The sequence below is a fragment of the Hoeflea sp. IMCC20628 genome (assembly GCF_001011155.1).
Lineage (GTDB): Bacteria > Pseudomonadota > Alphaproteobacteria > Rhizobiales > Rhizobiaceae > Hoeflea.
Map to the genome: position 1 here is coordinate 1,461,287 of NZ_CP011479.1, position 222,633 is coordinate 1,683,919.

The 222,633-nt window shown below is 59.5% G+C and carries 218 protein-coding genes, 1 tRNA gene and 2 pseudogenes (2 of these 221 only partly in view); 118 read left to right on the forward strand and 103 right to left on the reverse strand.

Features of this window, described 5'->3' with window-relative positions; all coding sequences use genetic code 11:
* From IMCC20628_RS06845 to IMCC20628_RS06940, 20 genes are all read left to right on the forward strand, one after another.
* On the forward strand, positions 1-794 hold the 3' portion of the coding sequence (locus IMCC20628_RS06845; protein ID WP_280949427.1) for an ABC transporter permease. 217 nt of this gene lie to the left of the window's left edge; the window shows 794 of its 1,011 coding nt (coding positions 218-1,011); its start codon lies off the left edge, out of view; it ends in the stop codon at positions 792-794.
* The gene (locus IMCC20628_RS06850) at positions 787-1,638 is read left to right on the forward strand and encodes an ABC transporter permease (protein ID WP_047029597.1); all 852 of its coding nucleotides are present in this window, start codon (positions 787-789) and stop codon (positions 1,636-1,638) included. The genes IMCC20628_RS06845 and IMCC20628_RS06850 overlap by 8 nt, the downstream gene beginning before the upstream one ends.
* Positions 1,635-2,513 carry an ABC transporter ATP-binding protein gene (locus tag IMCC20628_RS06855; protein ID WP_047029598.1) on the forward strand — a complete coding sequence of 293 codons (879 nt, stop codon included), beginning with the start codon at positions 1,635-1,637 and terminating at the stop codon, positions 2,511-2,513. Before IMCC20628_RS06850 ends, IMCC20628_RS06855 begins: the two co-directional genes overlap by 4 nt.
* The gene (locus tag IMCC20628_RS06860; protein ID WP_047029599.1) at positions 2,503-3,327 is read left to right on the forward strand and encodes an ATP-binding cassette domain-containing protein; all 825 of its coding nucleotides are present in this window, start codon (positions 2,503-2,505) and stop codon (positions 3,325-3,327) included. Before IMCC20628_RS06855 ends, IMCC20628_RS06860 begins: the two co-directional genes overlap by 11 nt.
* 59 nt (positions 3,328-3,386) lie before the next feature.
* The gene (locus IMCC20628_RS06865) at positions 3,387-4,547 is read left to right on the forward strand and encodes an aminotransferase class V-fold PLP-dependent enzyme (RefSeq protein WP_047029600.1); all 1,161 of its coding nucleotides are present in this window, start codon (positions 3,387-3,389) and stop codon (positions 4,545-4,547) included.
* A 143-nt stretch (positions 4,548-4,690) separates the two neighbouring features.
* Positions 4,691-6,985 carry a bifunctional salicylyl-CoA 5-hydroxylase/oxidoreductase gene (locus IMCC20628_RS06870; protein ID WP_047032338.1) on the forward strand — a complete coding sequence of 765 codons (2,295 nt, stop codon included), beginning with the start codon at positions 4,691-4,693 and terminating at the stop codon, positions 6,983-6,985.
* A gap of 2 nt (positions 6,986-6,987) precedes the next feature.
* On the forward strand, positions 6,988-7,749 hold the full coding sequence (locus IMCC20628_RS06875) for an SDR family oxidoreductase (RefSeq protein WP_047029601.1): 762 nt from the start codon (positions 6,988-6,990) through the stop codon (positions 7,747-7,749).
* The gene (locus IMCC20628_RS06880) at positions 7,746-8,246 is read left to right on the forward strand and encodes a MarR family transcriptional regulator (protein ID WP_245307890.1); all 501 of its coding nucleotides are present in this window, start codon (positions 7,746-7,748) and stop codon (positions 8,244-8,246) included. The genes IMCC20628_RS06875 and IMCC20628_RS06880 overlap by 4 nt, the downstream gene beginning before the upstream one ends.
* Before the next feature lie 4 nt (positions 8,247-8,250).
* Positions 8,251-9,054 (forward strand): enoyl-CoA hydratase family protein, encoded by an 804-nt coding sequence (locus IMCC20628_RS06885; protein ID WP_047029602.1) that lies wholly within the window; start codon positions 8,251-8,253, stop codon positions 9,052-9,054.
* A complete protein-coding gene (locus tag IMCC20628_RS06890) occupies positions 9,054-10,220 on the forward strand; it encodes an acyl-CoA dehydrogenase family protein (protein ID WP_047029603.1) in 1,167 nt (388 codons plus the stop codon). The genes IMCC20628_RS06885 and IMCC20628_RS06890 overlap by 1 nt, the downstream gene beginning before the upstream one ends.
* 1 nt (position 10,221) lies before the next feature.
* Positions 10,222-11,850 carry an AMP-binding protein gene (locus tag IMCC20628_RS06895; RefSeq protein ID WP_047029604.1) on the forward strand — a complete coding sequence of 543 codons (1,629 nt, stop codon included), beginning with the start codon at positions 10,222-10,224 and terminating at the stop codon, positions 11,848-11,850.
* A 37-nt stretch (positions 11,851-11,887) separates the two neighbouring features.
* Positions 11,888-12,298, forward strand: coding sequence for a RidA family protein (locus IMCC20628_RS06900; RefSeq protein WP_047029605.1), 411 nt, complete (start codon positions 11,888-11,890; stop codon positions 12,296-12,298).
* A 4-nt stretch (positions 12,299-12,302) separates the two neighbouring features.
* The gene (gene kynU / locus IMCC20628_RS06905; RefSeq protein ID WP_047029606.1) at positions 12,303-13,496 is read left to right on the forward strand and encodes a kynureninase; all 1,194 of its coding nucleotides are present in this window, start codon (positions 12,303-12,305) and stop codon (positions 13,494-13,496) included.
* A complete protein-coding gene (gene kynA / locus IMCC20628_RS06910) occupies positions 13,493-14,335 on the forward strand; it encodes a tryptophan 2,3-dioxygenase (RefSeq protein ID WP_047029607.1) in 843 nt (280 codons plus the stop codon). Before kynU ends, kynA begins: the two co-directional genes overlap by 4 nt.
* Before the next feature lie 150 nt (positions 14,336-14,485).
* Positions 14,486-15,577, forward strand: a complete 1,092-nt coding sequence (locus IMCC20628_RS06915; protein WP_197078406.1) for a cupin domain-containing protein — start codon at positions 14,486-14,488, stop codon at positions 15,575-15,577.
* A gap of 69 nt (positions 15,578-15,646) precedes the next feature.
* Positions 15,647-16,849 carry an ABC transporter substrate-binding protein gene (locus IMCC20628_RS06920; RefSeq protein WP_047029609.1) on the forward strand — a complete coding sequence of 401 codons (1,203 nt, stop codon included), beginning with the start codon at positions 15,647-15,649 and terminating at the stop codon, positions 16,847-16,849.
* Between the two features lie 144 nt (positions 16,850-16,993).
* Positions 16,994-17,767: an ABC transporter ATP-binding protein gene (locus tag IMCC20628_RS06925; RefSeq protein ID WP_047029610.1), complete on the forward strand. Its 774-nt coding sequence runs from the start codon at positions 16,994-16,996 to the stop codon at positions 17,765-17,767.
* Complete coding sequence (locus IMCC20628_RS06930) at positions 17,764-18,483, forward strand: ABC transporter ATP-binding protein (RefSeq protein ID WP_047029611.1); 720 nt, start codon at positions 17,764-17,766, stop codon at positions 18,481-18,483. The genes IMCC20628_RS06925 and IMCC20628_RS06930 overlap by 4 nt, the downstream gene beginning before the upstream one ends.
* Positions 18,480-19,370 (forward strand): branched-chain amino acid ABC transporter permease, encoded by an 891-nt coding sequence (locus IMCC20628_RS06935; RefSeq protein ID WP_047029612.1) that lies wholly within the window; start codon positions 18,480-18,482, stop codon positions 19,368-19,370. The genes IMCC20628_RS06930 and IMCC20628_RS06935 overlap by 4 nt, the downstream gene beginning before the upstream one ends.
* The gene (locus IMCC20628_RS06940; protein ID WP_047029613.1) at positions 19,370-20,314 is read left to right on the forward strand and encodes a branched-chain amino acid ABC transporter permease; all 945 of its coding nucleotides are present in this window, start codon (positions 19,370-19,372) and stop codon (positions 20,312-20,314) included. Before IMCC20628_RS06935 ends, IMCC20628_RS06940 begins: the two co-directional genes overlap by 1 nt.
* 24 nt (positions 20,315-20,338) lie before the next feature.
* On the opposite strand, the gene IMCC20628_RS06945 is transcribed toward IMCC20628_RS06940, so the two are convergent.
* From IMCC20628_RS06945 to IMCC20628_RS06955, 3 genes are all read right to left on the reverse strand, one after another.
* A complete protein-coding gene (locus IMCC20628_RS06945; RefSeq protein WP_047029614.1) occupies positions 20,339-20,737 on the reverse strand; it encodes a thioesterase family protein in 399 nt (132 codons plus the stop codon).
* Between the two features lie 207 nt (positions 20,738-20,944).
* Positions 20,945-21,355 carry a host attachment family protein gene (locus IMCC20628_RS06950; RefSeq protein WP_047029615.1) on the reverse strand — a complete coding sequence of 137 codons (411 nt, stop codon included), beginning with the start codon at positions 21,353-21,355 and terminating at the stop codon, positions 20,945-20,947.
* Between the two features lie 103 nt (positions 21,356-21,458).
* A complete protein-coding gene (locus IMCC20628_RS06955) occupies positions 21,459-22,028 on the reverse strand; it encodes a type 1 glutamine amidotransferase domain-containing protein (RefSeq protein WP_047029616.1) in 570 nt (189 codons plus the stop codon).
* Between the two features lie 271 nt (positions 22,029-22,299).
* Between IMCC20628_RS06955 and dusA the strand changes: the two genes are divergently transcribed.
* The 4 genes from dusA (at position 22,300) to IMCC20628_RS06975 (ending at position 25,644) form a co-directional block, all read left to right on the forward strand.
* Positions 22,300-23,307 carry a tRNA dihydrouridine(20/20a) synthase DusA gene (dusA, locus tag IMCC20628_RS06960; RefSeq protein ID WP_047029617.1) on the forward strand — a complete coding sequence of 336 codons (1,008 nt, stop codon included), beginning with the start codon at positions 22,300-22,302 and terminating at the stop codon, positions 23,305-23,307.
* Between the two features lie 169 nt (positions 23,308-23,476).
* Entirely contained in the window at positions 23,477-24,232 is a 756-nt protein-coding gene (locus IMCC20628_RS06965) for an amino acid ABC transporter substrate-binding protein (protein ID WP_047029618.1), read from the forward strand.
* 9 nt (positions 24,233-24,241) lie between these two features.
* Positions 24,242-24,916: an amino acid ABC transporter permease gene (locus IMCC20628_RS06970; protein WP_047029619.1), complete on the forward strand. Its 675-nt coding sequence runs from the start codon at positions 24,242-24,244 to the stop codon at positions 24,914-24,916.
* Complete coding sequence (locus tag IMCC20628_RS06975; protein WP_047029620.1) at positions 24,913-25,644, forward strand: amino acid ABC transporter ATP-binding protein; 732 nt, start codon at positions 24,913-24,915, stop codon at positions 25,642-25,644. The genes IMCC20628_RS06970 and IMCC20628_RS06975 overlap by 4 nt, the downstream gene beginning before the upstream one ends.
* An 88-nt stretch (positions 25,645-25,732) precedes the next feature.
* On the opposite strand, the gene IMCC20628_RS06980 is transcribed toward IMCC20628_RS06975, so the two are convergent.
* From IMCC20628_RS06980 to IMCC20628_RS06990, 3 genes are all read right to left on the reverse strand, one after another.
* A complete protein-coding gene (locus IMCC20628_RS06980) occupies positions 25,733-25,999 on the reverse strand; it encodes a Rho termination factor N-terminal domain-containing protein (RefSeq protein ID WP_047029621.1) in 267 nt (88 codons plus the stop codon).
* A 59-nt stretch (positions 26,000-26,058) separates the two neighbouring features.
* The gene (locus IMCC20628_RS06985) at positions 26,059-26,328 is read right to left on the reverse strand and encodes a hypothetical protein (protein ID WP_156174430.1); all 270 of its coding nucleotides are present in this window, start codon (positions 26,326-26,328) and stop codon (positions 26,059-26,061) included.
* 106 nt (positions 26,329-26,434) lie between these two features.
* Positions 26,435-26,812: an acyl-CoA thioesterase gene (locus IMCC20628_RS06990; protein ID WP_047032340.1), complete on the reverse strand. Its 378-nt coding sequence runs from the start codon at positions 26,810-26,812 to the stop codon at positions 26,435-26,437.
* Positions 26,813-27,050: 238 nt separating this feature from the next.
* On the opposite strand from IMCC20628_RS06990, the gene IMCC20628_RS06995 reads away from it, so the two are divergent.
* Positions 27,051-28,157, forward strand: a complete 1,107-nt coding sequence (locus tag IMCC20628_RS06995; protein ID WP_047032341.1) for an extensin family protein — start codon at positions 27,051-27,053, stop codon at positions 28,155-28,157.
* Between the two features lie 271 nt (positions 28,158-28,428).
* Entirely contained in the window at positions 28,429-29,247 is an 819-nt protein-coding gene (locus IMCC20628_RS07000) for a sulfite exporter TauE/SafE family protein (protein ID WP_047029623.1), read from the forward strand.
* A 38-nt stretch (positions 29,248-29,285) separates the two neighbouring features.
* On the opposite strand, the gene IMCC20628_RS07005 is transcribed toward IMCC20628_RS07000, so the two are convergent.
* From IMCC20628_RS07005 to cobS, 4 genes are all read right to left on the reverse strand, one after another.
* The gene (locus IMCC20628_RS07005) at positions 29,286-31,589 is read right to left on the reverse strand and encodes a DUF1217 domain-containing protein (RefSeq protein WP_047029624.1); all 2,304 of its coding nucleotides are present in this window, start codon (positions 31,587-31,589) and stop codon (positions 29,286-29,288) included.
* 118 nt (positions 31,590-31,707) lie between these two features.
* On the reverse strand, positions 31,708-32,397 hold the full coding sequence (locus tag IMCC20628_RS07010) for a TIGR02281 family clan AA aspartic protease (protein WP_047029625.1): 690 nt from the start codon (positions 32,395-32,397) through the stop codon (positions 31,708-31,710).
* Entirely contained in the window at positions 32,394-32,630 is a 237-nt protein-coding gene (locus IMCC20628_RS07015) for a DUF1289 domain-containing protein (protein ID WP_047029626.1), read from the reverse strand. Before IMCC20628_RS07015 ends, IMCC20628_RS07010 begins: the two co-directional genes overlap by 4 nt.
* A gap of 60 nt (positions 32,631-32,690) precedes the next feature.
* The gene (gene cobS / locus IMCC20628_RS07020; RefSeq protein ID WP_047029627.1) at positions 32,691-33,473 is read right to left on the reverse strand and encodes an adenosylcobinamide-GDP ribazoletransferase; all 783 of its coding nucleotides are present in this window, start codon (positions 33,471-33,473) and stop codon (positions 32,691-32,693) included.
* Between the two features lie 119 nt (positions 33,474-33,592).
* Between cobS and cobT the strand changes: the two genes are divergently transcribed.
* Complete coding sequence (gene cobT / locus IMCC20628_RS07025) at positions 33,593-34,609, forward strand: nicotinate-nucleotide--dimethylbenzimidazole phosphoribosyltransferase (RefSeq protein WP_047029628.1); 1,017 nt, start codon at positions 33,593-33,595, stop codon at positions 34,607-34,609.
* Between the two features lie 57 nt (positions 34,610-34,666).
* On the opposite strand, the gene IMCC20628_RS07030 is transcribed toward cobT, so the two are convergent.
* The gene (locus IMCC20628_RS07030; RefSeq protein ID WP_047032342.1) at positions 34,667-36,184 is read right to left on the reverse strand and encodes a HAMP domain-containing sensor histidine kinase; all 1,518 of its coding nucleotides are present in this window, start codon (positions 36,182-36,184) and stop codon (positions 34,667-34,669) included.
* Between the two features lie 145 nt (positions 36,185-36,329).
* Here IMCC20628_RS07030 and IMCC20628_RS07035 point away from each other — a divergent pair, with 145 nt between their 5' ends.
* The 5 genes from IMCC20628_RS07035 to IMCC20628_RS07055 all read left to right on the forward strand — a co-directional run bounded on the left by IMCC20628_RS07035 (position 36,330) and on the right by IMCC20628_RS07055 (position 39,384).
* Positions 36,330-36,926, forward strand: coding sequence for a thermonuclease family protein (locus IMCC20628_RS07035; protein ID WP_047029629.1), 597 nt, complete (start codon positions 36,330-36,332; stop codon positions 36,924-36,926).
* A gap of 30 nt (positions 36,927-36,956) precedes the next feature.
* Positions 36,957-37,568 (forward strand): glutathione S-transferase, encoded by a 612-nt coding sequence (locus tag IMCC20628_RS07040; RefSeq protein WP_047029630.1) that lies wholly within the window; start codon positions 36,957-36,959, stop codon positions 37,566-37,568.
* A 15-nt stretch (positions 37,569-37,583) separates the two neighbouring features.
* A complete protein-coding gene (locus IMCC20628_RS07045; RefSeq protein ID WP_047029631.1) occupies positions 37,584-38,246 on the forward strand; it encodes a uracil-DNA glycosylase family protein in 663 nt (220 codons plus the stop codon).
* An 84-nt stretch (positions 38,247-38,330) separates the two neighbouring features.
* The gene (locus tag IMCC20628_RS07050; RefSeq protein ID WP_047029632.1) at positions 38,331-38,819 is read left to right on the forward strand and encodes an Lrp/AsnC family transcriptional regulator; all 489 of its coding nucleotides are present in this window, start codon (positions 38,331-38,333) and stop codon (positions 38,817-38,819) included.
* Between the two features lie 109 nt (positions 38,820-38,928).
* Entirely contained in the window at positions 38,929-39,384 is a 456-nt protein-coding gene (locus IMCC20628_RS07055; RefSeq protein WP_047029633.1) for a hypothetical protein, read from the forward strand.
* Here the strand turns inward: IMCC20628_RS07055 and IMCC20628_RS07060 are convergent.
* Both IMCC20628_RS07060 and IMCC20628_RS07065 read right to left on the reverse strand, forming a co-directional pair.
* Positions 39,381-40,112 carry a DNA alkylation repair protein gene (locus tag IMCC20628_RS07060; RefSeq protein ID WP_047029634.1) on the reverse strand — a complete coding sequence of 244 codons (732 nt, stop codon included), beginning with the start codon at positions 40,110-40,112 and terminating at the stop codon, positions 39,381-39,383. The genes IMCC20628_RS07055 and IMCC20628_RS07060 overlap by 4 nt on opposite strands.
* A gap of 1 nt (position 40,113) precedes the next feature.
* Positions 40,114-40,983 (reverse strand): NAD(P)-dependent oxidoreductase, encoded by an 870-nt coding sequence (locus tag IMCC20628_RS07065; protein WP_047029635.1) that lies wholly within the window; start codon positions 40,981-40,983, stop codon positions 40,114-40,116.
* A 94-nt stretch (positions 40,984-41,077) separates the two neighbouring features.
* On the opposite strand from IMCC20628_RS07065, the gene IMCC20628_RS07070 reads away from it, so the two are divergent.
* Positions 41,078-43,540, forward strand: a complete 2,463-nt coding sequence (locus tag IMCC20628_RS07070; RefSeq protein ID WP_052766333.1) for a penicillin acylase family protein — start codon at positions 41,078-41,080, stop codon at positions 43,538-43,540.
* Positions 43,541-43,715: 175 nt separating this feature from the next.
* Here IMCC20628_RS07070 and IMCC20628_RS07075 read toward each other — a convergent pair whose 3' ends face one another.
* Positions 43,716-44,663 carry a DUF6792 domain-containing protein gene (locus IMCC20628_RS07075; protein WP_047029636.1) on the reverse strand — a complete coding sequence of 316 codons (948 nt, stop codon included), beginning with the start codon at positions 44,661-44,663 and terminating at the stop codon, positions 43,716-43,718.
* A 341-nt stretch (positions 44,664-45,004) separates the two neighbouring features.
* Here IMCC20628_RS07075 and IMCC20628_RS07080 point away from each other — a divergent pair, with 341 nt between their 5' ends.
* Together IMCC20628_RS07080 and IMCC20628_RS07085 are read left to right on the forward strand one after the other, a co-directional pair.
* On the forward strand, positions 45,005-45,826 hold the full coding sequence (locus IMCC20628_RS07080) for an aldo/keto reductase (RefSeq protein WP_245307891.1): 822 nt from the start codon (positions 45,005-45,007) through the stop codon (positions 45,824-45,826).
* Between the two features lie 207 nt (positions 45,827-46,033).
* A complete protein-coding gene (locus tag IMCC20628_RS07085; protein ID WP_047029638.1) occupies positions 46,034-47,893 on the forward strand; it encodes an ABC transporter ATP-binding protein in 1,860 nt (619 codons plus the stop codon).
* A 32-nt stretch (positions 47,894-47,925) separates the two neighbouring features.
* Here IMCC20628_RS07085 and IMCC20628_RS07090 read toward each other — a convergent pair whose 3' ends face one another.
* From IMCC20628_RS07090 to moaA, 9 genes are all read right to left on the reverse strand, one after another.
* A complete protein-coding gene (locus tag IMCC20628_RS07090; protein ID WP_047029639.1) occupies positions 47,926-49,056 on the reverse strand; it encodes a TauD/TfdA family dioxygenase in 1,131 nt (376 codons plus the stop codon).
* A gap of 236 nt (positions 49,057-49,292) precedes the next feature.
* Positions 49,293-50,105, reverse strand: coding sequence for a methyltransferase domain-containing protein (locus IMCC20628_RS07095; RefSeq protein ID WP_047029640.1), 813 nt, complete (start codon positions 50,103-50,105; stop codon positions 49,293-49,295).
* A 63-nt stretch (positions 50,106-50,168) separates the two neighbouring features.
* Complete coding sequence (locus IMCC20628_RS07100; RefSeq protein ID WP_047029641.1) at positions 50,169-50,999, reverse strand: ABC transporter permease; 831 nt, start codon at positions 50,997-50,999, stop codon at positions 50,169-50,171.
* Positions 50,996-51,796 (reverse strand): ABC transporter permease, encoded by an 801-nt coding sequence (locus IMCC20628_RS07105; protein ID WP_047029642.1) that lies wholly within the window; start codon positions 51,794-51,796, stop codon positions 50,996-50,998. The genes IMCC20628_RS07100 and IMCC20628_RS07105 overlap by 4 nt, the downstream gene beginning before the upstream one ends.
* Positions 51,797-51,897: 101 nt before the next feature.
* Entirely contained in the window at positions 51,898-52,641 is a 744-nt protein-coding gene (locus IMCC20628_RS07110) for an ABC transporter substrate-binding protein (RefSeq protein WP_245307936.1), read from the reverse strand.
* A gap of 295 nt (positions 52,642-52,936) precedes the next feature.
* Positions 52,937-54,157: a multidrug effflux MFS transporter gene (locus IMCC20628_RS07115; protein ID WP_047029644.1), complete on the reverse strand. Its 1,221-nt coding sequence runs from the start codon at positions 54,155-54,157 to the stop codon at positions 52,937-52,939.
* 435 nt (positions 54,158-54,592) lie between these two features.
* Positions 54,593-55,501: a DMT family transporter gene (locus IMCC20628_RS07120; protein ID WP_047029645.1), complete on the reverse strand. Its 909-nt coding sequence runs from the start codon at positions 55,499-55,501 to the stop codon at positions 54,593-54,595.
* Between the two features lie 150 nt (positions 55,502-55,651).
* Positions 55,652-56,281 carry a hypothetical protein gene (locus tag IMCC20628_RS07125; RefSeq protein ID WP_047029646.1) on the reverse strand — a complete coding sequence of 210 codons (630 nt, stop codon included), beginning with the start codon at positions 56,279-56,281 and terminating at the stop codon, positions 55,652-55,654.
* A gap of 105 nt (positions 56,282-56,386) precedes the next feature.
* Positions 56,387-57,400, reverse strand: coding sequence for a GTP 3',8-cyclase MoaA (gene moaA, locus IMCC20628_RS07130; protein WP_082128046.1), 1,014 nt, complete (start codon positions 57,398-57,400; stop codon positions 56,387-56,389).
* Between the two features lie 164 nt (positions 57,401-57,564).
* On the opposite strand from moaA, the gene IMCC20628_RS07135 reads away from it, so the two are divergent.
* On the forward strand, positions 57,565-57,945 hold the full coding sequence (locus tag IMCC20628_RS07135) for a DUF971 domain-containing protein (protein ID WP_047029647.1): 381 nt from the start codon (positions 57,565-57,567) through the stop codon (positions 57,943-57,945).
* Here the strand turns inward: IMCC20628_RS07135 and IMCC20628_RS07140 are convergent.
* Positions 57,942-58,442, reverse strand: coding sequence for a MarR family transcriptional regulator (locus IMCC20628_RS07140; RefSeq protein WP_047029648.1), 501 nt, complete (start codon positions 58,440-58,442; stop codon positions 57,942-57,944). The two genes, IMCC20628_RS07135 and IMCC20628_RS07140, sit on opposite strands and share 4 nt — an antisense overlap.
* Positions 58,443-58,487: 45 nt before the next feature.
* Between IMCC20628_RS07140 and IMCC20628_RS07145 the strand changes: the two genes are divergently transcribed.
* Both IMCC20628_RS07145 and IMCC20628_RS07150 read left to right on the forward strand, forming a co-directional pair.
* The gene (locus tag IMCC20628_RS07145) at positions 58,488-59,474 is read left to right on the forward strand and encodes an alpha/beta fold hydrolase (RefSeq protein ID WP_047029649.1); all 987 of its coding nucleotides are present in this window, start codon (positions 58,488-58,490) and stop codon (positions 59,472-59,474) included.
* Positions 59,471-60,079, forward strand: coding sequence for a pyridoxamine 5'-phosphate oxidase family protein (locus IMCC20628_RS07150; RefSeq protein WP_047029650.1), 609 nt, complete (start codon positions 59,471-59,473; stop codon positions 60,077-60,079). Before IMCC20628_RS07145 ends, IMCC20628_RS07150 begins: the two co-directional genes overlap by 4 nt.
* Positions 60,080-60,138: 59 nt before the next feature.
* On the opposite strand, the gene IMCC20628_RS07155 is transcribed toward IMCC20628_RS07150, so the two are convergent.
* The 3 genes from IMCC20628_RS07155 to IMCC20628_RS07165 all read right to left on the reverse strand — a co-directional run bounded on the left by IMCC20628_RS07155 (position 60,139) and on the right by IMCC20628_RS07165 (position 63,764).
* Positions 60,139-60,759 (reverse strand): L,D-transpeptidase, encoded by a 621-nt coding sequence (locus tag IMCC20628_RS07155; protein ID WP_047029651.1) that lies wholly within the window; start codon positions 60,757-60,759, stop codon positions 60,139-60,141.
* Between the two features lie 182 nt (positions 60,760-60,941).
* Positions 60,942-62,012 (reverse strand): GGDEF domain-containing protein, encoded by a 1,071-nt coding sequence (locus tag IMCC20628_RS07160; protein WP_047029652.1) that lies wholly within the window; start codon positions 62,010-62,012, stop codon positions 60,942-60,944.
* Positions 62,013-62,156: 144 nt separating this feature from the next.
* On the reverse strand, positions 62,157-63,764 hold the full coding sequence (locus IMCC20628_RS07165; protein ID WP_047029653.1) for a fumarate hydratase: 1,608 nt from the start codon (positions 63,762-63,764) through the stop codon (positions 62,157-62,159).
* A 226-nt stretch (positions 63,765-63,990) separates the two neighbouring features.
* Here IMCC20628_RS07165 and arsB point away from each other — a divergent pair, with 226 nt between their 5' ends.
* Together arsB and IMCC20628_RS07175 are read left to right on the forward strand one after the other, a co-directional pair.
* Positions 63,991-65,052, forward strand: a complete 1,062-nt coding sequence (gene arsB, locus IMCC20628_RS07170) for an ACR3 family arsenite efflux transporter (protein WP_047032345.1) — start codon at positions 63,991-63,993, stop codon at positions 65,050-65,052.
* Positions 65,053-65,306: 254 nt separating this feature from the next.
* Positions 65,307-67,187, forward strand: coding sequence for a L,D-transpeptidase family protein (locus IMCC20628_RS07175; RefSeq protein WP_052766334.1), 1,881 nt, complete (start codon positions 65,307-65,309; stop codon positions 67,185-67,187).
* A 48-nt stretch (positions 67,188-67,235) separates the two neighbouring features.
* Here IMCC20628_RS07175 and IMCC20628_RS07180 read toward each other — a convergent pair whose 3' ends face one another.
* Positions 67,236-67,952: a helix-turn-helix domain-containing protein gene (locus tag IMCC20628_RS07180; RefSeq protein WP_047032347.1), complete on the reverse strand. Its 717-nt coding sequence runs from the start codon at positions 67,950-67,952 to the stop codon at positions 67,236-67,238.
* A 280-nt stretch (positions 67,953-68,232) separates the two neighbouring features.
* Between IMCC20628_RS07180 and IMCC20628_RS07185 the strand changes: the two genes are divergently transcribed.
* The 8 genes from IMCC20628_RS07185 to IMCC20628_RS07220 all read left to right on the forward strand — a co-directional run bounded on the left by IMCC20628_RS07185 (position 68,233) and on the right by IMCC20628_RS07220 (position 80,101).
* Complete coding sequence (locus IMCC20628_RS07185) at positions 68,233-70,956, forward strand: MFS transporter (RefSeq protein ID WP_047029654.1); 2,724 nt, start codon at positions 68,233-68,235, stop codon at positions 70,954-70,956.
* An 18-nt stretch (positions 70,957-70,974) separates the two neighbouring features.
* Complete coding sequence (locus tag IMCC20628_RS07190) at positions 70,975-74,721, forward strand: nitrate reductase subunit alpha (RefSeq protein WP_047029655.1); 3,747 nt, start codon at positions 70,975-70,977, stop codon at positions 74,719-74,721.
* Positions 74,718-76,241: a nitrate reductase subunit beta gene (narH, locus tag IMCC20628_RS07195; RefSeq protein WP_047029656.1), complete on the forward strand. Its 1,524-nt coding sequence runs from the start codon at positions 74,718-74,720 to the stop codon at positions 76,239-76,241. The genes IMCC20628_RS07190 and narH overlap by 4 nt, the downstream gene beginning before the upstream one ends.
* A complete protein-coding gene (gene narJ, locus IMCC20628_RS07200; RefSeq protein ID WP_047029657.1) occupies positions 76,238-76,930 on the forward strand; it encodes a nitrate reductase molybdenum cofactor assembly chaperone in 693 nt (230 codons plus the stop codon). The genes narH and narJ overlap by 4 nt, the downstream gene beginning before the upstream one ends.
* 18 nt (positions 76,931-76,948) lie before the next feature.
* Positions 76,949-77,650 carry a respiratory nitrate reductase subunit gamma gene (gene narI, locus IMCC20628_RS07205; RefSeq protein WP_047029658.1) on the forward strand — a complete coding sequence of 234 codons (702 nt, stop codon included), beginning with the start codon at positions 76,949-76,951 and terminating at the stop codon, positions 77,648-77,650.
* A complete protein-coding gene (locus tag IMCC20628_RS07210; protein ID WP_047029659.1) occupies positions 77,647-78,441 on the forward strand; it encodes a peptidylprolyl isomerase in 795 nt (264 codons plus the stop codon). The genes narI and IMCC20628_RS07210 overlap by 4 nt, the downstream gene beginning before the upstream one ends.
* A gap of 101 nt (positions 78,442-78,542) precedes the next feature.
* Positions 78,543-79,055 carry a DUF2478 domain-containing protein gene (locus tag IMCC20628_RS07215; protein WP_047029660.1) on the forward strand — a complete coding sequence of 171 codons (513 nt, stop codon included), beginning with the start codon at positions 78,543-78,545 and terminating at the stop codon, positions 79,053-79,055.
* Between the two features lie 113 nt (positions 79,056-79,168).
* On the forward strand, positions 79,169-80,101 hold the full coding sequence (locus IMCC20628_RS07220; RefSeq protein WP_047029661.1) for an L-lactate dehydrogenase: 933 nt from the start codon (positions 79,169-79,171) through the stop codon (positions 80,099-80,101).
* 9 nt (positions 80,102-80,110) lie between these two features.
* Here IMCC20628_RS07220 and IMCC20628_RS07225 read toward each other — a convergent pair whose 3' ends face one another.
* From IMCC20628_RS07225 to IMCC20628_RS07270, 10 genes are all read right to left on the reverse strand, one after another.
* Entirely contained in the window at positions 80,111-81,058 is a 948-nt protein-coding gene (locus IMCC20628_RS07225; protein ID WP_047032348.1) for a 1-phosphofructokinase family hexose kinase, read from the reverse strand.
* 60 nt (positions 81,059-81,118) lie between these two features.
* Positions 81,119-83,509, reverse strand: a complete 2,391-nt coding sequence (gene ppsA, locus IMCC20628_RS07230) for a phosphoenolpyruvate synthase (protein ID WP_047029662.1) — start codon at positions 83,507-83,509, stop codon at positions 81,119-81,121.
* A 148-nt stretch (positions 83,510-83,657) separates the two neighbouring features.
* Positions 83,658-84,581, reverse strand: coding sequence for an HAD-IIA family hydrolase (locus IMCC20628_RS07235; protein ID WP_052766336.1), 924 nt, complete (start codon positions 84,579-84,581; stop codon positions 83,658-83,660).
* Positions 84,578-85,396 carry a phosphonate ABC transporter, permease protein PhnE gene (gene phnE, locus IMCC20628_RS07240; RefSeq protein ID WP_047029664.1) on the reverse strand — a complete coding sequence of 273 codons (819 nt, stop codon included), beginning with the start codon at positions 85,394-85,396 and terminating at the stop codon, positions 84,578-84,580. The genes IMCC20628_RS07235 and phnE (IMCC20628_RS07240) overlap by 4 nt, the downstream gene beginning before the upstream one ends.
* A complete protein-coding gene (gene phnE, locus IMCC20628_RS07245; RefSeq protein WP_047029665.1) occupies positions 85,396-86,211 on the reverse strand; it encodes a phosphonate ABC transporter, permease protein PhnE in 816 nt (271 codons plus the stop codon). Before phnE (IMCC20628_RS07245) ends, phnE (IMCC20628_RS07240) begins: the two co-directional genes overlap by 1 nt.
* Positions 86,208-87,011, reverse strand: coding sequence for a phosphonate ABC transporter ATP-binding protein (gene phnC, locus IMCC20628_RS07250; RefSeq protein WP_047029666.1), 804 nt, complete (start codon positions 87,009-87,011; stop codon positions 86,208-86,210). The genes phnE (IMCC20628_RS07245) and phnC overlap by 4 nt, the downstream gene beginning before the upstream one ends.
* Before the next feature lie 103 nt (positions 87,012-87,114).
* Positions 87,115-88,092 carry a phosphate/phosphite/phosphonate ABC transporter substrate-binding protein gene (gene phnD, locus IMCC20628_RS07255; RefSeq protein ID WP_047029667.1) on the reverse strand — a complete coding sequence of 326 codons (978 nt, stop codon included), beginning with the start codon at positions 88,090-88,092 and terminating at the stop codon, positions 87,115-87,117.
* A gap of 305 nt (positions 88,093-88,397) precedes the next feature.
* Positions 88,398-89,156: an ATP-binding cassette domain-containing protein gene (locus IMCC20628_RS07260; protein ID WP_245307937.1), complete on the reverse strand. Its 759-nt coding sequence runs from the start codon at positions 89,154-89,156 to the stop codon at positions 88,398-88,400.
* Between the two features lie 31 nt (positions 89,157-89,187).
* Positions 89,188-90,309, reverse strand: a complete 1,122-nt coding sequence (locus tag IMCC20628_RS07265) for an ABC transporter permease (protein WP_047029669.1) — start codon at positions 90,307-90,309, stop codon at positions 89,188-89,190.
* Positions 90,310-90,393: 84 nt separating this feature from the next.
* A complete protein-coding gene (locus tag IMCC20628_RS07270; protein ID WP_197078469.1) occupies positions 90,394-91,341 on the reverse strand; it encodes a sugar ABC transporter substrate-binding protein in 948 nt (315 codons plus the stop codon).
* A 193-nt stretch (positions 91,342-91,534) separates the two neighbouring features.
* Between IMCC20628_RS07270 and IMCC20628_RS07275 the strand changes: the two genes are divergently transcribed.
* Positions 91,535-92,533 carry a LacI family DNA-binding transcriptional regulator gene (locus IMCC20628_RS07275; protein WP_047029671.1) on the forward strand — a complete coding sequence of 333 codons (999 nt, stop codon included), beginning with the start codon at positions 91,535-91,537 and terminating at the stop codon, positions 92,531-92,533.
* Between the two features lie 38 nt (positions 92,534-92,571).
* Here the strand turns inward: IMCC20628_RS07275 and IMCC20628_RS07280 are convergent, their stop codons facing one another.
* Positions 92,572-93,282 (reverse strand): hypothetical protein, encoded by a 711-nt coding sequence (locus IMCC20628_RS07280; protein ID WP_047029672.1) that lies wholly within the window; start codon positions 93,280-93,282, stop codon positions 92,572-92,574.
* A gap of 244 nt (positions 93,283-93,526) precedes the next feature.
* Here IMCC20628_RS07280 and IMCC20628_RS07285 point away from each other — a divergent pair, with 244 nt between their 5' ends.
* The 3 genes from IMCC20628_RS07285 (at position 93,527) to IMCC20628_RS07295 (ending at position 95,805) form a co-directional block, all read left to right on the forward strand.
* The gene (locus IMCC20628_RS07285) at positions 93,527-94,438 is read left to right on the forward strand and encodes a cation diffusion facilitator family transporter (RefSeq protein ID WP_047029673.1); all 912 of its coding nucleotides are present in this window, start codon (positions 93,527-93,529) and stop codon (positions 94,436-94,438) included.
* Positions 94,439-94,510: 72 nt separating this feature from the next.
* The gene (locus IMCC20628_RS07290; RefSeq protein WP_047029674.1) at positions 94,511-95,425 is read left to right on the forward strand and encodes an MBL fold metallo-hydrolase; all 915 of its coding nucleotides are present in this window, start codon (positions 94,511-94,513) and stop codon (positions 95,423-95,425) included.
* The gene (locus IMCC20628_RS07295; protein WP_047029675.1) at positions 95,422-95,805 is read left to right on the forward strand and encodes a rhodanese-like domain-containing protein; all 384 of its coding nucleotides are present in this window, start codon (positions 95,422-95,424) and stop codon (positions 95,803-95,805) included. Before IMCC20628_RS07290 ends, IMCC20628_RS07295 begins: the two co-directional genes overlap by 4 nt.
* Positions 95,806-95,900: 95 nt before the next feature.
* Here IMCC20628_RS07295 and IMCC20628_RS07300 read toward each other — a convergent pair whose 3' ends face one another.
* Positions 95,901-96,695: a DUF2182 domain-containing protein gene (locus IMCC20628_RS07300; protein ID WP_245307893.1), complete on the reverse strand. Its 795-nt coding sequence runs from the start codon at positions 96,693-96,695 to the stop codon at positions 95,901-95,903.
* Complete coding sequence (locus tag IMCC20628_RS07305; RefSeq protein WP_047029676.1) at positions 96,692-97,294, reverse strand: DUF1326 domain-containing protein; 603 nt, start codon at positions 97,292-97,294, stop codon at positions 96,692-96,694. The genes IMCC20628_RS07300 and IMCC20628_RS07305 overlap by 4 nt, the downstream gene beginning before the upstream one ends.
* Positions 97,295-97,417: 123 nt before the next feature.
* Between IMCC20628_RS07305 and IMCC20628_RS07310 the strand changes: the two genes are divergently transcribed.
* Positions 97,418-99,031, forward strand: coding sequence for a winged helix-turn-helix domain-containing protein (locus IMCC20628_RS07310; protein ID WP_047029677.1), 1,614 nt, complete (start codon positions 97,418-97,420; stop codon positions 99,029-99,031).
* 251 nt (positions 99,032-99,282) lie between these two features.
* Here IMCC20628_RS07310 and IMCC20628_RS07315 read toward each other — a convergent pair whose 3' ends face one another.
* From IMCC20628_RS07315 to IMCC20628_RS07345, 7 genes are all read right to left on the reverse strand, one after another.
* On the reverse strand, positions 99,283-99,687 hold the full coding sequence (locus IMCC20628_RS07315; RefSeq protein ID WP_047029678.1) for an OsmC family protein: 405 nt from the start codon (positions 99,685-99,687) through the stop codon (positions 99,283-99,285).
* 33 nt (positions 99,688-99,720) lie between these two features.
* The gene (locus tag IMCC20628_RS07320; RefSeq protein ID WP_047029679.1) at positions 99,721-99,957 is read right to left on the reverse strand and encodes a thioredoxin family protein; all 237 of its coding nucleotides are present in this window, start codon (positions 99,955-99,957) and stop codon (positions 99,721-99,723) included.
* 36 nt (positions 99,958-99,993) lie between these two features.
* Complete coding sequence (locus tag IMCC20628_RS07325; RefSeq protein ID WP_047029680.1) at positions 99,994-101,052, reverse strand: permease; 1,059 nt, start codon at positions 101,050-101,052, stop codon at positions 99,994-99,996.
* 8 nt (positions 101,053-101,060) lie between these two features.
* Positions 101,061-101,336, reverse strand: coding sequence for a metalloregulator ArsR/SmtB family transcription factor (locus IMCC20628_RS07330; RefSeq protein WP_047029681.1), 276 nt, complete (start codon positions 101,334-101,336; stop codon positions 101,061-101,063).
* A gap of 259 nt (positions 101,337-101,595) precedes the next feature.
* Entirely contained in the window at positions 101,596-102,753 is a 1,158-nt protein-coding gene (locus tag IMCC20628_RS07335) for a Gfo/Idh/MocA family oxidoreductase (protein ID WP_047029682.1), read from the reverse strand.
* A 270-nt stretch (positions 102,754-103,023) separates the two neighbouring features.
* Positions 103,024-103,917 carry a TIM barrel protein gene (locus IMCC20628_RS07340; RefSeq protein ID WP_047029683.1) on the reverse strand — a complete coding sequence of 298 codons (894 nt, stop codon included), beginning with the start codon at positions 103,915-103,917 and terminating at the stop codon, positions 103,024-103,026.
* A gap of 16 nt (positions 103,918-103,933) precedes the next feature.
* Positions 103,934-105,052 carry a Gfo/Idh/MocA family oxidoreductase gene (locus tag IMCC20628_RS07345; RefSeq protein ID WP_197078407.1) on the reverse strand — a complete coding sequence of 373 codons (1,119 nt, stop codon included), beginning with the start codon at positions 105,050-105,052 and terminating at the stop codon, positions 103,934-103,936.
* Positions 105,053-105,186: 134 nt separating this feature from the next.
* Here IMCC20628_RS07345 and iolD point away from each other — a divergent pair, with 134 nt between their 5' ends.
* From iolD to IMCC20628_RS07395, 10 genes are all read left to right on the forward strand, one after another.
* Positions 105,187-107,052 (forward strand): 3D-(3,5/4)-trihydroxycyclohexane-1,2-dione acylhydrolase (decyclizing), encoded by a 1,866-nt coding sequence (gene iolD, locus IMCC20628_RS07350; protein ID WP_047029685.1) that lies wholly within the window; start codon positions 105,187-105,189, stop codon positions 107,050-107,052.
* Between the two features lies 1 nt (position 107,053).
* Entirely contained in the window at positions 107,054-107,893 is an 840-nt protein-coding gene (locus IMCC20628_RS07355; RefSeq protein ID WP_047029686.1) for a phytanoyl-CoA dioxygenase family protein, read from the forward strand.
* Complete coding sequence (iolC, locus tag IMCC20628_RS07360; protein ID WP_047029687.1) at positions 107,890-108,870, forward strand: 5-dehydro-2-deoxygluconokinase; 981 nt, start codon at positions 107,890-107,892, stop codon at positions 108,868-108,870. The genes IMCC20628_RS07355 and iolC overlap by 4 nt, the downstream gene beginning before the upstream one ends.
* A 30-nt stretch (positions 108,871-108,900) precedes the next feature.
* The gene (locus IMCC20628_RS07365) at positions 108,901-109,743 is read left to right on the forward strand and encodes a 5-deoxy-glucuronate isomerase (protein ID WP_047029688.1); all 843 of its coding nucleotides are present in this window, start codon (positions 108,901-108,903) and stop codon (positions 109,741-109,743) included.
* Positions 109,740-110,582 (forward strand): class II fructose-bisphosphate aldolase, encoded by an 843-nt coding sequence (locus IMCC20628_RS07370; protein WP_047029689.1) that lies wholly within the window; start codon positions 109,740-109,742, stop codon positions 110,580-110,582. The genes IMCC20628_RS07365 and IMCC20628_RS07370 overlap by 4 nt, the downstream gene beginning before the upstream one ends.
* Before the next feature lie 3 nt (positions 110,583-110,585).
* Positions 110,586-111,575, forward strand: coding sequence for an inositol 2-dehydrogenase (gene iolG / locus IMCC20628_RS07375; protein WP_047029690.1), 990 nt, complete (start codon positions 110,586-110,588; stop codon positions 111,573-111,575).
* Between the two features lie 203 nt (positions 111,576-111,778).
* Positions 111,779-112,267, forward strand: coding sequence for a hypothetical protein (locus IMCC20628_RS07380; protein ID WP_047029691.1), 489 nt, complete (start codon positions 111,779-111,781; stop codon positions 112,265-112,267).
* A gap of 340 nt (positions 112,268-112,607) precedes the next feature.
* The gene (locus IMCC20628_RS07385) at positions 112,608-112,826 is read left to right on the forward strand and encodes a hypothetical protein (RefSeq protein ID WP_047029692.1); all 219 of its coding nucleotides are present in this window, start codon (positions 112,608-112,610) and stop codon (positions 112,824-112,826) included.
* 50 nt (positions 112,827-112,876) lie between these two features.
* A complete protein-coding gene (locus IMCC20628_RS25390; RefSeq protein ID WP_047029693.1) occupies positions 112,877-113,254 on the forward strand; it encodes a hypothetical protein in 378 nt (125 codons plus the stop codon).
* Positions 113,255-113,323: 69 nt separating this feature from the next.
* A complete protein-coding gene (locus IMCC20628_RS07395; RefSeq protein ID WP_052766337.1) occupies positions 113,324-113,806 on the forward strand; it encodes a helix-turn-helix transcriptional regulator in 483 nt (160 codons plus the stop codon).
* Between the two features lie 83 nt (positions 113,807-113,889).
* Here the strand turns inward: IMCC20628_RS07395 and IMCC20628_RS07400 are convergent, their stop codons facing one another.
* The 4 genes from IMCC20628_RS07400 to IMCC20628_RS07415 all read right to left on the reverse strand — a co-directional run bounded on the left by IMCC20628_RS07400 (position 113,890) and on the right by IMCC20628_RS07415 (position 116,790).
* Positions 113,890-114,447: a hypothetical protein gene (locus IMCC20628_RS07400; protein ID WP_047029694.1), complete on the reverse strand. Its 558-nt coding sequence runs from the start codon at positions 114,445-114,447 to the stop codon at positions 113,890-113,892.
* Positions 114,448-114,806: 359 nt separating this feature from the next.
* Positions 114,807-115,019, reverse strand: a complete 213-nt coding sequence (locus tag IMCC20628_RS07405) for a hypothetical protein (protein WP_047029695.1) — start codon at positions 115,017-115,019, stop codon at positions 114,807-114,809.
* Positions 115,016-115,675 carry an acyl-homoserine-lactone synthase gene (locus tag IMCC20628_RS07410; RefSeq protein WP_047029696.1) on the reverse strand — a complete coding sequence of 220 codons (660 nt, stop codon included), beginning with the start codon at positions 115,673-115,675 and terminating at the stop codon, positions 115,016-115,018. Before IMCC20628_RS07410 ends, IMCC20628_RS07405 begins: the two co-directional genes overlap by 4 nt.
* A 41-nt stretch (positions 115,676-115,716) precedes the next feature.
* Positions 115,717-116,790 (reverse strand): LuxR family transcriptional regulator, encoded by a 1,074-nt coding sequence (locus IMCC20628_RS07415; RefSeq protein WP_082128048.1) that lies wholly within the window; start codon positions 116,788-116,790, stop codon positions 115,717-115,719.
* A 241-nt stretch (positions 116,791-117,031) separates the two neighbouring features.
* Here IMCC20628_RS07415 and IMCC20628_RS07420 point away from each other — a divergent pair, with 241 nt between their 5' ends.
* From IMCC20628_RS07420 to IMCC20628_RS07460, 9 genes are all read left to right on the forward strand, one after another.
* Complete coding sequence (locus tag IMCC20628_RS07420; protein WP_047032351.1) at positions 117,032-118,381, forward strand: aspartate aminotransferase family protein; 1,350 nt, start codon at positions 117,032-117,034, stop codon at positions 118,379-118,381.
* On the forward strand, positions 118,381-119,073 hold the full coding sequence (locus tag IMCC20628_RS07425; protein ID WP_047029698.1) for a CoA transferase subunit A: 693 nt from the start codon (positions 118,381-118,383) through the stop codon (positions 119,071-119,073). The genes IMCC20628_RS07420 and IMCC20628_RS07425 overlap by 1 nt, the downstream gene beginning before the upstream one ends.
* Positions 119,074-119,080: 7 nt before the next feature.
* Complete coding sequence (locus IMCC20628_RS07430; RefSeq protein ID WP_082128049.1) at positions 119,081-119,713, forward strand: 3-oxoacid CoA-transferase subunit B; 633 nt, start codon at positions 119,081-119,083, stop codon at positions 119,711-119,713.
* 12 nt (positions 119,714-119,725) lie between these two features.
* Positions 119,726-121,018 carry an ArgE/DapE family deacylase gene (locus tag IMCC20628_RS07435; protein WP_082128050.1) on the forward strand — a complete coding sequence of 431 codons (1,293 nt, stop codon included), beginning with the start codon at positions 119,726-119,728 and terminating at the stop codon, positions 121,016-121,018.
* 12 nt (positions 121,019-121,030) lie between these two features.
* Positions 121,031-122,209: an acetyl-CoA C-acyltransferase gene (locus IMCC20628_RS07440; RefSeq protein ID WP_047029701.1), complete on the forward strand. Its 1,179-nt coding sequence runs from the start codon at positions 121,031-121,033 to the stop codon at positions 122,207-122,209.
* Between the two features lie 95 nt (positions 122,210-122,304).
* The gene (locus IMCC20628_RS07445; protein WP_245307894.1) at positions 122,305-122,748 is read left to right on the forward strand and encodes a DsrE family protein; all 444 of its coding nucleotides are present in this window, start codon (positions 122,305-122,307) and stop codon (positions 122,746-122,748) included.
* Positions 122,749-123,011: 263 nt separating this feature from the next.
* Positions 123,012-123,284 carry a helix-turn-helix transcriptional regulator gene (locus tag IMCC20628_RS07450; RefSeq protein WP_047029702.1) on the forward strand — a complete coding sequence of 91 codons (273 nt, stop codon included), beginning with the start codon at positions 123,012-123,014 and terminating at the stop codon, positions 123,282-123,284.
* 87 nt (positions 123,285-123,371) lie between these two features.
* Positions 123,372-124,637 carry a SulP family inorganic anion transporter gene (locus IMCC20628_RS07455; RefSeq protein WP_047029703.1) on the forward strand — a complete coding sequence of 422 codons (1,266 nt, stop codon included), beginning with the start codon at positions 123,372-123,374 and terminating at the stop codon, positions 124,635-124,637.
* Positions 124,638-124,816: 179 nt separating this feature from the next.
* The gene (locus IMCC20628_RS07460; RefSeq protein WP_197078409.1) at positions 124,817-126,598 is read left to right on the forward strand and encodes an SLC13 family permease; all 1,782 of its coding nucleotides are present in this window, start codon (positions 124,817-124,819) and stop codon (positions 126,596-126,598) included.
* 147 nt (positions 126,599-126,745) lie between these two features.
* Here the strand turns inward: IMCC20628_RS07460 and IMCC20628_RS07465 are convergent, their stop codons facing one another.
* The 4 genes from IMCC20628_RS07465 to IMCC20628_RS07480 all read right to left on the reverse strand — a co-directional run bounded on the left by IMCC20628_RS07465 (position 126,746) and on the right by IMCC20628_RS07480 (position 129,890).
* On the reverse strand, positions 126,746-127,084 hold the full coding sequence (locus tag IMCC20628_RS07465; protein ID WP_047029705.1) for a chaperone modulator CbpM: 339 nt from the start codon (positions 127,082-127,084) through the stop codon (positions 126,746-126,748).
* The gene (locus IMCC20628_RS07470) at positions 127,081-128,007 is read right to left on the reverse strand and encodes a DnaJ C-terminal domain-containing protein (RefSeq protein ID WP_047029706.1); all 927 of its coding nucleotides are present in this window, start codon (positions 128,005-128,007) and stop codon (positions 127,081-127,083) included. Before IMCC20628_RS07470 ends, IMCC20628_RS07465 begins: the two co-directional genes overlap by 4 nt.
* A 347-nt stretch (positions 128,008-128,354) precedes the next feature.
* Positions 128,355-129,104 carry an SDR family oxidoreductase gene (locus tag IMCC20628_RS07475; RefSeq protein ID WP_047029707.1) on the reverse strand — a complete coding sequence of 250 codons (750 nt, stop codon included), beginning with the start codon at positions 129,102-129,104 and terminating at the stop codon, positions 128,355-128,357.
* A gap of 96 nt (positions 129,105-129,200) precedes the next feature.
* Complete coding sequence (locus IMCC20628_RS07480) at positions 129,201-129,890, reverse strand: GntR family transcriptional regulator (RefSeq protein ID WP_047029708.1); 690 nt, start codon at positions 129,888-129,890, stop codon at positions 129,201-129,203.
* Between the two features lie 306 nt (positions 129,891-130,196).
* Here IMCC20628_RS07480 and IMCC20628_RS07485 point away from each other — a divergent pair, with 306 nt between their 5' ends.
* The 3 genes from IMCC20628_RS07485 to IMCC20628_RS07495 all read left to right on the forward strand — a co-directional run bounded on the left by IMCC20628_RS07485 (position 130,197) and on the right by IMCC20628_RS07495 (position 133,111).
* Complete coding sequence (locus tag IMCC20628_RS07485; RefSeq protein WP_047029709.1) at positions 130,197-131,201, forward strand: TRAP transporter substrate-binding protein; 1,005 nt, start codon at positions 130,197-130,199, stop codon at positions 131,199-131,201.
* Positions 131,202-131,309: 108 nt separating this feature from the next.
* Positions 131,310-131,804: a TRAP transporter small permease subunit gene (locus IMCC20628_RS07490; RefSeq protein WP_052766338.1), complete on the forward strand. Its 495-nt coding sequence runs from the start codon at positions 131,310-131,312 to the stop codon at positions 131,802-131,804.
* On the forward strand, positions 131,801-133,111 hold the full coding sequence (locus IMCC20628_RS07495; RefSeq protein WP_047029710.1) for a TRAP transporter large permease: 1,311 nt from the start codon (positions 131,801-131,803) through the stop codon (positions 133,109-133,111). Before IMCC20628_RS07490 ends, IMCC20628_RS07495 begins: the two co-directional genes overlap by 4 nt.
* 679 nt (positions 133,112-133,790) lie before the next feature.
* Here the strand turns inward: IMCC20628_RS07495 and IMCC20628_RS07505 are convergent.
* From IMCC20628_RS07505 to IMCC20628_RS07515, 3 genes are all read right to left on the reverse strand, one after another.
* Positions 133,791-134,312, reverse strand: coding sequence for a hypothetical protein (locus IMCC20628_RS07505; RefSeq protein WP_197078410.1), 522 nt, complete (start codon positions 134,310-134,312; stop codon positions 133,791-133,793).
* Positions 134,313-134,518: 206 nt separating this feature from the next.
* Positions 134,519-134,593 (reverse strand) — tRNA-Val (locus tag IMCC20628_RS07510).
* Between the two features lie 139 nt (positions 134,594-134,732).
* Positions 134,733-135,422, reverse strand: coding sequence for an HAD family hydrolase (locus IMCC20628_RS07515; protein ID WP_047029712.1), 690 nt, complete (start codon positions 135,420-135,422; stop codon positions 134,733-134,735).
* A 279-nt stretch (positions 135,423-135,701) separates the two neighbouring features.
* Between IMCC20628_RS07515 and rpiA the strand changes: the two genes are divergently transcribed.
* The 4 genes from rpiA (at position 135,702) to IMCC20628_RS24195 (ending at position 139,330) form a co-directional block, all read left to right on the forward strand.
* Positions 135,702-136,400 (forward strand): ribose-5-phosphate isomerase RpiA, encoded by a 699-nt coding sequence (rpiA, locus tag IMCC20628_RS07520; protein WP_047029713.1) that lies wholly within the window; start codon positions 135,702-135,704, stop codon positions 136,398-136,400.
* Between the two features lie 18 nt (positions 136,401-136,418).
* Positions 136,419-136,958 (forward strand): DUF2059 domain-containing protein, encoded by a 540-nt coding sequence (locus IMCC20628_RS07525; RefSeq protein ID WP_047029714.1) that lies wholly within the window; start codon positions 136,419-136,421, stop codon positions 136,956-136,958.
* Between the two features lie 199 nt (positions 136,959-137,157).
* Positions 137,158-138,546, forward strand: a complete 1,389-nt coding sequence (gor, locus tag IMCC20628_RS07530) for a glutathione-disulfide reductase (protein WP_047029715.1) — start codon at positions 137,158-137,160, stop codon at positions 138,544-138,546.
* A gap of 22 nt (positions 138,547-138,568) precedes the next feature.
* A complete protein-coding gene (locus IMCC20628_RS24195; protein ID WP_052766339.1) occupies positions 138,569-139,330 on the forward strand; it encodes a hypothetical protein in 762 nt (253 codons plus the stop codon).
* Positions 139,331-139,377: 47 nt separating this feature from the next.
* Here IMCC20628_RS24195 and IMCC20628_RS07540 read toward each other — a convergent pair whose 3' ends face one another.
* Positions 139,378-140,346: an alpha/beta fold hydrolase gene (locus IMCC20628_RS07540; RefSeq protein ID WP_047029716.1), complete on the reverse strand. Its 969-nt coding sequence runs from the start codon at positions 140,344-140,346 to the stop codon at positions 139,378-139,380.
* 180 nt (positions 140,347-140,526) lie between these two features.
* Between IMCC20628_RS07540 and IMCC20628_RS07545 the strand changes: the two genes are divergently transcribed.
* Complete coding sequence (locus IMCC20628_RS07545) at positions 140,527-141,135, forward strand: TetR/AcrR family transcriptional regulator (RefSeq protein WP_047029717.1); 609 nt, start codon at positions 140,527-140,529, stop codon at positions 141,133-141,135.
* A 400-nt stretch (positions 141,136-141,535) separates the two neighbouring features.
* Positions 141,536-141,676: a DUF1127 domain-containing protein gene (locus IMCC20628_RS24630; RefSeq protein ID WP_082128052.1), complete on the forward strand. Its 141-nt coding sequence runs from the start codon at positions 141,536-141,538 to the stop codon at positions 141,674-141,676.
* 223 nt (positions 141,677-141,899) lie between these two features.
* Here the strand turns inward: IMCC20628_RS24630 and IMCC20628_RS25035 are convergent.
* Positions 141,900-142,031, reverse strand: a pseudogene (locus tag IMCC20628_RS25035) (thiol reductase thioredoxin); the annotation flags it as partial.
* Positions 142,032-142,050: 19 nt separating this feature from the next.
* Between IMCC20628_RS25035 and IMCC20628_RS25040 the strand changes: the two are divergent.
* Together IMCC20628_RS25040 and IMCC20628_RS07550 are read left to right on the forward strand one after the other, a co-directional pair.
* On the forward strand, positions 142,051-142,218 hold the full coding sequence (locus IMCC20628_RS25040) for a hypothetical protein (RefSeq protein WP_156174433.1): 168 nt from the start codon (positions 142,051-142,053) through the stop codon (positions 142,216-142,218).
* Positions 142,219-142,294: 76 nt separating this feature from the next.
* The gene (locus IMCC20628_RS07550; RefSeq protein ID WP_047029718.1) at positions 142,295-143,677 is read left to right on the forward strand and encodes an EAL domain-containing protein; all 1,383 of its coding nucleotides are present in this window, start codon (positions 142,295-142,297) and stop codon (positions 143,675-143,677) included.
* Between the two features lie 255 nt (positions 143,678-143,932).
* Here the strand turns inward: IMCC20628_RS07550 and trxC are convergent, their stop codons facing one another.
* From trxC to IMCC20628_RS07565, 3 genes are all read right to left on the reverse strand, one after another.
* Positions 143,933-144,373, reverse strand: coding sequence for a thioredoxin TrxC (gene trxC / locus IMCC20628_RS07555; protein WP_047029719.1), 441 nt, complete (start codon positions 144,371-144,373; stop codon positions 143,933-143,935).
* 7 nt (positions 144,374-144,380) lie between these two features.
* Positions 144,381-145,007, reverse strand: coding sequence for a hypothetical protein (locus IMCC20628_RS07560; protein ID WP_047029720.1), 627 nt, complete (start codon positions 145,005-145,007; stop codon positions 144,381-144,383).
* Positions 145,008-145,102: 95 nt separating this feature from the next.
* The gene (locus tag IMCC20628_RS07565; RefSeq protein ID WP_343123258.1) at positions 145,103-146,524 is read right to left on the reverse strand and encodes an aldehyde dehydrogenase family protein; all 1,422 of its coding nucleotides are present in this window, start codon (positions 146,522-146,524) and stop codon (positions 145,103-145,105) included.
* A 184-nt stretch (positions 146,525-146,708) separates the two neighbouring features.
* Here IMCC20628_RS07565 and IMCC20628_RS07570 point away from each other — a divergent pair, with 184 nt between their 5' ends.
* From IMCC20628_RS07570 to IMCC20628_RS07600, 7 genes are all read left to right on the forward strand, one after another.
* Entirely contained in the window at positions 146,709-147,392 is a 684-nt protein-coding gene (locus tag IMCC20628_RS07570; RefSeq protein WP_047029722.1) for a hypothetical protein, read from the forward strand.
* Between the two features lie 119 nt (positions 147,393-147,511).
* Positions 147,512-148,885 (forward strand): 3-deoxy-7-phosphoheptulonate synthase class II, encoded by a 1,374-nt coding sequence (locus tag IMCC20628_RS07575; RefSeq protein ID WP_047029723.1) that lies wholly within the window; start codon positions 147,512-147,514, stop codon positions 148,883-148,885.
* A gap of 421 nt (positions 148,886-149,306) precedes the next feature.
* Positions 149,307-149,729: a GFA family protein gene (locus tag IMCC20628_RS07580; RefSeq protein WP_047029724.1), complete on the forward strand. Its 423-nt coding sequence runs from the start codon at positions 149,307-149,309 to the stop codon at positions 149,727-149,729.
* Between the two features lie 898 nt (positions 149,730-150,627).
* Positions 150,628-151,464 (forward strand): class III extradiol ring-cleavage dioxygenase, encoded by an 837-nt coding sequence (locus IMCC20628_RS07585; protein ID WP_052766340.1) that lies wholly within the window; start codon positions 150,628-150,630, stop codon positions 151,462-151,464.
* Between the two features lie 36 nt (positions 151,465-151,500).
* Entirely contained in the window at positions 151,501-151,722 is a 222-nt protein-coding gene (locus IMCC20628_RS07590; RefSeq protein WP_047029725.1) for a hypothetical protein, read from the forward strand.
* A gap of 96 nt (positions 151,723-151,818) precedes the next feature.
* On the forward strand, positions 151,819-153,504 hold the full coding sequence (locus IMCC20628_RS07595) for an NAD+ synthase (RefSeq protein WP_047029726.1): 1,686 nt from the start codon (positions 151,819-151,821) through the stop codon (positions 153,502-153,504).
* Positions 153,501-154,724 (forward strand): MFS transporter, encoded by a 1,224-nt coding sequence (locus IMCC20628_RS07600; RefSeq protein ID WP_156174434.1) that lies wholly within the window; start codon positions 153,501-153,503, stop codon positions 154,722-154,724. The genes IMCC20628_RS07595 and IMCC20628_RS07600 overlap by 4 nt, the downstream gene beginning before the upstream one ends.
* Before the next feature lie 47 nt (positions 154,725-154,771).
* On the opposite strand, the gene IMCC20628_RS07605 is transcribed toward IMCC20628_RS07600, so the two are convergent.
* From IMCC20628_RS07605 to dgcA, 4 genes are all read right to left on the reverse strand, one after another.
* On the reverse strand, positions 154,772-155,941 hold the full coding sequence (locus IMCC20628_RS07605; RefSeq protein WP_047029728.1) for a DUF2865 domain-containing protein: 1,170 nt from the start codon (positions 155,939-155,941) through the stop codon (positions 154,772-154,774).
* 164 nt (positions 155,942-156,105) lie between these two features.
* Positions 156,106-158,421 (reverse strand): NADP-dependent malic enzyme, encoded by a 2,316-nt coding sequence (locus IMCC20628_RS07610; protein WP_047029729.1) that lies wholly within the window; start codon positions 158,419-158,421, stop codon positions 156,106-156,108.
* Between the two features lie 58 nt (positions 158,422-158,479).
* Entirely contained in the window at positions 158,480-158,644 is a 165-nt protein-coding gene (locus tag IMCC20628_RS25045) for a hypothetical protein (protein ID WP_156174435.1), read from the reverse strand.
* A gap of 103 nt (positions 158,645-158,747) precedes the next feature.
* Positions 158,748-159,731, reverse strand: a complete 984-nt coding sequence (gene dgcA, locus IMCC20628_RS07615; RefSeq protein WP_047029730.1) for an N-acetyl-D-Glu racemase DgcA — start codon at positions 159,729-159,731, stop codon at positions 158,748-158,750.
* A gap of 100 nt (positions 159,732-159,831) precedes the next feature.
* On the opposite strand from dgcA, the gene IMCC20628_RS07620 reads away from it, so the two are divergent.
* The 5 genes from IMCC20628_RS07620 to IMCC20628_RS07640 all read left to right on the forward strand — a co-directional run bounded on the left by IMCC20628_RS07620 (position 159,832) and on the right by IMCC20628_RS07640 (position 164,640).
* Positions 159,832-161,022 carry an ABC transporter permease gene (locus tag IMCC20628_RS07620; RefSeq protein ID WP_047032357.1) on the forward strand — a complete coding sequence of 397 codons (1,191 nt, stop codon included), beginning with the start codon at positions 159,832-159,834 and terminating at the stop codon, positions 161,020-161,022.
* Between the two features lie 10 nt (positions 161,023-161,032).
* Positions 161,033-161,917 (forward strand): ABC transporter ATP-binding protein, encoded by an 885-nt coding sequence (locus IMCC20628_RS07625; RefSeq protein ID WP_047029731.1) that lies wholly within the window; start codon positions 161,033-161,035, stop codon positions 161,915-161,917.
* A complete protein-coding gene (locus tag IMCC20628_RS07630) occupies positions 161,917-163,287 on the forward strand; it encodes an MlaD family protein (protein WP_047029732.1) in 1,371 nt (456 codons plus the stop codon). The genes IMCC20628_RS07625 and IMCC20628_RS07630 overlap by 1 nt, the downstream gene beginning before the upstream one ends.
* A gap of 113 nt (positions 163,288-163,400) precedes the next feature.
* A complete protein-coding gene (locus IMCC20628_RS07635) occupies positions 163,401-163,961 on the forward strand; it encodes an ABC-type transport auxiliary lipoprotein family protein (RefSeq protein ID WP_047029733.1) in 561 nt (186 codons plus the stop codon).
* Positions 163,962-164,415: 454 nt separating this feature from the next.
* The gene (locus IMCC20628_RS07640) at positions 164,416-164,640 is read left to right on the forward strand and encodes a hypothetical protein (RefSeq protein WP_047029734.1); all 225 of its coding nucleotides are present in this window, start codon (positions 164,416-164,418) and stop codon (positions 164,638-164,640) included.
* 261 nt (positions 164,641-164,901) lie between these two features.
* Here IMCC20628_RS07640 and IMCC20628_RS07645 read toward each other — a convergent pair whose 3' ends face one another.
* Positions 164,902-165,357 (reverse strand): VOC family protein, encoded by a 456-nt coding sequence (locus IMCC20628_RS07645; protein WP_047029735.1) that lies wholly within the window; start codon positions 165,355-165,357, stop codon positions 164,902-164,904.
* A gap of 2 nt (positions 165,358-165,359) precedes the next feature.
* Entirely contained in the window at positions 165,360-170,615 is a 5,256-nt protein-coding gene (locus tag IMCC20628_RS07650; RefSeq protein ID WP_047029736.1) for a hypothetical protein, read from the reverse strand.
* Between the two features lie 381 nt (positions 170,616-170,996).
* Here IMCC20628_RS07650 and IMCC20628_RS07655 point away from each other — a divergent pair, with 381 nt between their 5' ends.
* The 3 genes from IMCC20628_RS07655 (at position 170,997) to IMCC20628_RS07665 (ending at position 172,920) form a co-directional block, all read left to right on the forward strand.
* Positions 170,997-171,365, forward strand: coding sequence for an Hpt domain-containing protein (locus IMCC20628_RS07655; RefSeq protein ID WP_047029737.1), 369 nt, complete (start codon positions 170,997-170,999; stop codon positions 171,363-171,365).
* 181 nt (positions 171,366-171,546) lie between these two features.
* Positions 171,547-171,867 (forward strand): 2Fe-2S iron-sulfur cluster-binding protein, encoded by a 321-nt coding sequence (locus IMCC20628_RS07660; RefSeq protein ID WP_047029738.1) that lies wholly within the window; start codon positions 171,547-171,549, stop codon positions 171,865-171,867.
* Positions 171,868-171,894: 27 nt separating this feature from the next.
* The gene (locus IMCC20628_RS07665) at positions 171,895-172,920 is read left to right on the forward strand and encodes an NAD(P)/FAD-dependent oxidoreductase (protein WP_047029739.1); all 1,026 of its coding nucleotides are present in this window, start codon (positions 171,895-171,897) and stop codon (positions 172,918-172,920) included.
* Between the two features lie 376 nt (positions 172,921-173,296).
* Here the strand turns inward: IMCC20628_RS07665 and IMCC20628_RS07670 are convergent, their stop codons facing one another.
* The gene (locus IMCC20628_RS07670) at positions 173,297-173,911 is read right to left on the reverse strand and encodes a DUF922 domain-containing protein (RefSeq protein WP_047029740.1); all 615 of its coding nucleotides are present in this window, start codon (positions 173,909-173,911) and stop codon (positions 173,297-173,299) included.
* A gap of 105 nt (positions 173,912-174,016) precedes the next feature.
* Between IMCC20628_RS07670 and folP the strand changes: the two genes are divergently transcribed.
* Genes folP through folK form a run of 3 tightly spaced genes read left to right on the forward strand, consistent with a single transcriptional unit; the run spans position 174,017 to position 175,770 of the window.
* On the forward strand, positions 174,017-174,895 hold the full coding sequence (folP, locus tag IMCC20628_RS07675) for a dihydropteroate synthase (RefSeq protein WP_082128055.1): 879 nt from the start codon (positions 174,017-174,019) through the stop codon (positions 174,893-174,895).
* Positions 174,888-175,256 (forward strand): dihydroneopterin aldolase, encoded by a 369-nt coding sequence (gene folB / locus IMCC20628_RS07680; RefSeq protein ID WP_047029741.1) that lies wholly within the window; start codon positions 174,888-174,890, stop codon positions 175,254-175,256. Before folP ends, folB begins: the two co-directional genes overlap by 8 nt.
* On the forward strand, positions 175,249-175,770 hold the full coding sequence (folK, locus tag IMCC20628_RS07685) for a 2-amino-4-hydroxy-6-hydroxymethyldihydropteridine diphosphokinase (protein ID WP_047029742.1): 522 nt from the start codon (positions 175,249-175,251) through the stop codon (positions 175,768-175,770). The genes folB and folK overlap by 8 nt, the downstream gene beginning before the upstream one ends.
* A 30-nt stretch (positions 175,771-175,800) precedes the next feature.
* Here the strand turns inward: folK and IMCC20628_RS07690 are convergent, their stop codons facing one another.
* The 4 genes from IMCC20628_RS07690 to IMCC20628_RS07705 form a co-directional block, all read right to left on the reverse strand.
* Positions 175,801-176,334 carry a hypothetical protein gene (locus IMCC20628_RS07690; RefSeq protein ID WP_047029743.1) on the reverse strand — a complete coding sequence of 178 codons (534 nt, stop codon included), beginning with the start codon at positions 176,332-176,334 and terminating at the stop codon, positions 175,801-175,803.
* A gap of 94 nt (positions 176,335-176,428) precedes the next feature.
* Entirely contained in the window at positions 176,429-177,544 is a 1,116-nt protein-coding gene (locus tag IMCC20628_RS07695; RefSeq protein ID WP_047029744.1) for a TIGR01620 family protein, read from the reverse strand.
* Positions 177,541-179,013, reverse strand: a complete 1,473-nt coding sequence (locus IMCC20628_RS07700; RefSeq protein WP_047029745.1) for a YcjX family protein — start codon at positions 179,011-179,013, stop codon at positions 177,541-177,543. Before IMCC20628_RS07700 ends, IMCC20628_RS07695 begins: the two co-directional genes overlap by 4 nt.
* 83 nt (positions 179,014-179,096) lie before the next feature.
* Positions 179,097-179,630: a histidine phosphatase family protein gene (locus IMCC20628_RS07705; protein WP_052766341.1), complete on the reverse strand. Its 534-nt coding sequence runs from the start codon at positions 179,628-179,630 to the stop codon at positions 179,097-179,099.
* A gap of 293 nt (positions 179,631-179,923) precedes the next feature.
* Here IMCC20628_RS07705 and dksA point away from each other — a divergent pair, with 293 nt between their 5' ends.
* Positions 179,924-180,343 carry an RNA polymerase-binding protein DksA gene (gene dksA, locus IMCC20628_RS07710; protein WP_047029746.1) on the forward strand — a complete coding sequence of 140 codons (420 nt, stop codon included), beginning with the start codon at positions 179,924-179,926 and terminating at the stop codon, positions 180,341-180,343.
* 136 nt (positions 180,344-180,479) lie between these two features.
* On the opposite strand, the gene IMCC20628_RS07715 is transcribed toward dksA, so the two are convergent.
* The gene (locus IMCC20628_RS07715; protein WP_052766342.1) at positions 180,480-181,493 is read right to left on the reverse strand and encodes a flagellar biosynthetic protein FliO; all 1,014 of its coding nucleotides are present in this window, start codon (positions 181,491-181,493) and stop codon (positions 180,480-180,482) included.
* 299 nt (positions 181,494-181,792) lie between these two features.
* On the opposite strand from IMCC20628_RS07715, the gene IMCC20628_RS07720 reads away from it, so the two are divergent.
* Complete coding sequence (locus tag IMCC20628_RS07720) at positions 181,793-184,399, forward strand: ATP-binding protein (protein ID WP_047029747.1); 2,607 nt, start codon at positions 181,793-181,795, stop codon at positions 184,397-184,399.
* Positions 184,400-184,573: 174 nt separating this feature from the next.
* Positions 184,574-185,221 carry an OmpA family protein gene (locus tag IMCC20628_RS07725; RefSeq protein ID WP_047029748.1) on the forward strand — a complete coding sequence of 216 codons (648 nt, stop codon included), beginning with the start codon at positions 184,574-184,576 and terminating at the stop codon, positions 185,219-185,221.
* Between the two features lie 293 nt (positions 185,222-185,514).
* Here the strand turns inward: IMCC20628_RS07725 and IMCC20628_RS07730 are convergent, their stop codons facing one another.
* Genes IMCC20628_RS07730 through IMCC20628_RS07740 form a run of 3 tightly spaced genes read right to left on the reverse strand, consistent with a single transcriptional unit; the run spans position 185,515 to position 187,680 of the window.
* On the reverse strand, positions 185,515-185,751 hold the full coding sequence (locus IMCC20628_RS07730) for a BrnA antitoxin family protein (RefSeq protein ID WP_047029749.1): 237 nt from the start codon (positions 185,749-185,751) through the stop codon (positions 185,515-185,517).
* Between the two features lie 43 nt (positions 185,752-185,794).
* Positions 185,795-186,718: a pseudouridine-5'-phosphate glycosidase gene (locus tag IMCC20628_RS07735; protein WP_047029750.1), complete on the reverse strand. Its 924-nt coding sequence runs from the start codon at positions 186,716-186,718 to the stop codon at positions 185,795-185,797.
* Entirely contained in the window at positions 186,715-187,680 is a 966-nt protein-coding gene (locus IMCC20628_RS07740; protein WP_047029751.1) for a PfkB family carbohydrate kinase, read from the reverse strand. The genes IMCC20628_RS07735 and IMCC20628_RS07740 overlap by 4 nt, the downstream gene beginning before the upstream one ends.
* Before the next feature lie 244 nt (positions 187,681-187,924).
* Between IMCC20628_RS07740 and recA the strand changes: the two genes are divergently transcribed.
* Together recA and alaS are read left to right on the forward strand one after the other, a co-directional pair.
* Positions 187,925-189,016 (forward strand): recombinase RecA, encoded by a 1,092-nt coding sequence (gene recA / locus IMCC20628_RS07745; RefSeq protein WP_047029752.1) that lies wholly within the window; start codon positions 187,925-187,927, stop codon positions 189,014-189,016.
* Positions 189,017-189,231: 215 nt separating this feature from the next.
* Positions 189,232-191,886, forward strand: a complete 2,655-nt coding sequence (alaS, locus tag IMCC20628_RS07750; protein WP_047032361.1) for an alanine--tRNA ligase — start codon at positions 189,232-189,234, stop codon at positions 191,884-191,886.
* 150 nt (positions 191,887-192,036) lie between these two features.
* Here the strand turns inward: alaS and IMCC20628_RS07755 are convergent, their stop codons facing one another.
* The 5 genes from IMCC20628_RS07755 to IMCC20628_RS07775 all read right to left on the reverse strand — a co-directional run bounded on the left by IMCC20628_RS07755 (position 192,037) and on the right by IMCC20628_RS07775 (position 196,050).
* Complete coding sequence (locus tag IMCC20628_RS07755) at positions 192,037-193,044, reverse strand: DUF1883 domain-containing protein (protein WP_156174436.1); 1,008 nt, start codon at positions 193,042-193,044, stop codon at positions 192,037-192,039.
* Between the two features lie 134 nt (positions 193,045-193,178).
* Positions 193,179-193,790, reverse strand: a complete 612-nt coding sequence (locus IMCC20628_RS07760) for a glutathione S-transferase family protein (RefSeq protein WP_047032363.1) — start codon at positions 193,788-193,790, stop codon at positions 193,179-193,181.
* Positions 193,787-194,413, reverse strand: a complete 627-nt coding sequence (locus tag IMCC20628_RS07765; protein ID WP_052766344.1) for a DedA family protein — start codon at positions 194,411-194,413, stop codon at positions 193,787-193,789. Before IMCC20628_RS07765 ends, IMCC20628_RS07760 begins: the two co-directional genes overlap by 4 nt.
* On the reverse strand, positions 194,410-194,835 hold the full coding sequence (locus IMCC20628_RS24200; RefSeq protein ID WP_052766345.1) for a hypothetical protein: 426 nt from the start codon (positions 194,833-194,835) through the stop codon (positions 194,410-194,412). Before IMCC20628_RS24200 ends, IMCC20628_RS07765 begins: the two co-directional genes overlap by 4 nt.
* A gap of 3 nt (positions 194,836-194,838) precedes the next feature.
* On the reverse strand, positions 194,839-196,050 hold the full coding sequence (locus tag IMCC20628_RS07775) for an NADP-dependent isocitrate dehydrogenase (protein WP_047029753.1): 1,212 nt from the start codon (positions 196,048-196,050) through the stop codon (positions 194,839-194,841).
* Positions 196,051-196,305: 255 nt separating this feature from the next.
* On the opposite strand from IMCC20628_RS07775, the gene IMCC20628_RS07780 reads away from it, so the two are divergent.
* On the forward strand, positions 196,306-197,115 hold the full coding sequence (locus IMCC20628_RS07780) for an RNA methyltransferase (protein WP_047029754.1): 810 nt from the start codon (positions 196,306-196,308) through the stop codon (positions 197,113-197,115).
* Positions 197,112-197,909, forward strand: coding sequence for a glutamate racemase (murI, locus tag IMCC20628_RS07785; protein ID WP_047029755.1), 798 nt, complete (start codon positions 197,112-197,114; stop codon positions 197,907-197,909). The genes IMCC20628_RS07780 and murI overlap by 4 nt, the downstream gene beginning before the upstream one ends.
* A gap of 27 nt (positions 197,910-197,936) precedes the next feature.
* Here the strand turns inward: murI and IMCC20628_RS07790 are convergent, their stop codons facing one another.
* Positions 197,937-198,581: a hypothetical protein gene (locus tag IMCC20628_RS07790; RefSeq protein WP_047029756.1), complete on the reverse strand. Its 645-nt coding sequence runs from the start codon at positions 198,579-198,581 to the stop codon at positions 197,937-197,939.
* Between the two features lie 284 nt (positions 198,582-198,865).
* On the opposite strand from IMCC20628_RS07790, the gene IMCC20628_RS07795 reads away from it, so the two are divergent.
* Complete coding sequence (locus IMCC20628_RS07795) at positions 198,866-200,389, forward strand: ATP-binding protein (protein WP_047029757.1); 1,524 nt, start codon at positions 198,866-198,868, stop codon at positions 200,387-200,389.
* A gap of 258 nt (positions 200,390-200,647) precedes the next feature.
* On the opposite strand, the gene IMCC20628_RS07800 is transcribed toward IMCC20628_RS07795, so the two are convergent.
* The 4 genes and pseudogenes from IMCC20628_RS07800 to IMCC20628_RS25050 form a co-directional block, all read right to left on the reverse strand.
* Positions 200,648-201,103 (reverse strand): hypothetical protein, encoded by a 456-nt coding sequence (locus IMCC20628_RS07800; RefSeq protein ID WP_047029758.1) that lies wholly within the window; start codon positions 201,101-201,103, stop codon positions 200,648-200,650.
* Between the two features lie 73 nt (positions 201,104-201,176).
* Positions 201,177-201,794 carry a hypothetical protein gene (locus IMCC20628_RS07805; protein WP_047029759.1) on the reverse strand — a complete coding sequence of 206 codons (618 nt, stop codon included), beginning with the start codon at positions 201,792-201,794 and terminating at the stop codon, positions 201,177-201,179.
* A gap of 113 nt (positions 201,795-201,907) precedes the next feature.
* Positions 201,908-202,420: a DUF308 domain-containing protein gene (locus tag IMCC20628_RS07810; RefSeq protein ID WP_197078411.1), complete on the reverse strand. Its 513-nt coding sequence runs from the start codon at positions 202,418-202,420 to the stop codon at positions 201,908-201,910.
* Between the two features lie 487 nt (positions 202,421-202,907).
* Positions 202,908-203,076 (reverse strand): annotated as a pseudogene (locus tag IMCC20628_RS25050) (peptidase T); the annotation flags it as partial.
* Positions 203,077-203,247: 171 nt separating this feature from the next.
* On the opposite strand from IMCC20628_RS25050, the gene IMCC20628_RS07815 reads away from it, so the two are divergent.
* Together IMCC20628_RS07815 and IMCC20628_RS07820 are read left to right on the forward strand one after the other, a co-directional pair.
* Positions 203,248-203,736 carry a twin-arginine translocation pathway signal gene (locus tag IMCC20628_RS07815; RefSeq protein WP_047029761.1) on the forward strand — a complete coding sequence of 163 codons (489 nt, stop codon included), beginning with the start codon at positions 203,248-203,250 and terminating at the stop codon, positions 203,734-203,736.
* Positions 203,733-204,359, forward strand: coding sequence for a ferric reductase-like transmembrane domain-containing protein (locus tag IMCC20628_RS07820; protein ID WP_245307895.1), 627 nt, complete (start codon positions 203,733-203,735; stop codon positions 204,357-204,359). The genes IMCC20628_RS07815 and IMCC20628_RS07820 overlap by 4 nt, the downstream gene beginning before the upstream one ends.
* 108 nt (positions 204,360-204,467) lie before the next feature.
* On the opposite strand, the gene pepT is transcribed toward IMCC20628_RS07820, so the two are convergent.
* On the reverse strand, positions 204,468-205,700 hold the full coding sequence (gene pepT / locus IMCC20628_RS07825; RefSeq protein WP_047029762.1) for a peptidase T: 1,233 nt from the start codon (positions 205,698-205,700) through the stop codon (positions 204,468-204,470).
* A gap of 317 nt (positions 205,701-206,017) precedes the next feature.
* Here pepT and rpsD point away from each other — a divergent pair, with 317 nt between their 5' ends.
* From rpsD to IMCC20628_RS07845, 4 genes are all read left to right on the forward strand, one after another.
* Complete coding sequence (gene rpsD, locus IMCC20628_RS07830) at positions 206,018-206,635, forward strand: 30S ribosomal protein S4 (protein ID WP_047029763.1); 618 nt, start codon at positions 206,018-206,020, stop codon at positions 206,633-206,635.
* Between the two features lie 94 nt (positions 206,636-206,729).
* Positions 206,730-207,659, forward strand: a complete 930-nt coding sequence (locus tag IMCC20628_RS07835; protein ID WP_047029764.1) for a glutaminase — start codon at positions 206,730-206,732, stop codon at positions 207,657-207,659.
* A 40-nt stretch (positions 207,660-207,699) separates the two neighbouring features.
* Positions 207,700-208,593, forward strand: coding sequence for a tRNA 2-thiocytidine(32) synthetase TtcA (gene ttcA, locus IMCC20628_RS07840; RefSeq protein ID WP_047032366.1), 894 nt, complete (start codon positions 207,700-207,702; stop codon positions 208,591-208,593).
* The gene (locus IMCC20628_RS07845; protein WP_047029765.1) at positions 208,590-209,426 is read left to right on the forward strand and encodes an inositol monophosphatase family protein; all 837 of its coding nucleotides are present in this window, start codon (positions 208,590-208,592) and stop codon (positions 209,424-209,426) included. The genes ttcA and IMCC20628_RS07845 overlap by 4 nt, the downstream gene beginning before the upstream one ends.
* A 10-nt stretch (positions 209,427-209,436) precedes the next feature.
* Here the strand turns inward: IMCC20628_RS07845 and IMCC20628_RS07850 are convergent, their stop codons facing one another.
* The 4 genes from IMCC20628_RS07850 to grxD form a co-directional block, all read right to left on the reverse strand.
* Complete coding sequence (locus IMCC20628_RS07850; RefSeq protein WP_197078412.1) at positions 209,437-210,684, reverse strand: multidrug effflux MFS transporter; 1,248 nt, start codon at positions 210,682-210,684, stop codon at positions 209,437-209,439.
* Positions 210,685-211,019: 335 nt separating this feature from the next.
* A complete protein-coding gene (locus tag IMCC20628_RS07855) occupies positions 211,020-211,733 on the reverse strand; it encodes a TIGR02453 family protein (protein ID WP_047029766.1) in 714 nt (237 codons plus the stop codon).
* Positions 211,730-212,212, reverse strand: coding sequence for a YtoQ family protein (locus IMCC20628_RS07860; RefSeq protein ID WP_047029767.1), 483 nt, complete (start codon positions 212,210-212,212; stop codon positions 211,730-211,732). The genes IMCC20628_RS07855 and IMCC20628_RS07860 overlap by 4 nt, the downstream gene beginning before the upstream one ends.
* Positions 212,213-212,334: 122 nt before the next feature.
* Positions 212,335-212,667 (reverse strand): Grx4 family monothiol glutaredoxin, encoded by a 333-nt coding sequence (grxD, locus tag IMCC20628_RS07865; protein ID WP_047029768.1) that lies wholly within the window; start codon positions 212,665-212,667, stop codon positions 212,335-212,337.
* Between the two features lie 241 nt (positions 212,668-212,908).
* Here grxD and IMCC20628_RS07870 point away from each other — a divergent pair, with 241 nt between their 5' ends.
* Positions 212,909-213,607, forward strand: coding sequence for a phosphodiester glycosidase family protein (locus IMCC20628_RS07870; protein ID WP_047032368.1), 699 nt, complete (start codon positions 212,909-212,911; stop codon positions 213,605-213,607).
* 62 nt (positions 213,608-213,669) lie between these two features.
* Here IMCC20628_RS07870 and IMCC20628_RS07875 read toward each other — a convergent pair whose 3' ends face one another.
* Complete coding sequence (locus tag IMCC20628_RS07875; RefSeq protein WP_047029769.1) at positions 213,670-214,512, reverse strand: c-type cytochrome; 843 nt, start codon at positions 214,510-214,512, stop codon at positions 213,670-213,672.
* Between the two features lie 160 nt (positions 214,513-214,672).
* Here IMCC20628_RS07875 and IMCC20628_RS07880 point away from each other — a divergent pair, with 160 nt between their 5' ends.
* On the forward strand, positions 214,673-215,662 hold the full coding sequence (locus IMCC20628_RS07880) for a LysR family transcriptional regulator (RefSeq protein ID WP_197078413.1): 990 nt from the start codon (positions 214,673-214,675) through the stop codon (positions 215,660-215,662).
* A gap of 3 nt (positions 215,663-215,665) precedes the next feature.
* Here IMCC20628_RS07880 and IMCC20628_RS07885 read toward each other — a convergent pair whose 3' ends face one another.
* The 4 genes from IMCC20628_RS07885 to IMCC20628_RS07900 all read right to left on the reverse strand — a co-directional run bounded on the left by IMCC20628_RS07885 (position 215,666) and on the right by IMCC20628_RS07900 (position 218,969).
* Entirely contained in the window at positions 215,666-215,950 is a 285-nt protein-coding gene (locus IMCC20628_RS07885; RefSeq protein WP_047029770.1) for a hypothetical protein, read from the reverse strand.
* Between the two features lie 9 nt (positions 215,951-215,959).
* Positions 215,960-216,193 carry a BolA family transcriptional regulator gene (locus tag IMCC20628_RS07890; protein ID WP_047029771.1) on the reverse strand — a complete coding sequence of 78 codons (234 nt, stop codon included), beginning with the start codon at positions 216,191-216,193 and terminating at the stop codon, positions 215,960-215,962.
* 20 nt (positions 216,194-216,213) lie between these two features.
* A complete protein-coding gene (gene purL, locus IMCC20628_RS07895; RefSeq protein ID WP_047029772.1) occupies positions 216,214-218,445 on the reverse strand; it encodes a phosphoribosylformylglycinamidine synthase subunit PurL in 2,232 nt (743 codons plus the stop codon).
* Between the two features lie 146 nt (positions 218,446-218,591).
* Positions 218,592-218,969 carry a hypothetical protein gene (locus IMCC20628_RS07900; RefSeq protein ID WP_047029773.1) on the reverse strand — a complete coding sequence of 126 codons (378 nt, stop codon included), beginning with the start codon at positions 218,967-218,969 and terminating at the stop codon, positions 218,592-218,594.
* Between the two features lie 201 nt (positions 218,970-219,170).
* Here IMCC20628_RS07900 and IMCC20628_RS07905 point away from each other — a divergent pair, with 201 nt between their 5' ends.
* Positions 219,171-220,514, forward strand: coding sequence for an NAD(P)-binding domain-containing protein (locus IMCC20628_RS07905; RefSeq protein WP_047029774.1), 1,344 nt, complete (start codon positions 219,171-219,173; stop codon positions 220,512-220,514).
* Positions 220,515-220,576: 62 nt separating this feature from the next.
* Here IMCC20628_RS07905 and IMCC20628_RS24205 read toward each other — a convergent pair whose 3' ends face one another.
* The 4 genes in view from IMCC20628_RS24205 to purC are tightly spaced (at most 51 nt apart) and all read right to left on the reverse strand, a layout consistent with a single transcriptional unit that may run on beyond the window.
* Positions 220,577-221,245 (reverse strand): thioesterase domain-containing protein, encoded by a 669-nt coding sequence (locus IMCC20628_RS24205; protein WP_052766348.1) that lies wholly within the window; start codon positions 221,243-221,245, stop codon positions 220,577-220,579.
* Positions 221,246-221,296: 51 nt separating this feature from the next.
* The gene (purQ, locus tag IMCC20628_RS07915) at positions 221,297-221,971 is read right to left on the reverse strand and encodes a phosphoribosylformylglycinamidine synthase subunit PurQ (protein ID WP_047029775.1); all 675 of its coding nucleotides are present in this window, start codon (positions 221,969-221,971) and stop codon (positions 221,297-221,299) included.
* A 3-nt stretch (positions 221,972-221,974) separates the two neighbouring features.
* Positions 221,975-222,217 (reverse strand): phosphoribosylformylglycinamidine synthase subunit PurS, encoded by a 243-nt coding sequence (purS, locus tag IMCC20628_RS07920; RefSeq protein ID WP_047029776.1) that lies wholly within the window; start codon positions 222,215-222,217, stop codon positions 221,975-221,977.
* Between the two features lie 18 nt (positions 222,218-222,235).
* Positions 222,236-222,633, reverse strand: partial view of a phosphoribosylaminoimidazolesuccinocarboxamide synthase gene (gene purC / locus IMCC20628_RS07925; protein ID WP_047032371.1) — the 3' portion only. 367 nt of this gene lie beyond the right edge of the window; 398 of the gene's 765 nt are visible here — the last part of the coding sequence; the start codon falls outside the window, past its right edge — the gene reads right to left on this strand; its stop codon occupies positions 222,236-222,238.

A 222,633-nucleotide genomic window follows, 5' to 3' on the forward strand; every position in this document is an offset into this window, starting at 1 on the left:
GCGTCTTGCATGGCGATTTCGGTACTTCGATCTCGTTGCGCCAACCAGTGATGCCGTTGGTGCTGGGACGGCTTCCTGCGACGCTGGAACTGGCGATTTTTGCGCTGGTGATTGCCGTGGTGATTGGCGGCACTCTGGCGCTGACAGGCGTCAGGCACCGCGAGACCCGCACTGAAACTGCCGTCGATGTCGCCAACGGGGTTGGGTTGTCGATCCCGGACTTTCTCTGGGCTTTGATCCTGATTGTGCTGTTTGGCGTGCTGATGCCGGTGTTTCATATCTCCGGGCGGATCTCGCCGTCGCTCGATCTGCCCTTTGTCACCCAGTTCTATGTGTTCGAGAGTATCGTGCGGTTGCGGTTCGATCTGTGGTGGGACCTGCTCAAGCACATGTTCATGCCGGCCTTGGCGTTGGCAATTCCGCTGGCGGCGATCATCAGCCAGCTACTCAAACAATCTCTCAAGGAAACCATGCATCTTGATTATGTGACGCTGTCGCGGACCAAGGGCTACAGCGAAAACCACGTTATCCTGTCCGAGGCGCTGCCCAATGCGGTGTTGCCGACGCTGACGCTGATTGGTGTGCAGTTCACCTTCTTGATCGGTGGCACAGTGATCATCGAGCGATTGTTCTCCTATGAAGGGCTTGGCAACATGGCGATTGACGCTGTCATCAACCGCGACCTGCCGCTGATTCAGGGCATCGTCATTGTCTTTGCGCTGCTGTTCACCATTATCAACCTGGTTGTCGACATGACCTATGCGCTGCTTAATCCGAGGTTGCGTCATGCTTGATGGCCGCGGAAGTGTAAGCCGGCGTCTTGGCGCGCGGTTGTGGCTGTCAGGGCTGTGGCTCGGGCTTTTTGCCCTGCTGGCGCTGTTTGCGCCCTTGGTCAGTCCGCATGATCCGCTGGCCCAAGACCTGTTCGCAGGGCGTTTGCCGCCGTTCTGGCAAGCGGGTTCGGACCCCGCCTATCTGCTGGGGACTGACAGCCTTGGCCGTGATGTGCTTTCACGCCTGATCCATGGTGCGCGGATCGCCTTCGCGGTGGCGCTTGTCGCCGGGCTGGCGACGGCGTTTGTCGGATCGGCACTGGGGCTTCTCGCAGGTTATATGCGCGGCTGGGTCGATGTGGTGATTTCGCGGCTGGTCGAAATCTGGATGGCGTTTCCGCCGGTGCTGTTCGCGATCCTGCTGATTGCGGTGCTGGGCACCGGGCTGACCTCGATCATCATTGCCATCGTGGTGATCGACTGGACCCGGTTCTGCCGCGTCGTGCGCGCCGAAGCGATGAACCAGTCAGCCATGGATTATGTCTCAAGTGCTGTCGTCGCGGGCCGGCCGCGGCGCGATATCCTGTGGCGGGAGATATTGCCCAATGTGTTGCCGACCATCGTGGTGCTGTCGACACTGGAAATGGGCATCGCCGTGATCGTCGAAGCGATCCTGTCGTTCGTCAATCTGTCGATCTCCACCGATGCACCGACCTGGGGCGGGATGATTGCCGAGGGACGCACCTCGATCCATCAGGCCTGGTGGGTGCTGGCGTTTCCGCTGGGTGTCTTGTTCCTGACCGTCCTGTCCTTCAGCCAGTTTGGCGAAGGTCTCAAGGACCGCTTTGATCCGGTGCTGCGATGAGCGCGTTTCTGACTGTCAACAATCTGTCTGCAGCCTTGCACGGCTACGATCAACGGGTGCTGCGCTCGGTGTCGTTTTCCATCGATACCGGTGAAGTGCTCGGTCTGGTCGGCGAAAGCGGCGCCGGCAAGAGCATGATCGGCAAGGCCATTCTCGGCATATTGCCGTCGGCGATCTCGATTGTCGAAGGCGAGATCCTGCTCGACGGGCAGGACTTGCAGAAGATGAAGCCGGCCGACAGGCGCAGGCTGATTGGTGCGACAGCAGCATTGATCCCGCAGGATCCGCTGACGGCGCTCAATCCGTCACGGCGGATCGAGCCGCAGATCACCAACCGGCTGGTTGATATTCTGGGCTGGACCAAGACCAATGCCCGGGTGCGGGCGCTGGAACTGCTCAACGAAGTTCATATCGACAACCCCGAACGGGTGATGGCAAGCTATCCGCATGAATTGTCGGGCGGCATGCGTCAACGCGTGCTGATCGCCTCGGCCTTCGCCGCCAATCCCAAGCTGGTGATCGCCGACGAGCCGACCACGGCTCTCGATGTCACCGTGCAAAAGCAGATCCTGAAACTGATCCGCGAGCTTCAGGCACGTCATTCCACGGCTATGGTATTTGTCACCCATGATCTTGGCGTCGTCTCGAAGGTCTGCCAGCGCTTGTCTGTGCTTTATGGCGGCAAGATCGTCGAGAATTCCAGTGTGCCTGATTTCTTCAACGGTCCGCAGCATGCCTATTCACGGGCGCTGCTGGCGGCGACGCCGAAATACACCGATCCGGATGCATCGCTGCTGCCAGTTGATGACGCGGTGATAGACGCGGTGGCCGCAGAGGTTGTGGCCGCTGACAAGGAGTGGCGTCATGGTGCATGAAACCGGAACGGATAAGGATATTCTGTTTTCAGCCAGATCGCTTGAGGTGGCGCTGCCGGACATGGGGGCAAAGCCGGTTTTCGGCCGGGCGCCACTGATCCGGATCATCAATGGTATTGATCTCGACATTACCCGTGGCTCTGTGCTTGGCATTGTCGGCGGTTCGGGATCGGGCAAGTCGACGCTGGGGCGGGCATTGCTGCGGTTGATCGAGCCAACAGCCGGAACCATTTTGTTCGACGGTCAGGATATCACCCATCTGAACGAAGATGCGCTTCGCCCGATCCGGCGACGCATGCAGATGATTTTCCAAGACCCGATGTCGTCGCTCAATCCGCGCAGACGGGTGGGGGCGATCATTGCCGATCCAATGCAGATGCATGGCTTTGACGGGATTGATGGCCGCATCGACGAGGCGCTTGACCATGTCGGCCTGCCGCGCAATTTCCGCAGCCGCTATCCGCATGAGTTGTCAGGTGGGCAGCGGCAGCGGGTCGGGATCGCCCGGGCGATTGCGCTGAAGCCGGAATTCATTCTGGCCGATGAAATTGTCTCTGGCCTTGATGTGTCTTCGCAGGCGCAGGTGCTGAATGTTGTTGCGGATCTGGTCAAGGAACTTGGCTTGACACTGGCCTTCATCAGCCATGATCTGTCGGTAATCCGGCGGCTGTGCGATCGAGTGATGGTGCTGCAACGCGGCAACATTGTCGAATATGCCGATGCCGACCAGTTGTTTGATGCGCCGCAGGCGGCTTATACGCGTGAATTGCTTGACGCGATTCCGCTACCCAATCCGCAGCAGGCAGGCTGGTAAGACCGAAAAGATAACGGATTTGGCAGCACTTTTGATAGGTGAGGCCCAAGGAGATGGACATGACGGACACAACAGGCCAGCGCGACACCGATGGGTCAGGTTACTTTCTCTATCATTCAATCGGGCAATATCCCGACAAGGCCGTTGATATGGCCAAGTCCCTGACCGCTTTCGCGGAGTGCTGGGGTGCGCCAAATGACGATCAATGGGGCTATGCGCTGGGCCAGAGGCAGCGCTTCATCGATCTGTGGAGCCAGTTGCTCAAGGCGCCATCAGCGTCGCTGACCACAACGGAAAATGTCACATCGGCGCTGGCTGCATTAATCATGGCGCTGCCCAGGGATGACCTTGAGGGCAGGGTGGTGCTGGTGGCGGGCGACTGTTTCCCGAGCCTGCATTTCCTGCTCACCGGGCTGGCCGACCGCTACGGATTCACGCTGCGCACAGTGCCGCTGCGCGATGGCGCCAATTGGGTTGAGGACGAAGATGTCATCGCAGCCTGGGGTCCCGAGGTCGGGCTGGCGTTGCTGACCTGGGTCAGTTCCACCTCTTCGCACCGTTGTGATCTCACCACGCTGATGGCGCATGGCCGCAAGCAGGGTTCGGTGATCGGCGTCGACATCACCCAGGCTGCCGGACTGATCGATTATGACTGCATGGCTGTGGCCGCCGATTTTTCGATTTCGACCAGTCTCAAATGGATGTGTGGATCTCCGGGGGGCGGCATCCTGCAGGTGATGCCGGATGTCATCGCCCGCTGTCAGCCGAGCCTGCGCGGCTGGTTCAGCCAGGACAATATTTTCTCCTGGGACATCAACACATTCGCCTATGCGCCGGATATCCGGCGGTTTGACAATGGCACGCCCTCTGTGATGGCCTGTGCGGCCTCGGTTCCGGCGCTGGAATGGCATGCGTCTCAGGATTGGAGCGCGCAGCTTGAAAAGAATCGCGCCTATTGCACCCAGATCATTGCCGCCTCCGACGCCGCCGGTTTCGAACTGGCCTCCCCGCGGGATGCTGATCACCGCGGCGGCAGCGTGATGATGAAATTGCCCGATGATACCGATCCGCAAGGCTTGCTGGCTGACCTGCGCGCTCGCTCGGTTTTTGCCGACGCGCGTGGACCGCTGCTGCGCTGTTCGCCTGGGTTCGTCACCACTCAGGCCGGTGTCGACCGGTTGGCAGTGGCGCTGGGCAGCCTCCGGCGCAATTCGGTCTAGCCTGATTTGCCCGGTGTCGTCAGGTTTTTGGCCTGATTGCGCCGGGTGTGGATATTATCCGCGACATAAAAAGTTTATGCTTGAAATATCTCCTGTCAGGCATATGATTGTGGCAATTGAAAATCATGCTGGAGGTGCGGAACATGAAGGTAGCTTGCTTGGGCGGTGGTCCCGCTGGCCTCTATTTCGCAATCTCGATGAAGCTGCGCGATCCGTCGCATGAGGTTGTCGTCATCGAGCGCAACAAGGCCGATGACACCTTCGGCTGGGGTGTGGTTCTTTCCGACGAGACCCTGGACAATCTGGCTGAAAACGACCCAGTCAGCGCTGCCTCGATCCGTGAGCACTTTGCCTATTGGGACGATGTCGCTGTCGACTTCAAGAACACAAAGACCGTTTCGACCGGCCACGGCTTCTGCGGCATCGGCCGCAAGAAACTGCTGTTGTTGCTGCAGGCGCGGGCCAAGGAGCTTGGCGTCGAGTTGCGGTTTGAAACCAATGTTTCGAGTGCCGCCGATTACGCCAAGGATTTTGACCTGGTGGTGGCCGCTGATGGGCTAAATTCGCGCACCCGCACCGAATTTGCCGACAAGTTCCAGCCCGAAATCGATGTGCGCAAGTGCCAGTTCGTCTGGCTCGGCACGCATCAGAAATTCGATGATGCTTTCTCCTTCATCTTCGAGGAAACCGACAAGGGCTGGCTTTGGGCTCATGCCTATCAGTTCGATGATGAGACCGCGACGTTCATCGTCGAGTGCACCCAGGAGACCTTCGACGCTTATGGCTTTGGTGAGAAGAGCCAACAGGAAACCATCGCCATCTGCGAGAAGATTTTTGCCAGGCATCTGGGTGGTCACAGCCTGATGACCAATGCCAATCACGTTCGCGGCTCGGCCTGGATTCAGTTCCCGCGGGTGCTGTGCGCGCGCTGGAGCCATGAGAACATCGTGCTGATGGGTGACGCTGCGGCGACAGCGCATTTCTCCATTGGCTCGGGCACCAAGCTGGCACTGGAAAGCGCGATTTCGCTGGCCAACGACCTGCATTCCGAACCGACCTTGGAAAAGGCCTTCGCCAAATATGAAGACGAGCGGCGGCTTGAAGTGTTGCGGCTGCAGTCGGCGGCGCGCAACTCGATGGAGTGGTTCGAGGAAATCGAGCGCTATTTCCACCTCGATCCGGTGCAGTTCACCTATGCGCTGCTGACCCGTTCACAGCGTATCAGTCATGAAAACCTGCGCATGCGCGATGCCGAATGGCTCGAAGACGCCGAACGCTGGTTCCAGACTCAAGCCGAGGTTTCGGCGCAGGCGCCGCTGCGGCGGCCGATGTTTGCGCCTTACAAATTGCGCGACATGAAGCTCAAGAACCGCATCGTGGTCTCGCCGATGGCGCAGTACAAGGCGGTCGATGGCTGCCCGACCGATTGGCATCTGGTGCATTATGGCGAGCGCGCCAAGGGCGGCGCCGGTCTGGTTTACACCGAGATGACCTGCGTATCGCCGGAAGGCCGGATCACCCCGGGCTGCCCCGGGCTCTACGCCCCGGAGCAGGAAGCGGCATGGGCGCGGATCGCTGCCTTCGTTCACAGCGAGAGCGAAGCCAAGATCTGCATGCAGATCGGTCATTCCGGCGCCAAGGGCTCGACCCAGCTCGGCTGGGAAACCATGGATGCGCCGTTGAAGGACGGCAACTGGCCAATCCTGTCGGCGTCCGACGTGGCCTGGTCGTCGGCCAACCAGACGCCCAAGGTGATGGACCGGGCGGATATGGACATGGTGCGCGACCAGTTTGTCGCCGCCACCGAAATGGCCGACCGCGCCGGGTTCGACATGATCGAAATCCACATGGCGCATGGCTATCTGCTGTCTTCCTTCATCACCCCGCTGACCAACCGGCGCGACGACGAGTATGGCGGCAGCCTGGAAAACCGCATGCGCTATCCGCTTGAGGTCTACCGGGCCGTGCGCGAGGCCTGGCCGCAGCACAAGCCGATTTCGGTGCGTATTTCAGCCAGCGACTGGGTCGAAGGCGAAGGCGTTACGCCACAGGAATCGGTCGAGATCGCACGCATGCTCAAAGATGCCGGCGTTGATATCTGTGATGTTTCTGCCGGCCAGACCTCCAAGTTGGCCAAGCCGGTCTATGGTCGCATGTTCCAGACGCCGTTCGCCGACCGGATCCGCAACGAAGCGCAGATGGCGACCATGGCGGTGGGCAACATCTACGAACCCGATCACGTCAATTCGATCCTGATGGCCGGCCGCGCCGATCTGGTCTGCCTGGCCCGTCCGCATCTGGCCAATCCTTACTGGACCTTGCATGCTGCAGCGGCGCTGGGCGACCATGACGAAAAATGGCCCGATCCCTATCATCCCGGACGTGACCAGATGTGGCGTCTGGCCGAGCGCGCCGACACCATGCTTGGAAAGGTCTGACCATGTCGGAACTGTTGGGGCATCACGCGATTGTCACCGGCGCCGGGTCAGGCGTGGGAGAAACAATTGCGCTGGCCTTGGCGGCACGCGGCGCGCGGGTGACGGCCATCGGACGTCGTCTCGAGCCGTTGCAGGTTCTGGCGAAGAAGGATGACAGAATCACGGCCGTTTCCGCCGATGTCACCGACGCCAATGCCATGGCCGCTGCAATAGAAGAGGCCATTGAGATCAATGGCGTGCCGACAATCGTCATCGCCAATGCCGGATCTGCGGAAAGCGCACCCTTTCACCGCACCAGCGTCGAGAGTTTCCGCTCCACGCTCGATGTCAATTTGACCGGCGTTTTCAATACCTTCCAGTCTGCTTTTGTGAAAATGAATCGGAAGCAGCCAGGCCGCCTGATTGCGGTTGCATCGACAGCCGGTCTGAAGGGCTATCCCTATGTCAGCGCCTATTGCGCCGCCAAGCACGGGGTCGTCGGCCTGGTGCGCAGCCTGGCGCAGGAATTGGCAAAGACCGGTGTGACCGTCAACGCCATCTGCCCGGGATTTACCGACACGCCGATGCTTGAGCGGTCGATTGACAACATTGTTGAAAAGACCGGACGATCACGGTCAGAAGCGGAAGCCTCGTTGCGCGATGTCAATCCACAGGGCAGGTTCATTCAGCCGGATGAAATCGCGGAAACGGTGATCTGGCTTTGCAGCGATGCCGCGGCCTCCATGACGGGCCAGGCAATCTCATTGTCGGGAGGGGAAACATGACCAAAAGCGCAGCAGCCCAACAGACCACAATGGAGTCCGGCGCCAAGGACAAGGCAGCGTCAAAGGCGCGGCTGCGGCTATGGCTGAAGCTTCTCAAAGCCACAAAGCACGTCGAGGGCGAGTTGCGGGAAAACCTGCGCGTCTCTTTCGATACCACGCTGCCGCGCTTTGATGTGATGGCAGCACTCTACCGTGCCGAAGCCGGTCTCAAGATGAGTGAATTGTCGAGTGTGCTGCGGGTTTCCAACGGCAATGTCACCGGCATTGTCGACCGGCTGGTCGATGACGGCGTACTGGTGCGGGTTCCGGTCGACAATGACCGTCGCGCCACCACGGTGCGGCTGACCAAGGCGGGACGCGAGCAGTTTGCAGTGATGGCTGTCAGCCATGAGGCCTGGGTCGACACCCTGCTTGAAGGCATCGATGCGAGCGAAGTCAAGGATATGTCAGATCAGCTTGAGCTCATCGCCCGCAAGAGTTCCAAGGGAAAGGCCTGAATTCATGACGACAGATACCCCCAAGACCTTCCGATTGAGCCTGACCGATGGTGTGGCCGAAATCTCGCTGGACCGGCCGGAGCGGAAAAATCCTCTGACATTTGAAAGCTATGCCGAGCTGCGCGACTGGTTTCGCGGCCTGGTCTACCGGGATGACATCAAGGTGGTGATCTTCGGCTCCAATGGCGGCAATTTCTGCTCCGGTGGTGATGTGTTCGAGATCATCGGACCGCTTGTCGACAAGGACATGAAGGGCCTGCTCACCTTCACCCGGATGACCGGCGATCTGGTCAAGGCCATCATTGGCTGCGGCAAGCCGGTGATTGCGGCGGTTGACGGCGTCTGCGCCGGCGCCGGGGCGATCATTGCCATGTGCAGCGATTTGCGGATGGCCACGCCGGAAGCCAAGACGGCATTCCTGTTCAACCGTGTCGGGCTTGCCGGCTGCGACATGGGCGCTTGCGCCATCCTGCCGCGGATCATCGGACAGGGCCGGGCGGCTGATCTGCTTTACACCGGCCGTTCGATGAGCGCCGAGGAAGGCGAACGCTGGGGCTTTTACAATCGCGTCGTCGCGGCGTCCGAGATCGAAGACGAAGCGCGCAAGCTGGCCCGGCGGATCGCTGACGGTCCGGCATTTGCCAACATGATGACCAAGACCATGCTGGCGCAGGAATGGAACATGGGCATCGAGCAGGCGATCGAGGCCGAAGCCCAGGCACAGGCAATCTGCATGAAGACCGAGGATTTTCGCCGCGCCTATGAGGCCTTCGTATCGAAACAGAAACCCGTTTTCGAGGGCAACTGATGTCAGACCGCAGCTTTCTTGCCTGGCCGTTTTTCGATGCACCCCACCGGGATCTGGCTGATCGCGTCGATGAATGGGCGACCGCCAATATTGTCGATATTGACCATTCCAATGTCGATGATGCCTGCAAAGCGCTGGTCAAGTCGCTTGGCGATGCAGGATGGCTCAAGTTGAGTGCTGTCGATCCGACTGACGAGAACTCGCGCATTGATGTGCGGAGCCTGTGCATTCTGCGCGAAACCCTGGCTCGTCATGACGGGTTGGCCGATTTCGCATTTGCCATGCAGGGCCTCGGCACCGGTGCGATCTCGCTGTTCGGTACGTCGGCGCAGAAAACCGAGTGGCTGACGAAGACCCGTGCAGGCAAGGCTTTGTCAGCCTTTGCGCTGTCAGAACCGGCTTCGGGGTCGGATGTGGCCAATATCGCCATGACCGCAACGCGTGATGGCGATGAATATGTTCTGGATGGTGAAAAGACCTGGATCTCCAATGGCGGCATCGCCGATGTCTACACCGTTTTTGCCCGCACCGGCGAAGCGCCGGGCGCCAAGGGGTTGTCGGTTTTCATCGTGCCGGCCACCACGCCGGGTCTCGAGATTGCCGAGCGGCTTGAGGTGGTTGCGCCGCATCCGCTGGCACGGTTGAAATTTACAAACTGCCGGGTGCCTGCCACGGCAATGATCGGCAAGCCCGGTGAGGGATTTCGCATCGCCATGTCGGTGCTTGATGTGTTCCGCTCCACCGTTGCTGCTGCGGCACTGGGCTTTGCCCGCCGGGCGCTTGATGAAAGCCTCGACCGGGTCAGCGAACGTCAATTGTTCGGCGCGCCGATGAGCGACCTGCAAATGGTGCAGGGGCACATTGCCGAGATGGCGCTTGATGTCGACGCCTCGGCGCTGCTGGTCTACCGGGCGGCCTGGCTCAAGGATCAGGGCGCGCCGCGCGTCAGCCGCGAAGCCGCAATGGCCAAGCTCTATGCCACCGACCATGCCCAGGATGTGATCGACAAGGCGGTGCAGCTGCATGGCGGCGACGGCGTCCGCAAGGGTCATATCGTCGAAAGCCTGTACCGGGAAATACGCGCTTTGCGGATTTATGAGGGCGCATCAGACGTCCAGAAGGTCGTGATCGCGCGGCAGACATTGGCCAATTCCAAGGGGGTATAAAATGCTGGGACCATCGGGGCATGTCGATACGTTCACGCGGGACAACCTGCCGCCGGCTGAGCAGTGGCCGGATTTGCCGCTTGATGGTTTTGAATATCCGGAGTGGCTGAATTGCGGCTATGAGCTGACCGATGCGATGGTGGCCAGGGGATTTGGCGACCACACCGCGCTGATCGGCAATGGCCGGATCAGGACCTACAAGGAACTGACCGACTGGACCAACCGCATGGCCCATGTGCTGGTCGAGGATTACGGCGTCAAGCCGGGCAACCGCATCCTGATCCGCTCGGCCAACAACCCTGCCATGGTGGCAGTGTGGCTGGCGGCGACCAAGGCCGGTGCCGTGGTGGTCAACACCATGCCGATGCTGCGCGCAGCCGAGTTGGGCAAGATCGCCGACAAGGCGGAAATCACGCTGGCGCTGTGCGACACGCGACTGATGGACGAGATGGTGGCCTGCGCCAAGGTAAACCGGTTCCTGGACAATGTCGTGGGCTTCGATGGCACGGCCAATCATGATGCCGAACTCGACCGTCTGGCGCTGTCGAAATCTGTTCGCTTTGACACCGTGAAAACCGGACGAGATGACGTGGCGTTGCTTGGTTTCACCTCCGGAACCACCGGCATGCCAAAAGCGACGATGCATTTTCACCGCGACATGCTGATCATCGCTGATGGTTATGCTAAGGAAGTGCTCGGCGTGACGCCGGACGACGTGTTTATCGGCTCGCCGCCGCTGGCCTTCACCTTCGGACTGGGCGGCCTGGCGGTGTTCCCGCTGCGCTTTGGCGCGGCCGCGGCCCTGCTTGAGCAGGCGACGCCGGCCAACATGGTCGAGATCATCCAGAACCACAAAGCCACCGTCTGCTTTACCGCACCGACCGCCTATCGCGCCATGCTGGCGGCGATGGAGGAGGGGGCGGATCTGTCCTCGTTGCGCGCTGCGGTATCGGCCGGCGAGACCTTGCCCGGCCCGGTCTATGAGCAATGGATGGAAAAGACCGGCAAACCGATGCTCGATGGCATTGGCGCCACCGAGATGCTGCATATCTTCATCTCGAACCGGTTTTCCAATTCCCAGCCTGCCTGCACCGGACTGCCGGTCGGTGGCTATGAAGCGCGGATCGTTGACGAGAACATGACCGAATTGCCGCGCGGTGAAGTGGGCCGGCTGGCGGTGCGTGGCCCGACCGGATGCCGCTATCTCGCCGATCCGGAACAGCAGCAGAAATATGTCCGCGATGGCTGGAACTTGACCGGCGATTCCTTCACCCAGGACGAGGACGGCTTCTTCCATTTCGCCGCCCGCAGTGACGACATGATCATCTCGGCGGGCTACAACATTGCTGGCCCTGAGGTTGAAGCCGCACTGCTGGCGCATGCCTATGTCGCCGAATGCGCCGTGGTGGGTGTTCCCGACGAGGCGCGGGGCCAGATCGTTCAGGCGCATGTGGTGCTCAAGGCAGGCTCTGTGGCGGACGCGCTGATGACCAAGCTGTTGCAGGACCACGTCAAGCAGGTAATCGCGCCCTACAAATATCCCCGGTCGATCATCTTCACCGAAACACTGCCAAAGACACAGACCGGCAAGATCCAGCGTTTCAGGCTGCGGTCCGGCGACGCGGCTTGAAGCAGACAATCCCAACACATAAACGAGGAATTTCATCATGATCGAAGCAGTCAATCCACCGGATTGGGAGAAGCCAAAGGGCTACTCGAACGGCATGCTTGTTGACGGCGAGCGGCTTTACACCGGCGGCCAGATTGGCTGGAACAAGGATCAGGTCTTCGAGCACACGGATTTCGTGGGCCAGCTCGAGCAGACACTGGCCAATATCGTGGCAATCGTGCATGCCGCGGGTGGCGAGGTCTCTGATATTGTGCGTCTGACCTGGTTCATCACCGACAAGAAGGAATATGTTGCACGCCAGAAGGATGTCGGCGCTGCCTATCGCAAGGTCATGGGCCGGCATTTCCCCACCATGTCGGTGATCGTGGTCGCCGGTCTGATCGAGGATGCGGCGATGGTCGAAATCGAGGCGACAGCGGAAATCGGCAAGTCGCAGAAGGAAGCGTGATGTCATGACTGATTTTTCAGCAAGCCGGGCCAAGTTCGATCTTCCTGCGGGCATCACCTATCTCGATGGCAATTCGCTCGGGCCCTTGCCCAAGGCTGCTGTTGAACGGGCCCGCAAGACAATCGCCGATGAATGGGGCCCGATGCTGATCACCGGCTGGACCAAGGCCCAGTGGATGGATCTTCCGGCGCGTCTGGGCGATCGAATCGGCCGTCTGATCGGTGCGCCCGCGGGCAGCACCGTGGTCGGCGACACCTTGTCGATCAAGGTCTACCAGGCGGTCGCCTCCGCGGTGGAACTGCGTCCCGGACGCAAGATCGTGCTGTCCGACAACGGCAATTTCCCTAGCGATCTCTACATGGCCGACGGTCTGCTCAAGAGTCTGAAGCAGGGGCATGAGTTGAAGATCGTCGATCCGGAAGCCGTGGCTGATCATATCAACGAGGATGTGGCAGCCGTGATGCTGACCCAGGTCGATTACCGCACCGGCCGGCTGCACGACATGAAGGCAATCACCGCCAAGGCCCATGCCAGCGGCGCGGTGATGATTTGGGATCTGGCGCATACCGCCGGTGCGTTGCCGATTGATCTGACCGGCTGCAACGCCGACATCGCGGTCGGCTGCACCTACAAATATCTCAATGGCGGCCCCGGTGCACCGGGATTCATCCATGTACGTCCGGATCTGATCAATCAGGTTCGTCCGGCGCTGTCGGGCTGGCTCGGACATCAGGCGCCGTTTGCGTTTGATCTCGATTACCGTCCAGGCGAGGGCATCAGCCGTATGCGCGTCGGCACGCCACCGGTGATCCAGATGGCGGTGCTGGATGCAGCACTTGATGAATTCGATGGCATCGCCATGGAAGACATCCGCAGCCGCTCGATCGAGCTGTCCGAGCAGTTCATTGCCGAGGTCGAAGCCGGCTGCAAGGAAGTGAAGCTTGCCAGCCCACGTGATCCGCATGCGCGCGGTTCGCAGGTCTCATTCCGCTTCCGCGAAGGCTATGCGGCGATGCAGGCGCTGATCGCCCGCGGGATCATCGGTGACTTCCGCGCGCCCGACATCATGCGCTTCGGCTTTTGCCCGCTCTACAATACGCCCGACGAGGTCTGCCATGCGGCTGCCGCTTTGTGCGAGATCATTGCAACAGGTGAATGGGACCAGCCGGCGTTCAAGACCCGGAAAGCCGTCACATGAGCGAGCCCAAGGACTACGACCCTTCCAAGGAAGGGGCGGAGATGAATTTCGACGGCCGCATGTCCTATGGCGACTATCTTTGCATCGACCAGATTCTTGGTGCGCAGAAGGTCAGGACCGACGCCCATGACGAGATGCTGTTCATCATCCAGCACCAGACTTCGGAACTGTGGATGCGGCTGGTGATCCATGAAATCACCGCTGCACGAGAGGCCATCAAGGGCGATCATCTGCAGCCGGCGATGAAGACCCTGTCACGGGTTTCGCGGATATTCGAACAGCTGAACTCGGCCTGGGATGTGCTCAGGACCATGACGCCTGCCGATTATACCCATTTTCGCAACAAGCTCGGCCAGTCCTCCGGTTTTCAGTCGCTGCAATACCGGCTGATCGAATATGCGCTGGGAAACCGCAATCACGCCATGATGCGTCCGCATGCACATGTCCCGGAAGCCATGGCCAAGCTCGAAGCCGAACTGGCCCAGCCAAGCCTTTATGACGAAGCCATAAGACTGGCGGCAAGGCGTGGCGTTAACATGCCTGACGAGGTGCTGTCGCGCGATGTGCGCAATACCCACGAGCTGCATGATGGCGTGACTGCTGGCTGGAAAGTGATCTACGAAGACCCGGAGAAACACTGGGCGCTTTATGAGGTTGCCGAAAAGCTGGTCGATCTGGAAGACTATTTCCGGCGCTGGAGATTCAACCATGTCACCACGGTGGAGCGGGTGATCGGGCTCAAGCGCGGCACCGGCGGCACCGGCGGCACCAGCTATCTTCGGCGCATGCTGGATGTGGAGCTGTTCCCGGAACTCTGGCGGGTACGCACCGAATTGTAGACGGGCGGCACAGTTTAGGGCTAATTATTTTAGCCTTGAAATATCTATTGGCTTCGATAGTCTCGAAATGCCGTAGAAATTAGGGGGTTGGCGTCATCGCGAATGACCAACCCGGATCGAAAACGGCGAATGGTCGCTTGGGAGAGCAGTTTGGACACACGCGCGGAAATCAGGTTGCCGACATCGGAATTGCGGGATGATCTGCCGTTCTTCACCAAGACGCTAAAAATGCGCCTCGACATGATTTATCCTGCGGATAATCCCGAGGTTGCGGTTCTCTCGGGCCACGGCCTGCGAATCCGCATCCAGAAAGACGCTCCCGAAGCGCCTGGAACCTTGCGCATCCTGACCGATGATCCGGACAGTTTTGCTGATGGCAAGCGTGAATTGATTGCGCCCAATGGCACACGGATCGAAATTGACGAACTGAATCCACCATTGGTGATGCCTGAAACCAAGCACGCTTTCGTGGTTCGGCGGTTGGCGGATCAAGCGCCATGGGTCATTGGCCGGGCAGGCATGGAGTACCGGGATCTGATTCCAACACGGCTGGGCGGCGCGATGATCGCCTCGCACATCCGAGTGCCGGACGGCCCGGTGCCTGACATGGTTCACTTCCACAAGGTCGGGTTCCAGTTGATTTTCTGCATCAGCGGCTGGGTTGACGTGCTTTATGAAGACCAAGGCGGCACGCGCCGTCTGCACGCCGGTGATTGCTTCATCCAGCCACCGCAGATCCGCCACAAGGTCTTGCACGCGGCTGAGGGGATCGAGGTCATCGAGATTGGTGTGCCGGCCGATCATGTCACCGAAATCGATCATGATATGGAACTGCCTACTCCGCACGAGCGGCCGGACCGCGAATGGGATGGGCAACGCTTTGTGCACAGCCTTGTCAAAGACGGCACCTTCAAGCCTTTCCGCATTCCCGGCTTTGAAGCCCGCGATACAACCATCAATGCCAACACCAAGGGCGTTGCCTCTGTGATGGTGGCGCGGCCTTCGGGGACCAGCAAGCCGGTCTGGACCAAGCATGAAGGCGATATCCTGTTCAACTTCGTGATGTCTGGCAGCATGATGCTGGAAGGCGAGGGCAAGGAGCCGTATCGTCTTGAAAAAGGCGATGCTTTTGTCATTCCGCCGCGTATGGCGACACGCTATAGTGACCCGAGCAGCGATCTCGAACTGCTGGAAGTTTCGCTTCCCGGTTCATTCGAAACACAGGTAACCGACGAAATCTGAGCGTTTTTAATGGAAGCCCGCGGGGCGCTCACGTAGCATAGGGCATAATAATTCAATGGGAGCAGTAAAATGAAAAAGACAATTTATGCAGTGGCGGTAGCGGCTTTGCTCGCGTCCAGCGCCTCAACTTTCGCCGCCGACACCAAAATCGGCCTGTTGATGGATATCACAGGTCCAATCGCCAGCTTCATTCCGCCATTGCAGAACGCTGCCAATCTGGCTGTTCAGCATGTCAATGAGAATGGCGGACTGCTTGATGGCCAGGCAGTGCCGGTTTACGGCGACACCACCGGGTCGTCGCAAGGCGCAGTCGATGCCGCCGGCAAGCTGATCAACATTGAAAATGTGCCGATCATCATGGGTGCGCTGATGTCGGGAACGACCATCGCCTCCGCCGAAGCTGCCGCCATTCCGGCTGGCGTCGTGCAGATTTCGCCGACCGCAACTTCGCCGGCCATGACCGACATCAAGGACAATGACCTGCTTTACCGGATTGTCCCTTCGGACAACTTTCAGGGCAAGGTTCTGGCCAAGATGGTGATGGATGAAGGTCTCACAAAGGTTGCCGTGACCTTCGTCAACAATGATTACGGCGTTGGCATCGGCAGCACATTTGTCGCGGCCTACAAGGCGCTTGGCGGTGAAGTCGTGGCCGAGGTCAAGCACGAGGAGAAGAAGAACTCCTACCGGTCCGAGCTCGCGACCCTTTCGAAAGCCGGCGGCGACGCACTTGTGGTGATTGCCTATGCGGGCGATTCAGGCGGCAAGATCGTCAAGCAGTCGATTGAAGGCGGGTTGTTCACCAAGTTCGTCGGCACCGACGGTCTGCGCGACGAGTCACTGATTGCCGATATCGGCGCGGAAGCACTGGCTACCTCGTTTTTCTCGGCACCGACTTCGCCAGCCGACAACCCGAACCAGGCTTCGCTGCACGAACTCTACACCGCAGCTTACAACGAACCTGCCGACAAGCCTTTTGTCGATCAGACCTACGATGCCACGTTCATGGCGCTGCTGGCCATTGAGCAGGCCGGTTCGGCTGACCGCACCAAGATGGCTGCAGCACTGCGCGCCATTGCATCGGCCCCCGGTGAAAAGGTTGGTCCTGGGGACTGGGCCAAGGCCAAGGCGCTGATAGCCGAAGGCAAGGACATCGATTATGACGGCGCCGGCGGCAATTACGATTTTGATGAAAACGGCGATGTTGCCGGCTTCATCGGCAAGTTTGTCGTTGATGGCACTGTCTACAAACAGATCGCCATTGTTGAGTAATCCGGCCTGAAAATCAGGAAAAGACTTTCCCTCCCTGCAATCCGCGGGGAGGGATACAAACAAAGCGCGAGCCATCTGGTCGGACAATGACTGGTCCGGAAAGGCGTCGCCAGCGGCTTGAACAAGCCGCGATATGGGGAATATATGATTTCTGTTGAGCATGTGAAGGTGAGTTACGGCGGACCGAATGTCGTCGATGACGTCAGCTTTGACATCCCGTCCGGGCAGATCACCGGGCTTATAGGGCCAAATGGCGCGGGCAAGACCACGATGTTCAATGCCATTGCCGGTCATGTGGCACTCGCAGGCGGGCGGATCTTGCTCGAGGGCAAGGACATCACCTCGCTAAAACCGCATCAGCGGGCGGCACGAGGCCTGGCGCGCACCTTCCAGATTCCGCATGAGTTCTCGCAACTCACCGTGATCGAGAATTTCATGGCTGCAGCGGCAACGCCGGTCGGTGAAAATGTGTTCAACGTCATTTTCCGGCGCGGTCGTTTCGCTGCCGAAGAGGAGGCGACCTACCGCGCGGCGCGCGACATGGTGACTTTTCTCGAGATCGATCAGGTCAAGGACGAGAAGGCTGGCAACCTCTCCGGTGGTCAGAAGAAGCTTCTGGAACTCGGCCGGGCGCTGATGCAAAAACCCAAGATCATTCTGCTTGACGAGATCGGGGCCGGTATCAACCGCACGCTGCTCGCCAAGATTTCCGACAAGATCCTGCTGCTCAACAAGGAGCAGGGACTGACCTTCTGCCTGATCGAGCACGATCTCGATTATGTCTCCAAACTCTGCGACGAGGTCATCGTCATGGCGCAAGGAACGTTGCTGACCCGTGGGCCAGTGGATGAGGTGCGGCAGGATGCGCGCGTTATCGAAGCCTATTTCGGCGGCGGAAAATATGAGGCCCAGCCATGAGCGCGTTGTTGTCGGTCAAGGGACTGATCGCCGGTTACGGCGGTGTGCCGATCATCGAGGATATAAATCTCGACGTTCAGAAGCATGAGATTTCGGTCATCATCGGGCCCAATGGCGCCGGCAAGTCGACCTTGCTGAAAACCATTTTTGCGCTGACTGCCCGTTCGGAAGGCGAAATTCTGTTTTCCGGCAAGGATATTTCCGGGATCAAGACCGCGAAACTCGTGCCGCTCGGCATTTCCATGGTGCCGCAAAGCCGCAATGTGTTTCCGACGCTGACGGTGGACGAAAATCTCGATGTCGGCACCTATGCAGCCCCACCGAAGGACAAGGAAGCTGTGCGTGAGAACGTATTGGCGCTGTTTCCCGATCTTCGCACCAAGCTTGGCCAGGCGGCCGGTGAATTGTCCGGCGGACAACGGCAGATGGTGGCTATGGGACGGGCGCTGATGAGCGAGCCGAAATTGTTGCTTCTGGATGAGCCGACGGCCGGATTGTCACCAGCCTATCTCGAGGTCATCTTCGATCTGCTGCTTGATATCCGAAAGCGCGGTGTCACCATCCTGATGGTGGAGCAGAACGCCAAGCAGGCCTTGCGGATCGCCGACAATGGCCATGTGCTGGTCAGCGGCAAGAATTTCATATCTGGGACGGGGGATGCGCTGCTCAACGACGATGCTGTGCGGCGGTCTTTCCTCGGGGGTGCTGCGGCATGATCGATTTCATCAACTTGTACCTGGTTCCCGGGCTGACCATCGGCAGTATCTATGCGCTTGGAGCCGTGGGTATCTCGATGGTTTTCGGCATCCTGCGGTTTGCGCATTTTGCCCATGGCGACCTGATGACGCTTGGCGGCTACGGTGTGCTAACGGCTGTCTGGTTCATTCCTGTGCACCCGTTGTTGCTGCTGCCGTTCGGCATTGCGTTGGCGATCGTGGCGGCGCTGGCGGCGGACGAGTTTTTCTACAAGCCGCTTCGCAAGCTCCCGACCATTTACACGGTCATCGCCTCGTTTGGCGTGGCGCTGATTTTCCGGTCTCTGGCGCAATTGTTCTGGAGTTCGGGCAATCAGGTGTTTGTCTCGGGCGTTCGCATGCCGGTGGTGCTGTTTGACACGTTCCGGATATCCGAACTGCATATGCAGGTCATCTCTCTGACCCTGATCATCGCGATTGCGCTGCATTTTTTCCTGACCCGTTCGAAGCTCGGACGTGCCATGCGGGCGGTCTCGGACGAGCCGGAATTGGCGGCGGTTGCCGGACTTGATACCGAACGGGTGGTGCGCTGGACCTGGGTGATCGGCGCGTCACTTGCCGCCACCGCCGGGGTGTTTGCTGGCATGGACACCAGCATGCATCCCAATCTGGGCTGGAACCTGCTCCTGGCAATGTTTGCCGCAGCGGTGCTTGGCGGAATCGGCAAGCCGATGGGGGCCATTGTCGGTGGTCTGATCATCGGCGTTGCCGAAGAAACCGCGACATTCCCCTGGCTCACCGATGAGCCGTTGATTTCACCATCGTATAAATCCGCCGTCGCGTTCTTCATCATGGTGGCATTGCTTCTGTTCCGGCCGCAGGGCCTGTTCAAGGGGAGGTTGCTGTAATGGAAATGACCGGTCTGTTGTTCTATCTGGTCAGCGTGCTGATCGCTGGCGGCATCTATGCGGTGCTGTGCCTGGCGCTGAATGTGCAATGGGGCATGGGCGGCCTGTTCAATGCAGGTATCGCCGGGTTCTTTGCTGTTGGCGCCTATGCCTCGGCCATTGCCACCACCGCCGTGTCGGCTAAGCATCTTGGCGGCTTCGCTCTGCCTATCCCGTTCGGGCTCGCTGCCGCGATGATCGTGGCCGGGATCACCGGTTGGGCGGTGGCCAAGATCTGTGTCGGGCTCAAAAGCGATTATCTGGCGATGGCATCTGTCGGTATCGCCGAGATTCTGCGGCTGGTAATTGTCAATGAATCCTGGCTGACCAATGGCAGTCTCGGAATTTCCGGCGTGCCGCGCCCATTTGGCGATCTGGTGAATGGCCGGTGGGCGGATATTCTCTATCTCGCCGTTGTCTGGACCTGTGTGCTCGGCGTCTACATCCTGTGCCAGCGGCTCTATGTCAGCCCTTGGGGGCGCACCTTGCGGGCGATCCGCGACAATGAGGATTCGGCGCGCGCCGCAGGCAAGGATGTCGACAAGTTCCGCCTGCAGACCTTCGTCATCGGCTGCGCCGTCATGGGCCTGGCCGGAGGACTTTCGGCGCATTATTTCAAGTTTCTGTCACCATCAGCCACCGAACCATTGCTGGTCACATTCCTTGTCTGGGTGATGCTGATGGCTGGCGGCTCAGGCAACAACAAGGGTGCCATCGCCGGCGCCATTGTGATCTGGTTCCTATGGTCGGCGACGGAAATCTTCACCAGCCGCCTGCCACCGGAATGGATCACGCGATCGTCCTACATCCGCATGTTGCTGGTCGGATTGATTTTGCAATTCGTGCTGCAGAAGTTCCGCTCCGGACTGGTGCCGGAGAAATCACCGAAGATCAGATCAGATTAGCGAAGCCATCGGTTTTCCGCGGATTTATTCCGCGGGATCGTCCGGCAGGAATGACATGAGCTTGGCCGTCACATCGTCTGGCCAGGGCATGGATGTGTGCTTGTCGAGCCAGCTCGCAGCCAGCACCTGTTTGCCAGACCAGCGGTGTTCTCCGTCACACAGCACTACGTGCTCGACAGTCATTGACGATTTGCCGACCCTGGTGACGGTCAACTCAAAAGTCAGCTTCTCGCCGAAAAGGGATGGCTTGGAAAAATCGCAGGTCAGGTGGACGGTCGGCGTGCCCCAGCGCTCTTTCCAGATAATCTCGTGCCACGGGTAACCGATGGCCGACCAGAACTCCTCGATGACGCCGTTCAGCAGATTGAGATAGGCCGGATAATAGGCGGTTCCGGAAATATAGCAGTCGCCGAAATGCAGCATGCGGTCGGTAGCTGACAGTCATGTTCCCCCCAATACTGGTCAAAGCATCGACAGGTTTCGCATGAGGGGCGAAAAGAGGCAACTCCCGGGCCCTTTTCGCCACCAGCCTGGAACCGGCGCTGTGGGGAGGTCAGGGCGTTATGTGCAGGTGCAAAAATGCAAACGGCCGGGCATGATGCCCGGCCGGATCGTGTGTCTGGGGTAGTATCAGAGTGCGGCCAGAATCGATTTTTCGATCTGGTCGGTGGGGCTGTTGACCAGTGTCTTGGGCAGTTCCAGCATGACCTTGTCGGTGACGCTGACATGCAGGCTGGGACGGGTTTCGCCCAGCGTATCGGGATCAAGCACCAGAATCAGATGGTCGAATTTGTGCTGCTGGGCCAGATCATAAAGGTGATTGGCCAATATCTTGGCGAAGGTTGCCTCCATCGATTCCTTGGCGGAGACATCCGGGGCCTGCTTGCCGGCCGGGCCCTGGTCGGCCAGGTTGCCGGGCTCGAGGTCGTGCTCATGCTGCAGCTTGAGTTCGCCGCTCTTGCCGGAATTGCGATAGAATTTGGCGCCTTCTCCGGTGCCTACGACGATAAGGGTTTTGTGAGGAACTGGTGTGTGGGTCAATTCGATCTCCCGCTGAAAGTGAAAACTAAAATCGTTGATGCAGTATCGGCCGCAAATGCGGCGCGGTGGGGGCAGCCGCAAATGCGGTTGCCCCGTTCCAGTGTCAGGCAGCGTTGGCAGAGTCGCGATGATGCTCGCCTTCGCGGACTTCTTCGATAATCTTGGACACGAAGGCTTCCAGATCCTCGGGTGAACGGCTGGTGATGATGCCGTTGTCGATGGCGATCTCGCTGTCTTTCCACATGGCGCCGGCATTTTCCATGTCGGTGCGGATCGAGTGGTAGGAGGTTGCCTCGCGACCCTTGATGACGCCGGCTTCAATCAGCAGCCAAGGGGCGTGGCAGATGGCGGCTACGATCTTGTCGCCGGTGACGAAATCACGGACCAGCTGAACAGCTTCCTTGTTGACCCGCAGAACGTCCGGATTGATCTGGCCGCCGGGCAGCACCAGAGCGATATAGTCATCGACTTTGACATCGGAAATTTTCAGATCTGCATCGACCGTGTGACCCCAATCATCCTTGTCCCAGCCCTTTATCGGCTTGCCATCGGGGGTGGCGACATGAACGGTTGCGCCTGCCTTGGTGAGGTGCTCAAGCGGGTATTCGAGCTCGGACTGCTCAAAACCGTTGGTCGACATGATAAGGATTTTTGCGTTTTCCATATTCGGCATCGGGGTCTCCTTTGCGATTGAAACTTACCGGTCTACAATGCTCGAGTCCTGTTTGGGTTCCATCCGTTGCGGCAATCCGGGCGACCGCGGTCAGATGCGGGCAGTCGTAGACCAAAAGCGGTGTGGTTTGCTCCGGATCGGTTTGTCGTATGATTGCCGGCAGGAGTGTGGGCATTGCGTTCGCAATAATCGTGCAATGGGCTGTAAAATCCGGTATGAGGCCCCGCATCTCCACCAATACACACACCCGTGGCAGGCTCAGGCTGACGACATGTATCGCGACGCATTGAAAAGCAAAGACAAGATCCTCTCGGTGGCACCGATGATGGACTGGACGGACCGGCATTGCCGGTTCCTGCACCGGCAATTGTCGCACCAGGCGCTGCTTTACACCGAGATGGTGGTGGCTGACGCGATCATCCATGGCGACCGGGAGCGGTTGCTGGGGTATGATCCTGCCGAGCATCCGGTGGCGCTGCAACTGGGTGGCTCCGAACCCGACAAGCTGGCCGAGGCGGTGCGGATTGCCGCCGACTTCGGCTATGACGAAATTAATCTCAATGTCGGCTGCCCCTCTGACCGGGTCCAGTCAGGTGCTTTCGGCGCCTGCCTGATGCGTGAACCGGACCTGGTGGCGGGCTGCGTGGCGGCGATGAAGGCGGTGTCGGATCTGCCGGTGACGGTCAAATGCCGCATCGGCGTCGATGAGCAGGACACAGAGATCGCCTTGTCTGCATTTGCGCATGCCGTCCTGGATGCCGGTACCGACGCGCTGTGGGTGCATGCCCGCAAGGCCTGGCTGGAAGGGCTTTCGCCGAAGCAGAACCGCGATGTCCCGCCGCTGGACTATGATCGGGTCTATCGGCTTAAACAGGAATTTCCGAACGTTTTCATTGGTATAAATGGTGGCGTTGCCGATCTGAATCAGGCTGTTGATCATTTGAATCATGTCGACGGGGTGATGCTCGGGCGGGCCGCGTATCACAATGCCTCGCTGCTCGGCGAGGTTGACCGGCGGATCTACGGCATGGACGTGCCTGAGATCGACTGGGAAGCGGTCTGCGCGGCGATGATGGCCCATGCCGAGGCGCATCTGGCTTCGGGCGGGCGCCTTATCCACGTCACCCGCCACATGGTCGGGCTGTTCCTGGGTGTCCGTGGCGCGCGCCGGTTCCGCCAGATCCTGTCAAATGAGGCAGTGCGTCCGGGTGCAGGGCCGGAGGTGATGGGCGCAGCTTTTGCCGCAATCGATTTTGCCGATCTGACGGCCGCCGCCTGATTTTGGCAAGCCGCCGGTGGCGATCACGCGCGTTCACGGCGCAACACATAGCGCAATCCGCCTTTGACAAGTTGGAACCAACGCCCATCTAAGCCGTTCAGTTGAAGGGGCCGCGAGCCTCGTTGCGCCGATGTTCGGCGCCGGTTCGGACCATCAAGGGATATATCCAATGTTGAAAGCACTCGTTATTGCTGCCGTCACGACGGCCAGCCTCGTCACCATGGCCCAGGCTCAGGATACGCTGAGGGTCGGCATGTCGGGCGGCTATTTCCCCTTCACTTTTGTGAAGCAGGACAAGCTGCAGGGCTTTGAGGTTGATGTGATGGACGCGGTGGGTCGGGAAACAGGCTTGAACGTCGAATATGTCACGATGTCGTTTTCCGGCCTGATCGGAGCGCTGAGTTCCGGCCGCATTGACACTGTCGCCAACCAGATTACCATTACGCCGGAGCGGGAAGCAGCCTTCGCCTTCACCCAGCCTTACGTCTATGACGGCGCACAGGTGGTGGTGAAGAAGGGCAATGAGAGCGAGATCAAGGGACCGGAAGACCTCAAGGGCCGTACGGTCGCGGTCAATCTGGGATCAAATTTCGAGCAATTGCTCAGTGACCTTCCCTATGCGGGCGAAATCACCATCAAGACCTACGAGTCCAATATCGAACAGGACACCGCACTTGGCCGGGTCGACGCTTTCGTGATGGACCGGGTGTCGTCGGCTCAAGTGATCGAAAAAAGCCCGCTGCCACTGGCGCTTGCCGGCAAGCCGTTCGCTGAAATTCACAATGCCTTGCCGTTCCGTGATGACGAGGCGAGCCGGGCGCTGCGCGACAAGGTCGATGCAGCCCTGACCACGTTGAAAAGTGACGGCACGCTTGCGGATATCTCGCAGACGTGGTTCGGATCGGACATAACCTCGACCGAATAAGGTATCGCCATGCAACCGCTCGATCTCGATTATATGCTTGGCTTGGTCCCGGTGCTTCTGGGTTATGTGCCGCTGACGCTGGCCATGGCTCTGGCGTCGATGGCGCTGGCGCTGGTGCTGGCGTCGCTGCTGGCGGTAGAGCGGATCTTGCGAATTCCGGTGCTGGATCAGGCTGTGATGCTGTTCATCAGCTTTTTTCGCGGTACACCGTTGCTGGTCCAGCTTTTCCTGTTTTACTACGGGCTGCCACAACTGGTGTCATTCCTGGCCCAGATCAATGGCGTGACCGCGGCGATCATGGGGCTGACGCTGCATTTTTCGGCCTATATGGCCGAGAGCATCCGGGCTGCCATTCTCGGCGTCGACCGCAGCCAGTGGGAAGCGTCGATGGCCGTCGGCATGACCCGTGGCCAGATGTTGCGGCGCATCGTGCTACCGCAGGCCTCGCGGGTGGCAGCACCAACGCTGGTCAACTATTTCATCGACATGATCAAGAGCACATCGCTGGCCTTCACCCTTGGCGTTACCGAAATGATGGGCGCCACCCAGAAGGAAGCGGCCGGCAGTTTCCTCTATTTTGAAAGTTTCATTGTGGTCGCCATTCTCTACTGGGGTATCGTCGAGGTGCTGTCCTACGGCCAGCGCCTGCTGGAGGGCCGCATGGAACAGGCCTATGCCCGATGACCGGCGTTCGCGGACTGGTCAAGCGCTTTGGCGCCAATACCGTGCTCGACGGCATTGATCTGGATATTGCCGACGGTGAGCGGGTCGTTATCATCGGCCCGTCAGGCACCGGAAAATCAACGCTGCTGCGCGCCATCAACTTTCTCGATCACCCTGACTCAGGCATCATCACTGTGGGCGATTTGAGCGTCGATGCGGCTCGCGCCAGTCGCGCCGATATTCTGGCGCTGCGCCGCCGTACGGCCTTCGTGTTTCAGAATTATGCGCTGTTTGCCAACAAAACTGCACGGCAGAACATCACCGAAGCCTTGATTACCGTGCAGAAGCAATCGCCTGCCGAAGCCGAAGCCCGGGCAGACGCGGTGTTGCGCGAAACCGGGTTGAGCGACAAGGCCGATGCCTATCCGGCGGCGCTGTCGGGTGGCCAGCAGCAACGCGTCGGGATCGGCCGGGCGATGGCGCTGGGCGCGGATCTGATGCTGTTTGATGAGCCGACTTCGGCTCTCGATCCCGAATGGGTCGGCGAGGTGCTGGATCTAATGCGCCGCGTGGCAGAGCAGCGCCAGACCATGCTGATCGTCACCCACGAGATGCAGTTCGCCCGCGAGATCGCCGACCGAATCGTGTTCATGGAGGGAGGGCGGATCGTCGAACAGGGGCCGCCAAGCCAGATATTTGATGCGCCACAGGATCCCCGGACCCGCGACTTCCTGCGGCGGGTGACCTGAAAAACGCAAGACGCCACCGGCATCAAGGCTGGCGGCGTTCTGGACAAGCTTAGTCAATCTGTGGGTTGGGCGCCCTGAACCTGTCGCGTCAGTTGTTGCGCAATGCCTGGATCAAATCGCCCTTGGTCATCGCTGACCGGCCTTGGATCCCGAGCTCTTGCGCCCGTCCATAAAGCTCGTCCTTGGTCCAATCCTCATACGCAGATGCCTTGCCGCCCTTGGAAGAGGGGTGCTGGCTGTCATTGGCCTGGGCGTTGGCTATGCGGGCGGCTTTTTGTTTGGAAGCTCCATCGTCACGCAAAGCCTCATAGGTGTCGCTGTCTTTGACGGATGGACCATGGTCGTTGCCGGACATTTCAAAATCCTCGCTTGGAATTGAAGTTCATGCGGAGGCGGGAAGTGACACATTTTACGCTACATCTGAGGCGACAGTTGCTCAAGCGCCCCATTGATCTCGGCGACCAAGGGGTCCATGTCGCCACCGAAGTCAGCATGGGATCGGGCTTCAAGCTCATCTCGCATTGACCGCAAGACGTAAATACGTTGATCGACTGACCGCGGCGACATCAGCACTGTGTTGATATCGTCAGCTGTAATGGTCTGGGCGATACCATCGATATCTGCATCACCGCCAACCTGTGTGTCGACGGGATCGAAGATTGATCCGTTTTTCATAGCTGGCATGTGTTTCTCCTTTAATTGCCTGTCACCAACGCCGGGCAGGCATAGTTGGTTCCTTGCGGGGTCCAGGAGATCCTTGTTCAGGCGGCAGGGTTTGGCCTGCGGGCCGTCATTCTGCAGGTAGCGGAGTCGGCTTGTTGTTGGCGTCGAGTGCGACCATGACGAACAAGGCATTGGTCACCTTGTCCATTTGCGGGGTCAGATAGCGCTGGGCCCAGGCTTCGACCAGAAGAGTCATAGAAGTGCGGCCGACCTTGACGATGTCAGTGTAGATGCACAGCGTATCGCCGATCTTGACCGGCATGGCGAAGGACATTTCATTGACCGCCGCTGTGACCACACGCCCGTGCGCACGCTCGGCGGCGCGGATGCCGCAGGCCAGATCCATCTGAGCCATCACCCACCCCCCAAAAATGTCGCCGGCAGCATTGGCGTCAGCCGGCATCGCCAGCGTCCGCAATGTCAGTTCACCCGTTGGCTTGATCATGACCTGCTCCTTGTTGACTTCCATGTGTACCGGGGTCTGCACGCTATTTGAACCCTTGCACAGCCGGAAGCTGGGGACGAGCTCGAAAGCCGGACACGCGGCGCATGCCGGGTGCTTTTTCACAGTCCCAAACCGGGCCTGCCACAATATTGCCCTAAGCATTAAGGCCGATCATCAGCCTTCCTTTACCCTTATGTGCGAATTTCATGATCTGTTTTGCGTTATATCGGACCTTTCCATGCCGTCTTGCCCAACTGAACTGCTGTACTCCAGACCGCTCCTTGCGGGACTGGCGCTGATGGGTGTGCTTGCCGTCGCCGGATGTTCAGGCGATGCCGGGTTGGCCCCTCCAGGCGACCTGCTGGGCATGGAGCAGGTCCGGCCGGTTATTCGTGCCGAGCCGAAAGCTCCGGCGATGTTCGCTCCATCAGCCGCGCCAATGATGACCAGTTCGCCTGTGGAGCAGGCCTTGTTCAGTGACCCGGGTACTTCGCTGCTTCCAAACGGACCGGATGCGCCGATGCAAAATGTGCTGGCCTATCCGGTGTCGGCAGGCGTCGACATGAACCAGATGACCTCAGCATTGCCGGAAGGCAATGTGGATCAGCCGGTTGTCACGGGGATTGGCACAGACACGCTTCGTCTGGCCAGTCCGCCCCAAATGGAAGCCGCGGTTCCGGAACAGGTCCCCGACACAAGCATGTCCAAGGTTGAGAAAAAGCCGTCGCTGCTGGCCGGGCTGCTTCCCCGTTTCACCAATCCGCTCGCAAAGCCGCAATGGGCAGGCGGCATGCCGGCCGCCGAAAAAGCGTGCCGCACGCGGCTCAAGCGCCTTGGCGTGACATTCCGCGATGTCCCGGCAATCAGCAGCGGCGCGGGTTGTTCGATCCCGTACCCGGTGGAGGTCACCAAGCTTTCGGGCGGGATAGAGATCAAGCCGGCAGCAAAGCTTAACTGCCAGATCACCGACGCCTTTGCTCAGTGGGTCAAGAATGAGCTCGGGCCGGCTGCAAGGGTGCGCTATATGTCCGGCGTCAGTTCGATCCGGCAGCTTTCATCCTATTCCTGCCGCACCATGAATTCCAAGGCCGGTGCGCCGATGTCGGAACACGCCAAAGGCAACGCCATCGACGTCGGCAAGATCACCCTGGACAACGGTCGTACAATCGATGTGAAGAAGCCCGGTTTTTTCGCGTTTCGGGAAAAGAGCCTGCTTAACAATATCCGTGCCGACAGCTGCAAATATTTCAACACCGTTCTCGGGCCGGGCAGCGATGTGCATCACAAGGACCATTTCCATTTTGACCTGAGAAAGCGCAAGACTTCCTACAGGCACTGCGACTGAGCGCGAAAAGAAGGCCGGACAAACCGGCCTTCAAAGCGTATCCCTGATGATGGGGCATCAACAGACATCCGGACAACACCGACACTCAACGGTTTCGCAGGGTGGAGGCTGAACTGGATTGTGAAGCTGAACCGGCATTTATGATTGCCGCGCCCGGTAAAACAACGCTTAAAAAATCAATCGGTTTGATGACGTCTGGCCAGCATACGCCATTCGATTGTGCGTTGAGGCTCACCGGACTCCCGAAAAACCGAACAAGGAACCCTGCCGCATGCCTCCTGTGGAAGAATTGATCTGGATTGCAGCGGCGCTGGCCGGTGCAGGCTGTGTCGCAGGCGTTCTTGCAGGCTTGTTCGGCATCGGTGGCGGGGCAATTCTGGTTCCGGTCTTCTATCAGATCTTCGGTCTCATTCACATCGATGAGGCCGTGCGCATGCATCTCGCGGTCGGAACATCGCTGGCCATAATCGTACCGACGTCGGTTCGCTCCTTCATGGCGCACAAGGCGCGTGGGGCCATCGATCTGGAACTGTTGCGCAGCTGGATCCTGCCAATACCGTTTGGTGTGGTGGCCGCGTCACTGATCGTCGCCTCGGTATCGAGTGCCGGGTTGCGCGCCATCTTTGCGGGCATCGCCATCATTGTCGGACTGAGGATGCTGTTTAACCGGCAGAGCTGGCGCCTTGGAACAGATCTGCCGCCAAATCCTGTCCGTGCCAGTGTCGGGGCGCTGATCGGGCTTTTGTCTGCGCTGATGGGTATTGGCGGCGGCGTACTCAACAACACGTTCATGACTTTGTATGGCCGCCCTGTGCACCAGGCCGTGGCCACATCATCAGGCGTCGGTGTGCTGATCTCGATTCCGGGCCTGCTCGGCTATATCTGGGCAGGCTGGGGAGCAGGGGGCCTGCCGCCGTTTTCAACCGGCTATGTCAACTGGGTGGTGGTTGCGCTGATTATTCCGATTACGCTTGCTGTCGCGCCACTTGGCGTGCGGCTTGCGCATGCGCTGGAGAAGCGGCAACTGGAAATCGGGTTTGGCATTTTCATGCTGATCGTCGCAGCCCGGTTTTTCTACAGCCTCAGCTGACAAAAATGCGCCAGATCATGGTCAGTGCCGGAACGTCATCAATAGTTGCGCAATTGCATCAACGTCGCCACGTTTTCAAAGCTGATGGAAGTGTCGTTGTTGAAAATCGAGAGCACAGGGTCCTGAACTCCGTTGTCGACATCATACAGCGCCAAAAACCGCTGAACCATGGTTTCGATCTTTTCCGGATCCAGCAGGTCGTCGATTTCAAAATACCGTTCAAACATGGCTTTCTGCACATCAATATCGGTGGCAGCCGTTTCATCCGATATTGAGAATGTGGTGCGAAAAAACTGCGCCAGGGCTTCATCGGCGAGAAGTTCGTAGGTGCTCGTGATTGTCGGCGCCATCCGCTCGAAATAAAGTGCTAGGCGAGCGCCGACGCTGTCTTCTCCGGCTTCCTCTTCAACCGCTTGGGTCAGATAAAGCCGCTGGGTTTCGACCAGTCCCCTGTCGTTCTGGATGCTCTTGGTCGCGGAGCTCTGAATGATTCCGTCTGCATCAAAGTTAAAGGACCCGGCCAGCTTCTGGAAGGCGATATCGGTTTGCTGATTGGCAAAACTATCGGGATCATCCAGGTCTGATACCAACACCGCTCTCAAGGTTTCCGAGCTGACTTCTTTCGGCTTCAGGCCTTCGGCAACCAGCAATACATTTGTCAGGCGGGTATCGGCCAGCAGTTGGTCAACGCTTTCCAGGGTTTGCAACTGGGTACGATAATAGGCGGCCTCGGTCTCGGCAGCCGCCTTGCCCGAATCGCTGGAATCCAGCCGCGTGTAAGCCGTGTAGTAGGCCTTGGTGATCCGGGTGATTTCGTTTTCGGACTGGGCATAACGCGGCGCGCCGATGCTGCCATCCTCGGTGAAGTTGAAAGCCTTGGCCAGTTCGACGAACCGTTCATCCTTCAATTTGTTCACATAGCTGGTAGGGTCATAGGGATCGCTGGTGAAGATCTGCTTCAGTTTGAAAGTGGAGACCTCGTCGGGCGAAATGTTGAAGGCCTTCAGCGCAAATTCCCGGATCGTCACCGCAGCCGATTCCTTTGACAAAAAGTCATTCAGATCGGATGTCAGCCCAATATAGAGCTTGTATTTTGCAATTGCGGCCGCATCCTTTTCTTCATCCAGATCGTCATAAGCAGAAATGTAGTGGGCTGTCGTATTGTACAGCTGCGTTGCGTCCTGGATGTCTTTTCCTGGCGTAATGCTGCCATCACTCTCGAAATTGAAGGCTTTGGCCAGCGCGATGATGGCGTCGCTTTTCGAATAGATCTCACCATTGAGGTCTGACGTGTCCTGCTGCAACGCCCATTGGACATCGCTGCGACTGGTGGTCAATGGAACGCCATAGGCCGTCAGCACCATTGTGCTGAGACGGCTGTCACTGAGAAGATCGTCCAGCGAGGTGATGCCGGAAATTGTCTCTTCATAATATTGCTTGTTTAGCAGCGCGCCGGTGGCGGTTAGCCGCGGTTGCGAAAACACATACCGGTCGGTCACCAGTTTTAGCTGCGCATCATTCATTGGTTCGACACCGGCATCCAGACTGCCATCTGCATTGAAATTGAACGACGCGGCGAGTTCGTAGTATTTGCCAATGGTTTCAATGGACTTGGTGTACTGGGCAATCAGATAATCGATTTTGGTGATTTGTGCGGGTGTTCGTGTCCCGTCTGCCCGATCTATCGTCAGATCATTGATGAGGCCATTCCATTCGGCAACCTTCGGCGCGAGTACCGAATTCACATAGCTGTCCGGATCGGCAATGTTGCTGGTGAGGACGCTCCTGATCGTGTCATAATCAAAGGTCTTGGGATCAATGCCGAAAGTGGTGAAGACGTAGTCGCGTGCGGAAGTGTTCTTGAACAGGTCATCAACGTCGGTGAAGGTTTTCGACACCGCAGTGAAATAGTTGGTCGCCTGCCGCAATACGGCGTCGTTGTTTTCAATGCTTTGCTCATAGGTTCCGACCAGATCGTCAATCTGGCTGGTGGTCTGGACAATCTCGCTTGTGACCGTGCTGCCGAAATCATAGGCCGCCGCAAGGTTCTTGTATTTCACGTCCGTGAGCAGATTGGCAAAACTGCCAGAGTCCGTCAGATCGCTTTCCATGACCTTGCGGATGAAGGCCTTGGCGTAGGCCATCTCCTCAAGGCCATAGGCCTTCATGGCATAGGCGTAGACACGGTCATCGGCCAGAAACTCATCGATGCTGGTGATCGTACCGATGGTGTCGCGGTAATACTGCGCCTCCCTGGTGACAATCGGATCCGCGGCAGCGCGGCGCAGCGTCTCATTTATGTCCCGGGTGTAAAACGTATAGGATTGATAACTGGATATCATGGTGCTGCCGGAGGTCGCATTTCCACTATGGCATTGCGGGACAAAACGGGATTGCAGACGATTCTAAGGCAATGGTACCGTTGGCTGCTTGCCTGAAGCTGTCGCAGTCCCGGGGACGTCAGTCCCGCAAGATGACCTCGTCCTGGCGCATCTCGAAAGCAGTCAGCGAGGAGATGAAGTTCATCCCCAGCAGGCTTTGATCGAGCCGTCCGGGTTCGGAAACCATGGCGCGCAATCCGGTCCGGGCAATGGACCCGACCTCGACACTTTCAAGCCGGACAGGTGCTGCTTTTGCCTTGCCGTTGGCGGTGTTGATGACCAGCGTATAGCTCAGGTCTTCGTCCGAAAAACCGATACTCAGCGCATCCTTGTGCGATAGCGCGATCGAGGTTGCACCAGTATCAATGAGGAAGTTCACGGTTTTGCCGTTGACCGAGCCTGTGGCTTCGAAATGCCCGTTCAGCGATTTGCGGATCGAGACGGCGCTGCCGTTACCATCGGAGATGATGACCGGGCGTCCCGGAGCCAGGCCGCCGGCAATGCGCGCCACCGTTTCCCGGGCCTGATCCTGATAGAGCCAGCCGGTAATCAGTCCGAGACTGACAACCACCCAGATCAGCAGGTTCTTGATCAATTCGCCGATATTGCGATGCGCGCCGACAACGCCCGCGCCAATGACGGCGGCAATCAGGCCGAGATAGACCAGGCTGGCAAGATCGTCATTGGGCAGTCCGAAGCTCATCCCTGATTCATGGTTGAAAGCAAGCACAGCCAAAGTGACACCGATCGCGACGAGTATGAAGATCATTCCGGAATGACGTCCTGGCGCTCACGCGCCATGCGTTGCCGCCGGGTTTCGCGTCTCGGCTTGCGCTCGATGGTTTCCATCCGCTCCGGCAGTTCCGCCATGACCTGGCGCCGGTCTTCGGGCGTGTAATTGATCCAGCCTGCGATTTCGTCGCGCGTGCGCCCGCACCCGAAACAATATCCGGTGGTCAGGTCCATCGAGCAGACGAGAATGCAGGGTGATTGTATACTCATCGGGGGTTCATCGGGTCCTTCGTCTGCGCCTCAGGGTTACGTAGCTTCTATATCGGATCTTCAAACCAAAAGGGCAAGGGTGGCCAGACCGGCCGTCTCGGTGATCTGCTGGGTCGCGCCGATGGTGTCGCCGGTGTGGCCGCCGAGCCGCTTGCGCACGATGGATGTCCACTGCTGGACGGCAACTGCCATGATTGCCAGCGCAAGCACAGCCGGTATCCACCCGATGGCAAGGCCGGCAATCGCGAGAAACAGGATCCCGCCTGATGCGAGCGCGAAGGTTTTGGCGCTGTCGTCGGGTGTTCCCACCGAAGCCGCGACGCCATCCTGGCGGGCAGGGGGCAGTTCATTCCAATGCCAAACCATGCTGGCACGGGATATTGCCGCAACGGCGAGCAGCAGCAGGCAGGTGTACCAGCCACCGAATACGGAGAGGATGATGGTGAGCGCGATGGCGCGAAGCGCAAAACTGACCATCAGAGCCAGAACCCCATAGGTCCCGATGCGGCTGTCCTTCATGATCTCGAGCATATGAGCGCGGCCGCCGCGCGCCCCGAATGCATCGGCGGAATCGGCCAGCCCGTCCTCGTGCAATGCGCCGGTGACGCCGATCAGCAGCATGAGTGCAAGGAGGCTGGCCATGGCTGCATTGGCGCCGAGCATGGACAGGATCAGCACAACAAGTGCCGGGCAAAGCGCGATGACGATGCCAGCGGCGGGGAACATGCCCGACGCGCGCGAGAGCGAACCGTCATGATCGTTAAAATAATGTGCGGGTACCGGCAAGCGGCTCAAAAAGCCGGTGGAGCGGGCGATGTCATCGAGATAGTCGCTGATCTGCATATTAGTCTCCTGCCGGCTGCGACATCAGGGGGCGTGGACGTTATTGTCCTTGAGCGATTCGACAATTACACGGGGTCAGGTCGCGCGTCATGCGCGAGAAGAGCCCGAGGAGAGAAAAAATGAGTGCCAGCGGTTTGCCTTTCGATGATTTTCGCGAACTCTTGCGCAATATGCCGGGGCCCGATACCGCCGCGCTGGCTGCGGCGCGGGAGCGCGATGCACAGCTGACCAAACCCGCGGGCTCGCTGGGACGGCTCGAAGAAATTGCGTTCTGGCTTGCCGCCTGGACTGGCCGCGCACCTCAGGTCACCCGGCCTCTGGTGGCGATTTTCGCTGGCAATCATGGCGTCACGGCGCAAGGTGTGTCGCCGTTTCCGTCATCGGTGACGGCGCAGATGGTGGAGAATTTTGCCGCAGGCGGCGCCGCCATCAACCAGATTTGCGTCGCCAATGATCTGGGTCTCAAGATTTTCGATTTGGCGCTGGAAGTGCCGACCGGTGACATTTCGGTGGAAGCAGCGATGGATGAGCGCACCTGTGCGGCAACCATGGCTTTCGGAATGGAATCGATTGCCGGTGGAACCGATCTTTTGTGCATCGGTGAAATGGGCATCGGCAACACCACCATCGCTGCAGCCATCTTTTACGGCCTGTATGGCGGATCGGCGGCGGACTGGGTCGGGCCCGGCACCGGTTCGGAAGGCGAGGTGCTGGTGCGCAAGATCGCGGTCGTCGAGACTGCGGTGGCATTGCACAAAGCCCACCTTGGTGATCCCCTCGAGGTTCTCCGGCGGCTTGGCGGGCGTGAACTCGCGGCTATGGCCGGCGCCATTATGGCAGCACGGATGGAGCGCATACCGGTGTTGATCGATGGTTATGTCGCAACTGCAGCGGCTGCGGTGCTGCATGCTGTCAATCCGCATGCGCTGGATCATTGCCTGATCGGCCACGTGTCTGCCGAGCCGGGGCATATGGCAGCCATCGAGAGACTTGGCAAAACGCCGCTGCTGGCTTTGGGGATGCGTCTGGGAGAAGGTACAGGGGCCGCACTTGCTGCTGGCATCGTCAAGTCAGCGGCAATGTGTCATTCCGGAATGGCGACCTTTGCCCAGGCCGGTGTTGCCGGGAAGGGTTAGAAAATCAATTCAATCGTTGGACTGGGCCGGGCCGGCCCGGTTCAACGGGGCTGGGCTCTATCGAAAGACGCGCTTTTTCTTTTGTGCTGCGCCCGGCAGGCCCTCGACCGGGGCCATGCTTTCGAGCACCCGCTCGCGCGGCAGAATGGCTATGCCCTCGGTGCCCTCGCGTAATTTCGATTTGAGCACGAATTCGCCGCCGTGCTTAGCCAGGATCGCCTGGACAATTGGAAGGCCGAGGCCTGTGCCCTGTTCGGCGCTCTTGATGGCGATGGAGCCCTGACCAAAGGCCGCCAGCACAACAGGGATTTCCTCCTCGGCGATGCCGGGGCCGTTGTCCTTGATTGCCAGATACTGGCCGCCACCGGCTGTCCAGCCGAGCTTGACCTTGATCTCGCCACCAGAGGGGGTGAATTTCACCGCATTTGACAACAGGTTGAGGATGACCTGACGCATCGATTTTTCATCGGCCCAGACCATCGGCATCTTTTCTTCAAAAGATTCTGTAATGCTGATGTTCTTGCTGCGCGCCTTGAGCTGCACCAAGCCGATGCAATCTTCTGCAATATCAGACAGCGCAAGGGCATTTTCATTCAACTCGTACCGGCCCGCCTCGATGCGTGAAAGGTCGAGAATCTCGTTGATCAGGTTGAGCAGGTGCTGACCTGAGCGGTGAATATCACCGACATATTCCTTGTAACTTTCGTTCTCCATCGGGCCGAGCACTTCGCCCGACATGACTTCGGAAAAGCCGAGGATGGCATTGAGCGGGGTTCTGAGCTCATGGCTCATGGAGGCCAGAAACCGCGATTTGGCGAGATTGGATTCCTCGGCGCGGCGCCGGGCTTCGTCCGACACTGATTTTGCTACTTCCAGTTCGGCGATAAGATCGTCCTTCTCGGTCTGGTAACCGAGCATCTTGACGTTTGTTATATAGAGCCGCCGTGACATGAAGATGAAGAACAGCGCGACTGCCAAAATCATCGCCAGCACGGAAAAGTCCGAAACATCGCGGGTCATGCCTGCGCGCAGGGCCAACACAAGAACCACAGGTATGACTGCAACAAGAAGGGCATGGCGCAGGGCAAATGTCGCCATGGCGGTGGCGGCCAGTGCAATCAACAACACGGCGGATTTGTAAAAATTGAAGGTGTCACCCTGACAGGTGGTGCAGTCCTGATAGGCAAATACTGCCCAGCAGAGGCCAATGATAACAAAGACGCCGAGGAAGCGGTGGCGCCAATGCTCGGCGGTCTGCTCTGCAATGGTCTCCCGTGAGGCCCGCCGCGCCATCAGAACCAGTCCGGCATAGACAAACATCGTCGCCAGCGCCCAGGCCAGAAGCCAAATCGCATCGTCGAACCAAAGCCCGGCGATTGCGGCCAGCATGACGAGCACCGGAGGGGCCGCAGCGCCCTGCAACACAGCGTTGATGTGGAGCCGGAACATTTCATTGTCGAAGGCCGGCGTTATCTCGCGCCCATGCTGCAACCGTTCACGCTGGGCGCGCACGGCTTTGACCACCGCTGCGTTCTTGTGCGTACGCGAGCGGTCGACAATGTTCTTGTCGGTCATGGTCTGCGGATTTGACACTTGGTTTTCCGATGTCTCCAATTCTGCCAGTAAAACTAACCGTCAATGTTTAAGAACCTGTTTGCAATTTTGCCAAACCACACATCAATGCGCTTGAGCCGGAGAATGAAACAGGGTCATTTGCGTCATGGCATTCCGAACCCGATTCGCGTCGAGACGACGCTCCGGCTGGCGCAGATATCTTGATCTTGGCGTGGCGATGCTGGTGATTGCCGGCGTCGCTTTTGTTGCCGCGCGCATGGATCATTTCGCCGGGGATGAGATCAGCGGTGCCGCGCGGGTGGTGGATGGCGACAGCCTGGCTATCGGTAAACGGCGGTTGCGGCTCAAGGGTATTGATGCACCGGAATTGAAACAGCGTTGTCACAGGGACGGGTTTGAGTACGGCTGCGGTATCGAGTCAGCCTCCTATTTGCGAGGTTTGGTCGGCAAGCATCTCATTGAGTGCAAAGGCGAGGGGATGGATCGCTATGGCCGCGATCTGGTTCGATGCAAGTCAGGCGGCGTTGATCTCAATGAGACCATGGTGCGGTCGGGACATGCGATCGCTTTTGGTGATTATGGGTGGGCCGAAACTGCCGCAAGATCTGAAGCGGTCGGGCTTTGGGCCGGCGATTTTCAGACACCGAAACAATGGCGGGTAATCCATGGCGGGCTCAGCGAAGACCTGCATGCGGGTTTTGCCACGCTGATGGCTTTCCTGCGGCGGCTGTTTGATGTCTGATTGAAATGTTCAACAAGGGAGAGAAATCAAATGAAGCTCTATGATGGTGGACGCGCGCCAAATCCGCGACGGGTGAATGTATTTCTGGCGGAGAAGGGAATCGAGGTCGAGAGAGTGCCGGTGGACATGGGGCAACTGGGCCACAAATCCGCCGAGGTGACCGAGCTCAATCCGCTGCAGAGATTACCGGTGCTGGTTCTCGATGATGGCACGGCACTCTCCGAATCGGTGGCGATCTGCCGCTATCTCGAGGAACTTCATCCCGAACCACGGCTGATGGGCGGGGATGCGAAGGACAAGGCAATCGTCGAGATGTGGAACCGTCGGATGGAACACCATTTTCTCGCCGCTGTCGCCAACGCGTTCCGGCACACCCATCCGGCGATGAAAGATTGGGAAGTGCCGCAGGTTGCTGAATGGGGCGAGATCAACCGGCCCAAGGCGGTTGCGTTTCTGGAAATGATGGATCAGGAACTGGCAAATCATGAGTTCATAGCGGGCGACCGCTACACCATTGCCGATATCACCGGCATGATCGCCTTTGACTTCATGAAGCCGGCGCGGATCGACCGGCCGGAGCATCTGACCAACGTCATGCGCTGGTACCGGGCGGTATCCGCGCGTCCGAGCGCACAGGCATAATGGGACGGGTGTGGCATGAGCACTGGAGAGCGCGCGCTCGAGTTGTTGCTGGCTGATATTGCGGCCTGCCGGATATGTCGCGACTGCCCCGAGGGCGGTCCGGACAAGGCGCTGCCGCATGAGCCGCGTCCGGTCTGCGTCGCATCCGCCAGCGCGCCGATCCTGATTGCCGGCCAGGCGCCCGGCGCGCGGGTGCACCGCAGCGGCCAACCATTCACCGATCCGTCCGGCGACCGGCTGCGAGACTGGCTCGGCGTTGATGCGCCAGCGTTCTACGATCCGGCCAAGTTTGCCATCGTGCCGATGGGGTTCTGCTTTCCCGGCAATGACGCCAAGGGAGGGGATCTGCCACCGCGGCGGGAATGCGCACCGGCCTGGCGGAGCCAGGTGATGGACCTGATGCCGCAACTCAAGCTGATCCTGGTCATCGGCCAGTATGCACAAGCTTGGCATCTCGGGCCATTGCGGCAGAAAACGCTGACCGAGACGGTGCGTAACTGGCGGGAAATCATCGACGTGGGCGATCCGAACTGTCCGGTGGTACCGCTGCCGCATCCGTCCTGGCGCAACAGCGGCTGGATCCGCAAGAACCCCTGGTTTGAAGCCGAGCTGTTGCCGGAGCTCAAACAACGGGTCGCGACTCTGGTTTCACCGAAAGATGGAATCGTTTCCTCATGATAGATTGATTTGAGGTAAAATAATCTTTGTGGAGTATGCGCTGGCGCGATATCAGGGAGGATAATCCCGTTTTTGGAGACTCTCATGGACCGCCTCGACCGCAAGATCCTACGCCTGTTGCAGGAAGATTCGACTTTGGCTGTTGCCGAAATCGCCAAGAAGGTGGGGCTTTCCACAACACCGTGCTGGCGTCGTATTCAGAAGCTGGAAGAAGATGGTGTCATCAAGCGGCGCGTGGCGCTGCTTGATCCGGTGGCGGTCAATGCCAAGGTGACGGTGTTCGTGTCGATCCGTACCAACTCGCACTCCAATGAGTGGCTGAAACGGTTCTCCGAGGTCATCACCGAGTTTCCCGAGGTGGTGGAATTCTACCGGATGAGCGGCGATGTCGATTACCTGTTGCGCGTGGTGGTGCCCGATATTGCTGCCTATGACGCCTTCTACAAGCGGCTGATCGCCAAGATCGAGATTCGTGACGTATCGTCGTCCTTCGCCATGGAGCAGATCAAATACACGACGCAGTTGCCGCTGGATTATTTGCAGATGGCCAAGGAAAAACCTGAAACCAGCTGATGGCGTGACAAACCGCGCCTGTCCTTTGCTTTCAAAATATGCAATTATTCCAATGTAATTTGCTGCGCATTGGTCGCGGCGGGACAAACCATTGGGAAGGACCGATGTCATGAGAGGTTTTGTTTTCGGACTTGGGCTGGCGACGCTTGCCGCGATACCTGCGCAGGCCGCCGGCGAGGACGTTTTCACGGTTGTTGCAGAGGTGCCGTTTGCCGATGCCGCGCAGGGCGTCAATGACGCGATCATCAACAAGGGTTTCAAGGTTGATTATCACGGCTTCATCGGCGAAATGCTCAAGCGTACCGCCGGTGATGTCGGGGCCACCAAGGAACTCTACACCGACGCCGAATTCTTTACCTTCTGCTCGGCAGTTGTGTCGCGCGACGTGATGGAAGCCGATATCGGCGACATCGCTTACTGCCCCTATGTGGTGTTTGTCTATGAGGATGCCGCGACGCCTGGCAAGGTGACCATAGGTCACCGCAACCTGCCCGAAGGCGGTGCCCGTGATCAGGTCAACGAGTTGCTTGGCGACATCGTCAAGACTGCGGCTGACGGGTTTTAATAGCGACGGGTCTGAAGCTGCTTTGAGATCAGGCGCTGTCGGATTTTTTCGTCCGTCAGCTCCCTGACCGCGTCCTTGCCGATCCAGCGGGCGGTCGTATCATCGGAAGCTGCGAGTTGTTCGGCCAGAGTGAGAGCTGGCCCGTGCAGGGTCATTGAGCGTTTGCCGATCTGCCGCAATGCCCAATTGACTGCCTTTTTGACGAAATTGCGCGGGTCAGTGGTGTATTGCTCGACCAAAGGCAGAAAGCGCAGGAATTCTGCGTCGTCGCGCTTTTTCAGATGAACCGCGCCCCAGGCGATCATGGCGAAGGCGGTGCGGCGGACGAACTCCCGCTCGTCTGCGGCGAACTCCGGAACCAGCTCATCGAGATGACCGGCATCGACGAACAGATCGGCGGCGTGATCGACTATCTCCCAGCTGTTGAAATCGGCGGCCATGTCCCGTGCCTGTGCCGGGCTCAGCCGGCGTGGTTCTTCGGTGAACAAGGCCAGAATCATGGCCTCGCGCATCCCGGTCTGCCAGAGTTGCTCCGCGCGCTCATGATTGCGGCCCAGTGTCTTGCCAAAAGGTCTCAGCGCCGCATTGCCGACGCCATAGGCCTTGTCGGTATTGATGCCGAAGCGCGCCATGCCGGCAAGATTGTCCGCCGACCCGCTTGCCTCAATCCATGCCAGGATTTCGGGCACGGTGTAATCGGCGTTTTGCGGTGGCCGGCGGACAGGCATTTTATTTTTCCAGGCGTGCCAGCAGCGAGGATGTGTCCCAGCGTTTGCCGCCCATGGCCTGTACGTCGGCGTAGAACTGGTCGACCAGCGCCGTCACCGGCAATGTCGCGCCGTTGTGTTTGGCTTCATTGAGAACGATGTCGAGATCCTTGCGCATCCAGTCGACGGCAAAACCATAATCATACTTGCCGGCATTCATGGTCTTGTAGCGGTTCTCCATCTGCCAGGAGCCTGCTGCGCCCTTGGAAATGACGTCGATCACTTTTTCGATGTCGAGACCGGCCTTCTTGCCGAAATGAATGCCTTCGGCGAGACCCTGGACCAGACCGGCAATGCAGATCTGGTTGATCATCTTGGTGAGCTGACCGCTACCGACCGGGCCCATCAGGCCAACCATGCGGGCATAGGCGTCGATGACGGGGCTGGCTTTATCAAAGGTGGCTTCGTCGCCGCCAACCATGACGGTGAGGGCGCCATTTTCGGCACCGGCCTGGCCACCTGAGACTGGCGCATCAAGGAAGCTGCAGCCCTTGTCGGTGCAGGCATCGGCCAGTTGCCGTGCCACTTCGGCGGACGCGGTGGTGTTGTCGATCAGGATCGAGCCTTTGCTCATGCCATGCAGGACGCCGCCCGGGGCGATGGTGACAGCGCGCAAATCATCGTCGTTGCCGACGCAGGTGAAGACGAAATCGGCGCCCTTGGCAGCCTCGGCCGGGGTGTCGCAGGCAGTGCCGCCAAATTCGTCGGCCCATTTGCGGGCTTTTTCGGCTGTGCGGTTGTAGACCCGCAGTTCATGGCCGCCCTTGGTTTTAAGGTGTCCTGCCATGGGATAGCCCATAACGCCCAAACCGATGAATGCTACTGTTGCCATTTTGCCTATCCTTCTGTCACAAATGCGCTTTACGGTTGACCTGATTGCAAGTTACGTAAAGCAACCCGTCAGCTCCTGGGAGGGACATAAACCAATGATGCGCATCGTCAAAGGGCTTATCAAGTTCATTCTTCTGCTTATCCCTCTGGTTGTGATGGCTGCGGGCGCAGCAATGCTGTGGGCGTCGCGCTCGCAAGCACCAGTTGACGGGGCGATGCAGATTACCGGACTGGGCGCGGAGGTGAGCATCACGCGGGACACAAACGGCGTACCGCACATCAAGGCCAAGACCCGTGCCGATGTTGCCGCCGGGCTTGGTTTTGCCCATGCGCAGGACCGCCTGTGGCAGATGGAAGTCAGCCGCATGGCCGGGCAGGGGCGGTTGTCGGAGATGTTTGGCGAGGCCACTGTCACCACCGATATCTGGCTTCGGACGATGGGTATTCACGAAGCGGCGGAAGCCTCGATGCGGGTGATGGACACGGACACACTGGCGATGCTTGAAGGCTATGCGCGTGGCGTCAATGCCTGGATGGAGCGCACGCCACAGGTGTTTTCGTCCAGATTACCGCCGGAATATCTGATCCTCGGTTACAGGCCCGAACCCTGGAGAGCCGTCGACAGCCTGACCGCCATCAAGATGATGTCGATTTCGCTGGCGGAAAATCTCGGTGAAGAGGCGCTGCGGCTCGGGTTTCGCCGGATCGGGCTGAGCGACGCTGAAGTGCGGGATCTTCTGCCCTATCAGGATACCGACACCCCGCCGCCGATGCCTGATCTGAGTGCACTGCTCGGGCTTGATACAAAGCCGATCGGCGAGACTGTGACAACGGCCAATGCTTCTGACGCCTTTGCCGGCATCAACGGCATGCTGTCCACCGGCGCCTCCAATAATTGGGTGATTTCAGGTGACCGCACCCAATCCAGCCTGCCGGTTCTGGCCAATGATCCGCATCTGAGCCTGATGGCGCCGTCGGTCTGGTATCTGGCCCATCTCGAGGTGACCGAAGAGTTTGACGAGCCGCGACATCTGATCGGCCCGTCGCTGCCGGGAACGCCGTTTGTGCTTTTAGGCCGCGGCAATGACATTGCCTGGGGATTTACCAACACCGCCACCGACGCACAGGACGTATTTGTCGAACGGATCAATCCCGACAACCCGGATCAATATCTGACGCCGACAGGCTGGGCGTTGTTCGGCAGCCAAGAGGAAATTATCAAGGTTCGTGGCGGCGAGGATCAGAGTTTTACCCGCCGCTGGACCCGGCATGGCCCGGTGTTTCCGGCGAGCTACAAGCATTTTGACAAGCTCTTGCCGGAAAACACTGTTGCGGCGCTGCAATGGGTGGCGCTGGCCCATGATGACACCACGGCGATGGCCGGCACGCAGTTGTTCGACATGCGCACTGTGGAGGATTTCCAGACCGGGTTTGAAGCTTTTCTAACGCCGATGCAGTCGATGGTGGTGGCCGACAGGTCTGGCAATATCGGTTTTGTCGCTGCCGGACGGGTGCCGCAGCGCGATCCGGCCAACCGGCTGATGGGCCGCGCGCCGGCGCCCGGCTGGAACGCGATTTACGACTGGCGCGGCTATGTACCCTACAAGGATCTGCCACAGCAGACCAATCCCGACAGCGGGTTGATTGCCACCGCCAACACCAAGATTGTTGGTCCGGATTATCCGGTGCATCTGACATTCGACTGGGAAGAACCCTACCGGCAGAACCGCATCGAAACGCTGATCAACGGATTTGAGGGCAAACACACAGCAGCGATGTCGCAGCAGATGCAGGCGGATGTGTTTTCGCCGACTTTTGCGGATCTCAAGCCACGCATGCTCAAGGCGTTGGAGGGCGAGAGCCTGACAGATGCCGATCAGGTGCTGGTTGCGCAGATTGCTGCCTGGGACGGCGAGATGGCGCGCGACAATATGGAACCCTTGCTGTTCATCGCCTGGGTGCGCCAGATGATGAAATTGAGCTTTGAGGACGATCTCGGCTTCCTGTTCAAGGACTGGTTCAAACTGCGCGGACGGGTGCTGGAGCACCTGCTTGATGGCAAAACCGCGCGCAACTGGTGCGACGTCAAAACCACCGATTCCGAGGAAAGCTGCGACCAGATCGTCACGCAGGCCTTTGTCGCGGCTGTCGCAGACCTGTCGACCCGCTATGGCGAGGCGCCCGGCAGCTGGCGCTGGGGTTCGGCGCATTTTGCCAAGGGCGCGCATCGCCCGTTTGGCGAAGTCGCCGCACTCAGGGGCTTCTTCAATGTCGAAGTCGAAAGCGGCGGCGGGCCGTTCACGTTGGATCGTGGCCGCACCCAGATCCAGGATGACGAAGATCCCTATGCCAATACCAATGCGGCAAGCTATCGCGGCATCTTCGATATGGCCGATCTCGACCGCGCCACCTATATCCAGACCACGGGCCAGTCGGGCAATGTGTTCTCAGGCCACTACAGTGATTTCGCGCCACTTTGGGCCGATGTTAAGTCGATCGAGATCCCGGCGACCGATGTAGCTGATCCGGAAGGCGTGTGGAGCCTGAGCCCGGGATGAGACGGCTGGTCCAGCAGGTGCTCCGGCGGCGGCCTTGAGAAACGGCCATCTGCCAGGTCTGTTCGAGCTTTCGGAGCCAGATCAATAGCTGTAGGTCTTGCCTGTCTTGATCGCCTTGCGAAGCCAGGTTTCAAGTCAGCTCGCGCTTCCGCCGGCCGCTGCCAGGCGCTGCTTGTTACTGATTGCCTAGGGCGCAGGCTAGATCGTCAATGCTGTGCTGGGTCACCAGCCCGCGGGTGCCGAAGTTGTAGGTTGCTTCCACAATTTTCGGATTTTTCTCCAGCACCGGAAAGATCATCTTCATGAAGGACCGCAGCAAGGCAAGAATTTCGCCCCGTTCGCTGATTCGGTAGATCCGCATGCCCATCTTGTTCTTGTCGCGATTCAGGACATCATAATACCCGGTGACGCTGGACCCGTTGAAGGAATAGACGCGTTTGATGTGTTCGCTGGCGTAGCCTGCCTGTTGCGCCAGTCCGCCGCCAAGTGAATGCCCGGCGGCAATGAATTCGGGTTCTCCAAGTTCCTGCAATTCGGGATGTTCGATCATGACATTGTTCACGACGTGATTTGTTACGGTGCGTGTGAGGTCATACTGGTCCCAGCCGGAGCTGAAATACCTGGTGAACCAGCGGACATTGCTCCACCAATCGCCAATCGTATGCGTGCCCCGGAACACAAGGGCGATCTGGAGTTTGCCAATGCCGGCGGGACGATACCAGATCCCATAGACCAACGGGCCATCCCATCCAGCCTGGTCGCGCGCATTGTCGTCCGGTTTGGTCGGGTCTGTGTCAGAGGGTGGCAGAAGCTTCCAGTCGGAAAGGATCGCACCCAGATCGCAGGTCGATTGTTCAGTCTTGGCGTCGCCCTTGTGGGGCAGGCGATAGACTTCAGCGCTCATTGAAGCGAAATATTTGGCTTCATAGAGTTCGTATGCGGTTGTTCCGTTCTTCAAATCCTCAACCGATTCGAGCAGTCCGGCGATCCGCGAATATCCCTTTTCGAGGGTGAGTATGTTGTAGGCTCTCACACCCAGTAACCACACTATGGCGAAGAGCAGGAAGGCGCTCTGAAAAGGGTGGTTCTGGATGGCGTCAATGATTGCGCGAAATATACCCATGATCTTGCCCCGTCACTCTCGCGTTACCTGTATCGAGAACTTGCCGGGAACTGGAAAATCAAGCTCAACACAAGATGGCGCAAGTGCAAATGCAGACATATAGGGCTTTAGATTGAGACGGTGTTCGCATCTTGCTGCGGTCAAACATGAAACCGCCCTAGATCGTTGCGGGGAGCAGCGGCGGTGCGAGCTCTTTGGCATGACCGGGCGACACCAAGCCAGGGTCGCCATTGAGGGTGGGTGCCTTCATGGCTATAAGAATGTTGCCGCAAGCGAAGCCGGTCGGCTGGCGTAGCTTGGAGAGGCCAGGATGCATGACAGCGAGATGACCAATGACAAAAATGAACTCAATCCCTTTTCATGACGGATATTCCATCCCGCAGCTTGGATTCGGCATCTGGCAGATCCCGCAGGACGAAACCGCTGCAGCCGTTCAAAGCGCGCTGAGCCTCGGCTACCGGCTGATCGACGGCGCCTTCATTTACGGCAATGAGACCGGGCTGGGCGAGGGACTGAAGCGCTCGGATGTGCCGCGCGAGGAGGTGTTTGTCACCACCAAGGTGTGGAACAACTCGCATGGTCGCGACACGGCGCGTGCCTCGGTCGAGCGCAGCCTGAAGAACATCGGCGTCGATCAGCTTGATCTGGTGCTGATCCACTGGCCGGTGCCGAGCCAGAACCTCTATGTCGAGACCTGGGAGGCCTTGATCGAGATGCGCGATGAAGGTCTGATGCGCTCGATCGGCGTGTCGAACTTCAACGTCGATCATCTGGAGCGGATCGTTGAGGCCACCGGTGAAGCGCCGGTGCTCAACCAGATCGAGATCAATCCGCAGCTGCAGCAGCCGGAGCTGCGTGCGGCCTGTGATGCGCACAAGATCGTTCCCCAGGCCTGGACGCCTCTGGGCAATGGCAAGTCGTTTGACGCCGAGCCGATCAAGGCTGCCGCCGCGCGCACCGGCAAGAGTCCGGCGCAAGTTGTGCTGCGCTGGCATGTCCAGCTCGGCCACGCGGTGATCACGCGCTCGGTCAATCCCGGCCGCCAGGCGGAAAACCTCGATGTGTTCGATTTCACGCTCACCGACGACGAGATGAGCGCCATCGCAACCCTTGATGTCGGCCTGCGCTGCGGACCGGATGCGACGGTGTTCAAGCTGATGTAAGGCCGGTCCACTTCGGAGCAGACAAACCCGACCCGCCAGCTGCAGACCGCATCTGGCGGGTTTTTGTTGGTCAGGACTGAACAGGTCAGAGGACGGATGCGGGCGGACAGGGCCGTGCCGTATGCAGCCGCACGTATTGCAATTACAACATGCACGTCATTGTGTGCTTTAATCCCGGCGGTTCCAACGGGCCTCAAGAGAACCGCCATGTCGTTGTCAGATTTCGTTTTTCGACCCTTCGAAACGATGGTCCGTCCGCTGGACATTCCCTGCACGCCATTGCCGACAGATGGGCCATTCGCGTTGGTCATGCATTTTGTGCGGCTTTTCCGCGGCGTACTCCTGACCGTGACCATCCTGATGGTTGCAATCGAGTCGATCAACCTGGCGACGATCTGGGGAGTTTCCTTTGTCGTTGACGGGATTGATACAAAGGGCGCAGCGGTCTTCCTTCAAGAGGAATGGCCGGTCCTGATGGCTCTTGGACTTCTGGTGTTTCCGCTGATGCCGGTTCTGATCTTTCTCGCCAACACCATCAATTCGCTGGTGGTGGCAGTCAGCATGCCGACGGCGATGGCGTGGCAGGGCCACAAGGCGGTGGAGCGGCAAGACCTCTCCTTCTTCCACGACATGTTCGCAGGCCAGGTGGCTTCGCGCATTGGGCAGGTCGCTTCCGCCGTGCAGCAGCAGATCGTCGTCGCCTTCTACCACGTCCCCTATATTGCCATGAAGTTTGTCGGCTCGCTGGTGCTGCTCGCCACACTTTCATGGCCGCTGGCGGTTCCTGTGGTTGTCTGGATCGCAGCCAACGTCGTTGTTTCGGTGGTTGCCGTGCCGCATTTTGCTGCGCGCTCCCGTCACACGGCGCGCGCCCGCAGCATGGTCGTCGGAGCGATGACCGACCTCTACGCCAATATCCAGATGGTCAAGTTGTTTGCCGCCGAGGACAGTGAGGCGGGCCTGATGCGCAAGGTGATTGGCGAATCCATCCACACCCAGCAATTGGAACGCCGGGTTCATCTGACAACCGACATCACCGTAGTGTTGCTCAACGTGCTTCTGTTGCTGGCAAATGTCGCCATTGGCGTGTGGGGACTTGTCTCCGGCTTCGTCACGATCGGCGAATTTGCGGCATCGATCGCCATCGTCCTGAGGCTGACTGGGAGTTCCCGCGCTTTTCTGGAGATGTGCCAGCAGGTCTTCCAGGCTTTGGGCACAATTCGCGACGCCATGCCGGTCATCACCACACCGCCGACGATCACCAATGCGGCGGGTGCGCGGCCGCTCAAAGTGAGCAAGGGTCATGTCGAGTTCAGGAATGTGGGGTTTGAGTACCGGCAGGACCAACAGGTGATCGGCGACTTGTCGCTGTCGATAGAGCCTGGCGAAAAAGTCGGTCTGGTCGGGCTCTCCGGTGCCGGCAAATCCACCCTGGTCAGTCTGCTGCTGCGCTTCTTCGACGTCCAGGACGGCGCCATCCTGATTGATGGCCAGGATATAAGTGATGTGACCCAGGAGAGCCTGCGCGACCATATCGGCGTGGTGACGCAGGATGTCTCGCTGTTGCATCGATCGGTCGGCGACAATATTCGCTATGGACGGCCCGAAGCTTCGCAGGAGGAGATCAGGCGCGCCGCTGCACTCGCCGAAGCGGAAGGGTTCATCGCCGGGCTGAGCGATATGGAGGGCCGGACCGGCTATGACGCATTTGTCGGCGACCGTGGGGTCAAGCTCTCCGGCGGACAGCGCCAGCGCGTGGCCATCGCGCGTGTGTTGCTCAAAGATGCTCCTATCCTGGTGCTAGATGAGGCCACCTCGGCACTCGATAGCGAGGCGGAGGCAGCGGTTCAGGACAAGCTGGCGTTGTTGATGGAGGGCAAGACGGTGATCGCCATTGCCCACCGGCTCTCGACCATTGTCAGCATGGATCGGATCGTCGTGCTGGACGAGGGACGGATCATTGAACAGGGACCGCCGGCTGAGCTGCTGGAACGCGACGGGCTTTATGCCCGGCTGTGGAAACGGCAGACAGGCGGCTACATTCCCAACGAGATCAAGCGGGCCTGAACCGCACATCTGGTGCGGCTCAGGCTGGCCGGTTACGCAGCGTTTGCGGCGGTTGTCCGGCGTGCCAGTTGGCGCAGGCGGGAGGAGAATTCGCCGCGGTCGACATAGCAGCCGTGCAGATGCCGGTATCCGGTCGACGGATCAAAGGCATCGCGGCCATGCAGCACCCGGCGATTGTCAAATACCACCATCTCGCCAGCTTTCAGCTTCAGCGTCAGGCGGTATTTCGGATCCCGCGTCCTGGCCATATAGGCACGGTAGGCGGGGTAATAGCTCGGCATGATCTCCGGGTTCATGTCGAAAATTGCTGCCAGATGGGCATTGAAGCGGATCTCGATCACCGCTCCGCTGGCGTCCAGCGTGATCACCGGCTCGTGCACCCTGATATCGGCCTCGCCATCATGAAAGCGGAACGGGATCGGCACCTCGCAGAGCAGACGGAAGGCGTCGGGGTCCTCATTGCGAAGATCCTCGGCCATGGCAAAGCCGTCGGCAAATATCGACCCGCCGCCGGTCGCCTCATTGGCCAGGCAATGCAGGAACTGATAGCCGGGCGGCACCTCCTGGTTGGGCAGATCCGTGCGCAGCGGCAGGGCGACGGAAGTATAGGCCAGATTGTTCAGGTCGGGCTTGTTGACGACTTCAAAGGTGGTGCCGAAATTGGTCTGCCGCAAAAAGCCGATCCGTTCGGCGATATCAACGCCGGCGCCAACCCGGTCCTCCAGATGCTCGACAATCGTGAGGCCCAAGCTGGCAGTGTCGTGCATCCAGGATGTGAGTGCAGCGTCATCCACACCGATCTGGGCCGCCTTGTGGCGTGGGATGCCGGTTGCGCCGAGATCTCCCCGCCAGATGCGTGCCGCAAGAGCGCCGGGATCAGATTCAGGCTGGCCGGGGCGGTGAGCGGTCAGGAGAGACATGGGCATGCGGCTGACATGTCCGTCTGCGTAAGTCAGTTCGGCGGTGTCACCGTCAAGCCGCGCCGTGTCGAGCGCCGGCGCATCCTCCAGGATGAGCAGATCCAGGATCCGCTCTTGGGTTTGCGGGTGCAGCCCGGAAGGGCAGTTGTCGCGCAGCCAGATGGTTGGGTATTTGGTCGAGGTGCCGTCCGTCCAGGTCACGACAAGCGTGTCGGCACGGACCGAAAGGTCAGTCATCATCATGGGAAATCCAATGTGTTTCAGGTGGGCAGGTTCGATCACCAAGGTTTGATAACCTAGGATCGATCGCAAAGGCGCTCACAGGCCGGGGGGTGGCCACCAGCCCTGTGTCTTGCCATAGACCGCGCCGATCGCACGGCCGCCAAGTGAAACAATTGAAATCATGCGCGGATGCTATGCCTGCATCCATCTCCGGGCAAGCGAAATAGATACCGCAGATACCGTGGCGGCATGTTCACCTATCTCTTGCGCGCAATAAACAGATGCCCGGCAATCGGCAGGCCCTGTTCATGGCGGACGACGATGTCCCCGGCTTCCAGACAGTCAAAGCCGGCTGCGTCGAGCGCTTGACGCACATAAGCCTCTGTATGGGCGAAGCGCTGGAAGCCGCCCACGGTGTAGGGACGGCCCTGGAAGTCTTCATCGGGCAGGGTTTCGCTGGAAAAGCAGAACAGCGCGCCGGACAGGACATTTTTTGCCACGGCGACAAATAGCGGTTCGAGTTCGCCCAGATAGGGCAGCACATCGGTTGCGGCGACAAGATCGAAGGTGTCGTCGTCATTGTCTTCGAGATAATCGACGGCGTCGGCAACGTAGAGCGTGTCGTAGAGGCCTTTTTCGTGGGCGATCTCGACCATGTTCTCGGCCAGATCAAGGCCTGTGGCATCGTCGACCATGTCTTCCAGCGCGCCGCCGGTGAGGCCCGTACCGCAGCCCAGATCCAGCAAGCGTTCAAAACTGGTTTCGCCAAGCTCGGTCAGGCGTTGCCTGAGCAGCATCGGCACATGGTACCCCAGGTCTTCGACCAGTACCTTGTCAAACACTTCGGCATGTTGGTCAAACAAGGTTGCCACATAGGCCTCCGGCGCGCGCAGGGGAACATCGCCGCGCTTCATCGAGGCAAGCCGCACCGCAGCGCCGCCGTGATCCTCGGGGTCGAGAGCCAGCACTTCGGCATAGGCCGTTGCGGCGAGGTCGAAATCGCCGGATTTTTCCAGCGCCAGAGCGCGGTTATAGGCTTCTGCCAGTGCATCGTCGTCGGTCTTGGCCATTGCAGCCTCCAAATCTGGTTTCGCGCTCCTTTTACAGAAAGGTGCGGGTGCGGCAAGCGGCGATTATCGCTTGAGGTGGCGCGTGAGCCGCTGCTCCAGTTTTGCCCAGATGTTGCGCAGGGCCTCGACAATGACAAGATAGAACACCGCCGCCCAGATATAGGTCTGGAAATCAAAGGTGCGGGAATAGGCCCGCCGGGTTTCGCCCATCAGGTCAAACACCGTGACAATCGCGACAATCGCCGATCCCTTGATCATCAGGATGATCTCGTTGCCATAGGGGCGCAGCGCCACGATCATCGCCTGCGGCAGAATGATGAGGTGGAAGGTCTGGAATTTTGTCAGGCCCAGGGCTGCGGCGCCTTCATGCTGGCCGCGGGAAACGCTTTCGATGGCGCCACGCAGAATTTCGGCCTGATAGGCGGCGGTGTTCAGTGTGAAGGCGAACAGGGCGCAGTTCCAGGCGTCGCGGAAAAACACCCACAGGCCCAAGGCCTCCATCTGGTCGCGGAAGGTGCCAAAACCGTAATAGATCAGGAACAGTTGCGCGATCAGTGGCGTGCCGCGGAAGAAATAGACATAGCCGTAAGCAATCGAGGACAGGATGCGGCTCGATGACATGCGGCCAATCGCGATGGGGACCGACAACAGCGCTCCCAGCGTGATCGAAATTCCCACAAGAGTCAGCGTGGTGCCAAGGCCCGAAAGGAATTTCGGACCGTAGGTCATCACCTTGTCGATATCCCAGGCATCGACCAGCCACGCCACCAGGGCGATGCCGGCCACCACCCAGATGCCCAGCAAGGTTGCGCCGAGAATTCGCATGCGGCTCCACAGAAATGCCGGAACCGGCGGCGCCGGCTGCGGCTCGATGAGTTCCTTGACCGCGCTCATCGGTTCACTCCCGAACGGCGTACGCGTGTCTCGATTTTCGAGAACACGATCGAGGATACCATTGCCAGGGCCAGGAACAGCAGGCAGGCTATGCCGTAAAAGAAGAATGCCTCCTTGGTCACCTTGGCGGCAATTCCTGTCTGGCGCAGGGTGTCGCCGAGCCCAATGACCGAGATCAGTGCGGTGTCCTTGATCAGGATCATCCAGAGATTGCCCAAACCCGGAAGCGCGATGCGGACAAGTTGCGGCAGGACGATCAGCCGCAAGGTTTTGCCCGGACGCAGGCCAAGGGCGTAGCCGGCCTCATACTGGCCTTTGGGGATCGCCTTGAACGCCGATGACAGCACCTCGCAGGCGTATGCGGAAAACACCAACGACAGCGCCACGGTACCGGCAACGAAGGAGTTGATGTCAAAGCCGCGTTCAAATCCCAGTGCCAGAGCAAGTTCCCGGACCGCAATCTGCAGCCCGAAATAGATCATGAAGATGGTCAGTAGCTCGGGCAGGCCGCGAAAGATGGTGGTGTAGATATTGGCGGCGATCCTGAGTGAGCGAACCTCGGTTTGCTGAGCCAGCGCGAGAAACAGGCCGATCAGCAACCCGATCGGAAGCGTGCACACAGCCAGTGTAATGGTAACAAAGAAGCCCCGAGCAACCTCGTCGCCCCAGCCGGTATCGCCGCAGGACAGAAGCGAATTTTCAGGAAGCAGGTTGAGAAAACCCACCGGTCCGCAAAACGGATCAAGCAGGGATACGAGTGCGTAAAGCTGCCCGCCCAGCGATGCCGTTGATTCCATGCTGTCCCCTGCTGATGGCCGGTTGTCCGGTCTTCTCATAAAAACGGCGGACGAAACATCGCCCGCCGTTTCCGATTTGGTCTTATTTGCTCACGTCCGGCTTAGTCGCCATAGACATCAACGTCAAAATACTTGTCGTTGATGGTCTTGTAGGTTCCGTTTTCGCGGATCGCGGCGATGGCGGTGTTGAACATGTCGCGCAGTTCGGTTTCGCCCTTGCGGATGGCGATGCCGGCGCCTTCGCCGTTGATCACCGGATCCGGTGTCAGGGCGGCAAGCAACTTGCAGCAGTTCTGGCCGTCTTCGGTCTTGAGCCAATCGGAAAGCACGATCACGTCGTCAATGACTGCATCGACGCGACCCGATGCAATGTCGAGCTTGTATTCGTCTGGCGTTGGATAAAGCTTGAGTTCGGCAGACGGAAACTTGGCTTCCGCAAAGTTGGAGTGGGTGGTCGAGGACTGCGCACCGATCACCTTGCCGGCAAGTCCGGCATCGGTTGCGTCGGTGATCTTGCTGTCCTTCGGTACGGCGATAGCCGGCCCGGTGTTGTAGTACTTGTCGGTGAAGTCGACCTTCTCCTTGCGCTCTTCAGTGATCGACATCGACGCGATGATGGCGTCAAATTTGCCGGCCAGAAGTGCTGGAATGATGCCGTCCCAATCCTGGGTGACGAATTCGCACTCGACCTTCATTTCATCGCAAAGCGCCTTGGCGATGTCGATGTCGAAGCCGACAAGGCTGCCATCGGATTCAAGATTGTTGAAGGGCGGGTAAGCGCCCTCTGTGCCGATGATGATCTTCTTCATGCCGCCATGGCTGGCGGCTTGGGCGGGTGCGCCCATCGTCAAGGCAAGTGCGACAGCCGAGACTGCAAGGGTGAAACGCTTGGAAATACGCATAGGTGTCCTCTCTATTGGCAGGATTGCGACTTGTTGCCGTCGCTTTCCGTCGGGTCGCGGATGATGTTGTCCGCGCTGGAGCGAATACTCCCACTGTTTTGTCGGGGATTGCAACAGAAAATCCAGCTTACGCAACATCAAACAAGGTAAGCCGGGGAAAATCAACGCCAAGCTGCTGACGTGCCGAGGAGAGGGCTGGCGCACGCTGCAGCCAACGATGCCTGTGGCCTCAGTTGGCTTAGGCGAGGCGGGCTTCATCTGCCAGGCCACGTTCGATGCGGAGGACATAGAGTGTGGCAAAAACACTGAAGATGGATGAAATCAGCATGACGATGATCAGCGGGTAGGGGCCGGTTTCGACCGACAATATTGCCCCGGCCAATGCAGACAAGCCTGCGCCACCACCGATCATCATTGCGCCGCCGAGGCCCGAGGCCGACCCAGCCAAGTGGGGGCGGACACTGACGATGCCGGCGTTTGCGCTGGGCAGGGTGATTCCGTTGCCCAGACCAACGAAGAAGATCGGACCAAAAAACGACAGCGCATGCCAGACGCCGCCGAGGAAGAGCAGCAGCGAAAGCGTCATGCCGAAGGTGGCGAGGATGCAGCCCGTCACCATCATGCGGTTGATGCCCATCCGACGGGCAAACCGGCCGGAGATGAAATTTCCACACATGTAGCCCAGGGCAATGAAGACGAAGTAGAAGCCCAGTTCCGTGGGTTTCATGCCGAGAATAGCCGTCGAAACAAAAGGCCCGCCGCCGAGGAACGAGAAAAATGAACCAGAAGCGAATGTGGCGGTGAGCGTGTAGCCCCAGAACCGGCGCGATCGGAAAAGTTCGGGATAGGCGCCAAATTGCTTGAGCATGCTGGAAGACCGGGTGAGGTTGGTTTCACCCATATCGGCAAAAGTCAAAACCAGGGTCGCCACCCCGAAAGCAAACAGCAGTGCGAAAGAGGCCTGCCATCCATACAGATCCTCCATGACGCCGCCCAGGGCAGGGCCGATCATCGGCGCCAGGGTCATGCCCATCGTCACATAGCCGATCATCGAGGCTGCCTCTTCCGCCCCGACGATGTCGCGCACGATGGCGCGTGACAGCACAATGCCCGAGACAATGCCTGCCTGCAGCATGCGGGCAGCCAGAAAGCTCTCGACCGTGGGCGCAAATGGCACCAGCGCCGTGGCAACAAGGAAAATCACGATGCTAACCAGCATGACCGGGCGGCGACCGTAACGATCGGATAAGGGGCCGATGATAAGTTGAAGCAGGGCGGTAAAGGCGAGGTAGCCGGAGACGGCCAATTGTACCAGCGCGTAATCGGCTTTGTAATAGGTGGCAATGCCGGGCAGCGACGGCAGAAAAAGGTTCATGTTGAGTGCGCTGAGGCCGGAAATCACGACCAGCGTGATGATGTGTGGCGGCGTCGAACGGTTGAGGAATATCGTCTTGTTCATCTGCAGTCTTTTGTGCTGTCGAACGCGATGATGCAAATGAAATCGGTTGGGCCGTACATCAACCGGCCTGTGTCAGCTTGGGGTGTTCGTTGTGGTGGTTGCATTGGCAATAAATAAGATATACTTTGAAACGCATGTATCATTAGAGGGAATCCATTATTCCTTAGGGGTTTTTTTATTTCCGAATATTGAGTGTTATGGGTGGTGAACAGCATGCCCGACAGCGAAGTTCTCGATCAGTGCCCGTTTTGCAATATGATATGGGGTGAGTGCTCGCATGTGCAGTTGTTGCTTGGGTGGGAGGCGGAAGCCCTTCTAAGAGAAGCGCAATCGGAACTTGGATGTACAGCAGATGCTGATGAACTGCACCAGGCCGATAAACAAGTCCATATCTCGGTTGTCCGGTCTGCTGATTCATCCGTCAAGTAGATCCAGTTACGGTGAATGCCGCGGCGCGGCGCGGCTGGCCGGTTTGGCGCTGCTTTTGATGCGTTCGCGATAGAGCGTATACAGTCCGGATCCGATGACGATGGCACCGCCTGTAATCATGAAGGCGTCGGGGAACTCTCCAAACACCACCATCCCCAGAAGCACCGCCCATAGGAAACCGGTGTAGCGAAAGGGTGCGACAAAGGAGATTTCGCCCTCACGCATCGACATGATGATGAACTGATATCCAATCAGCACCAGGCAGGCAGCGAGGCTGATCAGGCCAAATTCCGAAGCACTCACCGGGTTCCACCCTCCCATAGGCCAGATCAGGAAAAGCCCAGCCAGCGTGACAGCCATCGCCGTCACCGTTGACAGGTAGAGGGACGGGATCCCGGCATGGATCTTGCGGGTGGCGATGTCTCGGGCCGAAGCGAAAACCACGGTCCCGACAATCATCAATGAGTAGGGCGAAAAGCCCTCGACGCCGGGGCGGACGATGATCATCACGCCGGCAAAGCCTGCCAGAATGGCGCCCCACCGCCTCCAGCCAACAGGTTCAGCCAGGAACAGTGCAGCCCCCATGGTGACCGCCAGCGGCAAGGCTTGCAGGATCGCCGAGGCATTGGCGAGCGGGATTTGAGCGAGCCCCATGAGAAAGGTCACTGTTCCGCCCACTTCACCCAAAATGCGAATCGCAACCCATCGGTTGAGCAGAACACGCGGCGGGCGCAGCGCTCGCTGTTGCCGGGCCAGCAGGAAGATCAGCAGCGAGGCGATCAGGCCGCGGAGAAAGATCACCTGCGCGACGCTGAGATCGTTGGTCAGAAGCTTGATGATCGAATCATTGAACGTGAACCCTGCCATCGACAGGGACATGAACAAGGCACCGCGTATATTGGGAGTAAGAGCCATGGAGTATCCGGAAATGGCCGGCATGGAATCGCTGGCTTGATGGTCACGGTAACATTGTTGATGTTTGCGACACAGCCGCGCCGGGTTGCTTATCCATCACGGAAATTGATCGATCAGCAGGCGGTTGGCCCGAAAAAGCCCTGACGGTGCCTATTTGGGCTCTGCGATCTCGATCGCATCATCGTAAACAATGGTCGTCACCTGTACATCATTCGATGGTTCGGGTGCCCAACTGGCGATGCCTTCGGAGAGCTCGATGCGCAGCAGGCTTTTGCCTTCCGGATCGGTCCAGACCGAATAACGCCCGCCCCACCAGGAGCCATATTCGTTGGGTTCAGGCTTCGAGAAGAAACGGAACAGCTTCGCGCTATCCCCGTCGAGCTCCGTTGCGCCCAGACATTCGGGTTCACTGACTGACGCGGCGAGGCGATCGCTGGTGGCGCGGACGAAATCTTCGGGATCGCCCGTGCGGGTGTCGTTGGACCGGGTCCAGGGGCCATCAAAGGTGGGCCCCTGCCAGGACGCGTTGCCAATCGCCATGAAACAGCCATGGGGAGTGCAGTTGATCGAGCGGAGCGGTCCATCCCAGAGAACGTCGGAAGAAGCTGTCTCGGTTCCATCTGTATGGCGGACGATTGTGGTTTCGTGCCGGTTTCCCCTGGTGAACGGGTCCCAGGCGCCGCCGCGGAACAACGTGTCTATTTCCGTGGCGCAATCAGAAGCGGCTGGGGCGGCGAAGGCAACCAGGGAAGCAAGGCAGACAATCAGCATGTGACGCATCGGGTGCTCCTGAAATCTGGCATGGCAACACCGCCATCTCGCATTCCATATTTGCAACGCCATCGCCACAGCAAGTCGGGATTTCCGGCTATGCCAGCCGGCACTTCAGCCGCCGGTCACGCTCATGTGGCGTGAAACGGCCGGTTGCCGGGTTGTGCGGTCAATGATGAAGTCATGCCCCTTGGGCTTGCGGGTGATGGCCTCGTCGATGGCCTGCGACAACAGCTCGTTGCCTTCCGAGGCGCGCAGAGGCGCCCGCAGATCGGCGGCGTCATTCTGACCCAGGCACATGTAAAGTGTGCCGGTGCAGGTGAGGCGGACGCGGTTGCAGCTTTCGCAGAAATTATGGGTCATCGGGGTGATGAAACCAAGCCTGCCGCCGGTCTCCTTGACCCTGACGTAGCGGGCAGGTCCGCCGGTCTGGTAAGGAATATCCTCAAGCGTCATTTGCTGTTCGAGATTGCTGCGCAACAGCGACAGCGGCATGTATTGATCGGTGCGATCCTCGTCGATCTCGCCCATCGGCATGGTCTCGATCACGGTCATGTCCATGCCCTGGCCATGGGCCCATTTGAGCATTTCCGGAATTTCGGTGTCGTTGAAGTTCTTCAGCGCCACGGCATTGATCTTGATCTTCAGACCGGCTGCCTGTGCGGCGCGGATACCCGCAAGCACCTTGTCGAGATCGCCCCACCGGGTGATCTTTCGGAACTTGTCCGGATCGAGCGTGTCCATCGAAACATTAATGCGGCGCACGCCGCAGTCAAACAGCTCGGATGAATATTTTGCCAGCTGGGAGCCATTGGTAGTCAGCGTCAGTTCATCCATGCGACCGGCGTCGATGTGACGTCCGACCTGGCGGACAAATTGCATGATGTTCTTGCGCACCAGTGGTTCGCCGCCGGTGAGCCTGATGCGGCGCACGCCCTTTTCGACAAAGACAGTGCATAGCCGGTCGAGCTCTTCCAGCGTCAGAAGATCCTTTTTCGGCAGAAAGGTCATATTTTCCGCCATGCAATAGGTGCAGCGGAAATCGCAGCGATCGGTCACCGATACCCGGAGATAGGACACAGCCCGGCCAAACGGGTCGATCATGGTCGGTGTTGCGGCGTCTTCCATTGCGGATGATCCTTCATTGCTATCACCTCAATGTCGTCGTCCATCCGGGTTCCGTCAAGGGCATGGCGTGCTCAGGGTGGATGTTTTCACGCTTGCTGCTTGTGGACCGGGCAGATCAACTCTACATCAGCCATCTTATGCGATGAAACCAGGAGGGGTAGCCGATGGGCGATCATCAGACGGCATGGCCGACCGAACTGCGCGTATCTGCGGATCGCAAAACTCTGGTGGTCAGTTTTACCGATGCCCGTTCCTACGAGATTGAGGCCGAGTTGCTGCGTGTACGCTCGCCTTCGGCGGAAGTGCAGGGGCATTCGCCCGGACAGCGGGTGACCGTGGGCGGCAAGAGCGAAGTGTGCATCTCCAAGGTGTTGCCGGTCGGCAATTACGCCGTTCGCCTGGCTTTTGACGATGGTCACGATACCGGGATTTTCACCTGGGCCTTCCTGTCCGAACTGGGCGCCGAGAAAGATCTGCGTTGGGCCGAGTATCTGGCGGAATTGGCAGAGAAGGGAATGTCGCGGACACAGGAATTGATGTTCTAGGCGGATTGCTGATTATGTCCGCGGGCGTCAGACGGGTCGATCTCATCTGCCTGGGTCAATTCGCCGATCATCCGCATCATCACCTCGCCAACAAGATTGCACTCTTCCGCGGTCGAGGATTTCATGGTGCGGTCGATCAGGGCTGACTGAATGACGATGGCTTCCTCGGTCAGCCGGGTGCCCTCCGTCGTGAGTTCAAGCCGCAGGATGCGCCGGTCCTGGGGATCGCCGCGGCGAACCAGCAGGCCGCGCTTTTCCAGTTGCGGCAGGAGCATCGACAGGTTGGAACGGCCCACCAGCAGTTTGTCAGCCAGGTCCTGCTGGGAGATCCCCGGCGTCCTGAACAGGTTGACCAGAATGTCGAGATGCGGCGGCTTGATGTCGAGCGGTTGCAGCGCGCGCGCCAGCGTCAATCCCATCACCTGGCAGGCACGGGCGACGGCGATCCAGTTGTGAAAACGCGGGTTGTCCCAGGGCAGGCCTTGATTTTTGTTCATAGTTGTACAACTCTGTTCATAGTTGAACCAATTCGGAAATTCACTATGGCATCTCTTGTTGAAAAGGTCACCCGTGCAGCGCTCCGGTTTGTGGCGGCTCAATCGCCTGAAAAGGCTGGCGAACTGGCGTTCTGGCTGTTTTGCCGGACGCCGCCAGCCAAGCCGCAGGGCGACAAGGAGCATCGCGCGATCGCCACCGCCAAACCGCGCATGGCCGAGGCGGATTCGGTCCGGCTGGTGATTCCCGGCTCCGTTGTCGCCACCCATGTGTTTCGTCCGCAAGCCGGTATCGACGATGGCCGGCGGGTGCTGCTAGTGCATGGATACCGTTCGCGCAGCGACCACATGATCGCACTGGCCGAAGCGCTGGTGGCGCGCGGCAAGACGGTTGTCAGTCTTGATCTTCCCGGTCACGGCGCCTCGACCGGACGGAAGCTGCATCTGGGCAAGGCGGTAGAGGCGATTGACGCGGCCTGGCGGCAGCATGGGCCGTTCGAAGCCTTTGTCGGCCACTCCTTTGGCGGCCCCTCGGTGATGGCCGCTGCTGCGGGCGCGATCCTGCATGTCCCGCAGCGGACGCCTGACCGTATCATCACCATCGCCGCGCCTTCGGACATGGCTGATGTGTTTCGCTGGGCGGGGAAGTTCATGGGGCTTGGACCGGCTGCGCAGGAAGCATTCGAGCGACAGGTGTTCAGGGCCACCGGACGTCCGCTATCAGAATTTCGGGTGGACCGGATGCTGCACGACCTGCGGATTCCCATTCTTGCCATTCACGCCGAAGATGACAAGGAAGTTGCTTTTTCCAACGCCGAGGCGATTGCCGGAATGGGCCCGCATGTCAGTCTAATGAAGGCCAACGGCTATGGCCATCGTCGCATTGTTTCGGCGCCGCCGGTAACCCAGGCGGTTGCAGACTTCATAGGCTCTGACGCCAGCCACTCCGACATCGTTGATTTGCCGCTTTCCAGTCTTGCCAAAATCAATAAGCTTCCCACCAGTGACAGCGGGAAATACCGGAGGCTTGCATGACCATCATTGCGTCGATCGCTGAACTGGAGGCGATTTACGGAGAAAGTTCGGAAGCCTCGATGATCAAGGTCAGCGACCGGCTGACCGCAGGCTACCGGCAACTGGTTGAAGCCTCGCCGCTTGTCACGCTTGCCACCTGCGGTCCCGAGGGGCTGGATTGTTCGCCGCGCGGCGATCCGGGGCAGGTGGTGACAATCAGGGATGACCGGACCCTGATCTTGCCTGACCGCCGTGGCAACAACCGGATTGATTCGCTGCGCAACATCGTCCGCGATGGCCGGGTGGCGCTGCTGTTTTTGATTCCGGGCTCCGACAGCACGCTGCGGGTGAATGGCCGGGCGGAAATCTCGGTCGATGCGGAGTTGCTGGCAAGCCTTGCCATGGAGGGCAAGCTGCCGCGGTCGGCCATAGTCATCAGCATCGTCGAGATCTATTTCCAGTGTGCCAGAGCGTTGCTGCGAGCGAAAATCTGGGATTCAGATGTATGGCCCGATGCGACGGCGCTGCCGACGCCGGGTCGTCTGGTGCAGGAAATCAAGGCCGATTTCGACAGCGAGCGTTATGACAGGGAATGGCCCGAAAGGGCAAAGACCAGCATGTGGTGACAAAAAAAACCGGCCATGAGGGCCGGTTTTTCACAATTCAAAATCCAATCAGACCAGGTCTATTTGCGCACGATCACGCGGGTGCCGACCTTGACCTGTTCGTAGAGGTGCTCAACGTCCTCATTGGCCATGCGAATGCATCCCGAAGACATCGCCTTGCCGATGGTCCATGGCTGGTTGGTGCCGTGGATACGGTAAATTGTTGAGCCGATATACATGGCGCGAGCGCCGAGCGGGTTGTCCGGTCCACCCTTCATGTAGGCAGGCAGCACGCGGCCTTCCTGGCGCTTGACCCGGTCACGCATCACCTGCGGCGGAGTCCAGCCCGGCCATTCGGCCTTGCGGGTGATTTTCTTCTGGCCTTGCCAGGTGAAGCCGTCGCGGCCAACGCCAATGCCGTAGACCATGGCCTTGCCCTTCTTGACCACGTGATAAAGCCGACGATCCGACGTATCGATGATGATCGTGCCTTCCGGATGGTTCTCCTTGAAAGAGATCACCTTGCGCTTGATCGGCGATTTGTCCGAACGGCGGAATTTGTTGTAATTTTTCGATGGCGGGAACAGAATCTGCAACAGGGATTTGGATTCCGTCGAGGTCTGTCCAGCAGGCTGAGCCTGTGCTGCGCCGGGCGCCATCAGGCACAGAGCGAGAAATGCAGAGGAAATGAGACGTTTCATATCGGGTTCCGAGCTATCGTTGAAATTCTGTCACGCCCACTGCAAGTCCAGTGACTAGCCATTGGCCGTCGGGTGGAAATAGGTATCTGCTTCGTTGTTGCCTGTCCAGTATCAAGGCGAAATTGTGGCAAGAAACGGCGCGGGCTGCAGTGGATGGCGGCAGCAATGGCCACCCCCGCACCTCAGTTTTTATAGATCGCCCAAGCTTTGTTGGATTCGTTGTCGAGTTCACGATTGTAGAGATGAACCCTGTTGCGACCGGTGTTCTTAGCCGCGTAGAGTGCCAGATCAGCCTTGTTGTAAAGATCTTCGGCAGATTTCGCCTCTGTGGCCATGCACATGCCCAGCGACAAGGTGATCGGGCCGTAATCAACACCGGTTTTCTGATTTTTCAAGGGCGTCGACTCAACCGCCTTGCGGATCCGTTCGGCGATTTCCATGGTCACTTCCAGGCTTGTACCCCGCAGGACGACAGCGAACTCCTCACCGCCGGTACGAGCGATAAACACATCCTTGCGCAGCGTGCTTTTCATGATCGCCGCAACGACGCCGAGGACACGGTCGCCAACCGGGTGGCCATAGGTGTCATTGAACTTCTTGAAGTAATCGATGTCCGCGACGATCAGCGAGAAGTACATGGCGTCGCGCTTGTCGTCGTAAATGCCGGAAAGCACTTCATCGAAAGCCCGGCGGTTGGCCAGTCGGGTCAGCGTGTCGGTATTGGCGATCCTTTTGTACTCATCGAGTTCAAGCTTGACCTGTTCCATCTCGCGGGCGCGTTCGACCATATGTTCGACAACGACCTTGCCTTTCTCCATGGTGTCGCCGGTGGCGTTGCTCAAAATGCCAATGACACTGGAGAGAATATCGGCGCTTGAGGCACTTTTGGTGGTGATGCGGGTGTAGGTTTCACCGAGCAATTTCGAATAGCTTTCAAGCGAGGACTGCTCCTGTTTGAGCAGTCGCAACATGCCTTCCAGTTCGCCGGAAATCTTGTCATGGGCGCCTTCCACCACTCCGGTTCTGTGATGATGGGGAAAATGCTCTTTGCCAAGTGTGTCGAGTTCGCCCTGTCCGGGTGTGCGCCCCAGTGCCTCAAACATTTTGGTCAACCGCGGATTGGATGCGTTGAGTGCCTCATAGACCAGCTCATAATTGCGGGGTAGTCCTGATATTCCACGACTACGCATGGTTGCAAGAACCATGGTTGCTGTGTCCATGTTCTGGATCTTTTTTGCAGCGACTGCTGACATCTTATGTCCCCAAGCGTGGCACACGGAAATATGTTGGGTGATTATTACGAGACAATTGTTTGAGAATTGTTAATTGCAGTGAAACCAAGCGGCATCATTGGGAAAGTTCTGGATCAACACTTCATCGGTTCCAATATTCGGCAGTCAACCGAGGTTCAGTTCTTTGAAAAAATCATTGCCCTTGTCATCGATCACGATGAAGGCGGGGAAGTTTTCAACCTCGATTCGCCAGATCGCTTCCATACCCATTTCGGGATATTCGACGATTTCGACCTTCTTGATGCAGTCCTGAGCTAGCCGTGCTGCGGGGCCGCCGATCGAACCGAGATAGAAGCCGCCATGACGGGCGCAGGCTTCCCGCACCGAGCGGGAGCGGTTGCCCTTGGCCAGCATCACCATGGATCCGCCGAAGGACTGGAACTGATCGACGTAGGAATCCATCCGACCCGCGGTGGTCGGGCCGAAAGAGCCGGATGCGTAGCCTTCAGGTGTCTTGGCAGGGCCTGCATAGTAGACCGGATGGTCCTTGAGGTAGTCGGGCATAGGCTCGCCGGCTTCGAGCCGGGCGCGAATTTTCGCATGGGCCAGATCCCGGGCCACAATAATCGAGCCGGTCAGCGACAATTGCGTCTTGATCGGATGTTTTGACAATTCGGCGAGGATCTCGCTCATCGGCCGGTTAAGGTCGATGTGAACCACATGTTCGGAGAGCTTTTCCTCGTCGATATCCGGCAGGTATTGTGATGGATCTGTCTCCAGCTGTTCTAGGAAAATACCGTCCCTGGTGATCTTGCCCTTGGCTTGCCTGTCGGCCGAGCAGGAGACACCCAGTCCGATCGGCAGCGAGGCGCCATGGCGCGGCAGCCGGATGACGCGGACATCGTGGCAGAAATACTTGCCGCCAAATTGCGCGCCAACGCCCATCTGCTGGGTCAGTTTGTGGATTTCGGCTTCCATCTCGATATCACGGAAGGCGTGGCCTGCTTCCGAGCCCTTTGTCGGCAATTCGTCGAGATATTTGGTCGAGGCGAGCTTGACCGTCTTGAGGTTCATTTCGGCCGAGGTGCCGCCGATGACGATAGCCAGATGATAGGGCGGGCAGGCGGCGGTGCCGAGCGTCAGGATTTTTTCGCCCAGGAACTCGATCATCCGGTCGTGGGTCAAAAGCGATGGCGTGCCCTGAAACAGGAAGGTCTTGTTTGCCGATCCACCGCCCTTGGCGACAAACAGGAAATCATAGTCGTCGACGCCTTCTTCATAGATGTCGATCTGGGCGGGAAGGTTGGTCTTTGTGTTCTTTTCCTCAAACATCGACAGCGGCGCCAGTTGGGAATAACGCAAGTTGCGGCGTTCATAGGCGTCGCGTACGCCACCTGCCAGCGCTTCGTAATCGCCGCCCTCGGTCCAGACCCTGCGGCCCTTCTTGGCCATGATGATTGCGGTGCCGGTGTCCTGGCACATCGGCAGTACACCGCCGGCAGCGATGTTGGCGTTCTTGAGAAGATCAAGTGCTACAAAGCGGTCGTTCTCCGTGGCTTCCGGATCGTCGAGGATCGCCGCCAGTTGCTGGAGATGGGCGGGCCGAAGCAAATGGTTGATGTCGCCAAACGCGGCTTCCGCCAGCATCCGCAACCCGTCGGTCTCGACGGTCAGTATCTCCTGGCCGCGAAACTGTTCGACACTGACATATTTGTCGGTCAGTTTTTTCCATGGAGTGGTGTCGGGTCCGAGGGGGAACAGATCGTTTGCCAAGGGATACCTTTCCGGTCGCCAGATTGCTGATGATTTACAATCGGGGTCTTAGGATGAAGATCGCGGGAATGCAATTGCGGCGTAGGTCGAAGGCAGTAAGGTTGCTCTTGATCAATTCAATATATCATGATTTATGGATTTGATTGCATGGCCTGCGATACGGGATTTTGTTGTCATGCTCCCGGCCCGGTGCCAAGCTGCCACTCATGTAGAACAGGATCATGACATGTCGAAATTTGAGCGGTATCTGACACTCTGGGTCGCGCTGTGTATTGTTGCCGGTATCGGACTTGGTTATCTGTTCCCGTCCTTCTTTCAGGCGATCGGATCTGCCGAGATAGCCAATGTCAATTTGCCTGTCGCATTGCTGATCTGGCTGATGATTATTCCCATGCTGGTCAAGATCGACTTTGCCTCGCTGGGGCAGGTCAGCAGGCATTGGCGCGGCATCTCGGTCACACTGATCGTCAATTGGGCAATCAAGCCGTTCACCATGGCACTCCTGGCCTGGTTCTTCATTGGCTGGCTTTTCCTGCCTTTGCTACCGGCCGATCAGATCAACAGTTACATCGCCGGCCTGATCCTGCTTGGGGCCGCACCGTGTACCGCCATGGTTTTCGTCTGGAGCAACCTGACCAAGGGGGATCCGCTGTTCACGCTGAGCCAGGTCACCGTCAATGACCTGGTGATGGTGTTTGCCTTTGCCCCGATTGTTGCTTTGCTGCTGGGAATTTCAGCGATCACGGTGCCCTGGCAGACCCTGCTTGTTTCGGTGGGGCTCTATATCGTGGTGCCGGTGATTATCGCTCAGGTTCTGCGCAATCGCATTCTGGCAAGCCGGGGAGAGGCGGGGCTTCAAAATTTGCTCTCCAGACTTCAGCCGCTGGCGATTTTTGCATTGCTGGCAACACTTGTCGTGCTGTTTGCCTTTCAAGGCCAGGCGATCCTTGCCCAGCCGATGATCATCGTCCTGCTGTCGGTGCCGATCATCATTCAGACCTATCTGATCTTCTCCATCGGCTATTTTGCCAACCGCGCGGTTGGTGAGACCCACGAGATCGCAGCTCCCTCGTCGCTGATCGGGGCCAGCAATTTCTTCGAACTGGCCGTTGCCGTGGCAATCAGCTTGTTCGGATTTACCTCCGGCGCCGCGCTCGCCACGGTGGTTGGTGTGCTGATCGAGGTTCCGGTCATGCTGTCACTGGTCTGGATCGTCAACGGGTCGAAGGGTTGGTACGAGATGGCGCCTGCGCTGACCCGGCGAATGGCGGCCAAAAGCTTGAGATAACCGGAATTTAGGCATTGCGCGCTGCCTGATCGCAAGCCTTTTCGCATCGATTCAGCGTGTGCTCCGGAGTTCAGCGCACCCGAAACCCATGCAGCCGGGGTAGCCAGGGGGGCTGCCGGAAACGACAATCTGCTGTTTGATGTCACCCGGCGTTCTTTTCTTCGTAACCATGTTTTGTTAGGCTTCGCCCGCACGGAAACGATTTCACAAAAACGCGCGGGCTGGCAGGCTCCGCATAAGGATCTGGGTTGGGCATGAATTTCAAGAGTCGAGCAGGCGTGGCGCTGATCGCCATTACGATTGGTTTTACCGGTGTGATCGCGCCCACACCGCCTGCGCAAGCGCAAGGCCTTCTGGATCTCCTTTTCAAAACTCCGGCTCAGCGACAACGCGAAAAGCTTTCCCGGCAACGGGCGCGGCAGGACGCAGTGGAAGTGGCCCGGCCACCAAAGCCCGTCGCTCGCATCAGCGGACCGAGCTATCGCACCTACAAGCCGGACACATTGGTTAAAGTGAATTTCACCGAGATCGCCGATCCCGTGGTGACCAGCGCAATAGGCGACATGGTGCTTCCGCCCCTGGGAATCGACACATTTTCTGAAGGCCGTGCAGCTTTCGCCGATTTGTCGCTGCGAGCCCTGCCGGAAACAGCCAAGGCGATCGTCGAGTATTATTCGACCCATCCTGCCTATATCTGGGTTGCCGGAACCGCGCCGACCGATCGTGCCAACGCCGTGATCGAGGTGCTCAAAAACGCTGATGCTGTTGGCCTGTCAGCGGATGACTACAAGGTTGACGTGCCCGCGGACGGCTTTGACATCACCCGCGGCGCGGAACGTCAGAAGGAACTGATGGCTTTCGAGATGGAGCTTTCGGTTGCAGTTGCCGATTACATCCTTGATGCAACACGCGGACGGGTCGATCCCAACCGGATCTCGGGATATCATGATTTCAAGCGCAAGAGCCCCGGTCTGGTGGAGCAGATCGAGGCGCTGGCCACGGCAGCCGATCCGGCTGAAGCGTTGCTGGGACATAACCCGCATGGCGCCCATTTCGAGGCATTGAAAGCCGAACTGAAGCGCTTGCAGGATCTTGATGATGGCGAACACATTGCCATTGCGGAAGACGTATTGCTCAAGCCGGGGCAATCCAATCCGGAACTTGCCAATGTGATTGCGGCAATCGCGCTCAAGGGCAGCGATGCGCTCAAGCTCGACAACGCGCTGGTGCTGGCGAGTTATGCGGGCAAGCCGGGCTATGATGACGAACTCGTCACCCTGGTGAAGGGGTTTCAGAAAGAAGCCGGCCTTAAACCTGATGGCGTTGTCGGTCCTGCCACACGGCGGGCGCTTGTCGGCATCACCAATTCCGACAAGATCGAGAAGGTTCGACTGGCGATGGAACGGTCGCGCTGGTTGCCTGGCGTTCTGGCGGCGCGGCGCGTGTTCATCAATCAACCGGCCTACACCGCCACCTATTTCAATGACGACAAGGCCGAACTCTCCATGCGGGTCGTGGTCGGCTCAAAATCCAACCAGACCAATTTCTTCGATGACGAGATCGAGCTGGTCGAGTTCAACCCCTATTGGGGCGTGCCGCAGTCGATCATCATCAACGAGATGCTGCCAAAGCTCCGTTCCGACCCGTCCTATCTGGACCGGCTTGGCTATGAGGTGACTGCGGGCGGCCGGGCAGTGTCCTCGAGTTCGGTCAACTGGAATGCCGTCGGCAAGGGCAGCGGTATCGGCGTGCGCCAGCCGCCGAGCAATGGTAATGCGCTGGGTGAACTGAAGATCCTGTTCCCCAACAGCCACGCCATCTACATGCATGACACGCCGTCAAAATCCCTCTTCGACCGCGACACTCGGGCGCTGAGCCATGGTTGCATAAGGCTCAAGGACCCGCGGGCGATGGCAGCCAAGGTGCTGGGTACGTCGGTTGCCGACATCGGCAGCTACATTGCTGGTGGGCGGAACCAGCAAGTCAACCTGAAGCAGAAGATCCCGGTTCATGTCGCCTATTTCACCGCCTGGCCCGATGATGCCGGCGTGGTCAACTATTACGCTGACGTCTACAAGCGCGATGACTATTTGCGTAAGGCGATTGCCGAGACCGACAAGGCGCGGACGTCCTGAAGCCTGAACAACTTTGATAGCTTTCGGCACAACAACAACGCCGCGCATTCATTGAGTGCGCGGCGTTGTTGCATCAGGACCGTCAATCAGAGGGTCGGGCCCGGCAACCGCTTCAAGCGATTTAAGGCTGGTGATGATGATGCGCATCCCGTCCATGGCCACACCATCGGGCTGCAGTGACTTGATGGCGCGTGAAAAATTTTCAGGTGTCATGCCGAGATAGGAGGCAAGCAACCGTTTCTCGGCAGGCAGAATGAAGCTGGCTGCATTTCCGGCACGTTTTGCCTGATTGAGAATATAGGCGGCGACCCGCTCCCGCGAGTTGCGCAATCTCAGGTTCTTGGTCTGGCGAACAACCGAACGGTAGCAACTGGCCAGTTCGATGATGGTCGACATTGCAAAATCCGGATCGAGCCTGAACGTGGCGCGCAGATCCTTGGCCGGGATCAGGATGATGCTTGATGCCTCCATCGTTCGCGCTGACATCAGATAGGGCGCATCCTTGATGCAGGCGGCAAGGATGAAGGTGGAGACCGGTCTGACCACCGCCATGGTCGTCACACGCTCGCGCCAGCCGGAGTAAAGCTCCACGGTTCCTTCCATGACGATGTGTAAAAAATCAGCCGGTTCGCCTTGCCGGATCATGTCGAGTTGGGCCGGGAAGTTCTGGGCATAGGCAGCCTGCATCAGGGCCTCGAAATGCGCCGTCTGCATGTCCTGAAACAGCGGCAACTTCCGAATCCTGGATTTGTCCTGATCCCGCATGCATGACCTCCCGCCAGCGTGTTCCGCCAAACGCCGGGTTGTGCGTCGACAATTGCCGCAACGTGACTTGATAAATGTCACCTGAAGCAATGATGTTTCTGCGGTGGCGAATTGATGAACCGCAAATTCCATCTGATTATCAAACTCCGCAGCAGGCGGATTGATCTGCATCAAGATCACAAGCTCATCTGCAATGGAAATTCTCACGCAACCGGTTTTGGAGACCTATCCAAGCCGATCCTGCGCGGGCAATCGCCGCGCCGCCACGCGGAGAATGCCAATGCTGGACAAGGTGAATACAACGGAAGCCGAGCGCACGCGGGCGCTTGGATTGAGCACGGTGGCTTTTACCGCCTGTTTTGCGGTCTGGACCATTTTTTCGATCATAGGTATCGAGATAAAATCGGAACTGGGATTGAGCGAATTCCAGTTCGGCCTGCTGGTGTCCACGCCGATTCTGACCGGATCACTGACACGGTTGATCCTCGGCGTATGGACCGAGAAATATGGCGGTCGCTTCGTGTTCACTGCCCAGATGCTGTTGACTGCGGCGGCAACGTGGATGCTCACCTGGGCTAACTCCTACACCATGTACCTCATCGCCGCACTCGGCATCGGCCTGGCCGGTGGTTCGTTCATCATCGGTGTGGCTTATGTCTCCCGCTGGTACGGAGCCGGCAAGCAGGGCACAGCGCTGGGGATTTTCGGCGCCGGCAATGTCGGAGCAGCGGTCACCAAGTTTATCGCGCCCTTCATCATGGTGGCCTATGGCTGGCACGGTGTGGCGCATGTCTGGGCGGCGGCGCTGGCGCTTATGGCCATCATCTTCTACGTGTTTGCAAAGGATGATCCGCATCTGGTGGCTCGCCGCCAGTCGGGTGCAAAATCACCCAGCCTGGCAGAACAATTCGCTCCGCTGAAAAATCTTCAGGTCTGGCGCTTCTCTCTCTACTATTTCTTCGTCTTCGGCGCATTCGTGGCCCTGGCACTGTGGATGCCGCATTATCTGGTCGATGTGTACAGCCTGGATATACGGACGGCAGGCATGTCGGCTGCGGCTTTCTCGCTGTCTGCATCCTTGTTCCGGGCTTATGGCGGTCATCTCTCTGATCGTTTCGGCGCCCGGTCTGTGATGTACTGGACTTTTGGCTTTTCGCTAGTCCTGTTGTTCATGCTGTCCTACCCGCCGACCGATTACGTGATCCAGGGCAAGGATGGCGTCATCGCGTTCTCCACGGAAATGGGACGCTGGCCCTTCGTCATCACGCTGTTTGTGCTCGGCTTCTTCATGAGCCTGGGCAAGGCGGCGGTGTTCAAGCACATTCCGGTCTATTATCCCAACCATGTCGGCGCTGTCGGCGGTCTGGTCGGCATGATCGGCGGACTTGGCGGGTTTGTGTTGCCGATCACCTTCGGCGCGCTGCTGGATCTGACCGGCATCTACACCAGCTGCTTTGCGCTGTTGTTCGTTCTTGTTGCCGTCTCCTTGACCTGGATGCACCTGACGGTGCGGGCAATGGAGCGGGCAGCACAGGGCGATGCGCTCGACAAGCTGCCGCAACTGCCCGAGATGCAGGACATCCATGATGCCGGGCATCAGGCGCAGACACACCTGCTGCAGGAGTGGAAACCCGAAGACGCAGCGTTCTGGGAAGACAAGGGCCGCAAGATCGCCCGCCGAAATCTATGGATCTCGATCCCGGCGCTGCTTCTGGCATTCTCCGTCTGGATGGTGTGGTCAGTTGTCGTCGCACGGCTTCCGGCAATCGGTTTCGACTTCACCCCAGGCGAACTGTTCTGGCTTGCAGCGCTTCCCGGCCTTTCCGGTGCGACGTTGCGGATCTTCTACAGCTTCATGGTGCCCATTTTCGGTGGCAGGCTCTGGACGACATTGTCGACCGCGTCCCTGCTGATTCCTGCCATGGGGATCGGCTACGCGGTGCAGAATCCGGACACACCCTATCTGATCTTTCTCACCCTGGCGCTGCTGTGCGGCCTGGGTGGCGGCAACTTCGCCTCGTCGATGGCCAATATCGCCTTCTTCTACCCGAAGGCTGAAAAGGGCAATGCGCTCGCACTGAACGCAGGTCTGGGCAATCTCGGCGTGTCGGTGATGCAGTTCCTGGTTCCACTTGTCATCACCGTCGGCGTCTTCGGCGCCATGGGTGGTCAACCTCAGACATTGTCTGATGGCGGTGAGCTGTGGATGCAGAACGCCGGTTTCGTCTGGGTGCCGCTGATCATCGTGGCGACAATCGCTGCCTGGATGGGGATGAATGACATCTCCGATGCCAGGTCCAGCTTCAAGGAACAGTCGGTCATTTTCAGCCGCAAGCACAACTGGATCATGTGTGTGCTCTACACCGGCACCTTCGGCAGCTTCATCGGCTATTCCGCCGGCTTCCCGCTGCTGACCAAACTGCAGTTCCCCGACGTCAATGCGCTGCAACTGGTCTTTCTCGGGCCGCTCGTTGGCGCCTTGTCGCGCGCCGGCACCGGCTGGATTTCCGACAAGTTCGGCGGCGGCCGGGTGACCTTCTGGACATTCCTCGGGATGATCGCGGCCGTGTTCGGGGTGATCTTCTTCCTCGGCATCAAGGAACAGCCGGGCGCGTTCTGGGGTTTCTTCGCCTCGTTCATGGCGCTGTTCTTCCTCACCGGCATCGGCAATGCGTCAACCTTCCAGATGATCCCGGTGATCATGTCGCGTGAAGTGCCGCGGCTGATGAAGGGGCTGAAGGGTGACGAGTTGATGAAGCAGGTGAGCCGCGAGAGTGCTGCGATCATCGCCTTCACTTCGGCGATTGCCGCCTATGGCGCTTTCTTCATCCCCAAGGCCTACGGCACCTCGATCGCACTGACCGGTGGTCCGGCGGCGGCGCTGTGGGGCTTCATCGTTTTCTACGTGATCTGCGCGGTGCTGACCTGGGCCTACTACACCCGCCGCGGCGGACTTCTCTTCGATGCCGAACGCAACGTGGCGGCAACGCCTCTCGCAGCTTGATCTGAAAGGAAAAGCAAAATGAGCCATCTGCTCGATCGCCTCAATTTCTTCACCAGCAAGCGCGTTGATACCTTCGCCGACGGCCATGGTGAAACCACCACCGAAAACCGCGACTGGGAGGACGTCTATCGCAAACGTTGGCAGCACGACAAGATTGTCCGCTCCACGCACGGGGTGAACTGCACCGGGTCGTGCTCCTGGAAGATCTATGTCAAGTCCGGCATCGTCACCTGGGAGACCCAGCAGACAGATTATCCGCGGACGCGGCCGGACTTGCCCAATCATGAACCGCGCGGCTGTGCGCGCGGCGCCAGTTACAGCTGGTATCTGTATTCCGCCAACCGGGTGAAGACGCCGTTGGTTCGGGCGCGGCTTATGAAGATCTGGCGCAAGCTGCGTGAAACCCAGTCGGCGATCCAGGCCTGGACCACGATCCAGTCGGATCCTGCCATGCGCGCCGACTATGTGACCAAGCGCGGCAAGGGCGGCTTCGTCCGCGCCTCCTGGGATGAAGCCACGGAAATCACCGCTGCAGCCAATGCCTATACTGCCAAGAAATATGGCCCGGACCGGGTTTTTGGCTTCTCGCCGATCCCGGCCATGTCGATGGTCTCCTATGCCGCCGGAACGCGCTATCTGAGCCTTATCGGCGGCACCTGCATGTCATTTTACGACTGGTATTGCGATTTGCCGCCAGCCTCCCCACAGACCTGGGGAGAGCAGACCGATGTGCCGGAATCGGCCGACTGGTACAATGCCGGGTTCCTCATCCTGTGGGGCTCGAACGTGCCGCAAACGCGCACCCCGGACGCGCATTTCTACACCGAGGCGCGCTATCGCGGCACCAAATCCGCCGTCATCTGTCCGGACTACTCCGAAGCGGCGAAATTCTCCGACATCTGGATCAACGCCAAGCAGGGCACCGACGCGGCACTCGGCATGGCTTTTGGCCATGTCATTCTCCGGGAATTCCATCTTGACCGTCAGGCTGAGTATTTTGAGGATTATTGCCGCAAATATTCCGACATGCCGATGCTGGTGCAACTCGACAAGCGCGGCGGGTCCTACATTCCGGGGCGGCAATTGCGGGCCTCCGATTTCGCCAAGAAGCTGGGCCAGAGCAACAATCCCGAATGGAAGACTGTCGGAATTGATGAGACCACAGGCGATGTGGTGGTTCCCAATGGCTCGATCGGTTTCCGCTGGGGTGAGAACGGTAACTGGAACCTTGAGGAAAAGGCCGACGGGGATCCCGTCAAACTGCGTATGAGCCAGATCCTCGATACCGATCATGACGCTGTTGTCGGGGTCGAGTTTCCCTATTTCGGCGGCGCGGCCACCAACGGGTTCGAGGTCTGCGATCATCCCGATGTGCTGACCCGCAATGTGCCGGTGAAGAAAATCAAGCTGGCCAACGGCAAGATCGCCATGGTCGCAACCGTGTTTGACCTGTTTTGCGCCAACTACAGCCTGGATCGCGGTCTGGGCGGCGGCAATGTCGCCACATCCTATGATGAGGATGTGCCGTTCACGCCGGCCTGGGCCGAGAAGATCACCGGTGTCCGCCGCGACAAGATCATTCAGGTGGCGCGTGAATTCGCCGACAACGCCGAGAAGACCAATGGCAAGTCGATGGTCATCATCGGCGCGGGAACCAACCACTGGTACCATATGGACATGAACTACCGCGGGGTCATCAACATGCTGGTGATGTGCGGTTGCGTTGGCCAGTCCGGCGGCGGCTGGGCGCATTATGTCGGTCAGGAAAAACTGCGCCCGCAGACCGGCTGGACGCCCCTGGCATTCGCGCTCGACTGGGCCCGTCCGCCACGCCACATGAACTCTACCTCGGCATGGTATGCCCATACCGACCAGTGGCGCTACGAAACGGTGACGGCGGCGGAAATATTGTCGCCAACAGCGCCGGAAGGCGACTGGAAGACACTGAGCCTGATCGACTACAACATCCGCGCCGAGCGCATGGGCTGGCTGCCATCCGCACCGCAGCTCAAGACCAATCCGCTTGAGGTTGGCCGCGCAGTCAAGGCGTCGGGCAAGGATGCCGCAGCCTATGTCGGGGAAAAGCTGAAGTCGGGCGAGCTGGAAATGTCGTGCGTGGATCCGGATGCTCCGGAAAACTGGCCGCGCAACCTGTTTATCTGGCGTTCCAACCTGCTCGGTTCGTCAGGCAAGGGGCATGAGTATTTCCTCAAGCACCTGCTCGGCACCGATCACGGCATTCAGGGCAAGGATCTTGGCGAGCAAGGCCGGCAGAAGCCGATTGAAGTCAAATGGCATGATGAAGCGCCGGAAGGAAAACTTGACCTTCTGGTGACCATCGACTTCCGCATGTCGACCACGGCGGTCTATTCCGACATCGTTCTGCCGACGGCGAGCTGGTACGAAAAGGACGACATGAACACGTCTGATATGCACCCGTTCATCCACCCGCTTCAGGCGGCCGTCGACCCGGCCTACGAGAGCAAGACAGACTGGGAAATCTTCAAGTCAATTGCCAAGAAGTTTTCCGAGGTCTCGCCGGAAATCCTTGGTGTCGAAACCGATGTGGTGCAACTGGCGCTGCATCACGACACGCCGTCGGAACTGGCGCAGCCGGAGGTTCTCGACTGGAAACTGAACGAATGCGAGCTGATTCCGGGCAAGACGGCGCCGGCTTATATCGCGATCGAACGCGACTATCCCAATGTCTACAAGCGCTTCACCTCGCTTGGGCCGCTGATGGACAAGGCCGGCAATGGCGGCAAGGGGATCACCTGGGACACCAAGACGGAAGTCCACCACCTCAAGGCGCTCAACGGCACCGTGACGGAGGAGGGCGTCTCTCACGGGCTGGCGAAAATCGACACAGCCATCGATGCCTGCGAGGTCATCCTGATGCTGGCGCCGGAAACCAATGGCGAAGTCGCGGTCAAGGCTTGGGATGCGCTCGGCAAGCACACCGGCATCAGCCACCGGCATCTGGCCGAGGCCAAGGAAGATGAAAAGATCCGCTTCCGCGACATCGCCGCACAGCCACGCAAGATCATCTCGTCGCCGACCTGGTCGGGGATCGAGAGCGAGGAGGTCTGCTACAATGCCGGCTACACCAATGTGCATGAGCTGATCCCCTGGCGCACCGTGACGGGCCGCCAGCAGCTCTATCAGGACCACAAATGGATGCAGGCGTTCGGCGAGTTCTTCGTCACCTGGCGTCCGCCTGTGGACCTGAAGACGGTGGGTCCGGAGATCAACATCTCCGAACGCGACGGCGAGAAGCATGTGGTTCTCAACTTCATCACGCCGCACCAGAAATGGGGCATTCACTCCACCTATTCCGACAATCTGATGATGCTGACGCTCAACCGCGGCGGCCCGGTGGTGTGGATTTCCGAGGTCGACGCCCGCAAGGCCGGGCTGGTCGACAATGACTGGGTCGAGGTCTTCAACGCCAACGGCGTCCTGACCGCGCGTGCGGTGGTCAGCCAGCGCATCAAGGAAGGCACGCTGTTCATGTATCACGCTCAGGAAAAGATCGTGAACACGCCGGGATCGCAGATCACCGGCAAACGCGGCGGCATCCACAATTCGGTGACGCGCACAACGCTCAAACCGACTCACATGATCGGTGGCTACGCGCAGCTTTCCTACGGCTTCAACTACTACGGAACCGTGGGTTCCAATCGCGATGAATTCGTCATCGTCCGCAAAATGACAAAGGTCGACTGGCTGGATCGCCCGGCCGCTACCGTGGAGGCAGCAGAATGAAAGTCCGCGCGCAAATCGGCATGGTGCTCAATCTCGATAAATGTATCGGGTGCCACACCTGCTCCGTCACCTGCAAGAATGTCTGGACCAGCCGCGAGGGCGTCGAATACGCCTGGTTCAACAATGTCGAAACCAAGCCCGGCATCGGCTATCCGAAAGACTGGGAAAACCAGAAACGCTGGAATGGCGGCTGGACCCGGACCAAATCCGGCAAGCTGCAGCCCAAACAGGGCGGCAAATGGCGGATTCTCGCCAATATCTTCGCCAATCCGGATCTGCCGGAAATCGACGACTTCTACGAGCCGTTCGATTTCGATTACGACCATCTGAAATCGGCGCCCGAGATGGAAGCGTTTCCGACCGCCAGGCCGCGGTCCAAAATATCCGGCAAGCGGATGGAAAAGATCGAATGGGGTCCGAACTGGGAAGAGATTCTTGGCGGTGAATTCGCCAAGCGCAGCCAGGATTACAATTTCGAGGGCATCGAGAAGGAAATCTACGGCGAATACGAAAACACCTTCATGATGTATCTGCCGCGGCTGTGCGAACACTGCCTCAACCCGTCCTGTGTCGCGTCCTGTCCTTCCGGCGCAATCTACAAGCGCGAGGACGACGGCGTCGTTCTGATCGACCAGGAAAAATGCCGTGGCTGGCGCATGTGCGTGTCGGGCTGTCCCTACAAGAAGATCTATTACAACTGGGAAAGCGGCAAATCGGAAAAATGCACCCTGTGCTATCCGCGTCTGGAATCGGGCATGCCGACGGTATGTTCGGAAACCTGCGTTGGCCGCATCCGTTATCTCGGCGTCATGCTCTATGATGCCGACAAGATCGCCGAAGCTGCCAGTACTGAGAACGAGAAAGATCTCTATGACGCGCAGCTCGGGGTCTTCCTCGATCCCAATGATCCCGAGGTGATTGCCGCGGCACGCGCCGAAGGTGTGCCCGAGGACTGGATCAAGGGGGCGCAGAATTCTCCGATCTGGAAGATGGCGATGGAATGGAAGATCGCGTTTCCGCTGCATCCCGAATACCGTACGCTGCCGATGGTCTGGTACGTGCCGCCACTGTCGCCGATCCAGAACGCAGCGGAAGCCGGCGCCATCGGCTCCATCGACAATATGCCGGATGTGCGGTCACTGAGGATCCCGGTGCGCTATCTCGCCAACATGCTCACAGCCGGCGATGAACCGCCGATCATCACCGCTCTCGAAAGGATGATGGGCATGCGTGCCTATATGCGCTCGAAGACCGTGGATGGTGTGATCAATCTTGGCGTCGCCCAGCGTGTCGGGCTCACCCCGCAGCAGATCGACGAGATGTACCAGCTGATGGCGATCGCCAATTACGAGGACCGGTTCGTCATCCCGACAACGCACCGGGAGATGGTCGAGGACGCCTATGACCTGAAAACCGGCTGCGGCTTTACCGACGGTAATGGCTGCTCCACCGGCACTTCCAAGAGCAAATTGTTCGGCGGCGGAAAGAGCTTCCGCTCACCTACGGAGTTCCTGTCATGATCCGCACATTCAAAGCCCTGTCGGCGCTTCTGAGCTATCCGTCCACCGATCTTCAGGAGGCCATCCCGGCGATCCGGGATGTGCTCAAGTCCGAAGCCATCGTGTCAGCCAGGGCGCTGAACGCCATCGAACCCTTGCTGGTCGAGTTTGAAACCGGTGACATCTTCGACCTGCAGGAGCGCTACGTGCTCTTGTTTGACCGGTCGCGGACGCTGTCGCTCAATCTGTTCGAGCATATTCACGGCGAGGGCCGGGACCGGGGCGGGGCGATGGTCGACCTGCTTGAAACCTACCGGGCGGGAGGTTTTGATCTTGTCAGCACCGAACTGCCGGATCATCTGCCAGTGCTGCTCGAGTTCATCTCGACGCTTTCGCTGGGTGAGGCGCGCGCGCTATTGGCTGACGCTGGCCACATCATCGCAGCACTGGCCGAACGGCTGACACGGCGCGAGACGCCTTATGCCTCGGTGCTCGTCGCGCTGTCCGAAACTGCACAGGCATCCATCGAAACCGAAGAGGCGCAGGCGCTGATCGCGGAGAAGGATGATGATCCGGAAGATCTCGAAGCGCTCGACGCGGTCTATGAGGAGGCGATGGTCACCTTCGGTCCCGATCCGAACGCCGGCTGCCCGGTCAGCCGCGATATTCTGGCCCGCATGGACGAACCGCTCCGGCCGGCTTCCGCCTGACACGAAAGGACGACTGTCATGAACTACTTTCTATTCGGAGTTCTTCCGTATCTGGCGCTCACGGTCCTGATCGTCGGTTCGATCGCGCGCTATGAGCGCGACCCCTTCACCTGGAAATCATCGTCGAGCCAGCTTCTGCGCCGCAAGCAACTGGTCTGGGGCTCGATCCTGTTTCATGTCGGCGTGCTGATCGTGTTCTTCGGCCATTTGGTTGGCATGCTGACACCGGTGGAGATCTTCCACGTGCTTGGCATGAGCTACGGCTTCAAGCAGGTGCTGGCGATCGTGGTCGGCGGTGTTGCAGGCGCGATGGCGCTGGTTGGCGGCGCCATGCTGTTGCACCGGAGGTTGTTCGACGAGCGGGTGCGAGCCAATTCGTCTTTCGCTGATACCGGCATTCTGGTGCTGCTGGTTGCCCAGCTTGTGCTTGGCATGGGCACCATCCTGGCATCGATCCAGCATCTCGATGGGAGCGAGATGGTCAAGTTCATGATGTGGGCGCAAGGCATCTTCACCTTGCAGGCCGGTGCCTGGGAACTGGTGGCCGACGTGCACTGGATCTACAAGCTGCACATCCTTTTAGGCCTGACGATCTTCCTCCTGTTCCCGTTCACACGGCTGGTGCACATGTTCTCGGTTCCGGTGCGCTACGTCCTGCGCCCGGGCTACCAGATCGTCCGCACCCGCAAGCACAAGGCAAATCTGGGGCAAAACTCATGAAACAGACATTCACCGATATCTCCGTCAACGGCGAAGCCATTTCGCCGGAACTGATCGCCACGGAAGCGCAGAACCACCCTGCGCCGAAGGGCAAGCCCGGCATGGCATGGATGGCGGCGGCGCGCGCGCTCGCCGTTCGCACGCTAATCCTTCAGGAAGCCAAGCGCCGCAACCTTGAGGCAGCGCCGAGCGAACTGGCACCGGGGCTTTGGGAAACAGAAGAAGAGGCCATCATCCGGCAGGTTCTCGATGAAGCGGTCGAGGCGGAAACGCCAACACCGCAAGCGGTTCGTGCTGCCTACGATGCCAACCTGGAGCGGCATCGTGCGCCGTCATTGTTTGAAGCGGCGCATATCCTGTTCGCGGCGCGGCCCGATGATGTTGTGGCGCGTAAGGTGGCCAAAGACCAGGCCAACGCGGTGCTCGCCAAGATCAAGCTCGAACCAAAGGCCTTTGACGCGCTGGCGCGGGACCATTCGGCCTGTTCGTCGCGCGCCAATGGAGGCAGGCTTGGGCAGATTTCGGCCGGCGACACGGTGGCCGAATTCGAAGCGGCGCTGAAGACGCTGGCTCAGGGCGAAATCGCCGCCGAGCCGGTGGAGAGTCGCTACGGGTTTCACATCATCCGGCTCGATGCCAGGGCTGATGGCGAAATCCTGCCGTTTGAAGCGGTGGAGACCGCATTGCGGTCAGCACTTGAAAAGGCCGCATGGGTTCGCGCCAGTCGCGTCTTTGTCGATGCGCTTGCCGAACAGGCGGAAGTCACCGGCATCACGCTGAAGGCAGCCTGAGCCGTCCCTGTCTGCTTGGTCGCGGCCTCATGATCGCGGCGAAGCCAGTAATTCAAACCGGCATAGGCATTTTACTGCCTGCCGCATCACAGGAGCCTGTCATGGCGCTCGCCTTTGTCAAAACTGTTGAACGCGGACAGACCGATCAGTTGTTGTGGGAGTTTGCCGATGGCCTGCTGGCAAGCGGGTTTCGGCTTGCCGGAGTTGTGCAAACCAACTCCGACCGACCCGACTCGCATCATTGCGACATGGATGCGTGGGTGCTTCCCAACGGCCCGATGATCCGCATCTCGCAGGTGCTGGGCGAAGAGTCTCGCGGTTGCCGGCTTGATCCGACAGCGCTCGAAGAGGCGGTGGCGCGGGTCGAGGCCGGACTTGAACTGTCGCCTGATCTTCTGATCATCAACAAGTTCGGAAAACACGAGGCCGAGGGCAGGGGATTCCGGTCGCTGATCGCAGAAGCGCTGGCGCGCGACATACCGGTGCTGCTCGGGGTCAACGGTCTCAACCAAGAGGCGTTCGAAGCGTTTGCCGGTGATTACGCGGAGGAAATCGCAGCCGACGCCGCTTACCTGGCGACATGGTTTGACAGCCTGCAGCAGAAAGCTGCCTGAACTCAGGTGATCACGCCGGTTTGACTTTTGTCACAGGGGCGGATGATGATCCTTGCTAAGAGAAGGTCCTGGTGCATCTGATGTGCGCCCTTGAACCTTGGAGCAAGGATCACATGAAAATCGGAATCGTCGGAACAGGAATGGTCGGCAGTGCGGCGGGTTACGCCATGGCGCTGCTCGGCGTTGGCACCGAAATCGTGCTGGTCGACGCCAATCCGGCACTGGCCCGCGCCCAGGCCCAGGACATCGCCCACGCCACGCCTTTCGCCACCACGGTGGCGGTGCGCGCCGGCGATTATGCTGATCTCAAGAATGCCGCAGTGGTGATCATTGCCGCCGGCGTCAGCCAGAAACCCGGCGAAAGCCGACTGGCGCTGCTCGAGCGCAATGTCGAAGTGTTTCGCTCGGTCATCGGTGGCGTGATGAAAGCGGCCCCCGAGGCGATCCTGCTCATCGCCACCAATCCGCTCGATGTGATGACCTTCGTTGCCCGGCGTATTTCCGGCCTGCCGGCCGAGCGGGTGATCGGCTCTGGCACCATTTTGGACACAGCGCGGCTCAGAAGCCTGCTTGGCGATCACCTCGGCATCGCGCCCAATTCGGTGCATGCCTATGTGCTGGGCGAGCATGGCGACAGCGAAGTTGCCGTCTGGTCGAGCGCCATGGCCGGCTCGGTGCCGATCGTCTCGTTTGCCAAACAGATCGGACGGCCGCTTGATCAAGCCGCCCGCACCCATATTGCTGAACAGGTGAAGGGGGCCGCCTACACCATCATCGAAGGCAAGGGTGCCACCTGGTACGGCATCGGCGCAGGCCTTGCCCGCATCGTCCGCTCGATCACCGATGACGAACGCACGGTGCTGTCGGTGTCGATGGTCAATGACAACATCGAAGGCGTGCGTGACGTGCCACTGTCACTGCCGCGCATCATCGGCCGCGAGGGTGTCGCAGCCACGCTGATGCCGGATCTCGACGAGGGCGAACGCGCCGCACTCAAGCACAGCGCCGAGGTGATTGCGGGGTTTTCGTCGAAGCTGAATTTTTAAAGCACAGCCTCAAATCTCCGCCGTCACCACCTTCTCCAAAATCTCGTCAGCACTGGCCTTGGAGCACAGCTCTGTCGCTGGCGTCAGCACGGCCGATCCTGCAGCGGCAACGCCGTGGCGGACGGCGTCGCGGAAGCTTGCGCCGGCTGCGAGGTGCATAGCGATGGCTGCGACCATGCTGTCGCCGGCGCCCACCGCACTCAGGGTTTTTATCTTTGGTGGCTGGCAGAAGAACCGCTCGGTGGCCGAGACGCCAACGGTGCCGGTCGAACCGATCGACATCACCAGCCTGAGGGCGGCGCCGCTGTTGATCAGCTGCTGGCCGTAATCGGCCAGATCTGCCGGAGAGGCGAAGTTTTTGCCAGAGACCTCGGTGGCTTCGGCGCCGTCCATCCGCATCAGCGCAAAGGGCGGGCCCGGATTGGCGGCGGCGCTGGCAAGGGCTTTGCCGGAGGTGTCGAGGATCAGCTGCGCGCCGGCCTCGATCGCCATCTTGTTGATTGTCCCGGCGATATCGGCCGGAACCCCGGACGGCACACTGCCCGACATCACCACGACGCAGTCTGGTTTGAGATGCGGCGCCAGCTCGGTCAGCATGGCTGTGGTCTGCTCCGGTGACCAGGACGGGCCGGGCAGCTGAAAGCGGTATTGCTTGCCGGAGGACGTCTCGACGATGGCAAAGGACTGGCGCGAGTTGCCGCCGATTTCGAAATGCGCGGCCGTTATGCCGTCGGCCCGCAGCATGGCCTTGAACGTGGCGCCGGTGTCGCCGCCAAGCGCCACAAAGGCTTTTGACTGGCCACCCAGCCGCAGGATGGCGCGCGAGACATTGACGCCGCCGCCGCCGGGATCATAGCGCGGCTCGGCACAACGCAGTTTCGGCCCTGGCGTCACCGTGTCGACCGAGGTCGACACGTCGAGAGCCGGATTGAGTGTGATGGTCAGGATTTCAGACATGGGGCTGACCATCACACATAGGGCAGGGTGGGTTCAATCTCGCCGGGCATGGCCAGGCAATTATTGCCCGGATTTTTCCGCCTCGGCGACGTTTTGCTTAACCGCGACAAAGCTGTCTGGCGTCACCGAGATGGTGTCGATGCCGGCCTGTACCAGCAATTTGGCGAATGCCGGGTTGTTGGACGGCGCCTGGCCGCACAGCCCGACCTTGGCGCCGGCGGCATGGGCGCGCTCGATCAGCGTTTCGATCATCCAGATCACTGCCGGATCGGCTTCGCTGAACAGGTCAGCCAGTTCGCCTGAATCACGGTCGACGCCGAGGGTCAGCTGGGTCAGATCATTCGAGCCGATCGAGAAGCCATCAAAGCGGGTGGCGAATTCGGCGGCGCGGATGACATTGGACGGGATCTCGCCCATGACATAGACCTGAAGACCATTCTCGCCACGGGCCAGCCCGTTGTCCGTCATCACTGCGAGCACCTTGTCGGCCTCGTCGGGTGAGCGGCAGAACGGGATCATCACCACGACATTGTCAAAGCCCATTTCCTCGCGCAGCATCTTGATCGCCTTGCATTCGAGTGCAAACCCCTCGCGGTAATTGTCGGAATAATAGCGCGAGGCACCGCGAAACCCGATCATCGGGTTTTCTTCCTTGGGTTCGAAGGCGCGACCGCCGAGCAGTTCGGCATATTCATTGGTCTTGAAATCGCTCATCCGCACGATCACCGGTTTTGGGTAGGCAACGGCTGCGATGCGCGACAGGCCGCGGGCGAGAGTCTCGACGAAATAGTCGCCCTTGTTGTCATAGCGCCGGGTCAGCTCGGCAATCTCGGCCTTGGCTTCCTCGTCCTTCAGCCTGTCAAAATTGACCAGCGCCATCGGGTGAACCCGGACGGCGGAGTTGACCACGAACTCCATCCGCGCCAGGCCAACGCCATCGGCGGGCAGGCGCCACCAGCGGAACGCTGCCGAAGGATCGGCCAGGTTGAGCATGATGCGGGTTTTTGTGGCCGGCACATGGTCGAGATGCACATCGGTGACCTCGTATTCGGCGATGCCTTCATAGACCGCCCCTTCCTCACCACCGGCGCAGGAGATGGTAACCTCCTGCTGGTCATGCAGTATGTGGGTTGCGTTGCCGGTGCCGACGATCGCAGGCAGGCCGAGTTCGCGGCTGACGATGGCCGCGTGCGAGGTGCGCCCGCCATGATCGGTAATGATGGCTGCGGCGCGCTTCATAATCGGCACCCAGTCCGGGTCGGTGGTGGACGTCACCAGGATCGAACCGTCGATGAATTTGTCGATGTCCTTGACGTTCTCAATCATGCAGACCCGTCCGGCGCGCACGGCGGCGCCGACGCTCAGGCCGGTGATCAGGGTCTTGCCGGCCTTCTTGATGGTGTAGGATTTGAGCGCCGTGACATCGATGCGCGACTGCACGGTTTCAGGCCGCGCCTGGACAATGTAGAGCTTGCCGGTGTCGCCGTCCTTGGCCCATTCCATGTCCATCGCCTGGCCGTAATGCTCCTCGATGGTCGCCGCCTGGCGGGCGAGGGCGAGGATTTCATCGTCGGAGAGCACATAGGCGCCGCGTTCGGCCTTCGAGGTCGGCACATTCCTGGTCTCGCCGCCTTCCGCGCCGGCATAGATCATCTTGATCTCCTTGGCGCCGCAGGTTTTCTCGACAATCGGCTTGAGGCCGGGTTTGTCGAGCAGTGGCTTGAACACTTCGTATTCGTCGGGGGTGACTGCGCCCTGAACGACGTTTTCGCCCAGACCCCAGGCGGCGTTGATCAGCACCACCTTGTCGAAGCCGGATTCGGTGTCGATGGAGAACATCACGCCCGAGCCGCCGATGTCGGAGCGGACCATCAGCTGCACGCCGATCGACAGCGCCACCTGGTTGTGGTCGAAGCCCTGGATCTTGCGGTAGGTGATGGCCCGGTCGGTAAACAGCGAGGCGTAGCAGCGGCGGCAGGTGGCAAGCAGCGCGGCTTCGCCACGGACATTGAGGAAGGTCTCCTGCTGGCCGGCAAAGCTGGCGTCGGGCAGGTCTTCGGCGGTGGCGCTGGAGCGGACAGCGACGGAAAGCTCGGTGTGGCCGGTGCGCTCGGAGAGTTCGCGGTAGGCTGACAGGATGGATTCGCGGATATCGTCGGGCCAGTCGCCGGCGGCGATAGCCGCGCGGACGGCCTTGCCGGTTTCGGCCAGGGTGCGCTTGCCGCTTTCGAGCATGGTCATCGCGTCGGCGATAACCTGGTTGAGATTGTTGGCCTTGATGAAGGCGCGGAACGCGTCCGAGGTGGTGGCGAAGCCGGGCGGCACGTCGATGCCCTTTTGGCCCAGCTGCTGCACCATTTCGCCAAGCGAGGAGTTCTTGCCGCCGACCAGCGCAACATCGCCGCGGGAGAGATCTTCAAACCAGATGACGTTCTTGTTGGCTGCGGACATGAGGCGCTCCCGGAGGCTGTTGATACAGGTCAAAACGAAATGCCACTATAGGAGGTGGAATTGCGCCTGCTTTGACGTGCATCAAGCCGGAAACAAAACGATTGAACGGTTGCGGGGAGGGTTGGCGCGAGGTTTTCCGGCTATCGATTCAGGGCCGCTCGAGGATGAAATCGGGCGTGATTCCGGAGCTTTCGATGGCAGCTTCGGGATCTCCACCATCGAAAAATCCAAAGCCCTGAATCAGCGCTGAGCGGAAGCCTGCGGCATTGCCGCCCAGAATATCGGTGTGCAGCGTGTCGCCAACCATCACCACACGCTCGTCAGGCACGCCGGCGCGGATATGTTTGCGCACCATGTCGAAAACCGCCGGAAACGGCTTGCCGAAAAACACCGGTTCAACACCGGTGGCACTGGCCAGCCGGTGTGCATAATGCCCGGGTTCGAGCGACAGACCGGCTTCGGTCGGGGCGACCAGATCGGGATTGCCGACCAGCAATTGCCTCGGGTTGTGCTTGAGCGTCTGTTCGAGCAGCGCCTGGCGTGCCTCACTCCAGGCCGATGCACCAAACATCAAAAATCCTTCGGCCTCGGCATAGGCTTGCGGATCATCTTCGAGAAAGATCGCACCGTCGGGAAGTTCCTCGCGGCCGAATTTCGGTGCTGCCACCATGCCCCATTTGCGGTGCGGATAGGATTGAAGCCCCTTGAGCAGCGCCATGCGGCTCGATACCACCTCGCCAGGCCCAAAGCTGTAGCCCAGCCGGGTGTAGCGCTCATAGAGCACCGATGAGGGATAGCCCGCCGCATTGGTGACAACCAGCACCTGCTTGCCGCGCTGACGCAACCCGTTGACCCGGTCGACGACGCCGGGAATGGCGGTCTCGCCGATATTGAGCACACCGAAAGCGTCGAGCAGGAACACGTCGAACTGATCGGCGATGGCATCGAGGTTTTCGGCCCGGACGAACTCGGTCTGTCTGCGCATCGCCGGCAGGCGATGACGCACGGATTCATACTCTGCGAAGGCGATTGAAGTGTCCGCGCCTTTCAGGATTGCTGCACCGGTGCTCACATGATGGCTCCGCGCACCTTGGCCGAGACCCATTCGCCAACAATCACCGCAAACAGGATGACGATCAGGATCAGCGTTACCTGCGGCCAGGCCAGCGTGTTGAGCGAGGACTGCAATTGTAGCCCGATGCCGCCGGCGCCGACGAGACCCAGAACCGTGGATTCGCGGATATTGATGTCCCAGCGGAACACGCTGATGCCGGCAAAGGCGGGCATGATCTGCGGCACGATGCCGTAAGCCATCACCTGCCAGCGGCTGGCGCCGGTGGCGGTGATCGCCTCGACCTGTTTCTCGTCAATCTCCTCGATCGCTTCATAGAGCAGTTTGGCGCAGAAGCCGATCGAGCGGAAGGCGATGGCCAACAGGCCGGCAAAGACGCCCGGGCCGATGACGGCCACCAGCAGCAAGGCCCAGATCAGCGAGTTGATCGAGCGGGTGGCGACGATGATGAACAGCGCCACGGGACGGATGAACATAGCCGACGGCGTGGTGTTGCGCGCCGCCAGAAAGGCTATCGGCACTGCCATGAACAGGGCCAGCACGGTCCCGAGCGTCGCCATGTTGAGCGTGTCCCACAGCGGTCCCCAGAGCTTGTCCATATAGGACCAGCGCGGAGGCATGGCGCGGGAGCCGATGTCGGCAGCTATGCGCGGCGCATCCCAGACGAAGAACCAGGTGGTGGCCTCCGAGATGCGCTGCCAGCACCACATGAAGATGGCGACGGCGACGAGATAGCCGGCCCAGCGGGTGATCGTCTGGTTGCGATTGCGCAACTGCCAGATCTTGGCGCCCTTTGCGTCAGTTGATACCGGCATTATTGCACCTTTGCCCGGATGATGCCGGATAGATATTCCAGCGCCATGACGGTGACGATGATGATGAGCAGGATTGCTGCCGCCGTGTCGAATTCATAGCGGTCGAAAGCGGTGTTGAGTGTCGCGCCGATGCCACCGGCACCAACCAGGCCAAGCACGGCGGATTCACGGAAATTGATGTCGAGGCGATACATCGACAGTCCGATCAGCCGTGGCATCACCTGCGGCTGAACGCCGTAATTGATCCATTGCAGCCAGGAGGAACCGGTGGCGCGAATGGCTTCCGCCTGCACCTTGCTCATTTCCTCGATGTCTTCTGCGAGCAGTTTCGACATGAAGCCGATGGTGGCAAAGGACAGGGTGAGGAAGCCGGCCAGCGGTCCGAAGCCGAAGATCGCCACCAGCAGGATGGCGACAATGATCTCGTTGAGCGCACGCGACAGCGCCACGATAGCGCGGCACACCAGATAGACCGGCAGCGGGGCTATATTGCGTGCAGCGCCGAGGCCGATGGGAATGGAAATCGCAATGCCCACCACCGTCGAGGTGATGGTGATGATGATGCTCTCGATGATGCCGTCCCAGATGTCGCCGCCGCGGGAGACGAAATCGGGGTTGAAGAAGGCTGTCACGAAGGCCCAGCCGCGGCTCAGACCTTCGGCGACGCGCGACCAGTTGACGTCGATCGAACTGACGGCCAGCACGACATAGACGAGAGCGCCGATGAACAGGCCCCAGCGCAGAAGCGGATTGGTGATCAGATGCGGCTTTTGCCAGCTGTGGCCAAGCCGGTCGTCAAGCGTGGCCGTGGTCATAGCGCCGGCTCCACCACATCGGCGTCTTCCTCGTCATCGACATCACGAATGGTGGCGTGCCAGTCTTCTTCGCCGTAAATCGTGGTCAGCACCTCGTCGCTCATCTCGGTGGGCTTGCCGTCAAAGGCCAGCTCTCCGGCTTTCAGGCCGACGATGCGTTCGACAAACATCTGCGCCAGCGCCACATCGTGAATATTGATGACGGCAGCGAGATCGCGTTCGGCGCACAATTCGCAGATCAGGCGCATGATCTGGCGTGAGGTTTTTGGATCGAGCGAGGCGGTCGGTTCGTCAACCAGCAGCAGCCGCGGGTTCTGGATCAGTGCGCGGGCAATGCCGACACGCTGGCGCTGGCCGCCGGAGAGTTCATCAGCGCGCTTGTCGGCCATCGCCAGCAGTCCGACGCGGTCGAGCAGCCGGAAGGCTTCATCGACATCGGATTGCGGGTATTTGCGCAGGAACGATCGCCAGAAGCCGACATAGCCGAGCCGTCCGGAAAGCACGTTCTCCATCACGGTGAGCCGTTCGACCAGCGCGTATTCCTGAAAGATCATGCCCATCTGGCGGCGCATCTTGCGCAAACCGCCGGAACTCAGCGCGGTTACGTCGGTGCCGTCAAGGATCACCGAGCCCGATGTCGGCTCGACCAGCCGGTTGATGCAGCGGATCAATGTCGATTTGCCTGCGCCGGACGGTCCGATCAGCGCCAGAACCTGTCCCTTGGGAATGGACAGGGTGACATCCTGAAGCGCCTTGTCACCGGTGCGATAGGTCTTGGTCAGTTTATTGAGTTGCAGCATGGGGTTCCGTGATCGGCAAAGGAAGCGCGGCGGTCAGATGCTGCGCAATCGCATGAAAAAAGGCTCCGCCGCATCCAGGTGGACACGGCGGAGCCTGAACGGATTAACCGCAGGTGTAGGTGACACCGTTGGCAGTGTCGATCTTGCGGACGACTTCCCAGAAGTCCTTGTAGTTCATTTCCAGGAACTGGCCTTCATTGGACTTTTCGAATTCCTTCTTCAGCGACGAGCCTTCCCAAGGGAAGGTGAAGAAGGCTTCCTTGATCTTTTCCTGAAGCTCGGGCTTGAGGTTGTAGACCACGCCGAAGCCGGTGGTCGGGAAGGTCTGCGACTTGTAGATCGATTTGACCTGTTCGGCCTTGATCACGTCGCGTTCGATCATCCGGCTCATCACCGAGTTGGCGATGGCGGCTGCCGGGTAATCCTTGTTGGCAACGCCGAGGATCGAGTTGTCGTGCTTGCCGGAGAAGGCAGGCTCGAAATCGGTTCCCGATACCATGCCGTATTCAGCCTTCAGCAGAGCTGACGGAGCCTTGAAGCCGGAGTTTGATGTTTCAGCTGTAAAGGCCAGGGTCTTGCCCTTGATGTCTTCAACCTTTTCGATGCCGGAGCCGGGATAGGTGATGATTTCCATCTCGTAGCCGAAGCCGCCATCAAGCGATGCCATGATGGTAAAAGGACGGAAACCGGCGCAGTTGACGGCAAGCGGATTGGAGCCGGTGTTGAAGCCTGCAATGTGCAGACGGCCCGAGCGCATGGCTTCAATCTGGGCGGCGTTCGACTGAACCGGGAAAAACACCGACTTCTTGCCGGTGATTTTGTCCATATGTGTCAGGAAATCCGACCATGCTTCCTTGTAGACAGCGGGATCTTCAACAGGTGTGTAAGCGAAGATCAGCGTGTCGGGATCAAGCAGCTCGGCTTCATCGGTCGGTGTGTCGGCGATCAGGTCGCCGTCGACATCGCAATAGCGCTCGTCCAGTGTGCCGCGTTCGCAATCGGCGGCGGATGCAGCCAGTGGTGCAGCGATGGTCAGGGCGACACCGGCGATGGTGCTCAGCAGAAACGATTTCAAAGTCATGGTTTTCCTCCCGTTTGGCTTTTTCGTTTTCCCGCAGGACTATTCTGGGTCAGTCGCCAAATGGCAAGCCCTTATGTGCAGAGTTTTTAAACAGCAGGCCGGAATTCCAAGGCTTTGCGGGTCGAAAAGGGCAGGGAGCCGCGCGTATGGCAAAGTCTTCGAAGTGCATTGATTGCGAAGATCAACCGAAAGTAAGGAGCCTTAAACGCACCCCATACGAAAACGGCAAATGAAAATACTTTGCCAAAAACAAATGGCGCGGCTTGAAGCCGCGCCACGATTATCTGTGGACAGAAGCTGTCGCGTCAGACAGTGCCGCCGAGAGAGCCTTCGAGCGCCACCATTTCCTGGCCGCCGGCCATCAGGTCCTGCAATTCATCCGGGGTGATCTGGCCGCGCTGGGCGGTGCCGAGCGTCTTGCCGCGGTTGAGCACGGTGAAACGATCACCCACTGCCATGGCATGGCGCACATTGTGGGTGATGAACACCACGGCTATGCCGTCCTTGCGCACCTTGTCGATTGTTGCCAGCACATTGGCGGTCTGACGCACGCCGAGCGCTGATGTCGGCTCGTCGAGGATCAGCACCTTGGCGCCGAAATGCACAGCCCGGGCAATCGCCACAGTCTGGCGTTCGCCGCCTGACAAGGTTCCGACAGCCTGGTCCGGGCCGCGCAGCGAAATGCCCATCTTGGTCATTTCTTCCATGGTCACGCGGTTGGCATGTTCATGGTCGAACAGCTTGATCGGACCAAAACTCTTCTCGGGCTCGTTGCCCATGAAGAAGTTGCGGCTTACCGACATCAGCGGAATCATCGCCAGATCCTGATAGACGGTGGCGATGCCGGCCGAGATTGCATCGCGCGGATCGTCGAAATGCATCGGCTTGCCTTCGAACATGATCTCGCCGCTGGTCGGCTTGTGGACACCGGACATGGTCTTGATGAAGGTGGACTTGCCGGCGCCATTGTCGCCAAGCAGGCAGTGGCATTCGCCGGGATAGATTTCCAGCGACACACCGGCCAGCGCAATGACAGAGCCGAAGTGCTTTTCGATGTTCTTCATTTCAATGAGGGGAGCGTGTTCGGGATTCATATCATCTCTCCCCCGTGATCATGCGCCGGATATAGGTGTTGAGCACCACGGCAAACAACAGGATGACACCGAGGAACACCCTAAACAGCGAGCTTTCGACATTGGCGAAGAAAAGCCCTTGCTGAACGACGCCAAAGATCAGCGCGCCAAGGGCGGCTCCAATGACCGAGCCGTAGCCGCCGGTCAGCAGCGCGCCGCCGATCACCACAGCGATGATCGCCTCGAATTCCTTCAGCAACCCGCGGTCGGCTCCGGCGGAGCCGAACTCCATCACCTGGCAGGTGGCGAAGACGCAGGCGCAGAAGGCGGTGAACATGAACATCAGGATCTTGACCCGGTTGACCGGCACGCCGACATAGCGCGCGGCCTGGGCATCGCCACCTGCGGCAAATATCCAGTTGCCGAATTTCGTGCGGGTCAGGACGAAGTGTCCGAACGCCACCAGCACCAGTGCCCAGATGATCAGCATGGGAATACCGTCAACCACCGGTTCTCCCATGCGATTGCCGCGCTCAAACACCGCAATGATGCCAGCATCGCCGAGCCAGGTGAACAGACCCTTGAGGACCTTGCCGCCAAACAGGGCAGCCAGCCAGTCGCCTTCGGCAGCCTTGTCGATGCCGCCGATGATGGTTTTGCGCTCGATCAACTGTGGCAGGTAGATTGTGAATCCGCGCAGGATGAACAGGAAGGCCAGCGTGACGATGAAGCTCGGCAGCCCGGTGCGTACGACGATGAAGCCGTTGAGCGCGCCAATTGCGATGCAGAGCGCAAAGGTGATGATGATGGCCTGCCAGACCGGCCAACCCAGGGTGATGGTGAAGATGGCGATCATCATCCCGGCAAAGCCGATCATCGAGCCGACGGAGAGGTCGAACTCTCCGGCGATCATCAACAGACAGGCGCCAACGGCAATGATCATGAACTGGGCCGAGACAACGGACCAGTTGAGAATGCCTTGGGAATTGAACATTCCGCTGTCGCCGGCGAAAATAGCAAAAAGCACAAACACGATTACTGTACCGCAGATGCCGCCGAGTTCGGGGCGGATCAGCGCTTTGCGCAGGGCCGATGTTTGCTTGATGCGTTCGTCGCTTGCGGGTGCTGCAGCCGTATCGGACATGAGACCTCACAGAAAAAAATGTCGATGGGAAGTGGGCAAAGGCGGCAGCGGCGCGCGAGCACGCCACTGCCTGGGAGGAACCCTCTAGCGGTATTCTCCGGCATATTTCTCCACCAGCTCAAGTCCGTCGGCGGTCACAAAGCCGGGGCCTGAGTTGATGTTGTTGCCTGGCAGCACGCCGTAACGGTGATAATTGGTCATCACGATCACCGGCAGGTAGGCCTGCAGGAAGGGCTGCTGGTCGATGCCCCAGTTGATGGTGCCGGCCTTGATGCCTTCAACAATGTTGGCGCCGAGATCGAAGGTGCCAAAATAGATGTCGCCGGCCATGCCGTTTTCATCAAGTGCCAGCAATGTCGGATCGGCGCTGGTCGGTCCGAGCGTCAGCACTGCATCGGTGTCCGGGTTGGCGTTGAGATAGGCCATGACGCGGTTTTTAATTTCGGCGGGATCCTGACCGGCATCAATCATCTGGTTGCCCAGATCAATGCCGAGACCATCGGCGAAGCCCTGGCAACGTTCGGTCGAGGATGGCGAGGAGATGTAGTGGTTGACGCAAAGGAAGCTGCCGATGCCATCGCCCTTGGCGCGCAAGCCGGCGGCGTAACCGGCGTCATATTCAGGCTGGCCGACATACATCAGCGCGCCCAGGTCACGGGCCTGGGACGGAGTGCCGGAGTTGATGATGATGACGTCAATGCCGGAATCTACGGCGGCCTTGATCGGGCCCGAAAGCACGTCGTAATCGGCAAGCGTGGTGATGATGCCGTTGGGACCGGAGGCGGCTGCCTGATCAATGATGCGGGCCATGTCGGCCAGGTCGCCGGTCGGCGGATTGCGGTATTCGACTTCAACACCCATCTGTTCGCCGGCCAGTGCGATGCCGTTCTTGATGGTGTTCCACCAGCTGTCGCTGTCGGGTGCATGGCTGACGAGGACGTAACGTTCGCCCTCGGCTGAGGCGGTGGTGGCGCCCAGAACCGGCGCTGCGAACACCGCAACGGCCAATGCGAGCTTTTTAGTCAGTGACATCATGATCTCCTCCCAGAGTTTTGTGTCGTATGCGTGGAAAAGCCGACCTCCAGCCGTCCCTCGATGATCAGGAAACCACGAATCAAATATTTTTGCAACCGGTTGCAAAAATGATTTCGATTTTCTTGCTTTCATTCGATTTTCTGGGCAGTAATGCGGGCCACAAGAGCCGGAAGAACGAGAGAGCAGCTCAATGCCACCTACACTGAAGGATGTCGCCGAACGGGCAGGCGTGTCGCGCGCAGCGGTCTCGCGGACGTTTACGGACGGCGCTTCGGTGTCGCTGAAGATGCGCAAAAAGGTCGTCAAGGCCGCTGACGAGCTGGGTTACAGCCCCAATGCGCTCGCCTCCAGCCTGACCACGGGACGCACCAAGCTGATCGGGCTGGTGTCCAACAACTTCCACAATCCGATTTTCCTCGAAGTGTTTGATCTGTTCACCCGCGGTCTTCAGGACCGTGGCTTGCGGCCGCTGCTGGTCAATCTGTCGGATGAAACCGATCCCGCACATTCGATCCGGATGCTGCGGCAATATTCGGTCGACGCAGTGGTGGTGGCCTCGTCAACATTGCCGCCGGGCTTTGCCAAATCCTTCCGCGATGCCGGTGTGCCGGTGGTTCACAGTTTTGGCCGCTATTCCAGTTCGCCTGACGTGCATGTGGTCGGCATCGACAATGTCGAATGTGGTCGCATGGCGGCGCGCGAGTTGATGCGGCGCGGCTACACCGATGTGGCGTTTCTCGGCGGTCCTGAATCGGCAACCTCGACCCAGGATCGTTTCAAGGGTTTCTTGGAAGAACTGTCCCGACATCCGGACGTCGCCGTGCGGCACACTTTCGCAGATGCCTATTCCTTCAATGCCGGGCGCAAGGAGATGCTCAAGCGTCTCGATGACAGGCCGGCTCAAGCTTATTTCTGCGGTGATGACGTGCTGTCGATCGGTGCGCTGAGCGCCATTACCGGCAGCGGCCTCAAGGTGCCCGATGACATCGGCCTGATCGGCCTCAATGACATGGAGATGGCGGGCTGGGAGAACATCAATCTGACCACCATCCGCCAGCCGATTGCGCAGATCATCGACTCCTCTATCGAACTGATCGCCTCGTTGCTGGCTACCCCCGACCGCTACCCGGAAGCGCGGTTGTTTTCCTGCCGGGTGGTCGAGCGGGGGACGCTGCGGCCGGTGGTTTGAGGTGAGGGCGGAAGCGGAAGCTTACCCCCAACTTCTGATCACAGCATCTGCGCCTTGTTCACAAGATCCTGTTTGCCGGGATATTGCGAGACGTCGACGCCTCGCTCAGCCAGTGCATCCCTGAGCTCGGTTTCGGAGAGCGCCTCAATCGCTTGAGTGGTCATGTTCATGAAATTGAGCTTGCGTTTGACCGGCGCATTGGTGTTACCGAACACACTTTTGTTTTCAAAACCAAACTCTTGGGCGTATTTGCCCATAAAGTGAGTCAGGAAGGTGTTGAGGGCCGGTCTGACGCGTGGGTCGTTGGTCATATGCGGTGCGGTGGCCTCCAGTGTGTCCAGCATCAATCTGGTCCAGCGCGCAGCCCCCTTTTCATTCATCAGCTGAATGGCGTTGTGGGTGTGGTGAAAATTCAACCGGAAGTCGCCGCCATGATAGGCCGGCCCTCCGCCCATCACATCAATCCACATTGCTGATTGGGTATGTATATGGTGCTCTACGGGGCCGACACGGGCAAACACCGAGGTAAACCAGTCCTCGTCGGCAAAGACGCGCCCGTAAAAATCGGTGACAATGGCGACGATCCGCTCTGGGCCAAGCACCGAATACAATTGCCAGATCTGTATCGGCCTGGCGACGTCATTTGAGGCATCCAGCGAGATAATATGCGCCATCCGGTGGGCATCCCTGGGCAACACTTTCCGTGAGATGGCCGAGAGGATGTAGTCCTGCTGGATTTTCTCGGACATGTAGCCGTGCCGCGTCGGATATGTCGGATAGTTATACTGGTTCACGCGTTGCGCCCTTGCACTGCTTGATTCTCAGTCCTGTTTCTCCGGCATATCTAGGCAGTCGATCCGGGCATTACAAATTCGGCGTAGAAGTCCATTTTCCGGTGTTTCGCAAGCGGACTCGATTTTTTACTTGTACCTATAGTGGCTCGAGGGATTAAACCCGTCATAACGGAATGCAGCGCAGAGGCGAGATAACACCATGGCCGGTCATCATCACCATCACCACATGGATCCCAATGCCGGCGACGCGCGCGTCTTCTGGGCGGTTGTGGTCAATCTCGGGCTGACGGTGGTGCAGATCATCGGCGGGATCCTGTCGGGAAGTCTGGCAATGATTGCCGACGCCATTCACAATCTGTCGGATGCGATGTCGCTGATCATCGCGTTCTTTGCCCGCAAGATTTCCCGGCGTCCCGCTGACAGTACCATGACTTTTGGCTATGGACGGGCGGAAGTGGTCGCCGCGCTGATCAATTACACCACGCTGATCGTCATCGGGTTTTACCTGATCTATGAGGCGGTGATGCGGTTCATCGAACCCTCCGGGGTTGACGGCTGGCTGGTCGTCATCATCGCCGGCATTGCGCTGATCGTCGATGTGGCGACCGCGATGCTGACCTATTCGCTGTCGAAAGACAGCGTCAACATTCGCGCCGCATTCCTGCACAATGTTGCCGATGCTCTGGGCTCTATCGCGGTGATTGTCGCCGGCACGCTGATCATTCTCTATGACTGGCAGATCATCGATCCGCTGGTCACTCTGCTGATCGCCGGCTACATCCTGTGGATGTCATTCTCCGAGATCGGCGGTGTCATCCGCATCCTGATGCTTGGCAGCCCGACAGAACTCAATGCTGCCGACGTGCTCAAGGTGATCGAGAATGTCGATGGCGTATCCAGCGCTCACCATATGCATTTGTGGCAGATGCAGGAACATCAGGCAGCGCTCGATGCGCATCTGGTCATCGATCGCCACCGCTGGGACGATGCCGACGCTATCAAGCAGGCGGTCAAGGAAGCGCTGAAACAGAGTTTCTCGCTCAGCCACACGACGCTGGAGATGGAATGCTCGCGGCATGCCTGCGTCGGGGCGGAAGTGATCGGCGATTAAGGCAAGGGCGATACTGGCCGGAACTTTCTCTCTCCCGAAACATTCAACAAGGGAGATATGAGGGAAAAACAGATGATCATTCACAGGACCAGTCGCTCGCGCGGGCCGGGATCGGCCGAGGTCACCGGATTTTATGACGAGGATACCGGCAGCATTCAGTACCTGGTTTCCGACCCGCAGACCGGAAAAGGTGCGCTCATCGACGTAGTGATGGGTTTTGATCCCGCTGATGCGTCGACCGATTCAAATGCGGCGGAGCAGGTCGTCGATTTCGCCAAGTCCGCCGGCATTGATATCGTCTGGATTCTTGATACCCATCCCCATGCCGATCACCTGATGGCCTCATCCTGGCTGAAACAGCGGCTCGGTGCGCCAAATGCGATCGGGGAGAAAACCGTCGAGATCGCCGAATTGTGGCGCAAGCTCTACCACATGCCCGAAGCTTTCAATCCCAGGCGAGACTTCGACCGGCTGTTTGCAGCTGGTGATGAATTCCACATTGGCTCACTTCCTGTGCGGGTGATGCTGACACCGGGCCATACGCTGGGATCGGTCAGTTATATTGTCGGTACCGACGCCGCCTTCGTCAATGACACCTTCATGCAGCCCGATGTCGGCACATCGCGGGCGGATTTTCCCGGCGGATCGGCCGGCGAACTCTATGACAGCCTGCAGGCAATTCTGTCGCTGGACGACGAGACGCGACTGTTCGTCGGCCACGATTACGGCACCGATGAACGGTCTGACCCTGAGTGGGAGTCAACTGTCAGTCAACAGCGGCGGGAAAACACGCATATTGCTGGTGATACATCGAAAGATGCCTATATAAAGCTGCGTGAACAGCGCGACCAGACCCTGGGCCTGCCGGACCGCATGCTGCATGTGTTGCAGATGAATCTGCGGGCAGGGCGCTCGCCCGAGCCGGAGAGCGATGGCAAGCGCTATCTCAAGATTCCCCTTAACCGATTTGAGAAAGAGACCTCATGAAAACCGAAAACCTCGCTAATGGCATCCTTGAAAGCTGGACGGCAAAGGAAGCGGCAGATGCTTTCGCACGTGACGAGATCGTGCTGATTGATGTGCGCACACCGCAGGAATACAGTTTCGAGCGCATCGAAGGCGCACTGCTGGCACCGATGCAGGCGTTCCAGCCGATGCACATGCCGGGGCAAACCGACAAGCGCATCGTGTTTCATTGCGGCTCCGGCGCGCGTTCGAAAATGGTAGCCGAGAAATTCCTGAAGGCCGGAAATGATCGCGTCGCCCACATGGAAGGCGGCTTCGGCGCCTGGAAAGATGCAGGACTGGAATATACCGGCACCGACATGACCACCGGCGCGCCCAAGCAGATGAAGAAATCAGCCTGAGCCTGTTCCCAACAACCTAATTCATGACCCAAGCCCGCGCGGACCACCCGCGCGGGCTTTCAACTGGAGCGGCGACAGCAGGCCAATCGGCGGCTTTACCCGGTCATCATCCACAGTCCTGCAGCAACCATGCCGGCGCCGCTCAGTTTTGTGAGCCATTCGCTGCCGGGCACGATTTTCTCGATCAGAACATAGAGCGCAATGGCGATGATCCAGAGCGTGTTCATCACGCCGGCGACAAACAGCAGCCCCATCAGCGCCCAGCAGCAGCCGATGCAGAACAGCCCGTGACGCCAGCCCATTGTCAGCGCGCCAAAACTTCCCTCCCGCCACTCGGTCATCAGAAAGCTCAACGGCGTACGGCATAACCGCAGGCAGGTCTGTTTGAGTGGTGTGAACTGGTAGAGCCCGGCTACCATGAGAATTGCGCCGGCCAACGGCCCTGTACCGGCCTTCATCATCATCGGGGACATCAGCGCCAGATGCGTCAGCCCTGCCTGGAAGATAGCCGCAGCGAGGCTGAATGCGGCCCAGGCCAGCACATATCCGCCGGAAAACAGGACCACCGGCTGCCAACCGGCGCCTCGGCTCCGGTCCAACGCCTGCATCCGTGCATAGGCGATGATCATTGGCGCGGCCGTCGGCAGCATCATCGCCGCCATCATCACCGCCCACATCAGGAACAGGCCAAACATCGGCATCGGCATGAACATCTGACCGGGCATCATCATCGAAGCCATGCCCGGGATCAGTGACATGTCGCCGATCATCAGGCCGAGATAGATCCAGCTGGCAATCGCCAGCGCCACCGGACCGCCGAGCAGAACCGCCAGCCGCGCCGGGGTGAACTGTACCCCAGCGCCGCCGACGGATTTTTGACCGGTGCTCACTGTTCGCTCTGATAGGCAAAGGGCGAGAATACGCCGGTCTTTTCGGTCAGACCCCATTCCATGCCGTGGTCGGAAAAGACATTCTTGCTGGCTTTTGCAACGGTCGCTGTAAAGCCCGGAGCGATGCACAGCGGATGGCCGGATACGGTGACCGGGCCGTCGCCCTGACCGGTGATCGCCTCAATCTCGACATCGGCGATTTTCGGGATGCTCAATCCGTATTTGCCGTCGCTGGCGGTGAAGTTGATCGGAACCGACCTGACGCCGAGGATCTGGCCGATGTGGCTGGCGAGCCGTGCCGGATGGCCGCCGCCCTGGCCGCCAAAGATCTTCATCAGGCTGGCATTCTGCGCCTCGCTGGCGCGTTCGTCGACATAGACGGCGACATTCCACTGGGTGGTCGCCATGTGTCCGGGCGAATGCACGGCCAGCGCCACATTGAGGCCTGACAGCAAGACGCCCTCGTCATTGCCGTCCTCGATATGCCAGCCGACCAGCGCCGTGCACTCGTCCTCGGTCGGCGGACTGAGGAACAGACACGGGCAGGCGCTCTCGCAATTGCAGCTTTCGAAATAGGTTCCCTTGAGTGACCAAGTCATTGCCGTCTCCTTGTTGGTTGGTATTGACCCAACTTAGGACGACGTCTGCGTCGTTGCTTGACGAGGGGATTGAGATTACATTCGGATTGCTACGATTTTCGATCAGGAAAAGATGGGCATTCAATGATTTACCGGTTTGGCGCTTTCGCCATCGATCCTGCGATCTTTGAGCTGAGCCAGCACGGTGAACCTGTTTCCATCGAACCCCAGGTGTTCAATGTTCTGTGGCATCTGCTGGCAAACCGCGACCGGATCGTTTCGCGCGAAGAGCTGATTGAGGCTGTATGGGATGGCCGTGCGGTGTCAGACACCACGTTGAGCAGCCGGATCTTCGCCGTGCGGCGCGCCGTGGGCGACAGCGGCGACACTCAGGATGTGATCCGCACCATCTCGCGCCGGGGTTTCCGCTTCGTGGCTGAGGTGACAAGTGACGATGACGCTGTTGCGTCCATAGATGCCGGGCAGGGCGATCCAGCCGAAACCAAGTCGGATACGGATCCGGAAACGGCATCGAACCCCGGCAATGCCGGCCCGGTGCCTGCCTTGCCGGAGGATACGCGGCAGAGGACGCTGATGCCGGTTCTGGCTGTCTTGCCGTTCAAGCGGGCGAGCCTGGGGCTGGACGAGTATTTCTGCGATGGCCTGACCGAGGACATCATCTCGAATCTGACCCATTTCAGCGAATTGCGGGTGATTGCCAGCGCTTCCTCGTTCCATTTCAAGTTACGAGATGCGCCCTTGGCCGAGATCGCCGATAAGCTTGGCGCCGACTACATCGTCGATGGCAGCGTCCGCCGCGAAGGGGAGAGGCTGCGTGTTGCCGTGCAACTGATCGAAGCCACCACCGGGGTGTCGCTGTGGGCCGACCGCTATGACCGGCCGATGGGCGACATTTTTGCGGTTCAGGACGCAGTCACCCACATGATCGCCGCCTCTCTGGGGGTGAAGATGCAGAACACCGCCTTGTCTCGCGCGCTGAAGAAAAGCCCGTCAGAACTCGACGCCTATGATTGCCTGCTGCATGCGCGGCGCTACACCGCGACGCTGGATGAAAAAATGCATGCCGAGGCCCGCGACCTTCTGGAGAAGGCCATCGCGCTCGACCCGACCTATGCCGAGGCGCACGCGCTGCTGGCCAATGTCTACCTCGCCGAGCACCGCTTTGACGCCAACCCGCGTCCTGACCCGATCGTCCGGGCGCTGGATATGGCGCTGAAGGCCACCGAGCTCGATCCGCAAAGCGCCTATGCCCATTGCTGGCTGGCGATCGTGCATTTCTTCCGCAAGGACATAGGCAAGTTTGAAGCCGAAGCTGCCCGGGCGCTGGATCTCAATCCGACCGATCCGGAGATTCTCGCCGAAGTCGGCCACTATCTGTCCTTCATGGGCGAATTCGAGCGCGGCATCGCGCTGTCGCAGCGCGCCCAGGAACTCAACCCGCTGCATCCGGGCTGGTACCATTTCAGCTTCGCGCGGCTGCATTACCGCGAGCGGCAATATGAAGACACGCTGGTCGACATGCAGCGCATCTCCATGCCCGGTTTCTACTGGTTTCATATGCTCAATGCTGCAGCCCTTGGCCAGCTCGACCGCAAGGATGCGTCCGAGGCGCTGGCGGCGATGAAACAGGTCAAACCCGGCGGCTCCGCGGCTGCGGAAATGAACAAGTGGAATCTCACCGACGAGGACCACGCCCACATCATGGAAGGCCTGCGCAAGGCCGGGTATGAGGGGTGAGGGGGCGGAGGCGCGCAGGGGGTTTGCAAAGGGCGGTGTGTTGGTTTCGGCCCAAACTTTTGTGCTGATCGTACCTAAGAGCCGTCTTTCACCCATGCTGCAGGATACTCGAACGGAAGCTCCGAGTATCGAAGTGTGGCGCCTTCAACGCCGCGCATCCAATTGGATGCGCAAAGGACGCTAACTCTTTGAATTGATGCATGTGCATTATCGAGGCCGAACATCTGACTTTGACGACAGGGCAACTTGTTTCAGTCCGTGCGCCGTATGGTTCCGACAAGCTCGATTGCTTCGCTCAGCGTGTTGGAAATGGTACCGTATTTGCGGAGATTGCGGTGCAACAGGTCGAGCCTGTCGTCGGTCTCGTCCGTGTCGACCACGATTTCGTAGTCGATACGGACCATTTTGGGCGGGCTGTCCTGCCGGACACCATGCAGTTTGATATCGATGGCGCGCAGATCGAATTCAAGCAGGGGCGCCACCCGTTCGGCCCCCTTCAACATGCAGGCCGCGAGGCTCGCCAGCAGCATTTCTGCCGGATTGAAGGCGTCATCGCGGCCCGCCACGTCTGTGTCCAGAATGATCCGTGCGTCCTTGGCTCGGGCTTCTGATCCGTGGCCGTCGATCCGGCGGGCAGTTACGGTGTATTCAAGCATGTCTTTCACTCCACAAAGGCGCCGTCGGGAAACTCAGGCTGCCAGCCATTGCTCCAGCTTTGCCTTATCGGGAAGTCCGCCCGCGTGGACGAGCTTGCCATTCACGGCAACCGCGGGTGTCGACATAACCCCCGCCATTGCCATGGATTTGGTATCCGTCACCTTTTCAATCTCGACGTCGATGCCCAGTTTCGCGGCCGCGTCGCGCACCATCTTTTCGGTGGTTTCGCAGCGCTTGCAGCCGGGACCGTAGACTTTGACCGATTTCATGGGATGTCCTTTCAGGGAGCGGATTTATGAGCCGGGTTACAATAGAAAGTTGAAAAGATAGCCGGTGGCGAGAATGCCCACCGAGACAACGGCGATAAAGATCGCGATCAACCGCAACGTCAGCACCTGTTTGAGAATGATCATTTCCGGCAGCGACAGCGCAATCACCGACATCATGAAAGCCAGTGTCGTGCCCAGCGCAGCACCCTTGCCGAGTAGTGCCTCCACGATGGGAATGACGCCAGCAGCATTGGTGTACATCGGCACGCCGACAACCACCCCTGCGGGGACCGACCACCACGCCTCACCTCCCATGATCTTCAACATCATGGCTTCGGGAACATAGCCGTGGATCAATGCGCCGATACCGATCCCGACCAACACCCATATCCAGACCTTGCCGACAATCTCGCGGACCTGCTCGACACCGGTTTTCAATCTGTCGACGAATGTGAGTTTTTCCTCGGGAAGATCGCCAAGCGGCCCCGTGTTCAGTTCTCGGACCCAATCCTGCAGGTAGCGTTCCAGCCTCATCTTCCCCATCACATAGCCTGCGACCGTGGCAATCGAGAAGCCGAACACAAGATAGATCGTGGCGATTTTCCACCCGACTAGGCCATATAGCAGCCCAAGTCCGACAGGACCGACCATCGGACCTGCGATCAGGAACGAAAAGGTTACGCCCAGAGGTACGCCTGCTGATACAAAGCCGATGAAAAGCGGCACCGACGAGCACGAACAAAACGGTGTCAACACGCCAAGTAATGCCGCCAGCGGATAGCCCAATATCTCACGTTTGCCCGCAAGCATTGCCCGGGTCTTCTCTGGGCTGAACCAGCTGCGCAGCACACCGGTCACAAAGACGATTCCCGTCAGCAGCAGAAGAACCTTTGGCACATCATAGGCGAAGAATGCGATCGCCTCGCCGGTATGGCTGTCGCGGGCAACGGGGAATTGGGCGGTGATCCACTCGGAGAAGGGGATCAACTTGCCGTACGCCAGCCAGCCAATGACCACAATACCAACGACACTTGCATACCAGACCCAGTCTGGCGTTTCATGCTTCGGACCAATTTCATGGGTTGCGGTGGTCATGCCATTTCCTATTCGAAGGTTTTTTCTGCGTTCAAAACGGCGGAGATCATCCTAGTGATTTCTGGCGCAATATCCGGGCTTCGCCGATAACGAACCCATTGCGCATCACGCCGGTCGACAACGAGGCCAACTTCGCGCAACACTTTCATGTGTCTCGACATGCGGCTCTGGCTTGCATCAAGCCGTTCCATCAATTCGCACACGCAATGCTCGCCGCCATCCCAAACGATGGCGAGAGCGGCGCGGCGGGTCGAATCACAAAGCGCGTTGAGGATCTCTTGCATGACGCGTTAATATGCGCTTTTCCGCATATGCGTGTTGATCCATGTCAATCTGCCCTATGGGGCTCGGACTTCCAGGAAAACAGCCATTGGCACAGGCGCAGCGAATTCACGCTTTGCCGGGATGCCCATCGTTGGTCTGAGGTGTAGCGAAGTGCCGCTTCCCGCCGAGCGTGTCATTCCTGCCGCCGATACACTGGCGCGCCCTGGGCGGGAGTTCGACATTGCGGGGAGATACAAAACAACGCGATAGGCCGGCCCGCTACCTGAACATTGGTGGCCGTGCGTCGATCCATTGGCCATCTTCCATGCCCGATTCCGCCACGGCAAACACGGCGGCCATCGAGCGCAAGCCGTCTTCGGCGCGGGGGTAGAGATTGGCGGCGGGATCGATGGCGCGGCCTTCTTTCTCTGCGCGGATGGCCTCAGCCAGGTCCTTGTAGATATTGGCAAACGCCAGCGGCATGCCTTCGGCGTGGCCGATGGTGACGCGGGAAGTCCGGTCGGCTTCGGGTGACAGACCCGCTTCGCCGCGCTCGATGGTCTGCAAGCGCTCGCCCAGCGGCATCCAGAAAAGCTGGTTGGGTTGTTCCTGGGCCCAGCGCAGCCCGCCATTTTCGCCAAACACCTGCAGCGTCAGCCCGTGCTGGCGGCCGATGGCAATCGATGAGGTCCAAAGCCGTCCGACAGTGCCGCCGTCCATGCGGAAATTGACCATGGCGTCGTCTTCGAGCACCCGGCTTTGAATGCAGGAGACGGTGTCGGCGGAGAGTTTTGTGACTTCCTGGCCAGTGACGAAACTGGCCATATGCAGCGCGTGAATGCCGCAATCGGCAAATTGCGCCGAGACGCCTGCCTGGGCCGGATCATAGCGCCAGCGCACCCGCGGATTGTCGGCATCAGCCGCATCGGCATGGTGGCCATGGGCGAACTCGGCCTTGACCAGCCGGATTTGGCCCAGATCACCGCGCGCCACCATCGCCTTCATGTGGCGCACCAGCGAGTAGCCGGAATAGCCGTAATTGACCGCGCAGATTTTCCCGGTCGCCTTGGCGGTGCGGACAATGTCCTCGCCTTGCTCGATGGTCATGGTCATCGGCTTTTCGCAGAGCACGTGAAAACCGGCCTCGAGATAGGCTTTTGTGATCTCGTAATGGGTGGCGTTGGGGGTTGCCACGGTGACCAGATCGACGCGGTCGGGGCGGTTCTTCTCGCCGTCGAGCATCTCGCGCCAGTCGCCATAGGCGCGGGTCGCGTCAAGACCCAGTCGCTGACCATAATCGCGGCCGGCGTCGGGCCGGTGGTCGAGTGCGCCAGCGGTGAATTCGAATTCACCGTCAAGTCCGGCGCCAAGCCGGTGTGCCGGACCGATCTGGCTGCCTTCGCCGCCGCCGATCATTCCCCATTTGAGCTTTGTCATGATGATTTGCCTCCAAATCGATGTGAAACAGCGCCGTGCTCAAAGCGGAACTCGCTCTACACGGCAAAATTGCCAGTTCAGTACTGTGCCGTCACAATCTCCGTCATACCGGACTTGATCCGGTATCCAGCGACCCGGCGTCTGCCGGGTCAGAAGAGTTTTTAGCCCAAAGACTTGGGCTGACTGGATGCCGGATCGGGGTCCGGCATGACGGTGTCAAACAACCTCATGCCACAGCCACGGAGACCGGTACGTACAGCCACGCAAACCTCAGTTGAAACCGATGGATTGCAGATAGGCGCGGTTGGCTTTGGCGTCGCCCACCGGATCGGGATCGAGCAGCGGATCGCAATCCTGCTCCACCGTGCACCAGCCCTCGAAACCGTGATCGAGCAGGATCTGCCGCACCGCCGGGAAGTCGACGTCGCCATCACCTAGATTGCAGAAGATGCCTTGTCCGCAGGCATCATAGAAGCCGGTGCGTTTGGCAATCGCCGCTGCTTTCACATCCGGGTTGATGTCTTTGAAATGCATGTAGGAAATGCGATCGATATGACGCTTCATGAAGGCCACCGGATCATACCCGGCATAGGAATGGTGCCCAGTGTCGAAGCAGATCTTGAGAATTTTCTCATCCACTTCGTCAAGCAGCCGCTCTAGCTCCGGTTCGAAATCGATGAAGCCCGCCGCATGGGCGTGCATGCCGACGGTGAGGCCATATTCCTCGGCGCCCATCTTCGCCACGGTGGCGATCCGATCACGGAAGGCCGACCATTCGGCCTGATCCATCTGTTCGGCCTCGCTGGCGCGGCCGGCGGTGGGCGCGCGGCGCGGCGAGATCGAATCGATCAGCACCAGATGTTTGGCGCCGTGTGCAGCAAGCGCCTTGCAGGTGCGCACCGCACCATCCATCACATTGTCCCATTGGCTGGCATCATGGAATGCGCGGAACACCACGCCGCCAATCAGCTCCAGGCCGTTCACCTCGAGCGCTTCACCAAGGATGGCCGGATCTTCCGGCATGAAGCCGACGGGGCCGAGTTCGATGCCCTTGTAACCGGCCTCGGCGCATTGCTTCAGCACGGTCTGCCAGTCCGGGTTGCGCGGGTCGCTCGCAAATTCGACACCCCAGGAGCAGGGTGCATTGCCGATTTGAATTGTCATGTGGTTTCCCCTCCGCTTACTCGATCCCGTCGAGTGTCTGCCATGATTTTGATTGCGACGAGGCGAGCGCCGCCGCCACGATTTCGTTGACCGCCAACCCGTCGCGGAAGCTCGGCCATACCGGCTTTCCGGTCTCGATGGCGCGCAGGAAATCCCGCGCCTCGATGATGATCTGGTCCTGATAGCCGGTGCCGTGGCCGGGGCCCTGGCAGAACGGCAGATAGTCGGGATGGGCCGGGCCGGTGAGGATTTTTCGGAAACCGCGCACCGCTTCCGGCTCGTCCATCTTGTAAAGCCACAGCGCGTTCTGGTCTTCCTGGTCGAAACGGATGGCCCCCTTGGTGCCGGTGATCTCGTAGGCGTAGCCCATCTTGCGGCCCGTCGCTATGCGGATGAAATGCATCTGCCCCATGGCGCCGCCGCCGGCACCGTTTTCAAAGCGGCACATCATCTGGCCCTGATCGTCATTGCTGACTGTGCCGCCGGGGCGGATGACATGCACCGTCTCGACCTCGGCAATCAATGACCGGATCGGCCCGACCAGTGCCAGCGCTGCGTTGATCATGTGCGGAGCGAGATCGCCCATGGTGCCGTTGGCCTCGCCTGTCGTGCGCCAGTTCGCAGGCGTCTGCGGGTCGGCGAGAAAATCCTCGGTGTGCTCGCCGCGAAACCAGGTGATTTCGCCGATCTCGCCATCGGCAATGAGTTGCCGGGCAAACTGGCTCGCCGGCGTGCGGATATAGTTGAAGCCGACCATATTGGCCGCACCGCTTTTTTCCGCAGCCTCGGCCATGGCGCGGCTGTCCTCCAGTGACGCCCCCATCGGCTTTTCGCACAGCACTGGCTTGCCCAGTGCAAAGGCTGCCTCGGCAATGGCCCGGTGGGTCGATTGCGGCGAGGCGATGACGATGGCCTCGACCTTCGGATCGGCAACCAGTTCGCGCCAGTCGGCTGCCGCGCGGGCGAAGCCATAGGCCGCGCGATAGCGCTCGGCTGAGTTGGGTGATCCGGCGGAGACCATTTCCAGCCGAGGCCGCAGCCCGGTGTCAAACACCGCGCCAACGCTTGCCATGGCTACCGCATGGGCCTTGCCCATATAGCCTCCGCCAACAATGCCAATGCCGATGTCACGCATATTCGGGCCTATCGTGAAATAGAGTTTGCAACCGGTTGCAAATTTTGTATCTTCGGAAGTGGAGTTTCGCAAGCGGCATTTTGGAAACCGGAGAATTCCGGTGCAGCTTGCCAGAAAAAGGGAGGCCTCGGCGCATGACCGGGAACACGATACGTCTGACGACGGCTCAAGCCATCATCCGTTATCTCGCCAATCAGTTCATCGAAATCGATGGGGAGGAAATGCGCCTGTGCGGTGGCGGCTTTGGCATTTTCGGCCACGGCAATGTCACCTGTCTGGGGGAAGCGCTCTATGATGCGCGCGCCGAACTGCCGCTTTATCGCGGCCAGAACGAGCAAAGCATGGGCTTTGCCGCGGCCGCCTATTCCAAGCAATGGCTCAGACAGCGCTTCATGTTCTGCACCGCCTCGGCCGGGCCGGGAACAGCCAATCTGCTGACCTCGGCGGCGCTGGCACACGCCAACCGGCTGCCGATGCTGATGCTGTGCGGAGATATCTTCATCACCCGACTGCCTGATCCGGTACTGCAGCAGCTCGAGCATTACGGCAATCCGACCATCGGTGTGAATGATGCCTTCAAACCGGTGTCGCGGTTCTGGGACCGGATCACCCATCCGGCGCAGATCATCCAGTCACTCCCCGCGGCGATTGCCACCATGCTCGATCCGGCCGATTGCGGCCCGGCCTTTCTGGGCCTGCCGCAGGACGTGCAGGGCTGGGCCTATGACTATCCGGTGGAAATGTTCGCCAAAAAGCTGCACCGCATCCGCCGTCAGGCGCCTGATGCGCGCGAAATCGACGATGCCGCAGCGCTGCTCAAGGCCGCCAAGCGCCCGGTAATCATCGCCGGAGGCGGCGTGCAGTATTCCCGCGCCACGGTCGAACTGACAGCCTTCGCCGAAGCCCATCAGATCCCGGTGATCGAAACCATCGCCGGGCGGGCCAATCTGCTTGCCACCCATCCGCTCAACATCGGCCCGGTCGGCGTCACCGGTTCGGACAGCGCCAATGCCATTGCCGAGACTGCGGATGTGATTCTGGCAGTCGGCACGCGGCTGCAGGATTTCACCACCGGTTCGTGGACCGCGTTCGACAAATCCGCTCGCATCATCTCGCTCAATGCCGCCCGCCACGATGCGGCAAAACATCTGTCGATGCCGGTTGTCGGCGATGCAAAGCTGGGGATTGAGGCGCTGGGCGCAGCACTTGACGGCTATAGCGCGCCGTCGGACTGGACTGCCTCGGCGCTGGACAAGCGCAAGGCCTGGGATGACTATGTCGCTGGCAATGTGGCGCATGGCAATAGGCCCAATTCCTATGCGCAGGCCATTGGCGTGGTCAACGCGCTGTGCGATCCGCGCGACCGGGTGGTCACAGCCGCGGGCGGTCTGCCGGCCGAAGTGACGGCCAACTGGCGCACGCTGTCGCTCGGCACAGTCGATGTCGAGTTCGGTTTTTCCTGCATGGGCTACGAGATCGCCGGTGGCTGGGGCGCACGTATCGCCCAATCCGAGCGCGAGCCGGACAAGGACACCATCGTCTTTGTCGGCGATGGCGCCTATCTGCTGATGAATTCCGACATCTATTCCTCGGTGCTGAGCAACAAGAAGCTGATCATCCTGGTGCTCGACAATGGCGGCTTTGCCGTCATCAACAAGCTGCAGAACAACACCGGCAATGAGAGCTTCAACAACCTGATCGCCGATTGCCCGACCATAGACGAACCCTTTGCCGTGGATTTCGAAGCCCATGCGGCGTCGATGGGCGCGATCTCGGAGACCGTGTCCAATCCGGCCGAGCTCGGGGAGGCCTTCACGCGCGCCAAGGTGAGCCAAAAGACCCATGTGATCGTCATGAAGGTTGCAGCCCATGATGCCTGGACCGATCAGGGCCACACCTGGTGGGAAGTCGGCACGCCGCATGTGACCGACAATCCCAAGGTCAAGGCCGCGCATGAAGAGCAGGAAGCGACCCGCTCCAAACAGCGCAAAGGCGTTTGAGATGAAGCGCTTCACTGCCGAAAACGCCGATCCCGACATTGTCATCGACGAACTGCTGCATGGCGGCGGGGCGGTGACCATTTCAGGGCTGTTTTCGCCCGAGGACGTGGCCAAAGCCCGCGCCATCGTTATGGCGCATTCAGAAAACGAATCCGAGAAGGTGACGCATTTTCAGGGCGCAGCGGCGGAAGAGGGCAAGATCAACCTGCAGCGCCGGGTCTGGAACCTGCTGGCCAAGGGCGAGGTGTTTTCGCGCATGGCGGCCCACCCGGTGCTGATGGATATCCTGCGCAGGTTTTTAGGCACCGAATTCATCATGGGCTCGATTGCCGCCAACCGGATTCTGCCGGGCGGGCCGGGGCAGGAGCCGCATGTCGATTATCCCTATTGGGATTTCCACAAGCCCGAAACCCATCCGGTCGGCTTTAACGGCTCGTTCCCGATGAATGCCCAGGTCTCCGTGATCCTTGATCCGTTCACCACTGAGAGCGGCGCCACCGGCTATGTACCGGGAAGCCAGAGAGAGCTGCGCTATCCGACTGCCGAGGACAAATTCTATGATCGCTGCGAGCGGATGACCGGCGAACCCGGCGATGTGGCGCTGTTTTACGGCGTCACCTGGCACTGCGCCATGCCCAATACGTCTGATCACGACCGCAGCGCCATCCTGATCCAGTATCTGCCGAAATGGGTCAAGCCGATGGAAGACATGCCGGCTGCCCTGCCGCAATCCTTCATCGATGCCGCCAGCCCCGACATGCGCCAGCTTCTCGGTCTCAATTATCCCTATCCGGAAGTGCTTGATGCGGCGCGCGCCGGCAATGCCGAGGGCCGGACATGAGCAGTCTCGACGGCATCAAGACGCGGAATTTTCTGGTCATCGGACGCGTCGGCATGGATCTGTCGCCTGATCCCGCCGGCACCCGCACCCGTGACGCAACCTCGATGATGGTGGCCATGGGCGGCTCGAGCGCCAATATCGCAGCGGGCCTGGTCAAGCTCGGCTGCAAGGCGGCCCTGGTCACCAAGGTGTCCGATGATGCGGTCGGCTGGTACTGCCTCAACCAGCTTGATCATTACGGCGTCGACCGCAGCCACGTGCAGGCGATCACCGGCGAATGCCGCACCTCGCTGGCGGTCTACGAGACCCGCGTCGAAGAGCATCAAAGTGTCATCTACCGCAACAATGCCGCCGATTTCCAGATGGACATCGTCGATGTCGAGGCGGTGGATTACATGAGCTTCGGCGCGCTGATCACCGCCGGCACGGTGTTTGCTGCCGAACCCTCGCGCTCGGCCACCTTCCGGGCTTTTGAGCTGGCCCGCGCTGCCGGTCTGCCGATCATTTTCGATGTTGATTACCGGCCCTATTCCTGGCCCTCCGCCGAGGTTGCCGAAGAGGTGCTGTCGCGCGCCGGCGCCATGGCCGATGTCATTGTCGGCAATGACGAGGAGTTCGGCTTCATGGCCGGCGGCATCGACAAGGGGCTCGACAAGGCGCGTGAACTGGCGGCTACCAGCGCCGGCATCGTCGTCTACAAGATGGGGCCCGAGGGCGCCATTGCATTTGCGGAAGGCGAGGAACTGCGCACCGGGATTTATCCCGCAGCAGCCCTCAAGCCCACCGGCGCCGGCGACAGTTTCATGGCCGGCCTGCTGGCAGGGCTTGGCGAAGGCCGGGAGCTGCGCGACGCGGTGCTGCGCGGCTCGGCTTGCGCCTCCATCGTGGTGTCGCGGCCCGGTTGCGCGCCCGCCATGCCCGTCACTGCCGAGCTCGAAGCCTTCCTGTCCTCGCATCCCGGCCCGACCTCCGTCTGAGCCGCACGTCACCCGAAAGGATCCGACTCCATGCATATCGCGCCCTATGACAACCACAACAAACCGATCGTCGATGCGGAGGATTCCTGCGTTCCGCTGAACTATTTCAACATCGTCAAGCTGAAGAAGGGCGAAGCCTTTGCCTATCAGGTGCCCGGCTACGAGACCTGCATCGTGCCTGCCACCGGCACGGTCGATGTCGATGTCGAGGGCGTCGGTTTCGTGGCGCTTGGCAATCGCGGTGTCGATGTCTGGGACGGCGAGCCGGAGGGCGTTTACGCGCCGGTCGGCGCCAAGGTGACGATCATCTGCGTCTCCGAGGCGACCGAAGTCTTCATTGCGGGTGCCAAATACGACAAGGTTCTCGACCCGTTCGATGTCCGCGCCGACGGACTCGACAAGATCCAATACGGCTCCGACGACACAAAAACCCACCGCAAGATCAAGCACATCTTGGGCCAGAAACATCACGGCAAGGTCGGGCGACTGCTGGTGAGCGAGCTGTTCACGGTCGGGCAGGGCGGCTGGTCGGGGTTCCCCAGCCACAAGCACGATACTGATCGGTTGCCGGACGAGACCCGTCACGACGAGACCTACAATTTCCGCTTCCGGCCCAATCACGGCTCCGGCGTGCAGATGCTGCAGCGAGAGGACAACAAGCCCGGCGACGCCTATCACATCGTCGACGGCTCGACGATCTGCATCGACAAAGGCTACCACCCCTGCGCGGTGCTGCCGGGCTACGAGATGTATTATTTCACCATCCTGGGCGGGCTGAGCCAGCGCTCGCTGGTGCAGTATTTCCAGCCGACGCATGCCTATCAGATCGAAACGATCCCGGGCATCAAGGACATGGTGGCGAAGTTCAAATGAGCATTGCAACACTTGCCGAGGTGCTTCAGCCGGCACTCAAGCATGGCTATGCCGTTGCCGGTCTGGTCACACTTGGCTGGGAGGACATGCGCGCCTATGTGGCCGCTGCCGAAGCCGAGGGCGCCCCGGTGATCCTGCAGGCGGGGCCATCCTGCCGGGCGCATACGCCCTTGCCGGTGCTGGGCAAGATGTTCCGCTATCTGGCTGAAAATGCCAGCGTGCCGGTGGTTGCCCATCTCGATCACGGCTACACATTCGAAGAATGCAAGGAGGCGCTCGACAGCGGTTTTACCTCGCTGATGTTCGACGGCTCGCGCAAGGAGCTTTCGCAGAACATCGACGAGACCGCGGCCATTGCCGAAATGGCCCATGCCGCCGGCATTTCCTGCGAGGGCGAAATCGGTTTTGTCGGCTATTCCGGCGGCGAGAATTCCGCCGGCACCGATCCGGAAGAGGCCGCACGCTTCGCCCGCGAGACCGGTGTCGACGCGATGGCGATTTCGGTCGGCAATGTGCATCTGCAGCAGGACAAGCAGGGCGGGCTCGACGAGCCGCGGATCCGCGCCATCGAGAAACTGACGACCGTGCCGCTGGTCATCCATGGCGGGTCCGGCGTTCCGCTGACGCAGCGCAAGGCGCTTGCCACCGGCTCCAGCATCTGCAAGTTCAACATCGGCACCGAGCTGAGGATGGCCTTTGGCGCAGCATTGCGCGAAGCGGTCAACCGCGATCCGGAGCGCTTTGACCGGGTGACGATCCTCAAGGAAACCCACGATCCGGTGATGGCCGCCGCCCGCACTGTCATCCGCGCCTTTGGCGCATCGCAACAGAAAGCCTGAGACATGTTGAAGATCGGAATTCTCGGTTGCGGCCGCATTGGCCAGGTCCATGCCCGCAGCCTGTTCATGGTTGAGGGCGCACAGGTGGCAGCAGTCACGGATGCGTTTCCGGATGCAGCCAATGCGCTGGCCCAAAAAACCGGCGCCAGCGTCATGAGCGCCGAGGAGATGATCGCCAGTCCCGACATCGACGCGGTGGTCATCGGCACGCCGACCGACACACATTTCGATCTGATCCAGATGAGTGCAAAGGCAGGCAAGGCGATTTTTTGTGAAAAACCGGTCGACATGTCCGCCGACCGCATCCGCGACTGCATCAAAACCGTCGATGCGAGCGGCGTGCCGTTCCTGACCGGCTTCAACCGCCGCTTTGACGCTGGCTTCGCCGGCATCCGCGCACGAATCGCTGCGGGCGACATTGGCGACGTCGAACTGGTCACCATCCTGTCGCGTGACCCGTCCCCGCCGCCGGTTTCCTATATCAAAAGTTCAGGCGGTCTGTTTCGGGACATGATGATCCATGATTTCGACATGGCGCGGTTTCTGCTCGGCGAAGAAATTGTCCGGGTCTATGCCACCGGTTCGGCGCTGGTCGATCCGGCGATCGGCGAGGCCGGTGATGTCGACACCGCTGTTGCTGTGCTGACGACCGCGTCGGGCAGGATCTGCCAGATCTCCAATTCCCGCCGCGCCACCTATGGCTATGATCAGCGAGCCGAAGTGCACGGCTCTTTGGGTTTACTCAAGGCCAACAATGTGCCCGAAAACAATGTTGAGCTCGCCAGCGGCGCTGGGTTTTGTGCAGCACCGGCTCAGCATTTCTTTCTCGAGCGCTATGCCGGGGCCTATCTGGCGGAAATGGCGCATTTCGTTGCCTGCCTGCAATCAGGCCAGGCGCCGTCCCCCGGCATCCGCGACGGCCTTGCCGCGCAGATGATTGCCGATGCGGCAGCGACGTCGCTGGCGACGGGTGTGCCAGTCGATCTGGCCTGAGCCATCGCGAAGCTTGTCGGTCGGGCGGAAATGGCCTGTAACCGGCCTATACCTTTGGTTGATGCGCTTCGACCTGAGGGTTGATGCCCCCCAAAACCATCTTTTGGCAGATGGCTCTCTTCGGCTGATCACTGCATCTCTGTCTCACCGGACCAGCGAACACATCACGTTCGTCTGCCGGACAACAGAGAAGGAAAAATCACATGTCGAAGAGAAAATCATTCGCGACCGCATTTGCCGGCCTGTTCATTCTGTCCGTTCCCGTTGCGGCTGTCGCCCAGGAAGCGGAGACAAGCTTTACCTTCAGTGACACGCTGCAGGCCTCTTTTGATACTCTCAAGGCTTCCAGTGATGCATTCCGGTCCGGGATGGAAGCGGCCCTGGACGGGCTGACCGGCGACGACCGCAGGGACGTGATGGAAGCCAATGCGGATGACGCACGGGCTCTGCAGGATGCCGAGCGCGAGTTGCGGGATTTGGGTGCTGCCGAAATGGAAGCTGCTGGGATCGAGGTTGCCGATCTTGAAGGTGGACGTCCCGGCGGTCCGGGTAATGAGGCTGAAGGATTCTCCGGCCCGGAAGCCGGCGGTGGCGAAGGGTCTGACGGCGAAGGTGCTGGTGGCGAAGGCCGTGGTGGTGAAGGACCTGGTGGCGAGGGCCGAGGCGGTGAAGGCGCTGGCGGCCGTCCGTAACCCGGCATCTGACCTCTGACCTCTGACTGAACCGGGTGCCGGAGCTTTCGTTCATGGCTATGCTTCGGCACCTGTTTTCCCCCGCGCACGGATCCCGGCGTGGCGCCCCCAAGGAATTGAACAATGTCGCGATTTCTAGACCCTGCTTATCTGCAGCTTGCAGTGCTGCTGCTCGTCCCGACCTGGATGGTTGCCGGCCAGCTTATCGAAAACGCACAAGTGCTTCGTAGTGCTTTCATCTGAACAGGACCAAGTGCCGAAGTGACCGTTTCCCACGATGCTTCCGCACCTGGTTCTCACGCGCGGCGACACATCCCCGCTTTCACAATGGAATTGAACAATGTTACGGATTTTGAACCCTGCCTATCTGCAGCTTGCAGCGGTGCTGCTCTTCCCGAGCAGCATGATTGCCAATCAACTGATTGCCAACACACACGCACTTTACGAGTACGCCCACCCGGCATCTGAAGCGGTGGTGCATCTGTCGGTGCCGTATTCGCCGACAGCAACCGATGCTGTTTTATCGAATGATGATCGTGTATGGACTGGCGAGTGGTGATACACCTGTCCGCCCAACCTGGTCATCGGACTCTGGGAAAGGAAACTGACATGAAACGGTCCTTGCTTTACGCGAGCATTTTTACTCTGGCGCTTGCAGGCCCGCTGCAGGCGCAAACCTTGAGTCCGGGTTTTTCCGATCTGCTTGACGAGCAAGGCTTTGTTGTCCTTTCAAAGCGATACACATGGCTCGGACGCATTGTGGTCACCGTTTCCAATGGTCTTTACGAACGTGAAATTCTGCTGACCCGCGGCTCGAACCAGATCCTACAGGATAACTGGACCACGATCGAACAGGCACCGGTGACGGACACTCCCAGCCAGACCGTAATTATCGGTGGGGAGTCGAGCCGCGGCGGGCCTGGTCCCGGCGGTCCAGGAGGACCAGGTGGCGCTGGCGGTCCGGGTGGTCCCGGCGGGCAGCCTTGATCTCGCAATCCCGGGGAAAGCTCCACCGGCGCCTTCGAAAATTCAGCAGGTCCATATGAGAATGAAGTTTTGAAAAAACCCAATATCTTGCTTTGGTTCTTCGTCGCGGTTCAGGTTTTGTGCGCCGGCGCATTTGTTGCGAGCCTTGCCATGTCGATATTCGGCCTGCAGCGCGGCGGCACAAGCTGGCAGTTGCGCGAGGCGCTGGAAATTTCGGCAAGCTTCGGGCTGATCATCGGTTCCGTGCTGGGCATGCGGTCGGTGGCGGTGGCGCGCCGCAGCCAATTGCAGGCAGAGGACGCCTTGCGTTCAGCATCTGGTGCTTTTGCCAAGGTGGTCAACGAGAAATTTGAGCGTTGGGGTCTGACGCGAGCCGAACTTGATGTTGCCTGGCTGGTGATCAAGGGGTTTTCCACCCGGGAAACGGCTGAGCTTCGCGGCACCTCCGAGGGAACCGTGAAGTCGCAGTGTAATGCGATATACCGCAAGGTCGGAGTGACCGGCCGCGCCCAGTTGCTTTCGCTGATTGTCGAAGATCTGCTTCTGGATTAGAGCCGGACGAAACAGAGGACCCTTCCGACGCCTCATCAGCGTCGCAAGGTCTGTTTCCAGCCGAGGATTTCGGGAGTCGGCGGTCAGGCCGCTTTCATCGGCTTGACCTGCTCGCCGCTGACGCTTTTGCCGACAGCTTCAAAGGCCCATGTCTTGATCTGCTCTTCAAGTTCCTCATTGCGCTTGCGCAACGCTTCGATTTGACCGTCAACCTTGTCGCGCTCGACCTGATGGATGGCATCCAGCTCGGCCTGAAGTTCCTTGTTGCGGGCTCTCAGTGTCTCGTTGTCCTGGCCGTTGAGCGAATCCAGCTGGTCCTGAAGCGCGATGATCTGCGAGGTGACCTTTGACACGGAATCCGTCAGTCCGGCGATCTTGGCTGATTGCGCTTCAATGTCTGCGTCGGGTTTGGGGGTCAGCAGCATGGCGGCAATGGTCAGGATCGCAAACAGTGGCACCAGCCCGATGGCGTAACCGCCCAGTATGTGATGCAGACCCAGATGCCCGACATCGAACACGGCGGCGAAAAACAAGGTTGCGAGAACCGCAGCGATAAGAGCAAAAACCTTCGACAGCATGCCCATCATGTTGCCACCATTCTTTTTCGGGGACTTGCCCTTGTCTGTCTTCTGACCTGCCACAATAAACTCCTAGACTGAAAACCGGATGGCGTCGTGTCGGACAACCGACCGGGCATGTGCATCGGTTCAGATGTGCAAGATGCTGGCGCATCGTGAAAATCCGTGCTGGAACATTCCGGGATCTGTTCAGGTCAAACCGGCGGCGCGAGTGCGCATCATGCTTTTCCAGTCGGAAAACTCGCCATTCAAACCTATCCAAACGGTTTTAAGGAAACGTGAAAACCGGCGAACGAAAATCGGCGGGGGAGCTTGCTCGCTCCAGGTCAGCGTAGCCCAGTGGCCAGGCACCGGTGCCACGCCGCTCTGGTTTGACAATGCGCGTGCGGCTGCACTTTATTGTAATATGCGCGGGCCGGCGATCACAACCGATCCATGTCACCCGGTTTTTCGATCCGGTCAAACCCGGCTTCGTTGGTTTCGAACTGGGCATGCACCTCCATCCGCGCCATCTTGATGAGATAAGACAGCAATTCCTTGTCAGTGCCCCGGGACAGCTCATAGGCGCCCGCCAGCAGGCCCTGAATCTTCAAGAGTGAGACAGTCTGATCATTGTTTGATGTTTTTTCTGTCATGAGACGGTCTCCATAGTGGGGCTGCGTGAAAGTTTTATGAAAGGGATCTGAGCGCCGTTGCGAACCACCAGAGGGCGATCAATCCCTGCGTGAAGACGTCCAGACCTGAGCGATATTTCGTTGACATCGACATAGGCCACCAGATGCCATTCTCCTGACAGGAGGCGGGGCAGTCCCGCAGGGATGACGTTCCAGCCCAGATCGAGCCAGTTTTTGAGAAGGAATTGCCGCATCACTCCGCCGGTGTGGGTAATGCCCTCATCAAGGCAGAACTCCATCACCGCGCAAAGCATCTGGCCAAAGGTGTCGTTGGCGCCGGTGTCGCGGTATTCAGGCAGGACACAGGTTCGCGACAGATCCGCCCAATCGGGGTGACACGGGCGGATGTGCTCGCACATGTCCGAAAATTCTTCAGACATGTGGTTGGCGATGGTTGTTGGCGTCAGCCGTGCAGAAGAGATCACCTGATCCTCCAGCATGCCGAGCAGATAGGTCGCCTGAGGGGTGTCGAAGGGATCAAGTTCCGGCCCGTCACCGCTCAGCAGTGACCGGCGATCGCCGACAGCACAGTGTTCGTGGTGGCGTTGAAGGAACGTCAGGAACGGACGTTCATAAAGATGCTTGTTACGGGCATTGACAACATGAGCTTCGATCATATCCTTTCCCCTTGTTCAGGCGGAAAGGATAGTCCGTCGTCTCAGTGCATGTCGCCTAGCGATTCCGCCAGTTGATCGAGGGTGATCTCGCCCTGCTGCAAAGCCCGCGCCACGGCATGGGTGGTGTTGGAGGCGTTGAGTTTGTGACGGATCTGGGCGGTGTGAAACCGCACGGTCTGTTCGCTGACACCCAGAATGACCGACACATCCCAGCAGGATTTTCCCGCTGAGGTCCACAACAGCACTTCTCTTTCGCGGAAGGTCAATTTTCCGCGCGAGGAGGGTTGCCTGTTTTGCTGCCGCTCGATTGCCGAGGATGCGTAAATCGCCATCAGATTGATGGCGCCGCGCTCCCTGGCGGTCAATTCCAGCCTCCGCGGCCCGCCAAAGGAGACGGCGGACAGCCATTCATCGCGCGAAAAAACCGGCACGATGTAACCATCGGACATGCCGTGGTCTGCGGATTCACCGATAACGCGTGCAGCACCTTCCCTTTCGGCGAAACGCGGTTCCACTTCACTCCAGGCGAAAGGCATCATTGTCGACAACATCTGCTGGCAAACCGGGTCGGTCTTGGAATAGTCCTCTGAAATGTACCTGTTCCACAGTTCTGTTGGGAACCGGTTGGACTTGACCAAAGGGGCTATGGGCGCGTTGCCGACGGGAAGGCCGGTATAAATCATGTGCGTGAAGCCGAAGGCGTTGGAAACCTGCAACAGGTCGTCCAGCAAGGCATCCATTGAAGGATGCTTGTCAATTCGCTCGATAAACTCGAAAACTGCGGATTCCTGTGCGCTCATTGGCGCAACTGAAATGTAAGTTGTCTGATTGTTGTCACTTTTCCCACCCCTGGCAAGAATCCTAACCCATAGCATTGTACGGTGCAATTGCCGATAACGGCCATGCCGGATCTTATTTGGGCGTTTTGCCGTGAAGTTCCGGAGCAGCCGGTTGATCTTGATTGAGAGGACTTGCCGGATGGTCAACCTACGCGCGAGGGAAATCAGATCGCCGGAGGCTCGAGAGCAGGCTCGTTGCACGCGCCACACTGTTTCGACCGCAGCCAAGATCGCCGGAACAAGAGGCTGATGGTCCGGTGCGATCATAAATTTCATCTATGGTCATGATTGACGATATCTGTTTGATCGATAGTGAGCCGCCGTGCGACACCATCATTCAGGGCTGATGCGGCGCCGATATTTCCGGCGCAGCACAACAGCCCGGTACTCCATTGAACAGAGAAGGGGTGTGATATGACCGCTGTCACCAAGACGACTGGCACCGCAATTGCGGCCGGGTCCGCTGGCTTGATGTGCAATGGCCTTGTTGCAATTGAAGAGCTGGATAGACATCGCCATGGCCACTGAAATCAAATCCAATCTGTTCTACCAGTCGCGTCTGACCCGGCCGATGCTCGACCGGGCCGAGGGCATCTATCTTTATGACACGACAGGGAAACGCTATCTCGATGGCTCGAGTGGCGCCATGGTGTCCAATATCGGCCATTCCAATGCCAATGTGCTCACAGCGATGAAAGCGCAGATGGACAAGGCGACCTTCGGCTATCGCCTGCATTTCCAGAACGAGGCGGCGGAGAAACTGGCGCGGATGACCGCCGAGCGGATGCCGGAAGGTCTTGACCGGGTGTTCTTTGTTTCGGGTGGTTCTGAAGCGGTGGAAAGCACCATCAAGCTGGCGCGGCAATATGCGCTGGCGATTGGAGAGGCAAGCCGCTGGAAGGTGATCTCGAGGTTTCCGTCCTATCACGGCGGCACGCTCGGGGCCGTGGCGCTGACCGGCTATGACCCGTTGACCAAGCCGTTTGAGCCGATGTTCCGGCAAATGCCAAAGATCCCGGCGCCGCTGTGCTATCTCGACCGCGACAATCTCAGCGACGAAGATCGCGGCATCAAATATGCCGAGATGCTGCGTGACAAGATCATCGCTGAAGGGCCGGAAACCGTGCTGGCCTTCATCATGGAGCCCGTCGGCGGCGCTTCCACCGGCGCGCTGGTCGCACCCGACAGTTATTACGGCCGCATCCGAGAGATCTGCGACGAGTTCGGCATCCTGCTGATCTATGACGAGGTGATGACCGGAGCCGGTCGCACCGGCAAGTTTGTCGCCTCCGAGCATTGGGGCGTGATCCCGGATATTGTTGCGCTGTCGAAGGGCTTTGCTGCGGGCTATTCTCCGCTCGGCGCCATGGTGGCGCAGAATGCAATCGTCGACAAAGTGCTCGATACCGGCGGATTCATGCATGGCTTCACCTATGCCGGCAATCCGCTCGCTTGTGCCGCCGGTTGCGCGGTGCTGGAGGAAATGGATCGCCTCAAGCTGATCGACAACGCCAGGGATATGGGTGATCTGCTCAAGGCTGAATTGGCCAAACTGATGGACCGCTATCCCTTCATTGGCGATGTTCGCGGCAAGGGGCTGTTGCTGGCTTTCGAGCTTGTCTCCGACCGCGAAACCATGACCCCGTTGCCCAAAGGGCTCAATGCCTATAATCGGCTGGTCGATCTTGCCTATGAGCGCGGCCTGATCATCTATTCGCGCCGCACCCGCGGCGGGCTGGAGGGCGATCATTTCCTGGTCTGCCCGCCGCTCATCATCAACGAAAGCCAGATCGGTGAAATCATCGCCACCCTGATCGAGTGTCTGGATGCAATGGCGGCTGAAATGAACTTGCCGGTGAACGGGTAGTGCCGGTATTGAACAAATCCACGGCCATCGCTGACGCCATTGGGCAGATTTCCGATGGCGCCCGCGTCATGATCGGTGGGTTCGGCGTCCCCGGAACGCCGTTCCTGATGATCGAGGAACTGGTCCGGCAGGGCCCGAAAAACCTGACCATCATCAAGAACGACGCGAATGAACCGGGAATGGGGGTCGACTGGCTGCTTCAGGCTGGAATGGTCAAACGCCTGATCACCAGTCACATTGGTCTCAATGGCAATGCCGTGCGGATGATGAATGCCGGTGAGATCGAAGTCGAGTTTGTCGCCCAGGGAATCCTGGCTGAACGCATTCGGGCCGCCGGCGCCGGGCTGAAGGGCTTTGTCACCGACATTGGCATCGGCACTCTGCTCGCCGAAGGCAAACAACGGGTCGAAATGGACGGCGAGACCTATCTGGTTGAGCCGGCGCTGGAAGCTGATTTTGCGCTGGTTCATGCGGCCCGCGCCGACACCGGCGGAAATCTCGTCTACGAGGCAACGGCGCGGAATTTCAATCCCCTGATGGCAATGGCAGCCGAATGCACCATCGCTGAAGTGGAAACCATCACGCCGATCGGCAGCATCGATCCTGACGGCGTTCATACGCCGGCGCCGTTTGTCGATCACCTGGTGGCCCTCGCCGAACTCCCGGAGGTGTATGGTGTCGTCAAGCGCTAAGGACAGAATGCTGCGCCGTGCGGCTCTCGACATCAAACCCGGTATGACGGTCAATCTGGGGATAGGTTTGCCGACGCAGGTGATGAACTTTGTCGCCACCGATTGTCCGGTTTGCCTGCATTCCGAAAACGGCATTGCCGGGGTCGGCGGGCTGGCGGCAGCCGGGGAAGCCAATCGCAATCTGATTGATGCCGGCGGCGGTTACATCACCTGTGCTGCGGGCGGATCTTTCTTCGACAGCGCGGTGTCATTCGCGCTGGTGCGGGGAGGACGGCTCGATCTGACCCTGCTCGGCGCTTTCGAAGTCGCTGCCAATGGTGATCTCGCCAACTGGATCATTCCGGGCAAGTTTGCAGCAGGTGTTGGCGGCGCAATCGAACTGGCGCAAAAGGCCCGCCGGGTCGGTGTTCTGACAACGCACACAGACAAGCACGGCAATCCGAAGATCCTCGAGCGCTGCACCTTGCCGCTGACGGCCGTGGGCTGCGTCCACCGTATCTACACCGACATGGCGGTTTGCGACGTCAAGCCGGACGGCCTGCATCTTGTCGAGATTGCCGAAGGCGTCACACTGAACGAAGTATGTGAGGCAACCGGCGCGCCGCTGATCGTGGCCTACGGGCCGATTTCGACGTTTTAGGAGCGGATGACAATGACGACCCCAGACGAGACAGCAATCCTCAAGGCAGTGGATGCGGTGTTCGACCGCGAGATCAAGTTTCTTGCCGAACTCACCTCGCATCCGTCGACACGCGGCAATGAGCAGTCGGCGCAGGATTTCATGGCCGGCGAGCTTGCTGCGCGCGGCTATGAGGTTGATCGCTGGACCATCGACGTCGCGGATATTGCGCGTCTGCCGGGGTTCTCGCCGGTGATCGGCAATTACGAGGATGCGGTCAATGTGGTCGGCACGCATCGGACCAAAGGCGGAAATGGCAAGAGCCTGATCCTCAACGGCCATATCGATGTGGTGCCTGAAGGTCCGCTGGATATGTGGGATACGCCGCCTTACGAACCGCGCATCGAGGATGGCTGGATGTATGGCCGCGGCGCCGGCGACATGAAGGCCGGGCTTGCCTCCAACCTGTTCGCGCTCGATGCGTTGCGCCACATGGGCTTTGCACCAGCGGGTGATGTGTTCATCCAGTCGGTGGTCGAGGAGGAATGCACCGGCAATGGCGCGCTGGCTTGCCTGCAGCGCGGTTACAAGGCCGATGCGGCGCTGATCCCGGAACCGTTTGAGGAAAAACTGGTGACCGCGCAATTGGGCGTGTTGTGGTTCCAGGTGCATCTCAAGGGCATCCCGGTGCATGTCGCCTATGCCGGCAGCGGCTCGAACGCCATCGAGGCTGCGATTCCGCTGATTGCGGCCCTGCACGAGATGGAGCACCGCTGGAATGAACCTGAGCGCCGCCATGGCGCCTATGCCGGGCACAACCACGCGCTCAATCTCAATATCGGCAAGATCAAGGGCGGCGACTGGACCAGCTCGGTGCCGGCCTGGTGCGTGTTTGATGTGCGCATGGGGCTGTTTCCCGGCCAGAACCTCGACGAGGCCAAGCGAGAGATCGAGGCGGTGCTGGCGGAAGCGGCGAAATCGCATCCGTTTCTGAGCAAGAATGCGCCTGAAATTGTCTATCACGGCTTTCATGCCGAGGGTTACGCGCTGTCAGAAGACAGCTCCGCCGACGCGGTTCAGGCGATCTCGGCGCTTGAGCACGCACATCACACTGTGACCGGTGCGAGCCTCGACAAGATTGCCATCACCGCCACCACCGATGCACGGTTCTTCGGGCTCTATGCCGACACGCCTGCTCTGGTCTATGGTCCTCGCGCCGAATCCATCCACGGATTCAACGAGCGCGTCGAGCTCGAGTCCGTGCGACGGGTGACGCAGGCCACCGCCCTGTTCATTGCCAACTGGTGCGGTCTGGAAAAACTCTGAGAGGAAAACCTCATGCGTGACGCTGTCATCGTTTCAACTGCCCGCACACCGATCGCCAAGGCCTATCGCGGCGCTTTCAATATAACGCAAGCACCGGTGCTGATGGCGCATGCTATTCGCGCAGCGGTATCGCGCGCCGGGCTTGAGGGTGGCGAGATCGAGGATTTCACCATGGGCTCGGCGCTCACCCAGGGTACCACTGGCGTCAATGCCGCACGTCATGCGGTGATTGCGGCGGGTCTGCCGGTCAGCGTTGCCGCTGCCACTGTCGACAGGCAGTGCGCCTCGGGACTTTCGGCAATCGCGGCTGCTGCCTATCAGGTGATGCATGACGGGGTGGAGGTCGCCATGGCCGGTGGTGTCGATTCCATCTCGCTGGTGCAGAACGAGCATTGGAACAAGTACCGCTACCGGATCAGCACCGTTGCCGACAGCTATTACATGAGCATGCTCGACACTGCCGAACTGGTCGCCAGCCGCTACGGCGTCAGCCGTGAGGCGCAGGACATCTATGCCTTTGAAAGCCAGCAACGCACCGCTGCTGCGCAAACTGCCGGGCGCTATGATGAAGAGATTGTCGCGATGGATACGGTCAAGGCGGTGACGGACAAGAAAAGCGGCGAAATCTGGGAACAGGCGGCGACGCTGACCCAGGACGAGTGCAATCGCCCCGGAACCACGCTGGAAGGCCTCCAAGGCCTGGCGCCCGTGATGGGCGAGGGCAAGGTCGTCACCGCCGGCAACGCCAGCCAATTGTCCGATGGTGCTTCGGCACTGATCGTCATGTCCGGCGAGGAAGCGGCACGGCGGGGGCTCTCGCCGCTCGGAATTTTTCGCGGCATGGCGGTTGCCGGATGCGCGCCGGAGGAAATGGGCATCGGTCCGGTGTTCGCCATTCCGCGCCTGCTGGGGCGCCACGCACTCAAGGTCGATGATATCGATCTGTGGGAGATCAACGAGGCCTTTGCCTCGCAACTGCTTTACTGCCGCGACAAACTCGGCATCGATCCTGAAAAGCTCAACGTCGATGGCGGTGCGATCTCCATCGGCCACCCCTACGGCATGAGCGGCGCCCGCATGACCGGCCACGCGCTGATCGAGGGCCGCCGTCGCGGCGCCAAACTCGCAGTTGTCTCCATGTGCGTCGGCGGCGGCATGGGGGCTGCGGGGCTGTTCGAGATCTGCGGCTGAAGCGGGACGGGCTCCCCGAATGTTTTTGATTGCGCATCATTTCACATCAATTAATTTGAATGTGTGGATTCAATAAAACAAACGGGAGGGATAAAATGTTTCACTTGGGAAAACTGATGGCGGTGCTGTTTGCTGTTGCCATGCTGGCGATGCCGGCAATGGCAACTGCTGCCGAACACAAGCTGGTGCTGCAGATCAGCGACAGTGATCCGCAGAAAATGAACACGGTCTTGAATGTGGCTGCAAACGTCTCGCGGCTCTATTCGGAGCGCGGCGACATGGTCGATATCAAGGTCGTCGCCTTCAATGCCGGGCTGCATATGCTGCGTCCCGATACCTCGCCGGTTTCCGAGCGGATCAAGAATTTCGCCGCCAGCATGCCCAATGTCGAGTTCCAGGCCTGCAACAACACCCGCGAGGCGATGGCGAAGAAATCCGGCAAGGATGTGCCGATCTTCGAATTTGCCGAAGTCGTACCCGCCGGCGTGGTTTCGATCATCGAACTCGATGAACAGGGTTACACCATCGTTCGCCCCTGACATCGGCTTGATTTACACGCCAGAAGCCATCTGAATCAGCGGATCATGAATCCCGGTGTTCGGTGCGCCATTTGCATGAGAGGTGGTCGGGTTTTCCTGTCCACCTTTCATGCGTTTTCGACACTGACGACGCTTGGCCCCTCGTCTTCGCCCCTGGAAACCGACCCCTTCACCTAACGCTAATTGCACCACTATTCATGTTTGACACATCAGTATGCTAGTATTATACATTCATATTAAGTGTTGACGCGAGAGGGCAGGCCATGATCACCGCTTCACAATTGCGTGCCGCCCGTGCGCTTCTTGGAATCGACCAGAAAACCCTTGCCGCGTTGGCAGGCGTCTCATTACCAACGGTGCAGCGGATGGAAGCCAGCGACGGCAATGTCCGCGGCATCATCGACACACTGACAAAGGTGGCTGACGCCCTCGACAAGGCGGGCATTGAACTCATCGGGGAGGGCGCGCGCAGCGACACCGGCGGGCGCGGGGTCAGGCTCAAAAACCTAACCTCTGGAACGGGCAAGCCGAACTGAACAGACTTAGTCGCGACGGCGACCGCCGACAGCCCTGCCGACGATCCCGCCGCCCAAAACCGGCAATTTTAGCAATGGGTTCTCGACATGCGTCAGCCAAAAATTCTCACCACACTTCAAACCTACAGCTTAAAGCTCTTTGTCAGCGACCTGCTGGCCGGCATTACCGTTGCCATGGTTGCGCTGCCGCTGAGCCTGGCTATCGCCATTGCGTCGGGGGCTGGCCCGGACAAGGGGATTATCACGGCCATCGTCGGCGGGTTTCTGATTTCGATGTTTGGCGGCAGCCGGGTTCAGATCGGTGGCCCGACAGGGGCCTTCATTGTCGTCGTCTTCTCCGTGATCGCCCAGTATGGATATGACGGCCTTGTTCTGGCAACCTTCATGGCGGGCATCATCCTGCTTGTCGGCGGCTACTTCCGGGCCGGAAACCTGATCGCCTTTGTTCCCGAAGCCGTGGTCAACGGTTTCACCATCGGCATCGGCATCATTATCGCCACCAGCCAGTTGACGGACTTTCTCGGTCTGGCCGTTGATAAAGAGCCTGCCGACTTCCTCGAAAAGATCCCGGTGCTGTGGGAGTCGCTGGATACTTTCAGCCCGGCGACTTTTTCCGTTGCGATTGTTACACTCATCCTGATTGTGGTTCTGCGGCGCGTCGCGCCCCGCTTTCCCGGTCTTATCGTGGCCGTCGGGGTCGGGTCTGCTCTCGTGGCGCTGCTGTCGCTCCCCGTCGATACGCTTGGCTCGCGGTTTGGCGAGCTTCCAAGCCAGATGCCGTGGCCGCAACTGCCCGAGCTTTCCCTCTCGCGCATGATCGAGCTGCTTCCATCGGCCTTCATCATCGCCTTTCTGGCCGGGGTTGAATCGCTCCTGTCAGCCATGGTCGCCGACAAGATGATCGAAGGTCAGCACCGGCCGAATGCCGAACTGACAGCGCAAGGCATTGCCAATATCGGCTCGGCGCTGTTCACCGGTCTTCCGGCGACAGGCGCCATTGCGCGCACCGCGACCAACATCAAGGCAGGCGGCAAGACGCCTGTATCAGGGCTTGTCCATGCCGCTGTTATCTTGCTGGTGATGATGTTTGCGGCGCCGCTGGCAAGCTATCTGGCGATGCCGGCGCTGGCAGCACTTCTCATTGTCACGGCATGGAACATGACCGAACCTCACAAATGGCGCGAATACGCGCGCGGCAGGAAAAGCGACGTCTTGCTTTTACTGCTGACGCTGGTCCTGACCGTTCTTGTCGATCTGACCGTAGCCATTGGCGCCGGCGTCTCCATCGGCCTCGCCCTGCGCCTGAGCCGCAGAAAATCGGTGGAAAACGACTGGTCAACGCCCGACAGGTGAGAACTTCAGCAAGGCTGCACACCAATACGGCGTTTCGGGCGGGGAGCATGAGGCGGGCGCCGGGCCGCGCATAATAAACTGTCTCGCCACGCAACTCCGGGGCTGCCAGCGCGTTTGTGTCAAAACGTGCACTCTCGGCCCCGGGCGGTTTCATGATTGAAAATTTTTTTGCGGAGTTCATGAGAGACACGCCTTCGGGGCTCTCTGCGGTGATTCTCGGGCTGGTCTTCCTCGGGTTCCTGTTCGAGAAACTGCCGCCGGCCGCGGTGGCCACCGCCGGCGCTGCGGCGTTCCTGCTGCTCGGATATGTCTCGACCGAGGAGGCGCTGGCGGTGTTTTCCAACCCGGCGCCGATCACCATTGCGGCGATGTTCATCCTGTCCTCTGCACTGGTCAGCACCGGCGTGCTCGATGCGGCGTCGTCCTATTTTGTCGGATTGTCGGAAAGGCGCGGGCCAATTGCGATTGTGCTGCTGCTGCTCGGCGCGGCACTGGCGTCGGGCCTGATGAACAACACGCCGCTGGTGATCGTGCTGATCCCGATCATCTCGAAAATGGCCGGCGCTCTCAATATCGCGTCCAGCAAGGTTCTGATTCCGCTGTCCTACATGGCGATCCTCGGCGGCACGCTGACGCTGATCGGAACCTCGACCAATCTGCTGATTGATGGTGTGGCGCAACGCGAGGGCATGGAGCCGATGCGGATGCTCGAGTTGCTGCCATTTGGTCTGGTGGCGCTGGTGGTGGGCGGACTGACATTGCTGCTGCTCGGGCCGCGACTGCTGCCCTCGCACATCGTGTCCGGGGAAGCGACCGATGACAGCGCCACCGAGTTCATGTCAGAGGTGAAAATCATCATGCCTGCCGGAACCGAGGGCGAGACGACTTCCACCGGCCGGCCGCTGTCGGATTTCAGCGCGCTGTCGAAAACCCGTGTGCTCGCCATCCTGCGCGGCACCGAACGGCTGAAGCCCGATCCCGAGCTTGAACTGCATAGCAATGATCTCGTTATTTTCAGCGCCAATCAGTCCGAACTGCTGACGCTGCACGACCACCCGAACTATGTGCTGGGTTATTTCAAGGCCCTGCTTGCGGCAGCGGATCAGCAGAAGACCGAGAAGGTCGAGGCGGTCTATGCCGGCGACGCGGGCAGCAGTGGCCGCCAGTTGCGCGATCTGGGCTGGTTCAAGGCGGGTGTTCGGGTGCTCGGCATTTCGCGGCGGAAGCACAATCCGGGACCCGAGCTGTCCGAAGTCCGATTGCGCGCTGGCGATCGCATTTTGCTGGAAGGCAGCCCGGGCGATCTTGCCGTTATTCTTCAATCCGAGAGCTTTGTCGCAGCGTCAGTGCCGAAATTGCGGCCCTACAAGCGGCACCGGGCGGGACTGGCAATCCTGACAATGACCGCTGTGATTCTGCTCTCGATTTTCAATGTGGCGCCGATCGTCACCCTGTCGCTTCTGGGCGTGGGCGTCATCCTGCTCGCCGGTTGCGACGACGCCGACGACGCCTGGAAGTCCATCGACGGCTCCATCCTGGTTCTGATTTTCGCCATGCTCGCCATCGGTCGTGGCCTGGACAATACCGGCGTGGTGCAAGGCCTTGTCGATGCGGTGACGCCTTATCTGAAAACCGTTTCGCCGCTGGTGGTGTTGTTTGCCATCTACGCGCTGACATCGGTGCTGACCGAGCTGATCTCCAACAATGCGGTCGCCGTGATCCTGACGCCGATGGCGATCGGGCTCGCCACTTCGCTCGGCATCGACCCGAAGCCGCTGATCTACGCCATCATGCTCGGCGCCTCGGCCAGCTTCGCCACACCCATCGGCTATCAGACCAACACGCTGGTTTATGCTGCCGGCAACTACCGCTTTGCCGATTTTCTGAAAGTCGGGCTGGTGATGAATGTGGTGGTCGGCATCGCCAGCTGTCTGGCGATATGGGCTTTTACGGGGATATGATCCAGACGGCTCAAATGCAGGGGCGGTTCAGGTCCATCCGCCCCGCTGATGCGTGCCGCGTTCAAATGGCTTCATTCGAACGATAACCTGGAAGCGCACCGCCAGCGGGTTGCCACCGCAGGGCAGGTGCCCGTGGCCCGTCCGGGTTCAGTTCCCGTCGGTTGATTTGCGCTGTGACAGCGCTTCCAGAACCGCTGCCTTGACCTCTTCGTCCTGCGCCAGCACGGCCTGGCTCAGCGTGTAGAGCCGCTCGCGGGTGGCGTGCAACTGGTCAAGCAGGTCGAGCACCACCGGCAGGGTCTCTTCCTCGACATCCATGTCAAAGCGCAGACTGCAGATCAGCCGGACGCGGGCAAACTGCCTGTCGCTGAGTGCTGCGTGGCCTGCCTCCTGTTGCATTTCGATCAGCGAGTCCTGAATCCAGCGGTCCAGATCTTCGCGATTGAGATCCGGCACCAGCGAAATGATCTCTTCAAGGTTTCTCATGACAGTATCTCCTTGCGAGGATTTTGCGCATGGCCGGGTGTCCAGCTTTCTAGGAATGCCGCCAGTTCCGGCTCGTCGGCCTGCGGCAGCATCACTTTCAGCGTGACATAGAGATGGCCTTTCTGGCCGGTCTTCCTGTTGCGGATGCCGCGATCCTTGAGCCGCAATTTGGTGCCGGTGTTGGAGCCTTTGGGCACCGTCAGGCTGACAGGTCCCGAAAGTGTCGGCACCTCGATCTTGGCGCCCAGCACTGCTTCCTTCAGCGTCACCGGAACGTCGAGATGAATGTTGTCATCCTTGCGGACAAAATGGGCGTCGGGCTGAATGTGAAGTTCGATATAGGCGTCTCCGGCGGGCCCGCCGCCGTAACCCGGCCCACCCTGACCCTTCAACCGCAGGGTCTGGCGGTCCTCGGCGCCTTCCGGAATCGTCACCTTCAGCGTCTTGCCGTCGGGCAATTGCAGCGTGTTGACCGCGCCGGTGGCTGCGTCCATGAACGAGACCCGCAGCGTGTAGCTGACATCCTGGCCGCGCGCCTTCATGTTGGCCCGTCCGCCGCCGCCCATGCCGCCGGCACGCCCGCCAAAGGCCTGTGCGAAAAACTCGTCGAGTCCCTCATTGCCGGCAAACCCGTCCTGCCGGGCATGGCTGCCCGATGCCCCGGCGCCGGCGTAGTCGCGATAATATTGCTGCTGCTTTTCGGCGCCTGACGCATCGATCTCTCCGGCATCAAACTTGCGCCGCTTGTCCTTGTCTTTCAACAGGTCATAGGCCCCGGAGATCTCCTTGAACTTGGTTTCCGCTGTTTTATCGTCGGGATGCAGGTCAGGATGATATTTCTTGGCAAGCTTCTTGAAAGCCTCCCTGATCTCGTGATCGGTCGCCTTCGGCTTCACCCCGAGGGTTTCATAGGGATTTTTCATTCCATAAGGCTCCGGTCGTTCACTTGATTTCAAGACTCACATGTGGGGGCGGCAGCTCTGCACTCAAGGGCCGCTGACAGACTCATGGTCTTATATGGGGTGTCTGGCGCTGGCATGCACGTTTCATCTCGATGAGGCCGTCGTTGAGCGCTGGTATAATACAGTGCCTGCCGATCCGTCTTTGAGCTTGATCAATTCTCGCGCTTGCAAAAGGCCGAACGCCGCTCATTCGCCACGGGTGTCGGAAACGACACCGCCGCGCATTCAAATGAATACGCGGCGGTGTGAAATCTTGAGATGATGACTGTTTGTCAGCGTTCAAACGGAGCCATTCCGATGCCTATGCATCAGGAGAACAGCATGCCGCCGTTGATGTCGATGCAGTCGCCGGTCATGAAGGCGGACTGGTCGGATGCAAGGAAGGCTACCAGGTTGGCGACGTCTTCCGATGTGCCTTCGCGTTTGACCGGCGTTGCCTTGGCGACATTGGCGCGCACTTCGGGCTTGGTGAAGATGTTGTGAAAATCGGTGTCGATCATGCCGGGGCACAGCGCGTTGACGCGAATTTTCGGGCCAAGCTCCTTGGCGAGACCGCGGGTCATGGTCATCACCGCGCCCTTCGATGTCGCATAGGCCACGGCGCCGGGGCCACCGCCGTCACGGCCGGCCTGCGATGCAAACGGGATGATGGTGCTGCCGTCCGGCATGAACGGCGTCGTCGCCTTGACCAGCAGAAACAGCGACGTGAGATTGAGGTTCATCACCGTGTAGAAATGCGCAAGATCCATCTCTTCGATGGTCTTGCGGGCAACCAGGCCACCGGTGACGTGAACCAGAACATTGATTTCCGGACCAAAATTGTGGCGGGTGGCGCTGATCAGCTTGTCGACATCAGCCGGGTTGGTCATATCACCCTGCAAGGCAAAGGCCGCGCCGCCCGCGGCTTCGATTTCCTTCACCGCCGAAAGGGCGCCGTCGGCACTTGAGTGATAGTTGATCGCGACCCGTGCGCCTTCCCGGGCCAGACGAAGAGCGCATGCACGCCCAATATCCCGGCCGCCACCGGTCACGATTGCGGTTGTACCACTCAGTGTCATGATAATTCCTTGCTCTCTGGGCCCGGTCTGGCCGGAATGTTGTTGTCAATACTAGTATGGTAGTATCCCAAAGCTGTCAAGGAGTGGCGCCGGCAATCAGTCCTCGAAAAACGCGCCGTGATTTTCGCGGGCAGTGTCTATTGTGGCGTCGAGTCGGGCCAGATGCATCCGGGTCAGCTTGACGGCGGTGGCCTCGTCGCGCTTGGACAGGGCGACGAAAATGGCGCGGTGGTCCTGGCACAGCTCGGCGATGCCGTCACCGTCGGCAAGCGCCAGCGAGCACAGCCGGTCCACATGTTCCTTGTTTTCGGCGATGGTCTTGAAGGCCGGTTCGCACTTGGCGGCGATGCAGATCAAATGATGGAATTCATAATCGAGATCGTGAAACGCATCGGTATCGCCGTCGGCGAGCGCCACTTTCTGCTGATTCAGATTGTTCTCGATGTCGGTCAGCGCTTCCTCTGAGGCATCGGCGCAGGCGCGGCGGACGACCTCAACCTCAACCGCAGTACGGATGAACCGGGAGTTGAGTATGTCCTGCATGGAGATCTTGCGAACCACAGTCGCCTTCTGCGGAACGATCTGCAGCAGGTTCATGTCACCAAGCCGCATGAACGCCTCGCGCACCGGCTGGCGGGATATGCTGTGTTGTTTTGCAACCTCGGCTTCCGACAGCTTGGTTCCGGGCAGCAAGCGCAATCCAACAATATCGGACCGGAGTTGCTGGAAGACCCGGTCTGATGCGGTACCCCGTACGGTGTCGGCAAATCTCTCGTGAACGGTCATGTCATATCTCGTTGTTCATGGCGCTGGCACTGCCGTTTCAAGGCTGTGCTATCGCAATCGGGTGCGGATGCAGGTTCCGGATTGGTACATGTATGTCATCTTTAGCCTCATATAAAGCAAGGCTCAACTTCGCGCCGGTCGGGCACTGCAGTCCCGTCGGCAAATAGAGTGCATATTACCATACTAGTCAACAATATGCTTGACGAATTGGCAATCCGGTGTGTATTTCAGGATGGGAGCTTGAGAGGGGCGGCCGCGTTATGCGGACGTGAGTTCAAGATTCAACAACACTTCTGGAGGAAAATCATGACCCTGTTTACCAATGCAAAACGACTGGTTCAGAGCGCCACATTCGCAATCGGACTGGCAACTGCCGCGACAACCGGCGTTCACGCCGACGAGATCACGCTGCGTGGCGCCAGCATGTTTGACAATGACCACGCCTTCACCAAGACGATGGTCAAATTCGCCGAACTCGTTGATGAAAATTATGACGGCGATGTCGTCTTCGATCTGCGGTTGAACGGTGAACTCGGCGTCGAGTCCGACTATGTCACCTTCCTGCAGCAGGGCGTGGCGATCGACTACACCATCATGGCGCCGTCCAACATGGCGAGCTTTGCGCCATCCATTCCGCTGATGGACATGCCTTTCCTGTTCCGCGATCTCGATCACTGGAACGCAACGCTGTCGAGTGATGTTCTGGCGCCGCTGGAAGCCGAATTGCTGGAAAAAGCCGACATCAAGATCATCGGTTACACCGGTGGCGGCACGCGCAACCTTTTGTCGTCCGCACCGATTGGCAACCTGGCCGAGCTGAAAGGCCACAAGATGCGGGTTATGGGCGCACCTATCCAGGCTCAGATCTTTGCAGCCCTCACTGCTGCGCCGTCGGCTATTGCCTATAACGAAGTCTACAATGCCATTCAGTCGGGCGTCATTGCCGGGTTTGAAAATGAAGCAGCCAGCATCCAGAACCTGAAGTTCTACGAGGTTGCGCCGCATCTGACCCTGACCCGTCACACCATCACCGTTCGCCCCATCGTCATGAGCGGCAAGACCTTCCGCAAACTGCCGGAAGACCTGCAGGCTGTGGTGCTCAAGGCCGGAGCCGAAGCCGGCGCCTTTGGTCGTGAGCTTGAATCGCGCGAAGATGCCATCAAGCTTCAGGAAATGGTCGATGCCGGTCAGGTCATTGTTCAGGAATTTGAAAACCGCGACCAATTGCTGGGCATGGTTGTTCCTGTTCAGGACGAATATGCGGCAAGCCTCGGCGCCACCGAATTGCTTGCGGCCATCCGCGCCAAGTAAACTACACTGCACTGAGGCGCCGGGGGAAAGCCTCCGGCGCTGGCATGCCATGTCGGCTTGAACGCAATCGCATTGTCGTCGTGATGATGCGGGCAGGGGGATGGACACGTGCTTGAGAATGGTCTCGATAAATTTTGCCTGAGCCTGCGCTTTCTGCTCGGCTTTTTGATGGCGGCGCTCGCCATCCCGGTCGGCATGCAGGTCATTGCCCGCTACACCGGCATCATTCCGGTCTATTTGTGGACCGAGGAACTCTCCACCTTCATCTTTGTCTGGATCGTCATGATCGGTTCGGTGATCGCAGTCTGGGACGGAACCCATTTCGACGTGCAGATCACGCCCGATTCCAGCAATCCGCTGATCGTCCTGCTGCAAAATGTTGTCGTTCTGGCGCTGATCGCGGTGTTTGGCACGCTTTTCGCCTTCTACGGCATTGAATATGCCAAATTCGGCTACATTCAGAATTCGGTGATGATGCGCGCCAACCTGCTGGTCACCTATATTTCGGTGCCGATCTCGGGCGCGCTCTGGGCGATCTTTGCCTGTTTCCGCATCTACCAGGCCATCCTTGAGTACCAAACCCCAGATGAGGCTTCGGCATGATCGTCTCCACCGGACTTGCCTGCGCCATCCTTGTTGGCGGATTTCTGTTGCTCGTGCTGATTCGCGTGCCGGTGGCTTTCGCGCTAGGCATCGCCATCATTCCGATCGTATCGCTGGATCTGCGGCTGACGCCGTTCATCATCATGGACCGGATGTTCCAGTCCTACAATTCCTTCATCCTGCTTGCCGTGCCGTTCTTTCTTCTCGCCGCCAATCTGATGAACTCGGGAAAGATAACCGACAAGCTGATTGATCTGGCCCGTGTGCTCACAGGCTGGATGCCGGGCGGGCTGGGCCACGTCAATGTCGCGGTCTCGATGCTGTTTGCCGGAATTTCGGGATCGTCGACGGCGGATGCCGCCGGCTGCGGCAAGATCCTGATCCCGGCCATGGTCAAGGAGGGCTATGACACCCGCTTCGCCATTGCCATTACCGCCTGCTCTTCGGTGATGGGGGTGATCATCCCGCCCAGCATCCTGATGGTGGTCTGGGGCGGCGTCATGCAGGTGTCCGTCGGCGCGCTGTTCCTGGCTGGCGCCATTCCCGGCATCATGATCGGCCTGGCCTTGATGGGCACCGTCTATGGCTATGCCAAGGTCTATGATTATCCTACCGCCGGCCGGCCGACATTGTCGTCCTTCTGGGTGGCGCTGAAGGGCTCGATCCTCGCCCTGTTGACGCCGGTTCTGGTCATTGGCGGCATTGTCACCGGCGTTGTCACCCCGACAGAGAGCGCTATCATCGCCGCCGGCTACGCGCTGATCCTCGGCGTGTTCGTCTACAAGACCGTGTCGGTCCGCGATCTCGGTCACATCTTCTATGACACCGGTCGCTTTGCCTCGATCTCGCTGTTTGCCATTGGCACGGCGTCGGCATTCGGCTGGATGCTGTCATTCTACAATGTGCCGCGTTTGATCGTCGACTTCATGACCAGCATGCAGTTCGGCAGTTTTGGCACCGCTCTGGTGATCGCCGGTTTGTTCCTGTTCTTCGGCCTGTTCATCGACGCCATTCCAACCATCATCATTTTGGGCTCGGTGCTGTTGCCGGTGGCGACAGCCGCCGACATTCACCCGGTGGTCTTCGCCATCATTGGCATCGTCTCGCTGGCCTTCGGACTGGTCACGCCACCCTACGGGCTCTGTTTGCTGATATCGGCGGCCATCGGCGGCATGAATGTGGTCCAGGTGATGCGCGATGTGGTGATCATCCTGATCCCGATGCTGCTGATCCTGATCCTGATCATCATCTTCCCGGAAATCGCCCTCTGGCTGCCTTCAACCCTGATGCCGAACTCCTTCCGGTAAGCGGGCTTGCTTCCAAACCAGAGCATTTGCAAGCAAGCCCAGTTGTAACAGTTTTTCTTGTTGGCTATATCGCAATATGTCGCCCCGAAAAACTGGTTATCCCCAGAATCCCGGTCCGGCCCGAAAGGCCCGGGCCGTTTTTTGTTTGCATGTCAGGGGGATAATCTGCCAGATTCCTGTTGTTGCCTTGAAAAGCTACGAGGCCCGGTAAGGTTGCTGCCTGACCGGACCTCAATGGCAAGGCCGACGCCCATCCCTGTCGGGTAGCGCCGGAATTGCGGAAAGTCGGACCTTCAAGCCCTCCCTTTGCAAGGTAAGCTTACTGGTCTCGGCGCACTCCTTCAACTAAAAAGACAGGGAGAAGGGCTGGTTATCCAAAATGGAAATCAGGATCACTTTTGTGCCGAAAAGGCGATCGCCGAGAGTTTCGGCGGAAATGGCCGGGCGGATACGAGCGCTATACGGCTTGGGCTACACCCAGCACGACATAGCCGCACTACTTGGTGTCAATCAGGGCCGCGTGTCCGAGGTGGTGCGATTCAAAATACACCCCACGGTCCCGCCCAGCCAAGGCGATTTGTTCCTGTAATATGTTGCCCGGCCCGCTTCGGTGGGCCGGGTCATTCTGCTGCGTCTAGTCTGGACCGAACTTAGCGCGCACGGCAGATTTTGATTTGTTCTACTGCTGACCTGGCACTGCAGTCGCTTGCGCCAGTGGATGAGCGATTCCGGATTTGGTTTCAAAATAGGACAGGAACGCTGCAAGAAGATGCGCCATCAGCAGCGTCATGCCGACATGTCCGACAAAGGATGATTGCGTATAGGTGCCGAAATCCATCATGAAGCTGCGCCCGATAAAGGGTGCGAGCATACCCTGGGCAACAAACCAGAGAATCAAGCCCGAGATGGTTCCTGTCAGCCAGACCCGTGCGGGCATGACCAGCCGCGTTGCGTAAACGAACAACCCGAAGCCCAGTGACCCAATCAGAAAGTGGATGGGGAATGCCAGGGTTTTGGACATCTGCACGCCAGTCAATTTGGCAGTCAGCGCAATAACCAGGTTAGATGGCTGCAACACCACATCAAACAAAATCGGCGATACCAGCCATGCGTATAGTTCGAAGGCAATTTCTCCGATCAGGCCGGCAAGGGCGATCGACAGGAGAATCTGTTTTCTGGAAAGGGTTTTCGAGGATGACATTGCGTTCTTTCTTCGGGAGGAGGTTATTAAAACGCAGTCGCTACCAATCAGCCGGTGAGCACGCAATTAACGTTGGATCACAGCTGATCACATCGCGCGGAGCGGACAGCCGGAAAAGCACGGTTTGCGAGAGCCACGAAGATCGCGCAGGCGCCAGATCCGTAGGGCCGCCGACCGTGGGGCTCTATCTCAGTCACTGAAATTAATGGTGGGCGCGACAGGGATTGAACCTGTGACCCCTGCCGTGTGAAGGCAGTGCTCTCCCGCTGAGCTACGCGCCCGTTGTTGGTTCGCAGCGCGAACCGAACGGATCCAGCGGCGGTATAAGCGGTGCGCCGGGCAGGCGTCAAGCGGCAGATTGGCGCTTGTGCACCATCAGCGCGGTTTGCGCGTGTCCGTACCCGCACAAACCATGCCGCCTCACGCCGCCTGGTCTGTCTTTGCGATCAATCTCTCCACCATCCCGGCGTCGAGTTCGTCAAAATGCGCGATCACGATGTCCGGGTTGAACTTCGTCACCGGCTTGTCGGAATAGCCGAAGGGAACGGCGATGGTTGGAACCTTGGCATTCTGCGCTGCCAGGATGTCGTTGACGCTGTCGCCGACCATTACGGCGTTGCCCGGGCTGCCGCCTGCCATCTCGATGGTACCCAGGATATGATCGCCATGCGGCTTGCGCACGGCAAACGTGTCGCCGCCGGTGATCGCGACAAAGCGCGATGTAAGCTCCAGTGCGTCGAGCAGCTTGCGGGCCAGCGCTTCGGTCTTGTTGGTGCAGACTGCAAGCCGCATGCCAGCGGCATCCAGCCGGTCGAGCGCAGCAAGCAGGCCCGGATAGGGCAGCGACTTGCCCGGCATGTCGGCTGCATAGTTGATCAGGAACGCGTCGAAGGCAGCTTCAAGCTGCTCGGGCGAGGAGGGGTGTTTGTGCAGCGCCCAGGCCCGCTCGATCATCACCTTGGCGCCCTGACCGACCAGCCAGGTCATGTCGTCGAAGGTGACAGGTTCAAGGCCGTTGAGCTCCATCACATGGTTGAGACTTGTCATCAGATCGGGCGCGGTGTGGATCAGCGTACCGTCGAGGTCAAAGATTACCAGGGGAGAGGTCATGTGGGCTCCGGAAATGCGATTGCAGGCAGCGGGTGGCTTTCGGGTTCAGTAGCGCCTGATCTGCAAGCTGGCAATGTCTGATCCCCGGCTTCCGGGGCGCGGCATGGTGCTCATTGCAGGGGGATGGCTATGAACGGCAAGCCCGGTTTGGCGATGATCGGCAACCGGCCTCGAGCATTGCGGCTGACAACTCTCGGTCTCAACAGCCAACTCGGGCTTTGCCTTGTCTGGCTTCCATGCTAACAGGCGATCCAGTATCAACAACGATGGCAGACAGGCATGGACGCCCGCCAACTCAAGATCGCCGCAGCGCAGGCAGCTCTCGAACATGTCGAGGACGGTATGCGGCTGGGCATAGGCACCGGTTCGACAGCGGATGAATTCGTCCGTCTGCTGGCCGAAAAGGTCGCCGATGGTTTCAAGGTTCAGGGTGTTCCGACATCTGAACGCACAGCAAGGCTGTGCGTCGAACTCGGCGTACCGCTGTTTTCGCTCGACGACCTGCCGGAACTCGACCTGACCATTGATGGCGCTGACGAGGTCGATCATTCGCTCGGCCTGATCAAGGGCGGTGGCGGCGCGCTGCTGCGCGAGAAGATTGTTGCTGCGGCCTCGTCGCGGATGATCGTCATTGCCGACGAGTCCAAGCTGGTCGAGACGCTGGGCCAGTTTCCGCTGCCAATCGAGATCGCGCCGTTCGGCATGACGGCGACGCTTCTGGTGATCGAACGGCTTGCGGCACGGCTTGGCCTGACCGGCGCCATCGTTCAGCGGCCTGAACGGGACGGGCCTTATCTCACCGACGGGGGACATTTCATCCTCGACGCATCTTTTGGCCGCATTCCGGACGCAGAAGCGCTGGCAAACGGGCTCGCCGCAATTCCCGGCGTGGTCGAACACGGATTGTTTCTTAATATGGCAAGTGCCGCCATCATCGCCTCGCAGAGCGGTGCGCGGACCTTGCTGGCAACGGGTTAAACAGGAGTGACACCGAACATGACTATCTTTACCGGTCTCAAGCGTTTCGGCGCGGGCATGATCGTCGCCTCGAGCCTCGCCGTTGCGAGCAACGCGGCTCTGGCGCAGGAACTGAGCGACGAGCATCTCGCCGCCGCCCGCGCTGCCATCACTGCGCTCAAGTCCACCGACCAGTTTGATGCTGTTATTCCGGGAACCGCCGAGCAGTTGAAGGTCAACCTGATCCGGGCCAATGGCGATCTCCAGGAAATCATCAGCGCGACGATCGACGAGGAAGCCCTCAAGATCGTGCCGCGCCGTTCCGACCTGGAAAAGGAAGCCGCGGCGATCTACGCCAAGTCTTTCACCAAGGAAGAACTGACGGCGATCGCCGATTTCTACAATTCGCCTGCAGGCAAGAAGTTGATTGACAACGGACCGCTGGTGACGCGCGAACTGATCAAGTCCGCCGAAATCTGGTCCGCCGGGATCGCCCGCGATCTTGCTGAAAACACCAATTTGGCATTGCAGAAAAAAATCGGCGAGCGTCCGAAGGTGCAAGACGAAGCAAAACCGTAACCGGCCCCATCTGGCGCCCGCTGCGTGACAATCGCCATCACTTTGCCGTGTGGCGCGATCTTTTGAGAGCCCGGGACCGGTGTTTGACCGGTTCCGGGCTTTTATTTTGCGCCCGTATGGCTAAAACACTGGCGATCAGCGGGCAACTCCATGCGCAGTTGCATCGTGCCGCCCAAACAGTCTTAAAAGGAAATCCGCCATGACCGAATTTGATTACGACCTGTTTGTCATTGGCGGCGGCTCCGGCGGGGTTCGCGCGGCGCGGCTTGCAGCAGGTCTGGGCAAGCGTGTGGCGATTGCCGAGGAATTCCGTTTCGGCGGCACCTGCGTCATTCGCGGCTGTGTGCCGAAGAAACTGTTTGTCTATGCCTCGCAGTTTTCCGAGCATTTCGAAGATGCGCGCGGCTTTGGCTGGAGCGTCGGCGAGACTTCGTTCGACTGGCCAACCCTGATTGCCAACAAGGACCGGGAGATTGACCGGCTCGAAGCGCTCTACCAGCGCGGGCTGGAAAACGCCGGCGCCGAGATCATCGCCTCGCGCGCAGAGCTCACCGGTCCCCATACTGTGCTGATCAAGGCCACCGGTGTGACGGTGACGGCGAAACATATCCTCGTGGCTGTCGGTGGCCGCCCCAATCCGCATGCGTCGCTGCCCGGTCATGAGCTGTGCATCAGCTCCAACGAAGCCTTCCATCTCGATGCCCTGCCCAAGGCGATCATCATCGCCGGCGGCGGCTATATCGCTGTTGAATTCGCCAATATTTTCCACGGGCTGGGCGTCGACACCACGCTGATCTATCGCGGCAAGGAAATCATGTCCCGGTTCGACATGGACATGCGCCGCGGGCTGCATGCGGCGATGGAGGAAAAGGGCATTCGCATCCTCTGCCACGAGGTGTTCGAGAAGATCGAGCGTGGCCCGGATGGCCGTCTGCTGGCGCATACGTCAGCCGGCAAGGCGCTTGTGGCCGACCAGGTGATGCTGGCGCTCGGCCGCGATCCCAACACCGAAGGCCTCGGCCTCGACAAGGCGGGCGTCGAAACCGGCCACAAGGGCGAGATCCTGATCGACGACTATTCGCGCACCAATGTCGAAAGCATCTATGCTGTCGGCGACGTCACCGACCGGGTGCAGCTCACACCGGTGGCGATTCACGAAGCCATGTGCCTGATCGACACGCTCTACCATGACCGTCCGACTTCGCCGGATCATGATCTGATCGCCACGGCGGTGTTCTCGCAGCCCGAGATCGGCACCATCGGCCTGTCGGAAGACGAGGCCTCCAAAAAATACGACGAGCTGGAAATCTACCGCGCCGAATTCCGGCCGATGAAGGCGACGCTGTCGGGCCGGTCGGAAAAGACCATCATGAAGATCGTCGTCAATGCAGCTGACCGCAAGGTGATCGGCGTCCATATCCTCGGCCACGAGGCTGGCGAGATGGCGCAGATCCTCGGCATCGCGCTGAAAGCCGGCTGCACCAAGGATGATTTCGACCGGACCATGGCCGTGCACCCCACCGCCTCGGAAGAGCTGGTGACCATGTACACGCCAAGCTACCGGGTAAAGGGCGGCGAGCGGGTCTGAGCCGTTCTCCGGGGAGACGCGATTGGACCGCCAGGCCTTCTTCCATCATCTGACCGTCACTGATCCGCGTCTGTTTGCAGACGGCATGAGCGCGGCGCAGCGGGCAGGGCTGGAGACAAAACTCGATGTCTGGGCCAAATGGTATGCCGCTGAGTATCCGCTGACCTTCCTGTCAGCCGCACTCGGCCAGATCTTTCGCGAGACCGGCGGGCGGATGGAGCCGGTGCTGGAAGCCTTTGCGCCGGACCGGAAAACCTCCGCCGAGCGGCTGCAAAAGGCCTATGACGCGGGCCGGCTGAAATGGGTAAAGACACCCTATTGGCTGCCCGACGAGACCGGGCGGCATCCGGTCGGCGGCGGCGACATCCAGCTCACCCACCGTCGCAACTATGTGAATGCCGAGGAAAAGCTCAAGGCCCGGTTCGACGTCAGCATCGGCCTGGCCCAGAATTACGACCTGATCCTCGATCCGGTCATCTCCGCCCATGTGGCCTTTGCCGGCATGATCGATGGCTGGTTCCGGCCCTGTAAACTCGAAGATTTCTGCACAGCCGAAGGGCTTGATTACGCAGCCGCCCGCGACATCGTCAATGGCGACGCCGGCCTGATTGGTGAAGAGATCGCCCGCAATTGCCAGATTTTTGAGGCAGCACTGAAGGCCGCCGGAGCAGATCGCGATTTCGGGCCGCCCGAGAGTGCTGCGCTTTGGCCATCGCCGCCATCTGTGTCTTGGTTGTCTCGGTTAATAGTGTTTTTTCAATCGCTTGCAGGCAAGGGCGGGTAAGTTGATTCAGCGCCTTGAAGCGCTGAATCATGTGTCTGGCCCGCGCTTCACTTGGTGTCGACACGGCCGTGGGAGCCGGCATGCTGCCTGAGCGCCTTGCAGGCTTCTGGCCAGGCCGGGTCTCGGGTGTAGAGCGCGGAGCGCAGGTAGGCCCAAGTCATGCGCTGGGTCAGGGCCAGACGATCGGGGTCCTCGTCGTCGGTCTCTCTGGCATCAACCCCCGAAACCCCGCCCATGCCATGCTTGCCGCCCAACAGCGTCAGCAGCGCATTGCTGCCCGGAGCGAATTTGTAGGGGTCGGTATGCCAGTCTGCGCCACGCGTGGTCAAATTCGGGTTCACATCGGCGTCGCCGGCAACCACCAGTGTCGGGGTGGTCATGTGGCTGAAGTCTGGATTGAGTGCAGTGTAATTCTCGCGGGCAAAATTGCTGAGACTGTCGCCACCCTTGCCGGGGGCTGCCAGCAGCACGCCGGCCCTGATGCGTGGCTCGATCAGGTTGACGTCTCTGGCCGTGGCATCCTTCGCATCGGTCAGCCGGGCACCGAGCAACATGCCCACGGTCTGTCCGCCCATGGAATGTCCGACAGCGGCAATGCGGTGATGGTCGAGCCGTCCGGCAATGGCCGGAACCAGGGTTTCGATCTCGTCAAGCCGGTCGATAATCAGCTTCATGTCCTCGACGCGCGAGCGCCAGAACAACGGGCCTCCTGGAGCATCGGATGCAAGGCCCGCGACTTTGGAATTGAGATGGGTCGGCTGGATGACGACAAAGCCGTGGGCGGCGTAGAAATTGGCCAGCGGGCCATAGCCGTCGCTGGATGAAATATAGAGCGAGGGACCATGGCCGTGCGACAGCAGGATGATTGGCAAGTCATCTCCAGCCACCGGCGTAGTGATCCGCATCTGGAGTGGCAGGCCGCGGTCCGGGGCGGGGAGGGTGACCGGGCTGATCGAGAGGGTCTGGCAGGCTTCGTTGACCGGTATGCGAGCGGCATCGGTGATTAGGTTGTTCATGGAGATCTGGTCCTGTTTGTGGTGGCTAAACCGAAGCCGGTTGCTTATAAGATGGAAACGGAACGGTGGTCCGTCTATAAACGGATCACTGTTCCGTTTACTATTTCGATATACGGAACATTGCTCCGGATATCAAGGGGTAGGAATAGTCGCGGGGTCTGGTCGATCAAGGAGACGTGGGTGACTGACGTATCGAAAGCCGGGCAGGGCGGGGACATATCTCCCAAACGGCGCATCCGTGCCGACGCCCAGCGCAACGAGGACGCGGTGCTCGAAGCAGCAAAGCAGGTCTTCGCCACCTCAGGCGTCGATGCCCCGGTAAGGGACATCGCAGCCAGGGCCGGCGTTGGCGTCGGCACGCTCTATCGCCGCTTTCCCAATCGCTCCGATCTTGTCGCAGCCGTGTTTCGCCGCGAGGTCGATGCCTGTGCTGCCGAGGCCGCAACGCTCGCTGCTGCGCACCCGCCCGGCGAGGCGCTGTGGCGCTGGCTCAAGCGCTACACCGCCTTCATCGCCACCAAGAAGGGGCTCGCCGCGGCGTTGCACTCAGGCGATCAGGCTTTCGACACGCTGCCGACCTATTTTCAGGCCCGGTTTGAACCAGCACTTGGGCGACTACTCGATGCCGCAGCCATGGCCGGAGAGATCCGCGACGGCGTAGCCCCCTATGATCTGCTGCGTGCGGTCGCCAATTTGTCGGTCAGCAACAACGAGGACGGGCATGCCGACCGGATGCTGGATCTGATGATTGACGGGTTGTGCTATGGCGCGAAGGCCGCGAAGAAATAGCATCGGCAAATAGGCTGTCCGGGACTCACTCCGAGGAGCGGATCGGAGTGGAGCCAAACTGATAGCGGCGGATCTTGACCGGGCGGTTCAACAACGCAAAACAATCGACGCAGCCTATGAGGATTGTCTTCTCGCTGCCGAACCGGGTGGTTTTGGCAGGCCGGCCGCAGCATCTCGCTGCTTGACAGGTAATGACTGATTTGGCGGCAGTTTGCCTTCTGTTATGACGAAACTGCACAGCTTTGCGCCACGATAAGCTGAATTTCCGAAGAGCTATGCAATTTTCGTATGGCTTGTATGGTTATATTGCACTGCACAAATCGATTAGATGCCCTATATTCAAAACATCGGAAGGCCACGGTGGTCAACCGGACAACAGCAGGACAAAGGGTGAGAAACCATGAAATTGATCCGCTCCTACGCCAGCTGGCGGAAGTACCGCGAAACATGCGTCGAGCTTAACAGGCTTTCAGAACGCGAGTTGAGCGACATCGGCATGTCACGGCGCGATATTCCATTCGCCGCCCGGCGCGCCTTGTAGAAATTCAAGAATTCGGAGCGGCACCTCCTCCTCCCAAATAGCCGCTTCGATGTGACTGGTGTTCATCCTCCTCCCGAGCATCAGTTTCCCAAAATGACGCCCACCGGATCCTCCTCCCCCGGTGGGCGTTATTTTTTGGGCAAGGCTCGGCGCCCCGCTAGTTGCAAAGCTGATTGGAGGAAGAGTGGTCCCGACACCCTGATGCCGGTTTTCGATCCAGAACCTACCCCTGCAAATTCTGCTGCACCCAGCTGACAATGCCGCGGGCGTCCATGGCGCCGGCATGGCGGGCGACTTCCTGGCCCTTGTGAAACAGGATGATCAGCGGAATGCCGCGGATCTGGAAGCGGTTGCCGACGCTCTGGTTGTTTTAGGTGTTTGGCTCGGGCCAGATGCTCGATGCCGTGGCCAATCCGTCGGGTAGCAACAACGAGGACGGGCATACCGACCGGATGCTGGGTCTGATGGTCGACGGACTGCGCTATGTTGCGAAAGCCCCGCCAAACCATCTCGAAGTCAGGGACGCAGGACCCTGCTCCTGATCAAGAGGGCACTTGTTCTTAATAAGTCGATCCTATGATGCGCAAAAGCTCATATGACGCCAAGCTAGGAAGATCGATGGCAAGTCCAAAGCCGCAGCTCTCGCCGGCACTTGCCAGCCACTATTCAACGCGAATGGTCGTTGCCTTCCGTTACGGGGCCTTGGCACTTGCCGGTATCGGTTTGATCCAGGCCGTGATCTTTGCCGCGATAGGTTCGTGGGTGGTGGTGGCCATGGAGCTTGCGGTTTTCATCGCCGGGCTGGCGATCTATCTGTTGATCCGGCGCGGTCATCTCGCTTTCGGAATTCTGGCCGGCCAGGCTGCATTGATGGTGATCGGAATCACCATGGGGCTGATACTCGATGTTCCGACGGCAGAAGCACCGCGGATAAGTCATATGTATCTGCTTGTGGTGGCAGCTCTTGGCTATATCAATTATCAGCGCGCAAAATCGCGGGCGCAGCTGGTATTGATAGGCCTGTGTCTTCTGGCTTTCATTGTACTCGGCAGCACGGCGTTGACTTCACCCTTTGTGGTGCTGCCTGACATTGCGCGAACCATCGGCACCTGGGCCAATGCATTCATGGCCACCACCATGCTCGCAGCTTGCGTACATGTGATGCAGGCAGAACTCAGCCGCAAGGACAAGTTAAGCCGCGATCTCATCGCCGCCTTGTGGAATGACGAATTCCGGCTGGCCTATCAGCCGCAAGTCGATCTGTCGCAAACCACGACCGGCGCAGAAGCACTTCTGCGCTGGAACAGCCCGAAACGGGGTTTGGTTTCGCCCGCCGAATTCCTTCCGCAGGCGGAAAAGCTTGACCTGATGATCGCAATTGGCGGCTGGGTGCTGGAAACCGGTTGCCGCACATTGGCCGAATGGGGCAAAAATCCACGTTTGAAACACTTGACCCTGTCGGTCAATGTCAGCGCCAGCCAGCTCATGCACCATGATTTCGGGGCATTTGTGCACGACACACTGGTCAAAACCGGTGCGAACCCGAGGCTGCTGACCCTTGAACTGACCGAAAGCGTATTGGTGACTGACATCGAGTTGGTGATTGCCAAGCTCGATAGGTTGCGTGCACTGGGCATCACCATTTCGCTCGATGATTTCGGGACGGGCTATTCATCGCTGTCATACCTGCGTCGTTTGCCGATCCAGGAAATCAAGATCGATCGCAGTTTCGTGCAGGATGCGGTCAACAGTTCAGCAAGCGCTTCGCTGGTCAAGAATGTTGTCCTCATGAGCCACGATCTGGGTCACACTGTCCTGGCCGAAGGGGTGGAAACGCTGGAGCAGCACGATTTGCTGGCCCGGTTCGGCTGCATGCAGTTTCAGGGCTACCTCTATGGCAAACCAATGACATTGGCTGATTTTGAGCAACGCATCGAGGCTGAACCAAGGCGCACTGCCGCCATTTTGGGCGAGGCCTCTGTGCGCCAGTTTCGGCGATAACAACAAGTCACTGATTTTGATTGGTGTTTTTGAACGTTCCGCCGCTACGGCGCCGTGCTTCCAACCGGATGCGCCAAGGCCGGCGTAATTCTTTGAACCATGCAGAGGTGAGCCTGACGGAGGCTCGACTTTGTCAGCGCTGGTGAATGCCGTTGTCTGCAACGGACAGCAATTGCCTGCGCAACTTGTCCCGTCGTTGGTCGCAAAACCACTCAAATGCATTACCGGACGGTTTCGGGCAGTTAGGCCCAGAACCTACCCCTTCACATTCTGCCGCACCCAGCTGACAATGCCGCGGGCGTCCATGGCGCCGGCATGGCGGGCGACTTCCTGGCCCTTGTCAAACAGGATGATCAGCGGAATGCCGCGGATCTGGAAGCGGTTGCCAACGCTTTGATGTTTTTCGGTGTCGAGCTTGGCAAAGCGAACATTTGGCGACATCTGCTGGCCCGCATCGGCAAATCCCGGCGCCATCATCCGGCACGGCCCGCACCAGGGTGCCCAGAAATCGACCAGCAGCGGCACCTCGTCGCCCTTGAGGTGCTTGTTCAGCTTGGCCTCGTCGAGCTCGAAGGGAGCGTCAGGAAACAGCGGTGCCTTGCACACCCCGCAAGTAGGCTTGGCGCCCAGCTTGGCAGCCGGGATGCGGTTTTTTGCCTGACATTTGGGGCATACGATATGGATCGTGTCGGTCATGCGGGTCTCATTCGGATTTGGCCATATCGACGTCGACAACGTCCTCGATCGGCGCGCTATAGCCGGTTCCGACCAGCGAGGGCAGGGTGTGCAGGTGAACGCCGTCGCCATTGTGACCTTTGAGGATCGCCAGCGCGCGTTCCTCGTGTTGCTCGTCGCGGGTGCGAACCCACAGCAACAGGCCACCGGCCAGCATGTGCTTTTCGATCTCGTCAGCCTTGGCCGCACCGATCAGCCCGGCCATCACCGTGCCGAGCGATCCGCCGACACCGCCGGCAATCAGCGCAGCCGTTGCAGCTGCGGCCAGCGCGCCACCGGAGGCGACCACGGCTGCCGCACCAATCATCGCCGGTACATAGACCAGAACCCCGATCACCGCGCCCATGGCGTCGCCGATGGATTCGGTCGACACAAAGGCGGTGGTCGGCACTTCGACCCGGTCTTCAAGATTTCTGGCCGGGACATAGGCTTCATGCAGCTTGTCCTCGATGGCTGTTTCAGAGGCCAGAATGCTCAGATCCATACGGTTGAATCCCTGGGTCAACAGATCGTCAATCGCTGCCTGCAGGTCTTGTGCTGTATGGAAGATGCCTACGGCTTCGGTGGTGTTGGAATAGGCTGATTGTCCGGTCATGTCTGAAGCTCCGCTGGCTGGTTGCATGCCACAGCAATAACACCAGCCGATATTTCAGCCTTGATATGTGTCAATCCGTACCTGCACTCTGGCACTCAACTGACCAGCTTGATCAGCCGGGATTTGAGCGCCGAGAATGGCGGGTAGCGCAGTTTGACTTCGAACTTTTCCGATTTTGTCAGCACAGCCTTGGCATGGCTGAATGTGTCAAACGAGGCGCGGCCGTGACAGGCGCCCATGCCGCTGGCGCCAACGCCGCCAAACGGCAGTTCCGGCACGGCGAGATGGGTGACCACGTCGTTGATCACGGCACCGCCCGAGCTGGTCTCGGTCATCACCCGGTCGCGAATGTCGGTCGAATTGGAGAACAGATACAGCGCCAGCGGCTTGGGTCTGGCGGTGATGAAGCCGATTGCCTCGTCGATTGTTGCATAGGTGATCACAGGCAGCACCGGCCCGAAAATCTCCTGGCTCATCACCGCTGACGCCGGATCCACGCCGGTGAGAATGGTCGGCGCGATATAGCGCGAGGCCGGATCGGTCTCGCCGCCGCATTCAATCTGGCCATCGGCGATCAACCGGCTGACGCGGGCAAAATGCTTGTCGTTGATGATGCGCGGATAATCGGGGCTGGTCTTCGGATTTTCGCCATAAAACCGCGTCAGCGAGCTCTTCAGATGGGTGACGAAGTCACCGGCAACGGTTTCGTGCACCAGCAGGTAATCGGGCGCCACGCAGGTCTGGCCGGCATTGAGAAATTTCCCCCAGGCAATACGCCGCGCCGCGGTCTCGAGATCGCAATCAGGCTCGACGATGCAGGGGCTCTTGCCGCCCAGTTCCAGCGTCACCGGGGTCAGATGTTTCGCCGCTTCGGTCATGACGATCTTGCCAATGGCCTGGCTGCCGGTGAAGAAAATATGGTCGAACCGCTCGGCCAGCAGCTCGCTGGCGGTGTCGGCATCACCTTCGACAATCCGGATTGCCTCGGAATCCATATAGGCCGGAATCAGCCGTGCCAGCAGCTTGGACGTGTTGGCGGAAATCTCCGACGGCTTCAGCACCGCGCAATTGCCTGCCGCGATCGCTCCGATCAACGGCATGCAGATCAGGTAGACCGGATAATTCCACGGCGCCATGATCAGCACCACGCCCAGCGGTTCGGGCACGATTTCCGAGCGGCCGGGCTGGTTGGTCAGCGGCGTTGGCACCCGCTGCGGCCGCATCCATGACTTGAGATGCTTGAGCACGTGGCTGATCTCGGATTGAACGGTATTGGTCTCGACCAGCCGCGACTCGTAGCCCGAGCGGCCCAGGTCAGCCTTCAGGTCTGCGAGGATGTCTGCCTCATTGTCCTTGATCATGGCGCTGAGGCGCTGCAACTGCCCCCGCCGCCATTCGAGCGGCCGGGTCTTGTGGCGTGCAAATGTCTCGCGGAGATCTGCAATCATGTCGGCAATCTGGGTCATGCGGTTCTGCCTGCAAGCTGTGGAGACACAATCATTGTCCCAAACATGTATGGCGCGCTAGCGCTGTCTTCAACTCAAGCGCCGGCGTCTTCGCGCTTTTTGTCCGGGCGAGGGGCCTTTGCGCCGCACTGCGCCCGGCCGGGATCGCGCCGGCTTTGACATCGGCTGGTCGATACCCCATCTCTAACGGGAATTCACCGGTGCCAAGCGCACCGCTATCGAGCCCGGGACCGAGATGCCGTCACAGCCTTCCATTGCCGATTTCGAACAGCTTGCCGGATCGAAAGATCTTGTCGGCTATGGCTCGCTGGTCAACCGCGCCACGTTGCGCACCGAGATCGTCGCCGCCTGGCCGGCGCGACTCAAGGGCTGGCGCCGGACCTGGCGGCCCCGCCCGGTGATGGAGCACGACAGTCTTGCCATCCCGGTCCCCGGCACTGCGCTGACGCCGTCAATGCTGACCGCCGAGCGGGCGCCGGAAAGCTTTATCGACGGGCTGCTGGTGATTGATTTTGCTGCCAATCTGCCCGACATCGATGCCCGCGAATTCCGCTACCATCGCCGCGATATCGCGCTCACGGATCTCGAATTCATTTCCAGCGGTTCGGCGTCCGTGTCAGCGCGCGCCCCGGCGCCGGATTTCAACCTGCATGTCTACGAGGCGCGACCCGAGCATCCGCGGGCGGAGGGCCATTCGCCGATCCTGCGGTCCTATCTCGATGCGGTGATGCAGGGGTTTTTGCGCGAATTCGGCGCGGAAGGCGTGCACCGGTTCGTCGCCGAAACCGATGATTTTCACACCGAAATCCACGAAGACCGGCACGCGCCGCTCTACCCCCGCGCAGTGACGCTGTCGCCGGCTGAAATCGAGCTGTTCGAGCTGTCGCTGGGGCGGCGGGGACGCCCTTCGCGCAGCTGATTCGAATTGCCGGGTTTGCAGGCGGTCAATTGATCGCTATAAGCCCCCTGAAATCGACCAATCCACGGGCTACGGTCCGTAAAACTGCCGGGGGAGCCCCGGCCAACACGGTGAACGACATGGCACAGAACTGGACCCCATCAAGCTGGCGCAACAAACCGATCCAGCAGGTCCCGGATTATCCGGATGCAGAGGCACTGAAAGTGACCGAAGCGCGGCTGGCCAAGTTTCCCCCCTTGGTGTTTGCGGGGGAGGCCCGCCGGTTGAAGTCGGTGCTTGCCGACGTCGCCGAAGGCAGGGGCTTTCTGCTTCAGGGTGGCGATTGCGCCGAGAGCTTCGCCGAGCACGAAGCCGACAACATCCGCGATTTCTTCCGCGTCTTCCTGCAGATGGCCGTGGTTCTGACCTTTGGCGCGCAGCAGCCGGTGGTCAAGGTCGGCCGCATTGCCGGCCAGTTTGCCAAGCCGCGTTCGGGACCGACCGAAACCAGGGGCGATGTGACGCTGCCGAGCTACCGCGGCGACATCATCAATGGCATCGACTTCGACGAAGCCTCGCGGATCCCCGATCCGGAGCGTCAGGTTGCGGCCTACCGGCAGTCGGCGGCAACGCTCAACCTGTTGCGCGCCTTTGCCCAGGGCGGCTACGCCAATCTCGACAATGTGCACCAGTGGATGCTCGGCTTCGTCAAGGATAGCCCCCAGGCCGAGCGCTACCGCAAGCTCGCTGACCGGATTTCCGAGACCATGGATTTCATGAAGGCGATCGGCATCACCGGCGACAACCACCCGAACCTGCGCGAGACCGATTTCTTCACCAGCCATGAAGCGCTGCTGCTTGGCTATGAAGAAGCCATGACCCGCATCGATTCGACCTCGGGCGATTACTACGCCACATCCGGCCACATGATCTGGCTCGGCGACCGTACCCGCCAGCCCGACCACGCCCATGTCGAATTTGCCCGCGGCATCAAGAACCCGATCGGTCTCAAATGCGGCCCGTCGCTGCAGCCCGACGAGTTGCTTTCGCTGATCGACATCTTGAACCCGGCCAACGAAGCCGGCCGGCTCACCCTGATCGCCCGTTTCGGTCACGACAAGGTTGCCGATCACCTGCCCAAGCTGATCCACGCCGTCGAGCGTGAAGGCCGCAAGGTGGTGTGGTCATGCGATCCGATGCACGGCAACACCATCACCATGAACAACTACAAGACCCGTCCCTTCGAGCGGATCCTGTCGGAAGTGGATTCGTTCTTCCAGATCCACCGTGCCGAGGGCACCCATCCCGGCGGCATCCACATCGAGATGACCGGCAAGAATGTCACCGAATGCACCGGCGGTGCCCGGGCGCTCACCGGCGAAGACCTGCAGGACCGCTACCACACCCATTGCGACCCGCGTCTCAACGCCGACCAGGCCCTGGAACTCGCCTTCCTCGTGGCTGAGCGCATGAAGGGCGGACGCGACGAGCAGAAAGCGGTTGTCAACGGGTAACGTTCCGGTCGCAAGTAGCTGACATGATTACGAAAACGCCGGGGGGAACTCCGGCGTTTTTGGTTGGCGGCGCGATCAAGTGATCCCCGCCGCCGTCACCCCGGACTTGATCCGGTATCCAGCCACCGCGCGTCGGCGCGGTGAGAGACCCATTCGCTTCCTGAAGACAGTTGGTCTCCCGGCTCGCGGACGCTCGCCTGCTGGATGCCGGATCGGGGTCCGGCATGACGGAGTGTGCAGGGGCTCCACATTCACCATCTTCGTCTTCAGTCCCCTCGTTTCGTCATCCTCGGCCTCCGAGCCGAGAATGAAAACGGGTGCAGTCCGGCATGACGATGGAATGTCGCAAATGTCAGTAGCATGGCAACTCCCGTCCGTGGTTGTATCGCCCCCAGCCTGATTCACACCTCTGGAGTCCGCCATGTCAGACGATCAAACCCGCACCGGACACTGCAATTGCGGTGCCGTCAGCTTCCGCACCACCGGCCCGTTGCGTGAGGTTGTCGCCTGCCATTGTTCGCAATGCCGGCGCCAGTCGGGGCTCTATTTCGCTGCCACCAATGTGAGCGACGACAAGATCGAAATCGAGGGTGAGGCCGACATCACCTGGTATCAGGCTTCCGATGTCGCCAGGCGCGGTTTCTGCACCACTTGCGGCTCTGCGCTGTTCTGGAAACATCAGGCGGATCAGCATATTTCGGTGCTGGCGGGGGCGTTTGATCAGCCGACCGGGCTGGCGATCACCAAGCACATCTTCTGTGCCGACAAGGGCGATTTCTACGAGATCACCGATGGATTGCCGCAATACGAAAAAGGCTCGGCCGGGTTGCTGGTGGCGGAGTGAGGGGTTTTGGGCTTGTTGCAATCTCCCCCCTTGCGGGGGAGATGTCACCGTAGGTGACAGAGGGGGGTAAGGTCTCAGCGAACACTGCGTTGTCGGTATAAAACGCAACATACCCCCCTCTGTCGGTTTCACCGACATCTCCCCCGCAAGGGGGGAGATTGGGCTCGCGAAAATGCCGAATTGCCGGGGAAAAGCCGCAGCCTTGCACCCAAGATTTCCAATCCCTTGGTTAGAATCTTATCCCCATTTCTTCCCCACCCTGCACCCCCGTGCCACACTGATGTCGCTCCCGCTGCCGGATGGAACGCGAACGTGTTGGACCAGGTGGGAGGAAGGCCTTTCGGGATTTGCCGTAACGTGCGGTGGGCACCGGGAGGAGGCGGAGGCCATCGGGGTTCCGCTGGCGGGCGGTCAAGGTGACCGTGCAAAGCCAGCCACCGGGCCGGGTTTCGTTGCGCGCCAGCCGAAAGGCGGGATGCGCGGCGGGAGATCGGTCCGGGCCTGTGGCGGACATGAGGGCCGGTTGGCCTTCAGGGTCCGTGCCGGAACCTTGCCAGAACCACTCCCGCGGTCGGTCCAGACCGCGGCCGGAGCAATCCGGGCGGGGATAAACTCCCGAGGGTGCGAGGCGCCGTCTGTCGGATGCGGACATCATCCGGCGATATTCGGGCCGCGCGCGTGCTGCGCCACCGATCTTTCAGTTTTCCGTAAGGCAAAGCCCGCGTGCGGCCCTCCGGATCAGATCTTCCTCATCACCCCGATTGGAAACACTCCATGCGGGGGCATCGCCATGTTCGCGGTAAATTGGAGTGTTTACAAAATGCGAACGCTGAGTGGTCAAAACGACATCTTCTATGAACGCGGGTGACGATCTATATTCACGGCAAGGAGATCATTCATGACCCAGTTGTCCGAAAACCCCATGCCCGCCCTTTTCCTGTCCCACGGTTCGCCCGACACGGCGATTGCCGACACCCAGGCCGCCGCCTGGCTCAGGCAGCTGGCTGCGGATCTGCCACGGCCGCGCGCCATTGTCGTCGCCAGCGCTCATTTCGAAGTCGCCGGCAGCGTGGTCGTCTCGGCTGATCCGCATCCTGAAACCATCCATGATTTCGGTGGCTTCGCGCCGGAACTCTACGCCATTGAGTATCCCGCTCCGGGCGATCCGGAACTGGCGCAACGCATCGCGAGTGATCTGCAGTCGGCGGGCTTTTCGGCCCGAGCCGTGGCAAAACGCGGTTTTGACCATGGTGTCTGGGTGCCGCTGACGCTGGCCTATCCCGAGGCCGATATTCCGGTGGTGTCGCTTTCGGTCGATCCGAGCAAGGGACCTGAGCATCATTACCGGCTGGGTCAGGCGCTCGCAGGCCTTGGCCGTGAGGGCGTGCTGATCATCGGCTCAGGCTCGTTCACCCACAATCTCGGCGAGGCCTTCAAGGCATTGAGGACCGGTCAACGCCAGCTTGCAGTGCCAGTCTGGGTGCAGCAGTTTTCCGACTGGATGAATGAGAAAATCGCTGCCAATGACATTGCGGCATTGCTCGATTATCGCCGTCTGGCACCCTATGCAGTCGAAAACCATCCGACTGACGAGCATCTGCTGCCGCTCTATGTGGCGCTCGGGGCTGCCGGTGAGGCGGGCAGGGCCAAACTGGTGCATGACAGCGCCGAATTCGGCGTGCTGGCGATGACCATGTGGCGGTTTGACAAGGCAAGGGTTGCAGCTACGGCTTAACTTGATTTTCACGATGGGTGGCTTATGGCATGTGTCATGAGCTCTTACCGTCGCCTTGTTCCGCCCTGTCTTGCCCTCGCGCTGGCGCTGTCCGCGTCGGGTTGCGGTACCTATATGGTCGCCAAAACTGTCACTGGCGCCGGGTCCATGGTGGTTGGCGGTGCGGTTGGCGCTGTCAAACTCACCGGCAAGGCTGTCGGCAAAACCGCCGGCGCCGTTGCCGGTATCGGCCGTGACGAGAGCGCCGAATACGAGTAAGCAGGCCCCAGCCGGGAGCGGACCATATGCAGGTTTGATCAATCAATCGGATTTCGATGATTTTCAAGTCCGGCAAGTTGGGGTAACACGGCTGTCATGACCCAGATCCAAACCGCCCAGACCGACACCATCCGCATCGCCGTTGGGCAGCTCAATCCCATCGTTGGCGATATTTCCGGCAATCTCGCCAAGGCCCGGCAGGCGCGTTCCGACGCCGCCCGCCATGGCGCCGATGTGCTGCTGCTGACCGAGTTGTTCATCTCCGGCTATCCGCCCGAGGATCTGGTGACCAAACCGGCCTTCCTCAAAAGCTGCCTGAAGGCGATTGAGGAATTGGCGGCCGAGACTGCTGATGGCGGACCGGCGGTGATCATCGGTTATCCGCGTTTTGAGGGCGACAAGCGCTTCAATTCGGCTGCCGTTCTCGATGGCGGCAAGATCATGGCTTCACGCGACAAGGTGGATTTGCCCAACTATGGCGAATTCGACGAGAAACGGGTGTTTGATGCCGGCGAGATGCCCGGCCCGGTGGCGCTGCGTGGCGTGCGTTTCGGCATTCCGGTCTGCGAGGATATCTGGGGCGATCTCGGCGTTTGCGAAACGCTGAGCGAGAGCGGCGCGGAAATTCTCATCGTGCCCAACGGATCGCCCTATTATCGTGGCAAGGTCGACATCCGCCATCAGGTGGTGCTCAAGCAGGTGATCGAAAGCGGTCTGCCGATGATCTATGCCAACCAGCTCGGCGGTCAGGATGAACTGGTCTTCGATGGCGCCAGCTTCGCCATGAATGCCGACAAGAGCCTCGCCTTTCAGATGAGCCAGTTCGAGGAAGCCGTTTCGGTCAGTACCTGGAAACGCCAGGCTGATGGCGACTGGGTCTGCGCCAGCGGACCCATGTCGCAGATCCCGGTGGCCGAGGAAGCCGATTACCGCGCCTGCATGCTCGGCCTGCGCGATTACGTCAACAAGAACGGATTTCGCAATGTGGTGCTCGGGCTGTCGGGCGGCATTGATTCGGCCATCTGCGCAGCCCTCGCGGTCGATGCGCTGGGCGAGGAGCGCCTGCGCGCCGTCATGCTGCCCTACCGCTACACCTCTGAGAGCTCGTTCGCCGATGCCGAGGCCTGTGCCCGCGCACTTGGCTGCCGTTACGACACTGTGGCGATCGAGGAGCCGGTACAGGGCTTCCTCACCGCACTCGGCGAGATGTTTGAAGGCACCGACGAGGGCATCACCGAGGAAAACCTGCAGAGCCGGGCGCGCGGTGTCATCCTTATGGCGATCTCCAACAAGTTCGGCTCAATGGTGGTCACCACCGGCAACAAGAGCGAAATGAGCGTCGGCTACGCCACGCTCTATGGCGACATGAATGGCGGCTTCAATCCGATCAAGGATCTCTACAAGATGCAGGTCTATGCGCTGTCGCGCTGGCGCAACACTCACGTCCCGCCAGGCGCGCTCGGCCCTTCGGGCGAGGTGATCCCGGTCAACATCATCGACAAGGCGCCCTCGGCAGAGCTCCGGCCGGATCAGACAGACCAGGATTCGCTGCCGCCCTATCCGGTGCTTGATGATATTCTCGAATGTCTGGTCGAAAACGAGATGGGCGTCGACGAGATCGTCGCCCGCGGCCATGACGTGGCCACCGTGCACCGCATCGAGCATCTGCTCTATATCGCCGAATACAAGCGGCGGCAGTCGGCGCCCGGCGTCAAGATCACCCGCAAGAATTTTGGCCGCGACCGGCGTTACCCGATCACCAACCGGTTTAGGGATCGCTGATGATTCTGACATTTCTGCGCGACAATGCCCGCTGGGTCGCCGGCGGGTTTTTGCTGACGTTCTTCTCCTCGTTCGGACAGACTTATTTCATCTCGCTGTCAGCAGGTGAAATCAGATCCGAATATGGTCTGAGCCATGGCGAGTTCGGCACGCTCTACATGCTGGCAACGCTGGCAAGCGCCGCAACGCTGCCGCAGGTGGGCAAGATCGTTGACCGGATCTCTGTCGCCTCGACGGTGCTGCTGGCCGCACCGGTTCTGGCCATTGCCTGCATCCTGATGGCCTGGTCGCGCTCGCTGGCGCTGCTGGTGCTCTCGGTCTATCTGCTCAGGCTGTTCGGGCAGGGCATGTTCAGCCACATCGCCATGACCGCGATGGGACGCTGGTTTGCCGCCCAGCGCGGCCGGGCGATATCGCTGACGGCCATCGGGGTGAATTTCGGCGAGGCGATATTTCCGATCAGCTTCGTTACCGTGACGGCCCTCGTCGGCTGGCGCGGCTCCTGGCTGGTGGCGGCAGCCGTCCTCATTCTGGTCGCCCTCCCGGCGATCTACAATCTGCTCAAGCTCGAGCGAACACCGCAATCGGTGGCGAAAAAATCCGGCGCCGCTGCGGTTCGGGACTGGACCCGCGCCGAGGTAATCCGCGATCCCTTGTTCTGGGCTGCGCTGTCGGGGGTGATGGCGCCGGCAGTCATCGGCACAACCGTGTTCTTCCATCAAGTCTATCTGTCAGAGTTGCGCGGCTGGCCGCCGAGTGTATTTGCTGCCTCGTTTGCCATCATGTCTTCTATGACCATTATCTTCGCGCTGATTTCTGGACAGCTGGTCGACCGGTTTTCCGCCATCCGGATGCTGCCGGTGTTCCTGGTTCCGCTGTCGCTGTCGTGTTTCGTGCTGGCATCGACGGATGCCCCGTGGGGCGCTTACGTGTTCATGGCGCTGATGGGGGTCTCCTACGGATTTTCGTCAACCCTGTTCGGCGCCCTCTGGCCCGAGGTCTACGGCGCCAGGCATCTCGGAAGCATTCGTTCGCTGATCGTCGCCTTCATGGTGTTCGGCACGGCCATCGGGCCGGGCGTGACCGGTGTGCTGATTGATCTGGGTGTCTCGTATCCGGCTCAGATCGCCGCGATGGGCGTCTATTGCGTGCTGATCAGCACCGTGCTGATCCAGGTCAGCCGTAAAGCGCTGGCGCGGCGGCAGGCTTACCCGGTGTAGTTTCCGGGTTGGATCCAGATGTGTGGAGCCTCAATCGAATGTTCAATTCAGCGGATCAGCGTCTGCGGCCCGGCTTTCAGGTCGAGATGATCGGACTGGTCAGGCAGGAAGGTCGGTCCGACCATTCGAACCTGCTGGCGTTCCTCGGTGAGCGGCCGTTCGGTGCTTGAGGCGGCAAGCACTGCAGCCACGTCTTCCGATGTCAGGCGCATCTCGGCATCAAGGATGGTTTCGGGATCCTCGCCCGGGTCGGGCCGGTTGAACGGGCGGACCCAGGTCGTCACCGGCGCGTCAGCCGTGGCCGAGCCGTTCAGGATTGCCTCGCGGCGCTGCATTTCCTTGAAGAAGGCCCCCATGTTGCAGCCGCAGGCCTTGCTCATCGGCGCACCGATATTGCGGTAGGCGAATGCGTTGGGCATCTCGGTATAGGGTTCGCGGGTCCGGGCGGAGACCATGTCCTCGCTTTCCTGTCCGTAGGCGGAATGAAAATACAGCTCCGCCTTGGTGCCGGGACACATCATCTGGCAGGTCCGTTCATCCCGACCAAAATCGGAGGGTGAAGCGGCTGAAGAGACCGGGAAGAAGAATCCGTCGCAACTGCGGACACACAGGGTCCGGTAGTTCCCGCCACTCGATGCCCTTGGTTCGACCACGATTTTTGACCGCGACGTGCTTGCGGTGACGGAAGGGCTGACCTTGCCGCCACTGTCACCGATAATGGCAACGAGGCCGGTGCTTTTTGGCTTGCGCGAGTTCACGGCGTCTGCTTGCCCCTTGAGTGCGGCGGCGCGGATGGATGCACGCTTGCCGTCGCAATCATTGGCTTTGAGTTCCGCCTGAATGCGCCGTTTGAGCACCTTGTTCGATCGGCGGGCGTAGGAGTCCCGCTTGCGCTCGAGGGCGGCGAGATTGGCGTTCATCTTGGTATGCGCCGAGGTGAGCTTGGCGCAGGCCTTGGCGTTCTTGCCACCCAGGACGATGACGCTGCCGGAACTGCAGCCGAAGCGCTTTAAATCAGACCGCACCTGGTTGATCTGCTGTTCCTGCTTGACCGCTGCTTCGGCAAAACGCCTGAAATTTTTAGACGATCCGGTTGAATTGGCGTTGACGAGTTGCGCCTTGAGCTGTGTGCAAACCGCAGATGCTTCCGCCGCGCCTGTACCTGAAAGGGCAAGGGCGAGAACCAGCAAGTGACTGCGAAACCAGACGCGAGGCATGACTTTTGACTCCAACACAACGACAAACCCGTTCTATGACATCAAGATTAAATCTTCGATGGCATTGCAGTTTGCATTGTAATCGTTGTGTGGATTTGCGCCAATCACATCCGGTTGTTTACCTTAACCTGCGGCTGGAAGGTCATCGAAAACGCCAGATTCAATCACTCCGCCGAAGACGCCTCGACCACCGCCAGGGTTGCCATGTTGACGACACCACGCGAGGTCACAGATGGTGACAGGATGTGGGCAGGCAAGGCGGCGCCGAGCAGGATAGGTCCGACATGCAGCGCTTCGGTCATGGTCTTGACCACGCCCAGGGCGATGTTGGCGGCGTCGAGAGTGGGGAAGACCAGAAGATTGGCCTCTCCGGTGAGGGTGCTGTCGGGCATTACCCGCCTTCTGAGCGCTTCCGACATGGCAGAATCGCCGTGCATTTCGCCGTCGGCTTCCAGATCAGGCGCGACCTTGCGGATGATTTCGATCGCCCGGCGCATTTTCGAGGCGCTTGAGGAATCGCGTGAGCCAAAATTCGAATGGGACAACAGCGCGGCCTTCGGCACGATGCCGAACCGGCGGATTTCCTCGGCCGCCATGATCGTGGTTTCGGCGATCTCCTCGGCGCATGGGTCAAACGACACATAGGTGTCGGTGAAGAATGTGGCGCCGCGCTGCGAGATCAGCAGGCTGAGTGCCGAATAATCGATGACGCCTTCGCGCTTGCCGATGATCTGTGAAACATCGCGCAAATGGCGGGCGTAGCGGCCTTCAAGTCCGCAAATCATCGCATCGGCTTCGCCCAATCGCAGGGAAAGCGCGCCAATCACGGTGGGGTTGGTTCGTATGATGGTGCGCGCGGCCTCCGGGATCACGCCCTTGCGCCCGACCAGCTTGAAATATTCGTCGACATAATTTCGAAACCGGGGATCGTCCTCGGGATTGGTGACTTCGAAATCGACGCCGGGCCGGATTCTGAGGCCGAACCGCTGCAGCCGCGATTCGATGATGTTGGGGCGGCCGATGAGGATCGGTTCGGCAACGCCTTCCTCGAGCAGTACCTGGGCAGCGCGCAGCACCCGTTCGTCCTCGCCCTCGGCAAAGATCACGCGCTTCTTGGTGGCGGTCTTGGCTGCGGTAAACAGCGGCTTCATGATCAGGCCGGAGCGGAACACGAAGCGGTTGAGCTTGTCGACATAGGCTTCCATGTCGGTGATCGGACGCCTTGCCACGCCAGACTTGGCTGCTGCCTCGGCGACAGCGGGGGCGATGCGCAGGATCAGCCGTTGGTCGAAGGGTGAGGGAATGAGATATTCCGGGCCGAACACTGGCGTCTCGCCGGAATAGGCGCGTGCGGCGATATCGGATGGTTCTTCACGGGCCAGCGAGGCAATGGCGCGGACGGCTGCCATTTTCATCTCTTCGTTGATGGTGCGGGCTCCGCAGTCCAACGCGCCGCGAAAGATATAGGGGAAGCAAATGACGTTGTTGACCTGATTGGGGAAATCCGAGCGCCCAGTGCAGATCATGGCATCAGGCCGCGCTTCACGCGCCAGGTCCGGCATGATTTCTGGCGAGGGATTGGCGAGCGCCATGATCAATGGCCGTTCGGCCATTGTTGCAAGCAATTCGGGCTTGAGAACGCCGGCGGCGGAGAGGCCTAAAAACACGTCAGCGCCTCCGATCGAGTCGGACAGGACCCGCTTGTCGGAGGGTTGAGCATAAATCGATTTCCACTGGTCCATCAGCACGTCGCGGCCTTCATAGACCAGGCCTTCGATGTCATGGACCCAGATGTTTTCGCGTTTGGCACCGAGCGTGACCAGCAGGTTGAGGCAGGCGAGTGCCGCTGCACCAGCACCGGAGGTGACAATCTTGGCGCTGGCCAGTTCCTTGCCGGCCAGTTCGAGGCCGTTGAGGATTCCTGCTGCGACAATGATGGCGGTGCCGTGCTGGTCGTCGTGGAACACCGGTATGTCCATGATTTCGCGCAGTTGCCGCTCGACCTCAAAACATTCCGGCGACTTGATGTCCTCGAGGTTGATGCCGCCGAATGTCGGCTCAAGTGCCGAAATCACGCTGACCATGCGGTCGACGTCGGGCGCATCGATCTCGATGTCGAAAACGTCGATGCCGGCAAACTTCTTGAACAGGACGGCCTTGCCCTCCATCACCGGCTTGGAGGCCAGCGGACCGATATTGCCAAGGCCGAGCACCGCCGTGCCGTTGGAAACGACGGCGACCAGATTGGCGCGGGCGGTGTAGGCAGCCGCGGCATCGGGATTGTCGCGAATCGCCAGGCAGGGGGCTGCGACGCCTGGTGAATAGGCAAGCGCCAGGTCGCGCTGGTTGCCCAAAGGTTTGGTCGCCTGGATCTCGAGTTTCCCCGGCCGCGGATATTGGTGATAAAACAGGGCATTCTCATCGAGATCACCGCTGGTGGGCTTGGGATCGCTGACGCGCTTGGTGTCTTTGGAGGTCATTTGCAGTTCTTCTCTTCAAGGGCAATTGGAGGATGATCGACGGGTAAGCAGACCCGGTTCAACAATCTGTGCGGCGAAGCGAGCGTTGGATTTGCAAGATGATACGGTAAGGCGTGGCCGAGGCGATAATCCCGTCCTGCTTCAAACTTGCCGATGCGCAGCAATTGGCGGCGACAAATTCACCATCTTCGGTGCGATTGACGCCGATTCGACCCGATATCATGCGGATTTCCCCCTCGAAAAAGCTTGATTGACCGACCTCAGTTCTAGTGCTGATCCATCCCGAATGAAACCTGTTTGATGATCCGGTCCGACGCGCGATAAACTCAGCCCCAGAGTTCGGCAGACGGCGGAGAAACTAGCGACCCCGTATAGACCAGCCCCGGAGACCGGTCGCGTGCAAGCAGCAGCGGTCCGTCAAGATCGACCCAGTCCGCATCCTGGGCCAACAGCACTGCCGGGGCCATGGCCAGGGATGAGCCGACCATGCAGCCGATCATCACGCCGAAGCCAAGTTCACGGGCGCGGTCACGCATGCGCAGGGCTTCAGTAAGGCCACCGGTCTTGTCGAGCTTGATGTTGATCGCATCATAGCGATCCGACAGTGATTCGAGATCGGCAAGTGTGTGGACGCTTTCATCAGCGCAAATAGGCACCGGGTGGGGGATATGCGCCAGAATTTCGTCCTTGCCTGCAGGCATGGGCTGTTCGATCAGGCCAATATGCAGTTCGGCTGCGAGCAGCAGGTGTTCACGGATGTTGCTTTCGTCCCAGCCTTCATTGGCATCGAGAATGATTTCCGCATCGGGCGCAGCGCTGGCCACGGCATGCATGCGGGCGCGATCGTCGGATGTGCCGACCTTGACCTTGAGCAGTTTCTGGGAGGTGTGGGCGCGGGCCTGATCCGCCATGTCGGCGGGCTCGCCGAGCGAAATCGTCACCGCGGTGGGGACCGGGCGCGGCAGAATGCGGCAGGCAGTTGTCGAGACCCGGGTGCCGCTGAGTTTGGCTTCGAGATCCCACAGGGCGCAATCAATGGCGTTGCGAGCGGCGCCCGCTGCCATGGCGCTTTGCAGCTCTTCCCGGCTCATCCCTGATGCGATGGCGTCGTTAAAGGCTTTGATCGCTTCCATGACGCCTTCGACGGTTTCGCCGTAGCGCGCGTAGGGAACACATTCTCCGTGGCCGCTGACGCCATTGTCGCTGATGGTGCAGGTGACGACTTCGGCAGATGTCTTGGCGCCGCGCGAGATTGTGAAAGCGCGGGTGAGCGGAAAGCTGTCGATCTTGGCATGAAGTTGTCTGGGCATTGGTGCGTGTCCGTGAATAAAGTGTCGAATACAGTGTAGACAGGCGCTTATACGGTTCCTGTCCGGTGACAGTTCCAAGGCGACCCGCTATGTGTGGATCATGTTGACCGAACAGCAAAAAGATACAAGAGCCGATGTCCATATCGGGCGCGCCAGTGGTCCGTCGCCGCGGGTCGAACGGCGCGTCTCGGAAGATGGCGAGACGCTTGTTCTCTCCGGTGACTGGCGTCATGCGGCGATTTCAGGGGTATATGGCAAATTGCTGGAAATCCAAGATAGCCTGTCGGGGAAATCCCTCAACATCAACCTGGCGGAAGTCAGCAATTTCGACACTGCCGGCGCCTGGCTGGTGCGCAAGACGATGGCAGCAGCCCACGCCTGCGGCGCAGAGGCAAATGTGGTGGGTGCGACAGAACCGGTGGAGAGCTTGATTGCGGCGATCCCGGACATGGTGGATCGGGCTGCACGTGTGGCTCCGGACCGTCAGCCGCTGTTTGAACGGATATTCGCCCCGATCGGCAAGGGCATGTATGAGCTCTATGATGACCTCATAGCATCGCTGTACATTCTGGGATCGGCGGTTCGCGGGGCGCAGCTCAAGCTCGACCGGTCTTCCGGAATTTCCCCGGCGTCGATTGTCACCCATATGGACCAGATGGGTGTTCGTGCGGTGCCGATCATCATGCTGATGAGCTTTCTCATCGGTGCGATTATTGCCCAGCAGGGTGCGTTTCAGCTGCGCTATTTCGGCGCCGAGGTCTTTGTCGTCGATCTCGTCGGAATTCTGCAATTGCGCGAAATCGGCGTGCTTTTGACTGCGATCATGATCGCCGGACGGTCCGGCAGCGCGATTACCGCGGAAATCGGCTCGATGAAGATGCGCGAGGAGGTCGACGCACTCAAGGTGATGGGCTTGAACCCTATCGGCGTGCTGGTATTCCCGCGGATGGTGGCGTTGACGGTTGTGTTGCCGCTTCTCACCGTTGTGGCAAATTTTGCTGCGCTGCTCGGTGCCGCTGCCGTAGTCTGGACCTATTCCGGTATTACGCCCGACGTCTTCGTGGCGCGGCTGCGCGAGGCCATCGACATGTCGACGATCACATCGGGCATGATCAAGGCTCCGTTCATGGCGCTGATCATCGGCATCGTCGCATCGGTGGAAGGCATGAAGGTTGGCGGCAGCGCCGAATCTCTGGGCCGGCGGGTGACGGCTTCGGTCGTCAAGGCGATCTTTGTTGTTATCCTTGTCGATGGCCTGTTCGCCATGTTCTACGCGGCAATCGACTTTTGAACAGGATCCGATGACCCCGCAAGACCCCAATCACTCTGATCGTCTGGTGCCAGACCCCGAGCTCGAGCGCGAGGTGATCCTCTCGGCGCGCGACGTCACCGTTGCGTTTGGGCGCAATGTGGTGCTCGATCATCTTGATCTTGATGTTTATCGCGGCGAGATACTGGGATTTGTCGGCGGTTCCGGTACCGGAAAATCGGTGTTGATGCGATCGATACTGCGGCTGATTCCGCGGCAGCATGGGGTTATCCGGATTCTCGGCGAGGATTATGATCAGGTCGACGAAGCCACGAAAATTCAGCTCGATATGCGCCTGGGTGTATTGTTTCAGCAGGGCGCGCTGTTTTCGGCGCTGACAGTGCGCGAGAACATTCAGGTTCCGATGCGGGAGTACCTGGATCTTCCCAAGAAACTGATGGATGAACTGGCGGAGCTGAAGGTGGCAATGGTCGGGCTTACGCCTGACGCGGCGGACAAATACCCATCAGAACTGTCCGGCGGAATGATCAAACGGGCAGCGCTGGCACGTGCACTGGCGCTTGATCCGGATCTGGTTTTCCTGGATGAGCCGACCTCCGGGCTGGACCCGATCGGAGCGGCGGAATTCGATGAGCTGATCGCCCAGTTGCGTGACACGATGGGACTAACCGTCTACATGGTGACCCATGATCTCGACAGCCTGTTCTCTGTCTGCGACAGGATCGCCGTTCTGGGCCAGAAACGCGTGCTGGTGGAAGGAACCATCGATGACATGCTTTCATTTGACGACCCTTGGGTGCAATCCTATTTTCAAGGCAAGAGAGCGCGCTTGATCCCAAGCCATACCCGGAATCAAGATGTTAAGCAGGACCCGGAACCTAACCCGGCCGGCAGCAAGAAAAGCGAAGCGAAGTAATGGAAACGCGGGCCAATTATGCCATCGTCGGCTTGTTCACCCTTCTGGTGATGTTGTCGGCGTTCGGCTTTGTCTACTGGATGGCGCGCTATGGCGGTGGTGGCGAGACCACCCAATTGATCGTCCGCATCCCTGGCTCCGCCAACGGACTGTCGGTGGGCTCGCCGGTGCGGTTCAACGGCATTCCCTACGGCGTGATCCGGCGGCTCAGTATTGATCCTGAAAGCCCCGATTACGTGATTGCGCAGACCGAGGTGCAGGCCAATACGCCGATCTACACCGATACACGTGCGGCGCTGGAAATTCAGGGACTGACAGGGTCGGCCTATATCGAGTTGCAAGGGGGAACCCCTACCAATGACAATATTTTGCTCCGCGCGCTCACCAAGGACGAGATCGCGGAAATCGAGGCCGATCCGTCCAGCGTGACCAATTTGCTTGCCACGGCCGACGAAATCCTCAATCGCGCCAATGCGGTGATTGGCGAGGTCGAAGGCTTCGTCAAGGACGCGCGAGCCCCGCTGACCGAAACGCTCAAGAACACCGAGATTTTCACCGGCGCGTTGCGTGACAATGCCGACGGCATCGACGATTTCCTCAAGAGCGTAGCCAGCCTGTCCGAGACCGTGAAATCGCTGTCGGGCCGGATCGACAGTGCGCTTGGCTCGGCGGAAGAGCTGATCAAGGCGGTGGATCCGGAGAAAATCGACCGCATACTGGGCAATGTCGACAAGGTCACAGCCGACGTCGCCAATGCTTCGGGCGACATCACCAAAACGCTGGAAAGCTTCCGGCTGGCGGCCAATTCGCTTGAAACATTCGCTGCTGACGCCGGCGTCTCGCTCGACAAGGTCGACAAGGTGATTTCCGGAATTGACCCGGCCAAGGTTGGCCAGGCCGTCGATGACATTGCGGTTGCAAGTGCGGATGCCCGCAAGGCGCTCGCCGATGCGCGAGAAGTGGCTGAGACATTCAATGCGCGCAAAGAAGATTATGATCTGATCATTTCCGATGTTAAGCAGATGACCGCCACGCTCAATGCCGCATCGACTCGCGTTGACGGGGTTCTGGCCAAGGTGGACAATTTCCTCGGGGAAGGGGATGCATCAACGCTGCTCGCCGATGCCGAGGCTACGCTCAAGTCGTTCCGCGATGTCGCCAATTCGCTCAATACCAGAATTGGCCCGATCGCTGACAATCTTCAGCGCTTTTCAGGCTCTGGCCTGCGCGATGTCGAGGCACTGGTCAATGATGCGCGGCGTTCAATCGAGCGCATCGAACGCTCGATTTCTTCCATCGAGCAGGATCCGCAGCGGCTTATTTTCGGTGGCGACACGGTCAAGCAATATGACGGGCGGACGCGCCGTTGACTCTTTGTTGTATGCCTCGCAAGAGATGTGTTAACGGTTTGGTAAGTGGCCTGACACAGGCTTTTGGGAGTGGCGTAAGCGTGAATGTGAGTCGATGGATAGTTGCGATTGCCATGCTGTCAGCACTGTCCGGCTGTGCGGGCGGACTTGTTGCAGCAACACCTCCTGACACCTATGGCCTGTCGGCTGCGCCAGAAGTTTCTGGCCAGCAGTCGCGCAACCGCCAGATCCTGATCAATGAGCCGACTGCGCTCAAGGCGCTCGACAGCGAGCAGATCGTCATCCGCCCGACGTCTTCGTCGATCGAATATCTGGCGAAGTCGCAATGGTCCGACCGGCTGCCGAAAATAGTCCAGGACAAGCTGGTTCAGGCGTTTGAAAATTCGGGCCGGGTTGGCGGCGTCGGACGCCCCGGTGACGGTCTGGCGATCGACTACAAGATCATCACCGCCATTCGGGCCTTCGAGATCAAGGCCGATGCCGGTGAGCGCGCTGTCGTTGAATTGTCTGCCAAGATACTCAATGACCGCAACGGCGTGGTGGTGGCGACAAAGGTGTTTCGCTCGACTACAGCGGTCACGGGCAGCGGAAATGCTGCCTATGTGCAGTCACTTGACCGGGCGTTCGAAGAGGTCGTGCAGGATCTGGTTGGCTGGACATTGGCGAAGATCTGATACGGACGATGACGGCTGCGGCCGAAGAGGCTGGCCACGGCATTCTGCGCCTGCAAATCCACTCACACCCGACCATGGGTCCGATGTCAGGCGACCGGCTGTTTGTGCGCCGGTAGATGCAGGCCATGTGTTCATGCAGTCCAGATATCAATGTGGTGCGCATCGGCGTGCGGTCACATGTACACGCTTCATTGCGTCGCGAAATATTTTCAAGTGTAATGTATAGTCAGCCAATTGTAGTTACATCGATGTCATATATCGTGAGTTTGTAACTATCCGTCATGTCGGATTTTTATAAGTGTTTATCTATTGTGATCCGCGGTCAATATTTCGACGCTGAATAGACGAATTGCGGCCCTAATTGCCAGACTATTGTTACTGGCGGGCATTGGTCCACAGCAAGGATCCGGCCCTGACACCACACTGGACATGTCCAGCAAACAGGAGAGACGCAATGAAACGCATTCTTGTAGCACTCGCCATTGTCGGCTTTGCCGCTCCCGCTTTCGCCCAGGCGGCGGATTTCACATCGGTTGATACTGATCAGAGCGGCGCCGTGAGTTGGGAAGAAGTCGCGGCCGCAATCCCGGACGCGTCGGAAGACTCCTTCCGGTCAGCCGATGTCGACGGAAGCGGTGACCTCTCGGCAGAGGAATATGCCGCGGTGACGGGCCAGTAGGTCTTCGACATGACAATTCATCGAGTGACCAGCTTCATCACAGCGTCGGCACTTGCCCTGGCGTTGCTCGGGATTACCGGCTGTGATGACAAAAGCGGGGCGGAGACGGAGCAGAGCGATATGGTTCCTGGATCGAGCGATGCCCCGGCAGATGAACCCTCTTCGTCTGCTTCCCCGGCAGACTGACGTCCACCCCACACCTGTCCGGACGTTTATTCCGGGGGCCAGTGCGCTGGTCCCCGGACCCATGCTTGTGCGGCTTCAGTCCTTGACAGGCCAGTTGGCGGAAACCAGCTCGACGGTGTTGCCGTCGGGATCGGTAAGGAAGACACCGCGCCAGCCGATCCAGGAAAATTCCTCGATCTTGTAGCTGATGCCATTGGCCTCAAACCAGCGGCAGGCAGCCTGCTGGTCGGCCTGGCTGAGGCTGAGAGCAACGTGATGCAACGTCGACGATGCGGCCACCGACGCGCCGCATCCAGGATTGATCTCCGGGTTAAACAAGGCCAGCACTGCGGTGTGGCCCTCGACGCCGTTGCCCAGTTTGAAGAAGATGATGCCGCCGCGATCAGCCAGCAGTTCAAGCCCCAGAGTGTCGCGATAAAACGCGGTCATGGCGGCAAAATCAATGCATCGGATGGCGATTTCGCCAAGCCCTGAAATGGCAAAACCCCGCGTCTGTGCGGGGTTTTGCAGTCTGTCAGGTGTCCCGGACATACTCAGTCGCGGTCAAAGCGACCACTGGCATGGGCCAGCATGGTGTAGACCTTGCCGGTGTCCGAGGTCAGATAGGTCTGGGTCATCATGTTGTCGCGGTCGTTGCGGGCAACGTCGGACAGCAGCTTTTCGAAATCGGCGATGTAACGGTCAACCGCAGCGCGGAACTCAGGCTCGCGGCCGTACTTGTTCTTGATCTCATCAAAGGTCTGCTGGCCCTTGAGCGTGTAGAGCCTCCGGGTGAAGACGTCACGCTCGCCGCGCTGATAACGCCGCCACAGATCGACCGAGGCATCGTGGTCGATGGCGCGGGCGATATCGACGGACAGCGAGTTCAGCGATTCAACCACATGGCGTGGATTGCGCTCGGGCTTCTTTTGCGCCACGGGCGCGGGAGCAGGGGCCTGTTCCTCGCGGGAAGCGGCGCGCAGCAAATCGCTGACCCAGCCTTCGCTCTTGGCCGGAGCGGCGCCGGCAGTTTCGAAGCTGCCGCGCAATGGCACGCGTTGGGCCGGAACCTCAATGCGTGGCGCTGGAGCAGGTGCAGCAGGAGCAGGTTGACGCTGGGGTGCAGCCTGCTGAACGGCGGCGCGAGGCGCAGGACGAGGTGCCGGCTCGCTGACCTCGATGCGCTGGCTCGACTGGCCGACGATCTGCGAGAGTTCCTGCAGCGCCTTGATCTGATCGGCGACAGCACGGCGCATGGCGGCTGCGCTTTCGCGTGTTTCCTCAGGCAGGTCGAACGCACCGCGCTTGAGTTCGCTTCTGGTGTCATCCAGTTCGCGCTTGATATCAGCGGCCGACTTCCGGATTTCATCGGTCGCGCCGGAGAACCGGGTGATCGCATCCTCAATGGCTTCGCGCACGGTTTCACGCATCAGGCCGGCTGCGGTCTGTGCGCGGGTTTCGGAACCGCGCATCAGCTTGTCGGCGTCTTCGATGGCGCCGCGCATGTTTCCGGTCAGCAAGCTGGCAGCAGATTGCGCCCGGGCTTCGGCTTCACCCAACAGCTTGTCGGTGTCTTCCACAGCACCGCGCATGTTTCCAGTCATCACGCTGGCAGCGGATTGTGCGCGAGCCTCGGTGGCGCGCAACAGCTTGTCAGTGTCTTCGACCGCGCCGCGCATGTTTCCAGCCATTACGTTGGCAGCGGATTGTGCGCGGGCCTCGGCTTCGCTCAACAGCTTGTCGGTGTCTTCCACCGCTTCGCGAATGCTTTCGCGCATTACGCCTGCAACGGAATGTGCCTTGCCCTCGGTCTCGTCCAGCAGCTTGGTGGCACTTTCTGCAGCATTGCGCAGACCGCCTTCAAGCCGAACAGCGGCGCGTTTTGACAGCTCGTCAGCGCCTGAGAATGCTTTAAGGACGATATCCTCGAGCGAATGCATCGTGGTTTCGATCTGTTCGGACCGGCTGACGAGACCGACCGAAAGCGACTGCAGGGCTTCCCGGCGCTCCTCAAGCGTGGAGGCGAGGTTGGACTGCGCTGCACCAAGGAGGTCCGATGCGGACGCAAGCACCTTGGAATGGTCGTCGAAGCGTCCGGCGATGGCGCCGACCTGGTTGAGCGTCCGGCTGGAAATGTCGGTGAGCCGTTCGACCTTGCCGTCGAGAAGCCGGGCGGAGCCGGAGAGCAGTTCCGCGGCCTTTTCGGTGGAGGAGGAAATCTCGCCCGTCGTCTCTGAAAGCTGGGCATTGGCTGCGCCAAGAGTTGCTGCAGCCCTCTCCACGACTTCAGAAATGTCCTGGTTGCTGGCACCAAGGCGTTCGAGCAGGCTGCCGACATTGCCGCTCAGGCTCTGATTGACGGACTCGATGGCAGACAGCGTTTCGCTGGTGCGGTTGGTGATGGCGTTGATCAGCGCCGCGTTTTCGGCGCGGAGGCGATCAGTCGAATTCTGGGTGACCTCGGTCAGGCGGTTGGCGAATTCTTCGCCGCTGGCTGCGTAACGGTCGACCAGTGGACGGGCCTGTTCGTCAATGACACGAGAAAGCTCGGCGGAGCGGCTGGCCAGCATCGAATTGAGTTCGCGGGTCCGCTCATCCAGGGTGGAATGAACCGCCGTGGCGCGGGTGTCCATGGCCTGTTCGGCTTCAACCAGTCGTTTGACGATGGTCGATGCCTTCTGCTCAAGCGCCTCACCAAGCGAACCGGTGCGGGCGAGGAGGCTTTCTCCGGACGCAGCCAGGCGGGCGTCGATGGCACCGGCCTTTTCGTCGAGCGCGGATACAAGACTGCTGGCGGTTTTACCGATACGGCTCGAGATTGCGCCAGTCTCGGATTCCAGCCGGGACGTAAGTGCTGCGGCCTGTGCGGCAAACCGGGCTTCGGTTGCATCCAGCGTGGTGGCGATAGTGTTCGCCTGATTTCCAACGGTTTCGCCGACGCGCTCCACCAGATCGCTGATCCGGGCGGCTTCACTGCCAAGATCGGCGGCGCCTGCGGAAATGCGGCCGGCAATGGTTTCGGCGTGGGCTGCCAGATTGGCGGTTCGTTCTTCGACATGTTCATCGAGAGTACGGGCAAAATTGCGCGCCTGCTCATCCATATTGCTGGCAAAGCCGGAACTGATGGTTCCCAACGTTTCACCCGCCTTGAGCGCTTCTCCGTCCAGGTCGACGGCAGCGTTGGCGACGGCTTCCCGCAACTTGGCGGCGAGGCCGGTTGCCTTGCCTTCAATTGTCTTGGAAACCGAATCAAGCCCGATCCCGAGCATGTTGTTCATTGTGGTCAGGCGCTCGTCGATACGGCCAGCGCCTTTGGCGAAAGTGGCGTCGACACGATCGGAGGCGGATGTCGCCAGTTCGGCGAAGCGTTGGCCTTCGACGTCCAGTGTTGCCGAAAGCTGCTCTGTGGCACCTGTGAGGCCGGACTGGATTGCGGAAGCCCGTGCGGCAAGGCGACCGTCGAGCACGTCGGCTGCTTCGTTGACTGTCGTGCCGAATGATTCCACGCGTTCGCCGAGCTTGCGATCGAGTTCCTCGGCGCGTTCGCCAAGTTTGCGATCCAGCGATTCAGCGTTTTCCGAGAGGGACCCGAACAGAGCAGCAGACCGCTCGTTCATGCTGGTGTCGATCCGTTCCGCACCTGCGGCAAGCGCGAACTCCAGATCGGTGACCTTGCCGGAAATGCCGGACACGATCTCGTTGGTTCCCTCCGAGAGGCTTGTATCGATGCGGCCTGCGCCGGCGGACAAGGCAGCTTCCAGATTGGTAGCGCGCTGCGACAGGGTTTCGTCGATCCGCGTGGCGGCATTGGATGTGGAGGATTCGAGCCGCTCCATGCCTGCTTCCAGAGTTGTCTCCAGTGCCTCGGCGCGCTGCGCCAAGGTGGCTTCGATCCGTGCCGAAGCCATGCTGGAAGAGGATTCCATCCGCTCCGCGCCTGTACCCATTGCAGTTTCCATCGCCTCGGTACGCTGTGCCAAGGTGGTCTCGATACGGGAGGCGGCTGTGGCGGTGGACGATTCCAACCGCTCGACACCCGAACCAAGTGCGGCTTCCAGTGCCTGGGCGCGTTGCGCCAGGTTGGTCTCGATGCGGTTGGCAGTCGTTTCTGCGGTCGATTCCAACCGCTCGACACCCGTACCCAGCGCAGCTTCCAGTGCCTGGCTGCGATCCGAGAGTGTGGCGCCAATCCGCTCGAGGCTGGCTGACAGAATGCCGTCCATGGCATTTGTGCCGCCATTCAGTGTCTCGTTGATCCGAGACAGACTGTCAGAAAGCTTGCCGTCGAGGCTGCCGGCACGGCTGTCGAACGCGGAAGTGAATTCGCCGACCCGTTCATCGAAGGCGGCGGTCAGGCGGCTGATCGATGATTCAAGCTTCTCTTCAAAGAAGCCGGAGCGGAGATCGAGATCCATGACTGCGTCATCGGCGCTGGTTTTCAGCGACTGGCGGAATGATGCGCCTTTCTCGTCCAGAGACGAGTTGAGCGCTGCGAGTGTCTCTTCAAGACCCGACGTAATTGCTTGCTGACCGACGCCAAGGCTCTCGGAGATGTCCCGGGTGCGGGCGATCAGTGTTTCATTGAGCTGGCGGGCGCGTTCACCGAGTGCCGCGTTGAGTTTTTCGGTGTTGGCGTCAAGCGTCGAGGCGCGGGTTTCAAACTCGGACAACAGCGCCTTGCCGCGCTGGTTGAGCTGGACATTGAGCATTTCCAGCCTTGTGTCGAACTCGTCGGTCAAATCGCCGCCGGAGGTCTTGAGCGCCGTCACCAGTGCATCGGTGCGGCCATCGAGCAAAGTTTCCAGCTGACGGCTGGTTTCGACGGTGCGTTCCTGCAGGCTCGCAGCACGCGTTTCCATCAGTTGCGCGAATGCTTCACCCGAGGTCGAGATCCGGCTCGAAATTTCTTCGCTGGCGGTTGTCAATTCTTCCTTGAGCTGTTCATGGGCGCCGGAGATCGAGGCGCGAATACGCTCGGCATGGCCGACAATTGCGTCGCGTTCGGATCCCAGTTCCTGCACCAGGCCGCGGACGCGCAATTCGTTGTCTGAATAGCTTCGTTCCAGTGCATTGACTTCCGAATGCACCAGGGTTTCGAGTTCGGAAGCGCGGGCAATGGTGCGCTCAATCCCCTCGTTCATGGCCGAGACTTCACGCCGGACTGCCTGGCCGACGGTCAGGATCCTGTCGCCGGCGACGTTTTCGGGTTCGGCAAGGCGCAGCGCCACTTCGGCCATGGACCGTGCGGCGGAGCGCATTTCGCGTGCGCGGGCCATCATGATTGAAAAGGCATAGAAAACCAGAACGGGGACCAGAATGGCCACCAGGAAACCAATGGCCGCGGGTATGGCCAGAATTTCGGCAATCGAACGAATCTGCCAGATCTCGGGTCCGTACAACAGATTCGCCAGTCCGAGGACGCCAAAGGTCCACAGCACGGAGATAATCGTCGCGTTGCGTATGGCTCCACGGCTTGAGCGGATATCCAGCGCGCGCAGAAGACCGGCGGTGGTCTTGCGTCCATCATCATTGGCGGGCGCCAATGGTCCAACCGGGGTGAACGGCGGCGTCGGTGCGCGCGGTGCGGTGCTTTGGCCTGGATCTGGCTGGGCAGACACATTTGCGGCAGTGGGCTTTTGACCGGCGTTCTTGAGTTCTCGAGCGGCGCTGGACACCTTGTCTTCCAGCTCTTCGATCGAAATGTCGTCAAGCACATCCAGGTCATCGTCGTCGAGATCGATATTCAAGGCGTCTTCAAGCGCCTCGAATGTCTGCTCGTCTATGCTCTTGTCCGCTGGTGTTTTACTCATGTTACTCAAGCCTCGTTACCCGAAGGAGGAATTGTTCGTGCAATCCGCCGCTGCTGCACGCCCAAAAGTGGAGGGCTGCCGGTTAGCCGCGAACACGCGGAGAATCCGGTAACGCCCGTTTCCGGACCCTCAAACCTCCAATTTAGTGACACACACAGCGGAATTTAACAAACAAAAGCGATCAGGTGGGTCGGGTGTCCACCGGTTTTTAACGGTGTTCTGTGTCAAAAAAAGGCACAAACGCCAATCATTTGCCACATTTACCGACCGTTAACCATGTCGGCAGGTTTTCCGGTCCGCACCGTGCTGGTGTTTACCGAATCGAGAGGCTGCTGCAGTCACACTCATCCCCAGTTCTTATGGAAATAAAGGATATCCGCGATGGCGGCGCTCAGTATTGCATTCGAAGCCCCGGAAGTCAGTTGTCAGCCGAGACCGTCGGGCGGACGACCGGTCGATCTGGTACACCTGGCGCGGCAGACCGGGGGCGACAAGACGCTTGAGACCGAAGTGCTGGCATTGTTTGCCCGGCAGGCGCGTGAAGCGGTGGCCCGGATGGGTACATTGGAAAATGATGCACGCTCCGAAGTGGCACACCGGTTGGCAGGAGCCGCCAAGGCCGTCGGGGCCTTTGATGTTGCCCGCCGCGCGTCTGCTGTGGAGATCAAGCCAGATGACCTGGTTGCAATGACCGCTTTCGCCAATTCGGTTATCGAGGCGGACACGTTCATCGTCGGCCTTATGCGCTGAGAGCGCCTGCCGGATGCGCCACCGGTCTGACGAGCGGTGATGTGACCGATTTCTGTCGAAATATCGCCGTTTTGGAAAACCATGCCGCGCAACGCTGTCGCAGCAGGGTTTTCATTCTTGCCTCGTGCTGTCCAGCGTGTATGAAAGCCTCACTCTACAAGTGAATACTCCAGAGGCTGTTATGACCAAAATTACCCTAGTTGCCTATGATGGAACGCGTTTCGAGGTTGCCGCCGAAAACGGCTCAACCGTTATGGAAAACGCAATCCGCAATTCCGTTCCCGGTATCGAAGCGGAATGCGGCGGTGCCTGCGCATGCGCAACCTGCCATGTCTATGTCGACGAGCAATGGGTTGATGCGGTTGGCGCGCCTGCTCCGATGGAAGAAGACATGCTCGATTTTGCATTCGATGTGCGTCCAACCTCTCGGCTTTCCTGCCAGATCAAGGTTCGTAGCGAGCTTGATGGCCTGGTGGTGCATGTGCCTGAGCGGCAGGCCTGATTTTCCTCTATTTTCCGGATAACGCTGATGTCTACCCCGATTGAAACCGATGTCGTGATCGTGGGCGCGGGGCCAGTTGGCCTGTTTGCCGTGTTCGAGCTTGGGCTTTACGATCTGAAATGCCACCTGATCGATATTCTTGATCGACCGGGCGGGCAGTGTGCGGAGTTGTATCCCGAGAAGCCGATTTATGACATTCCGGCGTGGCCGGAGATCTCGGGGCAGGCGCTTACTGACCGATTGATGGAGCAAATCGCGCCGTTCTCTCCGGAATTTCATTTCAACCGGATGGTTTCCGGATTTCGCAAGCTGGACAATGGCCGTTTCGAAGTCGAGACCGACGAGGGTGAACTGCTGCATTGCCATGCGGTGGTGATTGCGGCAGGCGGAGGATCATTCCAGCCCAAGCGTCCGCCGGTTCCCGGAATCGACGCCTATGAAGGCACAAGCGTGTTTTATTCCGTGCGGCGCATGGAGGAGTTTCGCGACAAGGATTTGCTGATCGTCGGCGGCGGTGATTCCGCTCTGGACTGGACGCTCAATCTGCAGCCGGTGGCAAAATCGGTGACATTGGTGCATCGCCGTCCGGATTTCCGCGCAGCACCCGACAGCGTCAACAAGATGTTTGCGATGAAGGAAGAGGGCAAAATCGATTTTCAAGTCGGTCAGGTGACAGGCCTGCAGGGTGCGGATGGCCAATTGACAGCGGCAACACTCAAGACCCCGGATGGTGAAATCAATATTGCCTGCAACCGCATGCTGCCGTTCTTCGGACTGACGATGAAGCTTGGCCCGATCGCCGACTGGGGTCTGAATCAGCACGAGAATCTGATTGCTGTCGACACAGAAAAGTTCGAAACCAGCATCCCCGGCGTGTTCGCAATCGGCGACATCAACTGGTATCCGGGCAAGCTCAAGCTGATCCTGTCGGGCTTCCACGAAGCGGCGCTGATGACGCAAGCGGTCAAACGGCAGGCTCATCCGGACCAGAAGGTTGTGTTTCAGTACACAACGTCGTCGACCAGCCTGCAAAAGAAGCTTGGCGTCCAGTAATTCCCGGTTTTTGTAAAAAAAAGCCCCGCTGTTCCCAAAGGGAATGGCGGGGCAAATGGGCGCATCAGTTATCAAACTCGATGAGGGAGGGTCACCAAGTGGCTTCCATGCGCCGGGAGAACTCGAATCATTTGATTAAAAGGCCCCACAACTGCAATATGACCTAATCGGTGATGGTTTAATATTGTCAGGAGTTCCCGGTGGAAAATGGGGGTCCGGAATTTGCACTATCATCACTTGAGAATACTTAAATTGCCGTGATGTTGTTGTTCCCTCGGGGGAATAGGCTATGAAACAGCGATAAACCCTGTCTCTGCCGTCAGTCGGGGCGTTGACGCTTTCCATGGATCGCGACACACCGCGCCCAAACCGAAAGTCAGCTGCGGCTGTTTAGTTTCTTCGCCTTGAAGCGCAGCATCCGCAGCATGCGTCGTTCGAAACTTGCCGCCTCGACACGGTCGAAGCGGGCCTGGTCGGCGGCGTGCTTTTCGATGATGGACTTCGTGGTCGCGTTGACCCGAACTTCCATTTTCTCGCAGGTTTTTTCAGGCCGCAGCCCTTCAAGGGCTTTTTCCATCTTGCGGGCGTGTTGGCGGGCGATTTCGGCGTGGCGCTCTTCATGGCGCTTGATGTCGGCGGACAGCGTATCCCAGACCAGCCGTGTGTCATTGCTGGCCGAGGCACGGTTTTTCCAGCGTGGCAGGGTCAAATGAGTCTCGAGCTTGACCACGGCTTCGATCACCCGGCATTTGCCTTCGAAACTTTCATATTTCACCGAGCCGCCAAGCTTGATTCTGGTGGCGCCGGGATGTCGGGTTCCGCTGTGCATGAGCATCGGGCCGTGCAGTGCCAATTTACGTTCGAGGTCCGCGCCGGTGATGCCACTGATGGAAAAATAGGAATAGGTTTTGGTGATCACCGGATCGGCGGCACCGAGGTGCGGGATCATGCATAGAGTGAGCGCCGTAATGCCGATGCGAAGAAGGCGCATGAATAACTCCGGTCAGAAACAATGGTTCGGAACTTGCGCCAAGGCGTCAGGTCATGCAACAGCAAGCCGGAGCCAAATTGCCACAGGCATGAGGAAAATGACATTATGCAATCACCGCCTGACAGCGTTTTTGAACCCAGGACCCTGAGGCTCGGCCAGGCTGCCGCGATCGGACTGGGACCGCGTTCAAGGGTGATGGGTATTCTCAATGTGACGCCGGATTCGTTCTCCGACGGCGGGCTTCACGCGGAAACCGATGCTGCCGTCGAGGCTGCGTTGGAGATGATTGAGGCCGGCGCGGATATTGTCGATATTGGCGGTGAATCGACACGACCCGGGGCGGACCCGGTCTCTGCGCTCGATGAACAGCGCAGGATCATGCCTGTCATCGAGGCTCTGTGTCATCGGGGAGGCGTGTTGATTTCGGTTGATACCTGGCGGGCTGAAACCGCCCGGCTGGCGCTGGCTGCGGGTGCTCATCTGATCAACGACGTCTGGGGCTTGCAGCGCGAGCCGCAGATTGCGCAGGTCGCTGCTGGGGCGGGTGCGGCAGTGGCGATCATGCATACCGGTCGCGACCGCGTCAGCCTGCCGGATCTGGTGGAAGACCAGTTTGCCTGGTTCGCCGTGTCGCTCGAGATTGCCCGGAAGGCAGGAATAGCGGATGATCAGATCCTGCTTGATCCGGGGTTCGGGTTCGCCAAGGACGCTGACGACAACCTTGAACTGATGGCAAGGTTTGCCGAGTTGCATGCGCTGGCACTGCCGCTGCTGGCTGGCACCTCGCGAAAACGTTTTATTGGGGGACTGACCGGACGAGAGGCGGCCGGCCGTGATGCTGGGACTGCGGCAACCAGCGTGATCCTCAGGCTGGCCGGCGCGGCAATGTTTCGGGTTCACAATGTGGCTTTCAACATCGACGGGCTTGCGGTTGCCGATGCGATGGTTCAAAGCAGCCGCCAAAAGGAGCCTGGTCATGGCTGAGTGTTACACAATTCGACTCACCAATTGCGCGTTCTTCGCCCGACATGGCGTCCATGACGAGGAGGAGTTCCTGGGGCAACGCTTCTTTGTCGATGCCGAGCTCGAGGTGGATCTGAGCGACGCTCTGGAAACCGACTCGATTGAGGGGACTGTTCATTACGGCGTCGCGTTCAAGGTGATCGAGGACATCGTCACCGGCAAGCGGCGTTACCTGATCGAGGCGCTGGCGCTGGATATCGCCAAAGCGTTGACGGCCCAGTTTTCACAGATCCGGCTTGCCCGCATCACGGTGCGCAAACCCAGCGCTGCGGTGCCGGGCATTCTTGATCATGTCGAAGTGACGGTTGAACATCGTGCCTGAGTCCAAAACCGTCATCGCGGCGATTGGGCTTGGCGGCAATATCGGCAATCCGCGCCGGACGATGGCACGTGCGTTAAAGCTGCTTGATGCGCGTGACGACATTCAGCTTCGCACCGTTTCGCGGCTTTATCGAACGCCGCCCTGGGGCAACACTGATCAGGAATGGTTCCACAATGCCTGCACGTTGGTGGAAACCACGTTGGATCCGCATGAGTTGCTCAAGGTGTGCCTGGAAATTGAGTTGCAGCTTGGCCGGGTTCGCACCGATCGCTGGGGTCCGCGTACTATTGACCTTGACGTGCTGCTGCATGGAGATTTTCTGTCAGCCCACGCAGACCTGACAGTGCCGCATCCACGGATGACGGAACGGGCCTTCGTGATGGTGCCGCTGGCCGACATTGCGCCGCAGGCCATTGTCAATCTGCAGAGCATTGATGATTGGTCAAGTCTGGTGGATTCCGAAGGCATCGAGGCGCTGAGCCGGTCCGGGGACTGGTGGCAGTACGAGAAATAGAGCCAAGTGATCAGGCCGTTCTGATCCCGTTCAGCCGCCGCTGGCGATTTTTTGCGGGCCGCGTTTGAGGGTCATGCCTATGACCGGAACCATCTGCTCGCCGACCTTGACGGAAATCGTCACGTTCATGGTCTCGGCGTCGTTGAGATGGGCGATCATTGCGCCGTTCAGTGTTTTACGATTGATGCCCATCACCGCGCGGTTACCCGAGACCTTGCCGGACACGATGTCCAGCCCGTCACCGGCAGAGCCGTCAAGGAAGCGGCCAGTGTAGGATTTTCCCTTGCGGGTGATCACTGCAGACATTTTCTGGTTGAAAACGCCGACGCGGCAGGTGCCATCCAGCGTGATGCCGACGGATTTGCCGTCGTGTTCGCCGCCACTGAGATTGCAGACGAATTTCGTGCCCTTGTATTTTCCGGCAACAATTTCGCCCGGGCCTTTCCAGGCGCCGGCAACGGATTCGAAGAAGGCCGTATCCTTGTCGCGCGCCATTGATGGCGACGCGAAACTCAGGGCGGTGGCCGCAAGACAAAGTGAGAGGATGCGAAACTTCGAGTACATGGGTCACACCTGTTGCGGCTGGAAATGAAGCCCCAAAATGACTTCGAATGGTTAATGGAGAGTAATCGGCACTGCAAATTCCGCAAGTGCTAATTCAAAGTGTCTCGTTGCCGGTTGTTTTCGTTGATGCATCTTTGGCGGCCATTCCGGCTATGACCGACATAAAGTCGCCAATGCCGGGGCGTTTAAGCGCCGTGAATGGCATCGGACGGCACAGATCCATGGCGGATATGCCGATTCGCGCCGTCATCAGGCCGTTGATGACGCCTTCGCCAAGCCGGGCTGACAGCTTGGCGGCCAGACCGTGACCGACCACCTGCTGGATCAGGCTGTCGCCCGCCGCAATGGCGCCGGTGACGGCGAGATGGGCGATGACATCGCGGAACAGTCGGATCATGCCAAGCGTACCCGGACGGCCGCCATAGAGTTCGGCCATGGCCCGGGTGAGACGGATAGCTTCATAGCCGACATAGGCAAGGTCGACTAAGGCACGGGGGCTGACTGCAGTCACCACCGAAACGCGGCGGGCGGCGTTGACGATCAATTGCCGGGCCTGGCGGTCGAGCGGCGACATCAATTCGCGCTCGGCAAATTCCAGGTAATGCGGCCCGTCAATGATCTCATCGTCAAGGGTGTTGAGGCTTTTGCGTCCATGTGCGGTCAGCGGGTTGGCGGCGACCAAAGCTGTGACCTGGGTACCAAGCGCGCGCGCCTCCTTGGCAGTTGCGGATTTGACCCTGGCCGTGATGGCTTCGCGCAGACTTGCGACCTTTGTCAGGCGACGAATGCCGATGAATTCCTTGATTGCCAGCGCCAGCAGCGCCACAACAGCAATCGCAGCCGCCATTGCCGCGGCCCAGCCAAGCCAGGGCAGGCGGTCAAACAGGCTGCGGATCAGCGTGTCGGTCCAGATTCCCAGTGCCAGGGCGGCAAGAAAGCCAAGGCTGCCGGTCAGCAGTTTCCCAGCCGTCAGCCTGCGTGGACGCGGCGATGCCGGTGGTGGCGTCAATCCATCGAGTTCGTCAGGCGGCGGTGGCAGGAACGGGTCGTCTTCAGCCATGGTCATCGCCACAGTCACGGGTATTGCCGCGGGTTTGCGCGGCTTGTCAGCCGTTCTGCGGGACCGCTCCGCCGCAGTCTTGGGGGCAGGGTCGTCGACAGTGAAGGCGCGCGGCTTGCGCACCGGATCAGACGCATCGTGATCGGTCATGCCAACCGGTCTCCCAAAAGATACTCCAGAGCCCGGTCGAGGCGGATATGCGGCAACGACAGCTTGATGCCGGATTCGCTTTCTTCGATCAGGGGCGGGCGAAAACGGACGATGTTGATCTCCGGCAGCAGGGGCTGAGAGAGTGAATCAACGGCTTCAAAGAATGAATCCGGATTCCTTGGCAAGTCACCGGGAAATATGGCTGTTTTACGGTTGCCATCGAACAGTTCGCCACCGATGCGTTCGCCGTCGAGCGGGGTGCCGACGATCACCGGCAGCTCTTCGCCATCCTGGCGCACGGTGGCCTCACGCGTTGCCCGCACCGCCGCCAGCGCCAGCACCTCGATGTGAGCGCCGTTCAACCCGATATTGGCTGAGGCGCGATCGACAATCCGGCGCGCAATTGCTTCCAGCCTGTCATGGCTTTCATGGTGCAAGTGATCGGCCTTGGTGGCGGCGATCAGCACCTTGTCGATCCGGCGGGAGACGAGGTTGGTCAGCAGATTGCCACTGCCGGGCCGGAAGCAGGACAGCACGTCCGACAGCGCCCGCTCTAGGTCCATGACCGCCTCGCGACCGGCGTTCATCGCCTGCATGGCGTCGATCAACACGATCTGGCGGTCGAGGCGGGCGACATGCTCACGAAAGAACGGTTTCACCACGACCGATTTGTAGCTTTCAAACCGGCGTTCCATCATCGCCATCAGCGAGCCTTTGGGCGCGGACGTGTCGGGCAGATTGGGCAACGGCGCGAAGGTCAGGGCAGGCGATCCGTCGAGATCTCCTGGCATCAGGAACCGTCCCGGAGGCAGGGTGGACAGCGCCCGCTCTTCCTTCTTGCAGGCTCTCAGATAATCGGTGAAAAACCGCGCCAGTTCGCGCGCGTCGCTTTCATCTGCCGGTTTGAGTGGGTCGATTGACTGGGCTTTCTCCAGCCAAGGTGCGGCAAGGGCTGCGCGAACCGGCGAGCGGGCGAGCGAGGTGGCGTTGAGCGAAAACTCCGCAAAATTCTGTCCGAGCAAGGGCAGATCCAGCAGCCATTCGCCCGGGTAGTCGACAATGTCGAGACAAAGCCTGCCGCCGGAGAAAAACCTGTTCCAGCCGCTGGCCGACTCATACTCGATAATCAGGCGCAGCTCGGAAATTGCACGGGTTGAGTCAGGCCAGAGGCGATCACTGATCATCCGTGCTACGTGGTCTTCATATTGAAACCGCGGCACCGCGTCGTCAGGTTGAGGCTCCAGAAACGACCGGGCAAGCCGGCCTGAATGGGCGGCCTGAAACATCGGCAGACGTCCGCCATGCAAGAGGTTGTGAACCAGTGCGGTGATGAACACCGTCTTGCCTGCGCGTGACAGACCGGTCACGCCAAGCCGCAGTGTCGGCTGGATCAGATTGGCGGCGCGATCAGCCAGGGTGTCGAAAGCGATCAGCGCCTCGTCGGTCAGGTTGGTGATGGAAGATGACAAATTGAGCCCACTCCGAATTGCTCATGCAGATATAGGTGAGAGGCGGGGGGATTGAAAGCTAGCGCGGTTCGACGGTGAAGCAGTCAGGCGTCGACGGGAGATAACAGCGCGACAAATCTGGCATTGCCATTGATGGCACCATCGCCCTTCATGGGACAATCCACGATCAGCAATCCAGCGGTGGGAAAGCCCATGCCAAGGGCTTCCTCGTAGGCTGTCGCATCATGCTCAAACAACGCATGCGCGGTTTCCTCAATCATCGGATTGTGCCCGATAATCATGATTGACTGGACAGTTTCGTCACGCACCGATCCGATCACGTCGAGATAGGCTTTGTAACCGGCCGCATAGAGGGCGTCGCTTTGCTCGACGCGCGATTTGCCGCTGCCATCGGCAAACAGAATGGCGAGTGTCTCGACGCAACGGCGGGCGTTCGAGCAGAAGATCAAGTCCGGTTCAAATCCGTTGACGGTCAGGGTTGCTGCAAGCCTTGTGGCCTCTTCACGGCCGCGGTCATCCAGTGGCCGGTCGAAATCACGGACGCCCGGCATGGCCCACACTGCGTGGGCATGACGGACAAGAAATACGCGCAGGGCGGTTGGTTGCGTCGGGCTCATTGGTTGAGTTTAAGCATTTGCGCGGCAGCTACAATTCGCCGAAAGCCCAAAGTGCAGTGCAGCATTAAGTCAGGCATGTGCATGGAAAGCCTTTCGGGAGTGTTGCAAGGCAACAACATGGGCACGCTGAACCCCGATTGCCATCTGTACCAAACCAAATAACGCGCCTTTTTCAATTCGATGCACAGATTTTGACAGTTCGATGAAATTGCGGTGATGGGGAAATTTACAGCTTGTACGGATGCAAGCGTCTGGTTATACACCCCCCGAATGGCTTAGCCGGGAGAATCGTCATGAGTGAAGACATCGATTTTTCCTCTTATGTGCCCTCGGATGACGAGGATTTCATGAACACCCAGCAGCGGACCTATTTCAGGGCCAAGTTGACTATGTGGCGCAATGATATTCTCAAAGAGGCTCGCGAGACGCTTGACCATCTCGCAGAGGAAAGTTCCAACCATCCGGACGTAGCCGATCGCGCTTCGTCTGAAACGGATCGTGCAATCGAATTGCGCGCTCGCGACCGGCAACGCAAGTTGATCGGCAAGATTGATGCTGCGTTGACGCGCCTCGATGAGGGAACTTACGGGTATTGCGAGGAAACCGGCGAGCCGATCAGCCTGAAACGGCTGGACGCCCGCCCAATCGCAACCTTGTCCATCGAAGCCCAGGAACGCCATGAGCGCCGCGAAAAAGTCTATCGCGACGAATAGGCTTGTCTGCAAGGTGTTGATCCCGACAATGCATGTCGGGTTCAGATGAAAACATGTGAACGCTAACGCAGATCCATCAGTTTTAAGAAGTTACAGCGCCGCGTATCCAATGGATGCGCGGCGCTTTAGGTTTGGATCAGGGCTTGCGTGACAGATCGCCGAGCAGGCGTTCCATTTCCGCTTCCAGAGAATCCCGTGATGGATGCGGGTCCGGTTTGACTTCAGGAGTCTTTTCGTCATTGGATTGGTCCGAACCGTGGGGCTGGTCCAGTCGCGGCGGATCAAGATAGCTGTCGTCCTCCAGATCGAGCGAAAGATCGCCTGACAGTTCGTCGGCCAGCACGGACTCGAAATCAGGCTGAGCCGACGTCGCCGGCGCCTGTGCCGTTTCGGCCGTCCGTGCAGGCGCTGGAACCGATGGCTTCGGTACTTCTTGCGGTGTTGATTTGTTGTCCGGAATGGCGGTCAATTCGTCAAAAGCATCCTCATCGAAACTTGGCTCTTCGAATACCCTGGCCCTGGCGCTTTCGAGAGCGTCGGCGGCTTCCGAACGGATGGAGCCCGCCGAGCTTGCGGCGACAGCGGCGGTGGCTGCGGGCGCAACCAGCGGATCTTTGCTGGGTGTCCGGGCCGCTTGAGGCTGTGGCACTGGTTCGGTCCATTGCGTCTCAGGGAGCGCTGCCGCAACCGGTCTTGGCGACGGTGCGGGGTGCGGTTTTGGCTCAGGCTGGCGAGAAGGCGCCGGCTGAGGCGTTGCTGCAGGCCGTAGAGATGGTTCCGGCTGAAGAGTTTGCGCGGGCTTGGGAGAGGGCGCGAGGCCGGGCTGCCGGTGTTGTGGCGGCGGCGCGCTGGCCTGGTCGTCATGACGGCTGATGCGGCTTTCGATGACAATGTCCGTCGGGCCGCCGATCATCACAAGATGCTCGACATCGTCGCGCCGGATCAGCACCAGCCGCCGACGGGTGTCGACGGCAGCCGCATCCAGCACAGCCAAGCGCGGCTGGCGATTTTTGCCGCCGCGGATGAAGGTCGATGCAGCGCGGGCACGGATCAGCCAGAAGACTCCGACAAGTGCCAGAAGGGCCACTGCGACGATGATAACCGCCATCAAAAGCGTTGATCCCTGACCGCCAAGAATATTGTCCGGCATCCGTTGTTCTCCTGTTCGTGCCCGCTGATTGCCGTCTGGCGCGAAGTTATTTCTTTTCAATTGCCCCCGGGCTGTTTGCATTTGACGTTTTTTCAGACGATACCACAAGCCGGGGGCAGGGGTTTTCCCAAGCTGTATGGTGTCTCGTTGTGCTGGCAATTGCGCGCGGAGCGAAGATAATGCAGTTTTTGCGGGGGTAACCTTACACCCCGGTTGTCGTGGCGGGTCTTATGGCTTTCCATGGGGAACGGAATATGATTCATACCGGGCGGATGCGTGGCGGGACGAAAGAGTGATTGATGACTGAAACGACCCCAGCGACCGGTGCGCCGGCAGCGCTTGTTGACCGAAGCGCAAAACCACGCTCGGTGTCGAGGCTGGTTTTCCTCGCGCTGGTGATGATCGGCGCATCGATCGTGTTCTTTTTGTTCAAGGACAGGCTCAACAATGATTTGATGCTCGGCATTCTCGGTGTGCTGGCGGTGGTTGGGATATTCTTCCTGGTCTCGACCGTGATCGGTTTTGTCGCGGTGATGCCGAAGGCAACGGCTGATCCGCTTGCCCGCGCCTTCATAGACACCCATCCCGAAGGCACTTTGGTGACCGACGACAAGGACAGGGTGGTTTACGCCAACCATGCCTATGGTGTGCTCACCGGTTCCACCAGTGCTGCTGATGTGCAATCCATTGAAGCCATTCTTTCGCGTCACCGCGAATCCGCCGAAGCGGTTTACCGTCTGACCAACGCCATGCGTGACGGGCGTGACGGGCAGGAAGAATTCCGCATGACGCAGCCGCTGGGCGCGGCTCAGGAAACTGCGGGCGCCGGGCACTGGTATCGCTTGCGTGGCCGTCCGATCGTTTCCGCCAATGACGATGCCAAGCTGATGGCGTGGCAATTGTCCGACATCAGCCACGAACGCATCGAGCAGGAACTGGTGTTCAAGGAACTGCAAAACGCCATCAACTATCTCGACCATGCGCCGGTGGGATTCTTCTCGGCCGGACAAGAGGGCGAAATCGTCTATCTCAACGCCACGCTGGCCGATTGGCTTGGCATGGACCTGACCGCCTTCTCACCGGGCAAGGTGAAGCTGCGCGACCTGGTGGCCGGCTCGGGCATGGCACTGGTTGAATCGGTGCAGGCTGAACCGGGGCTTAATCGCACGGCACAGCTTGATCTTGATCTGCTCAAGTCCAATGGCCAGAGCCTGCCGGTGCGTCTGGTGCACCGGGTCACCGCCACGCGAGATGGTTCACCCGGTGAAAGCCGGACAATCGTGATCAGCCGCGAGGATGGCGGGTCGGAAATGCAGGATGCGGCGAACGCGGAAATGCGTTTCACCCGGTTTTTCAACAATACGCCGATGGCGATTGCCTCGGTGGACGGACACGGCAAGATCCTGCGCACAAACGGTCCGTTTCTGCAGATGTTCAACGGTCTGGTGACGCGCGACGACATGGAGCGTGGAACGCTGTTTGAAACGGTGTTGCGCGAGGATGATCGCAAGGCATTCCAGGACGCAATCAGCCAGGCCGCCGACAAGCAAGGTGTCATCGTGCCCATCGACAGCCGCCGGGCTGACAACGAGGAGCGGCATTTCCGCTTTTACGTCAATGCGGTGATCGAGCATTCCGAAGAAGCGCCTGAAGAGACGGCCATCATCTACGCGGTGGAAACCACCGAGCAAAAGGCGCTTGAGGCGCAGATGGCGCAGACCCAGAAGATGAATGCTGTCGGCACGCTTGCCGGCGGCATCGCGCATGATTTCAACAATGTGCTGACCGCAATTCTTCTGTCTGCTGATCACCTTCTGATGTCGCTGAGACCTGCGGATGCAAGCTTTGCTGATCTTATCGAGATCAAGCGCAATGCCAATCGTGCCGCCGTGCTGGTGCGGCAGTTGCTGGCGTTCTCGCGCAAACAGACCATGCGCCCGACCGTGCTGTCGATGACCGATGTGATTGGCGATCTGAGGATGCTGATCGATCGCCTGACCGGCAGCAACGTCAAGCTCCTGCTCGAATTCGGCCGTGATCTGTGGCCGGTAAAGACCGATCTTGGGCAGTTCGAACAGGTGCTGATCAACCTCGCGGTCAATGCACGCGACGCCATGCCGGAGGGCGGCACGATCACTGTGCGGACCCGCAATGTCGAGACCGAGGAAGCCGAAAGGCTGAATTATCGCGGCATGGTGGCGGGCGACTATGTGCTCATCGAAATCGAGGATGAGGGCACCGGCATCACGCCCGAAGTGCTGGAGCAAATTTTCGAACCATTCTTCACCACCAAGGATGTCGGCAAGGGCACAGGTCTGGGACTGTCGATGGTTTATGGCATCGTCAAACAGTCGGGCGGCTACATTTACCCCGAATCGGAGGTCGGCAAGGGCACGACGTTCCGTGTTTTCCTGCCGCGTCATGTCGAGGACGAGGCCGAAAAGGCCGCGGCAGCGGAAGCGGCTGCGCTGGTCGAAGCCGGTGTCGATGCGAAGCTGGCCAAGGCTGCCACTGAAGGACCTGAAGACCTGACTGGCGGTTCGGCTGTGGTGTTGCTGGTTGAAGACGAGGAAGCGGTGCGGCGCGGCGGCAAACGCATGCTGGAGGCGCGTGGATACGAGGTGCATGAGGCCGGAACTGGCGTGGAAGCGCTTAAAGTGCTGGCCGAACTTGAGGGCAAGGTCGATATCGTGGTCTCCGATGTGGTGATGCCGGAAATGGACGGGCCGACGCTGCTGGTCGAACTGCGCAAGGACTATCCCGACATGAAGTTCATCTTCGTGTCGGGCTATGCGGAGGATGCGTTCGCCCGCAATCTGCCGGCTGACGCCAAGTTCGGCTTTTTGGCAAAACCGTTCTCGCTCAAACAACTGGCGACCTCGGTGCGAGAGATGCTCGACGAGTAGCCGGCTCAAATCATCCGGGAATTCTGGCAAAGTACTCGGGGGACTGGGTCGCGACCGGGAGTGCTGCTGTCAGCCTTCATATCTGCCCTGGCAGGGAGGGGTGACGAAATATTCATCATCCTGCCGCAATTTCCGCTAAAGTCCGCAATTCAAGTTTTGCCAAGAGGGGCCATTATGAAATCCAAACTTCTGATCGCGGCGTTGGCCGCAGTCTTCGTATCCGGCTGCACCACCGATCCGTATACCGGCCAGTCCAAGGTCTCCAACCTCGCTGGCGGGGCCGCGCTTGGCGCTCTCGGCGGCGCAGCACTCGGTACGCTAGCCGGTGGTGACGACCGCAAGAATGCGCTGATCGGTGCCGGCGTTGGTGCGCTCGCCGGTGGCGCGATCGGCGGTTACATGGACCAGCAGGAAAACCAATTGCGGGCGCAGTTGCAGGGCACTGGAGTTTCGGTGACGCGTATGGGCGACAAGATCATTCTCAACATGCCGTCCAACATCACCTTCGACAGCGACCAGTCGGCGGTGAAGCCGCAGTTCTATGAGACACTGAATTCAGTGGCGTTGGTGCTGAAGAAATTCAACCGCTCGCTGGTTGATGTTGCCGGCCATACCGATTCGACCGGGTCTGACAGCCACAATCTGACGCTCTCGCAGCAGCGGGCGCAGTCGGTTTCGAGCTACCTGATCTCGCAGGGCAATGATCCGCGCCGCTTCTACACCCAGGGATTTGGCGAGAGCCAGCCGATTGCCGACAATGGTTCGGACGCGGGACGCGCAGCCAACCGCCGCGTGGAAATCCAGATTTCGCCGCTGAGCTGATCAGTGACGACATAATCGTCTGAGAAACTATCAGGCCCGGTCGCTGACGCTGCCGGGCCTTTTCGTGTCCGGTTGGGGGAGGTTGAGGTCGGAGGGCGTGATGGTTGCGGGTTCAACCAAGGCCCTCACATGACGTCATTCGGGACACGATCCGGGAACCAGCCAGCCCAAGTCCTTGGGCTGAAAAAGAGTCTTTAGATCCGGCAGACGCCGGCTCTGCCGGATCCCGGCGCAAGGCCGGGAAGACAGAATTGTGGGGCGACTGCGGCCAGCCAGCCGACAGAAGCGGAATCCTATTCGCCGTCGAGCCCTGCGGCTGCGCGCAGCGCGGCATTGATGCGATCCTGCCAGCCAGGGCCGTCTTCCTGGAAATGCTCCAGAACGGCGCGGTCGAGTCGCAGCGACACCAGTTCCTTGCCCTCGGGCACGGTTCTGGGCTTGGGCGCGGCTTCGACCGGCTTGCTGGTGGCGGACTTGAAGGCTGCTTCGGCGCGGTCGAAAGCGCTGCCGGTACGTCGTGTTGGCTTCATCGGAAATATCCTTTGTGAATTGACCGCAGCAGACCGCTGACGATCATTTTGGTCCAGCGGTCAGTGCCATGGCGATGCGGGCGGCGAGGCGGGCGTTGTTGAGCACCAGAGCGATGTTGGTCTTGAGGCTGGCACCGCCGGTCAGCGTCAGGATCTCGCCGAGCAGGAACGGAGTCACCGCCTTGCCCTCGATGCCTTGCGCCTTGGCTGCTGCCAGGGCGGCATCGATATGCTGGTTGATCTCGCCAGCGGGGATTTCATCGGTTTCAGGCACCGGATTGGCGATCAGCATGCCGCCATGGCTGCCGAGCGACTGACGGGTGGCCTCAAACCGGGCAATCGACGCCGCATCATCCAGCCGCAACGGGGCGGTGAGGCCGGATTTGCGCGACCAGAAGGCAGGCATCTCGTCCTGACCGAAGGCTACCACCGGCACGCCGCGGGTTTCGAGCGCTTCAAGCGTTTTGGGGATGTCGAGAATCGCCTTGGCGCCGGCCGAGACGACGATCACAGGGGTGCGGGCAAGCTCCTCGAGATCGGCGGAGATATCGAAACTGAGTTCCGCACCACGGTGCACACCGCCGATGCCGCCGGTGGCAAATACCTGGATGCCGGCCAGATGTGCTGCCATCATGGTGGCTGCCACCGTGGTGGCGCCGGTGCGGCCTTCGGCAATCGCAAAGGCGAAATCGGCGCGCGAAAGTTTCATCACGTCTTTCGCCTGCGCCAGCTTGGTGATTGCCGCCTCGTCTAGCCCAGCATGCAGGCGGCCATCGATGACGGCGATGGTGGCTGGCACTGCGCCTTCGGCCCGAATCACCGCCTCGACCTCAAGCGCCATGTCGCGATTGCCCGGCCAGGGCATGCCATGGGTAATGATGGTCGATTCGAGCGCCACAACGGGGCGGCCCTGCGCCAGCGCGTCGGCAACTTCCCTCGTGGTTTCGATCTTGATGGGCCCGGTCATGTTTGATGCTCCTGAACTGGGATTTGGCTCTCGTCCGGCTTTGGCATGCGGGCAAGCGCCTGCGCAAGCAATGCCGGAGACAAATCCGGCCGCACCGGACCGAGAACGCCGGCAGTCAGCCGCGCCAGTGCGATGCCGCGCGTCAGATTGGCCTCGAGTGAGCCGCCCGAAAGCAGGCCATCGAGATAGCCCGAGGCCAGCGCGTCGCCTGCGCCTATGACATCGATCAACCGGTCGAGCACAGGCGGCAAGCTTGTAATGGCCTGGCCAGCGGCAAAGGCTGTCACCGGCCCGGCGCCGTCGCTGACAAGCCCGCCTGAAAGCCCGGTGCGTGCCAGAAGCGCCGGCCACTCACTCTGGGTGCTGGCCTGCAGGCCGGAGAGGGCGGCAGCTTCAGCGGCGTTCATGGCCAGCACCGTGATTTTCGATAGGCTGGAGCGCCAGCGCACCACCTTGGCAGGCGACACGGCAATAACGGCCAGCGGCAGGCCGAGTACGGCGGCTGCGTCGGCCAGCGCCGACAGCGCGCTTTCTGGCAGGTTGGAATCAACCAGCAGCAGTTCTGCTGAAGCCAGCCGCTTGCGCAGCCGCGAGGTCAAAAGCCGGCGCGCAGGCACAAGATCATACAGCGCCATGTCGGCCAGCGCGGTGACCAGATTGCCATCAGGCTCGAGAATGGCCGAATAGCTCGGTGTGGTGCGATCGAGAAAGGTCAGAGGGCAATCCTCGATGCCGGCGTCTTCGGCAGCACGGGCCACCAGATCAGCCGCCGCATCACCACCGCGCGGGGCGACGAGGGTGACCTGATGGCCGAGGCGGGCGAGATTGCGCGCGGCGTTGAAGGCGCCGCCGCCGGCTTCGGTTTCCCAGCAGCCCGGATTGGAGACGCCGGCGCGATGCGAGGCCGCGAGCCAGCCCTTGCGGTCGATGTGGGCGCCGCCGATGGCGAGGATGCGGGCCATGGCTATATCCCCTTAGCAATCGCGCCGGGCCGAATCGGAGCGGCGGGCCTGAGGCGCCAGACCGGCGTCTTCGTCCACAGGCGAGATTTCATTTTGATGACGAAACAAAAAAAGAACATCAATAGGTTTCTCTTTGTTTTACAACGCGTTGAGTGGGGGTTGCGTGAGTGGAACAAATAGAGTACAAAATCAATCACGGTGTACTTATTGCTTGCGATGGCACGATAACCTAAAGGTGGACGAAATGGCACAGAACTCTTTGCGACTGGTAGAGGAAAAATCCGTGGACAAAAGCAAGGCGCTCGACGCCGCACTTGCCCAGATCGAACGGTCGTTCGGCAAGGGTTCCATCATGAAGCTTGGCGCCAATGAGGGCGTGGTCGAGATCGAAACGGTTCCCACCGGTTCGCTGGGTCTCGACATCGCGCTCGGCATCGGCGGCTTGCCGCGTGGCCGGGTGATCGAGATTTTCGGGCCGGAAAGCTCGGGCAAAACCACACTGGCACTGCAGACCATCGCCGAAGCCCAGAAGAAGGGCGGCATTTGCGGCTTTATCGATGCCGAGCACGCGCTCGACCCGGTCTATGCCCGCAAGCTTGGCGTCGACCTTGAGAGCCTGCTGATTTCGCAGCCTGACAATGGCGAGCAGGCGCTTGAAATCACCGACACGCTGGTCCGCTCCGGCGCCATCGACGTGCTGGTCATCGATTCGGTGGCGGCGCTGACGCCGCGCGCCGAAATTGAGGGCGAGATGGGCGACAGCCTTCCCGGCCTGCAGGCACGTCTGATGAGCCAGGCACTGCGCAAGCTCACCGCTTCGATCTCGCGGTCGAACTGCATGGTGATCTTCATCAACCAGATCCGCATGAAAATCGGCGTGATGTTCGGTTCGCCCGAAACCACGACCGGCGGCAATGCTCTGAAATTCTATGCCTCAGTGCGGCTTGATATCCGCCGCATCGGCTCGGTCAAGGACCGCGACGAGGTCGTTGGCAACCAAACACGGGTCAAGGTGGTCAAGAACAAGATGGCGCCGCCGTTCAAGCAGGTTGAATTCGACATCATGTATGGCGAAGGCGTCTCCAAGGTCGGCGAACTGGTCGATCTGGGCGTCAAGGCCGGGATTGTCGAGAAATCCGGCGCCTGGTTCTCCTACAACAGCCAGCGGCTGGGGCAGGGGCGTGAGAATTCGAAACAGTTCCTGCGTGACAATCCGGCGGTGGCCGACGAGATCGAGCTGTTGCTGCGCCAGAACGCCGGACTGATTGCCGAAAAGTTTCTCGAAGCGGACAAGGGCAAGGATGACGACGACAGCGCCGAGTCCGCTGAAATGTAGCATCAAACCAGGCGCGAGCCTGTTGGCCTGAAAGCCGGTCGTCAGCCCTTGCCGGGGCTGGCGGCCGGTTTTGTTTTGACTGCGGCCGCTGCCGTCTGGACAGGCAACCGGGTGAGCGATAAAAGCGGCGGTCTGCCGGTCGCGCGGCGGATGTGACATATGTGCCCATAAACTCGATCTCGGGCACTGCTTGCTTTTCTGACAAAGGGTTGATCATGAGTGGCGTAAACGAAATTCGGTCGTCTTTTCTCGACTATTTCAAGAAAAACGATCACGAGGTCGTGGCCTCCAGTTCGCTGGTGCCGCGCAATGATCCGACACTGATGTTTACCAATGCGGGCATGGTGCAATTCAAGAATGCCTTTACCGGTCTTGAGCACCGGCCCTATTCGACCGCGACGACATCGCAGAAATGCGTGCGCGCCGGCGGTAAGCACAATGACCTCGACAATGTCGGTTACACGGCGCGCCACCACACATTTTTCGAGATGCTGGGCAATTTCTCCTTTGGCGATTATTTCAAGGATCGCGCCATCGAACTGGCCTGGAATCTGCTGACCAAGGAATTCGGCATCGACAAGGAACGGTTGCTGGTCACCGTCTACCACACCGATGACGAGGCATTCGACCTGTGGCGCAAGATCGCCGGCATCCCCGAGAGCCGGATCATCCGGATCCCGACCAATGACAATTTCTGGGCCATGGGCGACACCGGACCTTGCGGACCCTGTTCGGAAATCTTTTATGATCATGGCGATCATATTTGGGGTGGACCTCCAGGCTCGCCGGATGAGGACGGCGATCGCTTCATCGAGATCTGGAACCTTGTGTTCATGCAGTTCGAGCAGATTTCCACCGATCAACGGGTTGATCTGCCGCGCCCGTCGATCGACACCGGCATGGGGCTCGAGCGCATTGCCGCACTGCTGCAGGGCCAGCACGACAATTACGACATCGACCTGTTCCGGCGGCTGATCACCGCTTCGGAGGATTTGACCGGCGTTCCTGCTGAAGGCAAGAACCGTGTCAGCCACCGGGTGATTGCCGACCATCTGCGGTCCTCGGCCTTCCTGATTGCCGACGGGGTGCTGCCGGCCAAGGATGGCCGCGGCTATGTGCTGCGCCGGATCATGCGGCGCGCCATGCGTCATGCGCAGCTGCTGGGCGCACAAGACCCGTTGATGTACCGGCTGCTGCCGACACTTGTTGCCGAGATGGGCAGGGCCTATCCGGAACTGCAGCGGGCTGAAGCTTTGATTTCGGAAACGATGAAGCTGGAGGAAACCCGCTTCCGCAAGACGCTGGAGCGGGGGTTGGGCCTGCTTGACGAGGCCAGCGAGGGCCTTGGCGAAGGCGACCGGCTGGATGGCGACACCGCTTTCAAGCTTTATGACACCTATGGCTTCCCGCTCGATCTGACCCAGGACGCGCTGCGCCCGCGCGGCGTCGATGTTGACACCGACGCGTTCAAGGTTGCGATGGACCGGCAGAAGGCCGAGGCCCGCAAACATTGGTCGGGTTCGGGCGACGCCGCCACCGAAACCATCTGGTTTGAGATCAAGGACAAGGTCGGCACCACCGATTTCCTCGGCTATGACACTGAAGTGGCCGAGGGCGTGATCCTGGCGCTGGTGCGCGATGGCGCCGAGGTGGAGACGGCCGACGCCGGAGACAGGGTTGATGTGGTGGTCAACCAGACTCCGTTTTATGGCGAATCCGGCGGCCAGATGGGCGACCAGGGCACCATATCGGGTGAGGGCTACACGCTTGAAATCAGCGACACCCAAAAACGCGGCGAGGGCGTCTGGGTGCACCGGGCCAAGGTGACCAAGGGCAAGGTGGTGCGTGGCGCCGTGGCGCAGTTGGTGGTCGATCATGCAAGACGCACAAAAATCCGCGCCAACCACTCCGCCACGCATTTGCTGCATGAAGCGCTGCGCGAAGTGCTCGGCACCCATGTGGCGCAAAAAGGTTCGCTGGTTGCGCCGGAGCGGTTGCGCTTCGACGTCTCGCATAACAAGCCGATGACGGCTGAGGAACTTGCGGTTGTCGAGACCATCGCCAACGAGATCATCCTGCAAAACAGCCCGGTGAAAACCCGGCTGATGGCGGTGGACGACGCCATTGCCGAAGGCGCCATGGCGTTGTTCGGTGAAAAATATGGCGACGAAGTGCGGGTGGTGTCGATGGGCACGGCGACGCATGGCGACAAGGCCAACCGGCCCTATTCGGTCGAGTTGTGTGGCGGCACCCATGTGGCTGCGACCGGCGATATCGGCCTGGTGCGGGTGCTGTCCGACAGCGCGGTCAGCTCCGGCGTGCGCCGCATCGAGGCCCTGACCGGAGATGCCGCACGGCGGCATCTTGCCGATCAGGACGAAAAGCTCAGGCAGGTTGCGGCGCTGCTGAAGGTTCAGCCGGGCGACGTCGCCACGCGGGTCGAGGCGCTGATGGACGAGCGCAAGAAGCTTGAACGCGAATTGATGGAAACCCGCAAGAAGTTGGCGCTTGGCGGCAGCGGCGGGGATGGCGATGAGAGCCGAGATATTGGCGGTGTCAGATATCTGGGCAAGGTGGTCAACGGTGTTTTGCCGAAAGATCTCAAGGGACTGGTCGATGCGGCCAAAACTTCGCTTGGCTCTGGCGTTGCCGCATTCGTCGCCGTTGGCGAAGATGGCAAGGCCAGCGTCGTGGTCGGCGTCACAGAGGACCTGACCTCACGTCTGTCGGCAGTGGATCTGGTGCGCGCTGCGTCGGAAGCAATCGGCGGCAAGGGCGGCGGTGGACGACCCGACATGGCCCAGGCCGGTGGGCCAGATGGCGTCAATGCGGATGCTGCAATCGACGCGGTTGCAGCCGCCATTGGATGACCAAGGATGGCAAACCAAAAGTCTTTATTAAAGGGCCGTTGAGACGTTGAACATTGAGATGGCGCCCGGGACGTTCCCGGGCGTTTTGCGTTGATCGGCTTCGGCTTGAGTTTTTACCAGCTTCTGTCGCCGCTCTCGCGGCGGGTTGCGTCACATCAATCGTGCGCTGCTGCGGTGGGGAATAATCGTCGTCGTGTCTGCGACGCTGGAGGCGGAATCGTCCAACATGTCATCCTCGAAGACGGTGGACTTGTTCCTGCCGTCCTTCTTGGATGCATACAGCGCCTGATCCGCCTTGTTGTAGAGATCCTCTATCGTCATTGCGTTGTCCGCCATGCAAATCCCAAGCGATATCGTCACCCGGCCGCAATCCGTTCCACCGGCTTTGTTGAGGAAAGCTGTGATTTCGACAGCGCTCCGGGCCAGTTCGGCGATTTCATAGGCAGCGTTCTGGCTGGCTACTTCGACGATGATGCCGAATTCTTCGCCACCGGTACGGGCAGGAAAGGCGCTGGCCGGAAGGCTTTCGCGGATTTTTTCAGCGACAATTTTCAGGACACGATCACCAACTGCATGGCCAAACCTGTCATTGAACGATTTGAAGTGGTCAATGTCGGTGAGGATAAGCGCGGTTGTGGGCAGGTTTTGCGGATCACCGAAGACCTGTGTCATTCTGGTGTCAAATGCGCGACGGTTGGACAATCCTGTCAATGCGTCTGTATTGGCGATTTGCTTGTATTCGTTGAGTTCCCTGAGAATCCGGGTCACCACATAGGCTTCCGAATCTGGTCTGGCGAACCGATTTCCGCTCGGGTCCCTGCTCACCGAGTTGGATGTTCCAGCCTTGTAGCCAGATGATGATCCTGCCGGCTTAGGGCTTTTGGGCGATATGGTGCGGACATTTGAATTCGCCAGTGTATCAAAATCGATTTTGTCGACTACGACATGCCAATTGGCCGTTCTCGGAACGGTGAACCTGGCTGGCGATTTCTCGGTTCGTCCGCCAATGAACTGGAAGGTCTTGTTTTCCGAATAGCGCTGAAAATTGGCCTGGTCCATGAGACGGATGTTGTTGATGCAGGACAGCACGACTTCGACGACTGTTCCCGCCGTCTGTTTTCCCAAAGCATAACACTTGTAGCGTGGGGAGAAATCCAAAACAAAATCCCTTGCCAATCTCTGCCAACAGGGATGCCATTGTCCGGTTAAGGCTTGGTTGATTATCGGTACAATCGGCTGGAATAAGGTGAATTTTCAGTTTCTGTGAGCTTTTGGAAGAGCGCTGCAAGGTTTCATGACACATGCAATGAGCGTTGCGCATGCTGCCACCAGTTCCAGAGCCGTGGTGCGTGTTGGGGGAACAGGTCGCCGACGGCGCTGTCGAGAATGTATTCCATGCTCGCAGCCAGATAAGCATCGGCGAGTGAAGGTTGTGTACCGCAAAGCCAGGGTTTGCCTGCCAGATCATCCAGCACAGACAGAATTGAGCCGCCCTTGTCGATCATTCCCGGCTCCGGATTGTGGCCTTCCGATTTGGGAACATGGAGGCCCCAGACAAGAACCGGATAGACCTGCGTATCGACGATCGCCACGATCTGGTTCATGCGGGCGCGATCGGCCGGGTTTTCGGGTTGAAGCAGTGGGCCTTCGAACGCCTGGTCGATGTAGCGGGCGATGGCGAGGGTCTCGAACACGACCCGCTTGCCGTGGCGCAAAATTGGAATTTTGCCAAACGGATGGCCTGCGAGGCGCGCTTTTTCAGGGCCATCCGCCGCAAATACGTCCAGTGGTACAAAATCAAACGTCACGCCTTTGAGATTGAGCGCGATCCGGGCAATGCGGCTGTAGACGCTGTAGTCGGCGCCGATGAGGGAGACTTGAGCTGACGTCTGCGCGGGGGTCATGACCGCTCTTGCCGATTGGAGCGTGTCCGGCGCTGGGTCTTCTTGACGGCCTTGATGAGCCTGAAGCCGAGGAAAGCGGCCAGCGCCAGCATCGCCAGTGCCATCGACAGGTTGCCCATGATTCCGGCCAGTACTTCGATGTTGGAGCCGAAGGTGAAACCGAGAGCTATGTAGATTGACACCCACAGAACTTCCCCGGCCACTCCCCAAACAGTGAAAACCGGCCACGGAAGGCCGATGACACCACTGGCAATATTGACGGCGGGGCCGAGGGGGGTGAGTAGCCAGCGGCTGAAAAACACGCCGCTTGCGCCCCATTTGGTCATGAGCGGCTCGGCTGACCGGGCCTTTCGGGCCAGGCCACCCACGAAACCGGGGCGGTCTTCGGCCGTCTGTCCGGCGAAACGTCCGGTCAGAAAGCCCGCCTGATCGCCAAGGGTGGCACCGGCAAGTGCCCAGGCAAAGGCGGTGGCGAGATCGGCATCGTCATTGGCGGCAAGTGCTCCGATGGTCAGCAGCGCGAGCGAGGTTGGCAGCGGGATACCGAATTGACCGATGGCCAGCAGAAACGCAGCCGCGGGCACCCCGTATATGGCCAGATAGTCGAGTAACTGCCCGGTCATGGCTGCCGGGTCGCATCAGGAGCGTCGGCTTCGGGGATTCCGGGATTCGGAAGGTCGCTGTTTGCGACGCCGCGGGATGTACGGTCGGCCTTGATCGCGTCGATGATCGATGTCGCCAGTGTGTTCAGTGGCAGGTCTTCGTCGCGGGCGATCCTGATCAGCGGCCGCCGGTCCGGACCGGTGTCGGGCAGGCCGACGGCGTCATGGACGAGTTTGGGATCAACCCGGTAGGAGCGGGCGACATAGCGGATGGTCATCCAGCCTTCGATCGGCTCATCGGCGTGGTTTTGCCAGTAGACAAAGAAAACGCCGGCGCGAATGATGAAAAACAGCGCCAGCGTCAATGTCAGCAGGAACGAGATGGTCAGCCACCGGTTGTTGCGCCACAGCCGTTTAAGCGTGACAGCAGCCCCGGTGGCCATTTCTCAGGCCATGGCCTTCTGCAGGTTTTCGTCGATCTTGTCGAGGAAACCTGTTGTCGACAGCCAAGGCTGATCGGGACCGATCAGCAGTGCCAGATCCTTGGTCATGAAGCCCGACTCGACGGTCTGGATGCAGACCTGCTCGAGTGTGTCGGAGAACTTGGCAAGTTCGGCATTGTCGTCGAGTTTGGCGCGGTGAGCGAGGCCACGGGTCCAGGCGAAGATCGAGGCGATCGAGTTGGTCGAGGTTTCCTCACCCTTCTGATGCTGGCGATAATGCCGGGTAACGGTGCCGTGGGCCGCTTCGGCTTCCACGGTCTTGCCATCCGGGGTCATCAGCACCGAAGTCATCAGGCCGAGCGAGCCAAAGCCCTGAGCCACGATGTCGGACTGTACGTCGCCGTCATAGTTCTTGCAGGCCCAGACATAACCGCCGGACCATTTCAGCGCGGAAGCCACCATGTCGTCGATCAGGCGGTGTTCGTACCAGATCTTGGCTTCTGCATACTTGTCTTTGAATTCTGCCTCGAAGATTTCCTCGAACAGATCCTTGAAGCGTCCGTCATAGGTCTTGAGGATGGTGTTCTTGGTCGACAGGTAGCAAGGCACCTTGCGCAGCAGCGCATAATTCAGCGAGGCGCGGGCGAAATCGCGGATCGAATCATCGAGGTTGTACATTGCCATGGCAATGCCGGCTGACGGCGCGTCGAAGACGTCGTGCTCGATGGTTTCGCCATCATCGCCGACGAACTTGATCGACAGCTTGCCCTTGCCGGGAAACTTGAAATCGGTGGCGCGGTACTGGTCACCATAGGCGTGGCGGCCGACGATGATCGGCTTGGTCCAGCCGGGGACCAGACGCGGGACGTTCTTCATGATGATCGGCTCGCGGAAGATCACGCCGCCAAGAATGTTGCGGATGGTGCCGTTAGGCGAACGCCACATCTTTTTCAGGCCGAATTCCTCGACGCGGCCTTCATCCGGGGTGATGGTGGCGCATTTGATGCCGACGCCGTGCTTCTTGATGGCGTTGGCGGCATCGATAGTCACCTGATCGTCGGTCTCGTCGCGGTATTCCACCGAGAGGTCGTAATAATCGATCTTCAGATCGAGGTAGGGCAGGATCAGCTTTTCCTTGATGAACTGCCAGATGATGCGTGTCATCTCATCGCCGTCGAGATCGACGATCGGGTTTGCTACCTTGATCTTTGCCATGCTTTTTTGACCTTTAGAGGGGGTTGTCAGAGGGAGACCATATGTCGCCCGTTCAGTTGCCGCATCTCATAACAAAAGCCGCGCGCGCGCACAACATGCTGACAGCGTGTCTGTGCAGGTTCGCTTCCTGCTGTCGGTGATGGTTGCCTTGATTGTGGGCGGAAGCGGAAGTAGTGCTTTCGGCCAGACAGAACGGGGCTGCCTTGACATATTCACCTGAAATCAACCGTTCGCAGTCGCACCGGGAGCAAGCAGATGGCCGGAACTGATCGAAATCGCGAACTGATCACCGGTGGCCCGGCGATCATTCTGATGGAGCCGCAACTGGGCGAGAACATCGGCATGGTGGCGCGCGCCATGGCCAATTTCGGCCTGTCCAATCTCAGAATCGTCAATCCGCGCGATGGCTGGCCAAATGACAAGGCCATCAGCGCAGCTGCCCACGCCGATCATGTGATTGCCGGCGCGGTGGTATTTGAGACACTGGAAGCAGCCCTTGCGGATCTAAATCTGGTCTATGCCACCACGGCGCGGCCGCGCGACGGGCACAAGCCGGTGCGTGGGCCGGTGGAGGCGGGCGAGATTTTGCGCGGACGTGAAAACGCCGGCGAAAAGACCGGAATCCTGTTCGGTCGCGAACGAATCGGGTTGCGCAACTGGGAAGTCGGGCTTGCCGACGAGATCGTCACCTTTCCGGTCAATCCTGCCTATGCCTCGCTCAATATTGCCCAGGCCGTGTTGCTGATGTCCTATGAGTGGATGAAATCGGGGCTCGCCAGCCCGCATCAGACCGCATTTGACAAGCCGGAGGTGGAACCGGCGCCAAAAGCCGATCTGCATGGTTTGTTCGCCCAGATCGAGGAAGGGCTTGATGCGCGGGGCTATTTCCGCTCCGAGACCAAGCGGATGAAGGCGGTCGACAATTTGCGCGCGGTGTTGACCCGACCAGGGTTTTCCACCGATGAAATCAATGTGCTGCGCGGTCTTTTTGCCTCATTTGACCGGTTTGGTCGTCCGGGACAACGGATGCCGAGCGACGGCGGCGAAACAGGGGACAAGGAATGAGCGATCAACCGATTCTGGTGTTCGACAGCGGCATTGGCGGCCTGAGCGTGCTGCGCGAGGCGCGGGTGATCATGCCGGGGCGGCGCTTTGTCTATGTCGCTGACGATGCCGGTTTTCCCTATGGCCGGTGGGAAGAGGGAGCGCTCAGCGACCGTATCGTCGAGCTGTTTGCAGGATTGATCGACAGGCACAAGCCGGCGCTGGCGCTGATTGCCTGCAACACCGCTTCGACCATCGTCATGCCGGCGCTGCGCAAAACCTATCCAGACATGCCGTTCGTCGGCACCGTACCGGCAATCAAGCCCGCCGCCGAGCGAACCCGGTCCGGATTGGTTTCGGTTCTGGCAACGCCCGGCACGGTAAAGCGGCAATACACAAGAGATCTGATCCGCGATTATGCCGACAAGGTGCATGTGCGGCTGGTGGGGTCTGAAAATCTGGCGGAACTCGCCGAAACCTATATGCGCAAAGGGTTTGTTGACGAGGCTGCGGTGAAGGCGGAAATCGAGCCGTGTTTTGTCAGCCAGAACGGTCGGCAGACCGATATTGTGGTGCTGGCCTGCACGCATTTTCCGTTTTTGGTCAACCGCATGCGCAAGGTGGCGCCATGGCCGGTGGACTGGATCGACCCGGCTGAAGCTATTGCGCGCCGCGCGCTGGCGATTGTCGATACATTGCCGGGTGGTGACGCGCTGCCCGATGCCCGCGACAGCGTTGTCTTTACCTCCGGCAATCCCGATTACTCCGCCCAGCGGCTGATGCACGGGTTTGGCTTGAGCCAGGACAAGCGGTAGGGAAGGCCCGCATGGTACACCCGTCGATCAAAGGCCTAGTTGCAAGGTGTCGCGCGCCAGATGGTAGCTCTCATTGAAGCCCGACCCGACGCCTGGATCCGGACATGAGGCGGGGCCAAGCATTCCCAATACATATTTCATGCGGCCGCCGTCGAAGTTTGCCATAGCCGAAACGGCAAGCACCTCTTCGGTGGACCGGTCAGCAATCGTCACGGCGTTTATTGTGGTGTGGGAGTTGGCGGAGTTGAGGGTTTCCCGCACTTCATAGCGGGCGGTGGGGTGTGGAATTGCAATGGTTGTGATCGTGTCATTCTCACCGCGCTGGTAACGAACCCAGGCATTGCGGTTGTAGATATCGCCTGCCTCGTACCACTGAAATCCTTCGTCGTAGATGTAGCGCGTGCCGAAGCTGTTTGCGGTTTCAGACGCAAGCAACATGCCCTCGGCGGTTGCTGTCTTGTAGATTTGGGTTCCCGTGCGTTCATCACAAATTGCTGCGAATTCCGCCCGGTCCTGAGCGTAGACCAGGGCGACGGGTATCAGAACCACTGCAATTCCAGCGGTCAAGCCAATCGCTTTTCCGCGCTTGCGCAACGGGATTGCCACCGCGATCACCGCTGCCACCAGCGAGAGCGGTGCGGCAACCCACCAAATCAATCCGACAAGAAACATGATCGACTCCCCATTCCATGTCAGTGTGTAACACCCACAGGACTAACGTTTTCCTGCATGGCATGCCGATTGGCGGCGCATTCGCCGGACCGATGTGAAAAGAGCAGGAGCGCGGGTTGTCGCGACCCTGCATAACATTCGGCAAAGTCTGGACAAATGAGTCCGAAAAATTCATTTTGGTTCGATTCATAAATATGCCGGAATAGAACACCCCAAGCCGGGCTTTGTGTGTTTGCCGGTGTCGGGTGGCCAGGTGTCGCGTCAGTAAACGGAGTTGTGCCAAAGTGCAGGTCGGAATTGACATGGGGAGTTTGACTGGCGGACAGCCGGCCACGCTCGACATTGAGGAACTGCTGGCGACCCGTCTTCTGGTGCAGGGCAATTCCGGATCCGGCAAGTCGCATTTGCTCAGGCGTCTGCTGGAGCAGTCGGCGCAATGGGTGCAGCAGGTGATCATCGATCCCGAGGGTGACTTTGTCACGCTTTCCGAGAAGTACGGCCACCTGGTGGTTGAAGGTGAGCGCAGCGAAGCCGAACTCGCTGGCATTGCCAGCCGGATCAGGCGGCATCGTGTCTCCTGCGTGCTGTCGCTGGAAGGGCTGGATGTCGAGCAACAGATGCGCGCCGCGGCTGTGTTTCTCAACGCCATGTTCGATGCCGAACACGAGTTCTGGTATCCGGTGCTGGTGGTGGTCGACGAGGCGCAGCTGTTTGCGCCTGCCGTTGGCGGCGATGTCTCCGAAGACGCGCGCAAGATGTCGCTTGGCGCCATGACCAATTTAATGTGCCGTGGCCGCAAGCGCGGGTTGGCGGGCGTTATCGCCACGCAAAGATTGGCGAAGCTGGCCAAGAATGTCGCGGCGGAAGCCTCCAATTTTCTGATGGGCCGGACATTTCTCGATATCGATATGGCGCGCGCTGCTGATCTGCTGGGCATGGACCGGCGGCAGGCCGAGATGTTCCGTGACCTGCAGCGCGGCAATTTCGTTGGTCTTGGCCCGGCGCTGTCACGGCGGCCGCTGCCGATCGCCATTGGCGCGGTGGAGACCCAGGCGCGCTCGTCGAGCCCGAAGCTGATGCCGATGCCCGATGCGGTGGCCGATGTCGAGGAATTGATCTTCACCCCCGATCCGGACGAGTTCACCCGCCAGGCTGCGCGCCGGACCCGGCCGGCGCCGAGACCGACGACCGACATTCTAGCGGAACTGTCGCGCGCAACGCCGCTCGCCGATGCACCGCTGGCCCGGCCTGGCAAGGACAATGCCGCGCCGGAAATTGACCCGGGCGAGCGCGAGCAACGCATCAACCGGGTGCTGGATGAGATTCTCAGCGACCCGCAATCGGGCTACCGCACCGACGCAGCGCTCTATCAGGATTTCATGGTCCGGCTGAGAATGGGCCGGGTCTCGGGGCCGCCAATGCCGCTCGGCGCATTCCGTCGCCGCGTCGCCATTACCCGCTCCGGAGTCGATGCAGAGACCGCAGAAACTGACGCCTGGTCGACGGCGCTGTCACTCTCAGCCAATGTCTCGGAGGATCTGCAGGGTGTGTTCCTGATGCTGGCCCATGCCGCGATCAAGACAGCCCCATGTCCCTCCGATGCCCGCATTGCGCGGGCTTACGGCACCCACTCGGCCCGCCGGGCAAGGCGTCTGCTGGGCTATTTCGAAGAACAGGAACTGATCATCGTCCACGCCGATTTTTCCGGCAAGCGCATTGTCGGAATTCCGGATCTGCAAGCGGAGACGGCGCCAGGGGCGGCCGATGCGCCGGACGAGAGCACGGAGAGTGCGCAGGCGGCGGAGTGAGGTGAGGGGCATTTCGGGGGTGTTTGGCAATCCGGCGTCTTTGCCATCGTCCGAGTGTCGCCGCAACCTATGTGGCTCAGAGGCTGAGCGGAGGCGATCTGACAATCCGGGTTCCAAAAAATGCGCGGGTGTAGCTCGGTGTTTAAGTCGACAGGAAAGAATCACTGGTTCGAGCTACAGTACTTTGCGCGTAAAAACGCGACCCGACCGGCGTGGTCGGATCGCAAATCAACTCTTGGTCGTCCTAGACCCAGGCTGTCAGCTTGGGTCGAATTCGGACTTGGCTTTCACCCATGAGTTGCGCAGGACGTCAAAGGAGTCAGAAAAGCCGCCCTTCATATCCGTCCATGCATCGGCTGTACTGTAACGCAATCCGGCGAGGTCTTCGGCAACTTTGATCCGTAGCTGGCGCAGAGCGGCCATTTCAGCCTTGGCCTTGGCCTTGGCAGCATCGTCCATGCTCGCCCAGTTGTTCCGAATACGCGCTTCGAGATCGAGGATGCTCGCATCTATGTTTTTTAGCGATGCGCGGCTCTTGGCAACAAGCTCATCACGTTTCGCATAGGCATAGTCGCCTGTAACTTCGACCAGTGCCTGTGCCTCGGTTTTCACATCTTCAAAAGATGTCTGGGCATAGGCATTTGTCATCGTCCCCGCGGTTGCCAGGATCAGGGTCATCGCGGCGGCGTTCTTGAGATTCATCCACTTGGTCATTCTGCATTCCTTCTTGATTGAGAGTCATTTGGTACAGGTGGCGCGTTGCGGTGATTGAACGCGCCGTAGGTCATCAGGATTGTTCTTCGTGACCTTGATTGTCTTTGAACGCCGCTTGAGCCTCGTCGAAAGCTTTTTCAAACGTGTGGCGCGACTCGGTTAGTGCCGTGCGCAAGGCTGCCCAAGATTTGCCGCCCGCTGCGTTCAGTTTTTTCAGCTGGTCACCTGCAGTAGCGGCGTCCTTCTCAAGTTTGGCGACGGCAGCATCAACGTCGGCCTTGCGGTCCGTCTGGAATTTCGCGGCGCCATCCTTGAATTTTTCAGCCGTTTCACGCCAGGCTTTTTGCTGCGCCGCAACGCGGGCTTCAAAAGTCTTTCTGGTTGCCTCTGCCTGCCCTTCAGCGGCATCAAGATAAGCATCAACTGCCTTTTCAAACGACGCCCATTCGGCCTCACGTTCGGCCTCGGTGGCGGCCCAAGCTTGCGCGTTCATATCCTGTTCTTTCTGAGTCCAAGCTGCGAACTTGTCGCGGCGGGTTTTCATGTCGGCGATCGTCGCTTCCGCTTGTGCCCGGGCATCCGATTGCAGATATGCGACCTTGGCTTTGAGAACCGCGACCGATGCATCCATCTCGTCGAGGCGTGTTTTGGTCCAGTCGGTATAGGTGTGAATTGGGCTTTTGGTGGTCATTTTTCTTCTCCTTGTTTGTTCTTTGAAAACCGGACTCCGCCTCTGTGCACACCTTCATCAGGAAGCTGGGCATTCAGTCGACAGTTCGAAATGTCGTGGGGCACGGCTCTATATCACTCGGCACTTTGGTCAAAAACCTTGCCTACAGCGGTGGCGATCATCACCAGCGACACGCCGGACATCAGAAGGTTGATGCCGACAAGCATGCCGAGAGCCCATAGTGCCGAGAATGGAAATTGCACCATCAACATCACGCCCAGCACGATAGCAATGATGCCGTCGAAAAGTGCCCAGCCCCAAACGGACAGCGGCCGCAACTGAAAAGCAAAGATTGTTTTCAGCACGCCTTCGGCTACGAAGGTTGCCGCAACCACGATGGTTAGTGCGAACATTCCTTGCAGCGGGTACATAACCAGATATCCACCGGCAATTACCCAAAGCGCGCCAAGGATGAAGGCCAGAGTCATGCTTTTCCACTTCGGAAGGCTGAATGCCCCCATCGCCTGGGCAATGCCAGCAATGATCAGCATCATGCCGACAGTGAGCTCAACACCAAAACTGCTGAGCATCGGAAAGGTGATGGCCACAACGCCAGCGACGATCATCACAATGGCAAGGACGATCACCCAATGGCGGCCGCGTGCGATGGCAGTGCCGAACGACGGGAAGTCTTCTGAAGCAGTTTTTGTCATGCTGTTTTCTTTTCTCGTATCCCAGTTGTCACAATGACTCAGGCAAAATCGTGTGGATTTTGTTTTTCTATTTGCATCAGATAATTGGTCGGTTAGCTGTGCTTGCCATTGAAGCTAGTCTCTCCACGCGCACCGGGTTTGACTAAGGTCAATAGCCAAACATGTGCGCGTGGATCGGTTCCGCTGGTGAATGGCCATGTCCATCGCAAGCGAGTTGGTTTCGCCTAGGGACACCGCGTTAGGAAGCGTGTGTATTCCAAATTATGGACGAATGACGGATGCAGCGACTTCGTATTATTGGCAGCATTTCGAAAATGGTCAGATTTGGTCAACGCGGAAAATTGCCGACCTTTTTGCGACAAGCCTCATTGAAACCGAGTGATGCAAATTACTGATGCAAAAAATCCATTTAGCATGCGAACTACGCTTGCTCTTCCCAAACCTTCACCAGTTCGACAATCAGTTTCCACCGCCTTTTCCAGGTCCTGGCGGCTGATCCATTCGAGCGGCGAGTGGTACGCGTGGCCGCCGGTGAAAATGTTGGGGCAGGGCAGGCCCATGAAGGAGAGTCGTGAGCAATCGGTGCCGCCGGGCCGTCCGAAGCGCCTGTGCAGCAGAAATCACGAAACAGTGAAGATGGTTTAACGCGTGGTTTGTTGCCCAGCCTTGGGATCGATTGGAAACGCACTATAATCAGGTGTGAGCCATGATTGAGCCGCTTTTCCGGCCGTCAAACCAGTAGTCTGACAGGAGCAATCCATATGACTGACGCTATCACCACACGCCGTGGCCTTCTTGCCGCTACAGGTGCACTCGTTGCGACGGGGGCGGCGGGCCTCATCTTGCCTGCGCGCGCGCAAGGCGTTGCGGCGACGCCTTCGATGCGCGGCGGGTCCAACAATTATCTTCCCGGAGCGCCTGTCGTGGAACGGATCGGTGGTGGCGGGTTCTGGATGACAGGCACCGTCCGTCGCGCCGGTGATGGTGCGCCGCTGGCGGGCCAGCGCATCCAGATCTGGGCGCACACGACCGAAGGTGATGAACGTGACCCTTGGAGCCACGGTGCCACATTGACTGACGCCAATGGCGAGTTCCGGCTGGAGATGCCGCAGATCGTTCCGGCGTTCGGTCAGCCCCATGGTCACCTAGCCTATGATGATGATGATTTCAAAACCGTCTTCCTGCGCCCGGTCATGGCGAGCGCAAGCGACACCAGCCTTGCCGCGGATTTCGTGCTTCAGCCGGTTTGAGCGAAGTGGGCCTCAAGAGATTCTCCCGGGTCCGGAGCACAATCATCTGGGGTGCCGTTGCGACAGCCATTGCGGTGCCTTTAGCGGCGGCATCAGCAAGTCCGCTGCTCGCATGGCGCGATCCGGTCTACATTCTGGCGGGTTTTGCAGGCGTCATCGCCATGGCGCTGCTTCTGCTTCAGCCGCTGCTGGCGGGCGGAACCTTGCCGGGCCTCTCGGGTCCACGCGGGCGGCTCGTGCACCGCTGGGTCGGAGGCGTTCTGGCGGCGGCGGTTGTCATTCACGTCGCGGCCCTTTGGGTCACCAGCCCGCCGGACGTCATCGACGCGCTTGTCTTTGCCGCGCCTACGCCGTTTTCTGCCTGGGGCGTTGTCGCCATGTGGGCCGTGTTTGCATCGGCATGTCTCGCCTTGTTCCGTCGGCGTTTGCGGCTGCGGCCGCTGACGTGGCGTCGCGCTCACACGGCGTTGGCGGCGGTGATTGTCGTGGGAAGTGTTGTCCATGCGATGCTGATTGAGGGAACCATGGAAACACTATCGAAGGCTGCGCTTTGCGCGCTGGTGCTCGCGGCAACTGTGAAGGTCGTCGCGGGTCTGCGGCTTTGGGTGAAGCGAATTGACTGAGGCAGCAGTCCGGCAAGAGCTGTTGTTTATGCCATGAGATGAAAGTTGCATGTCCTGGCAAGGGGGAGCCGCAGCAGAAACACTTGATTTTGCTGCGGTTCGGGTTGCTCAGGCCCGTTCTTCCCAAACCTTCACCAGTTCGACAATCGTTTCCGCTGACTTCTCCATGTCCTGGCGGCTGATCCATTCGAGCGGCGAATGGTACGAGTGGCCGCCGGTGTAGATGTTGGGGCAGGGCAGGCCCATGAAGGAGAGGCGTGAGCCGTCGGTGCCGCCGCGGATGGAGTTGGTAACCGGTTCGAGGCCTGCGCGGCGGACAGCTTCGACCAGATTGCTCATGATTTCGGGGTGGCCGTCGAGCACTTCTTTCATGTTGCGGTACTGCTCAGTCACCTTGAAGCTCATGGTTGAACCGGGATAGGAGGACATGACCTCTTCCGCGATGCCCTTGAGCATGGCTTCTTTTTCTCTGAGGCCGTCATTGACGAAATCGCGGATGATGAGTTTCAGATGCGCCTTGTCCATCGAGCCGCTGACGTCTGTCGGATGAATGAAGCCCTGGCGTCCGGCCGTGGTTTCCGGCGCCAGATCTTTCGGCAACCGGGCGATGATGTCACCGGCGATCTTGATGGCGTTCTCCATCACGCCCTTGGAGGTGCCCGGATGCTGGGCGACGCCCAAAATATCTATCTCGACGCCGTCGGCGGAAAAAGTCTCGTCGTCGACCTCGCCGATGCGTCCGCCATCCATGGTGTAGGCGAAGGCGGCGCCGAGTTTTGCGATGTCGACCTTGTCGGCGCCGCGGCCGATTTCCTCGTCGGTGGTGAAGAGGATTTTTATCGTGCCGTGGCGGATCTCCGGATTGGCGGTCAGGAATTGCACAGCCGTCATGATTTCCGCCACGCCGGCCTTGTCGTCTGCCCCGAGCAAAGTGGTGCCGTCCGTGGTGATGATGTCATGGCCGATCTGCTGCTTGAGATCGGGGTGCTCGCTGACCTTGATGATGCGGCTCACATCGCCGGTTAGCTGGATGTCGCCGCCCTGGTAGTTCCGCACCACGTTCGGCTTGACATTGGTGCCGGTGAAATCGGGTGCGGTATCCACGTGCGAACAGAAGCAGATCACCGGTACTGTCTTGTCTGTGTTGGCTGGCAGGGTCGCATAGATATTGCCGTGTTCGTCCATATGGGCGTCGCTGAGGCCGAGTGTCAGCAGTTCCGTGACGAGCACGCGGCCGAGATCCTTCTGTTTCTCCGTCGAGGGCTGCGCGGACGAATCCGGATCCGATTGGGTGTCGATGACAACGTAACGCAGCAGGCGGTCTAAAACAGTGTCGGCCATGGGGTGCGTCCTATTCCGGTGGGCGGGCTGACCATGCTATAACCCTCCTTGAAGGTTACGGGAATATGTCCGGGCGGCTGGCGAGGTATTGTCCCGCGCTTTGCCTTCAGAGTGATTGACTTCCCGGTTAAACCACCTTAGAGACCCCGGTAGCGCGAGAGTTCATGCTCTCGCGTTTTCTTACGTGTCCCGTGGACGGTTTGCACAAAGCGTGCGTCGACCGTTCTGTCAGGTCTCAAAAACAGGGGCCAGAGGAGGGCGCGTTTCCTTCAACCAGTTTGAGTGCAAACTGGTGCAACCGTTTGAAAGGAAATGCGATGAGCAAGCGCGAATCGTCAAAATACAAACTAGATCGCCGTATGGGCGAGAACATCTGGGGTCGTCCGAAGTCCCCGGTCAATCGTCGTGAATATGGTCCCGGCCAGCACGGACAGCGCCGCAAGAGCAAGCTTTCCGATTTTGGTATTCAGCTGCGCGCCAAGCAGAAGCTGAAGGGCTATTACGGCGATGTGTCGGAAAAGCAGTTCCGCAAGATTTACGATGAAGCCAACCGGCTCAAGGGCGATACGCCTGAAAACCTGATCGGTCTTCTCGAAGCGCGTCTCGACGCCATCGTCTACCGCGCCAAGTTCGTGCCGACGATTTTCGCAGCGCGCCAGTTCATCAATCACGGCCACATCACACTGAATGGCCAGCGCATGAACATCGGTTCGGCCCGTTGCAAGCCGGGCGACGTCATTGCTGTGAAGGAAAAGTCCAAGCAGCTCGCCATCGTGCTCGAATCCGCACAGCTGGCAGAACGCGACGTACCTGAATATATCGAAGCTGATCATCACAAGATGAGCGCAACCTTTGTTCGCGTGCCGAGCCTGAGCGATGTTCCTTACGCTGTTGTGATGGAACCGAACCTGGTCGTCGAATTCTATTCACGCTGATCCTTCTCCTGGATCACGTCAGATCGGGCCGCCCTTCGGGGCGGCCTTTTTGTATCTGCAGATTTCGGGCCGATAGTGCATCCGGAGACAGACAATGACCGATTTGCAAGAGGTTCTTGATTCGATTGCTGCGGAAACCGCCGACGAGGCCGAGCGCGGGATGGTGGCGCAGTATATTCCCGAGCTCGCCAAGGTCGATGCCGGGCAGTTCGGTATCGCGGTTGCCCTGCCGGACGGCCGGGTGCTGACGGCCGGAGATGCTGCGACCGGGTTCTCGATTCAGAGCGTGTCGAAAGTGTTCACCCTGGCGCTGGCGCTGGGCAAGCTGGGTGACGCTGTGTGGAGCAGTGTCGGGCGCGAGCCATCGGGCAATGCGTTCAACTCGATCGTCCAGCTCGAGCAGGAAAAAGGCCGGCCGCGCAATCCCTTCATCAATGCCGGTGCTATTGCCGTGGTCGACCTGATCATGGCCGGACACCAGCCGAAGGAGGCGATCGGCGAGATCATCCAGTTCATCCGCCATCTCGCCGATGATGATTCGATCCTGATCGACGAGCATGTGGCGCGCTCTGAAACAGCCCATGGCGACCGCAATGCGTCACTGGCGCATTTCATGCGCTCCTTCGGCAATATCGATCATCAGGTGGATCATGTTCTGGGCGTCTATTTCCATCAATGCGCCATCGTCATGAATTGCCAACAGCTGGCTCGGGCCGGACTTTTTCTGGCAAGCCAGGGGCGTGATCCGGTGACCGGCGCGCAGGTGGTGTCGGAGCAGCGGGCGCGGCGGATCAACGCAATCATGCTGATGTGCGGGCATTACGACGGATCGGGAGAATTCGCCTTTCGCGTCGGTCTGCCCGGCAAGAGCGGCGTCGGCGGCGGCATTCTGGCGATTGCGCCTGGAAAAGCCTCGATTTCGGTCTGGTCTCCGGGCCTTGACCGGGTCGGCAATTCCAAACTCGGAACCGCAGCACTCGAACAATTGGCCAGGCGGATGGAATGGTCGGTGTTCGGGGCTTGACTGGATCGGTCAAAGCCATCATCCCGTTGGCATGAGCGAAATGATCGACACTGTAGATACCCTGGACGTGGCACCGGACGTGACGCCGGACTCTGGGCCATCGCTGTATCAAGATGCGCCCTCCAGTGTGTCGTTCAACAAGCTGCGCAAGCGGTTGATCCGCAATGTGCGGCAGGCGATTGATGATTTCGCCATGGTTGCGCCGGAAACAGCGGGTGAAAAACGTCCGCGCTGGCTGGTGGCGGTGTCGGGTGGCAAGGATTCCTACGGGCTCTTGGCGTTGCTGATGGATCTCAAATGGCGCGGCATGTTGCCGGTCGATCTGATTGCCTGCAATCTCGACCAGGGCCAGCCGAATTTTCCCAAACACATTCTGCCGGATTATCTCACCGCCCATAACGTGCCTCACCGGATCGAGTATCGCGACACCTATTCGGTGGTGACGTCGAAGGTGCCCGAGGGCGCCACCTATTGCGCATTGTGTTCGCGGCTCCGGCGCGGCAACCTCTACCGGATCGCCCGGGAAGAGGGCTGCGAGGCGCTGGTTCTGGGTCACCACCGCGACGATATTCTCGAAACTTTCTTTCTCAATTTCTTCCACGGCGGCCGGCTGGCGGCAATGCCGCCGAAACTGCTCAATGATGATGGCGACGTGATGCTGCTCAGGCCCATGGCCTATTGCGCCGAGGAAGATCTGACGCGCTTTGCCGAAGCGCTGAAATTTCCTATCATCCCGTGCGATCTGTGCGGGTCGCAGGATGGTCTGCAGCGCAATGCGATGAAAGAGATGATCGGCGACATCGAACGCCGCATGCCCGGCCGCAAGGATTCGATGATTCGGGCGCTGGCCAATACAAGGCCCTCACATCTTCTCGACCGGTCGCTGTTTGATTTCGCCAATTTGACCCCGAAACCACAAGAGGCAGACGCATGACCGGTTTGAACGCAGCGGATATGGATTGGCTGGCGGCGTTGCTGCTCGACGTTGGTACGGCTGAAATCATGCCGCGGTTTCGCAATCTGGATGAGGGCGCGGTCCAGCAAAAGACATCGGCGACCGATCTGGTGACCGAAGCCGATGTGAATGCCGAGCGGGTGATCACCGCAGCGCTGCTCGAACGCTACCCCGACTCGCTGGTGATCGGCGAAGAGGCGGTGGCTGACAATCCGGCTTTGCTCAAGGGATGGGTGTCATCGGGCAAGCGGGCCTTCATCGTCGACCCGATCGACGGAACCTTCAATTTCGCCTCCGGTGTGGCGTCTTTCGGTGTCATGCTTGCGGTTGTCGAAGCTGGCGAGACGGTTGCCGGCATCATCCATGATCCGGTCGGTCAGGACTGGATCATGGCGCAAAAGGGATCAGGGGCGATCCTGCGTCGGCTTGACGGGCGGGAGAGCGCATTGCGTGTCGCCGAACCTACCGGTTCGATCCATCAGATGATCGGATCGGCGTCCTGGCAATATATGCCCGAGCCGGAGCGCAGCATGATTGCGCGAAACCAGGCCCTATGCATCGGCAGTGTGGCCTATCGTTGCGCTGCACAGGAATACCGGCTGCTGGTTGGCGGCCATATTCATTTTACACTCTACAACAAGCTGATGCCGTGGGATCATCTGGCCGGCACACTGATCACAGAAGAGGCGGGCGGTTATGTCCGCCGGTTTGACGGCAGCGTTTACAAGCCCGAGCATCTCGATGGCGGCCTGCTGGCGACCACCGACCTCGACAGCTGGAATGTGGTGCGCGAAGCCCTGTGGCGCAGCTGATCGGTCAGCATCAGCGCTGGGCGCCGACCCCGAACAACCGGCCCTTTTCGGCAATCAGTACCATGATCAGCGACACCGCCGACACCGTGGCGTAGCCGGCTGCCAGCGGGAAGATCGTGCCATCATAAGTCTGTCCAATGGCGGCGCCAACCAGCCCGCCGATCACGGTCTGGGCAAAACCAAGGGCGGAGGATGCCGTACCGGCGATCGCGCCGAGGGGTTCCATGGCAATCGAGTTGAAGTTGGACCCGACAAAGCCGAACAGCGGCATCATAAGAATGGAAATACCGAAGAACAGCCAGAATGGAATTGGTCCGACAAAGGTCAGCACGGACAGGACCAGTGCGAAGCTCAAATAGGCGATCAACGCGCCGTGCGACAGGCGCCGCTGGCCAAATCGGCCGACGAGCTGCGAATTGACAAAGGCTGACCCGGCCATGACCACCGCGACAGCGGCAAAAGCCACCGGGAAATAGGTGCCAAGACCGTAAATATCGACATAGATCGGTTGCGCAACGTTGAGAAAGCCGAACAGCGAACCGAAATAGAAGCTGGTCGCCAGCGTGTAAAACAGCGCGATCCGGTTGGTCAGCACGATGGTGAAGGCGGCGCTGATGCTTTTCAGAGTGAGCGGTCTGCGGTGCTCTTCGCTCAGCGTTTCGGGCAGGCGCATCATGGCCCAGGCGCCGACCATCAGCGAGACGACCGCCATGAAAATGAAGATGAGGTGCCAGTTGCCAGCGAGCGTGATGACCTGGCCGATCATCGGTGCAAACACAGGCACGACCATGAACACCATCATCACCAGCGACATTGTTGCCGCCATGCCGCGGCCGGAATGGGTATCGCGAACCACGGAAATTGCGATGACCCGGGTTGCGGCAGCGCCGATTCCCTGCACAAAACGCGCGATCAGAAGGAACTCGAAGCTTGGCGCAAGAGCGCCTGCAATGGCGCATACCGCATAAATCGCGATGCCGAAAATCAGAGGTGCACGGCGGCCGAACCGGTCGGAAATAGGGCCGAATATCAATTGCGCGCCACCGAAGCCGACAATGTAGGAGAGCAGGATATACTGCACCTGATTGGCATCCGTGATGCCGAATCCGGCCTGAATGTTGGGAAATGCCGGCAACATGACGTCAATTGCCATGGCGTTGAGAGCCATCATCGAGGCGACGATCGCGATGAATTGCGGGCGGCCGATGCCTCCGATGGTCGCAGGTGGGCTCGCCGTGGCGGCCGTGGATCCGTGCATGGGATGTCTATCCTATCGGGAACAGAATCGGGAGGACATCTGTTCATTGCAAAGCTGGGCAACAAAGGTTTCCAGGCGGAACGGCAATGTCTGGACCTTCAAGGTCAGTGGATCAGAAGGCGGACCTTTTGATCGAAGCCAGCACCGTACATAGACGCGGTGCGACAATCCGGCAAGTGTCGGGATTTGCATTTGAACGCATGTATTGGATGGCGCAGGATGGGACCGGGGATATCAGGAGACGGTCCGAGATGCGCACATTTCAAGAGAAGGCACATTGTGGTGTTTTTGGAAAAAGAATGCCGCGGTCGGTGGCAACGTTCCGGGTCTGATGCTCAGCGGTTGCTCTCGTCTCTGGCAGCGCGGACCGGGTCAATCACCCGCCAGCCGAAGCTGAGGAACGGTTGCGCAGCTTCCGCAAGTTCGACGAGATCTTCAAGCAGTGCCGTGCCCTTGAGCCGGTCGCTTGCAAATTTGCGCGACAGCGTCAGGTGCCGGAGTCGCAGCAGTGCGACGGTTTCAGGATCAGTGATCTGTTCAAATCCGCGCGGCGTGCGCTTGAGCGCGTTGTCCTGATCGAACACAAATCCCATATCCAGCAACGGCTCGAGGGCTGCGTCGAATTGCGATCTGCGCGCGACGATGGCCTCGCGGAAGGGCCTTAGCTCATCTGATTCCATGGCGTAGAAACCGACGGACAAAAAGCTGTCGTCTGGTGAGACGTGGAAATACAGCAGCCCCTGGTCCTTCTTGGTGCCGGAGCGGGTGACCACGGCGCTGACATGGGTGTTGTAGGGGTGTTTTGCCTTGGCAAAGCGGACATCCCGGTTGATCCGGAAGGTCGAGGTCTTGCGGGCGCAGGTGAGCGGGATCTTGGCATCTGCAAGACGCGCGGCAAGATCATCAATCAGCCGGCCACGCGGCTCATTGAGATGCTTCTCGAACAGATCCTTGTTGTCGTGGAACCATTCGCGGTTCTGGTGAAAACCAAGCGCCTTGAGAAAGGGCTGGGCCTTGTCGCCAAAGCCGGAATAGGAGGTCTCGGTCATTTCACGGTGTTCGACGCATCGGTATAGCCCGGAAGCGCGCCATTGATGACATATCGCAGGATGGAGACGACCTGATCCGGTGTCTTGGCGACGGCTAGTGCCGCGGCATCGACTTCCTTGAGGGCGTGGGCGTGCTCGTCCTGATGCAGGATGATCAGCGGCTTTCCGAGTGCCGCTGCATAGCCTGCATCAAAAGCGGCGTTCCACTGCTTGTATTTTTCACCGAAGCGGACGACGACGATATCGGCCTTGTCGAGCAGGGTGCGGGTGCGAATGGCATTGATCTGCGCGCCCTTGTGATCATGCCAGAACTTGTCGGGTTCGGCGCCCAGAATGGCGACGCCGACATCATCGGAGGCTTCGTGATGGGTGACGGGTGCGCTGAACGCAACAGGCAGGCTGGCAGCCCGCGCGCCTGCTTCAATCTGCTCACGCCAGTCAGAGTGAATTTCGCCTGAGAGGTAGATGGTCCAGGTCATGGTCGAGGTCTCCAAACTAGCTGGGGATGGCCTTGATGCGGATCGACCGCATGATGATGGTGGCGGCTAAAACGAAAAGAGGCGGAAAATCCGCCTCTTGCCGCATCATACGATGAATAGTCTCAGGCAGTCTTGACCGGCACGCCAGCTTCGCTGAAGTGCTGCTGCAATTCTTCCGACTGGAACATCTCGCGGATGATGTCGCAACCGCCGACAAACTCGCCCTTGACGTAAAGCTGCGGGATGGTCGGCCAGTTGGAATATTCCTTGATGCCGTTGCGCAGCGCGTCGTCAGCCAGGACATTGACGCCCTTGTAGGGAACGCCGAGGTAGTCAAGAATCTGGACCACCTGGCCTGAAAAACCACACTGCGGAAACTGCGGCGTGCCCTTCATGAACACCACCACGTCGTTGCTTTTCACTTCGTTGTCGATGAATTCATTGATACCGGACATCGTTGGATCCTTTCAAAACGTGTGGCCACGATATTTCTTTGTCCATCAGATAATGCACGGCGGATGACAAGACAAGCAGCCCGACTCTATAAGTGATCGGATGTGGACAGGTCGCACCGGTTATTTTGTATTGGTTTTGCTGGTTGCCGCCGGCATTTCGATCCTATGGATCGCAGCATACGGGCCTCCAGACCGATTTGTACCCAAGCCGCACCCGAAGGCTGAAACCGGGAGTATGGACATGTCAGAAAAGCCGAAATTCTGCGAGGAGCACATATTTGAAGGTGCCCGGGCGATCCTGTGCGTGATCGACCCTGCGCTGCGGGACGTTGCGCTTGTCTACCGCGATCCCGAAAACCGGCCTTACGGCAATGTGTCCAAGGCTGTCGCGGCTCTCGCCGCTGAGGGGCGGACGCCGTTGCTGGCAATGAATGCCGGCATGTATCACGCGGACATGCTGCCGGTGGGGCTTTATGTCGAAGACGGAAAAGAACTCTCACCGCTCAACACCGATGATGATTTCGGCAATTTCTTTCTCAAGCCGAATGGAGTGTTTTTCCTCCGCGCCGATGGCAGCGCCGGGGTGATGGAAACATTGGCCTATGCCGATGCCGGGATTGTACCGACTTTCGCCACTCAATCGGGTCCGATGCTGGTGATTGATGGCGCGATCCATCCGCGGTTTCTGCCCGACGGGACGACGCGGTATATCCGTAACGGGGTGGGGGTGCGCGATGACGGTACGGTGGTGCTGGCGATCACCCGCGATCCGGTCAGTCTCGGCGCCTTCGCGCGGTTGTACAAGCAGCTTGCGGATTGCCCCAATGCGCTGTTTTTTGACGGCGGGGTCTCAAGTCTTGCCTGGGGAGAGCAGATGGAAATCGATTCGGGCGAGCCGGCGGGGCCGGTTGTCGCCGTGTTCGAGAAGGCGGGCGACTGATACGCGACGGGTCTGCTAAGTCTGCGATGGCAACGCGAGGCGCTGCCATTGCGGTTGTTTGATCATGGATGCGCGCTTTCATCCTGCGGTTCGGTCAGCAGCCACTCATGAATGCTGGCGATTTCAGCTTCGGTGAAGTTTGAAAAATTGGCGCGGGCAACTTCGCTCATCAGGCCGAGGTCACGATCGCCTGTGCCGATGCCGGTGTGCAGCAGCTTGATGAAATCGCCGAGCGAATAGGCCTGGCTGACGATGGCCAACGGTGGCACCATTTTGCCCTCGACCTCTGCGTTTGTCTGCAAATGGTGGCAATGGCTGCAGGTGTTGGCGACGAGATACTGACCGGGATTTTCTGGCCGGTGGGCAAGTTTTGGCCGGTCGTGGGGGGTATGGTCGGCCTCGAAGGGCAACTGGTCGAGCGCTAGGGCCAGCCGCCCGAGCGGCCCGAAGCTGGTGGCGGAGGGCAGGGCGTCAGCTGCCTCGGGCTGGGTGCGCAGCCAGGAGATGATGTTAGCGACATCGTCGTCGGCCAGATGCGCGAATGTCGCCGATGGCATCACCAGGGCTGCAGAACCATCCTTCTTGATGCCATGACGGATCAGCCGTTCGAGCTCGCCATCAGTGTAGGTGGGGGCGATGCGAGAGATGTTGGGCGCGACAAGCGTGCCGACCAATGGCGCCTTGAACAGCACGTTGCCGGCGCTGCGGTGGCAGCCGACGCACATGAAGCTGCGGCCGCGGCGGCTGGCCTCTTCGATTGGCAGGCCGGTGTCGGCATGGAAATCGGTGACGGCGACCTCATAGGTCTTGCCCAGCCGGTGCTCGGACCCGATGTAAATGGCCACGGCGCCGAGCGCGACGATGGACAGGGCAAACATTGCAATCCTGCGGAGAAGCTTTTTCATCGGATTTCGCCTGAAATGGACGGGTTGATGGAGCGAACGAGGTTGCCCCCAATTGATGGCGGGCCAATAGCAAAGGTTGCAATTCCGGTTCAAACACCATTCTTGCCAGCCGGCCCGGCAAAATTGCATAATGCCGCCTGGATCTGCCGGGATTGCGCTGATGAGCGACTGGAACGACATTCGGTATGTGTTGGAGGTGTGGCGGACGGGATCGACGCTTGCCGCCGGTCGCACACTCAAGGTGAGCCAGAGCACGGTGATGCGGCGGATTGCGGCGCTGGAGAGAGAGCTCGCGGTGGAGCTTTTCGACAAGCGCCGCACCGGCTACGCGGCGACTGCAACACTGACGGCGCTTCTGCCGCGTCTGCAGGCGGCGGAAGCCGCCCATCTCGCCTTCGAGCATGAGGCTGACGCCATCAGCCGGGATATTTCAGGGGCAGTCACAGTGACGGCGGCGGAACTGGTCTGCTCGATCTTTCTCAATCAGGCGATTGCCGAATTGCGACGCATGCATCCGGCGATCCGGATCGAGCTCATGGCGTCAGGTCGGATGCTTGATCTTGCTGCCGGTGAAGCCGATATCGCCATTCGCGCAGGCGGGCGGCCGACCGATAACGGACTGTTCGGCCGGCGGCTGGCGGAAGAAACCTGGAATTTCTATTGCAGCAGCAGTTACGCCCGTGCGCATGGAGTGCCGCGAAGCATCGCCGATCTCGCCGGTCATTCCGTGCTGGCGCCGCAGGACAAGAGCTTTTCACCGCAGGTAACCGGCTGGTTCCGGCAGCACATCCCGGACAGCGTCATCGTGGTGCGTCATACCGGCTTGGCCCCGGTCTATTACAGCGTGAAATCCGGGGTCGGGGTATCGGTGCTGTCGGATTTTCTCACCGCCGGCGACGCGGACCTGATTCATTGCTTCACGCCGCCCGAATTCAGCCGCAACGAGGTCTGGTTGCTGACGCATGAGCGGCATCGGCAGACAGCGCGGGTGCGGGCGGTGATGGGATTTCTGGGACGTTATTTCGACGGGTTGCGGCAGCGGGGCATGGCTGAGGCGGTATCTGCTGGAACCGGCCCTGACCAGGTGGCTGAGCTCTCATCCCTGGACAGTCCCGCTGATCCGGAAATCACAGACGTAGCAGTGCCCTGACAATCAGGACGTTCGCTTGCGCGCCGTCGATTTTCGCTTTGTCGTGCAGCTTTTGCTCCGGCGTGTCTTGGCGCGGGTGCGGGCCGGTTTCTTGCCGGTGAGCGCTTCGATCAGCACTTTTTCGATGGTCGATGAGGTGGTTGAACGCCTGCGCCGTGAAGTCGTCTTACGGCGGGTCGTCTTGCGACGCGTGGTGCGGCGGCGCTTGCGGGTCACAGCACCCTTGGCCGCTCCGTCCGCGAGGCCGTCGATGATGTCTGCTATCAGGCCCTCGAGAAACCCCGCCATGGCGAGGGTTTACTCAGGCACGCTGGTCTGCAGCGCCAAGGCATGCAACACGCCGCCCATATTGCCCTGTAGAGCGTTGTAGACCATCTGGTGCTGCTGCACCCGGCTCTTGCCCCGGAAGCTCTCGGAGACGACTTCGGCGGCATAGTGGTCGCCATCGCCGGCAAGATCGCGAATGGTGATCTGCGCATCGGGAATTCCGGTCTTGATCAATTTTTCAATATCGTCAGCATTCATGGCCATCTGTGAGGCTCCTGATTGGTCTATTCAGCGGCAAGGGCTGCCGGGGTGTCCATATAGGCAGGGAACCACGATTCATGGGTGGCGCGCAATGCAGATACGGGCACCGACAGAACCCCGCTGATGTTCAAATTGTTGCCTAAGGCTGTGCCAAGATGACGGAACGGTACACCCGCGCCTTCGGCGCTGGCCATGATATATCCCGAAAGATCCGCCGGTACGGTGATGACGTAACGGGCTTGATCCTCGCCAAACAGCAGGGCATGCGAAGGGCCATTGCAGCTCGACAGATCGATGTCCATGCCGAGATTCGACGCCATGCTCATTTCAGCCAGCGTCGCGGCCAGGCCGCCTGATGAAATGTCGTGACATGAGGTGATCTGGCCATTGCGGATTGCAGAGCGGACGAAATCGCCATTGCGGCGTTCGGCCATCAGATCAACAGACGGCGGTGCGCCTTCGGCACGGCCGAGGCAATCGCGCATCCAGGCGGACTGGCCAAGATGGCTGCCGTCAATGCCGATCAGGATCACCGCGTCACCGGTGCTGGCGCCGCCAATGCGGGCCATCTGGTTCCAGTTGTCGATCAGGCCGACGCCGCCAATGGTGGGTGTCGGCAGGATCGCTTCGCCATTGGTCTCGTTGTAGAGCGAGACATTGCCCGAAACGATGGGGAAATCGAGTGCCAGGCAGGCCTCGCCAATCCCCTGGATGGCCATCACCAGCTGACCCATGATTTCTGGCCGCTCGGGATTGCCGAAATTGAGGTTGTCGGTGGAAGCCAGCGGCTCGGCCCCGGTGGCGGTGAGGTTGCGCCAGCATTCGGCGACGGCCTGTTTGCCGCCCTCATAAGGGTTGGCCTCGACATAGCGCGGGGTGACATCGGATGAAAATGCTAGCGCCTTGGTGTCGTGACCTTCAACGCGGACCACGCCGGCATCGCCGCCGGGGAGCTGAAGCGAATTGCCCTGGATCAGGGTGTCGTACTGCTCCCAGACCCAGCGCTTGGAGGCGTTGTTGGGCGAACCGAGCAGATCAAGCAGCGACTGGCCGTAATCTTCCGGCTCTTCGACATCGGAGGTTTCGAGCGGCGACAAGCCGCCAATCTCGCGCCATTCACGGTCATATTCCGGCGCTTCGTCACCCAATTCCTTGATCGGCAGATTGGCGACTTCTTCGCCCTGATGCAGTACCCGGAACCTGAGATCGTCGGTGGTCTTGCCGACGATGGCGAAATCGAGGCCCCATTTGACAAAGATCGCCTTGGCTTCGGCTTCTTTTTCGGGCTCGAGCACCATGAGCATGCGCTCCTGGCTTTCCGACAGCATCATTTCGTAGGCGCTCATTTCGTCTTCGCGCACAGGAACCTTGTCGAGATCCAGCTCGATGCCGAGCCCGCCCTTGGCGCCCATCTCGACCGCCGAACAGGTGAGGCCGGCAGCGCCCATGTCCTGAATGGCGATGACTGCGCCGGTCTGCATCAGTTCAAGGCAGGCCTCGAGCAGGCATTTTTCGGTGAACGGGTCGCCGACCTGAACGGTGGGGCGCTTTTCCTCGATCGATTCGTCGAACTCGGCCGAGGCCATGGTGGCACCGCCAACGCCGTCACGGCCGGTCTTGGCGCCAAGATAGACGACCGGCAGGCCGACGCCCTTGGCTTCCGACAGAAAGATCGCATCGGTCTTGGCGATGCCTGCGGCAAAGGCGTTGACCAGGCAATTGCCGTTGTAGCGCGCATCGAACTCGACTTCGCCGCCGACTGTGGGGACACCGAAGCAGTTGGCATAACCGCCGATACCGGCAACGACTCCGGAGACCAGGTGACGGGTCTTGGTGTGCTCAGGATCGCCGAAACGAAGGGCGTTCATGGCTGCGATGGGACGGGCGCCCATGGTGAACACGTCACGCAGGATACCGCCCATGCCGGTGGCCGCCCCCTGATAGGGCTCGATGTAGGAGGGGTGATTGTGGCTTTCCATCTTGAAGACCACGCAGTCGCCATCGCCGATATCGACCACACCGGCATTTTCGCCCGGTCCCTGCAGCACCCGCGGTCCCTCGGTCGGCAGGGTGCGTAGCCATTTCTTCGAGGATTTGTAGGAGCAGTGCTCGTTCCACATGGCCGAGAAAATGCCCAGTTCGGTGAAGCTCGGCTCGCGACCGATGAGATCGAGAATGCGCTGGTACTCTTCGGGCTTGAGCCCGTGCGCGGCGATCAGCTCATCGGTGATGGGGATGATATTTGGAATGGTCATGGCGGATGGCGCCCTTCTTGTCCTCGGTATGCAGCAGGCTATAGCGCACTGCGGCATGCGATGGCAGCTTGAATTTCAACAGAATGCCGAATAGTTCCGCATTCCTGTGGACACGCAACCTGAGGTGTTGGTGCGACGGGGCGTTGCTAACACCCGGCGGCGCCCGATGCCCAGCGCGAGATGTCGCCGTTGATGCGGCTCGCGAGCGGTGTGGCCGAAAGCGGACCGTAAAATTGGGCACTGCTGGCAGAGGCGACAATGACGGCTTTCGGCAGCGATTGCGGCTTGCCGCGCGGGATAATCAAAAGCCGCGGCGTGCTGGTGGTGTCGAGTTCCGGGATAATGCCAAATTCCTTGAAATCGCTGTCCTTGAGCCAACAGGCATGAGCCTGTGTATTGATCCGCTGCAATGTCGCGACGGCTGCTGCGTGGCTGTCGAGGCCGGCGCCAGGCCGGGAAGCGGGCGCGCAGGATGACAGGGCGAAACCGCCAGCAAGGGCAAGCGACGGCCAAATTCGTTTCATGAGGATCTCCTGCCGACGTCTCGGTCGTTGCCACGTTTTGCGATGCAATAGCACGATTCCCGGCGCAACAGCATCATCTGGTGAAGCGAATGGTGTTGCAGAAGCGACAATGCGTCTGGTGTTGCCCGTCATGGTTGACCAGATTATCAACGCTGGTATGACACTTGTCCTAGCAAATTCATTTAGGTCAGCAGGTCGAAATTGGAACATTTCCGCGTTTGTATTATCGGCGCCGGGCCGACAGGCCTTACTGCAATCAAGAATGTAGCGGCGGCCGGGATCGGGGACATCATTTGCCACGAAGTCCAGGATGCTTCCGGCGGCATCTGGGCCTACTCAGAGGATACGGCGCGACCCAGTGTTTACGAGACGGCGCATACGATCAGCTCGAAACGCTGGTCGGAGTTTCCTGATTTCCGCATGCCGAAAGATTATCCGGATTATCCCTCAAACCGGCAGATCCTGGCTTACATGCGTGCGTATGAAGCGCATTTTGACCTGACGCAACATATCCGGTTCAAGTCGCACGTCGAGACGGTTTCGCGGGCTGCGGACGGGCGCTGGACCATCACCGTTACCGGCGAAGAAGGCTCATACCAGCACACAGCGGATTATCTGCTGGTCTGTTCCGGCCATCACCGGCAAGCTGCAATCCCTGAATTGCCCGGGGATTTTTCCGGTAAGCAGATGCATTCGGCCCAATACCGGAAAGCTGACGGCTTTGCAGGCAAACGGGTGCTGGTGGTTGGAGGAGGAAATTCTGCCTGCGATATCGCCGTGGCGTTGTCGCGAGTGGCGGACCATGTCAGCCTGAGCATCCGCACCCCGCAGATGATCATTCCCAAACACATCCTTGGACGCCCGGTGGACGCCCAGTTCGCCAAACTGCACAAGCCCTTTACCAGGTGGGCGCGCAATTGGTTCATCAAGGCGAGTTTGAAACTCTTTGTCGGGCCATTCTCCAGGTACGGTTTGCAGCAACCCGGTCCTTGTTTGCTCAGCAGCCATCCGACGCTCAACACCGAAGTTCTCGATCGGATTCGTCATGGGAAGATATTGCCCCGGACCGGCATCGAAGAGGCGAACGGGCGCACAATCCGGTTCGCGGACGGAACAAAGGGAGAGTTTGACCTGATCATCTGGGCGACCGGCTACAAGCTTGGGGTTCCGATTCTCAAGGATGTCTGCCCGGATTGGAGCGACGCCACCCAGGTGCCGCTCTATCTCAAGATGATGCCTGCGGACATTTCGAATTTGTATTTCATCGGGATGATCCAGCCGATCGGGTGCATCTGGGTGCTCGCGGAACTGCAGGCCAAGGTGGCCGCGGCTGAAATTTCCGGTGCCTGGAAACGGCCGGCGGATATGGCCGCGCGGATTGACCTCGAGATGCGCCGCAACGCCAAGCGCTACAAAGCCAGCACGCGCCACGCCATTCAGGTCGACACCTACGAATACACCGCTGAACTCAAGAAAATCCTGCGCGCAGCCGGAAAGCTGAATACGGATACATCTCACGTTCACATGGATTCAATTGAGGCATAGCGTACAGGCCTCGGTTCGAGGATTTCCTGTGTCGTTGCAACAGCGCCTTGTCCAGGCGCTCTCTACCGCACGGCGCGTTTGACCGCTTTGAGGATTTCACGCGTCAGCGCTGCGTTGTTGGTGACGGTCCAGTGATCGTCGCCGACGCCCGCCACATCAACACGTTTGCGCATGTTGATGTTTTTAATGCGGGATTGGGGTACGCCGGATTTGGGTTTGAGCTCGGAACCGAGCCCGTTGCCGGGAAAGAAGTAATTTACATAGCGTTTGACATTGCTTGAAAGCGGGCCGGCACGGGTCGGGTCGACGCTGATCACCAAGGCGACCGGGATGTTCTGCTTGCGCAGTCTCGCGGCCACCTCGAACACTGCATTGCCGCCAAAGGAGTGGCCGACAAGAATGATCGGTCTCTTTCTTTTTGACTGGGCGTATTGCCTGGCAATCTTGGCGCGTACCGAAGATCCGCTGAGATGGCTGTAGACCTCGGCCCGGATCCTGTCCTTTTCGAGGCTCTTGGCCATGCGGTCAAATCCGGTGGAAAAAACCCCGAGGAAGCCGCGGATGAAATAGACCTGCGTTGCAGGCTCGGTGGCAGCGGACGCCGCTGATGCAGCGCGGGCCGGGGCAGGGCCATCGGTCGCCAAAGCCAGAAAACCGACAGCCAGCAACCAGAATGCATGCCTGAAACACAGCCGGTGAAGGCTAAACGTCAAAACCTGTGGCGCAATCATTTTGGGTCTACCGCTTAAAAACCAAGTTTATAAGCAATAATTGCGGAAATCTCAGGCTTCGACAAGCCCCAGCGCCGCTTCAAACAAGGCCCGGCCATCATTGCCGCCATGGGCGGTTTCGATCAGGTTTTCCGGATGTGGCATCATGCCCAGCACATTGCCGGCCTTGTTGACGATGCCGGCGATGTTGTTGAGCGAGCCGTTCGGGTTGGTGTCCGCCGTGTAGCGGAAGGCCACCTGGTTGCTGGCTTCGATGTCGGCAAGGGTCGCTGCATCGGTGAAATAATTGCCGTCATGATGGGCCACCGGGCAGCGGATGATCTGGCCCTGAGTGTAGCCTTGCGTGAATACGGTGTTTGCGTTGGCGACTTCGAGATTGACTTCGCGGCAGACGAATTTGAGCGAGGCGTTGCGCATCAGCGCGCCGGGAAGCAATCCACTTTCGAGCAGGATCTGAAAACCATTGCAGACGCCAATGACCCGCGTGCCTTTTTCGGCCTTCTCTCGCACAGCCTGCATCACTGGCATGCGGGCGGCTATGGCGCCGCAGCGCAGATAGTCGCCATAGGAAAATCCGCCGGGGATGACGATCAGATCGACGTCATCTTCGATCGATGTCTCGGTCTGCCAGACGGTTTGCGGGGCCTGACCGGAAATATGGGTCAGCGCCGCGATCATGTCACGATCGCGGTTGAGGCCGGGAAGCAGGATTACGGCGGCTTTCATGGCTCAGAGTACCTCGACCGCAAAATCCTCGATCACCATGTTGGCGAGCAGCTTTTCGCCCATGGCCTTGAGTTCGGCTTCGGCCTTGGCGCGATCCGAGGTCTCAAGAACCACATCGAACACCTTGCCCTGACGAATGGAATCGACGCCGGAAAACCCGAGGCCGCCGAGCGCATGCTCGATGGCCTTGCCTTGCGGGTCGAGAACGCCGTTCTTGAGAGTCACGGTGACGCGTGCCTTGATCATTCGAAGAACTCCCGACGCTTACTTGACCAGAACCGGTCCGGTGGGACGGTTCGGCTCATTTTCATTCATGATGCCAAGCCGGCGAGCGACTTCCTGATAGGCTTCGACGAGGCTGCCGAGATCACGGCGGAAGACGTCCTTGTCGAGCTTCTGGTTGGTGTTGACGTCCCAGAGGCGGCAGGAATCGGGCGAGATCTCGTCGGCGACGACGATACGCATCATGTCGCCTTCGAACAGCCGGCCGCATTCGATCTTGAAATCAACCAGCTGGATGCCGACGCCGAGGAACAGGCCGGTGAGGAAGTCGTTGACGCGGATGGCAAGTGCCATGATGTCGTCGATTTCCTGCGGGCTGGCCCAACCAAAGGCAGTGACATGCTCCTCAGACACCATCGGGTCATCAAGCGCATCTGCCT

What these genes read in the sequence shown, in the direction of transcription:
- IMCC20628_RS06850 (WP_047029597.1), top strand. Translation starts at nt 787, where the DNA reads ATGCTTGATGGCCGCGGAAGTGTAAGCCGGCGTCTTGGCGCGCGGTTG.
- IMCC20628_RS06855 (WP_047029598.1), top strand. Translation starts at nt 1,635, where the DNA reads ATGAGCGCGTTTCTGACTGTCAACAATCTGTCTGCAGCCTTGCACGGC.
- IMCC20628_RS06860 (WP_047029599.1), top strand. Translation starts at nt 2,503, where the DNA reads ATGGTGCATGAAACCGGAACGGATAAGGATATTCTGTTTTCAGCCAGA.
- IMCC20628_RS06865 (WP_047029600.1), top strand. Translation starts at nt 3,387, where the DNA reads ATGACGGACACAACAGGCCAGCGCGACACCGATGGGTCAGGTTACTTT.
- IMCC20628_RS06870 (WP_047032338.1), top strand. Translation starts at nt 4,691, where the DNA reads ATGAAGGTAGCTTGCTTGGGCGGTGGTCCCGCTGGCCTCTATTTCGCA.
- IMCC20628_RS06875 (WP_047029601.1), top strand. Translation starts at nt 6,988, where the DNA reads ATGTCGGAACTGTTGGGGCATCACGCGATTGTCACCGGCGCCGGGTCA.
- IMCC20628_RS06880 (WP_245307890.1), top strand. Translation starts at nt 7,746, where the DNA reads ATGACCAAAAGCGCAGCAGCCCAACAGACCACAATGGAGTCCGGCGCC.
- IMCC20628_RS06885 (WP_047029602.1), top strand. Translation starts at nt 8,251, where the DNA reads ATGACGACAGATACCCCCAAGACCTTCCGATTGAGCCTGACCGATGGT.
- IMCC20628_RS06890 (WP_047029603.1), top strand. Translation starts at nt 9,054, where the DNA reads ATGTCAGACCGCAGCTTTCTTGCCTGGCCGTTTTTCGATGCACCCCAC.
- IMCC20628_RS06895 (WP_047029604.1), top strand. Translation starts at nt 10,222, where the DNA reads ATGCTGGGACCATCGGGGCATGTCGATACGTTCACGCGGGACAACCTG.
- IMCC20628_RS06900 (WP_047029605.1), top strand. Translation starts at nt 11,888, where the DNA reads ATGATCGAAGCAGTCAATCCACCGGATTGGGAGAAGCCAAAGGGCTAC.
- kynU (WP_047029606.1), top strand. Translation starts at nt 12,303, where the DNA reads ATGACTGATTTTTCAGCAAGCCGGGCCAAGTTCGATCTTCCTGCGGGC.
- kynA (WP_047029607.1), top strand. Translation starts at nt 13,493, where the DNA reads ATGAGCGAGCCCAAGGACTACGACCCTTCCAAGGAAGGGGCGGAGATG.
- IMCC20628_RS06920 (WP_047029609.1), top strand. Translation starts at nt 15,647, where the DNA reads ATGAAAAAGACAATTTATGCAGTGGCGGTAGCGGCTTTGCTCGCGTCC.
- IMCC20628_RS06925 (WP_047029610.1), top strand. Translation starts at nt 16,994, where the DNA reads ATGATTTCTGTTGAGCATGTGAAGGTGAGTTACGGCGGACCGAATGTC.
- IMCC20628_RS06930 (WP_047029611.1), top strand. Translation starts at nt 17,764, where the DNA reads ATGAGCGCGTTGTTGTCGGTCAAGGGACTGATCGCCGGTTACGGCGGT.
- IMCC20628_RS06935 (WP_047029612.1), top strand. Translation starts at nt 18,480, where the DNA reads ATGATCGATTTCATCAACTTGTACCTGGTTCCCGGGCTGACCATCGGC.
- IMCC20628_RS06940 (WP_047029613.1), top strand. Translation starts at nt 19,370, where the DNA reads ATGGAAATGACCGGTCTGTTGTTCTATCTGGTCAGCGTGCTGATCGCT.
- IMCC20628_RS06945 (WP_047029614.1), bottom strand. Translation starts at nt 20,737, where the DNA reads ATGCTGCATTTCGGCGACTGCTATATTTCCGGAACCGCCTATTATCCG.
- IMCC20628_RS06955 (WP_047029616.1), bottom strand. Translation starts at nt 22,028, where the DNA reads ATGCCGAATATGGAAAACGCAAAAATCCTTATCATGTCGACCAACGGT.
- dusA (WP_047029617.1), top strand. Translation starts at nt 22,300, where the DNA reads ATGTATCGCGACGCATTGAAAAGCAAAGACAAGATCCTCTCGGTGGCA.
- IMCC20628_RS06965 (WP_047029618.1), top strand. Translation starts at nt 23,477, where the DNA reads ATGTTGAAAGCACTCGTTATTGCTGCCGTCACGACGGCCAGCCTCGTC.
- IMCC20628_RS06970 (WP_047029619.1), top strand. Translation starts at nt 24,242, where the DNA reads ATGCAACCGCTCGATCTCGATTATATGCTTGGCTTGGTCCCGGTGCTT.
- IMCC20628_RS06975 (WP_047029620.1), top strand. Translation starts at nt 24,913, where the DNA reads ATGACCGGCGTTCGCGGACTGGTCAAGCGCTTTGGCGCCAATACCGTG.
- IMCC20628_RS06980 (WP_047029621.1), bottom strand. Translation starts at nt 25,999, where the DNA reads ATGTCCGGCAACGACCATGGTCCATCCGTCAAAGACAGCGACACCTAT.
- IMCC20628_RS06985 (WP_156174430.1), bottom strand. Translation starts at nt 26,328, where the DNA reads ATGCCAGCTATGAAAAACGGATCAATCTTCGATCCCGTCGACACACAG.
- IMCC20628_RS06990 (WP_047032340.1), bottom strand. Translation starts at nt 26,812, where the DNA reads ATGATCAAGCCAACGGGTGAACTGACATTGCGGACGCTGGCGATGCCG.
- IMCC20628_RS06995 (WP_047032341.1), top strand. Translation starts at nt 27,051, where the DNA reads ATGCCGTCTTGCCCAACTGAACTGCTGTACTCCAGACCGCTCCTTGCG.
- IMCC20628_RS07000 (WP_047029623.1), top strand. Translation starts at nt 28,429, where the DNA reads ATGCCTCCTGTGGAAGAATTGATCTGGATTGCAGCGGCGCTGGCCGGT.
- IMCC20628_RS07005 (WP_047029624.1), bottom strand. Translation starts at nt 31,589, where the DNA reads ATGATATCCAGTTATCAATCCTATACGTTTTACACCCGGGACATAAAT.
- IMCC20628_RS07010 (WP_047029625.1), bottom strand. Translation starts at nt 32,397, where the DNA reads ATGATCTTCATACTCGTCGCGATCGGTGTCACTTTGGCTGTGCTTGCT.
- IMCC20628_RS07015 (WP_047029626.1), bottom strand. Translation starts at nt 32,630, where the DNA reads ATGAGTATACAATCACCCTGCATTCTCGTCTGCTCGATGGACCTGACC.
- cobS (WP_047029627.1), bottom strand. Translation starts at nt 33,473, where the DNA reads ATGCAGATCAGCGACTATCTCGATGACATCGCCCGCTCCACCGGCTTT.
- cobT (WP_047029628.1), top strand. Translation starts at nt 33,593, where the DNA reads ATGAGTGCCAGCGGTTTGCCTTTCGATGATTTTCGCGAACTCTTGCGC.
- IMCC20628_RS07030 (WP_047032342.1), bottom strand. Translation starts at nt 36,184, where the DNA reads ATGACCGACAAGAACATTGTCGACCGCTCGCGTACGCACAAGAACGCA.
- IMCC20628_RS07035 (WP_047029629.1), top strand. Translation starts at nt 36,330, where the DNA reads ATGGCATTCCGAACCCGATTCGCGTCGAGACGACGCTCCGGCTGGCGC.
- IMCC20628_RS07040 (WP_047029630.1), top strand. Translation starts at nt 36,957, where the DNA reads ATGAAGCTCTATGATGGTGGACGCGCGCCAAATCCGCGACGGGTGAAT.
- IMCC20628_RS07045 (WP_047029631.1), top strand. Translation starts at nt 37,584, where the DNA reads ATGAGCACTGGAGAGCGCGCGCTCGAGTTGTTGCTGGCTGATATTGCG.
- IMCC20628_RS07050 (WP_047029632.1), top strand. Translation starts at nt 38,331, where the DNA reads ATGGACCGCCTCGACCGCAAGATCCTACGCCTGTTGCAGGAAGATTCG.
- IMCC20628_RS07055 (WP_047029633.1), top strand. Translation starts at nt 38,929, where the DNA reads ATGAGAGGTTTTGTTTTCGGACTTGGGCTGGCGACGCTTGCCGCGATA.
- IMCC20628_RS07060 (WP_047029634.1), bottom strand. Translation starts at nt 40,112, where the DNA reads ATGCCTGTCCGCCGGCCACCGCAAAACGCCGATTACACCGTGCCCGAA.
- IMCC20628_RS07065 (WP_047029635.1), bottom strand. Translation starts at nt 40,983, where the DNA reads ATGGCAACAGTAGCATTCATCGGTTTGGGCGTTATGGGCTATCCCATG.
- IMCC20628_RS07070 (WP_052766333.1), top strand. Translation starts at nt 41,078, where the DNA reads ATGATGCGCATCGTCAAAGGGCTTATCAAGTTCATTCTTCTGCTTATC.
- IMCC20628_RS07075 (WP_047029636.1), bottom strand. Translation starts at nt 44,663, where the DNA reads ATGGGTATATTTCGCGCAATCATTGACGCCATCCAGAACCACCCTTTT.
- IMCC20628_RS07080 (WP_245307891.1), top strand. Translation starts at nt 45,005, where the DNA reads ATGAACTCAATCCCTTTTCATGACGGATATTCCATCCCGCAGCTTGGA.
- IMCC20628_RS07085 (WP_047029638.1), top strand. Translation starts at nt 46,034, where the DNA reads ATGTCGTTGTCAGATTTCGTTTTTCGACCCTTCGAAACGATGGTCCGT.
- IMCC20628_RS07090 (WP_047029639.1), bottom strand. Translation starts at nt 49,056, where the DNA reads ATGATGATGACTGACCTTTCGGTCCGTGCCGACACGCTTGTCGTGACC.
- IMCC20628_RS07095 (WP_047029640.1), bottom strand. Translation starts at nt 50,105, where the DNA reads ATGGCCAAGACCGACGACGATGCACTGGCAGAAGCCTATAACCGCGCT.
- IMCC20628_RS07100 (WP_047029641.1), bottom strand. Translation starts at nt 50,999, where the DNA reads ATGAGCGCGGTCAAGGAACTCATCGAGCCGCAGCCGGCGCCGCCGGTT.
- IMCC20628_RS07105 (WP_047029642.1), bottom strand. Translation starts at nt 51,796, where the DNA reads ATGGAATCAACGGCATCGCTGGGCGGGCAGCTTTACGCACTCGTATCC.
- IMCC20628_RS07110 (WP_245307936.1), bottom strand. Translation starts at nt 52,641, where the DNA reads ATGGGCGCACCCGCCCAAGCCGCCAGCCATGGCGGCATGAAGAAGATC.
- IMCC20628_RS07115 (WP_047029644.1), bottom strand. Translation starts at nt 54,157, where the DNA reads ATGAACAAGACGATATTCCTCAACCGTTCGACGCCGCCACACATCATC.
- IMCC20628_RS07120 (WP_047029645.1), bottom strand. Translation starts at nt 55,501, where the DNA reads ATGGCTCTTACTCCCAATATACGCGGTGCCTTGTTCATGTCCCTGTCG.
- IMCC20628_RS07125 (WP_047029646.1), bottom strand. Translation starts at nt 56,281, where the DNA reads ATGCGTCACATGCTGATTGTCTGCCTTGCTTCCCTGGTTGCCTTCGCC.
- moaA (WP_082128046.1), bottom strand. Translation starts at nt 57,400, where the DNA reads ATGGAAGACGCCGCAACACCGACCATGATCGACCCGTTTGGCCGGGCT.
- IMCC20628_RS07135 (WP_047029647.1), top strand. Translation starts at nt 57,565, where the DNA reads ATGGGCGATCATCAGACGGCATGGCCGACCGAACTGCGCGTATCTGCG.
- IMCC20628_RS07140 (WP_047029648.1), bottom strand. Translation starts at nt 58,442, where the DNA reads ATGAACAAAAATCAAGGCCTGCCCTGGGACAACCCGCGTTTTCACAAC.
- IMCC20628_RS07145 (WP_047029649.1), top strand. Translation starts at nt 58,488, where the DNA reads ATGGCATCTCTTGTTGAAAAGGTCACCCGTGCAGCGCTCCGGTTTGTG.
- IMCC20628_RS07150 (WP_047029650.1), top strand. Translation starts at nt 59,471, where the DNA reads ATGACCATCATTGCGTCGATCGCTGAACTGGAGGCGATTTACGGAGAA.
- IMCC20628_RS07155 (WP_047029651.1), bottom strand. Translation starts at nt 60,759, where the DNA reads ATGAAACGTCTCATTTCCTCTGCATTTCTCGCTCTGTGCCTGATGGCG.
- IMCC20628_RS07160 (WP_047029652.1), bottom strand. Translation starts at nt 62,012, where the DNA reads ATGTCAGCAGTCGCTGCAAAAAAGATCCAGAACATGGACACAGCAACC.
- arsB (WP_047032345.1), top strand. Translation starts at nt 63,991, where the DNA reads ATGTCGAAATTTGAGCGGTATCTGACACTCTGGGTCGCGCTGTGTATT.
- IMCC20628_RS07175 (WP_052766334.1), top strand. Translation starts at nt 65,307, where the DNA reads ATGAATTTCAAGAGTCGAGCAGGCGTGGCGCTGATCGCCATTACGATT.
- IMCC20628_RS07180 (WP_047032347.1), bottom strand. Translation starts at nt 67,952, where the DNA reads ATGCGGGATCAGGACAAATCCAGGATTCGGAAGTTGCCGCTGTTTCAG.
- IMCC20628_RS07185 (WP_047029654.1), top strand. Translation starts at nt 68,233, where the DNA reads ATGCTGGACAAGGTGAATACAACGGAAGCCGAGCGCACGCGGGCGCTT.
- IMCC20628_RS07190 (WP_047029655.1), top strand. Translation starts at nt 70,975, where the DNA reads ATGAGCCATCTGCTCGATCGCCTCAATTTCTTCACCAGCAAGCGCGTT.
- narH (WP_047029656.1), top strand. Translation starts at nt 74,718, where the DNA reads ATGAAAGTCCGCGCGCAAATCGGCATGGTGCTCAATCTCGATAAATGT.
- narJ (WP_047029657.1), top strand. Translation starts at nt 76,238, where the DNA reads ATGATCCGCACATTCAAAGCCCTGTCGGCGCTTCTGAGCTATCCGTCC.
- narI (WP_047029658.1), top strand. Translation starts at nt 76,949, where the DNA reads ATGAACTACTTTCTATTCGGAGTTCTTCCGTATCTGGCGCTCACGGTC.
- IMCC20628_RS07210 (WP_047029659.1), top strand. Translation starts at nt 77,647, where the DNA reads ATGAAACAGACATTCACCGATATCTCCGTCAACGGCGAAGCCATTTCG.
- IMCC20628_RS07215 (WP_047029660.1), top strand. Translation starts at nt 78,543, where the DNA reads ATGGCGCTCGCCTTTGTCAAAACTGTTGAACGCGGACAGACCGATCAG.
- IMCC20628_RS07220 (WP_047029661.1), top strand. Translation starts at nt 79,169, where the DNA reads ATGAAAATCGGAATCGTCGGAACAGGAATGGTCGGCAGTGCGGCGGGT.
- IMCC20628_RS07225 (WP_047032348.1), bottom strand. Translation starts at nt 81,058, where the DNA reads ATGTCTGAAATCCTGACCATCACACTCAATCCGGCTCTCGACGTGTCG.
- ppsA (WP_047029662.1), bottom strand. Translation starts at nt 83,509, where the DNA reads ATGTCCGCAGCCAACAAGAACGTCATCTGGTTTGAAGATCTCTCCCGC.
- phnE (WP_047029664.1), bottom strand. Translation starts at nt 85,396, where the DNA reads ATGCCGGTATCAACTGACGCAAAGGGCGCCAAGATCTGGCAGTTGCGC.
- phnE (WP_047029665.1), bottom strand. Translation starts at nt 86,211, where the DNA reads ATGACCACGGCCACGCTTGACGACCGGCTTGGCCACAGCTGGCAAAAG.
- phnC (WP_047029666.1), bottom strand. Translation starts at nt 87,011, where the DNA reads ATGCTGCAACTCAATAAACTGACCAAGACCTATCGCACCGGTGACAAG.
- phnD (WP_047029667.1), bottom strand. Translation starts at nt 88,092, where the DNA reads ATGACTTTGAAATCGTTTCTGCTGAGCACCATCGCCGGTGTCGCCCTG.
- IMCC20628_RS07260 (WP_245307937.1), bottom strand. Translation starts at nt 89,156, where the DNA reads ATGAAGAACATCGAAAAGCACTTCGGCTCTGTCATTGCGCTGGCCGGT.
- IMCC20628_RS07265 (WP_047029669.1), bottom strand. Translation starts at nt 90,309, where the DNA reads ATGTCCGATACGGCTGCAGCACCCGCAAGCGACGAACGCATCAAGCAA.
- IMCC20628_RS07270 (WP_197078469.1), bottom strand. Translation starts at nt 91,341, where the DNA reads ATGTCACTGACTAAAAAGCTCGCATTGGCCGTTGCGGTGTTCGCAGCG.
- IMCC20628_RS07275 (WP_047029671.1), top strand. Translation starts at nt 91,535, where the DNA reads ATGCCACCTACACTGAAGGATGTCGCCGAACGGGCAGGCGTGTCGCGC.
- IMCC20628_RS07280 (WP_047029672.1), bottom strand. Translation starts at nt 93,282, where the DNA reads ATGTCCGAGAAAATCCAGCAGGACTACATCCTCTCGGCCATCTCACGG.
- IMCC20628_RS07285 (WP_047029673.1), top strand. Translation starts at nt 93,527, where the DNA reads ATGGCCGGTCATCATCACCATCACCACATGGATCCCAATGCCGGCGAC.
- IMCC20628_RS07290 (WP_047029674.1), top strand. Translation starts at nt 94,511, where the DNA reads ATGATCATTCACAGGACCAGTCGCTCGCGCGGGCCGGGATCGGCCGAG.
- IMCC20628_RS07295 (WP_047029675.1), top strand. Translation starts at nt 95,422, where the DNA reads ATGAAAACCGAAAACCTCGCTAATGGCATCCTTGAAAGCTGGACGGCA.
- IMCC20628_RS07305 (WP_047029676.1), bottom strand. Translation starts at nt 97,294, where the DNA reads ATGACTTGGTCACTCAAGGGAACCTATTTCGAAAGCTGCAATTGCGAG.
- IMCC20628_RS07310 (WP_047029677.1), top strand. Translation starts at nt 97,418, where the DNA reads ATGATTTACCGGTTTGGCGCTTTCGCCATCGATCCTGCGATCTTTGAG.
- IMCC20628_RS07315 (WP_047029678.1), bottom strand. Translation starts at nt 99,687, where the DNA reads ATGCTTGAATACACCGTAACTGCCCGCCGGATCGACGGCCACGGATCA.
- IMCC20628_RS07320 (WP_047029679.1), bottom strand. Translation starts at nt 99,957, where the DNA reads ATGAAATCGGTCAAAGTCTACGGTCCCGGCTGCAAGCGCTGCGAAACC.
- IMCC20628_RS07325 (WP_047029680.1), bottom strand. Translation starts at nt 101,052, where the DNA reads ATGACCACCGCAACCCATGAAATTGGTCCGAAGCATGAAACGCCAGAC.
- IMCC20628_RS07330 (WP_047029681.1), bottom strand. Translation starts at nt 101,336, where the DNA reads ATGCAAGAGATCCTCAACGCGCTTTGTGATTCGACCCGCCGCGCCGCT.
- IMCC20628_RS07335 (WP_047029682.1), bottom strand. Translation starts at nt 102,753, where the DNA reads ATGACAAAGCTCAAATGGGGAATGATCGGCGGCGGCGAAGGCAGCCAG.
- IMCC20628_RS07340 (WP_047029683.1), bottom strand. Translation starts at nt 103,917, where the DNA reads ATGACAATTCAAATCGGCAATGCACCCTGCTCCTGGGGTGTCGAATTT.
- IMCC20628_RS07345 (WP_197078407.1), bottom strand. Translation starts at nt 105,052, where the DNA reads ATGCGTGACATCGGCATTGGCATTGTTGGCGGAGGCTATATGGGCAAG.
- iolD (WP_047029685.1), top strand. Translation starts at nt 105,187, where the DNA reads ATGACCGGGAACACGATACGTCTGACGACGGCTCAAGCCATCATCCGT.
- IMCC20628_RS07355 (WP_047029686.1), top strand. Translation starts at nt 107,054, where the DNA reads ATGAAGCGCTTCACTGCCGAAAACGCCGATCCCGACATTGTCATCGAC.
- iolC (WP_047029687.1), top strand. Translation starts at nt 107,890, where the DNA reads ATGAGCAGTCTCGACGGCATCAAGACGCGGAATTTTCTGGTCATCGGA.
- IMCC20628_RS07365 (WP_047029688.1), top strand. Translation starts at nt 108,901, where the DNA reads ATGCATATCGCGCCCTATGACAACCACAACAAACCGATCGTCGATGCG.
- IMCC20628_RS07370 (WP_047029689.1), top strand. Translation starts at nt 109,740, where the DNA reads ATGAGCATTGCAACACTTGCCGAGGTGCTTCAGCCGGCACTCAAGCAT.
- iolG (WP_047029690.1), top strand. Translation starts at nt 110,586, where the DNA reads ATGTTGAAGATCGGAATTCTCGGTTGCGGCCGCATTGGCCAGGTCCAT.
- IMCC20628_RS07380 (WP_047029691.1), top strand. Translation starts at nt 111,779, where the DNA reads ATGTCGAAGAGAAAATCATTCGCGACCGCATTTGCCGGCCTGTTCATT.
- IMCC20628_RS07385 (WP_047029692.1), top strand. Translation starts at nt 112,608, where the DNA reads ATGTTACGGATTTTGAACCCTGCCTATCTGCAGCTTGCAGCGGTGCTG.
- IMCC20628_RS25390 (WP_047029693.1), top strand. Translation starts at nt 112,877, where the DNA reads ATGAAACGGTCCTTGCTTTACGCGAGCATTTTTACTCTGGCGCTTGCA.
- IMCC20628_RS07405 (WP_047029695.1), bottom strand. Translation starts at nt 115,019, where the DNA reads ATGACAGAAAAAACATCAAACAATGATCAGACTGTCTCACTCTTGAAG.
- IMCC20628_RS07410 (WP_047029696.1), bottom strand. Translation starts at nt 115,675, where the DNA reads ATGATCGAAGCTCATGTTGTCAATGCCCGTAACAAGCATCTTTATGAA.
- IMCC20628_RS07415 (WP_082128048.1), bottom strand. Translation starts at nt 116,790, where the DNA reads ATGAAATTTATGATCGCACCGGACCATCAGCCTCTTGTTCCGGCGATC.
- IMCC20628_RS07420 (WP_047032351.1), top strand. Translation starts at nt 117,032, where the DNA reads ATGGCCACTGAAATCAAATCCAATCTGTTCTACCAGTCGCGTCTGACC.
- IMCC20628_RS07430 (WP_082128049.1), top strand. Translation starts at nt 119,081, where the DNA reads ATGCTGCGCCGTGCGGCTCTCGACATCAAACCCGGTATGACGGTCAAT.
- IMCC20628_RS07435 (WP_082128050.1), top strand. Translation starts at nt 119,726, where the DNA reads ATGACGACCCCAGACGAGACAGCAATCCTCAAGGCAGTGGATGCGGTG.
- IMCC20628_RS07440 (WP_047029701.1), top strand. Translation starts at nt 121,031, where the DNA reads ATGCGTGACGCTGTCATCGTTTCAACTGCCCGCACACCGATCGCCAAG.
- IMCC20628_RS07445 (WP_245307894.1), top strand. Translation starts at nt 122,305, where the DNA reads ATGTTTCACTTGGGAAAACTGATGGCGGTGCTGTTTGCTGTTGCCATG.
- IMCC20628_RS07450 (WP_047029702.1), top strand. Translation starts at nt 123,012, where the DNA reads ATGATCACCGCTTCACAATTGCGTGCCGCCCGTGCGCTTCTTGGAATC.
- IMCC20628_RS07455 (WP_047029703.1), top strand. Translation starts at nt 123,372, where the DNA reads ATGCGTCAGCCAAAAATTCTCACCACACTTCAAACCTACAGCTTAAAG.
- IMCC20628_RS07460 (WP_197078409.1), top strand. Translation starts at nt 124,817, where the DNA reads ATGAGAGACACGCCTTCGGGGCTCTCTGCGGTGATTCTCGGGCTGGTC.
- IMCC20628_RS07465 (WP_047029705.1), bottom strand. Translation starts at nt 127,084, where the DNA reads ATGAGAAACCTTGAAGAGATCATTTCGCTGGTGCCGGATCTCAATCGC.
- IMCC20628_RS07470 (WP_047029706.1), bottom strand. Translation starts at nt 128,007, where the DNA reads ATGAAAAATCCCTATGAAACCCTCGGGGTGAAGCCGAAGGCGACCGAT.
- IMCC20628_RS07475 (WP_047029707.1), bottom strand. Translation starts at nt 129,104, where the DNA reads ATGACACTGAGTGGTACAACCGCAATCGTGACCGGTGGCGGCCGGGAT.
- IMCC20628_RS07480 (WP_047029708.1), bottom strand. Translation starts at nt 129,890, where the DNA reads ATGACCGTTCACGAGAGATTTGCCGACACCGTACGGGGTACCGCATCA.
- IMCC20628_RS07485 (WP_047029709.1), top strand. Translation starts at nt 130,197, where the DNA reads ATGACCCTGTTTACCAATGCAAAACGACTGGTTCAGAGCGCCACATTC.
- IMCC20628_RS07495 (WP_047029710.1), top strand. Translation starts at nt 131,801, where the DNA reads ATGATCGTCTCCACCGGACTTGCCTGCGCCATCCTTGTTGGCGGATTT.
- IMCC20628_RS07505 (WP_197078410.1), bottom strand. Translation starts at nt 134,312, where the DNA reads ATGTCATCCTCGAAAACCCTTTCCAGAAAACAGATTCTCCTGTCGATC.
- IMCC20628_RS07515 (WP_047029712.1), bottom strand. Translation starts at nt 135,422, where the DNA reads ATGACCTCTCCCCTGGTAATCTTTGACCTCGACGGTACGCTGATCCAC.
- rpiA (WP_047029713.1), top strand. Translation starts at nt 135,702, where the DNA reads ATGGACGCCCGCCAACTCAAGATCGCCGCAGCGCAGGCAGCTCTCGAA.
- IMCC20628_RS07525 (WP_047029714.1), top strand. Translation starts at nt 136,419, where the DNA reads ATGACTATCTTTACCGGTCTCAAGCGTTTCGGCGCGGGCATGATCGTC.
- gor (WP_047029715.1), top strand. Translation starts at nt 137,158, where the DNA reads ATGACCGAATTTGATTACGACCTGTTTGTCATTGGCGGCGGCTCCGGC.
- IMCC20628_RS07540 (WP_047029716.1), bottom strand. Translation starts at nt 140,346, where the DNA reads ATGAACAACCTAATCACCGATGCCGCTCGCATACCGGTCAACGAAGCC.
- IMCC20628_RS24630 (WP_082128052.1), top strand. Translation starts at nt 141,536, where the DNA reads ATGAAATTGATCCGCTCCTACGCCAGCTGGCGGAAGTACCGCGAAACA.
- IMCC20628_RS07550 (WP_047029718.1), top strand. Translation starts at nt 142,295, where the DNA reads ATGGCAAGTCCAAAGCCGCAGCTCTCGCCGGCACTTGCCAGCCACTAT.
- trxC (WP_047029719.1), bottom strand. Translation starts at nt 144,373, where the DNA reads ATGACCGACACGATCCATATCGTATGCCCCAAATGTCAGGCAAAAAAC.
- IMCC20628_RS07560 (WP_047029720.1), bottom strand. Translation starts at nt 145,007, where the DNA reads ATGACCGGACAATCAGCCTATTCCAACACCACCGAAGCCGTAGGCATC.
- IMCC20628_RS07570 (WP_047029722.1), top strand. Translation starts at nt 146,709, where the DNA reads ATGCCGTCACAGCCTTCCATTGCCGATTTCGAACAGCTTGCCGGATCG.
- IMCC20628_RS07575 (WP_047029723.1), top strand. Translation starts at nt 147,512, where the DNA reads ATGGCACAGAACTGGACCCCATCAAGCTGGCGCAACAAACCGATCCAG.
- IMCC20628_RS07580 (WP_047029724.1), top strand. Translation starts at nt 149,307, where the DNA reads ATGTCAGACGATCAAACCCGCACCGGACACTGCAATTGCGGTGCCGTC.
- IMCC20628_RS07585 (WP_052766340.1), top strand. Translation starts at nt 150,628, where the DNA reads ATGACCCAGTTGTCCGAAAACCCCATGCCCGCCCTTTTCCTGTCCCAC.
- IMCC20628_RS07590 (WP_047029725.1), top strand. Translation starts at nt 151,501, where the DNA reads ATGAGCTCTTACCGTCGCCTTGTTCCGCCCTGTCTTGCCCTCGCGCTG.
- IMCC20628_RS07595 (WP_047029726.1), top strand. Translation starts at nt 151,819, where the DNA reads ATGACCCAGATCCAAACCGCCCAGACCGACACCATCCGCATCGCCGTT.
- IMCC20628_RS07605 (WP_047029728.1), bottom strand. Translation starts at nt 155,941, where the DNA reads ATGCCTCGCGTCTGGTTTCGCAGTCACTTGCTGGTTCTCGCCCTTGCC.
- IMCC20628_RS07610 (WP_047029729.1), bottom strand. Translation starts at nt 158,421, where the DNA reads ATGACCTCCAAAGACACCAAGCGCGTCAGCGATCCCAAGCCCACCAGC.
- IMCC20628_RS25045 (WP_156174435.1), bottom strand. Translation starts at nt 158,644, where the DNA reads ATGATATCGGGTCGAATCGGCGTCAATCGCACCGAAGATGGTGAATTT.
- dgcA (WP_047029730.1), bottom strand. Translation starts at nt 159,731, where the DNA reads ATGCCCAGACAACTTCATGCCAAGATCGACAGCTTTCCGCTCACCCGC.
- IMCC20628_RS07620 (WP_047032357.1), top strand. Translation starts at nt 159,832, where the DNA reads ATGTTGACCGAACAGCAAAAAGATACAAGAGCCGATGTCCATATCGGG.
- IMCC20628_RS07625 (WP_047029731.1), top strand. Translation starts at nt 161,033, where the DNA reads ATGACCCCGCAAGACCCCAATCACTCTGATCGTCTGGTGCCAGACCCC.
- IMCC20628_RS07630 (WP_047029732.1), top strand. Translation starts at nt 161,917, where the DNA reads ATGGAAACGCGGGCCAATTATGCCATCGTCGGCTTGTTCACCCTTCTG.
- IMCC20628_RS07635 (WP_047029733.1), top strand. Translation starts at nt 163,401, where the DNA reads ATGCTGTCAGCACTGTCCGGCTGTGCGGGCGGACTTGTTGCAGCAACA.
- IMCC20628_RS07640 (WP_047029734.1), top strand. Translation starts at nt 164,416, where the DNA reads ATGAAACGCATTCTTGTAGCACTCGCCATTGTCGGCTTTGCCGCTCCC.
- IMCC20628_RS07645 (WP_047029735.1), bottom strand. Translation starts at nt 165,357, where the DNA reads ATGTCCGGGACACCTGACAGACTGCAAAACCCCGCACAGACGCGGGGT.
- IMCC20628_RS07650 (WP_047029736.1), bottom strand. Translation starts at nt 170,615, where the DNA reads ATGAGTAAAACACCAGCGGACAAGAGCATAGACGAGCAGACATTCGAG.
- IMCC20628_RS07655 (WP_047029737.1), top strand. Translation starts at nt 170,997, where the DNA reads ATGGCGGCGCTCAGTATTGCATTCGAAGCCCCGGAAGTCAGTTGTCAG.
- IMCC20628_RS07660 (WP_047029738.1), top strand. Translation starts at nt 171,547, where the DNA reads ATGACCAAAATTACCCTAGTTGCCTATGATGGAACGCGTTTCGAGGTT.
- IMCC20628_RS07665 (WP_047029739.1), top strand. Translation starts at nt 171,895, where the DNA reads ATGTCTACCCCGATTGAAACCGATGTCGTGATCGTGGGCGCGGGGCCA.
- IMCC20628_RS07670 (WP_047029740.1), bottom strand. Translation starts at nt 173,911, where the DNA reads ATGCGCCTTCTTCGCATCGGCATTACGGCGCTCACTCTATGCATGATC.
- folP (WP_082128055.1), top strand. Translation starts at nt 174,017, where the DNA reads ATGCAATCACCGCCTGACAGCGTTTTTGAACCCAGGACCCTGAGGCTC.
- folB (WP_047029741.1), top strand. Translation starts at nt 174,888, where the DNA reads ATGGCTGAGTGTTACACAATTCGACTCACCAATTGCGCGTTCTTCGCC.
- IMCC20628_RS07690 (WP_047029743.1), bottom strand. Translation starts at nt 176,334, where the DNA reads ATGTACTCGAAGTTTCGCATCCTCTCACTTTGTCTTGCGGCCACCGCC.
- IMCC20628_RS07695 (WP_047029744.1), bottom strand. Translation starts at nt 177,544, where the DNA reads ATGACCGATCACGATGCGTCTGATCCGGTGCGCAAGCCGCGCGCCTTC.
- IMCC20628_RS07705 (WP_052766341.1), bottom strand. Translation starts at nt 179,630, where the DNA reads ATGAGCCCGACGCAACCAACCGCCCTGCGCGTATTTCTTGTCCGTCAT.
- dksA (WP_047029746.1), top strand. Translation starts at nt 179,924, where the DNA reads ATGAGTGAAGACATCGATTTTTCCTCTTATGTGCCCTCGGATGACGAG.
- IMCC20628_RS07715 (WP_052766342.1), bottom strand. Translation starts at nt 181,493, where the DNA reads ATGCCGGACAATATTCTTGGCGGTCAGGGATCAACGCTTTTGATGGCG.
- IMCC20628_RS07720 (WP_047029747.1), top strand. Translation starts at nt 181,793, where the DNA reads ATGACTGAAACGACCCCAGCGACCGGTGCGCCGGCAGCGCTTGTTGAC.
- IMCC20628_RS07725 (WP_047029748.1), top strand. Translation starts at nt 184,574, where the DNA reads ATGAAATCCAAACTTCTGATCGCGGCGTTGGCCGCAGTCTTCGTATCC.
- IMCC20628_RS07730 (WP_047029749.1), bottom strand. Translation starts at nt 185,751, where the DNA reads ATGAAGCCAACACGACGTACCGGCAGCGCTTTCGACCGCGCCGAAGCA.
- IMCC20628_RS07735 (WP_047029750.1), bottom strand. Translation starts at nt 186,718, where the DNA reads ATGACCGGGCCCATCAAGATCGAAACCACGAGGGAAGTTGCCGACGCG.
- IMCC20628_RS07740 (WP_047029751.1), bottom strand. Translation starts at nt 187,680, where the DNA reads ATGGCCCGCATCCTCGCCATCGGCGGCGCCCACATCGACCGCAAGGGC.
- recA (WP_047029752.1), top strand. Translation starts at nt 187,925, where the DNA reads ATGGCACAGAACTCTTTGCGACTGGTAGAGGAAAAATCCGTGGACAAA.
- alaS (WP_047032361.1), top strand. Translation starts at nt 189,232, where the DNA reads ATGAGTGGCGTAAACGAAATTCGGTCGTCTTTTCTCGACTATTTCAAG.
- IMCC20628_RS07760 (WP_047032363.1), bottom strand. Translation starts at nt 193,790, where the DNA reads ATGACCCCCGCGCAGACGTCAGCTCAAGTCTCCCTCATCGGCGCCGAC.
- IMCC20628_RS07765 (WP_052766344.1), bottom strand. Translation starts at nt 194,413, where the DNA reads ATGACCGGGCAGTTACTCGACTATCTGGCCATATACGGGGTGCCCGCG.
- IMCC20628_RS24200 (WP_052766345.1), bottom strand. Translation starts at nt 194,835, where the DNA reads ATGGCCACCGGGGCTGCTGTCACGCTTAAACGGCTGTGGCGCAACAAC.
- IMCC20628_RS07775 (WP_047029753.1), bottom strand. Translation starts at nt 196,050, where the DNA reads ATGGCAAAGATCAAGGTAGCAAACCCGATCGTCGATCTCGACGGCGAT.
- IMCC20628_RS07780 (WP_047029754.1), top strand. Translation starts at nt 196,306, where the DNA reads ATGGCCGGAACTGATCGAAATCGCGAACTGATCACCGGTGGCCCGGCG.
- murI (WP_047029755.1), top strand. Translation starts at nt 197,112, where the DNA reads ATGAGCGATCAACCGATTCTGGTGTTCGACAGCGGCATTGGCGGCCTG.
- IMCC20628_RS07790 (WP_047029756.1), bottom strand. Translation starts at nt 198,581, where the DNA reads ATGTTTCTTGTCGGATTGATTTGGTGGGTTGCCGCACCGCTCTCGCTG.
- IMCC20628_RS07800 (WP_047029758.1), bottom strand. Translation starts at nt 201,103, where the DNA reads ATGACCAAGTGGATGAATCTCAAGAACGCCGCCGCGATGACCCTGATC.
- IMCC20628_RS07805 (WP_047029759.1), bottom strand. Translation starts at nt 201,794, where the DNA reads ATGACCACCAAAAGCCCAATTCACACCTATACCGACTGGACCAAAACA.
- IMCC20628_RS07815 (WP_047029761.1), top strand. Translation starts at nt 203,248, where the DNA reads ATGACTGACGCTATCACCACACGCCGTGGCCTTCTTGCCGCTACAGGT.
- pepT (WP_047029762.1), bottom strand. Translation starts at nt 205,700, where the DNA reads ATGGCCGACACTGTTTTAGACCGCCTGCTGCGTTACGTTGTCATCGAC.
- rpsD (WP_047029763.1), top strand. Translation starts at nt 206,018, where the DNA reads ATGAGCAAGCGCGAATCGTCAAAATACAAACTAGATCGCCGTATGGGC.
- IMCC20628_RS07835 (WP_047029764.1), top strand. Translation starts at nt 206,730, where the DNA reads ATGACCGATTTGCAAGAGGTTCTTGATTCGATTGCTGCGGAAACCGCC.
- ttcA (WP_047032366.1), top strand. Translation starts at nt 207,700, where the DNA reads ATGATCGACACTGTAGATACCCTGGACGTGGCACCGGACGTGACGCCG.
- IMCC20628_RS07845 (WP_047029765.1), top strand. Translation starts at nt 208,590, where the DNA reads ATGACCGGTTTGAACGCAGCGGATATGGATTGGCTGGCGGCGTTGCTG.
- IMCC20628_RS07850 (WP_197078412.1), bottom strand. Translation starts at nt 210,684, where the DNA reads ATGCACGGATCCACGGCCGCCACGGCGAGCCCACCTGCGACCATCGGA.
- IMCC20628_RS07855 (WP_047029766.1), bottom strand. Translation starts at nt 211,733, where the DNA reads ATGACCGAGACCTCCTATTCCGGCTTTGGCGACAAGGCCCAGCCCTTT.
- IMCC20628_RS07860 (WP_047029767.1), bottom strand. Translation starts at nt 212,212, where the DNA reads ATGACCTGGACCATCTACCTCTCAGGCGAAATTCACTCTGACTGGCGT.
- grxD (WP_047029768.1), bottom strand. Translation starts at nt 212,667, where the DNA reads ATGTCCGGTATCAATGAATTCATCGACAACGAAGTGAAAAGCAACGAC.
- IMCC20628_RS07870 (WP_047032368.1), top strand. Translation starts at nt 212,909, where the DNA reads ATGTCAGAAAAGCCGAAATTCTGCGAGGAGCACATATTTGAAGGTGCC.
- IMCC20628_RS07875 (WP_047029769.1), bottom strand. Translation starts at nt 214,512, where the DNA reads ATGAAAAAGCTTCTCCGCAGGATTGCAATGTTTGCCCTGTCCATCGTC.
- IMCC20628_RS07880 (WP_197078413.1), top strand. Translation starts at nt 214,673, where the DNA reads ATGAGCGACTGGAACGACATTCGGTATGTGTTGGAGGTGTGGCGGACG.
- IMCC20628_RS07885 (WP_047029770.1), bottom strand. Translation starts at nt 215,950, where the DNA reads ATGGCGGGGTTTCTCGAGGGCCTGATAGCAGACATCATCGACGGCCTC.
- IMCC20628_RS07890 (WP_047029771.1), bottom strand. Translation starts at nt 216,193, where the DNA reads ATGGCCATGAATGCTGACGATATTGAAAAATTGATCAAGACCGGAATT.
- purL (WP_047029772.1), bottom strand. Translation starts at nt 218,445, where the DNA reads ATGACCATTCCAAATATCATCCCCATCACCGATGAGCTGATCGCCGCG.
- IMCC20628_RS07900 (WP_047029773.1), bottom strand. Translation starts at nt 218,969, where the DNA reads ATGAAACGAATTTGGCCGTCGCTTGCCCTTGCTGGCGGTTTCGCCCTG.
- IMCC20628_RS24205 (WP_052766348.1), bottom strand. Translation starts at nt 221,245, where the DNA reads ATGATTGCGCCACAGGTTTTGACGTTTAGCCTTCACCGGCTGTGTTTC.
- purQ (WP_047029775.1), bottom strand. Translation starts at nt 221,971, where the DNA reads ATGAAAGCCGCCGTAATCCTGCTTCCCGGCCTCAACCGCGATCGTGAC.
- purS (WP_047029776.1), bottom strand. Translation starts at nt 222,217, where the DNA reads ATGATCAAGGCACGCGTCACCGTGACTCTCAAGAACGGCGTTCTCGAC.